This window comes from Acidovorax sp. LjRoot38, from assembly GCF_964252975.1.
Lineage (GTDB): Bacteria > Pseudomonadota > Gammaproteobacteria > Burkholderiales > Burkholderiaceae_C > Acidovorax > Acidovorax facilis.
In genome coordinates this window covers 227853-457149 of the sequence record NZ_CAXUPT020000001.1, presented here as the reverse complement: position 1 = coordinate 457149, position 229297 = coordinate 227853, and the positions used below count along the sequence as shown (strand labels likewise).

Annotated in this window: 201 protein-coding genes and 1 pseudogene (2 of these 202 only partly in view); 108 read left to right on the top strand and 94 right to left on the bottom strand. The window is 64.4% G+C overall.

The annotated features are described in order from the left end of the window. Positions 1–832: the final stretch of a response regulator gene (locus ACSQ22_RS02035; protein WP_436129269.1), read on the top strand. Its footprint begins 2228 nt before the window's first position; only the last 832 of its 3060 coding nucleotides appear in the window; its start codon lies beyond the left edge, outside the window; its stop codon occupies positions 830–832. Continuing rightward, entirely contained in the window at positions 825–2024 is a 1200-nt protein-coding gene (locus tag ACSQ22_RS02030; protein ID WP_436129268.1) for a response regulator, read from the top strand. The genes ACSQ22_RS02035 and ACSQ22_RS02030 overlap by 8 nt, the downstream gene beginning before the upstream one ends. 11 nt (positions 2025–2035) lie before the next feature. Here ACSQ22_RS02030 and bioB read toward each other — a convergent pair whose 3' ends face one another. The 8 genes from bioB to scpA form a co-directional block, all read right to left on the bottom strand. After that, positions 2036–3136, bottom strand: a complete 1101-nt coding sequence (gene bioB, locus ACSQ22_RS02025; RefSeq protein WP_436129267.1) for a biotin synthase BioB — start codon at positions 3134–3136, stop codon at positions 2036–2038. A 394-nt stretch (positions 3137–3530) separates the two neighbouring features. Then, positions 3531–4007 (bottom strand): VOC family protein, encoded by a 477-nt coding sequence (locus ACSQ22_RS02020; RefSeq protein WP_436129266.1) that lies wholly within the window; start codon positions 4005–4007, stop codon positions 3531–3533. A gap of 85 nt (positions 4008–4092) precedes the next feature. Continuing rightward, positions 4093–4878: a YdcF family protein gene (locus ACSQ22_RS02015; RefSeq protein WP_436129265.1), complete on the bottom strand. Its 786-nt coding sequence runs from the start codon at positions 4876–4878 to the stop codon at positions 4093–4095. A 37-nt stretch (positions 4879–4915) separates the two neighbouring features. Further along, complete coding sequence (locus tag ACSQ22_RS02010; protein WP_436129264.1) at positions 4916–6964, bottom strand: acetyl-CoA carboxylase biotin carboxylase subunit; 2049 nt, start codon at positions 6962–6964, stop codon at positions 4916–4918. Between the two features lie 21 nt (positions 6965–6985). Then, entirely contained in the window at positions 6986–8518 is a 1533-nt protein-coding gene (locus tag ACSQ22_RS02005) for an acyl-CoA carboxylase subunit beta (protein ID WP_436129263.1), read from the bottom strand. Between the two features lie 35 nt (positions 8519–8553). Further along, a complete protein-coding gene (gene meaB, locus ACSQ22_RS02000) occupies positions 8554–9567 on the bottom strand; it encodes a methylmalonyl Co-A mutase-associated GTPase MeaB (RefSeq protein WP_436129262.1) in 1014 nt (337 codons plus the stop codon). Further along, entirely contained in the window at positions 9560–10168 is a 609-nt protein-coding gene (locus ACSQ22_RS01995; protein ID WP_291475475.1) for a PIN domain-containing protein, read from the bottom strand. The genes meaB and ACSQ22_RS01995 overlap by 8 nt, the downstream gene beginning before the upstream one ends. After that, a complete protein-coding gene (gene scpA, locus ACSQ22_RS01990) occupies positions 10168–12342 on the bottom strand; it encodes a methylmalonyl-CoA mutase (protein WP_436129261.1) in 2175 nt (724 codons plus the stop codon). Before scpA ends, ACSQ22_RS01995 begins: the two co-directional genes overlap by 1 nt. A 143-nt stretch (positions 12343–12485) precedes the next feature. On the opposite strand from scpA, the gene ACSQ22_RS01985 reads away from it, so the two are divergent. Continuing rightward, positions 12486–13127, top strand: a complete 642-nt coding sequence (locus ACSQ22_RS01985; protein ID WP_436129260.1) for a GntR family transcriptional regulator — start codon at positions 12486–12488, stop codon at positions 13125–13127. Between the two features lie 86 nt (positions 13128–13213). Here the strand turns inward: ACSQ22_RS01985 and ACSQ22_RS01980 are convergent, their stop codons facing one another. Beyond that, positions 13214–14026, bottom strand: a complete 813-nt coding sequence (locus ACSQ22_RS01980) for a tetratricopeptide repeat protein (protein ID WP_436129259.1) — start codon at positions 14024–14026, stop codon at positions 13214–13216. 280 nt (positions 14027–14306) lie between these two features. Here ACSQ22_RS01980 and ACSQ22_RS01975 point away from each other — a divergent pair, with 280 nt between their 5' ends. Continuing rightward, positions 14307–16163, top strand: coding sequence for an AMP-dependent synthetase/ligase (locus ACSQ22_RS01975; RefSeq protein ID WP_436129258.1), 1857 nt, complete (start codon positions 14307–14309; stop codon positions 16161–16163). 12 nt (positions 16164–16175) lie between these two features. Here the strand turns inward: ACSQ22_RS01975 and ACSQ22_RS01970 are convergent, their stop codons facing one another. After that, positions 16176–17306 (bottom strand): saccharopine dehydrogenase NADP-binding domain-containing protein, encoded by a 1131-nt coding sequence (locus tag ACSQ22_RS01970; RefSeq protein WP_436129257.1) that lies wholly within the window; start codon positions 17304–17306, stop codon positions 16176–16178. A 170-nt stretch (positions 17307–17476) separates the two neighbouring features. Between ACSQ22_RS01970 and ACSQ22_RS01965 the strand changes: the two genes are divergently transcribed. After that, positions 17477–17929 carry an Lrp/AsnC family transcriptional regulator gene (locus ACSQ22_RS01965; RefSeq protein ID WP_436129256.1) on the top strand — a complete coding sequence of 151 codons (453 nt, stop codon included), beginning with the start codon at positions 17477–17479 and terminating at the stop codon, positions 17927–17929. Positions 17930–18026: 97 nt separating this feature from the next. On the opposite strand, the gene ACSQ22_RS01960 is transcribed toward ACSQ22_RS01965, so the two are convergent. Further along, entirely contained in the window at positions 18027–18614 is a 588-nt protein-coding gene (locus ACSQ22_RS01960) for a lysophospholipid acyltransferase family protein (RefSeq protein ID WP_436129255.1), read from the bottom strand. A gap of 263 nt (positions 18615–18877) precedes the next feature. Between ACSQ22_RS01960 and ACSQ22_RS01955 the strand changes: the two genes are divergently transcribed. From ACSQ22_RS01955 to ACSQ22_RS01945, 3 genes are all read left to right on the top strand, one after another. Then, positions 18878–20059, top strand: a complete 1182-nt coding sequence (locus ACSQ22_RS01955; RefSeq protein WP_228895431.1) for an alkane 1-monooxygenase — start codon at positions 18878–18880, stop codon at positions 20057–20059. A 268-nt stretch (positions 20060–20327) separates the two neighbouring features. Beyond that, complete coding sequence (dusA, locus tag ACSQ22_RS01950; protein WP_436129254.1) at positions 20328–21335, top strand: tRNA dihydrouridine(20/20a) synthase DusA; 1008 nt, start codon at positions 20328–20330, stop codon at positions 21333–21335. Between the two features lie 49 nt (positions 21336–21384). Next, positions 21385–21918: a GNAT family N-acetyltransferase gene (locus ACSQ22_RS01945; RefSeq protein WP_436129253.1), complete on the top strand. Its 534-nt coding sequence runs from the start codon at positions 21385–21387 to the stop codon at positions 21916–21918. Positions 21919–21973: 55 nt separating this feature from the next. Here ACSQ22_RS01945 and ACSQ22_RS01940 read toward each other — a convergent pair whose 3' ends face one another. Further along, the gene (locus ACSQ22_RS01940; protein WP_436129252.1) at positions 21974–24778 is read right to left on the bottom strand and encodes a bifunctional diguanylate cyclase/phosphodiesterase; all 2805 of its coding nucleotides are present in this window, start codon (positions 24776–24778) and stop codon (positions 21974–21976) included. Positions 24779–25008: 230 nt separating this feature from the next. On the opposite strand from ACSQ22_RS01940, the gene ACSQ22_RS01935 reads away from it, so the two are divergent. From ACSQ22_RS01935 to ACSQ22_RS01895, 9 genes are all read left to right on the top strand, one after another. Beyond that, positions 25009–26100 carry a GTP pyrophosphokinase gene (locus ACSQ22_RS01935; protein WP_431149306.1) on the top strand — a complete coding sequence of 364 codons (1092 nt, stop codon included), beginning with the start codon at positions 25009–25011 and terminating at the stop codon, positions 26098–26100. A gap of 207 nt (positions 26101–26307) precedes the next feature. Then, the gene (gene phaZ, locus ACSQ22_RS01930) at positions 26308–27936 is read left to right on the top strand and encodes a polyhydroxyalkanoate depolymerase (RefSeq protein WP_436129251.1); all 1629 of its coding nucleotides are present in this window, start codon (positions 26308–26310) and stop codon (positions 27934–27936) included. A 68-nt stretch (positions 27937–28004) separates the two neighbouring features. After that, entirely contained in the window at positions 28005–28631 is a 627-nt protein-coding gene (locus ACSQ22_RS01925; RefSeq protein WP_436129250.1) for an RnfABCDGE type electron transport complex subunit B, read from the top strand. Between the two features lie 327 nt (positions 28632–28958). Beyond that, on the top strand, positions 28959–29756 hold the full coding sequence (locus tag ACSQ22_RS01920; RefSeq protein ID WP_431149310.1) for an ABC transporter permease: 798 nt from the start codon (positions 28959–28961) through the stop codon (positions 29754–29756). Positions 29757–29759: 3 nt separating this feature from the next. Beyond that, entirely contained in the window at positions 29760–31061 is a 1302-nt protein-coding gene (locus ACSQ22_RS01915; RefSeq protein WP_436129249.1) for an ABC transporter ATP-binding protein, read from the top strand. Between the two features lie 60 nt (positions 31062–31121). Next, the gene (locus ACSQ22_RS01910; RefSeq protein WP_436129248.1) at positions 31122–32174 is read left to right on the top strand and encodes a glycosyltransferase family 2 protein; all 1053 of its coding nucleotides are present in this window, start codon (positions 31122–31124) and stop codon (positions 32172–32174) included. Between the two features lie 169 nt (positions 32175–32343). Beyond that, the gene (gene fcl, locus ACSQ22_RS01905; protein WP_436129247.1) at positions 32344–33339 is read left to right on the top strand and encodes a GDP-L-fucose synthase; all 996 of its coding nucleotides are present in this window, start codon (positions 32344–32346) and stop codon (positions 33337–33339) included. Next, on the top strand, positions 33332–34090 hold the full coding sequence (locus tag ACSQ22_RS01900; RefSeq protein ID WP_436129246.1) for a glycosyltransferase family 2 protein: 759 nt from the start codon (positions 33332–33334) through the stop codon (positions 34088–34090). The genes fcl and ACSQ22_RS01900 overlap by 8 nt, the downstream gene beginning before the upstream one ends. A 26-nt stretch (positions 34091–34116) precedes the next feature. Beyond that, complete coding sequence (locus tag ACSQ22_RS01895; RefSeq protein ID WP_436129245.1) at positions 34117–36678, top strand: phytanoyl-CoA dioxygenase family protein; 2562 nt, start codon at positions 34117–34119, stop codon at positions 36676–36678. A 27-nt stretch (positions 36679–36705) separates the two neighbouring features. Here ACSQ22_RS01895 and ACSQ22_RS01890 read toward each other — a convergent pair whose 3' ends face one another. Then, positions 36706–38196, bottom strand: a complete 1491-nt coding sequence (locus tag ACSQ22_RS01890; protein WP_436129244.1) for a methyl-accepting chemotaxis protein — start codon at positions 38194–38196, stop codon at positions 36706–36708. Between the two features lie 174 nt (positions 38197–38370). Between ACSQ22_RS01890 and dapC the strand changes: the two genes are divergently transcribed. From dapC to ACSQ22_RS01860, 6 genes are all read left to right on the top strand, one after another. After that, complete coding sequence (gene dapC, locus ACSQ22_RS01885; protein ID WP_436129243.1) at positions 38371–39576, top strand: succinyldiaminopimelate transaminase; 1206 nt, start codon at positions 38371–38373, stop codon at positions 39574–39576. Positions 39577–39613: 37 nt separating this feature from the next. Further along, on the top strand, positions 39614–40447 hold the full coding sequence (gene dapD / locus ACSQ22_RS01880) for a 2,3,4,5-tetrahydropyridine-2,6-dicarboxylate N-succinyltransferase (protein ID WP_121420221.1): 834 nt from the start codon (positions 39614–39616) through the stop codon (positions 40445–40447). 70 nt (positions 40448–40517) lie between these two features. After that, complete coding sequence (locus ACSQ22_RS01875) at positions 40518–41681, top strand: PilT/PilU family type 4a pilus ATPase (RefSeq protein ID WP_055397852.1); 1164 nt, start codon at positions 40518–40520, stop codon at positions 41679–41681. Between the two features lie 163 nt (positions 41682–41844). After that, on the top strand, positions 41845–43038 hold the full coding sequence (gene dapE / locus ACSQ22_RS01870) for a succinyl-diaminopimelate desuccinylase (RefSeq protein ID WP_436129242.1): 1194 nt from the start codon (positions 41845–41847) through the stop codon (positions 43036–43038). Beyond that, on the top strand, positions 43035–43970 hold the full coding sequence (gene prmB, locus ACSQ22_RS01865) for a 50S ribosomal protein L3 N(5)-glutamine methyltransferase (protein ID WP_055397848.1): 936 nt from the start codon (positions 43035–43037) through the stop codon (positions 43968–43970). The genes dapE and prmB overlap by 4 nt, the downstream gene beginning before the upstream one ends. A gap of 112 nt (positions 43971–44082) precedes the next feature. After that, the gene (locus ACSQ22_RS01860; RefSeq protein ID WP_436129241.1) at positions 44083–46125 is read left to right on the top strand and encodes an ABC-F family ATP-binding cassette domain-containing protein; all 2043 of its coding nucleotides are present in this window, start codon (positions 44083–44085) and stop codon (positions 46123–46125) included. A gap of 486 nt (positions 46126–46611) precedes the next feature. Here the strand turns inward: ACSQ22_RS01860 and phbB are convergent, their stop codons facing one another. The 3 genes from phbB to ACSQ22_RS01845 all read right to left on the bottom strand — a co-directional run bounded on the left by phbB (position 46612) and on the right by ACSQ22_RS01845 (position 50652). Continuing rightward, positions 46612–47349: an acetoacetyl-CoA reductase gene (phbB, locus tag ACSQ22_RS01855; RefSeq protein ID WP_121420225.1), complete on the bottom strand. Its 738-nt coding sequence runs from the start codon at positions 47347–47349 to the stop codon at positions 46612–46614. Positions 47350–47698: 349 nt separating this feature from the next. Further along, complete coding sequence (locus ACSQ22_RS01850; protein WP_121420226.1) at positions 47699–48877, bottom strand: acetyl-CoA C-acetyltransferase; 1179 nt, start codon at positions 48875–48877, stop codon at positions 47699–47701. Positions 48878–48951: 74 nt separating this feature from the next. Next, positions 48952–50652: a PHA/PHB synthase family protein gene (locus tag ACSQ22_RS01845; protein ID WP_436129240.1), complete on the bottom strand. Its 1701-nt coding sequence runs from the start codon at positions 50650–50652 to the stop codon at positions 48952–48954. 124 nt (positions 50653–50776) lie between these two features. On the opposite strand from ACSQ22_RS01845, the gene ACSQ22_RS01840 reads away from it, so the two are divergent. After that, entirely contained in the window at positions 50777–51097 is a 321-nt protein-coding gene (locus ACSQ22_RS01840; protein ID WP_436129239.1) for a hypothetical protein, read from the top strand. Here ACSQ22_RS01840 and ACSQ22_RS01835 read toward each other — a convergent pair. The 3 genes from ACSQ22_RS01835 to ACSQ22_RS01825 all read right to left on the bottom strand — a co-directional run bounded on the left by ACSQ22_RS01835 (position 51017) and on the right by ACSQ22_RS01825 (position 53114). After that, positions 51017–51892, bottom strand: coding sequence for a polyphenol oxidase family protein (locus ACSQ22_RS01835; RefSeq protein ID WP_436129238.1), 876 nt, complete (start codon positions 51890–51892; stop codon positions 51017–51019). The genes ACSQ22_RS01840 and ACSQ22_RS01835 overlap by 81 nt on opposite strands. Continuing rightward, positions 51889–52557: a maleylacetoacetate isomerase gene (gene maiA / locus ACSQ22_RS01830; RefSeq protein WP_436129237.1), complete on the bottom strand. Its 669-nt coding sequence runs from the start codon at positions 52555–52557 to the stop codon at positions 51889–51891. The genes ACSQ22_RS01835 and maiA overlap by 4 nt, the downstream gene beginning before the upstream one ends. A gap of 101 nt (positions 52558–52658) precedes the next feature. Then, positions 52659–53114: a MarR family winged helix-turn-helix transcriptional regulator gene (locus tag ACSQ22_RS01825; RefSeq protein ID WP_055397946.1), complete on the bottom strand. Its 456-nt coding sequence runs from the start codon at positions 53112–53114 to the stop codon at positions 52659–52661. 169 nt (positions 53115–53283) lie between these two features. Between ACSQ22_RS01825 and ACSQ22_RS01820 the strand changes: the two genes are divergently transcribed. The 3 genes from ACSQ22_RS01820 (at position 53284) to ACSQ22_RS01810 (ending at position 54886) form a co-directional block, all read left to right on the top strand. Next, entirely contained in the window at positions 53284–53979 is a 696-nt protein-coding gene (locus ACSQ22_RS01820) for a fumarylacetoacetate hydrolase family protein (protein WP_228895465.1), read from the top strand. A gap of 122 nt (positions 53980–54101) precedes the next feature. Then, the gene (locus ACSQ22_RS01815) at positions 54102–54653 is read left to right on the top strand and encodes an NUDIX hydrolase (RefSeq protein WP_055397838.1); all 552 of its coding nucleotides are present in this window, start codon (positions 54102–54104) and stop codon (positions 54651–54653) included. Positions 54654–54661: 8 nt separating this feature from the next. Further along, a complete protein-coding gene (locus tag ACSQ22_RS01810) occupies positions 54662–54886 on the top strand; it encodes a DUF1737 domain-containing protein (protein WP_121420232.1) in 225 nt (74 codons plus the stop codon). Positions 54887–54943: 57 nt separating this feature from the next. Here the strand turns inward: ACSQ22_RS01810 and ACSQ22_RS01805 are convergent, their stop codons facing one another. From ACSQ22_RS01805 to ACSQ22_RS01770, 8 genes are all read right to left on the bottom strand, one after another. Continuing rightward, positions 54944–55342 carry a hypothetical protein gene (locus tag ACSQ22_RS01805; protein ID WP_055397836.1) on the bottom strand — a complete coding sequence of 133 codons (399 nt, stop codon included), beginning with the start codon at positions 55340–55342 and terminating at the stop codon, positions 54944–54946. A gap of 213 nt (positions 55343–55555) precedes the next feature. Beyond that, entirely contained in the window at positions 55556–57889 is a 2334-nt protein-coding gene (locus ACSQ22_RS01800; protein WP_436129236.1) for a penicillin-binding protein 1A, read from the bottom strand. 28 nt (positions 57890–57917) lie between these two features. Continuing rightward, positions 57918–60071 carry an NAD-dependent DNA ligase LigA gene (gene ligA / locus ACSQ22_RS01795; RefSeq protein ID WP_436129235.1) on the bottom strand — a complete coding sequence of 718 codons (2154 nt, stop codon included), beginning with the start codon at positions 60069–60071 and terminating at the stop codon, positions 57918–57920. After that, complete coding sequence (locus ACSQ22_RS01790) at positions 60064–60531, bottom strand: GNAT family N-acetyltransferase (RefSeq protein ID WP_436129234.1); 468 nt, start codon at positions 60529–60531, stop codon at positions 60064–60066. Before ACSQ22_RS01790 ends, ligA begins: the two co-directional genes overlap by 8 nt. 8 nt (positions 60532–60539) lie before the next feature. Then, entirely contained in the window at positions 60540–61658 is a 1119-nt protein-coding gene (locus ACSQ22_RS01785; RefSeq protein WP_218301148.1) for a cell division protein FtsZ, read from the bottom strand. Positions 61659–61680: 22 nt separating this feature from the next. Continuing rightward, a complete protein-coding gene (smc, locus tag ACSQ22_RS01780; RefSeq protein WP_436129233.1) occupies positions 61681–65205 on the bottom strand; it encodes a chromosome segregation protein SMC in 3525 nt (1174 codons plus the stop codon). 289 nt (positions 65206–65494) lie between these two features. Next, positions 65495–68677: a bifunctional diguanylate cyclase/phosphodiesterase gene (locus ACSQ22_RS01775; protein WP_436129232.1), complete on the bottom strand. Its 3183-nt coding sequence runs from the start codon at positions 68675–68677 to the stop codon at positions 65495–65497. 255 nt (positions 68678–68932) lie between these two features. Continuing rightward, complete coding sequence (locus tag ACSQ22_RS01770) at positions 68933–70390, bottom strand: short-chain fatty acyl-CoA regulator family protein (RefSeq protein WP_436129231.1); 1458 nt, start codon at positions 70388–70390, stop codon at positions 68933–68935. A 134-nt stretch (positions 70391–70524) separates the two neighbouring features. On the opposite strand from ACSQ22_RS01770, the gene ACSQ22_RS01765 reads away from it, so the two are divergent. The 10 genes from ACSQ22_RS01765 to ACSQ22_RS01720 all read left to right on the top strand — a co-directional run bounded on the left by ACSQ22_RS01765 (position 70525) and on the right by ACSQ22_RS01720 (position 82263). Continuing rightward, positions 70525–70920 (top strand): acyl-CoA thioesterase, encoded by a 396-nt coding sequence (locus ACSQ22_RS01765; protein WP_436129230.1) that lies wholly within the window; start codon positions 70525–70527, stop codon positions 70918–70920. Further along, positions 70917–72074 carry a bifunctional 2-methylcitrate synthase/citrate synthase gene (gene prpC, locus ACSQ22_RS01760; RefSeq protein ID WP_436129229.1) on the top strand — a complete coding sequence of 386 codons (1158 nt, stop codon included), beginning with the start codon at positions 70917–70919 and terminating at the stop codon, positions 72072–72074. Before ACSQ22_RS01765 ends, prpC begins: the two co-directional genes overlap by 4 nt. A 32-nt stretch (positions 72075–72106) precedes the next feature. Then, complete coding sequence (gene acnD, locus ACSQ22_RS01755) at positions 72107–74743, top strand: Fe/S-dependent 2-methylisocitrate dehydratase AcnD (RefSeq protein ID WP_436129228.1); 2637 nt, start codon at positions 72107–72109, stop codon at positions 74741–74743. Positions 74744–74778: 35 nt separating this feature from the next. Continuing rightward, positions 74779–76056 (top strand): PrpF domain-containing protein, encoded by a 1278-nt coding sequence (locus ACSQ22_RS01750; RefSeq protein WP_436129227.1) that lies wholly within the window; start codon positions 74779–74781, stop codon positions 76054–76056. A gap of 77 nt (positions 76057–76133) precedes the next feature. Continuing rightward, on the top strand, positions 76134–76994 hold the full coding sequence (locus ACSQ22_RS01745) for an isocitrate lyase/PEP mutase family protein (RefSeq protein ID WP_436129226.1): 861 nt from the start codon (positions 76134–76136) through the stop codon (positions 76992–76994). A gap of 166 nt (positions 76995–77160) precedes the next feature. Continuing rightward, the gene (locus tag ACSQ22_RS01740) at positions 77161–78543 is read left to right on the top strand and encodes a diguanylate cyclase domain-containing protein (RefSeq protein ID WP_436129225.1); all 1383 of its coding nucleotides are present in this window, start codon (positions 77161–77163) and stop codon (positions 78541–78543) included. A 93-nt stretch (positions 78544–78636) separates the two neighbouring features. Beyond that, complete coding sequence (locus tag ACSQ22_RS01735) at positions 78637–79104, top strand: CopD family protein (RefSeq protein WP_055397820.1); 468 nt, start codon at positions 78637–78639, stop codon at positions 79102–79104. A 58-nt stretch (positions 79105–79162) separates the two neighbouring features. Beyond that, positions 79163–79840 carry a hypothetical protein gene (locus ACSQ22_RS01730; protein ID WP_436129224.1) on the top strand — a complete coding sequence of 226 codons (678 nt, stop codon included), beginning with the start codon at positions 79163–79165 and terminating at the stop codon, positions 79838–79840. A gap of 122 nt (positions 79841–79962) precedes the next feature. Further along, positions 79963–81807, top strand: coding sequence for an ABC transporter ATP-binding protein (locus ACSQ22_RS01725; RefSeq protein WP_218301157.1), 1845 nt, complete (start codon positions 79963–79965; stop codon positions 81805–81807). A 114-nt stretch (positions 81808–81921) separates the two neighbouring features. Continuing rightward, positions 81922–82263, top strand: a complete 342-nt coding sequence (locus tag ACSQ22_RS01720; RefSeq protein WP_436129223.1) for an EthD family reductase — start codon at positions 81922–81924, stop codon at positions 82261–82263. On the opposite strand, the gene ACSQ22_RS01715 is transcribed toward ACSQ22_RS01720, so the two are convergent. Then, positions 82260–83975, bottom strand: coding sequence for a tetratricopeptide repeat protein (locus tag ACSQ22_RS01715; protein WP_436129222.1), 1716 nt, complete (start codon positions 83973–83975; stop codon positions 82260–82262). The genes ACSQ22_RS01720 and ACSQ22_RS01715 overlap by 4 nt on opposite strands. 33 nt (positions 83976–84008) lie before the next feature. Beyond that, positions 84009–84254, bottom strand: coding sequence for a hypothetical protein (locus ACSQ22_RS01710; RefSeq protein ID WP_436129221.1), 246 nt, complete (start codon positions 84252–84254; stop codon positions 84009–84011). Positions 84255–84520: 266 nt separating this feature from the next. On the opposite strand from ACSQ22_RS01710, the gene ACSQ22_RS01705 reads away from it, so the two are divergent. Beyond that, positions 84521–84790, top strand: coding sequence for a helix-turn-helix domain-containing protein (locus ACSQ22_RS01705; protein WP_436129220.1), 270 nt, complete (start codon positions 84521–84523; stop codon positions 84788–84790). Between the two features lie 92 nt (positions 84791–84882). Here the strand turns inward: ACSQ22_RS01705 and ACSQ22_RS01700 are convergent, their stop codons facing one another. Both ACSQ22_RS01700 and ACSQ22_RS01695 read right to left on the bottom strand, forming a co-directional pair. Beyond that, the gene (locus ACSQ22_RS01700; protein ID WP_436129219.1) at positions 84883–85881 is read right to left on the bottom strand and encodes a Bug family tripartite tricarboxylate transporter substrate binding protein; all 999 of its coding nucleotides are present in this window, start codon (positions 85879–85881) and stop codon (positions 84883–84885) included. Positions 85882–85983: 102 nt separating this feature from the next. Further along, positions 85984–87081: a lactonase family protein gene (locus tag ACSQ22_RS01695; RefSeq protein WP_306556313.1), complete on the bottom strand. Its 1098-nt coding sequence runs from the start codon at positions 87079–87081 to the stop codon at positions 85984–85986. Between the two features lie 378 nt (positions 87082–87459). Between ACSQ22_RS01695 and ACSQ22_RS01690 the strand changes: the two genes are divergently transcribed. From ACSQ22_RS01690 to ACSQ22_RS01675, 4 genes are all read left to right on the top strand, one after another. Beyond that, positions 87460–88431 (top strand): Bug family tripartite tricarboxylate transporter substrate binding protein, encoded by a 972-nt coding sequence (locus ACSQ22_RS01690; protein ID WP_121506279.1) that lies wholly within the window; start codon positions 87460–87462, stop codon positions 88429–88431. Positions 88432–88500: 69 nt separating this feature from the next. After that, positions 88501–89412: a 5-dehydro-4-deoxyglucarate dehydratase gene (gene kdgD / locus ACSQ22_RS01685; protein ID WP_436129218.1), complete on the top strand. Its 912-nt coding sequence runs from the start codon at positions 88501–88503 to the stop codon at positions 89410–89412. A gap of 142 nt (positions 89413–89554) precedes the next feature. Further along, a complete protein-coding gene (locus ACSQ22_RS01680) occupies positions 89555–90028 on the top strand; it encodes a nuclear transport factor 2 family protein (protein ID WP_436129217.1) in 474 nt (157 codons plus the stop codon). A 169-nt stretch (positions 90029–90197) separates the two neighbouring features. Further along, positions 90198–91166 carry a 2-hydroxyacid dehydrogenase gene (locus ACSQ22_RS01675; protein ID WP_436129216.1) on the top strand — a complete coding sequence of 323 codons (969 nt, stop codon included), beginning with the start codon at positions 90198–90200 and terminating at the stop codon, positions 91164–91166. Between the two features lie 102 nt (positions 91167–91268). Here the strand turns inward: ACSQ22_RS01675 and ACSQ22_RS01670 are convergent, their stop codons facing one another. After that, entirely contained in the window at positions 91269–92135 is an 867-nt protein-coding gene (locus ACSQ22_RS01670; RefSeq protein WP_436129215.1) for a LysR family transcriptional regulator, read from the bottom strand. A 93-nt stretch (positions 92136–92228) separates the two neighbouring features. Here ACSQ22_RS01670 and ACSQ22_RS01665 point away from each other — a divergent pair, with 93 nt between their 5' ends. Beyond that, a complete protein-coding gene (locus ACSQ22_RS01665; RefSeq protein WP_436129214.1) occupies positions 92229–92657 on the top strand; it encodes a nuclear transport factor 2 family protein in 429 nt (142 codons plus the stop codon). On the opposite strand, the gene ACSQ22_RS01660 is transcribed toward ACSQ22_RS01665, so the two are convergent. Further along, the gene (locus tag ACSQ22_RS01660; RefSeq protein ID WP_436129213.1) at positions 92635–93573 is read right to left on the bottom strand and encodes a LysR substrate-binding domain-containing protein; all 939 of its coding nucleotides are present in this window, start codon (positions 93571–93573) and stop codon (positions 92635–92637) included. The genes ACSQ22_RS01665 and ACSQ22_RS01660 overlap by 23 nt on opposite strands. Positions 93574–93681: 108 nt before the next feature. Between ACSQ22_RS01660 and metE the strand changes: the two genes are divergently transcribed. Further along, complete coding sequence (metE, locus tag ACSQ22_RS01655) at positions 93682–96063, top strand: 5-methyltetrahydropteroyltriglutamate--homocysteine S-methyltransferase (protein WP_436129212.1); 2382 nt, start codon at positions 93682–93684, stop codon at positions 96061–96063. Positions 96064–96075: 12 nt separating this feature from the next. Here the strand turns inward: metE and ACSQ22_RS01650 are convergent, their stop codons facing one another. Beyond that, positions 96076–97029, bottom strand: coding sequence for a ketopantoate reductase family protein (locus ACSQ22_RS01650; RefSeq protein ID WP_436129211.1), 954 nt, complete (start codon positions 97027–97029; stop codon positions 96076–96078). A 149-nt stretch (positions 97030–97178) separates the two neighbouring features. Between ACSQ22_RS01650 and ACSQ22_RS01645 the strand changes: the two genes are divergently transcribed. From ACSQ22_RS01645 to ACSQ22_RS01615, 7 genes are all read left to right on the top strand, one after another. After that, complete coding sequence (locus ACSQ22_RS01645) at positions 97179–97520, top strand: TA system antitoxin ParD family protein (RefSeq protein ID WP_142145892.1); 342 nt, start codon at positions 97179–97181, stop codon at positions 97518–97520. Between the two features lie 6 nt (positions 97521–97526). Continuing rightward, positions 97527–98168 carry a zeta toxin family protein gene (locus ACSQ22_RS01640; RefSeq protein WP_436129210.1) on the top strand — a complete coding sequence of 214 codons (642 nt, stop codon included), beginning with the start codon at positions 97527–97529 and terminating at the stop codon, positions 98166–98168. Positions 98169–98383: 215 nt separating this feature from the next. Next, positions 98384–98896, top strand: a complete 513-nt coding sequence (locus tag ACSQ22_RS01635) for a MarR family winged helix-turn-helix transcriptional regulator (RefSeq protein ID WP_121420256.1) — start codon at positions 98384–98386, stop codon at positions 98894–98896. 63 nt (positions 98897–98959) lie between these two features. Then, complete coding sequence (locus ACSQ22_RS01630; RefSeq protein WP_436129209.1) at positions 98960–100414, top strand: efflux transporter outer membrane subunit; 1455 nt, start codon at positions 98960–98962, stop codon at positions 100412–100414. A gap of 184 nt (positions 100415–100598) precedes the next feature. Further along, positions 100599–101924, top strand: a complete 1326-nt coding sequence (locus ACSQ22_RS01625; protein WP_436129208.1) for an HlyD family efflux transporter periplasmic adaptor subunit — start codon at positions 100599–100601, stop codon at positions 101922–101924. A 16-nt stretch (positions 101925–101940) separates the two neighbouring features. Next, the gene (locus tag ACSQ22_RS01620) at positions 101941–103569 is read left to right on the top strand and encodes a DHA2 family efflux MFS transporter permease subunit (protein ID WP_436129207.1); all 1629 of its coding nucleotides are present in this window, start codon (positions 101941–101943) and stop codon (positions 103567–103569) included. Positions 103570–103781: 212 nt separating this feature from the next. Further along, positions 103782–103940, top strand: coding sequence for a DUF3309 family protein (locus tag ACSQ22_RS01615; RefSeq protein ID WP_007856361.1), 159 nt, complete (start codon positions 103782–103784; stop codon positions 103938–103940). Positions 103941–104079: 139 nt separating this feature from the next. Here ACSQ22_RS01615 and ACSQ22_RS01610 read toward each other — a convergent pair whose 3' ends face one another. The 7 genes from ACSQ22_RS01610 to ACSQ22_RS01580 all read right to left on the bottom strand — a co-directional run bounded on the left by ACSQ22_RS01610 (position 104080) and on the right by ACSQ22_RS01580 (position 108852). Further along, positions 104080–104658: a hypothetical protein gene (locus ACSQ22_RS01610; RefSeq protein ID WP_121506267.1), complete on the bottom strand. Its 579-nt coding sequence runs from the start codon at positions 104656–104658 to the stop codon at positions 104080–104082. 129 nt (positions 104659–104787) lie between these two features. Continuing rightward, positions 104788–105165: a PH domain-containing protein gene (locus ACSQ22_RS01605; protein ID WP_436129206.1), complete on the bottom strand. Its 378-nt coding sequence runs from the start codon at positions 105163–105165 to the stop codon at positions 104788–104790. Between the two features lie 48 nt (positions 105166–105213). Next, a complete protein-coding gene (locus ACSQ22_RS01600; RefSeq protein WP_436129205.1) occupies positions 105214–105666 on the bottom strand; it encodes a YiiD C-terminal domain-containing protein in 453 nt (150 codons plus the stop codon). A gap of 52 nt (positions 105667–105718) precedes the next feature. Continuing rightward, the gene (locus tag ACSQ22_RS01595; protein WP_436129204.1) at positions 105719–106510 is read right to left on the bottom strand and encodes an expansin EXLX1 family cellulose-binding protein; all 792 of its coding nucleotides are present in this window, start codon (positions 106508–106510) and stop codon (positions 105719–105721) included. 5 nt (positions 106511–106515) lie between these two features. Beyond that, on the bottom strand, positions 106516–107085 hold the full coding sequence (locus ACSQ22_RS01590) for an NUDIX hydrolase (protein ID WP_121506264.1): 570 nt from the start codon (positions 107083–107085) through the stop codon (positions 106516–106518). Between the two features lie 125 nt (positions 107086–107210). Further along, positions 107211–107987, bottom strand: a complete 777-nt coding sequence (locus tag ACSQ22_RS01585; RefSeq protein WP_436129203.1) for a sensor histidine kinase — start codon at positions 107985–107987, stop codon at positions 107211–107213. A gap of 121 nt (positions 107988–108108) precedes the next feature. Continuing rightward, a complete protein-coding gene (locus ACSQ22_RS01580; protein WP_121422759.1) occupies positions 108109–108852 on the bottom strand; it encodes a LuxR C-terminal-related transcriptional regulator in 744 nt (247 codons plus the stop codon). Between the two features lie 568 nt (positions 108853–109420). Here ACSQ22_RS01580 and ACSQ22_RS01575 point away from each other — a divergent pair. From ACSQ22_RS01575 to ACSQ22_RS01560, 4 genes are all read left to right on the top strand, one after another. Beyond that, the gene (locus ACSQ22_RS01575; protein ID WP_121420263.1) at positions 109421–109894 is read left to right on the top strand and encodes a hypothetical protein; all 474 of its coding nucleotides are present in this window, start codon (positions 109421–109423) and stop codon (positions 109892–109894) included. A 147-nt stretch (positions 109895–110041) separates the two neighbouring features. Further along, positions 110042–110476: a hypothetical protein gene (locus ACSQ22_RS01570; protein ID WP_436129202.1), complete on the top strand. Its 435-nt coding sequence runs from the start codon at positions 110042–110044 to the stop codon at positions 110474–110476. 40 nt (positions 110477–110516) lie between these two features. Then, a complete protein-coding gene (locus tag ACSQ22_RS01565) occupies positions 110517–112271 on the top strand; it encodes a DUF4384 domain-containing protein (protein WP_436129201.1) in 1755 nt (584 codons plus the stop codon). A 46-nt stretch (positions 112272–112317) separates the two neighbouring features. After that, positions 112318–113517 carry a hypothetical protein gene (locus ACSQ22_RS01560; protein WP_436129200.1) on the top strand — a complete coding sequence of 400 codons (1200 nt, stop codon included), beginning with the start codon at positions 112318–112320 and terminating at the stop codon, positions 113515–113517. Positions 113518–113628: 111 nt separating this feature from the next. Here ACSQ22_RS01560 and ACSQ22_RS01555 read toward each other — a convergent pair whose 3' ends face one another. Then, the gene (locus ACSQ22_RS01555; protein WP_431149368.1) at positions 113629–114525 is read right to left on the bottom strand and encodes a LysR family transcriptional regulator; all 897 of its coding nucleotides are present in this window, start codon (positions 114523–114525) and stop codon (positions 113629–113631) included. Between the two features lie 484 nt (positions 114526–115009). On the opposite strand from ACSQ22_RS01555, the gene ACSQ22_RS01550 reads away from it, so the two are divergent. From ACSQ22_RS01550 to mmsB, 11 genes and pseudogenes are all read left to right on the top strand, one after another. Continuing rightward, positions 115010–115852: a collagen-like protein gene (locus tag ACSQ22_RS01550; RefSeq protein ID WP_199726989.1), complete on the top strand. Its 843-nt coding sequence runs from the start codon at positions 115010–115012 to the stop codon at positions 115850–115852. Further along, the gene (locus ACSQ22_RS01545) at positions 115849–116700 is read left to right on the top strand and encodes an aspartyl/asparaginyl beta-hydroxylase domain-containing protein (protein ID WP_218301181.1); all 852 of its coding nucleotides are present in this window, start codon (positions 115849–115851) and stop codon (positions 116698–116700) included. The genes ACSQ22_RS01550 and ACSQ22_RS01545 overlap by 4 nt, the downstream gene beginning before the upstream one ends. Continuing rightward, a complete protein-coding gene (locus tag ACSQ22_RS01540) occupies positions 116688–117713 on the top strand; it encodes a sulfotransferase (RefSeq protein WP_436129199.1) in 1026 nt (341 codons plus the stop codon). The genes ACSQ22_RS01545 and ACSQ22_RS01540 overlap by 13 nt, the downstream gene beginning before the upstream one ends. Further along, the gene (locus ACSQ22_RS01535) at positions 117710–118894 is read left to right on the top strand and encodes an ABC transporter substrate-binding protein (RefSeq protein WP_436129198.1); all 1185 of its coding nucleotides are present in this window, start codon (positions 117710–117712) and stop codon (positions 118892–118894) included. Before ACSQ22_RS01540 ends, ACSQ22_RS01535 begins: the two co-directional genes overlap by 4 nt. Before the next feature lie 11 nt (positions 118895–118905). Next, positions 118906–119451: a phage tail protein gene (locus tag ACSQ22_RS01530; protein ID WP_436129197.1), complete on the top strand. Its 546-nt coding sequence runs from the start codon at positions 118906–118908 to the stop codon at positions 119449–119451. Between the two features lie 299 nt (positions 119452–119750). Further along, positions 119751–121274: a CoA-acylating methylmalonate-semialdehyde dehydrogenase gene (locus ACSQ22_RS01525; protein ID WP_055396084.1), complete on the top strand. Its 1524-nt coding sequence runs from the start codon at positions 119751–119753 to the stop codon at positions 121272–121274. A 164-nt stretch (positions 121275–121438) separates the two neighbouring features. After that, on the top strand, positions 121439–121861 hold the full coding sequence (locus tag ACSQ22_RS01520; RefSeq protein WP_121420268.1) for a lysozyme inhibitor LprI family protein: 423 nt from the start codon (positions 121439–121441) through the stop codon (positions 121859–121861). Positions 121862–121903: 42 nt separating this feature from the next. Next, positions 121904–123070, top strand: a complete 1167-nt coding sequence (locus ACSQ22_RS01515) for an acyl-CoA dehydrogenase family protein (protein WP_436129196.1) — start codon at positions 121904–121906, stop codon at positions 123068–123070. Positions 123071–123351: 281 nt separating this feature from the next. Next, a complete protein-coding gene (locus ACSQ22_RS01510) occupies positions 123352–123840 on the top strand; it encodes a TfoX/Sxy family protein (protein ID WP_436129195.1) in 489 nt (162 codons plus the stop codon). A 42-nt stretch (positions 123841–123882) separates the two neighbouring features. Continuing rightward, on the top strand, positions 123883–124284 hold the full coding sequence (locus ACSQ22_RS01505) for a DUF488 domain-containing protein (RefSeq protein ID WP_436129194.1): 402 nt from the start codon (positions 123883–123885) through the stop codon (positions 124282–124284). Positions 124285–124371: 87 nt separating this feature from the next. Next, positions 124372–125277, top strand: a pseudogene (gene mmsB, locus ACSQ22_RS01500) (3-hydroxyisobutyrate dehydrogenase); the annotation flags it as partial. A 96-nt stretch (positions 125278–125373) separates the two neighbouring features. Here mmsB and ACSQ22_RS01495 read toward each other — a convergent pair. Next, positions 125374–126402 (bottom strand): hypothetical protein, encoded by a 1029-nt coding sequence (locus tag ACSQ22_RS01495; RefSeq protein WP_436129193.1) that lies wholly within the window; start codon positions 126400–126402, stop codon positions 125374–125376. A 401-nt stretch (positions 126403–126803) separates the two neighbouring features. Between ACSQ22_RS01495 and ACSQ22_RS01490 the strand changes: the two genes are divergently transcribed. From ACSQ22_RS01490 to ACSQ22_RS01460, 7 genes are all read left to right on the top strand, one after another. After that, positions 126804–127199: a DUF2946 family protein gene (locus ACSQ22_RS01490; RefSeq protein WP_436129192.1), complete on the top strand. Its 396-nt coding sequence runs from the start codon at positions 126804–126806 to the stop codon at positions 127197–127199. 178 nt (positions 127200–127377) lie between these two features. Further along, positions 127378–129558, top strand: coding sequence for a TonB-dependent siderophore receptor (locus ACSQ22_RS01485; RefSeq protein WP_436129191.1), 2181 nt, complete (start codon positions 127378–127380; stop codon positions 129556–129558). A gap of 161 nt (positions 129559–129719) precedes the next feature. Further along, positions 129720–131333 carry an ABC transporter substrate-binding protein gene (locus ACSQ22_RS01480; RefSeq protein WP_436129190.1) on the top strand — a complete coding sequence of 538 codons (1614 nt, stop codon included), beginning with the start codon at positions 129720–129722 and terminating at the stop codon, positions 131331–131333. Beyond that, a complete protein-coding gene (locus ACSQ22_RS01475; protein ID WP_436129189.1) occupies positions 131330–132298 on the top strand; it encodes an ABC transporter permease in 969 nt (322 codons plus the stop codon). Before ACSQ22_RS01480 ends, ACSQ22_RS01475 begins: the two co-directional genes overlap by 4 nt. Next, on the top strand, positions 132295–133203 hold the full coding sequence (locus tag ACSQ22_RS01470) for an ABC transporter permease (protein ID WP_436129188.1): 909 nt from the start codon (positions 132295–132297) through the stop codon (positions 133201–133203). The genes ACSQ22_RS01475 and ACSQ22_RS01470 overlap by 4 nt, the downstream gene beginning before the upstream one ends. Further along, entirely contained in the window at positions 133200–134645 is a 1446-nt protein-coding gene (locus ACSQ22_RS01465) for an ABC transporter ATP-binding protein (protein ID WP_436129187.1), read from the top strand. The genes ACSQ22_RS01470 and ACSQ22_RS01465 overlap by 4 nt, the downstream gene beginning before the upstream one ends. Next, complete coding sequence (locus ACSQ22_RS01460; protein WP_207401990.1) at positions 134642–135391, top strand: glutamine amidotransferase; 750 nt, start codon at positions 134642–134644, stop codon at positions 135389–135391. The genes ACSQ22_RS01465 and ACSQ22_RS01460 overlap by 4 nt, the downstream gene beginning before the upstream one ends. Positions 135392–135554: 163 nt before the next feature. Here the strand turns inward: ACSQ22_RS01460 and ACSQ22_RS01455 are convergent, their stop codons facing one another. The 4 genes from ACSQ22_RS01455 to icd form a co-directional block, all read right to left on the bottom strand. Next, a complete protein-coding gene (locus ACSQ22_RS01455) occupies positions 135555–139172 on the bottom strand; it encodes an EAL domain-containing protein (protein WP_436129186.1) in 3618 nt (1205 codons plus the stop codon). Between the two features lie 18 nt (positions 139173–139190). Further along, a complete protein-coding gene (locus ACSQ22_RS01450; RefSeq protein ID WP_279091418.1) occupies positions 139191–139586 on the bottom strand; it encodes a response regulator in 396 nt (131 codons plus the stop codon). Next, positions 139583–141436: a PAS domain S-box protein gene (locus tag ACSQ22_RS01445; protein WP_218299801.1), complete on the bottom strand. Its 1854-nt coding sequence runs from the start codon at positions 141434–141436 to the stop codon at positions 139583–139585. Before ACSQ22_RS01445 ends, ACSQ22_RS01450 begins: the two co-directional genes overlap by 4 nt. Positions 141437–141718: 282 nt before the next feature. Continuing rightward, positions 141719–142978 carry an NADP-dependent isocitrate dehydrogenase gene (gene icd, locus ACSQ22_RS01440; RefSeq protein ID WP_055396054.1) on the bottom strand — a complete coding sequence of 420 codons (1260 nt, stop codon included), beginning with the start codon at positions 142976–142978 and terminating at the stop codon, positions 141719–141721. A gap of 199 nt (positions 142979–143177) precedes the next feature. Between icd and ACSQ22_RS01435 the strand changes: the two genes are divergently transcribed. After that, entirely contained in the window at positions 143178–143423 is a 246-nt protein-coding gene (locus ACSQ22_RS01435) for a hypothetical protein (protein ID WP_055396052.1), read from the top strand. A gap of 157 nt (positions 143424–143580) precedes the next feature. Further along, positions 143581–144078, top strand: a complete 498-nt coding sequence (locus ACSQ22_RS01430) for a DUF192 domain-containing protein (RefSeq protein ID WP_055396050.1) — start codon at positions 143581–143583, stop codon at positions 144076–144078. 283 nt (positions 144079–144361) lie between these two features. Here ACSQ22_RS01430 and ACSQ22_RS01425 read toward each other — a convergent pair whose 3' ends face one another. Then, entirely contained in the window at positions 144362–144943 is a 582-nt protein-coding gene (locus tag ACSQ22_RS01425) for a superoxide dismutase (RefSeq protein WP_121506237.1), read from the bottom strand. Positions 144944–145153: 210 nt separating this feature from the next. Beyond that, the gene (gene xseA / locus ACSQ22_RS01420; protein WP_436129185.1) at positions 145154–146479 is read right to left on the bottom strand and encodes an exodeoxyribonuclease VII large subunit; all 1326 of its coding nucleotides are present in this window, start codon (positions 146477–146479) and stop codon (positions 145154–145156) included. Positions 146480–146831: 352 nt separating this feature from the next. On the opposite strand from xseA, the gene ACSQ22_RS01415 reads away from it, so the two are divergent. From ACSQ22_RS01415 to adk, 6 genes are all read left to right on the top strand, one after another. Then, positions 146832–147476: a MotA/TolQ/ExbB proton channel family protein gene (locus tag ACSQ22_RS01415; protein ID WP_055396044.1), complete on the top strand. Its 645-nt coding sequence runs from the start codon at positions 146832–146834 to the stop codon at positions 147474–147476. 106 nt (positions 147477–147582) lie between these two features. After that, the gene (locus ACSQ22_RS01410) at positions 147583–148017 is read left to right on the top strand and encodes an ExbD/TolR family protein (RefSeq protein WP_121420285.1); all 435 of its coding nucleotides are present in this window, start codon (positions 147583–147585) and stop codon (positions 148015–148017) included. Positions 148018–148022: 5 nt separating this feature from the next. Beyond that, the gene (gene lpxK, locus ACSQ22_RS01405) at positions 148023–149087 is read left to right on the top strand and encodes a tetraacyldisaccharide 4'-kinase (RefSeq protein WP_436129184.1); all 1065 of its coding nucleotides are present in this window, start codon (positions 148023–148025) and stop codon (positions 149085–149087) included. A 70-nt stretch (positions 149088–149157) separates the two neighbouring features. After that, entirely contained in the window at positions 149158–149340 is a 183-nt protein-coding gene (locus tag ACSQ22_RS01400; RefSeq protein ID WP_010458810.1) for a Trm112 family protein, read from the top strand. Further along, entirely contained in the window at positions 149337–150173 is an 837-nt protein-coding gene (kdsB, locus tag ACSQ22_RS01395; RefSeq protein ID WP_436129183.1) for a 3-deoxy-manno-octulosonate cytidylyltransferase, read from the top strand. Before ACSQ22_RS01400 ends, kdsB begins: the two co-directional genes overlap by 4 nt. A 227-nt stretch (positions 150174–150400) precedes the next feature. Further along, positions 150401–151057, top strand: coding sequence for an adenylate kinase (gene adk, locus ACSQ22_RS01390; protein ID WP_121420288.1), 657 nt, complete (start codon positions 150401–150403; stop codon positions 151055–151057). Positions 151058–151179: 122 nt separating this feature from the next. Here adk and ACSQ22_RS01385 read toward each other — a convergent pair whose 3' ends face one another. The 3 genes from ACSQ22_RS01385 to ACSQ22_RS01375 are packed head-to-tail and all read right to left on the bottom strand — an operon-like array spanning position 151180 to position 153065. Continuing rightward, positions 151180–151650 carry a DUF6152 family protein gene (locus ACSQ22_RS01385; RefSeq protein WP_121420289.1) on the bottom strand — a complete coding sequence of 157 codons (471 nt, stop codon included), beginning with the start codon at positions 151648–151650 and terminating at the stop codon, positions 151180–151182. Between the two features lie 24 nt (positions 151651–151674). After that, positions 151675–152097 carry a hypothetical protein gene (locus ACSQ22_RS01380; protein WP_055396033.1) on the bottom strand — a complete coding sequence of 141 codons (423 nt, stop codon included), beginning with the start codon at positions 152095–152097 and terminating at the stop codon, positions 151675–151677. Between the two features lie 17 nt (positions 152098–152114). Then, the gene (locus ACSQ22_RS01375; RefSeq protein WP_436129182.1) at positions 152115–153065 is read right to left on the bottom strand and encodes an asparaginase; all 951 of its coding nucleotides are present in this window, start codon (positions 153063–153065) and stop codon (positions 152115–152117) included. Positions 153066–153154: 89 nt separating this feature from the next. Here ACSQ22_RS01375 and lexA point away from each other — a divergent pair, with 89 nt between their 5' ends. The 3 genes from lexA (at position 153155) to ACSQ22_RS01360 (ending at position 155680) form a co-directional block, all read left to right on the top strand. Continuing rightward, positions 153155–153829: a transcriptional repressor LexA gene (lexA, locus tag ACSQ22_RS01370; protein ID WP_121420291.1), complete on the top strand. Its 675-nt coding sequence runs from the start codon at positions 153155–153157 to the stop codon at positions 153827–153829. Between the two features lie 161 nt (positions 153830–153990). Further along, positions 153991–154491, top strand: coding sequence for a hypothetical protein (locus ACSQ22_RS01365; protein WP_436129181.1), 501 nt, complete (start codon positions 153991–153993; stop codon positions 154489–154491). A gap of 181 nt (positions 154492–154672) precedes the next feature. Continuing rightward, positions 154673–155680, top strand: coding sequence for a D-2-hydroxyacid dehydrogenase family protein (locus tag ACSQ22_RS01360; protein ID WP_055396027.1), 1008 nt, complete (start codon positions 154673–154675; stop codon positions 155678–155680). 287 nt (positions 155681–155967) lie between these two features. Here the strand turns inward: ACSQ22_RS01360 and ACSQ22_RS01355 are convergent, their stop codons facing one another. The 4 genes from ACSQ22_RS01355 to ACSQ22_RS01340 form a co-directional block, all read right to left on the bottom strand. Beyond that, the gene (locus ACSQ22_RS01355) at positions 155968–157095 is read right to left on the bottom strand and encodes a branched-chain amino acid ABC transporter substrate-binding protein (RefSeq protein ID WP_121420293.1); all 1128 of its coding nucleotides are present in this window, start codon (positions 157093–157095) and stop codon (positions 155968–155970) included. Between the two features lie 131 nt (positions 157096–157226). Next, positions 157227–157427: a hypothetical protein gene (locus ACSQ22_RS01350; protein ID WP_055396105.1), complete on the bottom strand. Its 201-nt coding sequence runs from the start codon at positions 157425–157427 to the stop codon at positions 157227–157229. Between the two features lie 416 nt (positions 157428–157843). Further along, positions 157844–158278, bottom strand: coding sequence for a DNA polymerase III subunit chi (locus ACSQ22_RS01345; protein WP_436129180.1), 435 nt, complete (start codon positions 158276–158278; stop codon positions 157844–157846). A gap of 7 nt (positions 158279–158285) precedes the next feature. Then, entirely contained in the window at positions 158286–159782 is a 1497-nt protein-coding gene (locus ACSQ22_RS01340) for a leucyl aminopeptidase (RefSeq protein ID WP_436129179.1), read from the bottom strand. A 73-nt stretch (positions 159783–159855) separates the two neighbouring features. Between ACSQ22_RS01340 and lptF the strand changes: the two genes are divergently transcribed. From lptF to ACSQ22_RS01315, 5 genes are all read left to right on the top strand, one after another. Further along, a complete protein-coding gene (gene lptF, locus ACSQ22_RS01335; protein WP_176886103.1) occupies positions 159856–160959 on the top strand; it encodes an LPS export ABC transporter permease LptF in 1104 nt (367 codons plus the stop codon). Then, complete coding sequence (lptG, locus tag ACSQ22_RS01330; RefSeq protein WP_055396018.1) at positions 160956–162062, top strand: LPS export ABC transporter permease LptG; 1107 nt, start codon at positions 160956–160958, stop codon at positions 162060–162062. The genes lptF and lptG overlap by 4 nt, the downstream gene beginning before the upstream one ends. Positions 162063–162095: 33 nt before the next feature. After that, the gene (locus ACSQ22_RS01325; RefSeq protein ID WP_055396016.1) at positions 162096–162476 is read left to right on the top strand and encodes a sirohydrochlorin chelatase; all 381 of its coding nucleotides are present in this window, start codon (positions 162096–162098) and stop codon (positions 162474–162476) included. 64 nt (positions 162477–162540) lie between these two features. Next, positions 162541–163482, top strand: coding sequence for a CysB family HTH-type transcriptional regulator (locus ACSQ22_RS01320; protein ID WP_010458783.1), 942 nt, complete (start codon positions 162541–162543; stop codon positions 163480–163482). 55 nt (positions 163483–163537) lie between these two features. Beyond that, positions 163538–164710 carry a pyridoxal phosphate-dependent aminotransferase gene (locus ACSQ22_RS01315; protein WP_218299810.1) on the top strand — a complete coding sequence of 391 codons (1173 nt, stop codon included), beginning with the start codon at positions 163538–163540 and terminating at the stop codon, positions 164708–164710. Between the two features lie 21 nt (positions 164711–164731). Here ACSQ22_RS01315 and ACSQ22_RS01310 read toward each other — a convergent pair whose 3' ends face one another. The 12 genes from ACSQ22_RS01310 to ACSQ22_RS01255 all read right to left on the bottom strand — a co-directional run bounded on the left by ACSQ22_RS01310 (position 164732) and on the right by ACSQ22_RS01255 (position 178929). Then, positions 164732–165634 (bottom strand): DMT family transporter, encoded by a 903-nt coding sequence (locus tag ACSQ22_RS01310; protein WP_436129178.1) that lies wholly within the window; start codon positions 165632–165634, stop codon positions 164732–164734. A gap of 595 nt (positions 165635–166229) precedes the next feature. After that, on the bottom strand, positions 166230–167765 hold the full coding sequence (locus ACSQ22_RS01305; protein WP_436129177.1) for a RimK family protein: 1536 nt from the start codon (positions 167763–167765) through the stop codon (positions 166230–166232). A gap of 1 nt (position 167766) precedes the next feature. Continuing rightward, positions 167767–168885, bottom strand: a complete 1119-nt coding sequence (locus ACSQ22_RS01300) for a peptidase C39 family protein (RefSeq protein WP_436129176.1) — start codon at positions 168883–168885, stop codon at positions 167767–167769. Further along, positions 168882–169004 carry a hypothetical protein gene (locus ACSQ22_RS01295; protein ID WP_436129175.1) on the bottom strand — a complete coding sequence of 41 codons (123 nt, stop codon included), beginning with the start codon at positions 169002–169004 and terminating at the stop codon, positions 168882–168884. The genes ACSQ22_RS01300 and ACSQ22_RS01295 overlap by 4 nt, the downstream gene beginning before the upstream one ends. Positions 169005–169091: 87 nt before the next feature. Beyond that, positions 169092–169424, bottom strand: coding sequence for a hypothetical protein (locus ACSQ22_RS01290; protein ID WP_436129174.1), 333 nt, complete (start codon positions 169422–169424; stop codon positions 169092–169094). 182 nt (positions 169425–169606) lie between these two features. Further along, on the bottom strand, positions 169607–170311 hold the full coding sequence (kdpE, locus tag ACSQ22_RS01285; protein ID WP_436129173.1) for a two-component system response regulator KdpE: 705 nt from the start codon (positions 170309–170311) through the stop codon (positions 169607–169609). An 8-nt stretch (positions 170312–170319) separates the two neighbouring features. Beyond that, a complete protein-coding gene (locus ACSQ22_RS01280; protein WP_436129172.1) occupies positions 170320–173091 on the bottom strand; it encodes a DUF4118 domain-containing protein in 2772 nt (923 codons plus the stop codon). Between the two features lie 36 nt (positions 173092–173127). Further along, on the bottom strand, positions 173128–173700 hold the full coding sequence (gene kdpC / locus ACSQ22_RS01275) for a potassium-transporting ATPase subunit KdpC (RefSeq protein ID WP_436129171.1): 573 nt from the start codon (positions 173698–173700) through the stop codon (positions 173128–173130). 10 nt (positions 173701–173710) lie between these two features. Beyond that, a complete protein-coding gene (gene kdpB, locus ACSQ22_RS01270; RefSeq protein ID WP_436129170.1) occupies positions 173711–175810 on the bottom strand; it encodes a potassium-transporting ATPase subunit KdpB in 2100 nt (699 codons plus the stop codon). Positions 175811–175819: 9 nt separating this feature from the next. After that, positions 175820–177625, bottom strand: coding sequence for a potassium-transporting ATPase subunit KdpA (gene kdpA, locus ACSQ22_RS01265; protein ID WP_436129169.1), 1806 nt, complete (start codon positions 177623–177625; stop codon positions 175820–175822). Between the two features lies 1 nt (position 177626). Next, on the bottom strand, positions 177627–177725 hold the full coding sequence (locus ACSQ22_RS01260) for a potassium-transporting ATPase subunit F (protein WP_056414695.1): 99 nt from the start codon (positions 177723–177725) through the stop codon (positions 177627–177629). A 229-nt stretch (positions 177726–177954) separates the two neighbouring features. Continuing rightward, the gene (locus ACSQ22_RS01255) at positions 177955–178929 is read right to left on the bottom strand and encodes a magnesium and cobalt transport protein CorA (RefSeq protein WP_436129168.1); all 975 of its coding nucleotides are present in this window, start codon (positions 178927–178929) and stop codon (positions 177955–177957) included. Between ACSQ22_RS01255 and ACSQ22_RS01250 the strand changes: the two genes are divergently transcribed. Both ACSQ22_RS01250 and ACSQ22_RS01245 read left to right on the top strand, forming a co-directional pair. Then, the gene (locus ACSQ22_RS01250) at positions 178919–179104 is read left to right on the top strand and encodes a hypothetical protein (protein ID WP_436129167.1); all 186 of its coding nucleotides are present in this window, start codon (positions 178919–178921) and stop codon (positions 179102–179104) included. The genes ACSQ22_RS01255 and ACSQ22_RS01250 overlap by 11 nt on opposite strands. Beyond that, a complete protein-coding gene (locus ACSQ22_RS01245; RefSeq protein WP_436129166.1) occupies positions 179101–179832 on the top strand; it encodes a TorF family putative porin in 732 nt (243 codons plus the stop codon). Before ACSQ22_RS01250 ends, ACSQ22_RS01245 begins: the two co-directional genes overlap by 4 nt. 30 nt (positions 179833–179862) lie before the next feature. Here the strand turns inward: ACSQ22_RS01245 and ACSQ22_RS01240 are convergent, their stop codons facing one another. Then, the gene (locus ACSQ22_RS01240) at positions 179863–180816 is read right to left on the bottom strand and encodes a helix-turn-helix transcriptional regulator (RefSeq protein WP_436129165.1); all 954 of its coding nucleotides are present in this window, start codon (positions 180814–180816) and stop codon (positions 179863–179865) included. Between the two features lie 95 nt (positions 180817–180911). Between ACSQ22_RS01240 and ACSQ22_RS01235 the strand changes: the two genes are divergently transcribed. Further along, complete coding sequence (locus tag ACSQ22_RS01235; RefSeq protein ID WP_436129164.1) at positions 180912–181520, top strand: glutathione S-transferase family protein; 609 nt, start codon at positions 180912–180914, stop codon at positions 181518–181520. 24 nt (positions 181521–181544) lie between these two features. On the opposite strand, the gene rng is transcribed toward ACSQ22_RS01235, so the two are convergent. The 7 genes from rng to ACSQ22_RS01200 form a co-directional block, all read right to left on the bottom strand. Continuing rightward, positions 181545–183032 carry a ribonuclease G gene (gene rng / locus ACSQ22_RS01230; RefSeq protein WP_121420308.1) on the bottom strand — a complete coding sequence of 496 codons (1488 nt, stop codon included), beginning with the start codon at positions 183030–183032 and terminating at the stop codon, positions 181545–181547. A 30-nt stretch (positions 183033–183062) separates the two neighbouring features. Next, on the bottom strand, positions 183063–183677 hold the full coding sequence (locus ACSQ22_RS01225) for a Maf family protein (protein ID WP_436129163.1): 615 nt from the start codon (positions 183675–183677) through the stop codon (positions 183063–183065). 96 nt (positions 183678–183773) lie between these two features. Further along, positions 183774–184241 carry a 23S rRNA (pseudouridine(1915)-N(3))-methyltransferase RlmH gene (rlmH, locus tag ACSQ22_RS01220; RefSeq protein ID WP_228895717.1) on the bottom strand — a complete coding sequence of 156 codons (468 nt, stop codon included), beginning with the start codon at positions 184239–184241 and terminating at the stop codon, positions 183774–183776. A 56-nt stretch (positions 184242–184297) separates the two neighbouring features. Further along, positions 184298–185170, bottom strand: coding sequence for a ribosome silencing factor (gene rsfS / locus ACSQ22_RS01215; protein WP_436129162.1), 873 nt, complete (start codon positions 185168–185170; stop codon positions 184298–184300). Positions 185171–185363: 193 nt separating this feature from the next. After that, positions 185364–186344 (bottom strand): oxygen-dependent coproporphyrinogen oxidase, encoded by a 981-nt coding sequence (hemF, locus tag ACSQ22_RS01210; protein WP_436129161.1) that lies wholly within the window; start codon positions 186342–186344, stop codon positions 185364–185366. Continuing rightward, a complete protein-coding gene (gene purD, locus ACSQ22_RS01205) occupies positions 186344–187624 on the bottom strand; it encodes a phosphoribosylamine--glycine ligase (protein WP_218299826.1) in 1281 nt (426 codons plus the stop codon). The genes hemF and purD overlap by 1 nt, the downstream gene beginning before the upstream one ends. A gap of 114 nt (positions 187625–187738) precedes the next feature. After that, on the bottom strand, positions 187739–188458 hold the full coding sequence (locus tag ACSQ22_RS01200) for a YebC/PmpR family DNA-binding transcriptional regulator (RefSeq protein WP_010458745.1): 720 nt from the start codon (positions 188456–188458) through the stop codon (positions 187739–187741). A gap of 71 nt (positions 188459–188529) precedes the next feature. Here ACSQ22_RS01200 and ACSQ22_RS01195 point away from each other — a divergent pair, with 71 nt between their 5' ends. The 5 genes from ACSQ22_RS01195 to upp all read left to right on the top strand — a co-directional run bounded on the left by ACSQ22_RS01195 (position 188530) and on the right by upp (position 194023). Further along, positions 188530–190050: a helicase HerA-like C-terminal domain-containing protein gene (locus ACSQ22_RS01195; protein WP_121506211.1), complete on the top strand. Its 1521-nt coding sequence runs from the start codon at positions 188530–188532 to the stop codon at positions 190048–190050. 189 nt (positions 190051–190239) lie between these two features. Continuing rightward, the gene (locus ACSQ22_RS01190; protein WP_228895725.1) at positions 190240–191046 is read left to right on the top strand and encodes a glycine-rich domain-containing protein; all 807 of its coding nucleotides are present in this window, start codon (positions 190240–190242) and stop codon (positions 191044–191046) included. A gap of 166 nt (positions 191047–191212) precedes the next feature. After that, positions 191213–192055 (top strand): enoyl-CoA hydratase-related protein, encoded by an 843-nt coding sequence (locus ACSQ22_RS01185; protein ID WP_436129160.1) that lies wholly within the window; start codon positions 191213–191215, stop codon positions 192053–192055. 144 nt (positions 192056–192199) lie between these two features. Further along, positions 192200–193192, top strand: coding sequence for a threo-3-hydroxy-L-aspartate ammonia-lyase (locus ACSQ22_RS01180; RefSeq protein ID WP_436129159.1), 993 nt, complete (start codon positions 192200–192202; stop codon positions 193190–193192). A gap of 183 nt (positions 193193–193375) precedes the next feature. Further along, positions 193376–194023, top strand: coding sequence for a uracil phosphoribosyltransferase (gene upp, locus ACSQ22_RS01175; protein WP_121420316.1), 648 nt, complete (start codon positions 193376–193378; stop codon positions 194021–194023). A gap of 62 nt (positions 194024–194085) precedes the next feature. On the opposite strand, the gene ACSQ22_RS01170 is transcribed toward upp, so the two are convergent. Continuing rightward, a complete protein-coding gene (locus ACSQ22_RS01170; RefSeq protein WP_436129158.1) occupies positions 194086–194625 on the bottom strand; it encodes a hypothetical protein in 540 nt (179 codons plus the stop codon). Between the two features lie 366 nt (positions 194626–194991). Here ACSQ22_RS01170 and ACSQ22_RS01165 point away from each other — a divergent pair, with 366 nt between their 5' ends. From ACSQ22_RS01165 to ACSQ22_RS01140, 6 genes are all read left to right on the top strand, one after another. Further along, a complete protein-coding gene (locus ACSQ22_RS01165) occupies positions 194992–196002 on the top strand; it encodes a BMP family protein (protein WP_121420318.1) in 1011 nt (336 codons plus the stop codon). A 139-nt stretch (positions 196003–196141) separates the two neighbouring features. Next, the gene (locus ACSQ22_RS01160) at positions 196142–197107 is read left to right on the top strand and encodes a 5'-methylthioadenosine/S-adenosylhomocysteine nucleosidase (protein WP_436129157.1); all 966 of its coding nucleotides are present in this window, start codon (positions 196142–196144) and stop codon (positions 197105–197107) included. A 201-nt stretch (positions 197108–197308) separates the two neighbouring features. Next, a complete protein-coding gene (locus ACSQ22_RS01155; RefSeq protein WP_436129156.1) occupies positions 197309–198853 on the top strand; it encodes an ABC transporter ATP-binding protein in 1545 nt (514 codons plus the stop codon). Between the two features lie 19 nt (positions 198854–198872). Beyond that, entirely contained in the window at positions 198873–199934 is a 1062-nt protein-coding gene (locus tag ACSQ22_RS01150) for an ABC transporter permease (RefSeq protein WP_218299835.1), read from the top strand. Positions 199935–200048: 114 nt separating this feature from the next. Then, positions 200049–200972: an ABC transporter permease gene (locus ACSQ22_RS01145; RefSeq protein WP_436129155.1), complete on the top strand. Its 924-nt coding sequence runs from the start codon at positions 200049–200051 to the stop codon at positions 200970–200972. After that, positions 200969–201442, top strand: a complete 474-nt coding sequence (locus ACSQ22_RS01140) for a hypothetical protein (protein WP_436129154.1) — start codon at positions 200969–200971, stop codon at positions 201440–201442. Before ACSQ22_RS01145 ends, ACSQ22_RS01140 begins: the two co-directional genes overlap by 4 nt. 17 nt (positions 201443–201459) lie before the next feature. Here ACSQ22_RS01140 and ACSQ22_RS01135 read toward each other — a convergent pair whose 3' ends face one another. After that, positions 201460–201852 carry a VOC family protein gene (locus tag ACSQ22_RS01135; protein WP_436129153.1) on the bottom strand — a complete coding sequence of 131 codons (393 nt, stop codon included), beginning with the start codon at positions 201850–201852 and terminating at the stop codon, positions 201460–201462. Between the two features lie 125 nt (positions 201853–201977). On the opposite strand from ACSQ22_RS01135, the gene ACSQ22_RS01130 reads away from it, so the two are divergent. Further along, positions 201978–203252 (top strand): amidohydrolase family protein, encoded by a 1275-nt coding sequence (locus ACSQ22_RS01130; RefSeq protein WP_436129152.1) that lies wholly within the window; start codon positions 201978–201980, stop codon positions 203250–203252. 58 nt (positions 203253–203310) lie between these two features. Here the strand turns inward: ACSQ22_RS01130 and ACSQ22_RS01125 are convergent, their stop codons facing one another. From ACSQ22_RS01125 to ACSQ22_RS01115, 3 genes are read right to left on the bottom strand one after another with little or no spacing between them, the layout of a single operon-like run. Next, positions 203311–204444 (bottom strand): ABC transporter permease, encoded by a 1134-nt coding sequence (locus tag ACSQ22_RS01125; RefSeq protein WP_436129151.1) that lies wholly within the window; start codon positions 204442–204444, stop codon positions 203311–203313. A 1-nt stretch (position 204445) separates the two neighbouring features. After that, positions 204446–207226 (bottom strand): ribosome-associated ATPase/putative transporter RbbA, encoded by a 2781-nt coding sequence (rbbA, locus tag ACSQ22_RS01120; RefSeq protein ID WP_436129150.1) that lies wholly within the window; start codon positions 207224–207226, stop codon positions 204446–204448. After that, positions 207223–208290: an HlyD family secretion protein gene (locus ACSQ22_RS01115; RefSeq protein WP_436129149.1), complete on the bottom strand. Its 1068-nt coding sequence runs from the start codon at positions 208288–208290 to the stop codon at positions 207223–207225. Before ACSQ22_RS01115 ends, rbbA begins: the two co-directional genes overlap by 4 nt. A gap of 154 nt (positions 208291–208444) precedes the next feature. On the opposite strand from ACSQ22_RS01115, the gene ACSQ22_RS01110 reads away from it, so the two are divergent. Beyond that, a complete protein-coding gene (locus ACSQ22_RS01110) occupies positions 208445–209101 on the top strand; it encodes a hypothetical protein (protein WP_436129148.1) in 657 nt (218 codons plus the stop codon). 140 nt (positions 209102–209241) lie between these two features. Here ACSQ22_RS01110 and ACSQ22_RS01105 read toward each other — a convergent pair whose 3' ends face one another. From ACSQ22_RS01105 to ACSQ22_RS01075, 7 genes are all read right to left on the bottom strand, one after another. Continuing rightward, positions 209242–209871, bottom strand: coding sequence for a DUF1569 domain-containing protein (locus tag ACSQ22_RS01105; protein ID WP_436129147.1), 630 nt, complete (start codon positions 209869–209871; stop codon positions 209242–209244). A 115-nt stretch (positions 209872–209986) separates the two neighbouring features. Further along, on the bottom strand, positions 209987–211255 hold the full coding sequence (locus ACSQ22_RS01100) for a GGDEF domain-containing protein (RefSeq protein ID WP_436129146.1): 1269 nt from the start codon (positions 211253–211255) through the stop codon (positions 209987–209989). Between the two features lie 90 nt (positions 211256–211345). Beyond that, entirely contained in the window at positions 211346–212629 is a 1284-nt protein-coding gene (locus ACSQ22_RS01095) for a hypothetical protein (protein ID WP_436129145.1), read from the bottom strand. Between the two features lie 157 nt (positions 212630–212786). Next, on the bottom strand, positions 212787–213551 hold the full coding sequence (locus tag ACSQ22_RS01090; RefSeq protein WP_121420331.1) for a hypothetical protein: 765 nt from the start codon (positions 213549–213551) through the stop codon (positions 212787–212789). 5 nt (positions 213552–213556) lie between these two features. After that, entirely contained in the window at positions 213557–214135 is a 579-nt protein-coding gene (locus ACSQ22_RS01085; protein ID WP_121420332.1) for a hypothetical protein, read from the bottom strand. Beyond that, complete coding sequence (locus ACSQ22_RS01080) at positions 214132–214425, bottom strand: J domain-containing protein (RefSeq protein WP_436129144.1); 294 nt, start codon at positions 214423–214425, stop codon at positions 214132–214134. The genes ACSQ22_RS01085 and ACSQ22_RS01080 overlap by 4 nt, the downstream gene beginning before the upstream one ends. 67 nt (positions 214426–214492) lie before the next feature. Beyond that, positions 214493–215206, bottom strand: coding sequence for a YebC/PmpR family DNA-binding transcriptional regulator (locus tag ACSQ22_RS01075; RefSeq protein ID WP_055396756.1), 714 nt, complete (start codon positions 215204–215206; stop codon positions 214493–214495). 232 nt (positions 215207–215438) lie between these two features. On the opposite strand from ACSQ22_RS01075, the gene ACSQ22_RS01070 reads away from it, so the two are divergent. Further along, positions 215439–216668, top strand: a complete 1230-nt coding sequence (locus tag ACSQ22_RS01070; protein ID WP_436129143.1) for a nucleoside recognition domain-containing protein — start codon at positions 215439–215441, stop codon at positions 216666–216668. Between the two features lie 325 nt (positions 216669–216993). Then, complete coding sequence (locus ACSQ22_RS01065) at positions 216994–219273, top strand: EAL domain-containing protein (protein WP_436129142.1); 2280 nt, start codon at positions 216994–216996, stop codon at positions 219271–219273. A gap of 42 nt (positions 219274–219315) precedes the next feature. Here the strand turns inward: ACSQ22_RS01065 and ACSQ22_RS01060 are convergent, their stop codons facing one another. The 3 genes from ACSQ22_RS01060 to sbcB form a co-directional block, all read right to left on the bottom strand. Beyond that, positions 219316–220671, bottom strand: coding sequence for a protein kinase domain-containing protein (locus ACSQ22_RS01060; protein ID WP_436129141.1), 1356 nt, complete (start codon positions 220669–220671; stop codon positions 219316–219318). Positions 220672–220700: 29 nt separating this feature from the next. Next, positions 220701–221948 (bottom strand): cystathionine gamma-synthase family protein, encoded by a 1248-nt coding sequence (locus tag ACSQ22_RS01055; protein WP_055396703.1) that lies wholly within the window; start codon positions 221946–221948, stop codon positions 220701–220703. 155 nt (positions 221949–222103) lie between these two features. Then, positions 222104–223552 (bottom strand): exodeoxyribonuclease I, encoded by a 1449-nt coding sequence (sbcB, locus tag ACSQ22_RS01050; protein ID WP_436129140.1) that lies wholly within the window; start codon positions 223550–223552, stop codon positions 222104–222106. 212 nt (positions 223553–223764) lie between these two features. On the opposite strand from sbcB, the gene ACSQ22_RS01045 reads away from it, so the two are divergent. Beyond that, positions 223765–225138 carry a lytic murein transglycosylase gene (locus ACSQ22_RS01045; RefSeq protein WP_436129139.1) on the top strand — a complete coding sequence of 458 codons (1374 nt, stop codon included), beginning with the start codon at positions 223765–223767 and terminating at the stop codon, positions 225136–225138. A gap of 40 nt (positions 225139–225178) precedes the next feature. On the opposite strand, the gene ACSQ22_RS01040 is transcribed toward ACSQ22_RS01045, so the two are convergent. From ACSQ22_RS01040 to clpS, 3 genes are all read right to left on the bottom strand, one after another. Beyond that, a complete protein-coding gene (locus ACSQ22_RS01040; RefSeq protein ID WP_436129138.1) occupies positions 225179–226312 on the bottom strand; it encodes a hypothetical protein in 1134 nt (377 codons plus the stop codon). A gap of 276 nt (positions 226313–226588) precedes the next feature. Continuing rightward, positions 226589–228937 (bottom strand): ATP-dependent Clp protease ATP-binding subunit ClpA, encoded by a 2349-nt coding sequence (gene clpA, locus ACSQ22_RS01035; protein ID WP_055396695.1) that lies wholly within the window; start codon positions 228935–228937, stop codon positions 226589–226591. Between the two features lie 57 nt (positions 228938–228994). Next, positions 228995–229297, bottom strand: the 3' portion of a protein-coding gene (clpS, locus tag ACSQ22_RS01030) for an ATP-dependent Clp protease adapter ClpS (RefSeq protein WP_055396693.1). Its footprint extends 66 nt past the window's final position; 303 of the gene's 369 nt are visible here — the last part of the coding sequence; its start codon lies beyond the right edge, outside the window; the stop codon is at positions 228995–228997.

Below are 229297 nucleotides of genomic sequence, written 5' to 3'. Positions count from 1 at the left end.
CGCGATGAGCGGCGACCGCGAGCAGTGCCTGGAAGCGGGCATGAACGGCCACATAGCCAAGCCCATTGACCCCGACGCGCTGTTCGCCGCCCTGCTGCAATGGATTGCACTGCCACACACTGGGGGCGCCAGCGGTAAGACTGTTGCCCTGCAACCTGCGGTGCCTGGCGCTCCTTCCTTGGCGCCGGCGGACACCCCCGACCCGCTGACACACATCGAAGGCCTGGACACCGCCGCCGGGCTGCGGCGTGTACTCGGCAAACGTACGGCCTATGAGAGCCTGCTGCGCAAATTCGTGGCCGGACAAGGCAGCGCAGTGAAAGAAGCGCGCGCGCACCTCGCGGCCGCCCAGCCAGAGGCGGCGCAGCGCGCCATGCACACGCTCAAAGGTACCGCTGCCACCATAGGCGCGGTGGGTCTGGCCGAACTGGCAGGCGCGGCGGAGCAAGCCATTGCACACAACGCGACCGCCGACGTCCTCGAAGCCCTGCTCCCGCCCGTAGACACCGCCTGCCAGACCCTGGTGGCTGCGCTGCAGAGCGCCCTGCCCCCTGAGGCAGACACGCCCGGCACGGCGAGCGCTGCCAGAACCCCGTTGGATGGCGCGCAGGCCCGCGCATTGGTGGAACGCCTTGGCGCCCTGCTGGAAGACAGTGATTCCGACGCCATCGAATTGTTCAAGGACTCCGGCCACAGTCTTCAGGCCCTGCTGGGCCCCGCCTACGCCGACATGAAGCGGCTGCTCGACAACTACCTCTTTGCCGATGCGCTCGACGTGCTGCGCAAGGCGGGGAACGATATGCAACACAAGGAGGACCCAGTTCATGAATAGCCCATTGGAATTGAGCGGCAAATGCACGGTGCTGGTGGTGGATGACACCCCGGGCAATCTGTCGCTGATGAGCGACCTCCTGCGCCCCGACTACAAGGTCAAGCTGGCACCCACCGGCGAACGCGCGCTGCAGATCGTGGCGGCCGAAAAGCCCGACCTGATCCTGCTCGACATCATGATGCCGGACATGGATGGCTACGAGGTGCTGCGGCGCCTGCAATTCAACCCCGAGACCGAAGACATTCCGGTGATTTTCCTCACCGCCATGAGCGCCACCGACGACGAAACGGTGGGGCTGGAGCTGGGCGCAGTGGACTACATCACCAAGCCCGTCAACCCCGCCATCACCATGGCGCGCGTGCGCAACCACCTGCAGCTCAAGCGAGCGCGGGATTTGCTCGCCCACCACAACCACTTTCTGGAGCAGGAGGTGGCCAACCGCACGCGCGCCCTGGCGGAGCTACAGGACGCCACCATCCGCGCCATGGCATCGCTGGCCGAAACGCGGGACAACGAGACCGGCAACCACATCCGCCGCACGCAGCACTATGTGGAAGCGCTGGCCCGCAAGCTGCAGGACCATCCGCGCTTTCGCGACGAACTCACGGAAGACGCCATCCAGGTGATCTTCAAGTCCGCCCCCCTGCACGACATTGGCAAGGTTGGCATCCCCGACCGCATCCTGCTCAAGCCGGGCAAGCTGACGCCTGAAGAGTTCGAGATCATGAAGACCCACACCACGCTGGGCCGGGACGCCATCGTGGCGGCAGAAACCGAAACCACGCAAAACAACCCGTTCTTTCGCTACGCCAAGGAGATCGCCTACAGCCACCAGGAAAAGTGGGACGGCTCAGGCTACCCCGAAGGGCTGGTGGGCAACACAATCCCCCTGTCGGCACGGCTCATGGCGGTGGCCGATGTGTATGACGCGCTGATCTCCGAGCGCGTGTACAAGGCCGCCTTCTCCCATGAGACGGCGGTAGAAATCATCCGCGACGGCCGAGGTAGCCACTTCGACCCCGACATGGTGGACGCCTTCCTCTCGCTCTCCGAAGAGTTCCGGCGCATTGCGCAGCAGTTTGCCGACAGCGAACATGCTCTGCAGGCGCAACGCGACCGCATTGCCCAGGACCTCTCTACCGAGGGTGTGGTCATCGGCGAAGGCAGCGTCAGCAGCAGCAGCGGCGGCTGACCCCCGCGCTCTCAGCAGCAGGCGCCTGTGGCGCTTTCTTCTGCCCCACTTTCGGAGGAAGTGGTGGTGCGGTGTCCGTTGAGGCCCAGCTTGGCCAGCAGTTGCACGTCGGCCTCGACATCGGGGTTGCCGGTCACCAGCAGCTTGTCGCCATAAAAGATGGAGTTGGCGCCCGCCATGAAACACAGCGCCTGCACGGCTTCGCCCATCTGCTGGCGCCCTGCGGACAGGCGCACCCGGGCCTTGGGCATGGTGATGCGGGCCACGGCGATCACGCGCACAAAATCGAACGGGTCGATGGGCTCGCTGTCAGCCAGGGGCGTGCCGGGCACGCGCACCAGGCTGTTGATGGGCACCGACTCGGGGTACGGCTGCAGGTTGGCCAGCTGGGCGATCAGGCCAGCGCGGTGCACGGGCGCCTCGCCCATGCCCACAATCCCGCCGCAGCACACGCTGATGCCCGCGCTGCGCACATGCGCCAGTGTGTCCAGCCGGTCCTGGTAGGCGCGGGTGCTCACCACATCGGTGTAGTACTCAGGGGCGGTGTCCAGGTTGTGGTTGTAGTAGTCCAGCCCCGCATCCTTGAGGGCCTGCGCCTGGTGCGATTCGAGCATGCCCAGGGTGGCGCAGGTCTGCAGGCCCAGGCCCTTCACGGCACCGATCAGGGCGCTGACTTTTTCGATGTCGCGGTCCTTGGGCGCGCGCCAGGCGGCGCCCATGCAAAAGCGCGTGGCCCCCGCATCCTTGGCAGCCTGGGCAGCGCGCACCACTTCGTCCACCTCCATCAGCTTGTCGGCTTTCACGCCCGTATCGAACTCGGCCGCCTGCGGGCAGTAGCCACAGTTTTCGGGGCAGCCGCCGGTTTTGACGGACAGCAGCGTGGCCAGCTCGATGTCGCCCGCAGGCCAGTGCTGGCGGTGCACGGTCTGCGCTTCAAACAGCAGGTCCATCAAGGGCTTGTCGAGCAACGCCTGGATGGCTTCCACGCTCCACGGGCCTTGTGAGATGGCAGTGGCTGGGCGCCGATGCACCTGGACGTTTTGTACGGTGGGTGCTGGCGGCACAGGCTGGGCGGCGGGCATGGCAAGGGTCGTGGAGGACATGGCGATCAATTCCCTTCAAGGCATTCGCCCCACCGTGGCACGGAGCCACCCGAGGCTTAAGAAGTTGTTTAGCGACACCGCGCGCACGGCACACCACGGATGATTTGGCATGGCGCGCTGCGAGGTGGGCGGATTCTGGACGAGAAAACGGCACAAAAGCACGCCACAGGGTCACAAAAGATGCCAAGAAAAACGAGGCATCAACAACCGTCAAGTTCTGAATCTTTTAGGAGCAGAAGGCTGCAGGTTGATTGAACTTGCCGGGCCTTTGCGGCAGTCAGTTTCTTGGCGCCTTCAACAGCCCCGTTGTGGTGGTTATCTGCTCCCATCTGGCACTCTGTGCAGCCGAGCAGCGCCGGGAGATGGCCGACGTTGGTGCGCTTTGGAGAACGATTTTTCGCAACTATGAACCCAGTGCAGCAATCACGTCGGCCGGGGCCTGCACCAGTTCGATCAAGACGCCCTCGCCCGCAATCGGAAACTGGTCATTGCTCTTGGGGTGCAAAAACGTGATGTCGTAGCCCGCCGCGCCCTTGCGGATACCGCCGGGCGCAAAACGCACGCCCTGGGCCGTGAGCCATTCCACGGCCTTGGGCAAATCGTCGATCCACAGCCCAATGTGGTTGAGCGGCGTGGTGTGCACGGCGGGTTTTTTGTCGATGTCGAGCGGCTGCATGATGTCCACCTCGACCTTGTAGGCACCCTGCCCCATGGCCAGGATGTCTTCGTCCACGTTTTCGCGCTCGCTCTGGAAGGTGCCGGTTTGGGTGAGGCCCAGCATGTCCACCCACAGGGTTTTCATGCGCTGCTTGTCGGTGCCGCCAATGGCGACCTGCTGAATGCCCAGGACTTTGAACGGGCGATGAAGGGATGTGGTCATTGTGTTTGCTCCTTAATTGATAGCTGTTTGCGCTTATGGATAAAGCGCCAGAGGCCAATTTGACCTAAAAATAACTTGCTCCCGGCTACCCTTCGTTCAACACCCAGCTGCTGAGCGTGGCGAAGTACTCGCGCAGCCAGGCGTTGTAGCGCGTGGCCAGGGGCGTGGGTGCCGCTACCGGCACCATGTGGGTAAAACCATGGCGCTGGGCAATGCGCAGAGCACGAGGCAGGTGGAAGTCGCTGGTCACCAGCGCGAGCGGGGCCGTGGCGGCAACACCGCGCGCCTCCAGCAAGGGGCGACTTAACGCCAGATTCAGCTCGGTGCTGGTGCTGTCCTTCTCCAGCACCAGGCGTTCCGGCGGGATACCGTGGCGTTCTTGCAGATAGCGCGCCATCACCTCCGCCTCGGTGTCCGTAGTGCCCCAGACCTGCCCACCACACACAGCGATCAGCGCCTCAGGCTGCAAGCGGGCCAGCGCGGCCGCTGTGTCCAGCCGCGCCGCCAGCGCCGGGCGGGGCTGTCCGTTCTGGATACCCGCTCCCAGCACCACGATGGCCTGCACAGGCGGTGCCTCTGGTGGAGAAACGCCAGCACCCCGCAAGAAGAAAACCCAGAAAACCACCACGCTGAGCATCCACGCCGCCAGACCCCACCAGCCCACGCGCCACCACTGCTGGCGCCGCCGGTCATGGTGCAGCCAGCGCGTGAGGGGTGCCCACCACACCGCGATGGTCAGAAACAACGCTCCCAGCGCAACCGGCAACATGGTGCCCAGGTTGAAGTGCCCCAGAACCATCAGCACCGCGCCGTCCAGAAACAGCACCCCGCCGACCAGCGCCAGCAGCGTGCGCACAGCCACCGCTGTCATCGCAGGCTGCAGGATGGAGCGCGAGGCACAGGCAGCATCAGACGAATTCCAGAATGATCTGGTCCACCGCCAGCGAATCGCCCTTGCCCGCAGTGATCTTGCCCACCACGCCGTCCTGTGCGGCAAAGAGGATGTTCTCCATCTTCATAGCTTCGATCACGGCCAGCTTTTCGCCGGCCTGCACCTTCTGGCCCGGCTGCACCGCCACATCGACCAACAGGCCCGGCATGGGCGAGAGCAGGAATTTGGACAGATCGGGCGGCGCCTTGAAGGGCATCAGCTTGTGCAGGCGCGCGCCCAGCGGCGACAGCACCAGCGCGTCGATCTGCGTACCGTTGTGCGCAATGCGCAGCGCCAGCGGGTTCTTGCCCACACCACGCTCCACCTGGGCGGTAAAGCCCTGGCCGTTGCAGGCGCCCTGCACGCGAATCTGGCCCAGCGTGGCATTGCTACTGATCTGATAGCTGGTACCACCCACCAGTACAGCGCTAGAGCCAGATTTGTCTTCAAAGTCGGACACCGTCACCTCGTGGTGCTGGTTCTGCCCTTCGGCGCCCAGCGTGACCACCACGAACTCCTCGCCCACCTTCACCTCGTGCCCGGCCAGCTGGCCACTGATGCCCGAGGCGCGGGCGCGGTAGCGGCGGTGCATGAACGCGGCCAGTGCCACCAGGAACAGCGGGTCAGCGTGCGGCACGTCTTCGGCGTGGAAGCCCTTGCCGTAGTTCTCGGCGATGAAGCCGGTGTTGAAGTCGCCCGTCACGAATTTGGGGTGCGCCAGCAGCGCGGCCTGGAACGGGATGTTGCTGCTGATGCCGCGAATCACAAAGCCGTTCAGCGCCGCGCGCATCTTGGCAATCGCATCGTTACGGTCCGTGCCGTGCACGATGAGCTTGGCAATCATCGAGTCGTAGTACATGGGGATCTCGCCACCCTCGTACACGCCCGTGTCCACCCGCACGCCCAGCTTCTTGCTGGTGTCGGACTGGAACATGGATTCCTCCGGCGGCTGAAAGCGCACCAGGCGGCCGGTGGACGGCAGGAAATTGCGGAACGGGTCTTCGGCGTTGATGCGGCACTCGATGGCCCAGCCGTCGCGCTTCACATCGGCTTGCGTCAGGGGCAGCTTCTCGCCCGCCGCCACGCGGATCATCAGCTCCACCAGGTCCAGGCCGGTGATGCATTCCGTCACCGGGTGTTCCACCTGCAGGCGGGTGTTCATCTCCAGGAAGTAGAAGTCCTGGTCCTTGCCCACTACGAATTCCACCGTACCCGCGCTCTGGTACTTCACGGCCTTGGCCAGTTGTACCGCCTGCTCGCCCATGGCCTTGCGTGTGGCGTCGCTGATGAAGGGCGATGGCGCCTCTTCAATCACCTTCTGGTGGCGGCGCTGGATGGAGCACTCGCGCTCGTTCAGGTAGATCACGTTGCCGTGGCTGTCGCCCAGCACCTGGATCTCGATGTGGCGCGGCTCCTGCACAAACTTCTCGATGAAGATGCGGTCGTCGCCAAAGCTGTTGCGGGCTTCGTTCTGGCAGCTGGCAAAGCCTTCAAACGCTTCCTTGTCGTTGAACGCCACGCGCAGGCCCTTGCCACCGCCACCGGCCGAGGCCTTGATCATCACGGGGTAGCCGATGCCTTTGGCGATCTCCACCGCCTGCTCGGGGCCAGCGATAGCGTCGTTGTAGCCAGGGATGGTGTTGACCTTGGCCTCGTTGGCCAGCTTCTTGGACGCGATCTTGTCGCCCATGGCGGCAATGGAATGCGCCTTGGGGCCGATGAAGGCAATACCTTCGTCTTCGCAGCGCTTGGCAAAGGCTTCGTTTTCCGAAAGGAAGCCGTAGCCGGGGTGCACCGCCTGTGCGCCGGTCTGCTTGCAGGCCGCAATGATCTTGTCGGCCAGGAGGTAGGACTCGCGCGAGGGCGCGGCGCCAATGTGCACAGCCTCGTCGGCCAGCTTGACGTGCCGGGCTTCCTTGTCGGCGTCGGAATAGACGGCGACGGTGGCGATGCCCATTTTCTTGGCAGTTGCAATCACTCGGCAGGCGATTTCGCCACGGTTGGCGATCAGGATTTTCGTAAACATGTTCTTATGCTCCTTGTCCGCTCACAGTGGGATGTTGCCGTGTTTGCGCCATGGGTTTTCGAGCTTCTTATCGCGCAACATCACCAGCGACCGGCAGATGCGCTTGCGCGTCTCATGCGGCAGGATCACGTCGTCGATAAAGCCGCGTGCACCGGCCACAAACGGGTTGGCAAAACGCTGCTTGTATTCGGCCTCGCGCGCGGCCAGCTTCACCGGGTCGTTCTTGTCCTCGCGGAAGATGATCTCCACCGCGCCCTTGGCGCCCATCACCGCAATCTCGGCGTTGGGCCAGGCCAGATTCACGTCGCCGCGCAGGTGCTTGGAGCTCATCACGTCGTATGCGCCGCCGTAGGCCTTGCGCGTGATGACGGTGATCTTGGGCACGGTGCACTCGGCATAGGCATACAGCAGTTTGGCGCCGTGTTTGATGATGCCTCCGTACTCTTGAGAAGTGCCAGGCATGAAGCCGGGCACGTCCACAAACGTGACCACGGGGATGTTGAACGCATCGCAGAAGCGCACAAAGCGCGCGGCCTTGATGCTCGACTTGATATCCAGGCACCCTGCCAGCACCAGCGGCTGATTGGCCACGATGCCCACGGTCTGGCCTTCCATGCGGGCGAAGCCGATCAGGATGTTCTTGGCGTACTCGGGCTGCAGCTCAAAGAAGTCCCCGTCGTCCACGGTCTTGAGGATCAACTCCTTCATGTCGTAGGGCTTGTTGGGGTTCTCGGGCACCAGGGTGTCCAGGCTCAGGTCCATGCGGTCGGCCGGGTCGTTGCTGGGGCGCACCGGGGCCTTTTCGCGGTTGTTGAGCGGCAGGTAGTTGTACAGGCGGCGCAGCATCATCAGCGCCTCCACGTCGTTCTCAAACGCCATGTCGGCCACACCGCTCTTGGTGGTGTGGGTGATGGCGCCGCCCAGTTCTTCGGCCGTGACTTCTTCGTGCGTCACGGTTTTGACCACTTCGGGGCCGGTCACGAACATGTAGCTCGAATCCTTGACCATGAAGATGAAGTCCGTCATGGCGGGCGAATACACGGCGCCACCGGCGCTGGGGCCCATGATCATGCTGATCTGCGGAATCACGCCGCTGGCCAGCACGTTCTTCTGGAACACGTCGGCATAGCCACCGAGGGACGCCACGCCTTCCTGGATGCGGGCGCCGCCCGAGTCGTTCAAGCCGATGACCGGTGCGCCCACCTTCATGGCCTGGTCCATCACCTTGCAGATCTTCTCGGCATGGGTTTCGGAGAGTGCCCCGCCGAACACGGTGAAGTCCTGGCTGAAAACAAACACCAGGCGGCCGTTGATCATGCCGTAACCCGTCACCACGCCGTCGCCGGGGATCTTGTTGTCCTCCATGCCGAAGTCGGTGCAGCGGTGCTCGACGAACATGTCCCATTCCTCGAACGTGCCGTCGTCCAGCAGCAGCTCGATGCGCTCGCGCGCCGTGAGCTTGCCCTTGGCGTGCTGCGCATCAATGCGCTTTTGCCCGCCGCCCAGGCGTGCCAGCGCACGCTTTTTCTCCAGTTGATCCAGGATGTCTTGCATGGTCGTCCTTTGGTGAATGGGTTGGTGTCTACTATCTATTTGATAGCTACCAGCGCATGACTGGATTGCGCTTGGAGCAGATTTCGTGCTGCAGTGGATGCCGCAATGCGCCCTGCGGCCACATCGGCCTGCATCTGGGGCAGCAGCTCACGCACCTGCGGATGCTGGCGAAACGCGAGCTTGAGGCCTGCGTCGATGCGCTCCCACATCCAGGCCAGCGCCTGCTTTTCGCGCCGCGTGGCCAGGCGGCCGTTGGCGGTTTGCAGCTGGCGGAACTGCGTGACGGCACCCCAGAAGCTGTCTACGCCCTGCCCCAGCAGCGCGCTGATTTGCACTACTTTCGGGTGCCACAGCGTTTCGTCGTGGTGCGCGTTTTCCGGGTTGCCGTGCTGGCTCAAGAGGCGCAGGCTGGAGGTGATTTGTGCCTCGGCCCGTGTTGCGGCGTTCTTGTCGATGTCGGCCTTGTTGATGACCACCAGATCGGCAATCTCCATCACGCCCTTCTTGATGGCCTGCAGGTCATCGCCCGCGTTGGGCAGCTGCATCAGCACAAACATGTCCGTCATGCCCGCCACCGCGATCTCGCTCTGGCCCACGCCCACGGTCTCGACGATCACCACGTCGTAGCCTGCGGCCTCGCAGACCAGCATGGCTTCGCGGGTCTTCTCGGCCACGCCGCCCAGCGTGCCGCTGGAGGGGCTGGGGCGGATGTAGGCTTTTTCGTGCACCGACAAGTGTTCCATGCGCGTCTTGTCGCCCAGGATGGAGCCGCCCGAGACGGTGCTGGAGGGGTCGATGGTGAGCACGGCCACGCGGTGGCCCTGGCCGATCAGGTACAGGCCCAGGGCTTCGATGAAGGTGGACTTGCCCACGCCGGGCACGCCGCTGATGCCGAGGCGGAAGGCCTTGCCGGTGTGCGGGAGCAGCTGGGTCAGCAGCTCGTCGGCCTGGGCGCGATGGTCCACCCGCGTCGATTCGAGCAGCGTGATGGCTTTGGACATGGCGCGGCGCTGAACCACGGTAGATCCGTTCAATATTCCATCAAGCATCAAACACTTCCGCGTAGGACACTTTTTGCCCCTGTACCGAAATCCACGTGTGCTCCTGCAAAGCCACGATGAGCTCTTCGATTTCCCCGTCAGTTAGTCTTCCGACAAATACCGACGTCTTTAGACTGTTGCTGAGCGTTTTGAGCGTTTTTGGCCGGGCACCTTTGCGTTCCACAAGCCACTCCCGAGTTGCCTCAACTTGATCCTTGAGAGTTTTTGCTTGAGTTCTCCGCACAATCGGTATTGCACTGAGGGACGGCCAGCGAGAAGCAAAAATGTCGAACTTTTCTCTGAGATGAACAATTAGAGGATCGTAGTCACTGTCCTTAGAAATTACGTGGAAGTACGGATCTTCAAGCTGTGTGGAGAGACGTCCGATATGCAGCGCGATGTGCATGTCTAGCGCGTCCCTGCCCTGCTTGCTCACCTTGATGTACTCCGCTCGATCGCCAAACTTTTGCACAGCTTCAACCATCGCAAATGGCAGCTTTGACTGATGTGGCCCGATAAAGACGAGCAACTTCGTTCCTTCTAAATCAAGAGCAGGCAGCAAATCAGGCTGGACGTTCTCCCAGTCAACAAGAATTACCTGCGTTTTCATCAGCCTACCGCCACAGCCTTGCGAATCTGTTCCAGCACATCCTTGGCGCTGGCCGGAATCGGTGTTCCAGGGCCGTAGATGCCCTTCACGCCCGCTTCGTACAGGTGCTCATAGTCCTGCGCCGGGATCACACCACCCACAAACACGATGATGTCGTCCGCCCCCTGGTCCTTGAGCGACTGGATGATGGCGGGCACCAGTGTCTTGTGGCCTGCAGCCAGCGTGCTCACGCCCACGGCGTGCACGTCGTTTTCGATGGCCTGGCGGGCGCATTCCTCGGGGGTCTGGAAGAGCGGGCCCATGTCCACGTCAAAGCCCAGGTCGGCAAAGGCGGTTGCCACCACCTTGGCGCCACGGTCATGGCCGTCCTGGCCTAATTTTGCGATCATGACCCGCGGGCGGCGGCCCTGTTCTTCGGCAAAGGCGTTGATTTCGGTCTTGAGTTTGTCCCAGCCCTCGGCCGAGTCATAGGCAGCTGCGTACACACCGGTCACCTTTTGCGTATCGGCGCGGTGGCGCCCAAAAACCTTCTCCAGCGCATCGCTGATCTCGCCCACAGTGGCACGCAGGCGCACGGCTTTGATCGACAGGTCCAGCAAGTTGCCCTCGCCGCTTTCTGCTGCAGAAGTGAGAGCATCTAGCGCTTGCTGGACAAGCGCTGGGTCGCGTTTTCCCCGAATGTTCTTCAGGCGCTCGATCTGGCCGTCGCGCACCTTCATGTTGTCGATCTGCAGGATATCGACCGGGTCTTCCTTGGCCAGCTTGTATTTGTTGACGCCGACGATCACGTCCTTGCCGCTGTCGATGCGTGCCTGCTTCTCTGCGGCAGCAGCTTCGATCTTGAGCTTGGCCCAGCCGCTGTCCACGGCCTGGGTCATGCCACCCATTGCCTCGACCTCTTCGATGATCTTCCAGGCCGCGTCGGCCATGTCCTGGGTCAGCTTTTCCATCATGTAGCTGCCAGCCCAGGGGTCGATCACGTTGGTGATGTGGGTCTCTTCCTGGATGATGAGCTGCGTGTTGCGCGCAATGCGGGCGCTGAACTCGGTGGGCAGCGCAATGGCTTCGTCAAAGCTGTTGGTGTGCAGGCTTTGGGTGCCGCCAAACACGGCCGCCATGGCCTCGATGGTGGTGCGCACCACGTTGTTGTAGGGGTCCTGCTCGGTGAGGCTCCAGCCCGAGGTCTGGCAGTGCGTGCGCAGCATGAGGCTCTTGGGGTTCTTGGCGCCCGTGGCCTTCATGATGCGGCACCACAGCAGGCGCGCGGCGCGCATCTTGGCGACTTCGAGATAGAAGTTCATGCCAATCGCCCAGAAGAACGACAGGCGCCCGGCGAACTCGTCCACGTCCATGCCCTTGGCGATGGCAGTCTTCACATACTCCTTGCCGTCGGCCAGGGTGAAGGCCAGCTCCAGTGCCTGGTTGGCCCCGGCTTCCTGCATGTGGTAGCCGCTGATCGAGATCGAGTTGAACTTCGGCATGTTCTTGGCCGTGTACTCGATGATGTCGCCAATGATCTTCATCGACGGCTTGGGCGGGTAGATGTAGGTGTTGCGCACCATGAACTCTTTCAGAATGTCGTTCTGAATGGTTCCGGAGAGCTTGTCTTGCGAGACGCCCTGCTCTTCTGCCGCCACTACATAGCCCGCCAGCACGGGCAACACCGCGCCGTTCATGGTCATCGACACGGACACCTTGTCGAGCGGGATCTGGTCGAACAAAATCTTCATGTCTTCGACCGAGTCGATTGCCACCCCGGCCTTGCCCACATCGCCCGTCACACGGGGGTGGTCGCTGTCGTAGCCTCGGTGGGTGGCCAGGTCGAAGGCCACACTCACGCCCTGCCCGCCCGCAGCCAGGGCCTTCCGGTAGAAGGCGTTGGATTCTTCGGCGGTCGAAAAACCTGCGTATTGGCGGATCGTCCAGGGCCGCACGGCATACATGGTGGCCTGGGGGCCGCGCAGGTAGGGTTCAAAACCCGGCAGCGTGTTGGCGTACGGCAGGCTGGCCGTGTCTTCGGCGGTGTACAGCGGCTTGACGGTGATGCCATCGGGCGTGACCCAGTTGAGGGCGCTGACATCGCCCCCCGGCGCCGACTTGGCTGCGGCCTTGGCCCAGGCTTCCAGCGAAGACGCGGCGAACTCTGGGGCGTTGTTGGTGGGGTTGTCACTCATGGCAAAAGCTACTCCGAAGATGGCGTTGGGGCGTCCAACACAGCGCACAGGCGGCGACCGCACAGGTGCAGTGGTGTGGCGGCGAGTTTACATCATTCATAATTATTGATTCAAAATATTCCGCCCAGCTTACAATCCACCCCATGTCTGCCCTCACCCTCACTCCCCGCGCGCTCTACGAAGAAGTGGCCGAGCAATTGCGCCAGCGCATCTTCCGGCGCGAACTGGAGCCGGGCAGCTGGATTGACGAACTTAAGATTGCCGAGGAATTCGGCATCAGCCGCACGCCCCTGCGCGAGGCGTTGAAGGTGCTGGCCGCTGAAGGACTGGTCACGATGAAGGTGCGCCGTGGCGCCTATGTGACCGAAATGAGCGAAAAAGACCTGCGCGACGTGTACCACCTGCTCAGCCTGCTGGAGAGCGATGCGGCAGGCGTGGTGGCCACCACCGCCACACCGGCTCAGCTGCAAGCATTGCAGGATCTGCATGCCGAGCTGGAGGCAGCCGCCAATGAGCGTGAGCGCTTTTTTGCAGTCAACGAGCGCTTTCACATGCTGCTGCTGGAGCTGGCCGACAACCGATGGCGCAGCCAGATGGTGGCCGACTTGCGCAAGGTGATGAAGCTCAACCGCCACAACTCGCTGCTCAAGCAGGGGCGGATTGAGGATTCACTGAAAGAGCACCGCGCCATCCTCGGCGCGATGGTGGCGCGCGATGCCAAGGCAACGGTGAAGGCCATGCAGGCGCATTTTGCGCAGGGGCTGGAAGCGGCGACCCCGGACTGAGCCACGCGCAAAGAAGCTCTCTGATTTCGAGGTCCCGAGCGCGTGAAGACTCAAAGCCCCCTCACATAACTAAGGGCTCGACCACACTATGGTTTGCGGCCCTTCATCCACCGGGTGCAAGGCTCTTTCTCGACGGCACCCGGTGTGCTTGCACAAACAAGCGCAACCCGCTCCTGCAACAGTTTGAAAGTAGCCGGGTCTTTGGCTGCCTTCGCCAGCCACTGAATCCCTTCCGTTCGGTTTTCCGGCACCCCAATTCCAGCCAGCAGCATGAAACCATAATCCATTTGGGCTTTGTGATGATCTCTCTGTGCGGCCTTTAAAACCCACTGGCCAGCAAGAACCCAATCTTTGGCTACCCCGCCGGTGCCTTGGGCATAGATGTTTCCCAGGTTGTACTGAGCAGACGCATAACCCTTTTGTGCAGATATTTCGTACCACTGAATAGCCTTTTCCATATCTTGGGGAAAGTCATCGCGCCCCGTGGCATAGATATGCCCGAGGTTGAATGCAGCCACTGAGTCTCCTTGTTTTGCCAGATCCTCCAGCAGCGTTGTGGCTTTGCGGATATCTCGCGGTACACCCCGCCCTTCTTCGTAAAAATTGGACAGGTTAAATGTGGCTGCAGAGACTCCGGCGGCTGCCGCTTTTTCAAACCACTTGACTGCCAACCTGTCACTGCGGTCTCCTCCCAACCCCTCCGCGTAAAAGCCAGCTAAATTGTTCTGCGCAGCCCCGTCCCCGCTGTGAGCGGCAATGAGATACCACATTTTTGCCAGCACATAGTTTCCCCCCTTCTGCGCACGGTTGCCATAGCGTGTCGCATTACTCCAAGCAAGAAACACCACGCTCAGCAACAGCGCGGCCAACAGAATATTTAGAATTTTTTGACGGTTCATTTTTATAGACTCTCCGCATTGGGCAATGGCTGATGGCCATTCCACCCATCGGCAGAGAAACGGCTGTATTGCGACGTTGAAAATTCTAAAGGCGGGATGAAACGGCCAATTGCAGCATCGCCGCCAAACGCGCCCTCATCACCATTGCGCATACAGGAATAAACCATTTCTGACAAAGCACGCAAACCGCAGAAGTGTGACAGCGCTGACGCTGGATATGATGCCCAGGGCCGCTGTCGCGCCACCTTGCAGAATGCTCCCCGCTTACTTTCAGAGTTTGATGACCTTCGCCCCACCCGATATCGCCAGCGTGCAAACGCTGCCCCAGCTTCTCGCCTACCGCGCTGCGCGCACCCCCAACTCCGAGGCGTACCGAGCCTTCGACACCACCTCCCAAGCATGGACGAGCTTGACCTGGGCTGAGACAGCCCAACGCGTGGGCACATGGGCCCAGGCCCTGGCGGCCATGCAACTGCCCGCAGCGGCGCGCATCGGCATCCTGCTGCCCAACGGCCTGAACGCCATGTGCGCGGACCAGGCAACCTTGGCCACCGGCTGCGTTCCCGTACCGCTGCATGCCATCGACAACTCCGGCAGCATTGCCTATATCCTGGCCGACTGCGAGGCGTCGATGCTCTTTGTGAGCCACGTGGAGCAGTGGGAAAAAATTCAGGCCGTCGGCACGCCATTTCCGGCCCTGCGTGCAGTGGTCATCACAGACGACGGCGCCTCGCTCACCGCAATACCAGCGTCTGGGGACGGCCCTGCGGTCGGTTCGCTGGTGCAATGGCTGGCCGGTGCAGCACATGCGGGCAGCGCAACCGTTCCCAAAGCCCCGGAGGCAGACGACCTGGCGGCCATCGTCTACACCTCTGGCACCACCGGCAAGCCTAAGGGCGTGATGCTGACGCACCACAACGTGGTCAGCGACGTGAAGGCGGTGCTGGAGCGCATTGCCCCCACGGTGGAGGACGTGTTCCTGTCGTTCCTGCCGCTGTCGCACACCTTCGAGCGCACGGGCGGGTACTACCTGCCGATTGCAGCGGGCAGCTGCGTGGCCTATGCGCGCTCGGTCCCTCAACTGGCCGAAGACCTGAAAACGGTACGCCCCACGGTGCTGGTGTCGGTGCCGCGCATTTACGAACGCATCCACGCCAAGCTGCTCGAAAAGTTGTCACCCACGCCCTGGAAGATGCAGCTGTATGAAGCCGCGCAGAACAAGGGCTGGGCGCGGTTTTGCGCCGCCCAAGGCTTGCCCACGCCGACTCCCGACGCAAGCAGCCAGACCGCAGGCTGGATGGCTGCCCTGCCCTGGCCGGTGCTGGAGGCCCTGGTAGCAAAGCCGCTACTGGCCCAATTTGGCGGCCGTGTGCGCGTGGCGGTGAGTGGCGGCGCACCGCTGTCGCCCACCATTGCGAAGTGTTTTCTGGGCCTGGGGCTGCCGCTGATCCAGGGCTACGGAATGACCGAGACCGCACCGGTGGTGTCGGTCAACGCACTGGACGACAACGACCCCGCCTGCGTGGGCAAGGCCCTGCCCGGTGTGGACGTGCGCATCGGCGACAACCGTGAGCTGCAGGTGCGTGGCCCCATCGTGATGAAGGGCTACTGGAAGCGCCCTGAAGACACGGCCAAGATATTGAGCGCCGACGGTTGGCTGGGCACGGGCGACCAGGCCGAGATCGTGAACGACCGCATCTATATCAAAGGCCGCATCAAGGAAATCATCGTCACCTCCACCGGCGAAAAGATCCCGCCGGGCGACCTGGAGCTGGCCTTGCTGGCCGACCCTTTGTTGGAGCAGGCCTTTGTAGTGGGCGAAAACCGCCCCTTCATCGCCTGCGTGGCCGTGCTCAAGCGTGATGAATGGCAGCGGCTGGCGGGCGATCTGGGTCTTTCGGCCCAAGACGCCGACAGCCTGAACCACCCCAGCGTGCACCGCGCCGTGCTGGCCCGCATCGAAAAGAACACCGCCAGCTTTGCCCGATACGCCGTGCCGCGTGCGGTGCACCTGACGCTGGAGCCCTGGACCATTGAAAACACCTTCATGACGCCCACGCTCAAGCTCAAGCGCAACAACCTGATGGCGCACTTTGCCGAGGCGATTGAGGGTATGTATCAGAAGCCGGGGCGCTAAGCCCAGGCTTTCTCAAAGCACCAACTCGCCTTCCCCTGCGTAAGCCACCCCAAACCGGTTCGCCAGAAAATCCGCTAGCAACACGGATTCCTGGCCCACGAAGCCGCGCTGCGGCAAGCGTCCCTGGGCCACCAGATCCAGCGCCGTGCAGATGCCCGCCGCCGTGGTGAGCTGAATGGCGCTCAGCGTGTGCCCCGCCACCTGGGTGCCGATGATGCGGGCGGAGTACGAGTCCTGCACCAGCCGACCGCCCTTCATGCCGGATGCGGTGGCAAACACCACAATCACATCCTGGTCGGTGGTGGGAATGGCCGTCTCCAGAATGTCCTTGAGCAGATCGCGCCGGTCACGCAGGCGCAGGTCGTTGAGCAGCAGCTTCAGGATGGCGTTGTGGCCGGGGTAGCGGATGGACTGGTAGTCCACCTGGCGCGCCTTGCCTGCCAGCGTTTCGGTCAATGTGCCCAGCCCACCCGAGGTGTTGAAGGCCTCGTATTCCACGCCGTCGAGCGCAAAGGTTTCCAGCCCTTCCAGCGCGGGCACTGTGGTGCGCACTTCGTCCACAATGGCCTCGCAGGGGTTGCAGTATTCGTTGATGAGCCCTTCGGTGCTCCAGGTCAGGTTGTAGCGCAGGGCGCCCTGGGGGTAGCGCGGAAGCGCGCCCACGCGCATGCGCAGCGTGTGCAGGGTGTCAAAACGGCGCGCCAAATCGTTGCCCACGATGCCGATGAAACCCGGCGCCAGGCCACATTGGGGCATGAGCACGCTGCGGGCGTTGGCCGCCAGTGCGCGGATGGCCTGGGTGCTTGCCACGTCTTCGGTCAGATCAAAGTAGTGCACTCCCGCTGCGGCACAAAGCGTCGCAACCGGCACGGCGCGGTGAAACGGCAGCGCGTTCAGCACGGCAAAACGGCCATCGATGGCGGTCTGCAGGCTTGCGTCGTCTGTCGCCAACTGGGTCGAGACGCCTAGCGCAGCCACCTCGGCCAGGCGCGCCGGGTCGCGGTCCACCACCAGGATGTCGTAGTCGCCGGCCTGCTGCAGCAGCAGCGCCATGGCAAAGCCGATGTGGCCCGCGCCCAGGATGGTGATGGCGCGGTGGGTGGCGGCGTGGGAGGCGGTGTAGGTGTTGGAAAGGGTGGTCATGGCGGCACTCCCGGTGGTGGTCACTGCATGAAGCAGTGAGCGGTGTTGAAGATGCCTTGATGCTAGGCAAGGGTGCTGTCAATGTGTAGCGCTAATAACGTCGAAAAACGCTCTTTGTTTTGCCATAACGGCGAATATGATGGACGTTATGACTTTTTGGGTAGGAGCCCATGACACAACCCCTGGACGACACCGACCGCCAGCTGCTGAGCCTGCTGCAGGCCAATGCCCGCGAGGGCACGGCCACGCTGGCACGCAAGCTGGGGCTGGCCCGCACCACCGTGGTGGCGCGCATCGCGCGGCTGGAGCGCTCGGGGGTGGTCGCGGGTTACGGGGTGCGGCTGGGCACCCGGCTCGATGCCACCACCGTGCGGGCCTGGTGCAGCATCAGCGTGCTGCCCAAAACAGCGCCCGCCGTGCTGCGCGCGCTGGAGGCCATGGCCGAGGTCGAAGAGGTATCCGCCGTGAGCGGGCCGTTTGACTATCTGGTGTTCTTGCGCTGCACCAGCCATGAGCAGCTCGATGCCCTGCTCGACAAGGTGGGGCAACTGGACGGCGTGCACCAGACGCAGACCAGCATCGTGCTCAGCCGCAAGATTGATCGCCGCAGTGTGGGGGCGTGAGCACCATTAACGCCCGCACTAACTTCATTTTTGATAGCTGCTTGCGCTTTATAGATAAGCGATAGAGCCAAATTTCACCAAAATTCAATGACCTGCATCAGGTCTCGAATTGCTTCGGGTTCTTCCCCTGGATCGGTGCATAAAACGCCTTGATACGCGCCATGTCACCGTCCAAGTCGCCCGTGGGCTCGAACACCGGGCCCAGTCCGCCCACCTTGCGGCCATAGTCCACAAACGCGAGCACGATGGGCACGCCCGCCTGCTGGGCGATGAAGTAAAAGCCTGTCTTCCAGTGCCGCGTTTTGCCGCGTGTGCCCTCGGGCGGCACGATGAGCTGCATGGGGCCATCGGCCTCCCGCATCGCCTGGGCCGACGTGGCGACCAGGTTGCCGGACTGCTCCCGGTTCACCGGAATGCCGCCCAGCCAGCGCATGACGCCACCAAACGGCGCCTTGAACAGGCTTTGCTTGCCCATCCAGTACACCCGCAAGCGCAGCGAGAACGCCAACATCAGCGTGTAAGGCAAGTCCCAGTTGCTGGTGTGGGGCGCGGCAATCAGCACACTTTTGGCGGCGTGGGCGGGCAAAGCGCCTTCAATCTTCCAGCCGGTAATGCGCAGCGTAAAGCGGGAAAAGGCGCGCAGGAGTGTGTTGACAACCGGGGTGTCAAAAATGGTGTGGTGCATGAGGGGGGAGGCAGAAAACAGGCAGCGGCGGTCGTGCCACCGTCAATCGCAAGCGCCGGGAGTATCGCCGATAGCCCCTATGCCCAGTTTTGAGGCAGGGCAACCTGCCCGCGGAGAAGCTCCGTTGGCGGCATTGTCAACAATCTTCTCCCGGCCTCACTTTGGTCAAAAAGATCTGGCATTTCGAAGGCGCTTGACCAGAATGACTGGCATGGCTCTCCTTCCCCGGAGCCGCCCCACCACGCCACGCTACGCCCTGGACCATGCTGCAAGCCGCCCGCAACGACGACGCCACCTACCGCGACCGCAAGCGGTATGCGTGGCTGTTGTCGCTGGTGGTTCCCTGCACCGTGGCCGTGGGCCCAGCGCTCATGCTCTGGACTGGCGAGGCGCTGACGCTGTGGACGCCGGTGGCGTTTTTCTACCTGGCGGCGCCGTTGCTGGACTGGCTGCTGGGCGTGGACCAGAGCAACCCACCCGAATCCGCCGTGCCGGCGCTGGAGCGAGACCGCTACTACCGCCGCATCACCTACCTGCTGGTGCCGGTGCTGTGGGCGGCTTTTATCTTCAGCACCTGGTTTGTGGCCACGCAGACGTTGCCCTGGCATGGTGTTCTGGCCATGGTGTTGACCACGGGCACGGTGGGCGGCTTCTGCATCAACCTGGGGCATGAGCTGGGCCATAAAAACTCCAAGCTCGAACGCTGGCTGGCCAAGTTGGTACTGGCACCCACGGCCTACGGGCACTTCTTCATCGAACACAACCGGGGCCACCACCGCGACGTGGCGACCCCGGCCGACCCGGCGTCGTCGCGCATGGGCGAGTCGATCTACCGCTTCGCGCTGCGCGAAATGCCCGGAGCCCTGCGCCGGGCCTGGGCGCTGGAGAAAGACCGGCTGGCGCGCCAGCAACAACCGCAGTTTTCCTGGCACAACGAAATCCTGCAGCCCGCGCTGATTACCCTGCTGCTATGGACCGCCCTGGCCCTGTGGCTGGGCCTTTTCGTGCTGCCGTTTCTGGTAGTGGCCTCGTTCTGGGCCAACTTTCAGCTCACCTCGGCCAACTACGTAGAGCACTACGGCCTGCTGCGCACGCAAGACGCCAGCGGCCGCTACGAGCCCTGCCAGCCACACCACTCGTGGAACAGCAACCACCTGTTCTCCAACTGGGCGCTGTTTCATCTGCAGCGGCACTCGGACCACCACGCGCACCCGCTGCGGCGCTACCAGTCGCTGCGGCATTTCGACCATGTGCCGCAGCTACCGATTGGCTACTTCGGCATGTTCACCCTGGCCTACGTGCCGCCCCTGTGGCGCCGCGTGATGGACCCACGCCTGCTGGCCATGGCGGGGCGCGATGCAACCCACATCAACATCGACCCGCGCCAACGCGCCCAGGTGGTGCGCCGCTATGGGCTGCGCGAAGGGGCCCAGCCGGCGGGCTAGCACGCCCAAGGGCGCAACCGCACAGCGCTTTGTTGCAAGCCATTTGCATGCTTTGTTTTTGATAGCTATCAGCGCTCGCTGGATAAGCGCCAGTGCCCATTTTCATTCAAAACCACACGCTGGTGCTGGCCGCGAGGTCGGTGGGATAATCGCGGCTTTCCAGTTACAGCCCTGCGGGCGCCTTCGTCCCCACAGGCGCACCCCACGCAACCCCCACCCTCCCCGCTTTTCTAGTTTGCCCGTGGAACCCACCTTGAGCCCCTGGCGCATGTCCGTCGCCCCGATGATGGACTGGACCGACCGCCACTGCCGTTACTTTCACCGGCTGCTGACCCGCCAGACCCTGCTGTACACCGAGATGGTGAACGCGGGCGCCATCATCCATGGCGGCACCGAGCGGCACCTGCGCTTCAACGCCGAAGAGCACCCCGTGGCCCTGCAATTGGGCGGCAACGAGCCCGACAAGCTGGCCGAGGCTGCGCGCCTGGGCGCGCAATGGGGCTACGGCGAAATCAATCTCAACTGCGGCTGCCCGAGCGACCGGGTGCAGCGCGGCGCGTTTGGCGCCAGCCTGATGAAATCGCCCCAGCTGGTGGCCGACTGCGTGAAGGCCATGAAGGACGTGGTCAGCGTGCCCGTCACCGTCAAGCACCGCATCGGCATCGACAAGGTGGAGGACTACGGTTTTGTGCGCGACTTCATCGGCACCGTCGCCGACGCCGGGTGCACCGTGTTCATCGTGCATGCGCGCAACGCCTGGCTGCAAGGCCTCTCCCCCAAGGAAAACCGCGATGTCCCGCCCCTGCGCTACGAGGTGGTGCACCGGCTCAAGGCAGAGTTTCCGCAGTTCACCATCGCCATCAACGGCGGCATCACCACCGATGCGGTGGTGCAAGAGCAGCTCACGCACCTGGACGGCGTGATGATCGGTCGCGAGGCCTACCACAACCCCTGGTGGCTGGCCCGCTGGGACCAGCTCTACTACGGCGAACAAGGTGGTATGCCCTGCCCCCTGACGCGCGAAGAGGTCGAAATCAAGATGGTCGAGTACATGGAGCGCGAGGCTGCCCAGTACGGCACCCCCTGGCCCCACATCGCCCGCCACATGCTGGGCCTGCGCCACAGCCTGCCCGGTGCCCGCATCTGGCGCCAGGTGTGGAGCAACCATCTGCTCAAGGACCGCCCTGCGCGCGAGGTGCATGCGCTGGCGGTGCAGGCGTATGCCAACGCGCCTGAATCTTCTGCAGACCCAGCAGCCCAGGCCGTGGCTGCCTGACGCTGCCCAGCGGGATGATGGCTTGCGGGCAAAACCAACGCGTGTGCAAGTGCGCGTAAAAACCCAAGCCACCGCGCCCGTCGCCTTGCGCGCACCCGTGGCAGCGGATGCAGAGCGCTTTGTCACTTTGGCCCAGCGCAGCCAGGCCCTGCATACACCCTGGACCTCGGCGCCATCGACCCCCGAGTCGTTTGCAGACTATCTGGCGCAGATGGAGACGCCTGCGAACCAGGGTTTTCTGGTGTGCCGGCCGCCCAGCGCGGGCGAAGGCGAACAGATCGCGGGTGTCTTCAATCTCTCACAGATCGTGATGGGCAACTTTCGCAGCGCTTACCTGGGCTACTACGTCTTCGCCGGTTACGAGCGCCAGGGCCTGATGCGTGCGGGCATGCAACAGCTGATGCGCCACGCCTTTGGGCCACTGAAGCTGCACCGGCTGGAGGCGAACATCCAGCCCGGCAACGCAGCGTCCATTGCGCTGGTGCGGGCTTGTGGCTTCCGGCAAGAAGGCTTTTCGCCCCGCTACCTCAAGATCAATGGCCGCTGGCGGGACCATGAACGCTGGGCGGTCGTGGCCCATTGAGCCACCTTCGGCTCCTGGTTAGGCGGTGCAGCACTTTCACCAAGCGCGCAGCGCATCATTGCGGTGACGTCAGCCTACCCAGCCACGCCGCCAGCGGCTCCGGCCGCCCGAACAGGTAGCCCTGCAGGCAGTCACACTGGCTCGCCACCAGAAAATCTGCTTGTGCACGGGTTTCCACCCCCTCGGCCACCACGCGCAGGTTCAGGTGGCTGGCGACCGAGATGATGGACTGCACGATGGCGGTGTCGCTGGGGTCGTCAGGGGTGTCGTCCACAAAACTTTTGTCGATCTTGAGCTCGTACAGCGGCAACCGCTTGAGGTAGGCCAGGCTCGAATAACCAGTGCCGAAGTCGTCGATGGAAAAGCGCACGCCCAGGCCCACGATTTCGGTCATGCGGGCGATGGTGTCGTCCAGGTCTTCGATGAGCAGGCTCTCGGTCACTTCAAGGATCAGGTTGGCTGGATGGGCGCCGGTATGGGCCAGCATGTGGCGCACACGCTCGACAAAGTCGTCCTGGCGGAACTGCCGCTCGCTCACGTTGACCGACAGCGACAGCTCGCGCCCCGCAGCCTGCAGGCGCGCCAGGGTTTCGCAGGCCTGCTGGATCATCCAGTCGCCCATGCGCAGGATCAGGCCCGAGGCTTCGGCGATGGGGATGAAGCGGCCGGGCGGCACATTGCCGCGCGTGGGGTGGTCCCAGCGCATCAGCAGCTCGCCGCCCACCACGGTGCCGGATGCGTCCACCTGGCTCTGCACGAATGCAGCCAGCTGGCCCAGAGCGTGGGCTTTCTTCAGGTCCTGCTCCAGCGCCAGACGTTCCTGCACATCGGCCTGCATGGCCGCCTCATAAAAGCGGATGCGGTTGCGGCCCAGGTCCTTGGCGCGGTACATGGCGGTGTCGGCCTCGCGCAGCAGATCTTCGACGCCTTCGCCGCGCTTGGGGAAGAGCGTAATGCCGATGCTGCCCGTGGTGCTGTAGAGGTGCGTGTCTATGGTGTATGGCGCCTCCAGGGCAGTGCGGATTTCTTCGGCCACCAGCAGGGCCTGGCGCCCGGCGGCCTCCATGTCGGTCGCCACGTTGTGCGCCAGCACCACAAACTCGTCCCCACCCAGGCGGGCCACGGTGTCGCCGGGGCGCAGCTGCTGCGTGAGGCGCTGCGCCACCTGCATGAGCAGCGTGTCACCCAGCGTGTGCCCCCGCGCGTCGTTGATCTGCTTGAAGTTGTCGAGGTCGATGTACAGCACGGCGCCCACCTGCGCCGTTTGCTGGGCGCTGCGCAAGGCGTGCTCCATGCGGTCAAGGAGCATGCGCCGGTTGGGCAGGCCGGTGAGCGCGTCGAAATAGGCCAGCTGGTGCGTGCGCGCCTCGGCCTGCTTGCGCTCGGTGATGTCGCGCGAGAGCGCGATGAACCGGGGTTCATCGCCCGGCGCAGCGCTTTCCTTGCGGGCGATGGACAGCTCAAACCAGTGCGTAGCACCCTGGAGTTCCAGGCGGTACTGATGGCCCGCCGAATAGCCAGTGCGGTCCGCGGCCTCCAGCGCTGCATGGCAGCCTGCGGCGGCCTCGGGCGGGACCACGTCGCGCAGCAGGCGACCCAGAAACATCTCGGGAGGCACGGCCAGTGCGTCGGACCTCGCCGACCGGTAATGGTAGATGCAGCCATCCAGCCCTACCTCGAACAACAGGTCGGGGATGGCGTTGAGCGTGCTCTCCAGGTCATCGCGCGTGGCGCGCAGCTCCGCCGTCATGTCGCGTGCCAGTGCCACGGCCCGCTCGCGCCCCGTGGCCAAGAGCCAGGTGAACCAGGCGAGCAACAGGCTCAGCACCGTGCCCATCAGGGCCACAGGGTGGTGCCCCTCATCCTGAAAACGCGCCGCAAACGCAGGCAGGGGCGACATTTGCAACACCCAGCGGCGGCCACCCAGTTCCAGCACACGCCGTGCCTGCAGACCCGACGGGACATCTCCTTGCACAGCGGCCTGGTGCACAACGTTGCTAAATAGCAGGGTTTGAGCACCTGCGCTGGTGTCGTCGGTGATCTGAAAGCCGATGTCGGCATCAAACTCGCGCGACATGCCGTGGATCAAGTCTTCCAGGAGGAACGGCGCAGACACCCAGCCGGCAAGGCCTGCACGCCGACCATGCACTGCGCGTGTATCGACGCCCGCGCCGTACAGCGGCATGTACATGACCAGCCCCGGGCTGCTGTTTTGCAGAAGCGTCAACTGGCCGGACAAAGCGAGCTCTCCGGTGTCACGGGCCCGGTCCAGTGCTTCCTTTGCTGGGGGAAGTGTCAGCACATCGAATCCCAGCGCCTTGAGGTTGTTGCCCTCCAAGGGCTCGATGTGGGTGATGGGCGCCAGCACCTCGCGCGCACCTTCGGGGCGCACGGTGTACTGGGCAAAACCGCGCTGGCGCATGTCATCCAGGTGTGCCGCCAGCGCCGAAGCGGGTAGCTGCATGACGAGCGAAACCCCCTGCAGGCCAGGGCGCGTTTCACGCAGCTGGAGCGCCCCCACATAGGCCTGAAACTCGGCCCGATCGATGCGCTCGGACCCTTCAAAATACCCCTTGACTCCGCGAAGAACCACCTCGTAGGTGGCCATCCGGTCCTTGAGGTTGTAGGCGATCTGGTCGGCCGCGACCTGAAAGTTCTGCTCCTGCTTGGCGCGGGCACCGCTCTCGGCGCTCTGCCAGTACAAGAACGTCAGCCCCAGGGTCAGCAGCCCCACCAGAGGTGGCAGCACGACGGGAACCCACCGGTGGCTGGTGGTCCCCTTCCCTCCTCCTGAGGAAGGCGCCAAGGGTGTGGACCCAGCGGCTGCATCGACGATCCCTGCCGGAGAATGTTGGGTCATGGCGTTCTGGGTGATATGCCCGCCACGGTCGGCAAAAGCCACCGCCGTGGCGATCTGCACCATTATGGGCATCTGTCCGGCACAAGAAAGCTGTATTTGCGCACACACTTTGCACACAGGGCAACGCCGGGCGGGCATTGTTGGATATGCTCCCTGCGCACCATCCTCAACACCGCACCAGGGGCCTGAGCACGCCCCCACCCACCACCCTCGCACACCAAAGAACCAGCATGCCATCGCTTGATTTCGACCTGGAGGAATCCCATTTCCGCGCGTTCTACGCAGAGCAATCCGCTGCGCTGGAAACCGCCTGCGCCGCCTTCACCGCCATGGTGGCCGCTGTGGTCACGCAGTCGGGTGGGGTAGAGATCGCCAAGGTGGAGGGCCGCGTCAAGGATGTGGATGAATGCATCCGCAAGTTCGTGCGCAAATACCGCCCGGCGCTGGAGGAAAACAACACGCCCTATGAGATCCAGCACTACATCACCGACCTGGTCGGCGTGCGTGTGGTGTGCCTGTACGAGGACGAGCTGGAGAAAATTGCGGCCATCGTGCGCGGGCACTTTGCCGTGATCGATGTCACCGACAAGGTGACGGCGGTGGAAAGCACCGAGGCCTCATTTGGCTACAAAGGCCTGCATCTGGACCTCAAGCTCAGCCATGCCGAACGCACGCAGCCTGAGCATGCAGCCTATGCCCACCTGCCGTTCGAGCTGCAGGTGCGCACCATCATCCAGGACTCCTGGAGCGTGCTGGACCACCGGATCAAGTACAAGAAATCAATCCCAGGCGAACTCAAGCGCCGCATCAATGTGCTGTCAGCCCTGTTCGAGCTGGCCGACCGCGAGTTCCGCCAGATCCGCGACGCCACGGCCGCCGAACTGCTGCAAGCCCCCGACGAAACCGCCGAGCCGCTGCCCGACCCTGCCACTGCCGACAACCCGCAGGCCCCCAGCAAGGCCCAAGCTCCCAGCAGCGAGCTCAACGCGTTCACCTTCCTCAAGATTGCAACGCACTTCTTCAAGGATTTTGAGTTCGAGCCGTCCAAGGTAGACGGTTTTGTGGACGACATTCAGGCGTGGTCCCGTGGCATGACGCGGGCCCGCTTCAATGCACTGATGCGTGAGACCGTGGGCGTGGTCAAACGCTACAAGCAGCACTTCGAAGAACAAAACCCCCAGGCCAGCTTCAATCCGTATACCGTGATCCGGCATTGCCTGTACCTGAGTAACAAGACCGCGTTCCGCCCCGCCCTGCGCAACTCGGCCCGGGAGTCGTTCGAGGCATGGCTGCAGGAGCAGGCTGAGCCAAAGCCGCAATAATTTGAGAAAAATTGGGCCCTACCGCTCGTCCAGATTAAATTTACAGCTATCTATTCAATAGCAATTTGACTGGCATCGGCTTATTGGACAAGCTCTAAGTGAGACGCCCTGATCTGTCGCATAGGTGACTTGGCATTGGTGGTTTTCCTCCATGCGCTTGTTACGAAGTGCTGTTATATTGCACTGCAACATAACGGAGTTTCGCCCATGCTGTATCACATCTACGAAACCCAGCGCTCCCTGATGGAGCCCTTTACCGATTTCGCGCAGGCTGCAGCCAAGCTGTTCAGCAACCCCATGTCCCCCTTCAGCGAAAGCCCGCTGGCGCAGCGCATGTCTGCGGGCTACGAACTGCTGTATCGCCTGGGCAAGGACTACGAAAAGCCCGCTTTCGAGATCCATTCGGTGGATGTGGACGGCGTCGGTGTGGCGGTGCACGAACGCATCGAGATGGACAAGCCGTTCTGCGAACTGCGCCGCTTCAAGCGTTTCTCGGACGACACCGCCACCTTGACCAAGCTCAAGGCCCAGCCTGTGGTGCTGATCGTGGCGCCCTTGTCGGGGCACTACGCCACTTTGCTGCGCGACACCGTGCGCACCATGCTCAAGGACCACAAGGTCTACATCACCGACTGGAAGAATGCGCGGTTGGTCCCCCTGGCCGAGGGCGAGTTCCACCTCGACGACTACGTGAATTACGTGCAGGAGTTCATCCGCCACCTGCAGGGCATCTACGGCAACTGCCATGTCATCAGCGTGTGCCAGCCCACCGTGCCCGTGCTGGCAGCCGTGTCCCTGATGGCCAGCCGTGGCGAAACCACGCCGCTGACGATGACCATGATGGGTGGCCCCATCGACGCCCGCAAATCCCCGACTTCGGTGAACAACCTGGCGACAAACCGTAGCTTTGAGTGGTTCGAGAACAACGTGATCTACCGCGTGCCCGAGAACTTCCCCGGCGCAGGGCGGCGCGTGTACCCAGGTTTTCTGCAGTACACCGGCTTTGTGGCCATGAACCCGGACCGCCACGCCAGCAGCCACTATGACTACTTCAAGGACCTGATCAAGGGCGACGACGCCAGCGCCGAGGCCCACCGCAAGTTCTACGACGAGTACAACGCCGTGCTCGACATGGACGCCGACTACTACCTGGAAACCATCCAGACCGTTTTCCAGGACTACAAACTGGTGCACGGCACCTGGGATGTGCGCTCCCCCGACGGCAAGATCGAGCGCGTGCGCCCGCAGGACATCACCACCACCGCCCTGTTCACGGTGGAAGGCGAGCTTGACGACATCTCCGGCTCGGGCCAGACCGAAGCCGCGCACGATCTGTGCAGCGGCATCGTGCGCAAGGAACAGCGCCATCTGGAGGCCAAGGGCGCGGGCCACTATGGCATCTTCAGCGGCCGGCGCTGGCGCGAAGTGGTCTACCCCCAGGTACGCGCTTTCATCCTGGAACACGAAAAGCCCCAGGCGAAAATCGCAGCCCCCGTCACGGAAACGCCGGACGACAACCCCCCCTACCGCGCAGCAGCAACAACAAAAGCCGCAGCGCCCGCCCCCAAGGCAGCCGCCAAGCCACTCGTCAAAACCGTCGCCACAGCGGCTGTAAAAACGCCCATCAAAGCAGCCGCCAAAACGCCAACCAAGCCCACTGCCAAGGCGCCTGCGGCGGTGGCCACCCGCTGGGTGGCACCAGCACCCGCAGCCACCACCAGCAAGCCCACCGGCGCTGCCGCACCCGCTGATGTGGGCGTTGCCACGCCAGCGAAGACTACGGTGACCGCCGCGGCATCTGCCCGCACCCTCCGCAATGGGGCACGCAAGGCTTGAGCCCCCCCCGACCAGCTTCTGCATCAACTGCCGCCGTCCTCACGCTTGCGGCGCGGATCGACGCGGCCTTGCCCCAGACACAGTGCACACGCTGCGGCTATCCAGACTGCGCCACATACGCCCGGGCCATTGCCGAAGAGGGCGTGCCCATCAACCAGTGCCCCCCCGGGGGCGCTGAGGGCATCGCCCGCCTCGCAGCCATCACGGGGCAAGTCCCACTGCCGCTGAGTGCAGAGCATGGTGTGGAAGCCCCACGCACCGTGGCGTACATCGACGAAGCCTGGTGTATCGGCTGCACGCTGTGCATCAAGGCCTGCCCCACCGATGCCATCGTGGGCTCCCACAAGAAAATGCACACCGTTGTCGAGCCCTATTGCACCGGGTGCGAGCTGTGCATTCCGGTGTGCCCTGTGGATTGCATCCAGCTCGAAAACGCCAGCGTGAATACCACCGGCTGGGCCGCATGGTCGGGTCCTTTGGCGCAACAGGCGCGCCTGCGCTACCAGGCACACCGTGAACGCCTGCCCTTGGAAGCAGTACCGGACGCGGATGATGAAACCCCTCCGTCCTCCGTTGACAACGGCCCTGTCCCTGCCTCCCTCGCAGATACCGCCACGGCGCAGGTTGCCCGCCAGGCCACCATTGCAGCAGCCCTGGAGCGAGCCCGCCAGCGGCGGTCACAAGCTCCGCGCTAGGTTGGGGGCTCTGGGCAAGAGCCCTCTTCATCCGCCCAGGTCGACAAGGACCGGGAAATCTTCAGGCCCAGCCCTCCCTGGCACTTTGAGGGAAGACAAACCCCGCAAAATCGAGCACATTGGAGCAAATTTCACGTTCAGACGGCGCATCGAACAGCCCCCCCCCGCTGCAGGGCAACCTTCAATGATTCAATAAGAGCGTCCCCACCCGCCCGCCCGCCTAGCACAGATCTTCTCGACAATGCACATCGCGCAATATTAGGCTGGGATTAATGACTATACCAACCAAATCAATACAGCCGCGATTTCAAATGGAATGTGCAATCCATGCAATCTAGCCTTCCCACCACATTGTGGCGGCACCGCAGTTTGGTCCTTGAACTCGTCAAGCGTGAATTTTCCAGCCAATATCGCGGCTCATTTGGCGGAATATTTTGGTCGCTGGTGCAACCCCTCTTTTTACTGACCATCTACATTATCGCATTTGGAGTAATTCTCAAATCTCGCTGGAACAATGCAGGCAGCGCGGCTGACTATGCATTCATGTTATTCGCCGGGTTGATTATTTTCAATGCATTTTCAGAAGTCTTGAATAAATCACCTCTTCTGATAGCCAGGAACCCAAACTTCGTGAAGAAGGTGGTTTTCCCACTAGAGCTATTGCCCGTCGTTACAGTAGGAGTAGCCTACCTTCAGGCATTACTGGGTACAGCGATTTTACTGGCAGGATATATAGTTTTCATGGGGAAGCCTTCACCCACGGTGCTTCTTTTTCCCTTTATCCTGCTGTGCTTTTCACCCATGCTGCTGGGGTTGGCATGGCTTCTCTCCGCTGTGGGCGTTGCGGTGAAGGACATCGGCCAGCTGACAGGCATGCTCAGCCACTGCCTTCTCTTCCTAACCCCGATTTTCTACAGCATGGATTCCGCCCCTGAGTTGTTGAAGAATTTGCTGATGCTCAATCCTCTGACCTTTATTGTCGAGCAGTTTCGCCTCGTGCTTCTGACGGGGGGACTGCCCTCCTTCTTGGGGCTTGCGGTCTATACCGGCCTTGCCAGTGCTTTTTCGTGGGCCTCGTTGATACTGTTCAGACGGCTGCGCACAACGTTTGCGGACATGGTTTGAGCGATGTCGGACATTGTCATTTCCGTACAGGATGTCAGCAAGTGTTATCGGGTATTCGACAATCAGCGTTCACGCCTCCTGCATGCATTGTCTCCTCGGCACACTGAAGGAATGAGGGAAATATGGGCACTGAAAGACATCAACCTCGAGGTCAGGCGGGGTGAATCGCTGGGGGTCATCGGCCGCAACGGCAGTGGCAAAAGTACCTTGCTGGAAATAGTGACCCAGACCCTGACTCCGACGACCGGCAAGGTACAGGTGAATGGGCGAGTTGCCGCATTGCTGGAATTGGGCAGCGGGTTCAACCCGGAATACACAGGCCGGGAAAACGTCCTGCTGAATGGCTTGTTGATGGGATTGACGCGATCAGATGTAGAGCGCCAATTCGACGACATCGTCGCATTTGCTGATATTGGCGATGTGCTGGACCGGCAGGTCAAAACCTATTCGAGCGGCATGCTTGTTCGCCTGGCTTTTGCCGTACAGGTAGCATTGACACCAGATATATTGATTGTTGATGAAGCACTGAGCGTAGGAGATTATTTTTTCCAGCAGAAATGTTTTGGACGCCTTCGAAAAATGCGGGAAGACGGTTTGACCCTGCTTTTCGTCTCACACGACATGGGGACGGTACGTGATCTTTGCAAAACAGCCCTCTATTTGCGCCACGGTATGGCTCAATTCATGGGCGACAGCGGATCCGCGATACGGCACTATTTCAATGAGGATGCGCCGATACTGCCTGCACACACCACAAAAACACCCACCTCACACCTTGTTGCAGACACTGCGGATGCTCAAAATCCCATGATTTTCAACAATGCGTTCTGGACCAAACCTCAAAACCTTCGCAACAGGTTGATGGCAGTTAGCATCCAGGATCACAATGAGAACGAAATCGGGCATGCCAGGATGGGTTCTGATGTATATATAAAGGTACATTACCAAAGCCATCTGGATGATGTCGGCACGACAGTGGCATTGGCAATAAAAAACCGCTTTGACCAGGTTATTTTTGTCACCAATGCCCGACGCTTGGGCGTGGAAGACTGCGAAACAAAAAAAGGGAGCAGCGCAGTTTTTGTGTTCAAGGTGACGCTGGCCATGGAAGCGGGACTTTATTCCTTGAAAATTGGTATTCACCAACCAACCGGCATCAACAAGGGCAGAGAAATCGACAGTACTGGCTGGTTTGGGCCATTCAGGATTGACTGGGACTACGAGACAGAATCAGCACCATTTCTTGGGATGTTCGGACTCCCGGCAAGCGGAGAATTTATGGCAATAACCTCTGTGCAAAATTAACACTCAAAAATTTCCCACTAATGTATAAATTTTGCCATAGCGTTTCGCCGTGCAGCTTCAATGGAGATTGAATTGCAGGAATATAAAAAAATTCCAAAAAAATGGCTTGCAAAGTTCTTTGCAATCATCAATAAACCGTACCAACTACTTGGTACCTTTAGAATAATTTTGCATATCGCTTTTTCAGCATTTCGCCCATTGCGTCCTATTTTCCGACATGTTGCAGCCCCCTTCAAGCCGCGGCTAGGCAATCTCAATCAGTATGCGCCAAGGCCCATGGTGCCGCCTAGAGTGATACCAAAGACGCAATCATCTACAATTTTCCCCAAAATTTCACTGATCACACCTTCATTTAAGCAGGGTAATTTCATTGAAAATACAATAACAAGTGTTCTGGACCAAGAATATCCCAATCTGGAATATTTCATTCAGGATGGCGGCTCCCAGGACGAAACTATCTCCATTCTGAAAAAATTCGAAGCAAAATTAACCGGATGGGTATCCGAAAAGGATACGGGGCAATCGCAAGCGATCAACCGGGGTTTCGCACGAACGACGGGTGAAATCATGGCGTGGCTCAATTCAGACGACCTGCTCTTGCCGGGCGCCTTGAGCACCGTCGCAGACTACTTTGCCCGCCATCCCGATGTTGACGTGGTCTATGGAGACCGCTTGCTCATCGATCGAAATGGAATGGAGATTGGTCGCTGGATCATGCCAGGGCATGACAACACCGTATTGTCTTGGGCAGACTATATTCCGCAGGAAACACTCTTCTGGCGGCGACGCATCTGGGACAAGACCGGTGCCCAAGTCGACGAATCATTCAGGTTTGCCATGGACTGGGATTTGCTGATCCGTTTCCGGGACGCCGGTGCAAATTTTTCCCACATCCCCCGCTTCCTGGGTGCATTCCGGGTTCATGAACACCAAAAGACTTCTGCCAATATCAATGACATTGGCCAGCAGGAAATGAGCCGGATACGCGAGAAAATCCTCGGCAGAGTCCCTGACTATAAAGAGATACGGAATGCCGTGCTTCCCTATCTCTCAAGGCACATGCTTCGCGATTTGGCATTCCGGATGCGGCAACCACTCAAGCGTGCACATTGAGCTGGGTGGAGCGTGCTCTTCAAGCTGGCTGCAGCCACTACATCGACCAATACGCCGCCAAAAGCAAACTGGCTGGATTCGAGACAAAGGAATTGGAAATGAGAAGAGCAGAAAATGGGAAGGCCGCCCGGTGGTACCGGCTTGGCGACGAGGTGTGGGGGCCGCGCCCATGACCGCGACCAATAACGGCTCAGCAGTCCGGGCACCGAGGGTTTATGTGGCCGGCCACAGCGGCATGGTCGGTTCGGCCATCGTGCGTGTGCTTGAGCAACAAGGTGGTGTCCAGATCATTGCACGCACCCACGCCGAACTCGATCTGACCTGCCAGGCGGATGTGCGTTCGTTTTTCAAGGATGAAGCTCCAACCCACGTCTACCTAGCCGCAGCCATGGTGGGGGGTATACACGCCAACAATACGTATCCCGCAGAGTTCATTTACCAAAATCTGATGATCGAGGCGAATGTCGTGCATGAAGCCTGGCGATCCGGTGTTCAGCGCCTGATGTTCCTGGGTTCCAGCTGCATCTACCCCAGACTCGCGCCACAGCCCATGGGTGAAGACGCACTGCTGACCGGCACCTTGGAGCCCACCAACGAGCCCTATGCCGTTGCCAAAATTGCGGGCATCAAGCTGTGCGAGTCTTACAACCGGCAATATGGCACCGACTATCGCAGCGTGATGCCCACCAACCTGTATGGCCCGGGCGACAACTATCACCCAGAAAACAGCCATGTCATTCCGGCACTGATACGGCGTTTCCACGAGGCAAAGCTCGCCCATGCGCCCAATGTCGTGATCTGGGGAACCGGTGCACCGCGCCGCGAATTTCTATATGTCGATGACATGGCGGCAGCCTGCGTCCATGTCATGAATCTCGAAAAATCAATTTACAACGCCTGCACGCAGCCTCGGTTATCACATATCAATCTGGGGACTGGCGAAGACCTGTCCATTCGGGAGCTTGCACACTTGATCAGCGACGTGGTGGGATATCCCGGCCATATCGAGTTTGACGCCTCCAAGCCGGATGGTCCTCCACGAAAACTCCTGAATGTGAGCCGCCTGGAGGGACTGGGCTGGCGCGCCCAGACTGAACTCAGGCAGGGGTTGGCCATGGTCTACGGGAATTACATGTCAACACTGCAGCAGCGTGCCAATGGATGATCCGCTGGACATGCCGTTGGTGACAGTGGCAGTGCCTTCCTATAACCAGGGGCGCTATCTGAATGCTGCCCTCGAGTCCATATTTGCACAGGACATCCCCGTCGAAGTCTATGTCGCGGACGGTGGTTCCACCGACGGCACGATAGAGGTCATCCGCCGTTGGGAAGAACGGCTTGCAGGCTGGCGCAGTTCCAAAGACATGGGCCAATCGTCGGCCATCAACGAGGCGATAGCAAATGGACGTGCGCCTTTTGTCTGCTGGCTCAATAGCGACGATTGGTTGTTGCCAGGTGCGCTGAAAAGCCTGGTGGCAGCACTGCAGCACAATCCAGCAGCCCCCATGGCCTACGGACGGGTATGGAACTATGTGGAAAGCACAAAAAGAACCAATCCCGTCTTTGTCCGCCCTTTCAGCGAGTGGTGGATGGCGCAACTCTGCATCGTTTCTCAGCCCGGAACGCTGATTCGCCGCACTGCCTGGGAAGCCGTTGGAGGCGTGGACGAAACATTGCATATGACCATGGACTACGATCTTTGGTGGCGCCTTTACAAGGCTCTGGGACCTCTGGAATTTGTGGATACCTTTCTGGCAACCAACCGGGAGCACCCCGAAACGAAGACGAGCACCCGGCGCAAAGCGCATTATCAGGAGGCGATAGATGTGGTGCGCCGGCATTATGGCCGGGTGCCATTAAAGTGGTGGCTCGCCCAACCATACTCGGTTTGGTATCGTTCCATGATGAGGCATTGACCACCTATTACTTCTGACATCCACAAATGGCACCGCACCGAATTCTGGTCGATTCAGGAAACTATTTCTCCAACAACGATAATCTAGGAGACAGGGCGATTTACCAGGTCATTTTTCGCCGGTTACGGCACCTATGGCCAGATTGTCAAATACATTGGATAACCCGCAATGCAGCCCTGCTCAAAAAGGATTGTCCCGAAGTCATTGCGCTTGAGCTCACCGAAGAACGCCTCCCCCTGCCGCTGATCGCCCTTGGTGCTGATACCCGGAACCTGATAACCCAAGCATCAGCAGACTGTGCGCGCATCGTGTCGGCGCTGATGGATTGCGATATGGTGATGGCGACCGGCGGCGGATATTTCAGCGACGATTTCTCTGGTCAATCGGAAGTCATCTTGCAGACGCTGGAAGCGGGTATCAGGCTCGGCAAACCGGCAATCATTCTGAGCTGTGGATTTGAACCTGTCAGCGTTCGCAGCCTTTCGCAGAAGATGCTGGGGGTATTTCCTCTTTTGAGCCTGGTGGTCTGCAGAGAATCGCAGCAAAGCCCGATGGTGGCGAGATCCTTTGGGGTGCCAGAACAACGCCTGGTCGTGGCAGCAGACGAGGCGATTGAACTGGCGTTTGACTTGCGCCCCACAGTTCTGGGCAAAAGCCTGGGCATCAACGTCCGCCAAGCGGACTACGCCGGCGTCGATGCCAACACCCTGTCGCGCCTGCAGGAAGGGTTGGGAAGTGCCATTTCACGGCTGGGTGCACCTCTTGTTGCCGGTGTGCCCATTTCGCTTGCCGGTCCTTCCGATCCGGACGCCATTGCCTCGCTGCTCCACGGCATCCCGGGCATCAGCTACACCTCCTACCCGGTTGCAACGCCACAGGACGTCGTGCAGCAGATCGGTACATGCCGTGTGGTCATCACCGGCAGCTACCACGCGGCAGTGTTCGCACTGTCGCAAGGGGTGTCGGTGATCGCCTTGGTGGCATCGCCCCACTACCGGTCGAAAATGCAAGGGCTTCAAGCCCAGTTTGGCGCCGCCTGCCACATCGTGTTTCTGGACCGTGAGGAAACGGCCACGCACTTGGCGACCGCCATACAGGATGCGTGGCATGCAGCAGGGACTGAACGGCAGCGGTTGCTGCAAGTGACACGACAGCAGGTCAGCGTGGGCCGGGCTGCCTACGAGCGCCTGGCCGCGCTAGTGGAGGACGTTCCAGCCAACCCGCGTGACAGCGCAACCTCAGAATTGACAGGTATTTCTACGCAGGCACCCATGAACAAAGACACATCCGAACTCCCCGTCTGTTTGTCTCCGGAGGAAATTGAGCAATTTCGGACACAGGGCTACGCAGGGCCATTCACGGCATTCTCGCCCCATGAAATGGAAAAATTCCGCACAACGGTATGTGAGCGGGTGCTGCCCACGCCCACGCCTTATTGCCCATTCGGCCTGCGCGTGCGGCACCTGGACAGCCAAGCGGTCCATGCGATGTGCTCGGCCCCGGCCATCGTGGAACGCATGGCTTCTCTCTATGGGCCGGATCTCGTTCTGTGGAACTCCAATCTTTTCAACAAACCGCCTGCCCGGCCTGAACAGCAAGAGGAATACCCCTGGCACCAAGATCATTACAACTGGAACATGGAACCCATCCTGAACATTTCAGCTTGGCTGGCGATTACGCCGGCAACGCTGGAAAATGGATGCGTGGAAATCATTCCAGGCTCGCACCGGCAAATCATCCCTCCGGCCATCGATACCGATCCAGCCAAGAGCCTTCGGTTCGGGGGCATCGCTTCAGACCCCGCCTACGTGGATGAAACCCGCAAGGTATCCATGGTGCTGGAGCCCGGCCAGTTCTTTCTCTTCAATGAACGGCTGCTGCATCACTCCAACCCCAACCGCACCACGGAGCACAGGCTGGGACTGGCCGTCCGAGTGACGGTCCCCATCGCAAAGGTCAGCGAACCTTTCCCCTGCGTCATGTTGCGGGGTGAAGACCGCATGGGCTTCAACCGGTACATTGAAGCGCCCTTGGACGAGCCCGATTCGCACTGGCTCGCCTCCCTGCCGCCTGGACACGACTACCTCTTTGACCGCCCCATCCCGGGACGGGGCTGGCATGTCCGGGAGACCGAAGGTCCACATCACTTTGCATGGACAGGCCTGGAGCCTGAGACATGGATCGACTTCCGCCCGGTAGGCGTTGGCGATCACCTGCTGCGGATGGAAGTCGTCCACCTGTTGACAATGGCAGCTGTCAGCGAGCTTCAAATGCAGGTGAATGGGCAAGCGATTGCGGTGCACCAGGAACAAGTGGGCGACACGCTCGTCCTGGACGCCCGTGTTCCCGACGCGGTCTTGCGAAGCCGTGCGGACCGGGTCAGAGTGGTGCTCAAGGGCTCCCCCCTCGTTCGGCCCTGCGATCTGAATCCGGAGAGCACGGACAAGCGCTCTCTGGGGTTGGGTATTCGCCGGATTGCGCTCTTGCCCATGGATGCATCCGGAACTAAGGTCGAAGCTGAGGCGGCCAACGCAAAAGCACCTGCACCACAACCACCCACTGCCTGGTACCGCCGGCTGCTGGGGTGAGCCCGCCGCTGGCCGAGGGCCGACAACTCAGCGGGCAGCGAGTGCCTTGTAAACCCCACACCCCACATACAGATCGCCCGCGCGGCTGACGTAAGACATTTTCGTCTGCACCGCACCCGTGGCAGGGTTGGTGATGTCGTACTCCACCCAGCCCGGCTCACGGTCCGCCTGGGAAACGATGTCGTTCACCAGCCGGTCGCCCGCAATGCCAGGAATGTCCTGCACCCGCGTGCCCACCTTGGCGGTGTTGCCTCCGAAGGCCAGGTAGGTGCCTGCGGAGTCGAGGACAAACACATACATGTCGCGGTCGTGGTAGGGCTGATTCTTGTCAGTGATGCTGCGCAGGAACTGGTCGCGCGAGGTACTCTTGTGCAGCGCCATGGCCTTGCCCACCAGCGCCACAGCCTCCTCGGCCGTGCCCTGCTGCAGGCGGAATGCAGAGACCGCACGCGACAGGGTGGATGCGCGGCTTTCCAGGGCCTCTGCCTGTTGCACGGCATGGCCCACCATCTGGGCGTTGTGCTGGGTGATCTGGTCCAGTTGTTGCACGGCGGCGCTCACCTCGCGCAGGCCGGTGCTTTGCTCGGCGCTCGATCCGGAGATTTCGCTCATGCTGGCTGCCACGCTGCGAATGCCCCCCGCCATGTCCGAGATCCCCTCCCCGGCCGACCGAATCAGGCCCGCACTGGTTTCGACCTGACTGACCGAGGCACCGATCAGTTCACGAATTTCGTGCGCGGCATCGCTGGACCGCTTGGCCAGCGTGCGCACCTCTGCTGCCACCACGGCAAACCCACGGCCCTGCTCTCCGGCGCGAGCAGCCTCAACGGCTGCGTTCAGGGCAAGGATATTGGTCTGAAATGCAATGCTGTCGATCACACCGATGATTTCGGTCATGCGCCGCGCACCTTGCTGGATGGCCTCGACCGACTGCACGGCACGTGCCATGGCCTGGGCGCCCACATCGGCTGCGTCACGCACCTGCGCCGCCCGGGTATCGGCACTGTGCGCGGTCTGAGCGTTGTTCTGCACCGCTGAAGACAGTTGCTCCACACTGGCGGCCGTCTGCTCCAGGTTGGCGGCCTGCTGCTCGGTGCGGTCGGCCAGCGACCGATTGCCCTCGGCCAGGCTCTGCCCAGCATGGGCGACCAGCGCCGCATTGCTACGGATGTCTGCCACCATGGAGGAGAGCGTGATCACCATGCGGTCGAGCGACTGCGCCATCTCGGCCACTTCGTCTTGTCCGTAGTCGCGACGGGGCTGGGCCCGGAGATCCCCGGCCTGGGTCAGCTCTATGGTTTGCGCCAGACCCGCAAGGTCGGTGGCCAGACTGAGGTAAAGCACGAGCAGAGCGTACAACACCACCACTGCGGCCAAGGCAAGCGCCCACCAAGGCGCCCCAACCGCAGCAATGGCAAGTGCCGCCCCCACCAGAAGACTCAGCGAGAACAGCTTGCCAGGCAAATGCCACCTGCGCATCCACCAGAGCCCCGGACGCAGCGGTAGGAATCCTGACATCGTGTCTCCTCTATTGTTCTGATCAAACGGCCTGAATACTAGGTACACGCACTTACGGCGGATTGACAGACCACGGGCCCATCGACGCATTGAGGTCAGCTCCGGTCACGATCCGCCAAACCCTGGCCGATCCAGCGCCGACTGATCTGAGGTGATCGCCCATAATGGCGCCCCATGAATCCCCTGCTTTCCCATCTCCAGCCCTACCCCTTCGAGCGGCTGCGGCAGCTCTTTGCGGGGGTGGTGCCCCCGGCAGCCTACAGCCCCATCAGCCTGGGCATGGGTGAGCCACGCCATCCTACACCGCAGTTCATCAAAGATGCACTCAGTAACAACCTCAGTGGCCTGGCGAGTTACCCCGCCACCGCTGGCGAGTTGGGTTTGCGCGAGGCCTTCACCCGCTGGCTGAATTTGCGCTATGCCATTACGCTGGATCCGGCCACCCAGGTCCTTCCCGTGAATGGTTCTCGGGAAGCACTTTTTTCGTTTGCCCAAACCATCATCGATCCTTCACACGGCCAGCCGCTGGTAGTCTGCCCCAATCCGTTCTACCAGATCTATGAAGGTGCAGCCCTGCTGGCGGGCGCGGCCCCTTATTACGCGGCCAGCGACCCGGCACGCAATTTCGCCGTGAATTGGGACGCGGTGCCGGACTCCGTGTGGCAGCGGACGCAGTTGCTTTTTGTTTGCTCCCCTGGCAACCCCACCGGCGCCGTCATGCCGCTGACGGAGTGGAAGAAGTTGTTTGAACTGAGCGACCGGTATGGTTTTGTGATTGCCTCGGACGAGTGCTACAGCGAAATCTACTTCCGCGACGAACCGCCGTTGGGCGGCCTGCAGGCTGCAGACAAGCTCGGCCGCAGCGACTACAAGAACCTGATCTCCTTCACCAGTCTCTCCAAGCGCAGCAACGTGCCCGGCATGCGCAGCGGTTTTGTGGCGGGTGATGCGGCCCTGATCAAGGCCTTCCTGCTGTACCGCACGTACCACGGCAGCGCCATGAGCCCCATCGTGCAGGCCGCCAGCATTGCGGCCTGGGGTGACGAGCAGCATGTGGTGGAAAACCGCACGCGCTACCGCAAGAAGTTCGCCCAGGTCACGCCGCTGCTGGCGGGTGTCATGGAAGTAGCCCTTCCCGATGCAGGTTTCTACCTCTGGGCCAAGGTCCCCGAGCAGCTTGCCATGGACGACGCCGAGTTCGCGCGGGCCCTTCTGGCTCAATACAATGTTACGGTGCTCCCTGGCAGCTACCTGGCCCGCGAGGCCCAGGGCAGCAACCCCGGTGCCCAGCGCGTGCGCATGGCCCTGGTGGCCGAAACCGAAGAGTGCGTGGAGGCTGCGTTGCGCATCGTGCAATTCATCCAGTCCCGCACTGCCTGATTTCTGATTCCTGATCCACAGACTGACAGACAACAACATGACCCAACAACTGCAAACCCTCATCGACAACGCCTGGGACAACCGCGCCAGCCTTTCGCCCTCCGCCGCCCCCAAGGAAATCCAGGACGCTGTCGAGCATGTGATCGCCGAGCTGAACAACGGCACGCTGCGCGTGGCCACGCGCGAAGGTGTGGGCCAGTGGACCGTGCACCAGTGGATCAAGAAGGCGGTGCTGCTGTCGTTCCGGCTGAAGGACAACGAAGTCGTGAAGGCCGGTGACCTGGGCTTTTACGACAAGGTGCAGACCAAGTTTGCCCACTTGTCTGAAGAAGAAATGAAGGCCACCGGGGTGCGTGTGGTGCCACCCGCCGTCGCCCGCCGTGGCAGCTTCATCGCCAAGGGCGCGATCCTGATGCCGTCGTACGTGAACATTGGCGCCTATGTGGGCGAAGGCACCATGGTCGACACCTGGGCCACCGTGGGTTCGTGCGCACAGATCGGTGCCAACGTGCACCTGTCGGGTGGCGTGGGCATTGGTGGCGTGCTGGAGCCTCTGCAAGCCGGCCCCACCATCATCGAAGACAACTGCTTCATCGGTGCACGGTCCGAAGTGGTTGAAGGCGTGGTGGTGGAAGAAAACTCCGTGCTGGGCATGGGCGTGTACCTGGGCCAGAGCACCCCCATCTTCAACCGCGCCACTGGCGAGATCAGCTATGGCCGCGTGCCCTCGGGCTCGGTGGTGGTCAGCGGCAACCTGCCCAAGACAGCCGCCAACGGCGCGCCCTACAGCATGTACGCCGCAATCATCGTCAAGCAGGTGGACGCGCAGACGCGCTCCAAGACCAGCATCAACGACCTGCTGCGCGACTGATCGCATTCAAGCCCGGGGCAGGCCATCCCGCCTGCCCGCCGACAGACACCGACAACAAGAGGGAAACACCATGAGCACGATGGAGCGGATTCTTCGCCTGATGAGCGAAAAGAAGGCATCAGACGTCTACCTGTCGGCCAATGCCCCGGCGCTGATCAAGATCAACGGCGAATGCATCCCGATCAACAACCAGATCCTGCCGCCCGATGCGCCGCGCAACCTGCTCTCCGAAGTGGTCCCCCCAGACCGTATCGAAGAACTGGAAGAAACCGGCGAGCTGAACATGGGCGTGCCGCTCAGCGGTGTGGGCCGCTTCCGTATCAGTGCCATGCGCCAGCGCGGCAGCTACGCCGTGGTGATCCGTTTCATCTCGCAGCAGATTCCCGAATTCGACTCGCTGGGCCTGCCACCCGTGATGCGCGAACTCATCATGGAAAAGCGGGGCCTGATCCTGATGGTCGGCGCCACGGGCTCGGGCAAGAGCACATCCCTGGCGTCGATGATCGACACCCGCAACGAAGCACTCACCGGCCACATCCTCACCATCGAAGACCCGGTCGAGTACCAGTTCAAGAACAAGAAGTCCATCGTCAATCAGCGCGAGATCGGCAGTGATACCCAGTCGTTGCAGACAGCGCTGAAGAACGCGCTGCGCCAGGCGCCGGATGTGATCCTGATCGGCGAAATCCGCGACCGCGAAACCATGTCGGCCGCAATTGCCTACGCCCAGTCCGGCCACTTGTGTCTGGCCACGCTGCACGGCAACAACAGCTACCACGCGCTCAATCGCATCTTGTCGTTCTATCCCGTCGAAGTGCGTCCCACCATGCTGGGCGACCTGGCATCCGCCCTGAAGGCCATCATCTCCCAACGCCTGGTGCGCACCATCGACGGCAGCCGTGCTCCGGCGGTGGAAGTCATGCTCAACACCAAGCTGGTGTCCGACCTGATCGAAAAAGGCGATTTCTCAGGCGTCAAAGAAGCGATGGAGAAGTCCATGGCCGAAGGTTCGCTGACCTTTGAGGAAGCCCTCGCCCGGTTGATCATGGACTCCAAGATCGACCGCAAGGAAGGCATGGCCTACGCTGACTCGCCTACCAACCTCATGTGGCGCTTGCAAAACGATTTCTCGCTGGCCGCCAATGCCGCCAAGGCGCAGAAGGAAGCGCGGGATGCACCCGACGACGCGCCTTCCTTCACCGAGATCGTGCTGGACGTCAAACCAGCGGCATGAAATGTCTCCGCACTGAGTCGCCTGCGGCGCCTTCCCCCTGGGGGACGACGCCCTCGCTGCGGGGCGGCCCTTGGCTTGCCGTCTCTCGCCTAGGCCGCGCTGGTGCTTACGCTTCGCTCTCTAACTACAGCTGACTGCACGGCCCCATCCCACCGAATCCCCAATGTCCCGTACCCTGCACCTCGCCGAACAGCTCATTTCCCTGCCCTCCATCACCCCCGAGGATGCGGGCTGCCTGGACCTGCTGGCCGCGCGGCTGGCTCCGCTCGGGTTTGTGTGTGAGCGCCTGGACAGCGGCCCGGCGGACTTTCGTGTCAGCAACTTGTGGGCAAAAAGGCCTGTAGCGCTTGATGGAAAAGTGCAAGCAGCTATTAAAACCATAGTGTTTGCCGGCCACACCGATGTCGTACCCACCGGCCCGCTGGCACAGTGGAGCAGCGACCCGTTTGTGCCTACCCACAAGGACGGCAAGCTCTATGGCCGTGGTGCCAGCGACATGAAAACCTCCATCGCCGCCTTTGTCGTGGCGGTAGAAGAGTTCCTGGCCGCCACGCCCGATCCGCAGATTGCGCTGGCTTTTCTTCTGACCAGCGACGAGGAAGGCCCCTCGGTGGATGGCACCAAGGTCGTGGTCGAGCAACTCAAGGCGCGTGGTGAAAAGCTCGATTACTGCATCGTCGGAGAACCTACCTCCGTCGAAAAAACGGGCGACATGATCAAGAACGGACGGCGCGGCACGCTCAGTGGCAAGCTCTCTGTGCGCGGTATTCAGGGGCACATTGCCTACCCGCAACTGGCCCGCAACCCCATTCACCAGGCCCTGCCCGCACTCACGGAGCTGGCGGCCACGGTGTGGGACGAGGGCAACGCGTTTTTCCCGCCCACCAGCTGGCAGATCAGCAACATGCACGGCGGCACGGGTGCCACCAATGTGATTCCGGGAGAGGTCGTGATCGACTTCAACTTCCGCTTCTCGACTGAATCCACTGCCGAAGGCCTGCAGCAGCGTGTGCACGCCGTGCTGGACCGCCATGGCCTGGAATACGACCTGCGCTGGACGCTGGGCGGCCAGCCGTTTTTGACAACCCCCGGCGAACTGGTGGGCGCCGTGCAGCAGGCCATCACTGCAGAGACCGGGCTGACCACCGAACTCTCCACCACGGGCGGAACCAGCGACGGCCGTTTCATTGCCCAGGTGTGCCCCCAGGTGATTGAACTCGGCCCTCCCAACGCCAGCATCCACAAGATCGACGAGCACATCGTCGTGGCCGACATTGACCCCCTCAAGAACATCTACCGCCGCACGCTGGAAAACCTGCATGCGCAGGCCTTGGCCGCCAATGGAGTGCCAGCATGAACACACCACAACAGCACCCCACCGTCGCAGGCGATACCGTGGGTGCCCTGGTCGAATCGGGTGCGCAGTGCCTTGCCGCAGCAGGCGTCTCCTTTGGCCACGGTACCACCAATGCCCACGACGAAGCCGCTTGGCTGGTGCTCTGGCGTCTAGGGCTGCCGCTGGACAGTGATCTGTCGGAAGCCCCCGATTCCATGAAGAATCAGCCCGTAGCGCCCGCCGATCAAGCGCTGGTAGCTACTCTTTTTGAAGAGCGCATCCGCACCCGCAAGCCCGCCGCCTATCTCACACAAGAGGCCTGGCTGCAGGGTGTACCGTTCTACGTGGACGAACGCGCCATCGTGCCGCGCAGCTTCATTGCCGAACTGCTGGTCGATGGGGGGGCTGACGAGTACCTGAGCGACCACACCCGCCAGGTGCTGGACCTGTGCACGGGTAACGGCAGCCTTGCCGTGCTGGCGGCCATGGCCTGGCCCGAGGTGCAAGTGACGGGCGCCGACATATCGCCCGATGCGCTGGCGGTAGCCCGCATCAACGTGGACAAACACGGCCTGCAGGACCGCATCCAGCTACAGCTGTCCGATGGCCTGGCTGCACTGCCCGGCCCCTGGGACCTGATCCTGTGCAATCCACCCTACGTAAACGCGGCCAGCATGGCCGCCTTGCCCGCCGAATACCGTGCCGAGCCCGAACTGGCCCTGGCCGGAGGCAACGATGGCATGGACTTTGTGCGCCAGCTGTTTGCCGCTGCTCCCGCCTGCATGAGTGAGGATGCAGTGATCATTCTGGAGATTGGCAACGAACGCGCTTACTTCGAGGCCGCTTTCCCCCAACTGCCTGTTTTCTGGCTCGATACCAGTGCAGGTGAAGACCAGGTTTTGCTGGTGACTCGGCAGGCCTTGGCCGCCCAAAGCCGGCTCACGGCACAATAGAGGGTTGCGCGCCACCGGCTTGCTGCATCCCTTGGATGGTTTGCAACAGCCTTGGCCCCCTGCTTTTTCACGCCACCCGCCCAGTGCGGGTGCGCTTTTTTCTGAGTTCCGGATGATCACCCTGAAGAACGTTACCCTGCGACGCGGCGCCAAAGTCGTGCTCGACAGCGTTTCCGCCACCATCAACCCCGGCGAAAGCGTAGGCCTTGTGGGCCGCAATGGCGCGGGCAAGTCGAGCCTGTTTGCCTTGCTCAGCGGCAAACTGCACGAAGACGGGGGAGATTTCTACATCCCCACCAGCTGGCGCATGGCGGAGGTCGCGCAGAACATGCCCGAAACCGACCAGTCGGCCACTGACTTTGTGTTGGAGGGTGACACGCGTCTGGCCGAGGTCCAGCAACAGTTGCTCGACGCAGAGGCCAGCGACGACGGCATGGCCATCGCGCATGCCTATTCCGACTTGCACGACGCGGGAGCCCACGATGCCGTGGCACGTGCACAGGCATTGATTCTGGGCCTGGGCTTTCGCGTCAGCGAACTGGACCAACCCGTCAACAGCTTCTCGGGTGGCTGGCGCATGCGCCTGCAACTGGCCCGCGCACTGATGTGCCCCAGCGATTTGCTGCTGCTGGACGAGCCCACCAACCACTTGGACTTGGACGCCCTGGTCTGGCTCGAAGCCTGGCTCAAGCGCTACGCGGGCACCATGATCGTGATCAGCCATGACCGCGAGTTTCTGGACGCCATCACCAACGTCACCCTGCAAATCCAGCAAGGCGAGTTGAACCGTTACGGTGGCAACTACAGCAAGTTCGAAGAGCTGCGCGCCCAGCAGCTTGAACTGCAACAGGCCAGCTTCTCCAAACAGCAGGAGAAGATGGCCCATCTGCAGAAGTTCATCGACCGCTTCAAGGCCAAGGCCAGCAAGGCCAAGCAGGCGCAAAGCCGCGTCAAGCAGCTCGAACGCATGGAAAAGATTGGCCCCGTGCTGGCCGAGGCGGACTTCACCTTCGAGTTCAAGGAACCCGCCAATCTGCCAAACCCGATGCTGGCCATCAGCGATGCATCATTTGGCTATGTGGACGACGAGGGCACGCCCACCACCATCCTCACCGGCGTCAACCGCTCGGTGCTGGCGGGCCAGCGCATCGGCATCCTGGGTGCCAACGGCCAGGGCAAGTCCACGCTGGTCAAAACCATTGCCCGCACCATGAAGCCCCTGGGCGGCAGCGTGACCGAAGGCAAGGGCCTGAACATCGGCTACTTTGCCCAGCAGGAATTGGATGTGCTGCGCCCCAGCGAGAACCCGCTGGAGCACATGATCCGCCTGGCCAAGGAACTGGGCCCCGACATCAAACAACCCAGCCGCGAGCAAGACCTGCGCAGCTATCTGGGCACGTTCAACTTCACGGGCGACATGGTCAAGCAGGCCGTGGGCACGATGAGCGGTGGCGAAAAAGCCCGCTTGGTGCTTGCCATGATCGTCTGGCAGCGTCCCAACCTGCTGCTGCTGGACGAACCTACCAACCACCTCGACTTGGCGACCCGCGAGGCCCTGGCCATGGCGCTCAACGACTTCGACGGCACCGTCATGCTGGTCAGCCACGACCGTTCGCTGCTGCGCTCGGTCTGCGAAGACTTCTGGATGGTGGGCCGGGGCGTTGTAGGGCCCTTCGATGGCGATCTGGACGACTACCAGCGCTACCTGCTCGAAGAGTCCAAACGCCTTCGCGAAGAGGCACGCCTGGCCGAGCAGGCACAGGTCTCGGTGGCAAGCTCCACGGCCCCCAAGGCCAACGCACCTTCAGCGGCAGCAAATCCCGCTCCTGTCGCGGCCCCGGTGCCCACACCGACCTCCGCCACAACCCCTTCAAGGGACGGGCGAGAACAACGCAAACTGGATGCCCAGGCGCGCCAGCAACAAGCCGAAAAAACACGGCCGCTCAAAAAAGAGCTGGAGCGGATCGACAAGCGCCTGGCGACGCTGGCTGGCGAACGGGCTGCGCTCGAGCACAAGCTCACGCAGGCCCTGCCCCCGGCCGAGATCGCAGAGTGTGGCCGCGCCCTGAAGGCAGGCCATGATGAGACCGCCCAACTGGAAGAACGCTGGCTGGAAATTTCTTCCGAATTGGAAGAAATTTCGGCAGCAGCATAGGCTAAAAATGTAAATTCATGTAATCACAAAGTGATCGTTATTCGACCTTTGCGCTTATCCAGCAATCATTTTTAGCTATTATTTTTGATAGCGGTGTAGAGGTAAGCCTGCGGGCACTTACGGTTGCATTTTTTTGCGAGACGCTGTCAACGGACAGTAGATGGGCCGCGTTGTTGGTACATCACAGGAGTTTTCCAGCATGAATACCACCGCAATCTTGTCCGCTTGGCCCGAAGACGAACGCGATCGCAAGCGCGCTCCCGCCCGCTTCTGAAGGCGTGGCAGCCAGCTTCCCGCTTCAAGCGCCCATCCAATGCCAGCCGCAAAATCAAAGCACAAAGCGTACCAAGGTACCGGTTGTGTTTCCGCCAAACGGCCCATTTCATAGGCTCCTCGAAGCAAGATAACCGGCGACCCCTTCCCTCTTGCTCCTCCAACAAAAAACCCCGCATTGCGGGGTTTTTTGTTTTTCCAAGCCTTCGGGCATCAACCCATGTGCAGGCCACCGTTGACCGAAAAATCGGCACCGGTCGCGTAGCCACCTTCATCCGAAGCCAGCCACGCAATGATGGAAGCGATTTCGCTAGGTTCACCGAGGCGCTTGACGGGAACCGTGGCCACGATCTTTTCGAGCACATCAGGGCGGATCGCCTTGACCATGTCGGTGCCGATGTAGCCGGGGCTCACCGTATTGACCGTCACGCCCTTGGTGGCCAGTTCCTGCGCCAGGGCCATCGAAAAGCCATGCATGCCCGCCTTGGCCGCCGAGTAGTTGGTCTGGCCCGCCTGGCCCTTTTCACCGTTCACCGAGCTGATGTTGATGATACGGCCCCAGCCCTTTTCCACCATGTCGGCCACCACCTGCTTGGTGACGTTGAACATGCTGTTGAGGTTGGTTTCAATCACCGCGTCCCAGTCTTCGCGCGACATCTTGAGGAACATGCGGTCGCGGGTGATGCCAGCGTTGTTCACCAGCACGTCGATGGTGCCGTGCTCGGCCTTGGTCTTGCCAAAGGCTTCTACCGTGGAATCCCAGTCGCCCACATTGCCCACCGACGCATAGAAGGTGTAGCCCAGGGCTTTCTGCTCGGCCAGCCACTTGGCATGGTCACGGGTAGGGCCACAACCTGCGATGACCTTGAAGCCCTCCTTGTGCAGGCGCTGGCAAATGGCAGTCCCGATGCCGCCCATGCCGCCGGTGACGTATGCAACTTTCTGGCTCATGTGATTTCTCCTTGTTAGTGATTTGCTCAACAGCCACTCTACCGAAGAAATCTACCGCCGCCGTGAAGGAAAACACTGAAGCCCTTTTCTTTTTGGCATATCGGCATGCGTCACACACCTTACGCGCTATGTGTCTCGGCAGAGTCACAGTTTTGGTGCAAGCCACAGCCTTCCAACGATCCCATAGAAACATCTTGCAACCACCTGCGCACGCAGAAGTGAGGCCACGGCGGCGACACGTTCACACTGAAGCCAGACATAAAAAAGCCGCGTCGTAACGCGGCTTCGATTTTTGGCCTTGCACCTGAGAAACGGCTGAACCGCAGGTGCAAACAGGCGCAGGGGCTTGTTAGCGCTCCAAGGCCAGGGACACGCCCATGCCGCCACCAATACACAGCGCTGCCAAGCCCTTCTTGGCATCGCGGCGCTGCATTTCGTGCAGCAGGGTCACCAGGATGCGGCAGCCGGAAGCGCCGATGGGGTGGCCGATGGCGATGGCACCGCCGTTCACGTTCACCTTGGCAGGGTCAATCCCCAATTCCTTGTTCACCGCGCAGGCTTGTGCGGCAAAGGCTTCGTTCAGCTCGAACAGATCCACATCGGCAGCGTTCCAGCCTGCGCGCTGCAGGGCCTTGCGTGACGCTGGCACCGGGCCCATGCCCATGGTGGCGGGATCGAGTCCGCTGGTGCCGAATGCAGCGATGCGTGCCAGGGGCTTGAGGCCCAGGGCTGCAGCTTTCTTAGCGGTCATCACCACCACAGCGGCTGCGCCGTCGTTCAGGCCCGATGCGTTGCCCGCCGTCACGCTGCCGGCCTTGTCGAATGCGGGGCGCAGGCCTGCCAGCGCTTCGGCGTTGGTCTTGCGGTTGAGGTATTCGTCGGCGTTGAACAGGATGGGGTCGCCCTTCTTCTGCGCCAGGCTCACACCCACGATTTCGTCCACGAACTTGCCGGCATCTTGCGCTGCGGCGGCCTTTTGCTGGCTGCCCAGGGCCAGGGCGTCCTGCATGTCACGGGTGATGCCGTAGGCCTTGGCAACGTTCTCCGCCGTAATGCCCATGTGGTACTGGTTGTACACGTCCCACAGACCGTCCACGATCATGGTGTCGATGAGCTTCCAGTCACCCATGCGCTGGCCGTCGCGCGAGCCGGGCAGTACGTGGGGCGCCATGCTCATGCTCTCTTGGCCGCCAGCCACGACGATTTCACTGTCACCCCAGGCCACAGCCTGCGCAGCAAGCATCACGGCCTTCAAGCCTGAGCCGCACACCGCGTTGATCGTGAGCGCAGGAGTTTCCTTGGCCACACCAGCCTTCATGGAAGCCTGCCGGGCGGGGTTCTGGCCCACGCCAGCGGCCAGCACCTGGCCCATGATGACTTCACCAATCTGGTCGGACGAGAGGCCCGCGCGCGCGATGGCTTCGCGGATCACGATGGCGCCCAGTTCGGTCGCAGGCGTCTTGGCCAGCGCACCACCAAACTTGCCCACAGCAGTGCGGGCGGCCGAAACGATGACGATGTCTTCCATGGAATGTCCTTGTGGTTGGAGGTTGTTGGTTGCTTGGTAATTCTCGCAGTGCTGAAAGTCAGGACTTTTGCGTATCAGGCTTTCTGCTTCACGTAGCTGCCAGGTGCTGGCTCGATGGCCTTGAACTTGGTGCCCTTGCCGTAGCTCTTGGGCGCCGCGATCTGCTTGCCCGCGTGGCCCTTGAGCCAACCAGACCAGTCGGTCCACCAACTGCCGGGGTGCTCGGTCGCGCCTTGGAGCCATTGGTCGAGCGTGGCGGGCAGTTTGCCGTCGGCGCGAATCCAGTGGCTGCGCTTGCCTTTGGCAGGCGGGTTGATGACGCCCGCAATGTGGCCCGAGGCACCCATCACAAAGCGCTTCTTGCCGGGTAGCACCTGGGTGGACGCATAGGCGGCGTTGATGGGCACGATGTGGTCTTCGCGCGAGCCATAGATGTAGACGGGCAGCGTGAGGTTTCCCAGGTCCATCTTCTCGCCACACACGGTGAGCTTGCCCGGTTGGACGAGGTTGTTTTCAAGGTAGAAATTGCGGAGGTACCAAGCGTAAAACGGGCCTGGCAGGTTGGTGCTGTCGCTGTTCCAGTACAGCAGGTCGAACGGGGGCGGTGTTTCGCCCTTGAGGTAGTTGCCCACCACGTAGTTCCACACGAGGTCATTGGGGCGCAGAAAACTGAAGGTCGAGGCCAGGTCCTGCCCCTTCATGAGGCCGCCCTTACCCATCTGCATCTCGCGGAACTTCACGAAAGCCTCGTCTATGAACACATCGAGGATGCCGGTGTCGGTGAAGTCGATCAGCGTGGTGAGGAAAGTGGCGCTGGCCACGGGCTCATCGCCGCGTGCTGCCAGCACGGCCAGCGCATTGCTCAGGATGGTGCCGCCTACGCAAAAACCCAGCGCATTGATCTGGTCGGCGCCCGTGATGTTCTGCACCACGTCGATGGCGGCCATGGCGCCGTCTTCCACATAATCGTCCCAGGTCTTGTGGGCGAGGCTGTCGTCAGGGTTGCGCCAGCTGACCACAAAGGTCCGGTGGCCTTGCTCCACGGCGTAGCGGATCAGAGAGTTCTCGGGCTGCAGGTCGAGGATGTAGAACTTGTTGATGCACGGCGGCACGAGCAGGAAGGGCCGCTCGTACACCTGGGCGGTCAGCGGCTTGTATTCGAGCAACTGGAACAGTTCGTTCTCGTACACCACCGCGCCTTCGGTAGTGGCCACGTTGCGCCCCACCTCGAACAGGCTTTCGTCGGTCATCGACACATGGCCCTGCGTGATGTCGTGCAGCAGGTTCTGCATGCCCTTGGCAATGCTCTCGCCCTTGGTCTCGATGGCTTTTTTCTGCGCTTCGGCGTTGAAGGCCAGGAAGTTGCTGGGTGCCATGGCAGCCATCCACTGCTCCACGCCAAAGCGGATGCGTGCCTTGGTCTTTTCGTCGGCCTCCACCGCGTCGGCCAGCCCCATGAGGGTGCGGGCATTGAGCAGGTAGGCTGCGGCTGAGAACGCAGCAACGGGGTTGCTCGCCCAGCCCTCGCCGGAGAAGCGGCGGTCCTTGACTTCGGGGGTTCCCTGCAGGCCCTGGGCCCAGAGTTCCTGCGCGTCTTTCAGGTACTGCTGCTGCAGGGACTGCAGTTTGGTGGGCGAAAATTTCAGGGGTGGTGCTGCAGGAACCTGGGTGCCCATGTCCAGCTTCTGGAACGACTGCAGCGCCTGCGACCAGCTTTGCCCGAAAATCTTCTGGAACTGCTCGGCGCTCTCGGCCCAGGGTGATTCAGAATTCATGCTCTTTCCTCAGTGATTGGTCGCTCGCAGCGGCAAAGCTTCTGGTTTTTTATCTCTCGGGTTCATTGTTGCCGAGCCCTTTGCACATGGCAACGGATTCAACGCTTGCACTGAACACAAACCAATGTACCTCATCGTCATCGCCTGGACCTACGTCACCCTCATGATGGCGGTGGCCGAAGCCACCAGCCCCAACGGCACCGTGCTCGGCGCCGTGATCACCTTTGCGCTGTATGGCATGCTGCCCATGGGCATTCTGGTGTACATCCTTGGCACTCCTTCGCGCAAGCGGGCAATCAAGGCACGCGAGGCCGCAGAGCAGGCGGCCTACGATGCGGAGCAAGCCGCAGCCACTGCCACGGGCTCAGCTGCGCCAGATGCAGGCGGCGAAGCGCCCGCTAGCGCCGAGGGCCCCACTGTCGCGGCGGTGCGAAAAGAACCGTGAAGCGTTGGTTACGGTGCACCAAGGCGATGTGCCATCGTTGCCGTGGATGTGGGTGATCCCCAGCGCCTGCAGCCGCAGTCGAGCCAGTCCAGCCAGGTCGCACAGGTATTTGCCTTTGGCTCTGCCGCTGGGCACAAAACACGCCTCTGAAGCCGGGTTCGCCTCGCAAAATGCCGCGCGCACCTCGGCCCCCACTTCAAAGGCCTGCGGGCCAATACAGGGACCCAGCCAGACCAGGGTGTCCTGGGCGAACGTTTGGGCAGGATCGTTTGCTTCTATTTTGATAGCATTTAGCGCTTTTCCATCCAGCGCCAGGGCCTCAAAACGCTTGAAAACCGATTCCAGTACTCCCTGCCCGCCCACTCCGGCCAGCCCGCGCCAGCCTGCATGCGCCGCCGCCACCACACGGCCTGAACGGTGTGCGAGCAGCACCGGCAGGCAGTCCGCCACCATGATGGTGCAGGCCACACCGGGCGCGGTGGCCACGCAGGCATCGGCGTCGATGCCATCGGGTGTGCTGCTGTCCAGGTGCACCACGCCATCGCCGTGTACTTGGTTCAGAAACACCGCCCGTGTGCCATTCACCACCGCACCGACCGTGGATTGCAGCCGCATGCGGTTGGTGTGCACAGCGGCCAGGTCATCGCCCACGTGGGTCCCCAGATTCAGGCTGTCATAGGGTGGCAGGCTCACGCCCCCCGTGCGTGTGGTGCACAGTGCAAACACGCCCCCGGGCGCGGGCCAGTCGGGCACCAGACAGTCGGCCGCCGCCAGAGGGCCTTCGTGCGGGGTCAAGCTTCGTGGTCCGGGCAGGCGGAAGGCTGGGCCTTCTGGAAGGCGGGCAACGCCATGCAGGCGTCGAATGCCCCCATCGTGAGTGGCAGGCCACCGAGGTCCACGTTGAAACGCTGGCCGTTGAAGATTTGCGGCACCAGGCAGCAGTCGGCCAGCGTGGGGGTGTCGCCCCAGCACAGCACGGAGGGAGGCAGGCCCTGGGTTTCGCGCTCTTGCGCCAACAGTGCCAGCTGGCGCTCAAAGGCCTCCAGCCCGCTGCGCACCCAGTGGTGGTACCACGCGTTCTTGGCCCCCTCGTCCACCTTCAGCTCGCGCACCAGGTACTTGAGAACGCGCAGGTTGTTGATGGGATGGATTTCGCACGCCACCATCTGCGCCAGCGCACGCACGTGCGCCCGCGCCAGGGGCGTGGCAGGCAGCAGCGCGGGCGTAGGGTGGGTTTCCTCCAGGTATTCGATGATGGCCATCGACTGGGACAGCGCCGCTCCGTCATCGGTCACGAGCGTGGGTACCAGCGCATCGCCGATGCGGCTGGCGTACGCCGGGGCCTGGTGCTCACCCTTGACGAGGTGCACGGGGATGTAGTCGTAAGGCAAGCCCTTGATCTGCAGCACGATGCGCACACGGAACGAGGCGGAGGAACGGAAGTAGTTGTAGAGCTGCATGCAGAAAATACGTTGTGAAAGGGGACGTTTCAAAGCGTGACAGTGGGGCCCCACACTACCGCGGGCGCTGAATGGGCAAGCCTCGGGGCCGCCCGGGTCCGTCAGGCGCCCGAGGCCCCTGCCGGGTCCTGATGGTTGTAGACAACCTTGGACAGGATGGCCATCAGATCGACGCGCTCCTGCGCATTGAGTGGCGCCATCAGCCGCTCCTGCACACGCTGGGCGGCATCACGCATCTGCAGCGCGGCCACCTCGCCCTCGGGGGTGATCCACAGCAGTTTGCGGCGGCGGTCGCGGGTGTCGGGCTCGCGGCGGATCCAGCCGCGTTTTTCGAGCCTCCCAATTACCGAGCCCGATGTGGCAGCGTCGAACGCCACGCGGGACGCCAGGGTGACCTGGTCTTCACCGGGCCGTGCCAGCAGCTCGTGCAGGATGGCGAACTGCACCGGCGTCACGTCAAACCCCGCAGTCTCTTCCATGAAAAGCGCCACGGTTCGCTGGTGGGCACGGCGCACCAGGTGGCCTGGCGTGTTGTGGAAATCGAAGCTCTTTGCCATGGGCGCGAGTGTAGCGCCCCCCAGCAGGCGGCCCGCGCCCATGGCACACTGCCACACCGAGGCCGCGCAGGGTCCAGCCCGGGGTTTTTGCGACACAGTCCTTGCCCTGGCATCCGCGCCGTCCGGCAACCATTCATTTCCATTGAACCCAGAAATTCGAGAGGCTGACATGAGCTACGTGTTTTCTCCCGCCCCGGTGGCCAGCGTGCCCGTGGCGGGCAGCGGCGACCGCTTTCCCGTGCACCGCATTTATTGCGTGGGCCGCAACTACGAAGAGCATGCCAAGGAAATGGGCTTCACCGGCCGCGAGCCACCCTTCTTCTTCATGAAGCCCGCCGATGCCATCGTGGTGGTCAACGCTGGCGAAACGGGCCAGCTGCCCTACCCCAGCCTCACCGCCAACCTGCACCACGAGATCGAACTGGTCGTGGCCATCGGCAAGGGTGGCAAAAACATCAAGGCCGCCGACGCATTGGCACACATCTACGGCTATGCCGTGGGCCTGGACATGACACGCCGCGACCTGCAGAACGACATGAAAAAACAGGGCCGCCCCTGGTGCATCGGCAAGGGCTTTGATGCCAGCGCGCCCATTGGCCCCATCACCCCGGCCGCCCAGGCGGGCGACGTTGCAAAGGCGGCCATCTGGCTGCAGGTCAACGGAGCGGACAAGCAGCGCAGCAGTGTGGCGCAGCTGATCTGGAACATTGCCGAAACCATCGAACACCTCTCGGCCGCGTGGGAGCTGCAGCCCGGCGACCTGATCTACACCGGCACCCCCGAAGGCGTGGGCGCCGTGGTGCGCGGCGATGTGCTGGAGGGTGGTGTCGAAGGCCTGGGCACGCTGCGCTTGAGCGTGGTGTAACGCCCTGGCCGGGGCGCCGCGCGGCCCCAGTCTGGACGCACAGCCCCTGCACTATGCTTTTCATAGCTGCTTGCGCTTATAGAAAAAGCGCTGGCAGCCGATCTGATTCGAAAAATCCTCCGATGACCTTCCGCAGCCCCATCAAACACTGCCGCGCCTGTGGCACCGCCGTGGTCTACCGCCTGCCGGACGACGGCGACACCAAACAGCGCGCGGTGTGCCCCGTCTGCAACACGGTGCACTACGAGAATCCGCTCAACGTGGTGGGCACGGTGCCCGCACTGCCCGATGGCCGCATCCTGCTGTGCAAGCGCAATATCGAACCCCGCTGGGGCAAGTGGACCCTGCCCGCAGGCTTCATGGAGCTGGACGAAACCACGGCCCAGGGCGCCGCGCGAGAAACAGACGAAGAGGCTGGCGCCCAGATTGAAATGGGCCCGCTGTTCAGCCTGCTGAATGTGCGCCGAGTGGGCCAGGTACACCTGTTTTACCGCGCCACGCTGCTGAGCGACCAGTTCAACCCCGGCTACGAGACCATCGAGGCACGTCTGTTTGCCGAAGACGAGGTGCCCTGGGACGAGCTGGCCTTCCGCACCGTGAAGGAAACCCTGGAATGCTACTTTGCCGACCGCAAGGCGGGCGCCATGGGTATGCACTTCATTGACATCGAATAGGCCGTGGGATGACTGCCACTACCACCTCCACGTCCCCTGCCCCGGCCAGCACACCTCCCGAAGGCCTGCCAGCCTACCGCTTGCTCACAGGTCCTGATGACGCCAGCTTTTGCCGCCGTGTCAGCGACGCGCTGGCACTGGGCTACCGGTTGTACGGATCCCCCGCCGCCACGTTCAACGGCCAGAACGTGATCGTGGCGCAGGCCATTGTGTGGCCTGGCACAGTGGTCTGACCTCCGCCCGTCCGACGCATCGCCGGTCGCGGGCCGTCAGCCGCCGAGCGCGCCGTGTCACGGCTTGGCGGGTATGACGATGACGGTACTGCCATCGCCCGAGGTTCCGGTATTACCGGTGTTGCCCTTGCTACCAGTGTTGCCGGTGTTGCCCTTGGCACCCGTGGCACCTGTATCCCCCTGGTAGCCCGTGGCGCCTTGCATGCCGGTAGCACCCGTGCTGCCCTGCCCGCCTGTGGCCCCTGTGGACCCCATGCTGCCTGTAGCCCCTGTGTAACCCGTGTTTCCCTGGTTGCCCGTGGCTCCGGTGGCTCCGGTATAGCCGGTGTCACCGGTCTTGCCGGTATATCCCGTGTTGCCGGTATTGCCCTGCGCTCCCGGGGGGCCCATGGGGCCGGTGCAGGCGCCGAGGGTGAGGGTGGCCAGCACAAGCAAGGTGGTGGTAATCGTTTTCATGGTGAGTCCTTTGGCGTTGCATGCAGTCCAACAACGACTGCATGGGCCAATGTGCGGGCCCCACCATGAAAGGTCTGTTCGTTTACGCGCATAAGCCAGGCGCCAGCCGCACCATGGAGTGACTGGCGACGCCGTCCTACAACGTCAAAGTTGGCAGCGTTGTGCAACGCTTCGGTGGCTTGGGGTGCGCAGGCCCACCCCGCCGCTTCGCACCTACCCGCCCACCCGCTCCTCGGCTGGCACAGGCGGCCGGGACGAACCAGCAGGGTCCGTGGTGACCGGTGGCAGCCCATCACCGCTGGGCCGTGGCGGAGTGCCGGGCCAGGGGGCCGGTGCAGAGGGGGATTGCGCATCCCCTCCGAACAGGCCCCGGATCCATTCCCGCATCGCGCCCAGTGATCCATCCGCCGGTGGCGGGGGGGTATCCACAAACTCGTCTACAAAGCGGTCATTCCCGTTGATCGCCCTGGTGCGAATGGCCTGCTGCATGAACTCGCCCACCATGGGCAACGCGCTGCGCGCCCCCTGCCCCCACGCATCGCTGCGCAGCGTGATGCGGCCGTCGTTGAAACCCGCCCAGGCACCCGCCACAACGCGCGCGTGCATCAGGATGAACCAGCCGTCGGTGTTGTCCTGCGTAGTGCCGGTCTTGCCCGCCACATCGGCCTGGATGCCATAGCGGGTGCGGATTGCGGTGGCCGTGCCCCGGTCGATGGCGCCGCGCATGGTATTGCGCAAGGTCTGCGCGGCGCGTGGCTCGAAAACCGTTTCAGGGGCAGACGGCGCAAAAGTCTCCAGCACCTTGCCGTGGCGGTCCTCGATGCGGGTAATCAGCACGGGCTCCACATAGCGGCCCAGATTGGCGATGGAGCTGTAGGCCGTCACCATTTCCTTCAGGGTGACCGGGCTGGTGCCGAGCGCCAGAGATGGCACCTCTTCCAGCGGCGACTGGCGCACCCCCAGGGCCCGGGCCACCTCGGCCACGCGGGCCGGGCCCACCTGCTGCATGACCTGTGCGGTGATGGTGTTCTTGGAAAACGCCAGACCATCGGCCAGCGTCATGGGCTGGTCGCTGGGCGGGCCGCCATCGGTGGGGCGCCAGACGCGGCCTCCGCCCAGGGGGATTTCTACGGGCCCGTCCATCAGCGTATCGCTGGGCGACGCGCCACTGGCAAACGCCGCGCCATACACAAAGGGCTTGAACGTGGAGCCAGGCTGGCGCCGCGCCGCCTGCACATGGTCGAACGGGTCTTGCGCAAAGTCGCGGCTGCCCACCCAGGCCAGCACATGGCCGGTGACCGGGTCCTGCGCCAGAAACCCGGCCTGCACGCGCGTCTTCTCGGCGCGCAGTTTCTGCAGGAAGGCGGTGTCATCCAGCAGCGCCTGCAATGCCTCTTCCGGGGCCTGGCCCTTGTCCACGGCGTTGCGGTATTCGGGGCTTTCGCGCACCAGCGTCTGCACCAGCTCGCTCTTCGGGCCCCAGCCATTGCGCTGGGACCAGGCGGTGTCTGCCACGCCCTGCAGCTGGCGCCCCTGGCGCGCCACGGCTTGGTTGGCAATGGCCTGCAGGCGCGAGTCGATGGTGGTGCGGATCACCAGGCCATCGGCATACAGGTTGTAGCCATGGCTGTCGGCCCACTCGATGAGCTGCTTGCGCAACTGCATCGCAAAGTGGGGCGCGGGGCCCATCACCTCGGTCTGGCGCTCGAAATTGACGCGCAGCGGGCGTTTTTGCAGGGCCTCCAGCTGCTTTTCTTCGAGCTTGCCGCGCTTGACCATTTGCGACAGCACGGTGTTGCGCCGTGCCTGGGCACGCTCGGGGTTGAGCACGGGGTTGTAGTAGGCTGTGCCCTTGAGCATGCCAATCAGCGTGGCGCTTTCCAGCACGTTGAGCTTGTCGGCCGACTTGTCGAAATACGTGCGCGCGGCCATCTCGATACCGTAGGCGTTGTAGAGGAACGGCACGGTGTTGAGGTAAGTCTCCAGGATCTCGTCCTTGGTGTACGACGCCTCGATCTTGAGCGCAGTGATCGCCTCCTTGAGCTTGCGCGTGAGGGCCTGTGGGAACACGCGCGAGCGCCCGATCTCCTCCGGAAACAGGTTGCGTGCCAGCTGCTGCGTGATGGTGGAGCCACCCTGAGGGTCCCCGCGCAGCGTGTGCACCACCGACGATGCCGTGCGCCGCCAGTCCAGACCAAAGTGGTCGTAAAAACGGTGGTCTTCGGTGGCGATGAGGGCGTTCACCACGTTGGGCGATATCTGGCTCAGCTCCACCCATTCGCGGTTGGCCCAGCGGTATTCGGCCAGCAGCTTGCCGTCCACCGACATGAGCTGCGCGGGCAGCTCGCTTTTTGCCTTGCGGATGTCGCTGATGGAGGGGGTGAACGGGATCAGCACCAGCGTGTAGACCAGCACGGCGGCAGGCACGGCCAGGGCTCCCCACATCAGCGCGCGGCGCAGCGGGCGGGGTATCCAGGCGAACAGGCCGGCCAGCCAGCGGAACAGGGCCGCCGCGCGGGCCTGAAAGGAAAGCAGCAATGTGCGCATCAAAAACTCAGAGAAAGGGGAGATTGCCTCAGGCGCCTGTGCCCGACAGCAGGGCCAGCATGCCGGCTTCGTCCAGCACGGGCACGCCAAGCTCTTCGGCCTTGGCCAATTTGCTGCCGGCCTCGGCGCCCGCTACCACGTAGCTGGTCTTCTTGCTGACCGAACCGGCCACCTTGGCGCCAGCGGCTTCCAGCATGTCCTTGGCCGCGTCGCGGCTCAGGGTGGGCAAGGTGCCGGTCAGCACCACGGTTTTACCCGCCAGGATCTGCGGGGCACGCTCGGCCACCGGGCCTTCGGGCCAGGTCACGCCGCAGGCGCGCAGTTGCTCGACCACCTCCCGGTTGTGCGGCTGCTGGAAGAAGGTGTGCAGGCTCTGTGCCACCACGGGGCCCACATCGTTCACCTCCAGCAACTGCTCCACGCTCGCATCCATGATGGCGTCCAGCGTGCCAAAGTGCCGAGCGAGGTCCTTGGCCGTGGCCTCGCCCACATGGCGCAGCCCCAGGCCGAACAGGAAGCGCGGCAAGGTGGTCCGCTTGGATTTTTCGAGCGCAGCCAGCACGTTCTGGGCCGACTTCTCGGCCATGCGCTCCAGCGCGATGAGCGACGTGAGGCCCAGCCGATACAGGTCGGGCAGCGTACGGATCACGTTGGCGTCCACCAGCTGGTCCACCAGCTTGTCGCCCAGGCCTTCGATGTCCATGGCGCGGCGCGCGGCGAAGTGCAGGATGGCCTCCTTGCGCTGTGCGGCGCAGAACAGGCCGCCCGTGCAGCGGTGGTTGGCTTCCCCCTTTTCGCGGACCACATCGCTACCGCACACGGGGCAGACCTTGGGCATGCGAAAGTTGGGGACGTATACCTCGCGAGGAGGATTTCCGTGACGTTGCTTGATAGGGACACCATCAACAGAAATGACTTCCGTTGCATCGGTGAGTGGGGGCATGACTCCCACGACTTCGGGAATCACATCACCGGCTCGGCGCACGATCACCTGATCGCCCACCCGCACGCCTTTTTTGCGAATCTCGAACAGGTTGTGCAGCGTGGCATTGGTGACGGTAACCCCACCGACAAACACAGGAGTAAGACGCGCTACCGGCGTGATCTTGCCGGTACGCCCCACCTGCACGTCGATGCCCTCGACCTTGGTGGCCATCTCCTGCGCCGGGTACTTGTGCGCCACGGCCCAGCGCGGCTCGCGGGTCTTGAAGCCCAGGTCGCGCTGCAACTGCAGGGAATTGACCTTGTAGACCACACCGTCGATGTCGTACGGCAGCGCATCGCGGCTGGCGCCCACCCGCTGGTGAAATGCTACCAATTCAGTAGCGCCTACCGCAATCTGCACCTGCGCTGCAACGGGAAAACCCCAGGACTTCAGCGTCTGCAGCATCTCGTAGTGCGTGCGGAACACCGGCCCGCCATCGCCGGGCGGCGTGATGGCGCCCAGGCCATAGGCAAAAAAGCTCAAGGGGCGCTGGGCGGTGATGCCGGAGTCGAGCTGGCGCACCGCACCCGCTGCGGCGTTGCGTGGGTTCACAAAGGTCTTGCCGCCCTGCTCACGCTGGCGCTCGTTGAGAGCATCAAAGTCTGCACGGCGCATGTAGACCTCGCCACGTACCTCGAGCAGCGGCGGTACACCGCCAGGCAGCGTAAGGGGTATCTGCCGGATCGTGCGGATGTTGTGCGTCACGTCCTCGCCCACCTCGCCATCGCCGCGCGTAGCGGCCTGCACCAGGCGGCCGTTTTCGTAGCGCAGGCTCATGGCCAGGCCGTCGAACTTGGGCTCGGCCACGTATTCGATGGCAGGGTCAGATTCCGACAGGCCCAGCTCGCGCCGCACGCGGGCATCAAACGCCTGCGCGCCGGTGGCCTCGGTGTCGGTTTCGGTGTGGATGCTGAGCATGGGCACCGCGTGGCGCACCGATGCCAAGCCCTCCATCACCGCACCAATCACGCGCTGCGTGGGCGAATCGGGGGTGATGAGGTCGGGGTGCGCGGCCTCCAGCGCCTGCAACTCGCGGAACACACGGTCGTATTCGGCATCGGGCACCGTGGGTTCGTCCAGCACGTAGTACTGGTGCGCCCAGTGGTTGAGCTGGTCGCGCAGTGCTTTGATTTTGATAGCTGGTTGCGCTTGATCTGCGGGCGCTGGAGCCGAAAAAAGATCAGATTGCTCAGTCATGGCGGACCGCCCTGGGGTTCTTCTGGACGAAGCCTAATTCCTGGTTGCCAACAAAGCCGGCAGATTCATAGAGTCGGTGCGCTTGCTCGCGCTGAGCACCCGAGAGAAGAAATACCTTGCAGCAATTCATTGTCCAAGCTGCATCCAGAGCGAACTCCAGAGCAGCAAGTGCCAGCCCCCGGCGACGAAAGCGCTCGCCCGTAATCACGTGCTCAATGACGCCGATGGGCATTCCTGCATTCGCGAAATTGGGGATCGAAGCCAGCATGCAGGTGGCACCGACTTCGCCTTCGCAAAGCGCAACGACGAGGCGCGCCTGCGGAGACTGCAACACGACACGAAAATGCGCCAAGGATGCATCACTGTCCACCTCGGGGTCCTGAGGCCGCAGTTCTCTGTACAGAGCTTTGACGGCGCCGTGGTCAGCTTCGGTTGCCAGACGGACCTGCATTGCACTCATGCGCTGCACTAGCTGAAGAGTCGTCGCGCCAGCACCGAACCAGCCGACAGATCGCGCCCATCCAGCTGGTCGTACAGCAGCTCCAGGTCCGCAGCAATCGGATCCATGGCCATCGCGGGCAGCGGCTGGCCGTTCTGGTCGCAGAGCACCCCATCCATCGCGTCGCACAGCGCGGCCCCTACGTCGCGCAGGCGCGCAAAGGGTTGTTCGGTACGGTGAACTTGCGCCACGTCCAGGCTCAGAGTGATGTCGCGGATGGCGGACTGGTCGGGGTCTTCGGCCAGCGCAGCCTGGGTGTCGTAGCCCAGCGTGAGCAGGGGCGGCAAGCCCTGTGCGCTGGCAGGCAGCACCAGGCGGCCGGGCATGGCTCCGGGCACAAAGCCCAGGCGGGCGGCGTTCTGCTGCACGTAGCCGGGGCTCCAGGCGGCCTGGCGGGCGCGCAGCATGAACATGAGCTGGGCGTCGTGGTCGCTGGCGAACTGGTCCAGCTCGCGGGCGCGGGCCACTTCCTGCAGCATGTCGGGGAAGTCGGGGGCGGCATTGATAGCGTCGGCAAACGCCTGGGCCTTGACGACGAACTCGGAAAACTCGATCTCGTTGAGCGCGCCCATGCGGTTGGCCAGCTGCACACCGGCTTGGAAGCTCTGGTAGCGCTGGCCCGGTGCAGGGGTTTCCCACTGCTGGTTCGCTTCGTTGAGGCCTTCGATGGCGAACGGCTTGCTGCCTGCGCGGCGGGTCGGCGGCAGCGCGGCCAGAGCAGCATCGCCCGACACCACATGCTCGGGCTGCAGCGATGCAATGACATCGATGAGCGGATCGAGCCCGGGGCGACGCTCCAGCGAAAACGGTGGCACGGGCAGCTGCAGGGCCTCATCAGCATCCACCGCGTGCTCCGAGGGATCGGGGCCCCGGTCGAGGCCGTGAAACTCACCCGGCGGTACGGCCACGGCAGCCCCCGCATCGAAGCCGGGCTCCTGGCGCTGGACCGGCTCACCGGCGGGATCCACGGGCTCTTGCGGCAGCGCGCGCTTGGGCGCATTGCGGCGCGAGGTCCAGGTGTTGTAGGCCACGATGAGGGCCAGCACCAGACCGCCGATGATGGCCAGACTCAGTTGCAATGTGCTCATGGGTTCAGAGAATTTGAGTTTTTCAGGCGTCGGCCATCGAAAGCGCGGACTCCATGTCCACCGCCACGATGCGCGACACGCCCTGCTCCTGCATGGTCACGCCGATCAGCTGTTCGGCCATTTCCATCGCGATCTTGTTGTGGCTGATGAACAAAAACTGCGTGCCCTTGCTCATGCTGGACACGAGCTTGGCATAACGCTCGGTGTTGGCGTCGTCCAGCGGCGCGTCCACCTCGTCGAGCAGGCAGAACGGCGCGGGGTTGAGCTGGAAGATGGCAAACACCAGTGCGATGGCCGTGAGGGCCTTTTCGCCCCCCGACAGCAGGTGAATGGTCTGGTTCTTCTTGCCGGGTGGCTGGGCCATCACCTGCACGCCGGAATCAAGGATTTCGTCGCCCGTGATGATGAGCTTGGCCTGGCCGCCGCCAAACAGCTCGGGGAACATGCGCCCGAAGTGGCCGTTGACCGTATCGAAAGTGCCTGAGAGCAGCTGGCGTGTTTCGCCATCGATCTTGCGGATCGCGTCTTCCAGCGTGTTCATGGCCTCGGTCAGGTCGGCGGTTTGCGCATCGAGGAAGATCTTGCGTTCGCTGGCCAGCTTCAGTTCGTCCAGCGCTGCCAGGTTCACGGCGCCCAGGGCGGCGATCTCGCGGTGCAGGCGGTCGATTTCGCTTTGCAGGCCACCCACGCGCACATTGCCTTCAGTGATCGACTGGGCCACGGCTTCGAGGTCGGCCTGGGCGTCGGTCAGCAAGGTGGTGTACTGCTCCAGGCCCAGGCGCGCGGCCTGCTCCTTGAGCTGGAATTCGGTGATGCGCGCGCGCAGCGGGTCGAGCGCACGTTCGAGCTGCATGCGGCGTTCATCGCTGGCGCGCAGCTTGGTCGTCAGATCGTCGTATTCGCTGCGCTGGGCACCAAGGGCCTTTTCGCGCTCCATCTTCACTTCCAGCGCGGCCTGCAGGCCGCCTTGCGCAGCGGCATCCGACAGGCGGGCAAGCTCATCGCGTGCGCGCTGCTCTTCGTCAGCCAGGGCCTTGGCCTGCTGGGTGGCGGTTTCGATGGAGCGGTTGAGTTCGCCCCGGCGCGCCTCCAGGCTGCGCTGCGAGAACGTGGCCTCCTGCGCCTGGCGCTCCAGCGTGCGCTGCTGTTCACGGCAGGCGGTGAGTTTGCGTTCGGCCTCAATGACCTTGTCGCCCAGCTGGGCCTCGCGCTCCTGGCTGTCGGCCAGCTGCATGTCCAGTTCTTCAAAGCGGGCCTCGGCGGCCACGCGGCGTTCCTGCAGGTCGGCCAGCTGGGCTTCGACCTCGGCCAGGTCGCCGTCGATCTGCTGGCTGCGCGCGCGGGTTTGTTCAGCGAGCTGGGTCAGGCGCAGGGTTTCAACCTGCAGCTCGTGGGCGCGGCTTTGTGTTTCGGTGGTTTCGCGGCGGGCGGCCACCAAGCGCTGGGAGGCATCGGCATACGCGGCCTCGGCACGGACCAGGGCGGTGCGTGATTCTTCGGCGATGAGCGCCTGCGCGCGCAGCTCTTTTTCGAGGTGCTCTATTTCCTGCGCCCGGGCCAGCATGCCGGACTGCTCGGAGTCCTGCGCAAAGAAGCTCACACTGTGCGCGCTGACAGCATGGCCCGTGGGCACAAACACCACTTCGCCGGGTTGCAGCGTGCTGCGGCGGGCCAGGGCGTCGTCCAGCGTGGGGGCGGTGTAGCAGCCTTGCAGCCAGTCCACCATCACGGCACGCAGGCCGGCATCGTTCAGGCGCAGCAGGTCGGACAAGCGGGCATGGGGTGACGATGGCTCGGGGTGGCCTGCTGCGGGGGCGCTGTAGAAGGCCAGCCGAGCTGGGGGCGCGTCGTTGCCGCCGGAGCCGAGGAAGCCACGCACCATGTCCAGGCGCCCTACTTCCAGCGCGGCCAGTCGCTCGCGCAATGCAGCTTCCAGCGCGTTTTCCCAGCCGGGCTCGATGTGGATGCGGCTCCACAGTCCTTGCAGGCCGTCGAGCCCATGTTTGGCAAGCCAGGGACGCAGCTTGCCGTCGGTCTTGACCTTTTCCTGCAGAGCCTTCAGGGCCTCCATGCGGGCCGACAGGTCGGCCTGGCGAGCGCTTTCGGTGTTGACGGCCTGCTGGCGGGTGCGGCGGTCGTCGTCGAGCTGGGGCACGGACTCCTGCAGCTCGTGCAGGCGGGCTGCGGTGGTTTCAGCGATCTCTTGCGCTTCTTCGAGCTGCTCGCGCAGGTTGGTCAGGCGGGCTTCGTCGGGCGCGGCCAGCGCGTTGCGGTCGGTGCGCAGGCGCTCGAAACGGGCGTCGAGCTGGCGGCTTTGCTCGTCAAAGCTGCGCTGCTCGGCAGCGAGCACGCCAATCTGCTGCTGCACCTGCACCACGGCAGTCCGTTGCTCGGTCGTGCGGCTTTGCGCCTGGCGCAGGGCCTCTTCCAGGTCGGGCAGCTGCATGGCCTGCTCTTCCACCTGAGCGGCCAGCATCTCGGCGCGTTCTTCGGCGTCCACACCGGCACCGGCCAGGTTTTCGAGCTCAATATCGGCCTCTTCCTTGCGGGCCTGCCACTGGGCGATCTGCTCGGCCAGCGTGACCAGGCGCTGCTCCACGCGCTGGCGGCCTTCTATCACGTAGCGGATCTCGGCTTCGAGCTTGCCGACCTCGGCCGTGGCCTCGTAGAGCTTGCCCTGGGCCTGGTTCACCTGGTCGCCAGCGGCGTAGTGGGCCTGGCGGATGGTTTCGAGGTCAGACTCCACCGCGCGCAGATCGGCCATGCGCGATTCCAGGTCGTTCACGGCCTGCAGGCCGTCCAGGCGCACCTTGTTCTGCTGTTCCTCAGCCTCGGCCCGCTTCAAAAACCACAGCTGGTGCTGCTTGAGCGTGGCGTCGGCCTGCAGGGTGTTGTACTTGGCGGCGACCTCGGCCTGCTTTTCGAGCTTTTCGAGGTTGGCGTTCAGCTCGCGCAGGATGTCTTCAACCCGCGTGAGGTTCTCGCGCGTATCAGACAGGCGGTTTTCGGTCTCGCGGCGACGCTCCTTGTATTTGGAGACGCCCGCAGCCTCTTCGAGGAACAGGCGCAGTTCCTCAGGGCGGCTTTCGATGATGCGGCTGATGGTGCCCTGGCCGATGATGGCGTAGGCACGGGGCCCCAGGCCCGTACCCAGGAACACGTCCTGCACGTCACGGCGGCGCACGGGCTGGTTGTTGAGGTAATAACTGCTGGTGCCGTCGCGCGTGAGCACGCGGCGCACGGCCACCTCGCCGTACTGGCCCCACTGCCCGCCCGCACGGTGGTCGGAGTTGTCGAAGACCAGCTCCACACTCGCGCGGCTGGCCTGCTTGCGGGTGGTGGTGCCGCTGAAGATCACGTCCTGCATGGACTCGCCACGCAGCTCGCTGGCCTTGCTCTCGCCCAGCACCCAGCGCACCGCATCCATGATGTTGGACTTGCCGCAGCCGTTCGGGCCCACCACGCCGACCAGTTGCCCGGGCAGCATGAAGTTGGTGGGTTCAGCGAACGACTTGAAACCGGAAAGCTTGATCGAGGTGAGACGCACGGGTCAGGGGGCGGGCAAAAAGAGGAAGAAGGCTGGGGTGCAAAAAGTGGCGCCAGACGGACGTTCCGGGCCGGAACACGCAGGCCGCAGCAAGGGCGGAATGATACCGCGCCGCCCGATGACCACGGGCCCTTGGCAGCATGCCCAGACGCCAGAGCGAGGGTGCGACAGAAACATTTGGAAAAAACAGGCCCTAACGCTTATCCAGCAACGATTTCACGCTATGAATATTGATATTCTGCAGCAGTGCCAGCAAGGCCCGGGGCCGGATGGGGGCAGCGTTCCTGGGTTACGCGCCGTGTGCGTCGTGTGCGTCCTGCGGGTCCTGCGCATCCACTCCATTGGTTTTGCGCACCAGTGCCTCAAACTCGGCCACGGGCACGGGCGGGCTGAAGAGGTAGCCCTGCCAGGCGTGGCAGTTGTGGCGCTCCAGAAACTCGCGCTGGGCCTCGGTTTCCACGCCTTCGGCAATCACCCGCAGGCCCAGGCTGGTGCCCAGGGCTACCACGGTGCGTGCGATAGCGGCGTCGTTGGGGTCGGTGAGCACGTCGCGCACAAAACTTTGGTCGATCTTGAGCTGGTCCAGCGGCAGGCGCTTGAGGTAGGCCAGCGACGAGTACCCGGTGCCAAAGTCGTCCAGCGAGAAGCCCACGCCATATCCTTTGAGCTGGCCCATCTTCTCGATCGTGTCTTCCACGTCCTGCAGCAGCAGGCCTTCGGTCAGTTCCAGCTTGAGCTGTGACCCCTGCGCGCCTGAGCTGGCCAGTGCTGCCAGCACCTGGGCCACAAAACCGGCCTGGTGGAACTGGCGCGGGCTCACGTTCACGGCCAGCCCCAAACCCGCCAGGTCGGCGTGCCGCGCCCAGCGGGCCAGTTGCGCGCAGGCCGCCTGGAGCACCCATTCACCCAGCGGAAGAATGAGGCCGGTCTCTTCCGCCAACGGAATGAAATGCGCAGGCGAGACAAACCCGTCGCGGGGATGGCGCCAGCGCAGCAGCGCCTCGGCCCCCGTGATGCGGCCCCGGTCGATCTGCGGCTGGTAGTACAGCTCGAACTGGCCCTGCGCCAGGCCGATGCGCATGTCCAGCTCCAGCGCGGCGCGCGCGCTGACAGCAGCCTGCATCTGGGGGTCGTAAAAGCGCAGGGTGTCGCGGCCCGCATTTTTGGCCTGGTAGAGCGCCAGGTCGGCCCGCTTGAGCAGCTCGTCGACCGTCTCGCGCATGCCGCTGAAAATGGTGACCCCCATGCTCAGCGAGCTGTGGTGCGCCGCGCCGTTGAGCACGTAGGGCTCGCGCAGGGCGGTCAGGATGCGCTGACCCACCTCTTCGCTGCGGGCCGCAGCCTCCTCGGGGTTGTCGCCCAGGTCTTCCAGCACCACCACAAACTCGTCGCCGCCCTGGCGGGCCACGGTGTCGTCCTCGTGCACGCAATTGCGCAGCCGGTGGGCCACCTGCAGCAGCAGGTTGTCGCCGCTGTCGTGGCCCCGGGTTTCGTTCAGTGTCTTGAAATTGTCCAGATCCAGCAGCAGCAAGGCGCCGCTGCGCTGGTGGCGGGCACTGGTGGCCAACGCCTGCTGCAACCGGTCCATGAGCAGGCGGCGGTTGGGCAAGCGGGTGAGTGGGTCGTAGTAGGCCAGGTTGTTGATCTCTTCCTCGGCCGCCTTGCGCTGACTCAGGTCCTGCATGGTGACAAGGTGCCCGCCCTCCACCACCACCCCCGACACCTCGACGGGCCGCCGTGTGCCATCGGCACAGCGAATGGTGTACTCGCGGGCGGGTATCACCCCGTCGCCCGCCACGGCCTGCTTTGCGGCCTGGCGCCAGGCATCGTGGACAGCGGTGCGTTCAGATTCGTCGGGGTAAGCGCGCTGCCACCAGGTTTCCACGTCCGGTACGTCTTGCGCCGTGTAGCCACAGATCTGCACGTAGCGGTCGTTGCGAAAACTGATGCGGCCGTCGGTCTGGACCAGGCACAGACCCATGGGCAGGCGTTCCAGGATGCCGCGCAGCCGGTGCTCGTTGCTGCGCAGGGTGTCTTCCATGCGCTTGCGTGCCGTGATGTCCTGCACCACCGCGATGTGGTGGTCAGGCCGGGCCCCGGGCACCCACATAGGCGACACCGTGAGGTCCACCCACACGATGTGCCCGCTCTTGTGGAGGTAGCGCTTTTCGAGCCGGTACTCGGGCACTTCGCCTTTCTTGAGGCGTTCCAGGTGCTGCGTGTCGGCCTCCAGGTCGTCAGGATGGATGAGGGCCTGGACATGGAGCGCAGCCATCTCGTCAGGGCTGTAGCCCACGATGTCGCAATAGCGCTGGTTGGCGCGCAGAAATCGGCCGGTGGTGGTGTCCAGCAGCGCCACGCCCACGCTGGCCTGGTTGAACAAAGCATGAAACCGCTCTTCGCTTTCGCGCCGGGCATCTTCGGACACCTGGGCCCGTGCGAGGGCCAGCGTGCGCTGGCGCACCAGCAGGCCCACGGTAGACGCGAGCAGCATGGAGACCAGCGCACCGCCCAGCCCCACCAGCACAGGCAGCCGCGCCTCGGAGGGCGACAGGAACGAGCGCGCCGGGTAGAAGGTCAGTCGCCAGCGCCGGTCATGCACCTGCAGGTCGCGCACAAACGGCTGCGCGCCCGGCAATGCCGCCGATGACTGTGCCAGCAAGGGCCGCACCGTGGAGTCGGCAGAGCCTGCCCGCACCGAACCATGGTCGGCCATGGACACGACGATCCCGTTGAGCAGGCCCTGGCTGCCCAGCGCCTGCACCAGGTCATACACCCGGATGGTGGATGCCACGGCCCCCAGAAAACGAGGCTCCGGCGTGCCCGCCGTGTAGTCGAAAACCGGCACGCGGATCACGAATCCCTGGCGGTGTGTTTCTTCCTGCAGCAAATCAAACGGGGCAGAGACCACGGTGTGGCCGCTGTCCCGGCTGTACTGCATGGCGGCCAGGTTGGTGGGCTGGCTGCTGATGTCAAAGCCCAGCACACCTTCGTTGCCTGCCATGGGCCACAGGTATTCGGCCACAAAGTATTCCGCCCGTTCGCCCGGCGGCCGGATGGTGAAGTTGGGGTAGCCCTGGGAGGTCAGCGAAGTGTCGGCACGCACGCGGGCTTCGTAGGCGGCCCGCTCGGCGCCAGGCACCCAGCGGGTGAACGACAGGTTGCGCACACCGGGGTAGCGCTGGCCCACCTCCAGGTCGCTGGCCGCGCGCTCAAACTCCAGGCGCGTGAGGTGGGGATTCGCCGTGAACAGGCCGCGCAGGCCGTTGACGACTTCGGTATGCCCTTCGATGCGCTGGCTCAGCGCATCGGCAAACCCGCGCGCCTCCTGCATGAACCGCGCGCGCCCGACCTGGGCCACAGAGTCGGCCTGCTGCCAGGCCAGCCAAAGGCTTACCGTCACGCCGAGCACAGCCACGCCCAACCCGGCCATCCAGTGCCGGTATCGACCGTTTTGCGTCAGTGGGGCCATGGCGTGGGGCGGGTGGTCGTTGGCATTCGGTATCAGAGCAGCGCCTGGACAAAGGTACCTGCGTTATGGGCATGTGCCATGGCAGCCGCACCAAGGATTCGGGCAAAGCGCAGGATAGCGGCAATCTGCCATCCGTTGGAGCAAGCGGTGGCACAACAACTGGTTACCAATCAGTTATTTGGTAGAAAGTGCCGTCAGCGCAACACCCTCATGCGTCGACAGCTATGAATTGATGAGCGGTTTTCATAACCCAGGTCAAGAGAGTGTCTGCCCCGGGCGGCCCGCCACCGGGTACGGCGCAAAGCGGCTTCGATTCTCGTTCACATCCAGCGCGCGCCCTATGGGGGGAAACGCCCGCTGCGGGCAGGCGTCGCGCTCACACACCTTGCAGCCCATGCCGATCGGCACGGCGGCCTCGGGGTTGGCGAGGTCCAGCCCACGGGAATACACCAGTTGCGGCGCATGGCGGATGTCACAACCCAGGGCTACGGAGAACTCCTTGCCGGGCACACCCCAGCCGCCGCCGCTGCGCGACACCACGCGCGCCACCCACAGGTAGGCGCGACCATCGGGCATGCGTGCCACCTGCGGCACGATGCGGCCCGGCTGTGCGAAGGCCTCGTACACATTCCACAGCGGGCAGGTGCCGCCGATCTTGCTGAAGTGAAAGTGTGTGGCCGACTGCCGCTTGCTGATGTTGCCCGCGCGGTCCACGCGGATGAAGAAGAACGGCACGCCGCGCGCGCTGGGCCGCTGCAAGGTGGACAGGCGGTGGCACACCGTCTCGAAACCCACGCCAAACTGGTGGCCGAGCCGGTCGATGTCGTAGTGCGCCGCCTCGGCCGCCCGCAAGAAGGCTGTGTAGGGCAGCACCAGCGCCCCCGCAAAGTAGTTGGCCAGACCGATGCGCGCCAGCGCCCGGGCCTGGTCGCTGGACAGCCCGGCGCTGTCGGCCAAGCGCTGCAGCTCCGCGCCCTGCTCCAGAAACGCCAGCTGCGTCGCCATCTGAAACGCGCGCTGCCCGCGCTCCAACCCCGCCGCCAGCTGCAGCAGCCCGGCCTCGGCCTGGAACACGCGCTGCGCCTGGCCAGGCAGGTCGGCCACATCCACCACGCGCACCCCGTGGGCCACGAGCAGGCGTTGGGCCAGCGCCTCATCGGCCCGGCCGGGCAGCAGGCCCCAGTCGGCGGCACATCGCTCGGCCGCGTCGTCCAGCTCGGCAATGTGGTTCTGGCGCGCAAAGAAGAAGTCGCGTACTTCTTCATAGGCCATGGGTGGGTGCGGGGCCAACACGCCCTCGCCGCTGCGGTCGTTGCCCAGGGCCGCCAACCGCTCCAGGGCCTGCCGGTGCCGCTGGTGGAGCGCCAGTAGTGTGCGCGCGACGGCAGGCATACCTGCGGCCAGCTCGCGGATCTCGGCCAGCGAGACGGCATCGCCCGCGCCCTCCGCGCCCACACCCGCAGGCAGGTCAGCCAGCACCTCTCGAAGGCCGGTGATCAGACGCGCCTCGTCGTCGTCAGAAAACCGCTGCACATCCACACCGAACACGGCGTTGATCTTGAGCAGAACGGGCACCGTGAGCGGGCGCTGGTTCTGCTCCAGCTGGTTGAGGTAGCTGGCCGACAGGTCCAGCGCCCGGGCCAGCGCCACCTGGGTCATGCCGCGCTCTTCGCGCAGGCGGCGCAAGCGCACACCCATGAAGGTTTTTTTCATTCCATCTTTCTCAGTGGTGCTTCGCAGCACCTTCACCATCATTCGCAATATTTGCAAATTGACGGTTTTGCATTCGCAATAATTCGCCAATTCAGCCCTTACAGAGGGGTGCCATTGTGCGTAAATTGCGAAGCATGACAACCCCCACTGGCACCGTCGAGCTGACGGAAATCGTGTTCCCCGCCGAAGCCAACCACTACGGCACGCTGTTTGGCGGCAACGCCTTGCAGCTCATGGCCAAGGCGGCATTTCTGGCAGCGCGCGGCGCCGCACAGCGCGATGTGGTGATGGCGGGCGTGACCGACGTGCGTTTTCTGGCCCCCGTGCCCGTGGGCCATGTGCTCACGCTGCGCGCCTGGGTCAGCCGCATCGGGCGCAGCTCGCTCACCGTGTGCGTGACCGGTCTGGCCGCCACGCTGGGCTCGCCACCGGAAGAGGTGCTGAAGGGAATTATTGAAATGGTGGCGGTGGATGGCAAAGGCCGCCCCGCTGCCATCGCCAACGCATACGTAAACCAGGAGACCGCATGACTACCACCGTTGAAACCCCGGGCTTCAAGCCCAAGAAGTCCGTCGCGCTCTCGGGCGTGACGGCGGGCAACACCGCCCTGTGCACCGTGGGCCGCACGGGCAACGACCTGCATTACCGGGGCTACGACATCCTCGACATTGCCGAGGTCTGCGAGTTCGAAGAGATCGCCCACCTGCTGGTGCACGGCAAGCTGCCTACACGCGCCGAGCTCCGGGCCTACAAGTCCAAGCTCAAGGCCCTGCGCGGCTTGCCGCTGTCGGTCAAGCAGGCGCTGGAGCAACTGCCTGCCGCCAGCCACCCCATGGACGTGATGCGCACGGGCGTCTCGGCCCTGGGCTGTGCGCTGCCTGAAAAGGACGACCACAACCTGCCGGGTGCGCGCGACATTGCCGACCGGTTGATGGCATCACTGGGCTCCATGCTGCTCTATTGGCACCACTGGGCCAGTTCGGGCCGTCGTATCGAGGTGGAGACCGATGACGCCTCCATCGGCGCGCACTTCTTGCACCTGCTGCACGGCTCCAAACCCAGCGCTGCCTGGGAGCGTGCCATGCACACTTCGCTCAACCTGTATGCCGAGCACGAGTTCAACGCCAGCACCTTCACCGCCCGCGTGGTGGCGGGCACGGGCAGCGACATGTATTCGGCCATCACCGGCGCCATCGGCGCGCTGCGGGGCCCCAAGCATGGCGGCGCGAACGAGGTGGCTTTCGAGATCCAGAAACGCTACGACAGCCCCGACGAGGCCGAGGCCGACATCCGCCGCCGCGTGGAGGCCAAGGAGGTGGTCATTGGCTTCGGCCACCCGGTCTACACCGTGAGCGACCCGCGCAATGTCGTCATCAAGGGCGTGGCGCACAACTTGTCGCAACAGGCTGGCAGCACCAAGATGTATGACATTGCCGAGCGGCTGGAGACCGTGATGTGGGAGGTGAAAAAAATGTTCCCCAACCTCGACTGGTTCAGCGCCGTGAGCTACCACATGATGGGCGTGCCCACCGCCATGTTCACGCCGCTGTTCGTCATTGCGCGCACCAGCGGCTGGGCAGCGCACATCATCGAGCAGCGGCAGGACAACAAGATCATCCGGCCGAGTGCGAACTACACCGGGCCGGAAGACCTGACGTTCGTACCAATCCAGGACCGCAAGTAAACCAAACGGCCGCAGCTCCCTGCCCCACGCTCATGAACACTCTGTATCGCAAGAAGCTGCCCGGCACGCAGCTGGACTACTTTGATGCCCGCGAGGCTGTCGAATCTCTGCAACCGGGCGCCTGGGCCACCCTGCCCTACACCGCCCGGGTCCACGCCGAAAACATCGTGCGCCGCGCCGATCCGGCCACCGTCAACGACTGCCTGCGCCAGCTCGTCGAGCGCCGCAGCGACCGCGACTTCCCCTGGTACCCGGCGCGCGTCGTGTGCCACGACATCCTGGGCCAGACGGCGCTTGTGGACCTGGCAGGCCTGCGCGATGCGATTGCCAAAGAAGGCGGCGACCCGGCCCAGGTGAACCCTGTGGTGCCGGTGCAGCTGATCGTGGACCACTCGCTGGCCGTGGAATGTGGCGGGTTCGACCCCGATGCGTTTGCCAAAAACCGCGCCATCGAAGACCGCCGCAACGAAGACCGCTTCCACTTCATCGAGTGGACCAAAAAAGCCTTCGCCAACGTGGATGTGATCCCGGCGGGGAACGGGATCATGCACCAGATCAATCTGGAAAAAATGTCGCCCGTGGTCCACGCCGACCAGGGCGTGGCCTACCCCGACACCTGCGTGGGCACCGACAGCCACACACCGCATGTGGATGCGCTGGGCGTGATCGCCATCGGCGTGGGCGGTCTGGAGGCCGAGAACGTGATGCTGGGGCGTGCATCGATGATGCGGCTGCCCGAGATTGTGGGCGTGGAGCTGACCGGCCAGCGCCAGGACGGCATCACCGCCACCGATGTGGTGCTGGCGCTCACCGAGTTTTTGCGCAAGGCCAAGGTGGTGGGGGCGTACCTGGAGTTCTTTGGCGAAGGCGCAGCCAAGCTCACGATTGGCGACCGCGCCACCATCTCGAACATGGCGCCCGAATACGGTGCCACGGCGGCCTTGTTCAGCATCGACGAACAGACGCTGGAGTATCTGACGCTGACGGGCCGCGAGGCGGAACAAGTGAAGCTGGTCGAGACCCATGCCAAGGCAGCGGGATTGTGGTCCGACACCCTCAAAGATGCGGTCTACGCGCGTAACCTGGTGTTCGATCTGTCGAGCGTGGTGCGCAACCTGGCCGGCCCCTCCAACCCGCATGCGCGCGTTGCCACGTCCGACTTGGCCGCCCAAGGCATCGCGGGCCCCTGGGCCATGCCCGCACCGCAGGACGGCACGATGCCCGATGGCGCCGTGGTCATTGCCGCCATCACCAGCTGCACCAACACCAGCAACCCGCGCAACGTGATCGCCGCCGCGCTGCTGGCGCGCAACGCCAACCGGCTGGGTCTCACGCGCAAGCCCTGGGTCAAGACCTCGCTGGCGCCCGGCTCCAAGGCGGTGGAGCTGTATTTGAAGGAAGCGGGCTTGCTGGCCGACCTGGAAAAGCTCGGCTTTGGCATCGTGGCCTTTGCCTGCACCACCTGCAACGGGATGAGTGGCGCGCTGGACCCTGCCATCCAGCAGGAGATCATTGACCGTGACCTGTACGCCACCGCCGTGCTTTCGGGCAACCGCAATTTCGACGGGCGCATCCACCCCTATGCCAAGCAGGCGTTTTTGGCCTCGCCCCCGCTGGTGGTGGCCTATGCGATGGCGGGCACGGTGCGTTTTGACATTGAAAAAGACGTGCTGGCGGTGGTGCACGGGAGGGAAGTTCGCCTCAAAGACCTGTGGCCCAGTGACGCAGAAATCGACGCCGTAGTGAAGACTGCCGTGAAGCCCGCGCAGTACCGCGCCGTGTACGAGCCCATGTTCGCCATCCGACACGACGATGGCCAGCGCGTGTCGCCGCAGTACGGCTGGCGCCCGCAGTCCACCTACATCCGCCGCCCGCCCTACTGGGACACCGAGGGCATCGGCGCGCTGGCCGCCCACCCGCGGACTTTGACGGGCATGCGTCCGCTGGCCATCCTGCCCGACAACATCACCACCGACCACCTGTCGCCATCGAACGCCATCCTGCCGGACAGTGCAGCAGGTGAATACCTGGTGCGCATGGGCGTGCCCGAGGAGGACTTCAACTCCTACGCCACGCACCGGGGTGACCACCTCACGGCCATGCGCGCCACGTTTGCCAACCCGCAGCTCGTCAACGAGATGGCCGTGGTGGATGGCCAGGTGAAAAAAGGCTCACTCGCCCGCGTGGAGCCCGAAGGCCAAGTCATGCGCATGTGGGAGGCCATGGAAACGTACCTGAACCGCCGCCAGCCGCTCATCATCATTGCCGGTGCCGACTACGGCCAGGGGTCGAGCCGCGACTGGGCCGCCAAGGGCGTGCGGCTTGCGGGGGTGGAGGTGGTGGTGGCCGAGGGCTTTGAGCGCATTCACCGCACCAACCTGATTGGCATGGGGGTGTTGCCGCTGGAGTTTGAGGCGGGGGTCAACCGCATCACGCTGGGGCTGGATGGGACAGAGGTGTATGGCGTGGAGGGAGACATGCAACCCCGTGCCCACCTCACCCTGGTCATCCGCCGCAAAAATGGTGAAGTTACCCGGGTGCCCATGACATGCCGCCTCGACACCGCCGAAGAGGTCTCCATCTACCAGGCGGGCGGCGTGCTGCAGCGCTTTGCGCAAGACTTTTTTGCCAAGAATGCAGACAAAAAACAGGCTCTTGCACCCGCCTAGAAAGCACTGTGCGCTATTAAATTTGATATTACTTCATGAGCATCCATACCGCACCACAGATCCGCATCCCCGCCACCTACCTGCGGGGCGGCACCAGCAAAGGCGTGTTCTTTCGCCTTGACGACCTGCCCGCCCCCGCCCAGCAACCTGGCTCCGCGCGGGATGCCCTGCTGCTGCGCGTACTGGGCAGCCCTGATCCGTACGGCAAGCAGATCGACGGCATGGGCAATGCGTCGTCGAGCACCAGCAAGGCCGTGATCCTGTCGCGCAGCACGCGGCCGGGCCACGACGTGGACTACCTGTTTGGCCAGGTATCCATCGACCAGCCTTTTGTGGACTGGAGCGGCAACTGCGGCAACCTGTCGGCCGCTGTGGGGCCGTGCGCCATCCATATTGGGCTGATCGATGCGGCGCGGATTCCGCAGGACGGCACCATCCCCATCCGCATCTGGCAGGCCAACATCGGCAAGACCATCGTGGCGCATGTGCCCATCAGCAACGGTCAGGTGCAGGAGACGGGCGACTTCGAGCTGGACGGCGTGACCTTTGCGGCCGCCGAGGTGGCGCTGGAGTTCATGGACCCGGCGGAGGATGGCGATGACGGGGGAGCCATCTCGACAGCGCCGGGCCGCCCCAAGCTGGCGAGGGCCCCCTCGGGGGGCAGCGAACCACACGCAGTGGGGAGCGTGGGGGCGTTATTCCCGACGGGCAACGTGGTGGACACCTTGGAGGTGCCCGGGGTCGGCAGCTTCGCCGCCACGCTGATCAACGCGGGCATCCCCACCCTCTTTCTCAATGCACAAGAGCTGGGCTACGCTGGCACCGAGCTACAAGGTGCCATCAATGGCGATGCGGCGGCGCTGGCACGCTTCGAGGCCATCCGCGCCCACGGCGCCTTGCGCATGGGGCTGATCCGTGACCTGGGCGAGGCCGCCATGCGCCAGCACACCCCCAAGATCGCCTTCGTCGCGCCGCCTGCCAGCTACACGGCCTCCAGCGGAAAAGCCATTGACGCCAAGGACATCGACCTGCTGGTGCGCGCGCTCTCCATGGGCCAGCTGCACCACGCCATGATGGGCACGGCGGCCGTGGCCATTGGCACGGCCGCAGCCATCCCCGGCACGCTGGTCAACCTGGCAGCGGGCGGGGGCGTGCGCAGCAGCGTGCGGTTTGGCCACCCCTCGGGCACCCTGCGTGTGGGGGCCGAAGCAGCGCAGGTCAACGGCCAGTGGACAGTGACCAAGGCCCTGATGAGCCGCAGCGCCCGCATCCTGATGGAAGGCTGGGTGCGTGTGCCTGGCGGTATTTTTTGAGTTTTTTGGCCCCTTCCGACCGTCCATCAAGCCTTAACAGCTACAAAAACAGTAGCAAATCAAGTCCCTTGAAATTCATGAACACCAAACAACAACTCAAGGCCCTGGCCCACGCCCGCCGGGGTGTCATCGTGCCCGGCGCGTTCAACGCGCTTTCCGCCCGTGTCGTGGCCGACCTGGGCTTTGAAGCCATTTACGTGACCGGCGCAGGTGTCACCAACATGTGGTTCGGCCTGCCAGACCAGGCCTTCATGGGCCTCACCGATATCGCCGACCACACGGCCCGCATCCGCGATGCGGTGGAGCTGCCGCTCATCGTGGATGCCGACACGGGCTTTGGCAACGCCCTCAACACCTACCACGCCGTGCGAACGCTGGAGCGCGCAGGTGCCGACTGCATCCAGCTCGAAGACCAGGTCAGCCCCAAGCGCTGCGGGCATTTCAACGGCAAGGAGGTGATCAGCACCGACGAGATGCTGGGCAAGATCAAGGCCGCCGTGGACGCGCGCCGCGACCCCAACACCCTCATCCTGGCACGCACGGATGCCTGCGCCACCCAGGGCTTTGAAGCGGCAGTGGAGCGCGCCCAGCGCTTTCAGGAGGCGGGTGCCGACATCCTGTTTGTGGAGGCCGTCACCACGCTGGACGAGATCCGCGCCCTGCCCCAGCGGCTGGCCGCGCCCCAACTGATGAACATGGTGATCGGCGGCAAGACGCCCATCACCAACGCTGAAGAACTGGCCGCCCTGGGCTACGGCCTGGTGCTGTACGCCAACGCCGCGCTGCAGGGCGCGGTGGCGGGCATGCAGAAGGCGCTGACCGTGCTGCGCGACACCCAACGCATTGATGAAGACCCCGCTCTGGTGGCGCCGTTTGCCGAGCGCCAGCGGCTGGTGCAAAAAATGGCCTGGGATGCGCTGGAAGAAAAATACACCTAAAAAATGCCTACAGCGCTTTAACCATAAGCGCCAAAAGCTATTAATTTGATAGCAATCGACAGTCGCTTAATGGATATCCCTTGGGTTGCGGGCTGCATCCATGCCGCACAACAAGGGGGCGCACGGCACAATGGGTCTTCTTGGCACCTTGTGCGCGCTACCCTTCATGCAAAGCATCCCTTCTGAGAACGTGGTGGACCTGCTGCTCGACGCGGTCTGCGTCGTCCATGTGGACAGCACCATTGAGTTTGTAAGCCCGGCGTTCGAGCGCATCTTTGGCTACGCCCCCGAGGAAGTCATTGGCAAGCGCATGTTCGACCTGGTGCACCCCGAAGACCTGGCAGTCACCCAAAGCCAGGCGCAGCGTGTGATGGATGGCCATCTGCAGTTGCAGTTTGAAAACCGCTATGTGCGCAAGGATGGCTCCATCGCGCACGTCCGCTGGACTGCGCGCTGGTTGCCTGACAAGCAGCGGCGGCTGGCGGTGGCGCACGACATCACCGAGCGCAAGTTCACCGAGTCCATGCAGGCGGTGATCTATGCCATCTCCGAAGCCGCTCACACCACACACAACCTGCAGGCGCTGTTCCAGCACATCCACCAGATCATCGGGCGCCTGCTGCCTGCGACCAACTTCGCGGTCGCGCTCTACGACGCCTGCAGTGATTCTTTGAGTTTTCCGTACCACGTCAATGAACCGGGCGCCGCCCCCACGCCCCCGGCGCCAGTGCAGGATGCGCTGTGTGCCGAGGTGATCCACAGCGGCAGCACCCTTCTGTTGACGCCCGATACCCCCAACAACGCCGACCCCCGCGCCGCGCAACTGCGCCGGCAGCTACCCCAGGAACACGCACCGCTCTACTGGCTGGGCGTGCCGCTGCAAACCCAGAAAGGCGCCATTGGTGCGCTGGTGCTGCAAAGCTACAACGAGCAGGGCCGCTACACCGAAAAGGACAAGGAACTGCTGCAGTTTGTCTCCACCCAGGTCGCAGCCGCCATCGAGCGCAAGCAGATGCACGAGCGCCTGGAGCACATGGCGCAGTACGACCAGCTCACGCACCTGCCCAACCGCCAGCTGTTTCTGGACCGACTCAAGACCGCACTGGCCCGCGCGCGGCGCGACCAAAGCCTGCTGTCGCTGCTGTTCCTCGACCTGGACGACTTCAAGCAGGTCAACGACAGCCTGGGCCATGCCATGGGCGACCTGCTGCTGCAGCGGGTGGCCCAGCGGCTGCTGGAGTGCGTGCGCGGCTCGGACACCGTCGCGCGCCTGGGGGGCGACGAATTTGTGGTGCTGCTCGAAGGCGGCCATGCCCGCGAACACGCCGCCGCAGCGGCCGACAAGATCCTGGCAGCCTTCGGCCAGCCGTTTGACCTGGAAGGTATCCGCCTGAGCATCCAGCCGAGCATCGGCGTGGCCATCTACCCCGAGCACGGGGGCGAAGAACACCGGTTGCTGGGCCATGCCGACGAGGCGATGTACCTGTCCAAGAAAAGCGGCGGCAACCAGGTGCGAGTGGCTTCACCCCGGGATGGGCTGGTGCCTTGACGCTGGCTGCCGCACCGCCAGCCTGCTGAGCAGACCCGCCGCGCCCTCTCTCTTTACTTCCACCCAAACCCTTTATTCCAAACGTTCCACGCCATGCTCTACAACGCGCTCCAGCTCGCCCATGTCCTGTCCATCATCGTGTGGATCGGTGGCATGGTGTTTGCCCATTTCTTTTTGCGCCCCGCAGCGCAGTCGCTGGAGCCCCCGCAGCGTGTGCGGCTCATGCACGATGTGCTGCAGCGCTTTTTCGCCGCCGTGGGAGTGGCCGTGCTGGTGGTGCTGGGCAGCGGGCTGTGGATGATCGGCCGCGTGGCCAAACAAACGGTGCAGGCCGGTGGCAGCTTTGCCATGCCACTGGACTGGACGATCATGGCCACGCTGGGCCTGGCGATGATGGTCATCTTCGGGCACATACGGTTTGCGCTGTTCCGACGCCTGCAGCGGGCGGTGGCTGCATCGGACTGGCCCGCCGGCGGCAAGGCCCTGGGCAGCATCCGCAGCTGGGTGGGCGTGAATCTGGCCCTGGGCGTGGTGATCGTGGTGGTCACGCTGCTCGTCTAACGGTGGGCGCCCGCAAGCGACCTGTTGGCCACCACACGCCCTGCGCTGTACCCCATTGATGAAACGCATTGCCTGGATCTCTTGTGCGGCCCTGGCCGTGTGCCTGCTCACCGCAGGCGCGGCCAGCTGGTGGGCGCAGCACCGCGTTGACAGTGCCCTGGCACAGACGGCACAACTGCAGCGCCAAGTGACCGAACTCAACAATGCGCTGCTGGGCTATACCCGCTACACCAGCTACCTCACCGCAGGCAAACAGACGCTGGCCGAGCAGATGAAGCTGCTCGCCGCCACCGTGGTCCGCGAAGAAGGAGCCACGCAGATCATCGAAAAATCGGTGCTGGGCATCGCATCCACCGGTGTAGTGGCCATCACCTACACCGCCGAATACGCCTTCGGCTTTGACCTGCGCCCCGAAAGCTACGAGCTGCACGCCACCGACAGCGGCATCGAGGTGCACATCCACCGCCCCGCGCTGGTGGCCGCACCAGCCGTTACCAACCTGCAGCACCGCATCCTCTCTGGCGGGCTGCTGACCGACAACAAAGGCGCTGTCATCAAGCTGAGCCAGGAGGCCGCCAAACGCGCTCGCCAGCAGGGCGAGGCCATGGCGTCCGATCCGGCCGTGCTGGCGCTGTGCGAAAAAAGCCTGACCGAGTTTCTGTACGGCTTTCTGACCAAACAGCCCGGCGTGAAGCAGGTGCCACGCATCCGCGTGGTCTACAAACCGTCGGCGTAGGGGCCTGCTCCTACCCCAATTCCCCATCCATGGGACTGACCCTCATGGTCCTGAGTGCATTGCGGCCGGGCGCCACAGAGCGGTACCACCGCACGTACCATGGTGGACAAGGAGTTCTGACTTTGTTCCGTTTTTTCGAAAGCCGCCTTCCCCCTTATCCCCCCGCCGAACCTCACCTGCCCCCCAAAGACTTCATGGCCTTTGTGTGGGATGGCACCCGTGGCCTGCGTGGCTATGTAGCAGCCATGGCAGGCCTGTCTGCGGCCATCGCCATCTATGAAGCGCTGCTGTTTGCGGTGCTCGGCCATGTGGTGGACTGGATCTCCAGCACGGCCCCGGGTGCGCTGTGGGCCGAGCGCAAAGGAGAGTTGATGGGCATCACCGCCCTGCTCCTGGCCTCGGTGCTGCTGGTGGCCGTGCAGACCAGCATCAAGCACCAGGTGCTGGCCATCAACTTCCCACTGCGCTTGCGCTGGAACTTTCACCGGCTGATGCTGGGCCAGAGCATGGCGTTCTACGCGGACGAGTTTGCGGGCCGCATCACCACCAAGATCATGCAGACGGCCCTTGCCGTGCGCGACATGATCTTCACGACCACCGACGTGGTGATTGGCATGGGCATCTACCTTGTCACCATCCTCGTGTTGCTGGCCGGGTTCGACGCGCGGCTGCTGGCGCCTTTTGCCGCTTGGATGGTGGCCTATGGCCTGGCCTGCTGGTACTTTGTGCCGCGCCTGGGCAAGGTAGGCAAGGCGCAGGCCGATGCGCGCTCGGTGATGACCGGGCGCATCACCGACGCGTACACCAACATCGCCACCGTCAAGCTGTTCTCGCACACGCGGCGCGAGTCTGAATTTGCGCGTGCCGCCATGGACGCGTTCAAGCTCACGGGCTATGCCCAGATGCGCCTGGTGAGCCGGTTCGAGATCGTGAACCATATCCTGGTGGTGGCCATGATCCTCAGCGCCTGCGGCACCGCGCTGTGGCTGTGGTCGGCGGGCGAAGTCGGTGCCGGTGCCGTGGCCGCCGTCACCGCCATGACCCTGCGCGTGTCCGGCCACGCCCACTGGGTGATGTGGGAGATGACCACCCTGTTCGAGAGCGTGGGCACCATCCAGGATGGCATCAACACGCTGACCAAACCCCGCACCGTGGTGGACGCGCCCGACGCTAAACCACTCGTTGTGACGCAGGGCGAAGTGCATTTTGAGGACATGACCTTTGCCTACGGTAGCGGCCCCGGGGCCCGCCCGGTCATCGACCGGCTCAACCTGACCATCCGCCCCGGGGAGAAAATCGGCCTGATTGGCCGCTCGGGCGCGGGCAAGTCCACGCTGGTCAACCTGCTGCTGCGCTTTCATGACGTGCAGTCGGGCCGCATCCTGATCGACGGGCAGGACATCGCCCATGTCACGCAGGACAGCCTGCGCCGCAACATCGGCATGGTCACGCAAGACACCTCGCTGCTGCACCGCTCCATGCGCGACAACATCCTGTATGGCCGCCCCGACGCCAGCGAGGCCGACCTGCACCAGGCGGCCGAGCGCGCCGAGGCGGCGGATTTCATCGCCACGCTCACCGACCTGCAGGGGCGCACAGGCTACGAGGCACATGTGGGCGAGCGCGGCGTCAAGCTCTCGGGCGGCCAGCGCCAGCGCGTGGCCATTGCACGCGTGATGCTCAAGGACGCGCCCATCCTGCTGCTGGACGAAGCCACCAGCGCGCTCGACTCCGAGGTGGAAGCCGCCATCCAGCAAAGCCTGGACGGCCTGATGCAGGGCAAGACGGTGATTGCCATTGCGCACCGCCTGTCCACCATTGCCGCCATGGACCGCCTCATCGTGATGGACGCAGGCCGCATCGTCGAAGAAGGCACCCACGCGCAGCTGCTGGGCCAGGGCGGCGTGTATGCGCGGCTGTGGGGGCACCAGAGCGGCGGGTTCCTGGGCGAATCGGAAGAAGACTGAGTTGGCGAGCAAGGTTACGAGCCACATGGGCGACACGCTGTCGCGCACGCGGCTGTGCGGCGGGTGTGTTGTCCCTACGGTGGCGGGTTTCAACCACTGGATGGAATCGCACCAATGATCAAAGTCACCGCCCTGTACCGCTGGCGCGAAGGCGCCACCTTCAATCACGACTACTACCACGGTGAACACATGCGAATTGCCCGCGCGGCACTGCAGCCACTGGGCCTGCTGCGGCTGGAGAGCGACCGCGTGCTCTACCCTGGCGATCCTCGCCCGGGCCAGGCGGTGGCGCTAACCAACGCATTCTTCAGCGACCTGAAGCAGGCCCAAACGGCCGCCAAGGCGACTATGGCCGAGCTGTCGGCAGACATTCCTAACTACACCAACATCCAGCCCGAGTCGTACTTTGCGCAGATGCTGGCGCACGAGGTAACGACCGGTCAAGAACGCGCTTAGCCGCGCTCGCGCACCGCCTTGAACAGCAGGCCCAGGCATACGGCCATGCCCACCATCGGCACTGCGGCCAATACGGCCACCACAGCGCGCGCCAGGGGCGACCAGTCAAAGTCGCGCGCTGTGCGCCAGGCACCAAAGGCTGCGACCAGTCCCAGGCCAAACATGCCCATGCGGAAGCTCGCACCGGGCTTGAAGAAGGCGATGAGCAGCACGGCATTGGCGACGCCGATGGCCAGCGCAACATGGCCCAGGTGGAGGGAAAACGAGGACTGTGCGCCGTGCCTGTGCCCGTCGTCTTCCTCCTCCTCATCGTCCACCCGGCTGCGCGAGCGGCTGGGCGACGGCGGCTGGGAAGGCTGGGCACGCGCAGGCGCTACGGGGGCTGCAGGGGCGCCATCGGCCCGCCCCCACTCCGTGGCGGACAGTCCTGCAGCAACTGCACCAGCCACTGCGGCAGATGACGAGGCGCCAGGCGCTGCAATGCTGGGCGACAGCCCGCGCTCCTGCAGCACGGCGCGCAGCCGCCCCGGCTCGCGCAAGGCCGTCACCAGCGCCCGCACAGGCCCCTGGTCCAGTGGCTTGATGCGCAGGTCGGCAATCTGCATGGTGGTGCCACGCGTATTGGCCAGCATGAACAACGCCTTGGCCACCATCGCGTCTTTGGGGCCGCCCTTGCCGCTTTCGACGAAGGTGCCCAGGTTGTACGTGGCGTCGGCGTGGCCTGCCTCGGCCGCCTGGGCATACCAGGCGCGGGCCTGGGTCAGGTTCACGGGGCCGCCATAGCGGCCATGTTCGTCGCTGGTGCCCAGGTGAAACGCGGCGTGCGGATCGCCCTCGCGGGCGTACCAGCCCGGCAGGTCGCGCAGGGGGTTGCCGGTCCACACCACCGGCGCCGGCGCAGGCGCGGCCGGGGTCATGGGCGCAAGGCTCAGGCCACCCGGCGATTCTGACGCTTCCTGGGCCTGCTTCTTTTTCAGCGCCTGCTGCCGCTGCTCTTGCGCGGCGGTGTTCCACTTCGCGGCCTGCTGCGTGTCCACTGGCCCACCCCAGCCGCGCTCGTGCATCACGGCCAAAAGGCGCTTGGCGGGCTCGTAATCCCATTCGGCCGCACGCTGGCACCAGGTGCGGGCGTTTTCGTAGTTGGGCTGCTCCCAGCCGATCACGACATCCAGCGCGTGCAGGAAAGCCGCGACCTCATGCCCCTGTACTGCGGCAGGCTCCAGGGCGTCGGTGGCTTCAATGCGCCTGCGCGAGTACAGCGCCAACTGTTCGCAGCGGGCCACAGCGTCGTCCACCGCCCTGCGCTCTTCGTCTACGATGCGCAGCAATTGCTCCCCAGGGGCAGCCTTCAGTCGCACCATCAGTGCCTGTACACGCTCCTTGGCTTGTTCCGGAAAGCGCCCATAGAAGGCCTGGGCATCCTTGCGGGTCTCTGCGTCGTGGGCGCCCATCAACTGCAGCGCGGCCGCCAGGTCGAAGTGCCTGCGCTGGCCCATGGTGCCAAAGCGCAGCGCACGGCCCAGGGCGTAGAGGGCGTGGGGGTTGCCGCGCGCAGCCCAGTGGCGGTATTCGGCCCAGGCGGTGGCGTCGTCGCCCGCCTGGCGGGCTCGCGCCGCACGCTGCACGGGCAGATCGGGCTCTTCGGGCGCATCGCCGTTTCCCAGGTAGTGCACGCCGCTTTGCGGGTCGTACAGGTTCAGGCCCAGGCGCACTGCCTGCTCCCAGCCATCATCAAACGGAGCGCCCTAATCCGAAGCGCGGGTGTTGATGCCCACGCCCCAAGTGGGGTCGGTCATTTCAGGGCCACCAAGGTAGATGTCCCATAACCCGGGAGAGCGCTGCTCGACGGCCTTGGCCCAGGCCGTGAACTTGGGGTTCATCGGCACCTGGGGGCCCGCCTCCGCACGCTCGTACTGCGTGTCCGCCTCGGCCTTGGTGGTGGGCCAGGGCCAATCGGCGGGCTTTTCCCAGATCTGGATGGTGTAGCTCACAAGTCCCTCCTCGGATGCCGCTGGGTGCGCGGCGTGTTGTGGTGTTGTCTTTCGTCAAGCGCGAGCGAATTCTAGGAGCGGCCCTCCGCAATGCCCCAGAGGCGCACCCCACCAGTTTGTCCAGTGACGCACCCGCACCACACCCGGATGTTGGCACGCAGTTTTGGGTAAAAATGGGCCTCTTCGCGCGTCCATCATGCCCAAATAGCTCCTAATTTTATAGCAAACTTATGTCCCAGCCGCCACGCCCTGCTCTCGCTCTCGCCATGCCTGCGCCCACCGGCGATCAGCTCAAGGCCGCCCGCACTGCCGCCGGGCTGAGCCAGGCCCAGGCGGCCGAACTCATGGGCTACCCGCTGCAGACCGGCAGCCGGGGCGGCGTGCAGTCGCGCACCTGGCAGGCGCTGGAGAGCATGAGCGACGAGCGCAACATGCAGGGGCCGGTGTTTGCGATGTTCCTGCTGCTGACCGGCCAACACCCCGACTTTCTGCTGACCGCGCGCTCTGCGGACGGCAGCCGCAGCGCCACCGGCTGACCAACTCGCATGCGCTGACACCATAAAAAAGCGGAACAGCCCGCAGGCGGTTCCGCAAAGTCTTCACAGGGAGATCAGAGTTAGGCAGGCGTTCAATCTACCTTGATATTGGCGGCCTTGATAACCTGAGCCCACTTCTCGACTTCGGCCTTCTGGAACGCAGCAATCTGGGCCACGGTCATGTCGGCGGGCTCCATGCCAAAGCCCTTCAGGCGGGTTTGCATGTCCGGCTGGGCCAGGATCTTGCGGATCTCGTCGTGCAGGCGCGTGACCACGGGCGTGGGCGTGCCAGCCGGCACAAAGATGGCCTGCCAGGACTGCACCTGGAAGTCCTTGAGTTCTGCCACGCCGGACTCGGCCACGGTGGGCACGTCGGGCATGGAGGCCAGGCGCTGGGGTGAGGTGACGGCAATGGCGCGCAGTTTGCCGCTCTGGATGTGCGGCGCTGCGACCACCGTGGTGTCAAACATCATGTCCACCTGGCCGCTGATCACATCCTGGATGGCCGGGCCGCTGCCCTTGTAGGGGATGTGGGTGAACTTCACGCCCGACTTGTACGCCAGCAACTCCACGGCCAAATGCTGCGAGCTGCCTGTGCCGGCCGAGGCCGACGACAGGCCGCCTTGCTTGCCCTTCGCCCCCGCCAGCACGTCCTTGAGGGTTTTGAAAGGGCTGTTGGCCGCCACCACCAACACGACCGGGTTGGTGCCGATCAGCGTGACGGGGCTGAAGGACTTGATGGGGTCGTAGCCCAGCTTGGGGTAGAGGCTCACGTTGATGGCGTGCGAGCTGACGGTGCCGCCCAGCAGGGTGTAGCCATCGGGCGCAGAGCGCGCAGCAGCTTCAGAGCCGATGCTGCCCGCCGCGCCGCCCTTGTTCTCCACCACCACCGTGGTGCCCAGGGCTGTACCCAGTTGCTGGCCAATCAGCCGCGCCAGCGTGTCGGTGGTGCCGCCTGCGGCAAACGGCACCATGTAGGTGATGGGTTTGCCAGTGGGCCAGGTGCCCTGGGCTGTGGCGGGCAGGCTGACAAGGGTGCTGAAGGCTGCGGCCGCCAGGGCGGCGGTGTGGATGAGAGTTCTGCGTTGCATGGTGGTGTCTCCTGGGTGTTTTGTGGATGGTGAACGGAACGGCGATAGAAAAACGGAGCGCAAAAAAGCCGGTGCGGCTGGCGCGTGCAATGCAATGGACGCTCAGGGCAGATCGACGATCTCGACCCAATTGGGGTTCTTGCCCACCGGCACCCGCGTGGGCGTGCCGGGGATGCCGGTGGCGGGGTCGATGGGGTGTAGCGCCAGGTGGTGCGACTCCTGCCCTGCCGCGATCAGAAAGCGGCCTGAAGAATCCACCGCAAAACCGCGCGGTGATTTCTCGGTGGGCACCTGGCCCAGCGGCTGGAGCTGGCCGGTGGCGGCATCCACGCGGAAGCTGCTGAGCGTGCTGGAGGTGCGCTCGGACGCATACAGCGTGCGGCCGTCGGGCGACAGGTGAATGTCGGCGGCCCAGGGCTTGCCTTTAAAACCTGCGGGCAGTGCTGTGGTGCGCTGCACCGGGCGCAGCGTGCCGCGCTCCTTGTCGTAAGCCATCACATGTACGGCGGCATCCAGCTCGTTCAGCACATACATGGTGCGCTGGGCGGTATCCCACACAAAGTGGCGCGGGCCGGATTTTTCGGGAGCAACCTGCGTGAGCGCGGGTTCATGGGCGGTGAGCCTGCCGCTCTCGGCATCAAAACGCCAGGCCGAAAGGTTGTCGCCCCCCAGGCTGGTGGCAAACACATGGCGGTTGGCCGCATCGGCGTGAATGGCGTGCGCGTGGGGCGCCGTGGGGATGAGCTGCTGCACCGCACCCACCGCCCCATCCTTGCCAATGCTGTTGACCGTGATCTTGTGGCCGGGGTACGAGGCCGCAAACAGCCAGCGCCCCGTGGCATCGGTGTCGATGTTGGCCATGCTGTCGGCCAGAGGGGCCTCGCCCAGCTTGCGCAGCTTGCCGCTGGTGGGGTCGATGGCCAGGCTCACCACTCGGAATGGCTGCGAGCGCAACGCCACGTACAGCACCTTCTTGTCCGGGCTCACGGCCATCGGCATGGCGGTGCCGCCCAGCGGCACGGTGTCTACCGGCTTGAGCGTGGCAGTGTTGCGGTCCAGTTCCAGCACCGAGACATCCTGGCTGTCCGCGTTGGCGACATACACCCAGGTTGCCGCCCAGGCGCCGGGGGTGGACAGCGCGGCAACGGCTGCCAGTGCCAGTTGTGCCACCCGGGTGCGTGTGCGTGGTGTAGAGGTCATTGCCGTCTCCCGAAGGGGTCTGCGCGGTAGCAGGGCCTGGACCGCGGGTTGTGTGGGTGGATGGTCATCTGCCGGGCTGTGTGCTGAGGCACCCAGCTGTTGGCGGAGCGGTTGGGTTTTGTCATACGTTATATGTTGTCGTACAACAAGATCAGCATTGTCACCACAAGCCTGTCTTACACACGCAGGGATTACCCGAATTTCGACGAACAATCTGCAAGGATTCCCCACCTGCCTGGCATAGGAGGAATGCGGTCAGGAAAGAGCTAGTAAAAACCCTCAATCCGTCCTAAGACCACCCAAAATTCTCACGGCATGTATTGCCATTTTGCAATCTTAGTTGTACGATGACTAACAACATCACTCAGGAGACATTCCATGACCCTGCGCCGTAGAGCCGCCCTTCTCGCCTGCATCGCCACCCTGGCAGCGGCCTCCGCCACCGCACAAAGCGCTGACTGGCCCGCGAAGACCCTGCGCATCGTGGTGCCCTACCCGCCCGGTGGCAGCTCGGACATCATTGCCCGCTCCATCAGCCAGGCGATGTCCGAGGCGCTCAAGCAGTCCGTCATCGTGGAGAACAAGCCCGGCGCCAACGGCAACCTGGGTGCCGACTTCGTGGCCAAGGCCGAGCCGGACGGCTACACCATGCTGCTGTGCGACGTGGGCGCGCTGGCCATCAGCCCTTCGGTCTATACCAAGCTGTCGTTCGACCCCTCCAAGGACCTGCGTGGCGTGACCATGCTGGCCTACTCGCCCCACCTGCTGGTGGTGCACCCCTCGGTGCCCGTCAGCAACCTCAAGGAGCTGGTGGCGTACTCGAAGAAGAACGACCTGAACTTCGCCGTCACCGCCACTGGCAGCGCCCCCCACGTCGCTGGCGTGGCACTGGAGCGCGCCGCCGGTGCGCGCTGGCAATACATCCCCTACAAGGGCGGCGTCACTGCCATCCAGGACACCGTGGCCGGGCAGACGCAGATCCTGATGAACGGCATGCTCGCCACCCTGCCCCACGTGCAAAACGGCAAGCTCAAGGTGCTGGGCGTCTCCAAGGCCACGCGCATGCCGCTGATCGGCGACGTGCCCACCATTGCCGAGCAGGGTGTGCCCGGTTTCGAATCGGGCACATGGCAAGGCATTCTGGTGCCGCGTGGCACGCCGGAAGCCGTCGTGCAGAAGCTCAACAAGGCGCTGATCACCGCCATTCGCGCGCCCGAGATCCGTTCGCGCCTGGCCGGCCAGGGTGCCGAGGTGGTCACCATGACCCCTGCCGAACAAGACCAGTTCTTCGCCAAGGAGCGCGCCCGCTGGGCCACCGTGGTGAAGGCCGCCAACATCAAGCTCGACTAAGAAGGTGTCAGCGAACCCCTCATGCCTCCTCCCTCGCCTTCCCATTTCCTACTACCGCCCCGCACTGACATGACTCCCCAAGAACTCAAAACCATCATGGGCTCCGGCCTGCTGTCGTTCCCGATCACGGACTTTGACGAGCAGGGCGAATTCCGCCCCAAGACCTATATCGAGCGCCTGGAATGGCTGGCCCCCTACGGCGCCAGCGCGCTGTTTGCCGCCGGTGGCACGGGCGAGTATTTCTCACTCTCGGGCCCCGAGTACGGCCAGGTCATCAAGACCGCAGTGGATACCTGCCGTGGCAAGGTGCCCATCATTGCCGGTGCCGGTGGCCCCACCCGTACGGCCATTGCCCATGCGCAAGAGGCCGAGCGCCTGGGCGCCCACGGCATCCTGCTCTTGCCACACTACCTGACCGAAGCGGGACAGGAAGGACTGATCGCCCATGTGGAGCAGGTCTGCAAGAGCGTGAAGTTCGGCGTGATCGTCTACAACCGCGACCGCACCAAGCTCACGGCCGAGTCGCTGGCCATCCTGGCCGACCGCTGCCCGAACCTGGTGGGCTTCAAGGACGGCGTGGGCAACATCGAGGTGATGTCCTCCATCTACATGAAGATGGGCGACCGCTTTTCGTACCTGGGCGGCCTGCCCACGGCCGAGGTGTATGCGGCGGCCTACAAGGCGCTGGGCACGCCGGTGTATTCGTCGGCGGTGTTCAACTTCATCCCCAAGACTGCAATGGAGTTCTACAAGGCCGTGGCCAGTGACGACACGGCCACCCAGCACCGCTTGCTCAAATCCTTCTTCATGCCCTACCTGGCCATCCGCAACCGCGTGGAAGGCTATGGCGTCTCCATCATCAAGGCAGGTGCCCGCATCGTGGGCCACGACGGCGGGCCAGTGCGCGCGCCGCTGACGGACTTGAAGCCCAGCGAGATGGAAGAGCTCAAGGCGCTGATCGACAAGCTCGGCCCGCAGTAAGCACGGCCTGACAGATGCCTCCAAGGGCCTGGTTCTCCAGGCCCTTTTTTCAGCGATTCCACACACCACGCGCCTGGCCGTGCACGGGCGTGTGGTGCCAACGCGGCACGCCAACACACAACACCATCAGGAGACAGACAACATGCTCAAGACCCTCATCCTCGCCGCAGCGAGCGCCCTGGCCCTTGTCACGCTGAGCGGCTGCGCCAGCCACGCGACCACTGCCGCAGCGACCCCTGTACCGGCCGCTTCCGAGCAGGCTGTGGCCGCCGCTGCCGAACGCCTGCGCTTGGCCATGATCGACCCCACGCCCGCTGCGCTGACTGCCCTCGTGGCCGACGACCTGAGCTATGGCCACTCGGGCGGCCGCGTGGACACCAAGGACAGCTTCATCGGCGACCTGGTGGCGGGCAAGTCTGACTTCGTGACCATCACCATCACCGACCAGACCATCAAGGTGGTGGGCAACTCTGCCATCGTGCGCCACACCCTCACGGCCGACACCAACGACTCGGGCAAGCCCGGCAAGGTGCAGATCAAGATCCTGGGCGTGTGGCAACAGCAAGGCGGCCAGTGGAAGCTGCTGGCCCGCCAGGCCGTGCGTGTAAACACTTGATGCCCCCTGAGTCGCTTCGCGCCATCCCCCTCAGGGGGACGCCGCCCCTGCGGCGGGGCGGCCCTTGCACGGCGGCGCTGGCGGGGCCGCGCCCGTCTCCGTAGCCCGGCGATACGCGACACTGCGACTCAAGTCCGCCTTCTCAACATTCCAGGTTGCACTCCATCCAATGACCACCAACGCCCCGCCCCGCATCCTGCAAGTCGGCCGCCTGCCCTTGCCCGCCCTCGAAACCGAACTGGCCGCGCGCTACAGCGTGGCCTGCCTGGCCGACCAGGCCGACCCGCAGGGCTTTCTGGCGGCGCACGGCGCGGAGTTTTCGGGCGTGGTCACCACGGCGTCCATCGGGCTCACAGGCGAGGTGATCGCCGCCCTGCCCCATCTGCAGGTCATCAGCAGCTTTGGCGTGGGCTTTGATGCGCTGGATATCGGCGCGGCCAAGGCGCGTGGCGTGCAGGTGGGCTACACGCCCGGCGTGCTCAACGACTGTGTGGCCGACATGGCGTTTGCGCTGATGCTGGACGTGTCGCGCGGCATTGCCGCCAGCGACCGGTTTGTGCGCCAGGGCCAATGGCCCAAGGCACGGTTTGCGCTGGGCACGCGCGTGTCGGGCAAGCGCCTGGGCATCGTGGGCATGGGGCGCATCGGCCAGGCCGTGGCCGAGCGCGCGGCGGGCTTCCGCATGGAGGTGGGCTACCACAACCGCCGCCCGGCCGAGGGCTGCGCGCTACCCTACTTCGAGTCGCTGACCGCACTGGCCGAGTGGGCCGACTACCTGGTGCTGACGGTGGCGGGCGGCGCGGGCACGCGCCACCTGGTCAACCGCGATGTGCTCGACGCTCTGGGCCCGCAGGGCTACCTCATCAACGTGGCGCGTGGCAGCGTGGTGGATGAGGCGGCGCTCATCGACGCCCTGGCCGAGCGCCGCATCGCCGGTGCGGGCCTGGACGTGTTCGACAACGAACCCCATGTGCCCCCCGCCCTGATGGCGCTGGACAACGTGGTGCTCACCCCCCACACCGCCAGTGCCACGCACGAAACCCGCCGCGCGATGGCGGACCTGGTGCTGGAGAACCTGCACGCGTTCTATACCTCGGGCGCCGTGCGGGTGCCGGTGCCAGCCACGGTGGCTGGCTGACCGTTGGATTTTCAAGCCTTTTTAGGCCGTTTGCGCGTGTCCATCATGCCTGATTAGCTATCAAATAAATAGCATCAAACTCCACACCCGGGCGCCCCTGCCTCACACCCGCCCCGCAAACACCTCCGGCCCCAGGCAGGGCTTGCGCGCCTTGCGCTCGAACAGCCACATGCCATACAGCGGCAGTGCCTCGGCCAGTTGCAGCGGCACCACCTGCTCTGCCGCAGCCCCCAGCAACGCGGGGTGTGGCAGCACAGCCAGCAGGTCCGAGCCCACCACCAGGTTCAGCAGGCTGGCAAAGTCCGGGCAGCGCACAGCCATGCGCGGCGCGGGCATGCGCCGCACGCGGTGCGCCTCGGTCAGCACGTCCACCGGGCCGCTCACGCTCGGGCCCACACAGCCCCAGGCGGCGCCTTGCAAATCGGCCAGTGACCGGGCCTGCGCCAGCGGGTGGCGACGCCGCGCATAAATTTGCGGCTGCAGCTCGTACAAGCGCCACTGCACCACATCCGGGTGGGCAAACTGGCGCGGCCGGGGCGCAATCACGGCGTCGAAACGGCCATGCAGCAGGCCCGTCAGCAGGCTCCCCTCGTCGGTGGTGGTCATCTCCAGTGAACGCTGGGGCTGCGGCAGGCACCAGGCCTTGTACAGCAGCGGCCCACAGACCAGCGCGGCGGAGGCCGTGAGCCCCACTCGCAACCGATTGCGGTCCACAGCGGCCCGGCGGGCCTGCGGCAAGGCGTCGATGCGCTGGGCCAGCGGCGCGCCTTCGGCCACCACACGCCGGGCCAGGTCGGTGGGCACATAACGGCGCCCGTCCCGCACCAGCAGGGGCGTGTCGAACTGCGCCTGCAGCGCCTTCATGCCCTGGCTGATGGCGGGCTGCGACACCCCACAGGCCTGCGCCGCGCGCGCAAACGAGCCCTGGTCGATGACAGCTTGGAGGTAATGCAGGTAGCGCAGATACATAAGCAGCTTTTATGTATGAGGCGCCATTGTCTCTTGTCGCAGCCGCCGGGCGGGGCGAAGCTCTGGGCTTCTTTCTTCACCACGCTCCTGCCCATGACCACGCCACTCGACACCGTCCGCACCTACCTCGCCCACCTGCACGCCAGCCACACCGACGGGTTGATTGCCTGTTTTGAAGACGATGGCGTGGTGCACTCGCCCTTTCTGGGCACCATGCGCGCCAGCGACTTTTTCAAGAAGCTCGCCCAGGCCTCCAGCGGCAGCGTGATCACCGTGCTGGATCTGTTCGAATCCGCCCAACCAGACAACGGCGGCGCCGTGCGGCTTGCTGCCTACTTCCGCTACGACTGGACTTTGAACGATGGGCGCGAAGTGACGTTCACCTGCGTGGATGTGTTCACTTTCGACGCTGGCAGCACCCACATCCGCGACATGAACATCGTCTACGACACCCACCCGCTGCGCGAAGAAGTGGGCGACAAGTACGCGCCCGATCCTGTCACAACAACTCCACGCCCTTGAGCGTCACAAAGCTCGTCTCCCGCGTCACCTGCACAAAGTCCTGCAGATACGGCTTGGCCGACAGGCTGGGCAGGCAGGCGGCGTGCAACTCGCCGCGCAGGCCTTTTTCGCCAGGTCCTGCCGCAATGGGCCGCGCCGTCACATACCCCCGGTCCAGATAACTCTGCACCGCCCACAGCGGCAGCGCCGCCACGCCGCGCCCGCTGGCCACCAGCTGCAGCATGGCCACCGTCAGCTCGGTGGTGCGGCGCGGGGGGCGCACGCCGGCGGGCTCCAGCACCTGGCGGATCAGGTCCAGCATTTCGTCGGGCACGGGGTAGGTGATGATGGTCTGGTCGGCAAAGTCCTGCGCCACCAGGTGCGGCTTGGCGACCAACGGGTGCGTGTTGGCCAGCAACGCGCGAATCTCAAAGCCGAACAGCGCGTGGTAGTCCACGCCCACCTCGTCGGCATCCACCTCCGACACGATGGCCACATCGGCCCGGCCCTGGTGCAGCAGGCCCACAGGGTCGGCATGAAAGCCGCTCACGATGTCCAGCTCCACCTCGGGCCAGCGGGTGCGAAACGCGTCCATGGCGGGCATCAGCCAGTCAAAGCAGGTGTGGCATTCCACCGCAATGCGCATCTGCCCACCCTGCCCCAGCACCAGGCGGGCAATGTCGCGCTCGGCCCCTTCCACCTGCGGCAGCATGGCATCGGCCAGCGCCAGCAGGCGTTCGCCCACGGCGGTGAACTGCGGTGGCACCGATTTGCGCTCAAACAGCGGCTGGCCGTAGCGGTCTTCCAGCAGCTTGATCTGGTGCGACAGCGCCGACTGCGTGAGGTTGAGCAACTGCGCGGCCCGTACCAGGCTGCCGCTGTCGCGCAGGGCCACCAGGGTGCGCAGGTGGCGCACTTCCAGAATCGACTGGTTCATTATTAATTTTCAAGTTGATCAACTAAAACTTTCGTTTGAATAATAAACGAGCCCGCGCGACCATCGGTGCTTTCATTGCATTGCTCCATTCAGAAGAAGGAAATCACCATGTCGCTCGCCGCTCCAACCACCCGCCGCCCCGTGCTCACGCACACCCTGGGCTTTCCGCGCATGGGGGCGCAGCGCGCGCTGAAATTCGCGCTCGAATCCTTCTGGCGCGGTGACAGCACCGAAGCCGATCTGCAGGCCACCGCCGCCCAGCTGCGCCAGCAACACTGGCAGGCGCAGGCCGACGCGGGCCTGGGTTGTGTGACGGTCGGCGACTTTGCGCTGTACGACCACGTGGCCAACCACATCCAGCTGCTGGGCTGCGAGCCCGCACGTTTTGGCTTTGATGCCCACACGCCCGAGCTGGCCCGCTACTTTGCAATGGCACGGGGCGTGTCGGCCCACACCACACCTGACCACGCAGGCTGCAGCGCCGGTTGCACCGCCAAGCACCACACCGCAGGCCAGCCCGCACTGGAGATGACCAAGTGGTTCGACACCAACTACCACTACCTCGTGCCCGAGTTCAGCGCCCACACCCAGTTCCACCTGGCCAGTGAGCGCCTGTTTGCCGAAGTGGCCGAGGCCCAAGCACTGGGCCACCGCGTCAAGGCCGTGCTGCTGGGGCCGCTGAGCTTCTTGTGGCTGGGCAAATCCAAAACGGCGGGCTTCGACCGATTCAGCCTGCTGGAGTCCCTGCTGCCCGTGTACGAAGCCGTGCTGGCACGCCTGAAGGCCCAGGGCGTGGAATGGGTGCAGATCGACGAACCCATCCTGGGCCTGGACCTGCCCGACGTGTGGCGCCACGCCTTTGAGCCCAGCTACTGGCAACTCGCCCGCAGCGCGCCCAAGCTGCTAATGGCCACCTACTTCTCGCCCCTGGCCGAGAACCTGCGCCTGGCCTGCCAGCTGCCCGTGGCCGGCCTGCATGTGGACGCCGTGCGCGCCCCTGACGAACTGGTGGGCGTGGCCGACTGGTTGCCGTCGCACAAAGTGCTGTCGGTGGGCATCGTGGACGGCCGCAACATCTGGCGCACCGACCTGGATGCGGCGCTGCAAAAGCTGCGGCCCGTGGCCGACAAGCACCAGGGCGAGCTGTGGCTGGCGCCGTCGTGCTCGCTGTTGCATGTGCCGTTCAGCTTGGAGGCAGAAACGCAGCTGGATGCCGAGGTGAAGTCCTGGCTGGCGTTTGCGGTGGAAAAACTCGATGAGCTGCGCGTGCTTGCCACCGCCTTGTCGCAAGGCGAAGCGGCGGCAGATGACGAACTGCACGCCGCCCGCACCGCCCTGGCCGCACGCCGTGCCAGCCCACGTGTGCACCGCGCCACCGTGGCCGCCCGCATCGCTGCCGCCGCGCCGGGGGCCGACCAGCGCGCCAGCGCCTTCCCCGCCCGGCAAAAGGCCCAGCGCGCACGACTGAAGCTGCCGCTACTGCCCACCACCACGATTGGCTCGTTCCCGCAGACGGCAGAGATCCGCGCAGCCCGTGCCGCCTTCAAGCGCGGGGCACTGGATGCAGCGCACTACCAGCAAAAGATGGAAGCTGAAATTGCCCTGGCTGTGCGCAAGCAGGAAGCCTTGGGGCTGGACGTGCTGGTGCATGGCGAGGCCGAGCGCAACGACATGGTCGAATACTTTGGCGAGCAGCTCGACGGCTTTGCCTTCACCGCCAACGGCTGGGTGCAGAGCTATGGCTCGCGCTGCGTGAAGCCGCCCATCATCTACGGCGATGTGGCCCGCCCCACGCCCATGACGGTGGCCTGGACCCAGTACGCGCAGAGCCTCACCGCCAAGCCCATGAAAGGCATGCTCACCGGCCCCATCACCATCCTGCAATGGAGCTTTGTGCGCGACGACCAGCCCCGCGCCACCACGGCCGACCAGATCGCCTGGGCGATCCGCGACGAGGTGTGCGACCTGGAAGCCGCCGGCATCGCCATCATCCAGATCGACGAGCCCGCCATTCGCGAAGGGCTGCCGCTGCGCCGCGCGGGGTGGAAGAGCTACCTGGACCGCGCCACGCGCGCCTTCCGCATCAGCGCCAGCGGCGTGCGCAACGACACGCAGATCCACACCCACATGTGCTACAGCGAGTTCAACGACATCCTGCCCGCCATCGCGGCCATGGATGCCGATGTGATCACGATTGAGACGAGCCGCTCGGACATGGAGCTGCTGCAGGGCTTTGGCGACTTCAAGTACCCGAACGAGATCGGCCCCGGCGTGTACGACATCCACTCGCCCCGCGTGCCCGGCGTGCAGGAGATGGCCGCACTGCTGGAAAAAGCCGCCGAGGTGGTGCCCGTGGAGCACCTGTGGGTGAACCCCGACTGCGGCCTCAAGACCCGGGGCTGGCCCGAGACCGAGGCTGCCCTGCGCCACATGGTGCAGGCGGCGCAGGAAGTGCGCGAGCGGCTGCTGGAAGAGGCGGCCCTGGCCTGACCGATCCCCGGTTCAGCCAGCAGCGCGCTTCATCTCGGCCAGCTTCACCAGCACCTGCAGCGCGTGGTTCAGCGGCGTCGGCACTCCCAAGGCGGCGCCGCGCTTGACCACGTAGCCATTCAGGTGGTCGATCTCGGTAGGTTTGCCACGCGCCAGGTCCTGCGCGGTGGACGAATACTGCCCGGACATGGTGCTGGCAATGCCACGCACCGCCGCCTGCACATCTCCCGGAATCGTCACCCCATCGGCCGCCGCCACCGCCAGGCATTCGGCCACGATGTCGGCAATCACCTGCGTCACGCCCGGCACCTGCACCAGCGGGCCGTAGGGTTGTTGCGACAGTGCCGACAGCGCGTTGTAGGCGCTGTTGAGCACCAGCTTGGCCCAGAGCGCGCCACGCACGTTGTCTGACACCTGGGTGGGAATGCCCGCCGCCGTCAGCTGGCGGGCCACCTCGTCGCTGCGCGGCGAAGGTGCAATCACCAGCTCGCCCCGGCCATGGTGCACCACGTGCCCGGGGCCGCCCATGGCGGTGGCCACGTACACCACGGCGGCGGCCACAGGGGTGCTGGCGTCCAGCACGGCGCGCACGCGTTCGTCGTTGTCCACGCCGTTCTGCAAGGTCAGCACCAGCGCGCCAGGGGCCAGATGGGGGCGAATCTGCTGTGCAGCGTCTTCCGAATCGGACGACTTCACGCAGAACAGCACCACGTCCGCGCCGTGCACTGCGCTGGCCTCGGTGCTGGCCGCCAGGGGCACTTGCACGTCCATTTCCGCCGTCTGCAGCCGCAAGCCGTTGTCCCGTATCGCCAGCACATGGGCCGGCCGCCCGATAAGCGTGACGGCATGGCCCGCCCGGGCCAACAAGGCGCCAAAGTAGCAGCCTACGGCGCCCGCGCCCATCACAGCAAAACGCAGCGGTGAGATGGCGGAAGGGGCGGATGCGAGCAAGGGAGATTCGGTCATAGGGCAGTCTGCAGGCTGAATCAGTGGGTGAATGAAGGTTTGAGCGCGCATGGTATCGCCCTATACCCTTACACGGAGAGAGTGAGGCCGGCAGAGCACTTTGCTTTCACGCCCCGATTGGCGCAAAATGCGCCAATCAGGAGATCGCCATGTCCGCCACTGCCTTTTCTTCCGTCAAGCTCCCCGCCCACCTGGTGGAACAGGCCCGCCAGGCCGCGCAGCCCATGCGCCGCTCGGTGGCCAGCCAGATCGAATACTGGGCCACGCTGGGCCAGATCGTGGAACACACCGGCCTGAGCGTGCAGGAAGCACGCAGCGCCATCGAGCAGTACGAAGCCGCAGCGGCACGCACCGCCGCCCTGGCGGCCCCCACGTCGGTGGACGCCCTCACCGCCCGCCTGCTGGCAGCCCAAACGCGCGGCACGCTCGCGCAGCGGGTGCGTGAAGTGGTGCTGGAGAACCAGGCCAAGGCAGCCACCCCTATTGCCTGACCTTGCATGGTGGCCCCCGCCCGGCAGCCCTCCCCGCCGTCCCGCCACAATACGCCACCCCGCTGGTTCCACCTGCTGGCAGGCCCGAACGGGGCGGGCAAATCCACGCTGTACCGCGCCCTGGTGCGCGAAGGCATCCTGGGTCCGCCGCTGGAGTTTGTGAACGCCGACCTGTATGAACAGGCGCACCTGCAGCACATTGCTGACCCCGAAGCCCGGTCCGAAGCCGCCCGCCAATGGGCCGATGACCGTCGTGCCACCCTGCTGCGCGAAGGCGCAGACTTCGCCAGCGAAACCGTGTTTTCGCACCCTTCCAAACTGGAACTCATCGAAGAAGCCCAGCGCTGCGGCTACACCGTGGCCCTGTACATCGTGGCGCTGGACGACCCGGCCCGGCTGCTGGCCCGCGTGGCGAAGCGCGTGCGCGAAGGTGGGCACCCGGTGCCGCCCGGACGCATACTGGCCCGCTACCCCCGCACCATGGACAACCTGGCCCAGGCCGTGCGGCAGGCGGATGTGTCCTATCTGTATGACGCTGCCGAGGCCACCGGCACCGGGCCGCAGCTGGTGGCCGTGTGCTCTCCCGCCCAAGTCACCCCCTTGGCCCAGCCGCTGCCCGCCTGGGCGCAGCGCCTGACCGGTCAATAGCCGATACGTCCACGCGCTGCACGGGCCTGCGCGGGCGGCCCACTCTCATCTGCTGTACCGTCGGCTCAATGCCAAATTGGCCCCCTGCGCACGTCTGTATTCATCTTTAGCTATCCCTTTGATAGCAATCATGACCCCGTAAAAACCCTGAGTACATCGCGGGTGTTATCTACTTGCCAAGACAATCATTGTCTAGTCAATTAAATTCACCCTCCATGACTTCCCACACCTCCTCGCCGTCGCAGCCCGGCCCTGGCTTCTACAGCCCCCACCAGCTTCAGCCCGAAAACAGCGTGGGCTACCTGATGCGCAAGGTGATGACGTCCATCCGCACCCAGGCCGATGCGCAGCTGTCCACCCACGACCTGACCTACGCCCAGTGGCTGCCGCTGTTCAAGATCTCGCGTTGCCCCACCACCACCGTGGCCAGCCTGGCGCGGGACCTGGAGACCGACCCGGCCTCCATGACCCGCGCACTCGACCGCCTGGAGGCCAAGGGCCTGGTGGCGCGCGAGCGCTCCACCACCGACCGCCGCGTGGTGCAACTGGCACTCACCCCCGAGGGCGACAAAGTGGCTGCCCAGGTGCCCCCAGTGCTGGCCGACGTGCTCAACGGCCACCTGAGCGACTTCACCCATGACGAATGGCAACTGCTGCTGCGCCTGCTGCGCCGCATGCTGGCCAATGGCGAAGCGCTGCGCCAGCAGCGCGGCGCAGACGCCGACTGAACACACAGACAGCCCACACCGTTTTCCTCCACACAACACCCCAAAACCATTCTGGAGAACCCCGTGAACACCCCATCCCCCCTGCCCTCCACCCGCTCGGCCCTGGCGGCCCATTTCGCGGTATCGGCCCTGGCGCTGGCCGCCGCCCTCCTGCTGGTGGGCTGCGCCAGCCCCGGCCCGGCCCACACACCGCTGGCGCAAACCACCCCTTCGGCCGCGGGCCTGAACGCCGCAGCCACCGACACCGCCGCCCCCAGCCAGTGGTGGAAAGCGCTGGGTGACGAGCAGCTCAACACCCTGATCGACCAAGCCCTGCAAGGCAACCCCAGCCTGGCCGTCAGCCGCGCGCGGCTGGAGCAAGCCGTGGCGCTGAGCCAGGTGCGCGAGGCCGCCAACGGCCCGCAAGCCACCCTGGGCGTGGACGCCACCCGCCAGCGCTACACCGCCAACGGCCTGGTGCCTGCTCCCGTTGCTGGCAACACCTACAACAGCGGCACCGTGCAGGCCACGCTGAGCTGGTCGCCCGACTTCTTTGGCCAGCACGCTGCCGAGCTGCAGGCCGCACTGGGCCAGGCCCGCGCCGCCCAGGCCGATGCAGCTGCCGCCGCCAACACCCTGGCCGCCCAGGTGGGCCGCAGCTATGTGGCGCTGGCCCGGCTGGTGGCGCAGCGCGATGTTGCAGTGCGGGCCCTGGCCCAGCGCGAGGAGCAACGCAAACTCACCCAGGAGCGCACCTCTGCAGGCCTGGACAGCCAGGTCGAGCTGACACAGGCCCAGGCCGCCGTGCCCGATGCCCGCACCCAGATCGAAGCGCTCGAAGAGCAGATCACCCTGGGCCGCCGCCAGCTGGCCGTGCTGACCGGCCAGGCGCCCGATGCCCTGCCCACGGTCACGCCGCAACTCGCCGCACTGCAACCCACCGCCGTGCCCGAGGTGCTGGGCGCCGACCTGCTGGGCCGCCGCCCCGACGTGGTGGCCGCGCGCTGGCGCGTGGAGGCAGCGACGCAAGGCGTGAACAGCGCGCGCAGCGAGTTCTATCCCAACATCAACATTGGCGCCTTCATTGGCCTGAACTCGCTGGGGCTGGACCGCTTGTTCAACGGCAGCTCGCGCCAGATGGGCGTGACTCCCGCGCTGCGCCTGCCGATCTTTGACGGCGGCCGCTTGCGCGCCCAGCTGGGCGGCCGCGCTGCCGAGCTGGACGCCGCCATCGCCCAGTACAACGCCGCCGTGCTGGATGCGGTCAAGGAAGCGGGCGACGCCGTGGCCTCCATCCAGTCGCTCACCCGCCAGCAGGCCTTGCAGGACGAGGCCGTGGCCAGTGCTGAAAAAGCCTACCGCTTTGCACAAGAGCGCTACCGCGCGGGCCTGGGCAACTACCTGGTGGTGCTGAGCACCGAAAGCCAGGTGCTGGCCCAGCGCCGTCTGGCTGTGGACCTGCGCGCCCGCCAGCTCGACACACGCCTGGTGCTGATGAAGGCCCTGGGCGGCGGCTGGACAGATGACACAGCGGTATGAAACACCCCCTGAGCCGCTTCGCGTCTTCCCCCTCTCTCGCTTCGCGGGAGGGGAACGCACCCAGTGGCCTGGCAAAGCCAGTTCCACGGGTGCACTGGCCTCGGCCGCGCCCGTTGCGTAAGTAGCTGGCAAGGCCCGACCCGATCAAAAACACATAACAACACATTCCTGAAAGACCACCGCCATGACCGCTAACAGCGACCCCTTCACCGCCAACGAAGCCAACACCGCCCGCCGCCGCGGCCTCACCCTCATTGCCGCCGCCGTCGCGCTGGTGGCCATCGGCTGGGGCGGCTGGCACTGGGCCAATGGCCGCCATGTGGAGACCACCGACAACGCCTACGTGGCGGGCAACGTGGTACAGATCACGCCGCAGATCGGCGGCACCGTGGTGTCCATCGGCGCAGACGACACCGACTACGTGAAGGCCGGCCAGTTGCTGGTCAAGCTCGACCCGGCCGACGCCCGCGTGGCGCTGGAGCAGGCCGAGGCCCAGCTGGCCCAGACCGTGCGCGAAGTGCGCACGCTGTATGCCAACAACGCCACCCTGAAGGCGCAGGTCAGCCTGCGCAGCGCCGACCTGGCCCGCGCCCAGGCCGACGCCGCCCGCATGCAGGATGACGTGAACCGCCGCGCACCGCTGATGGCCAGCGGCGCCGTGGGCAAGGAAGAGTTCCAGCACGCCACTGCCCAGCTGGCCGCTGCCAAGAGCACCGTGGCCGCCGCCCAGTCGGCCGTGCTGGCCGCGCAAGAGCAGCTGGCCGCCAGCCAGACGCAGACCGAGGGCACGTCCATCGAGCAGCACCCCAACGTTGCGCGTGCCTCGGCCCGCGTCCGCGAGGCTTACCTGGCTGTGCAGCGCGCCCAGCTGGTCGCCCCGCTGGACGGCCACGTGGCCAAGCGTGGCGTGCAGGTGGGCCAGCGTGTGCAGGCGGGTGCCCCGCTGATGACGCTGGTGCCGCTGAACGACCTGTGGGTGGACGCGAACTTCAAGGAAAGCCAGCTCAAGACCCTGCGCATCGGCCAGCCGGCCGAGCTGGAAGCCGACGTGTACGGCACCAAGGTCGTCTACCACGGCACGGTGACGGGCCTGGGTGCTGGCACCGGCGCCGCCTTTGCGCTGCTGCCCGCCCAGAATGCCACGGGTAACTGGATCAAGGTGGTGCAGCGTGTGCCCGTGCGCATTGCGCTCGACCCCAAGGAAGTGGCCGAGCACCCACTGCGCGTGGGCCTGTCGATGGAAGTCAAGGTGGACACTGCCGACCAGAGCGGCAAGACGCTGGCCGACACCCAGCGCACCACGCCCGTGGCCGCCACCGCTGTGTTCGACGCGCAGTTCAAGGCCGCCGACGACGAGGTGGCCCACATCATTGCGGCCAACCTGGGCCGCAGCGGCAAGGCTGCTGTGGCTGTGGCATCGCCCAAGGTGGGCAAGGCGCCAGCGCAAAGCCAGCAGCAACACGCCTCGGCCCCGGTGGCCTCGGCAGTGCAGTCGCCTGTGGTGCAGTAAACGGGGTGGATAGCGCATGACCACCGCCAACCCCACTGCAGACGCAGCCGATCAGGCGCCCGCCAAGGCCGCGCCCGCAACTGCGCAACCACCGGCCCCCGCCGCCTACCCGCCGCTGCAAGGCACGGCCCTGCTGCTGGGCACGCTGTCCCTGTCGCTGGCCACGTTCATGAACGTGCTGGATTCGTCCATCGCCAACGTTTCCATCCCCGCCATTGCCGGTGACCTGGGCGTGAGCCCCGGCCAGGGCACCTGGGTCATCACCAGCTTTGGCGTGGCCAATGCGATCTCGGTGCCGCTCACCGGCTGGCTCACGCAGCGCTTTGGCGCGGTGCGCCTGTTCACCATGAGCGTAATGCTGTTTGTGCTGACCTCCTGGCTGTGCGGCTTTGCCTCGTCGCTGGAAATGCTGGTGTTCTTCCGCGTGCTGCAGGGCCTTGTGGCCGGGCCGATGATCCCGCTCAGCCAGACGCTGCTGCTCGCCAGCTACCCCAAGGCCCTGGCGGGCACGGCCCTGGCGCTGTGGGGGGTGACCACGCTGGTCGCACCCGTGGTGGGGCCGCTGCTGGGCGGGTGGATCACGGACAACATCTCGTGGCCGTGGATCTTCTACATCAACGTGCCGGTGGGCCTGCTGGCCGGGCTGCTCACCTGGGGCATCTACCGCCAGCGCGAGACCCCCATCCGCAAGCTGCCCATCGACACGGTGGGCCTCAGCCTGCTGGTGCTGTGGGTGGGCGCGCTGCAGCTCATGCTCGATAAGGGCAAGGAGCTGGACTGGTTTGCCTCGGGCGAGATCATCACCATGGCCGTGGTCGCCGTGGTGGCCTTTGCCGTCTTCCTGGTGTGGGAGCTGACCGAGAAGCACCCGGTGGTGGACTTGAAGCTCTTCAAGGGCCGCAACTTCACCTTTGGTGCGCTGGCGCTGTCGGTGGCCTACGCCCTCTTCTTCGGCAACGTGGTGCTGCTGCCGCTGTGGCTGCAGCAGTGGATGGGCTACACCGCCACTTCGGCCGGCATGGCGCTGGCGCCGGTGGGCATCTTTGCCATTTTGCTCACTCCGCTGGTCGGCAAAAAGGTGGGCCAGTGGGACCCGCGCCGCATGGCCACGGGTGCGTTTATCGTGTTCAGCACGGTGCTGTGGATGCGTTCGCAGTTCACGGTGCAGACGGACTTCATCCACATCCTGATCCCCACCCTGCTGCAGGGTGCGGCCATGGCGTTCTTCTTTATCCCGCTGACCACCCTGACCTTGGCGGGTATCGCGCCAGAGCGTATCCCGGCAGCTGCGGGCCTGAGCAACTTCGTGCGCATCACCGCTGGGGCCATGGGCACGTCGATCGCCACCACGCTTTGGGAGAGCCGCGCCGCCATGCACCACGCGCACCTGACCGAAGGGCTGGTGCAGGGCCAGGGCGTGTTTGCACAGACGCTGGACAACCTCACCGCGTCCGGCCTCACGCAGATGCAGGCGCTGGCGCAGATCAACCGGCTCATCGACCAGCAGGCGTTCACACGCGCGGCCAACGACATCTTCTTGGGCTCCGCCGGGTTGTTCCTGCTGTTGATCGGTCTGATCTGGCTGACCCGCCGCCCCGCCAGAACGGGGGGCGCAGGCGCTGCAGATGCAGCCGGGGCGCACTAATTTGATAAAAATTGGCTGCTAGCGCTTATCCATAAATCGCTTGCAGCTATATTTTCAATAGCACTTTATTGTTTCCCATCAGCACGACCTCAGCCCTCCATCCCACACGGCGTGTCGGAAAACCCTGACCGACGTGCGGGCGTGGCACCTGCGGGTAGCGCGCTGGATGCGCCCAACAATGCATTCACCGCAACCCACAACAAGGAACCGCCATGTCACTCTCGCTGATTCTCCTGATCGTCCTGATCCTCATCCTGGTCGGCGCGCTGCCCACCTGGGGCCACAGCCGCTCATGGGGCTACGGACCCAGCGGCGGGATTGGCCTGGTGGTGCTGATCCTGGTGATCTTGCTGCTCATGGGTCGGATATAGACCTCTGACCGCACTGCGCACATGCCGCCAGCCCCTGAAAAGTGGGCAGCGGCCACCGCAAAAAGCACAACGGCCCTTCTCGGGCCGTTGTGCTTTTTTGTGAACGGAACCGCGTATCGCGCCCAGACGAAGCCGCCGCTTACGCCACCCCAGCCCGCTTGGCGCCTGTCGCGGCAAACGCGGTCGAAAACGCAGCAAACTCCTTGTCCGCCACACTGCCATCGGCATTGCCACTGCGATCCATCAACTGCATCACGGCCTGCGAGAAGTCGCTGCCCGCCTGGGCGCCCTTGGTCTTGGCCAGGCCCTTCAAGAATTCATCCTGCGTGATGGAGCCGTCCTTGTTCGCATCAAACCCCGCCGTCAGTTGCGCCTTTTGCGCATCGTCGGCGCCAAAACGGGTTAGCAGTTCCTGAAAATCCTGAGTGGACACCGGGCGGCCCGACAGTGCGGCCGACGCTGCATTGGCGGCCGAACCCGCGCTGCCGCGTGCCACCGCACCGAGGGTGTTCTCCAACTTGCCCTGCGACACCAGGATGCCCTTACCTGCAAAGCCCGCCAGAGCCTCCGCCTGCGGGCTCAGGGTGAGCACGGCAGACGGCTCGGGTTCCACATCGGCCCCGCTGCGCCGCGACGCAGACGACTTGCCAGGGCCACCGGCGGTGGCGTTGAAAATCAAGGAGGCGACCGAAGCCAGGCCAGAGATAAGGGGGGACATCGCTGTGAACTCCTGTGTGGCGAAAGCCCCGGTGCCTGTGTCAAAAGGACAGGCCACCGCTTCGCCCAGTGAGCTGAGGGTACGCGACCCCCATTGCTGCAATGCCCGGATGAAACTGGGTAAACCGCGTTACTTCAGCACGTAGCTGGCCAGCACCGACTGCACCTCATAGATGCTGAGCTTCTTGTTGAACCGCTTTTGAAACGGCGCTGCTGAGCCAGAGATCCAGATCTTGAGCTCTGCATCCAGATCGAACGTGCCACCGGTCTCGATGCTGAAGTGCGTGATGCTCTTGTACGGGAGGGAGTGGTATTCGACCTTGCTGCCCGTCATGCCCTGCTTGTCCACCAGCACCAACCGCTTGTTGGTAAACACAAAATAGTCGCGGATCAGCTGGTAGGCATGCTCCACCACCTCCCCCGGGGCCAGGATGCGGCTGAATTCCTCCTGAATCTTGGCAGCATCAACCTTGGATGCGTTACCCATCACGCCATCAAGCAATCCCATGTTTTGTGCTCCAGTGAAGTCGTTGGATCGCGTGTTGTACCTCAACGGCTATGAATAGCCAGGCCCAAAGGCCACAAACGCCCCCACCAGCTGGCCCGCAGGCTGCCCCTGGTAGTGCAGCGCGGAAGCCTGCGCGATCCGCCCTAGCCCCTTGCGCTGCAGCATGCGGGTGAACGGCTGCCAGGTCTCTGGCGCAGGAGCCTGGGCCACGGCGGTGAAGGTGCCGTCGATGGGTGCCAGATAGTCCATGGTGTTGCGCTGAATCACCAGGCGGCTGCCCAGCCCCTCGGCCGACAGCCGCAGGTGCAACATCGACCACGCAGCCAGGATGGCCACGGCCGACGCGCTACCGCCAAACACCGTCTCGCGGTGGTTGATGTTGGGAGCCAGCGGCGCGCTCAGCACCACCTGGTGCGGCGATGCCTCGACCACGGTGACTTCCATGGCCTGGGACAAGGGGATGTGCTGGTGCAGATAGGACTGAAGTTCGAGAGGGTTCACGGCTTGGCGTCAGAGGGTCAGAGGGTGACGAGATGGAGACGAAACAGGACGCTCACGGAAACTGCCCGGCCCCCGCGACCACAACTCCGTCAGAGGGCTCTGGCAGCGTGTCGATCAACGTGGCGCCGCCCAGAGCGGTGATGCGAACCTGCAGCGGGCCTGTGGCGATCGCGCTGGGGTGGACGAAGTAGTTGTAGTCGGTCCGCGCCACGGCAATCCAGTCTGCGCTGCCGCTGGGCTTGATCTCCAGCCCGGTGATGGGCAAGCGGTGGTTGCGCACCTGGATGGCCACCCACCAGCGGCTGCTGCCCTCCTTGTAGCGGTAGCTCACCGGGCCCGTGACATCACCCGGCACCACATGCCAGCGGATGGGAACACGGCCTGCGACGGGGTCGGCAATGCGGGCGAATGCGGACTCGCTCAGGTCCAGGTCGCCCGTCTTGCACTCGGGGCACTGGTCGGTGATGCGCACGGTGATGGATCCCTTGGGCCCGGTCACCGCCACGAACTGGCCGCAGACGGCACTGCCCGCGTAGTCAGGGCCGTTCATCGCCGCCACCATGAGGTTGTCGGGGCTCGCGTCGAAAGTGCAGTTGCCCTCGCCCGTGGCGCCGTAGAACGTGCCTTCGCCGGTGTAGGTGGGCGACAGCGCACCGGGCATGGACGGTGCAGGGGATGCCCCCGGTGCGGGCGCCGGGGCCGGTGCCGGAGATGGCGCATCGGCACCTGCGGTGGGTCCGTCGGCCGAGCCGCCGCCACCGCAGGCAGCCAGGGAGACCAGCAAAAGCAGTGCGGTGAGCCGGACCCAGCGGGTTGGATGGGCCTGAGAATTTTGGGGAGTCATCGTCGTCATCCTGTGGTGAGGGCAGTGTGTTGATGGGCACCAGCCGTTCCATCCGTTTTTTGCGGGGGAGTATCGCGGTGCACGATGTGCAGAACGCCTGCGGGCTCCTGCTTCAAAAAGTCGCCAAGGAATGCCCGCAGAAAAGCAGGCCGAATATCCAAGCCGGCCAGCTCGGCAGCAGAAAACCAAGCAAACACCAGCCTGCGAGCGCCCTCCACGCCGTCATAGGGGCCATCAGTCGCTGCCAACGGGCTGCCGGGCAGAGGGCTGGCGCGCAGATACAGTCCGATCTCGTGGTACGACACGCCCCCATAGGCAAAAAAATTCTCAGCCACCACGGCCAGGGAGCCCACGGCGATGCACGTGCCCCTATCCGCGCCCAGCTCTTCTTGCAGCTCGCGCGCCAGGGCATCGCACGCGCTCTCGCCAGGCTCGATCGCGCCGCCGGGCAGAGCCCAGAAGCTGTCGCCGTCCAGCTGGTGCAGCAACACCCGTCCGCCGTGGGTGACGAGGGCTGCGGCGCGGTGGCGCACACACCAGGGTGGAGTGGATGGAGGCAGGCTTGGGTCAGGCATGGGAAATCAGTGTGGGGCGAAGGACAGCAGCGAGGCGATCCTATCCACTTGCGCCCGCTGGTCCACTCCCGCCGGCGATCAGCTTGAAAGCAATCGCAACAAGGCATGCCACGGTGCGTGGCGCTTCATGTTGCGCGTGCCCAGGGCACCACCACCCGGATGCAGGTGCCGCCGTGCTCGCCCTGGAGCACCTGCAAATCTCCACCCGCCAGCGTTGCCCTGTGCGCCATCCCTGCCATTCCTTTGCCAGTGGCCACCGTGCTTTGCGGCCCCGGCGGCTCCATACCCCGGCCGTTGTCGCGGATTTCCATGCACCAGGCCCCGGTGTCCGGGAGGTTCCTCGCGCGCACCTCGATCTCGGTGCCCCGCGCGTGTTGCAGCGCATTGCTCAAGGCCTCCTGAACAATGGCTACGAGATGGGTCGTGCTCTCCGGGAGCGGAAAATCTGCACATGGGGGCGTTTCAACATCCCACAGCATGCGGATGCCGCGCTGCGCCAGCACAGGACAGATGCGGTATCTCAGCTGCGCCAGGCGATCCGCCAGCGGTGCATCCGCACTGTCCATCGAATCCACGATCAACCGCAGGTCGAGCAGGCACTTCTCCAGCGCCGCATGAAGCACGGGCTCGCGGAGTTTCGAAGATTCCAGCAAGACCAGGGCGCAGACCAGTTGGGCGCCCAGGTTGTCATGCAGATCCCTGGCGATGCGCCGCCGCTCGGCAAGGACCTCCGTACTGGGCCGCGGGCTGAGCCGGGGGCGCCACTGCAAGGCCCTGGGCAGTTGCACCAGCAGCATTGCACCAAGCCCCATGGTCGCGCCCACCACAGCCAGTTCCCACCAGCGCTGCATTGACGAACTTACGGACCCGATCCAGTGAAATGCCACGGCAATCAATGCCATCTGTAGTAGCCAGATACCAACGCAAACGACGGCAAACCATGGTGGGCGGGTGCGAAACATAAGGGCATCTGCCTTTCCGGGACCTGCACATCTACAGCGGCTCCCCCCCAATGAACGCTCGCTAAAACAGTCCCCGCAGCGAGGCAAAACGCACCGCTTGCGCGCGCGTGCGCACCTGCAGCTTGCGGTAAATGTTGCGCAGATGGGTGTTGACTGTCATGCCGCTGATCAGCAGGCGCGAGCCCACTTCGGCGCTGGTGTAGCCGCTGGCCACCATGCGCAGGATTTCTTTTTCGCGCTCAGACAGGCGCTCTGCCTCGTCGGGTTGTCGCCGCTTGGTCTCGGCGCCGTGGATGCGGTCAAAACGCTGCAGCAGCCTGCGGGCCAGGTTCGGCGTGATGGATGCGCCACCGTTGGCCACCTGCAGCACCGCCATCGAATAGTTGCGAAACCACGAGTTCTTGGCCACGTAGCCTGCAGCTCCCAGTTCGAATGCGCGCATGACCTGCTCGTCGTTTTCCATGACCGAAATGACCACAGCCTGCGCAGAAGGCCGCGCCGACTTGAGGAGCCCCAGCAAATCAAAGGCATCGCCATCGCCGAGATTGAGGTCCACCAGCAGCACATCAAAATCATGCTGCTTGATCGCTCTGCGCCCTTCCCTCACGCTGCCGGCCTGCGCAACGAGCAGGGTGCGGGGATCTGCCATCAGCTCCTGGGCGATGACAAGGCGGATATGCGGGTCGTCATCCACCAGAAGCACCCGCACCGGGCTGGCCTTTTGCCCCGTGAGAAAGGCAGGCCACACAGAAGGCGGGCTGTCAAAAGTGTCGAATTGCCCGGATGACCACTGCGGCGCTGGCATTGCATCTGCAAAGGGTAAGCAGGCCAACGCCGGCACGGGCGGGTTCGGAGAGTTGTCAGGCTGCCAGTTGCTCATCACTAGAAACTCCTGCGGACTTGGTCCATTGCGACTCAATGACGGTTTTCGCTGCTGTATCTCTGTACGAGGCTCCAAAGCCGACGCGGCTTTCAATTCCATTTTTTCCGCGCGCCACCCCAAGGGGCTGCGGCACATCAAGATGCGGCAAAAAAAGATTGAAATCTATAACTAATTGTGAACTTCACAAACTTCACAAATGGTTACTACCTGAAATTCAGCGCTCGTTCCCCGCTTTTTCCTATGCACAGCAGTGCGCACCTTTGGCCGTGGCAGAGGAAGCAAAGTGAACGCAAGAAGCGGGTCGCTCCATCGATTGAGGTAGCCCGCCCAGCGTATTTGCGGCCGAAACATCCAGGAACACACTGAAACCAGACAGCGCCACACGGCCATCGCCCCCTTCCGGGCCCTGACCAGACAGCCTGTCCAGCCCTGCATCGCAGATTCGCTGCGGTTGCAGCATGTGTCGAAGTTCATCCTTGAAGGATCTGTCATGAAAACCCTTGCTTTCATCGCACTCAGCGCCGTTGCCACTGCCGCCCTGGCCACCGGTCCCGTAGCTTCCAGCCCGGAAATCACCATCACCGGGAACTCCACCCAGTCTGTGTCCCTGACTTCGGTGTCCGTGAACAACAACTCGACAGGCGCAAAGAGTGAAGCGTTCCAGAACCTCGCTTCCAACACAGGCAACGTCACCATCAGCGGCAACTCGGTCCAGACCGTGACCGGTTTCGGCGGAAGTCTGACCAACACCGCCAGCGGCAGCGAAGCCTATGCCAGCCAGAACCTCTCCTCCAACGTTGGAGAGGTCACCATCGGCGGCAATTCCAACCAGTTCACCGCCATGATCAATTCGTCGGTCAACAACCTGTCCAGCGGCAGCAACAGCAAGGCCGTGCAGAACATTGCCTCGAACAATGCCTGCTTCACCTGCCAGCCCACCAAGACAGTTGGCTGGCCCCACTGAGAGCGCCGCCACTGCGGCACACAACGGCCGATGGCGGCCTGGGTCCGGGCCGCGCGCAGCTGCCCGGACGTGTTTGCCAAGGAGCGCACTGGCATGGCTGCATCGGCAGCCCGGGTGCGGTCCTTTCCCCTTTCCAGGAGGTGTTCCATGAGCACACGTTTTTTTGCACACTGGGCGACATGGGCAGCCGCCTTCGCAGCCGTGCTTTTTGCGGTCCCGGCGTGGGCCCAGGCCCCCGGCGAAGACCCGGTCGTCCTCACCAAAAAGCTCACCATCCAGATGCAGCCCACAGGGGCGGCAGCGGCATCCACAGGCCTGGACAACGCCAGCACGATGCCGTCGTGGCTGCGCGCCCGCATTGCACGCTATGAGGCCAAGGCTTTCTCCGACGACCCGGGCGGCGTTCTGACCAACAACGACGTCGTCACCACCGCCAACGCGCAAGGCATGCAAAAGACCTGCGTTCAGGAGGTGGGCAGCAACACCGTATCGGGCGCCGCAACGGGCACGGGCAAATATGGCCCAAACCAAGCCCCCCAGGTGGTGGTGCTGCGGGGCGATCTCGTCAACATCTGCAAGTAACCCGTTCTGCCCTGCAGTTCCTGCAGCGAGGAGAGACAACATGCCGCCCATCGCACTCGGCCAGGCCTGTGCCGACAAGCACACCCAAGCAGGTCCCCATCACGCAACGCTGTGGGTGTTGCTGCTGGCGCTGGTGCTTGGCGGCTGCGCCACCCCCCGGGACCCGCGCAAGGACCAGGAGTTTCAAAGCCTGGCCTCCATCACCGACCGGCCCGTGGTGCGCCCTACCCGCTCCATCTCCAGCTTTTCCGATTCGCTGATGTGCATGGACCACCTGCTGCGCGACGCACAGCTGCCGACCACGCTCATCACCAGCAAGCAGATCCCCGACTACTCCACCCGCGTGACCGTGGCCACCAAGGACATGGTGATCACCGCGCTGTCGCAGATGTCGCGCCTGAGCAATGCGTTCCGCTTCGTCGACTACGAGGTGGACATTGCGCGCCAGGACACGGTGCAGAACCTCACGACGATCCTGCTCAACAACAACCAGATGCAGCTGCAGCGGCCCGCGCTGTACCTATCGGGATCGATCTCGTACGTGGACCAGAACGTCATCAACAACCGGTTCGATACGGGGCTTTCCGGACCGCGGATCGACCTGGGCTACAGCCAGAGCCGCAACGCCACCATCATCGGGCTGGAGATGCACCTGGGCGACTTTCGCACCCGTACGCTGATCCCCGGGCTCGACTCGGCCAACGAAGTCATCATCGGCAACGGCGGCCAAGGCGTTGATCTGGCCGGGCGCATCGGCACCTATGGAGTCCAGTTCAATGTGGGGCGCGACTACACGCAGGGATCGGGCGGCGCCGTGCGGACCCTGGTGGATCTGGCCACCATCGAGCTCGTCGGCAAATGGGCCCGCGTGCCGTACTGGCAGTGCCTGACGCTGGAGCAAAACCACCCGGATTTCCAGCGGCAGCTGCGTGACTGGTTTGACGAGGGCTCGCCTGCAGTGCGCACGCAGCTGGTGGCGCGCTCGCTCTCCAGCCAGGGGTATCTGGCGCCCAGCGCTACACCGCTGCCCGACAACAGCCCTCTATTGCGCCGGGCGCTGGCGCGCTTTCAGGCCGACAACGGCATGGTGGTGACAGGGGTGGTGGACTTCCCCACCTACGAACGCGCGTTGCGCAACTTTGTGGGACTGTCGGCCCAGGGCACGCTGGCCCGCATTGGCTGGGCCAGCACCCATGCTGAGCCCGTGGCACAGGCCGCCGAAGGGCAGGCAGGGCCAGATGCTTTGGACGATGTGGTGGCAAGCACGCAAAGTGCGGTGAAGTATGGCGCCACACCGCCCGAGCGCACCATCAACCTGCAGATCGAGAACGTGCTGCTGGAGCGCACAGCCTTCGAAGTGGGCGAGCAGATCTTCCTGTCCGCCACGGTGTCACGGGCCTCCTATCTGCAGTGCTATCTGGCTGACGCGACCGGAACCGTCATACGCCTGCTGCCCAACCAGGCACACCCTACAGGATGGGTGTCTGCCAACCAGGCAATCCGCATCCCCGACTGGATGAGCCCCAACCCCGGTTTCATCATGGATGCGGCCAGCCCCGGCACCGAAGGTGTCGCCTGCTTTGCCACCGACGAAGACAGCACGCCCCGGCTGCCGGAGGCGCTGCGTGGCCCGCCGCTCAAGCCCCTCAAGAACTACCCGACACTGGAGCGGCTGAACGAAGCCTTTGCGGCGGCCTGGGGCGCTGGGGGATACACGGGCAACGCGGTGTACTGGAACGTGGTGCCCCGCAGGGTGGTACCGCCCGCCCCCGCACAACCCGCAGCGCGCAAGTAAGGACCGGCCCGCAAAGCCAGGCCATCCAGCACCGCGCAAGCCAGCCATGACCGCCCTGCCCCTAACCCGCCGCCGCTTCAACTGCGGCCATGTGGCCCATGCACTGGCAGCGGTCGGCACAGCCTTTCTGGGCCTGGCCTTGCCGGCGCTGGGGTCCGTGCATGCACTGCCCTCACCTGCCGAAGCCCCCATCGAACGTTCCTCCCTGCATGCAGCATCGCCACGCGCACCGGGGCCTGACCATCCTGACCGGGAGAAAAAGTTGCAGACACTTCGCCGCACAGCGCAAGGCGATGGGGCGGCCATGCGCAAACAGCGCCCCTCCGCAGTCCGTGTGACCTCCGACATGACCCCTGCCGATGCGGCCTGGTTGCTGGGCTTGCTGGCGCTGCATGGCCTGGCCATGCCGGCAGACCCGCCACAAGCCCAGCATTGGTTCGAGCGCGCGCAAATGCTGGGCCACCCACTGGCACCTGCCGGCCTGGCGTGGTGCCAGCTCAGCGGCTGTGTTGCAGCGCCCAACCCGGTCGCGGCCATGCACTGGATCGCTCTGGTGCGCCGTACAGAGCCTGGCCTGGCCAAGTACCTGCAATGGCATGCCGCCAAGGCACTGGCCCCCATGGACGAGCCCCGTGCCGCAGCACCGGCGCGGGACGCAGGCGCGTTGGCCCCGCCCCCATCGAGCCCCACCCTGCTGAAGCTGCTGACCGAGGCCAGCCGCGCGGGCAATGCACAGGCCAGAAACGAGCTCGGGTTGGAATACCTGGCGGCAGGCGACTTCGAAAAAGCGCTGGCCCAGTTCCAGTCTGCGTCCACACGGTCTGAAGCCGCGGCAGTGAACGCCAGCCTGCTGACCAGCCGCATCCAAAGCGGGCCCGCAGGGGGCGCACGGTCCGCCCGCTACAGCGCAGCAGACTGGTACAACGAAGCCCGGAGGTACCACCAGGGCGATGGCGTTCCCGCCAACTACACCGAAGCCGTGCGCCTGTACCAGATCGCTGCCAGCAGCGGCGATCCCCAGGCGCGCCGGATGCTGGCGCTGATCTTCTCCCGCCCCGCGCCCGACGGCACCGTGGACGTCACCTGGATGCAGCAACTGGCCGCCATCGACATGGGTCCAGGCGGCGGCCTGCCCGCAGGCACTGCCCGGGCCGTGGCGCCCCAGGGCTGGCAGCGGGACCCCAGCCCTTTGTATGAATGGGTTCCAGCAGAGTGGAGAACCTCCGCCACAGCAACCCGGCGCTGATCGGCCCCGGCGCCAGCGGGAAGAACACGGCTTTGTTGGGCAAAAAATGAATAAAAACAGGCCCTGGCGCTTGTAGATAAAGCGCAAAACGCTATTATTTATATAGCAAATTCAAACAACTGGTGGCAACAAGAGCCCCTGCTGCGCTGCCACGGCTTCGCGCAAGAACGCCCATGTGGCCTGCATGCGTGCAACGTGTTTGTTCTCTGCAGGCATCGACATCCAGAACGTTCGCTGAAACCGCGCCAGCCCAGGCAGCACCGGGATCAGCGACGGGTCCTGCGCCGCCACGAACGCAGGCAGCACCGCAAGCCCAGCGCCGGCACGCGCCGCCTCGTACTGCGCCAGGATGCTGGTGCTGCGCAGCACAAAATGCGCCGGGCGGTGCAGCTCGTCCAGGATCTGCAGTTCCTTGCTGAACAGCAGGTCATCCACGTAGCTGATGAAGGTGTGGCCGCGCAAATCATCGGCCGTATGGATGGGCGCATGACCCGCCAAGTAGTTGCGCGCACCGTACAGCTGCAGCACATAGTCAGTGAGCTTGACCACCAGCACCGCCCCGCGCGCCGGGCGCTCCAGCGAGATCACGATGTCCGCCTCGCGCCGGGACAGGTGCACCAGCCGGGGCAGCGCCAGCAGGTCCACCACCAGGCCCGGGTGGCCCAGCGCAAAGCGGGCCAGTTGGGGCGCCAGGATCAAATTGCCAAAACCTTCGGTGGTGCCAATGCGCACCAGGCCGTGCAGGCCCTGGCGCACACCCGGGGCCGCGCTCTCGACCGCAAGAAAGGCCGTCTCCATCGCCTCCACCTTCGGCATCAGCTGCCGCCCGGCCTCGGTCAGCCGGTGGCCGCCTGCTTCACGAGCAAACAGGGCCGAGCCGACCTGCTTTTCCAGCGCCTGCAACCGGCGCGACACGGTGGTGTGCTCCACCCCAAGGCGGCGGGCGGCGCCTGCCAGCGTGCCAGCGCGCGCCAGCTCCAGAAAATAGCGGAAATGGTCCCAATCCATGGCCCGATTGTGGCGCTCCGCGCAGAGATGGAGGAAGAACACCCGGCCCAGCGCCGCCGAAATCAGCCCGGCCGGGCCCACCAAGACCCACTGGATAGGTACGTCATGTCGCCACGTATCGTTTGATACATGTCATTTAACAATTTACACAGTATGCTTTCTATTGCACACTCCGCCCGCGCTGAAACCTGCACACAGAACAGGGCAGCGCACCGCAACCAGAGCCAAACGGGTCTACACACCCGCCATGGCGGCCAGCAACAGTTCAGCGCAAGGGAGAAAAGATGAACGCATTCGCGCAGCCTCCGGGGCTGTCTGCCGGCATGCCCATGCCGTGCAACGGGTTCCACCGGCTCCCGCGCCTGTCCAGGGCGTTCACCTTCGCGGCCACGGGCCATTTGTCACCCCTCCCATCTTTTCGCACCACGGGGCCTGTCCTGTCCTGCCCTGCTTTGCCCACCCGCATCCTTAGCCTTCAACCTCTATGAAACGCACCACTTTTCCCTATAAGTCGCTTTGGGCTGGTCCGGCCTGCCTGGCACTGGCCACTGTGTCCGTCCACGCTGCGGATATAAGTTTCACGCCCCCGGCAGGTGGTGGATTCGTGGTCAAGGGGCCGGGCAATACCGAGCGCCTGCGCGTACAAGACTCTGGCGAAGTGCGGGTTCCCAGTCTCTCGGGAACGGCCAATACCAATGCCAATGTGCTGTGTTTTGACGGCCCGACCGGGCGTCTGGGCCAATGTGCCCCCGGGGTCACCACCGGAGCGACAGGCGCCACCGGTGCAACAGGAGCAACAGGCCCGGCGGGCCTGACAGGGGCTACGGGCGCCACAGGCCCGGCGGGAGCGACAGGAGCCACGGGCAGCGCAGGTCCAACGGGTGCCACGGGCTCGGCTGGCGCTACAGGCGCTACCGGACCAGCGGGAACACCCGGCGCCCAAGGAACAGCAGGCCTTACCGGCGCCACGGGTGCCACCGGCTCGGTGGGCCCGGCAGGCGCCACAGGGGCCACCGGCCCCCAGGGTCCCGCAGGCAGCAACGCGATCACTGTCAATATTCGGCCAGCCACTGGCACAGGCACGGCAGACAGCTGCGCTGTGACCTCCTGCTGCAATGCGGGCGAGAAAGTCATCGGCGGCGGGTACGAAGGGGCCAGTGGCGCTGGGGGGATCGAAGCAGACGGTGTATACGTGGCGGCCAACCGCCCCGTCGAAGGCGGTGCTTGTGCGGCCGGGGTGCAGGGCTGGTCAGTCCGCCTGCTCAACTCCTACCGCGTTCCCGCTTTGACGACCGCCTGCAGTGCTTACGCCATCTGCACGCAATGACGTCTGCGGAATCATCGCTTGCTGAACTGCCACCACGGGGCCTGTGGGTGCAGGGCGCGCAGACAGCTCGGCTGCCCTGGCGGTTTGACACCCCCGCCGCCCTGGCAGAGGTGAATGCGCTGCCGGCCTCCCTCTGGCGCACCCATTTCAATGAAGGCCGCCATGACGGGGGATGGCAGGCGTTGGCGCTGCGTTCTGCGCCCGAGGCACCTATCGATGTAGTTCCCGTGGATGTGGCTGCCTCGCGCTATGCCGACACACCGGCCCTGGACCAATGCCCCACTCTGCGCGCCATGCTGGACACCATGGCATTGCCATGGAAGTCCGTGCGGCTGATGCAATTGCTGCCGGGCTGCGAGATCAAGGAGCACACCGACGCCGACCTGTGTGTGGGGCGCGGTGAGGCTCGCCTGCATGTGCCGCTACAAACCGGCGAACGGGTGTTCTTCCATGTGGATGGAGAGCGCATTCCGCTGCGCGCTGGCGAATGCTGGTATGTGGATGTGTCGCGCCCGCACCGGGTGCGCAACCGTGGCACCCTGAGCCGAGTCCACCTGGTAGCCGACACCTCGGTGGACATGCGCTTGGTCGATGCCCTGCGCGCGAGCGACTGCGGTGACCCCCTGCCCGACGCGGATGACCCGTGGCGCCAGTTCATCCAGTTCCGCGACCTGGTGGGGACCAACGCTGACTATGCAGAGCGACTCAGCACCATCACCAACCTGGCCGACTTCGTGCGTGAGTCAGTGCACATGGGGCAGGCCGCGGGCTTTCAATTTGACGCATCGGACGTGGAGTCGGCCATGAAGGCCGGGCGCCGCGCATGGACTGAGCAATGGGTACTGTGAACTTCAGCGGCTGGCGACCCATTCGCTTTTACATCGCCCAGGGCCAGGTGATGGTGGACTGGGCTCGCCTGCTGGACGCGCCGCTGCGTGAACCGTTTTTCCAGCATGGCATCCAGAATCAGCTGAGGCACCCCTTCCACCTGGCGTTTCGGCGCCAGACGCCGCTTCACGACCTGCTGGCCTGGCATGAGCAATCCCCAGGTCTCGATCCTTCGCTCGTCATCTTCCATGTGTCGCGCTGCGGGTCCACCCTGATCACACAAACGCTGGCAGAAAGCCCCCACCACCTGCAACTGTCTGAGCCCGGCCCCGTGGACTTCCTGGTAAGACAGGCGCTGGCCAGTGGGCTGATCGACGAAGCCCAGGTAGTCCGTGCGTTGCGCGCGTGGACCAGCGCCTGGGCGCAACGCTGCGACAGCGCCAGCCCACCGCTGCAGACCATGAGCCTCAAGCAGGACGCCTGGAACACCGACAAGGCAGCGCTGTTTGCAAAAGCCTGGCCCGATGCGCCTTGGGTCTTCCTCACCCGCGAGCCGCTCGCGGTGCTGGTGTCCCAGATGCGCGAGCGTGCGTTTTTTATGGTCCAAGGCGCGCTGGGCCATAACTTTGGTGGGGTCAACCCTGCCGAAATGCACGCCATGTCTGCCGAGCAGTATTGCGCCCAGATGCTTGGCAGTATTTACGCAGCCATGGCGCAGCAGTTCGACCCCACACGCGCGCTGTTGCTCGACTACGCCCAGTTGCCCGATGCCATCGAAACACAGGTGCTCCCCCACATGCGATGGCAGGTCTCGCAAGAGGATCGCGAAAGAATGCGCGAGCGCGCCACGCGGCACGGCAAGCAACCCCACGAAGTCTTTGAACCAGATACACAAACCAAACACAGCATGGCAAGCGACCTTCTCCAATCCTTGACTGCGCAGTGGATCGCACCTCACTACGAGAAGCTCCATGCGCAGCGGCGCAGCCACCCTGCGGCAGTTACCATCCAGTCTGAGGAAGCACTGCAATGATTGCGGCACTGCATCGACGCCATTTTCTGGCCACCGGCGGGGCTGCAGCGGCCACCGGCGTTCAGGCTTCCACCCCCCTCCTGAACTCCCTGGGCACAGCAAACCCACGCTGGCGCATCTTGGCCATCGCCCCCAGCTCTGAAAAGCTGCCGGAGCTGACCCGTGACTACCAGCAAGGTGTGGAGTTAGGGCTGGCCCAGGCCGGAGCCTCGTCCCAAGTCGCCCTGACCTGGCTGACTGCAGGCTTGCTGCCATCAGCGCCTGCCAAGGCAGTGGGTGCGGCGCTTCAAGCCAGGCCGTTTGACGCGGTGATGGGATGGATGCCTCCCGCGCTGGCAAACAAGGTGTCGCCCTTGACAGAGTCGGCAGGCGTGCCACTGTGGATCAGCGACACGGGCGCAGACATGGTTTCGCAGTCTGATACCCACCCGCTGACGGTTCGCCACAGCCTGGAGCTGTGTGCCATGGCCACAGCCCTCGCCGACAGGGTGTACGCGCAATGTGGTCCGCGCGCCTTTCTCAGCATGGGGCGGCACGAGTCGGGCTTTGACTTCCTGCAGTCTTTTCAGCAACGCTGGCAGGCGCTGGGTGGGAAGGTGGTGGGCCGCCACATTGCCGACATGCCGAACAACGCTTCCGAATTTGGGGGCCTGAAGCAGTCCATCATTTCCTACCAGCCCGATGCGGTGATTGCACTGTATTCGGGCCCCCAGTCGCAGCGCTTTGCGCAATGGTGGCAAAAGCACTCGGCGGCGCTGCACACAAGTCTGGCAGGCTTGCCCTGGCTGACTGAACACCCCCCAGGCATTCAGGCGCACACCGTTGCCACCTGGCCTTCGAACGAATTCGCCGACACTGCATGGAAGACCCGCTTCGCGCAAGCGGGCCTAGGCTGGACGGCGGCTGCACTGCTGGGGGCCGAGGCTGGCGCCACCCTCGGTGCAGCGCTGGCCGCTGCACCCCAGGGGGCCCGTGCTCGCGAACTGTGGGCCAGTCTGCCCAATAGCCTCCTTGCGGGCCCCCGTGGGGAGCGCCGTTGGGCTAATGCAGCTAGCGACAGTGAAGGCCCTCTGTGGGAAAACCCCGTTTTGGGAGCCAGCGCCCGAGTCCTGCGCCCCACCCACACACCAGGAACAGCCGTTTCACAACGCGGCTGGACTACTGGCTATCTTTTGACTTAAAGAGGAAACCCATGTCCCAACCCTTTATCGGTGAAATACGAATGTTCGGAGGCACCTTTGCCCCCAACGGCTGGGCGTTTTGCAACGGCCAACTTATCTCTATTGCACAAAACTCTGCATTGTTTGCCCTGCTGGGCACCACGTATGGAGGAAACGGGCAAACGACCTTCGGCCTGCCCGATCTGCGAGGGCGAGTTCCCATGGGCCATGGTCAGGGTCCGGGACTTACACTCCGCGTCCTGGGTGAGATTGAGGGTACTGAAAATGTCACCTTGATCTCCACAAATTTACCGGCACACACGCACACCGTCTCTCTCTCATCACCCGCAACAACCAGCCTTGGCACGCTCATGGAGCCCGGTCCAGGTACCGTACCGGCAGCGTCCAACCAGCGCAATGCGCAGTACGCGCCCAGTGCCAGCGCCAATACGCAACTACCGGTGAGCAATGGCAACACCGGAAGCGCTGGAAACAACTCGCCCGTTTCCGTGATGCAACCCTCTCTCGCTGTGAGCTTCATCATCGCTTTGCAAGGCATTTTTCCCTCTAGAAATTGAGCACACCGTGCTGCGCCAGCGAATGCTGGCAAACACCCAAAAATGGGGCAGGCCGTACAGGGCCTGCCCCATTTTTTTGTGGGTCCCTACAGCCCATTCGGCAAAGCACGAACCCCTGAGATCTATCCCGCCCCCATGAGCCCATGAAGGACAGGGGCACAGTCAAGGGGCCGCGCGCCAAGACCGTGCGTAAAAGCACATCCAAATTGCAATCTGACGCATTGCAATTACATATTTGCACGCATACCATGCACAGGTTGGCCCCTTTGCAGGCCCTTCACCACCCCGGAGACAAACCCATGAACGCACCCACCAACGTGGCCGCACTGGCCCCCACCGTCAAGCTGCTGATCGGCGGCCAGTTCGTCGAATCCAAGACCACTGAATGGCGCGACGTGGTCAACCCCGCCACGCAAGAGGTGCTGGCCCGCGTGCCGTTTGCCACCGCTGAAGAAATCGACGCCGCCGTGGCCTCGGCCAAGGAAGCGTTCAAGACCTGGAAGAAGACGCCCATCGGCACCCGCGCCCGCATCTTCCTCAAGTACCAGCAGCTGATCCGCGAAAACATGGCCGAGCTGGCCGCGATCCTGACGGCAGAACAAGGCAAGACCCTGCCCGACGCCGAGGGCGATGTGTTCCGTGGCCTCGAAGTGGTCGAACACGCTGCCAGCATCGGCAACTTGCAACTGGGCGAGCTGGCCAACAACGTGGCCGGTGGTGTCGATACCTACACCCTGCTGCAGCCGCTGGGCGTGTGCGCAGGCATCACCCCCTTCAACTTCCCGGCCATGATCCCGCTGTGGATGTTCCCGATGGCGATTGCCACGGGCAACACCTTCGTGCTGAAGCCCTCCGAGCAAGACCCCATGGTGACCATGCGCCTGGTGGAGCTGGCGCTCGAAGCTGGCATTCCACCTGGCGTGCTCAACGTGATCCACGGCGGCGAAATGGCCGTGAACGCGATCTGCGACCACAAGGACATCAAGGCCGTGTCGTTCGTGGGCTCCACCAAGGTGGGCACCCATGTGTACAACCGCGCCACCCTGGCCGGCAAGCGCGCGCAATGCATGATGGGCGCCAAGAACCACGCCATCATCCTGCCCGACGCGAACAAGGAACAAACGCTCAACGCGATTGCCGGTGCCTCGTTTGGCGCCGCTGGCCAGCGCTGCATGGCCCTGCCCGTGGTGGTGCTGGTGGGCGAGGCGCAAAAGTGGATTCCCGAGCTGGTGGCCAAGGCCAAGACGCTCAAGGTCAACGGCGGCACCGAAAAGGGCACCGATGTGGGCCCACTGGTGTCCTGCGCCGCCCTCGCCCGCGTGGAAGGCCTGATCGAGCGCGGCATTGCCGACGGCGCCACGCTGGAGCTCGATGGCCGCAAGCCCGTGGTGCCCGGCTATGAAAAGGGCAACTTCGTAGGCCCGACGATCTTCTCGAACGTGAAGCCCGGCATGGCCATCTACGACCAGGAAATCTTTGGTCCCGTGCTGGCCCTGGTGCCCGCTGCAGACATCGACGAAGCCATCGAATTCATCAACGCCAACCCCAACGGCAATGGCACCGCCATCTTCACCCAGTCGGGTGCGGCAGCGCGCAAGTTCCAGGAAGAGATCGACGTGGGCCAGGTCGGCATCAACGTGCCAATCCCAGTGCCAGTGCCGCTGTTCTCGTTCACCGGCTCGCGCGCTTCCAAGCTGGGTGACCTGGGCCCCTACGGCAAGCAGGTCGTGATGTTCTACACACAGACCAAGACGGTAACGGCCCGCTGGTTTGATGACAGCACGGTGAGCCAGGGCGTCAACACCACAATTAGCCTGAAATAACCCCCTGAGCGGCTGCGCCGCTTCCCCTTTTCTCTGCATCGCTGCGCGATGCGGAAAGGGGGACGCCACCCGTGGCTGAACCGTGAGATGGCGGCCATTGCACGGTGGCGCTGGCATTGGGTCGCGCCGGTTTCGACTGCATTGGTCGGTGGTAAAAGCAGGACATGCAAATTTTCAAACTGAAGAATTGGGTGTCAACGGTGGCCGTAACTGCAACCGCAGGGGGTGCGTTGTTGCTGAGCCCGGGTGTTTTCGCCCAGGCAGGCGCCGCGTGCCGCGACGCCGGTAGCCTGGAAGAGACCAACGCGTGCGCGGTCAAGGCCTACCAGGTCGCGGACACGCAGATCGCCATCCTCTACGGTGATGTGATGCGCGCCCTGTCGGCCCATGAACGCCCCCAGCTGCGCCAGGAACACACCAACTGGCAGCGCGACCGCATCACGCGCTGCAAGCAGGCCACGCGCGCCAGCGAGTCAGAACCCGAGTGGCCGCGCCTGTACCACGACTGCCTCACCGCAGAGACCGAGAACCGCCGCAGAGGCCTGATGCGCTGGCTGACGCTGGACCATCCGTCTGCCAAGCCTTAAAAACTCCACCCCAGAACAACAAGAACCAACGAGACAAGCAGCATGGACTTTGAACTCACCGAAGAACAACGCGCCTTTGCCCAGACAGCCCGCGACTTTGCACAAGCTGAGTTCGCACCCCACGCCGCGCATTGGGACGAAGAAGGCATCTTCCCGAAAGAAGCCATCGCCAAGGCGGGCGAGCTGGGCTTTTGTGGCCTGTACGCGCCCGAAGCCGCCGGTGGCCTCGCCCTGCCCCGGCTGGATGCCACCCTGGTCTTTGAAGAAATGGCCGCCGTCGACCCCAGCACCACCGCCTTCATCACCATCCACAACATGGCCACCTGGATGTTGGGCACCTGGGCCACGCCCGCCGTGCGCGACCACTGGGGCCCGCTGCTCACCACAGGCGAAAAGCTCGCGTCGTACTGCCTGACCGAGCCCGGCGCAGGCTCCGACGCCGCCTCGCTCAAGACCCGCGCCGAGCTGGTGGGCAACGAGTACGTCATCAATGGCAGCAAGGCCTTCATCAGCGGTGCAGGCAGCACCGACGTGCTGGTGCTCATGGCCCGCACGGGCGATGCGCAGTCTGGCGCCAGCGGCATCAGCGCCTTTGCCGTGCCCGCCGATACGCCCGGCATCAGCTACGGCAAAAAGGAACAGAAGATGGGCTGGAACAGCCAGCCCACGCGCACCATCAGTTTTGACAACGTGCGCATCCCTGCCGACCACCTGCTGGGCCGCGAGGGCGAAGGCTTCAAGATCGCCATGAAGGGCCTGGACGGCGGCCGCATCAACATCGCGACCTGCTCCGTGGGCGCGGCGCAAGGCGCGCTCAACGCCGCCCAGCAATACATGCAAGACCGCAAGCAGTTCGGCAAACCCATCGCCAGCTTCCAGGCCCTGCAGTTCAAGCTGGCCGACATGGCGACCGAGCTGGTCGCCGCCCGCCAGATGGTGCGCCTGGCCGCCAGCAAGCTCGACGCCGGTGCGCGCGACGCATCCACCTACTGCGCCATGGCCAAGCGCTTTGCCACCGACGCAGGCTTCACCGTCATCAACGACGCCCTGCAGCTGCACGGCGGCTACGGCTACATCCGCGAATACCCGCTGGAGCGCCTGCTGCGCGACGCGCGCGTGCACCAGATCCTGGAGGGCACCAACGAAATCATGCGGGTCATCATTGCGCGGCGCATGCTGGATGGGGATGCGACGGAGGCGATTCGCTGAGCGCTTACTCCTGTTTTCATAGCTGCTAGCGCTTATCCGACGGGCGGTAACGGCCAATTTTCCTCATGAAATACATACCCCAGACAGGAACATCAGCCCACGCACCCGCAGCGGCGCTGGGGGGTTACCCCCTCTCCCCTCGCGGGAGAGGGTTGGGGAGAGGGGGCCCGCACCCGCGCCGCGCCCGTTTCACCCCCTCTCCCCGGCCCTCTCCCACAAGGGGAGAGGGAGTGAGAGCCATCTGAGATAGCGACCTCATCAGCCCATGTGAATCAGAACCCATGCCCGCCCGCCCCCTCTCCGACGAAACCCTGCACCTGATCGACGCCGTCCGCACGGCGCTCGCGCACCGCAGCGACGTGGAAGAACGGACCATGTTCGGCTGCTACTGCTTCTTTGTGGACGGCAAGCTGTGCATTGGCATCAAAGGTGAAGAGCTGCTGGTGCGCCTTCCGCCCGACCGCCACGGCGAGTTGCAGGAGATGCAGAACACCCGAGAGCTGTCGCCCGGCGGCGGCATGAAGGGCTACTTCTGGGTGGAGCCCAACGGCTACACCACGCGCGCGCAGTGGAGCTTCTGGCTGGACGAAGCCCTGGCCTACAACCCGCTGGCCAAGGCTTCGCCGCGAAAGAAAAAGACAACAAAAACCACCACGGTTGCTGCCAAGAAAGCGGCCGCCAGCACCCGCACCCACACCAGCACCGTCATCCAGCCGAAGAAAAAAGCCGCCGCCAAGAAAAAGCACAGCATCTTCGAAGCCGACGACTGATCGACCCGCCCTTTCCATCGCCCTCCCCCGGAGCCCACCACCATGCCCCTTCGCATCGTCCGCCTTGGCACCCCGCGCGCCGCCGGGGAAGGCACCCGCATCGGCACCGTGCGCCGCCCGCCGCGTGGCGTGCCCAAGGCCGAGTTCGCCAGCCGCGACTACTACGACGTGTGGTACCCCCTGCTCTCGCCCAGCGCCGACTTGATGGCCCAGGGCCAGCAGGCGCAGAGCGGCAAAGAAGGCGACAAGGCGTGGGAGGCCTTCACCAAACAGTTCCGCAAGGAACTGGCCCAGCCCGAACCCAGCCGCACGCTCGACCTGTTAGCCGCGCTGTCGCACCACAGCGCCATGTCGCTGGGCTGCTACTGCGAGGACGAGGCGCGCTGCCACCGCTCGGTGCTGCGCGCCGAACTGACAAGCCGTGGGGCAGACATCAGCCCCTAGATTTCAAGCCTTTTTGGCCTCTAGCGCCTATTGGATAAGCGCTAGCAGCTATCAAATTAGTAGTTTTTTCATTCCCATCATCACAACGACATCAAGGAGATAGACACCATGAAAATCGCATTCATCGGCCTGGGCAACATGGGCGGCCCCATGGCACACAACCTGCACAAGGCAGGCCACGAAGTGCGCGCGTTTGACCTCTCACAACCCGCCCGCGACAAGCTGGCGGCAGACGGTGTGCCCATCGCCGCCGACGCGAAGGCGGCCGTCGCAGGCGCCGAAGTCGTCATCAGCATGCTGCCCGCCAGCCAGCACGTCGAAGGCCTGTTCCTCGGCGCAGGCGACCTGCTGGCCCAATTGCCTGCGGGCACGCTGATCATCGACTGCTCCACCATCGCAGCCGCCACCTCCCGCAAAGTGGCCGAGGCCGCCAAGGCCAAAGGCGTGGCCTTTATCGACGCCCCCGTCTCGGGCGGCACCGGCGGCGCCATTGCAGGCACCCTCACCTTCATGGTGGGTGGCGACGCCGCCGACCTGGAACGCGCCCGCCCCGTGCTCGAAAAAATGGGCGCCAACATCTTCCACGCAGGCAGCGTGGGCGCAGGCCAGACGGCCAAGATCTGCAACAACATGCTGCTGGGCATCCTGATGGCCGGCACCAGCGAAGCCATTGCCCTGGGTGTCGCCAACGGCCTGGACCCCAAAGTGCTGAGCGAAATCATGCGCCGCAGCTCGGGCGGCAACTGGGCGCTGGAGAAGTACAACCCCTTCCCCGGCGTGATGGAAACCGCACCCGCCAGCAAAGGCTACGCGGGCGGCTTTGGCACGGATCTGATGCTCAAGGACCTGGGGCTGGCGCAGGAGAACGCGATGGCGGTGAAGGCTGCCACGCCGCTGGGGGGCATGGCGCGCAATCTGTATGCGGCGCACAGCCTGGCGGGGCATGGGGGGCTGGATTTCTCCAGCATTATTAAGATGGTGCAGAAGGGGTAATTTTCTGTTCCTTCACAATAAAAAAGCCAGCGTTTGCTGGCTTTTTTATCGACAAATATTCAATGCATCCCTAATTCTTAAACGACATACAAATAACTATTTCAAGTATGAATTTGGATTCTCAGAAAAATCCAATTCAAGCGAATTTGCACGAGCCCACATAAATACAGTTGGAATCATCCACATCACCAGAAAAAATACAGAAATCGCACCAAAATACTCCAAATCGTAATTGTCATTTTTATATTTTTTATACAAATTTGAAGTTGCCATAAAAAGAGCAAATAGCGAAATTTCTATGACAACCACAAATATGGAATTTGAATGCTCTCGTAGATGCGTGTATGTATCTCGAACATCCTTTGCATTTTTCATTCTACGAGCTTTGAACAATTTTTTATAAAATTCAAAAAGCTTATCCTTCTCCCGAAGAAGTCGATACAAAACAGCATATTGCCCTACAAGCACCCAAAAAGCCGGAATCGATAGAATCCACCATATTTTTTCAGATTTATCAGTCACCTCAATAGCAGAGAAAAATCGCCCAACAAAGCCCCAAAAAAACAAGAGCCAGACCGACACAAAAAATAACAGAGCATTTCTTAGATTTTTTTCATCTATAGGTTTTTCACTATGGTGATTGCCATACATCAGGAAGCATGAAAGCAGGATAGCAATTGATTCCAGCCAACAATTCGAGCCAAGATTCAAACCTGTGCTCAAAAAATCAGTGACAAAGCCAATTCCACCTAGCAATATCCAAGACACCCAAAAATAGCGGGATTGCCCATCAAACCAGCCTCTTCCATATCGTCCAGCATGTAGCACTGTAATAGGCGTACTTGCAATGTAACAAAAACCAAGCCCCAAGATTGCAACAAGCAACGTGATAGCAGTCCAATCCGGCTTGCCGCCTGCAGTGGGAACTGTAGAGGATAAATGCTTTATGAACTGATCAAGCACATCGAATTTAACTCCAACAATCACCACAAAAATGCAGCCAACAATAAACCCCAAGAAATACCGCACCAAATAGGACTCCCACCATCTGGTACTCGGAGCCTCTGCACTATCTGATTTTTTATCGCCTTGCACGTACATCACTGGTCTTGATTGTTTCTTCATTTTCCCCTCACTGGTATGAATACGAAATTTTAGATTTGAAAATAAATTTCAGCCTATCACCTCCAGCCTAACCCAAACAGTGAATAAATAGTTGATTGCTTTACAACCATGTACGAGGCTGAAATACTAGCTCTAATTTCTGCTTACTAGCATAGCGATACATCAAAGCTACAAGCAGGTTATTTCACCAAAGACAACGCAGCCTAAAATTCGCCATCGTTGATTCTACAGACGGTATATCAAGAGACCTCTAAAAACAATCATTCCCCGAGAAAACACGCCATAAAAATCAACGAGTTACCAGTGCTGGAGTGGGAACTTTGGGGGCTTCAGAGGTGCACCAATTTAAGCCATGGTGACCCCAGTAGCTACCCGCACTTGAGTATGATTCGCATCCCATCATGCTGCGCCGCACCATCCCCGCCTTGCCTTTCCACATCGTGCTTCTGCTGGTGGCGTTGTTCAACGCGCTGGCGGGTGCGCCGTTGCATGAGGCACGGCATATTCAGGAGCTGGTGCGCAGCGCCACGGCCTCGGCAACCCCTGGTAACGTTGATGCTTACGCGGCAACCAGCTCCGCAGCCAGCGACGATCACAGCGAAGAGACACACGAGACCACCTGCGCCTGGTGCCTGACCCACGCGCTGGAGGCGGGGCTGGCGCACACACCGGCTCGCCAGCCGCAATTCGCCGCTGAACCAAGCGCCGTCGCATCGCAAGGCGCAGACCCCTTCACGGCCCAGCAGGTGCGCTGGCCGTTTGCCGCACGCGATCCTCCGCCAGCCCAACGGGCCTGACAGGCGTCAGGCCCCAGCCAGCCCGCGCTCCCTAGCGCATCCCCTTTTCGTTTTCGCCCTTGCATTCACCCCCGTGGGTGAGTGCGGGCACGCGACCTTGAGCGCCCGCCGCTACCCAGGCGGGTGTGGGCCGCGTTGCTCCTGGCTTTTGCACACACCGCTTTTGGACTGGTTTGCCATGCGTTCTTCGTCTTCTCCTGATTCTTCTTCACGCCCTGCGCCCCTGCCGCGCCCCACTTTGACGGCCCTGGCGGCAGCGGCCCTGCTGGCCTCCCTCCACCCCACCTGGGCCGCAGACGGCGATGTGGTCACACCGCCCACCCTGTCTGCCGTAGACGTGGTGGGCCGCAGTGCCTCGGGCACCTACTACGCCGACGAGGCCGAGGGTGCCAAGACCAGCCTGCCGCTGCGCGAGCTGCCGCAATCCGTGCGCGTGATGTCGCGCCAGACGCTGGACGACCTGGGTGCCACGCGGCTGGATGATGTGCTGGACTATGTGGGCGGGGTCTCGCGCCAGAACAACTTTGGCGGGCTGTGGGACAACATCGCCATCCGGGGCCTGCCCGGCAACGAGAACACGGGCATGGCGACGCTGCTCAACGGGTTTTCGTCCAACCGGGGCTTTAACGCGCCGCGCGACCTGGCGGGGGTGGAGCGGGTGGAGTTCCTCAAGGGCCCGGCCGCCGCCCTGTATGGCAGCAGCGAGCCCGGCGGCACGCTCAACATCGTGAGCAAGAAGCCGCTGTGGAAGGCCGCCCATTCGGTGGAGGCCTATGCGGGCAGCTACGGCCTGGGCCGTGCGGCGCTGGACACCACCGGCCCCATCAACGACCGGCTGGCCTACCGCCTGAACGTGGCGGTGGAGGACAAGGGCAGCTTTCGCGACCATGTGCGCGCGCAGCGGCAGGTGGTGGCACCGGCGTTGACCTGGAAGCTCTCGCCCGACACGGTGCTGGAGTACACGGCTGAATTTCTGCACCACGCCACGCCGCTGGACCGGGGCGTGGTGGCGGTCAACAACCGCCTGGGCGCGGTGCCCGCCAGCCGCTTTTTGGGCGAGCCTGCCGATGGCAACGTGACGGTGACCAACCAGACACACCAACTGGTGCTGTCGCACGAGTGGAACCCCGGCTGGCGCAGCCGCGTGGGGCTGTCGTACCGCGAGACGGGGATGGAGGGCTTCTCGACCGAAGCCACGGCGCTGCAGGCCAATGGCCGCACGCTGACGCGCCAGCGGCGGTATCGCGACTTCCAGTCGGACGATGTGGCCGTGCAGGCCGAGCTGCAGGGCAACCTGCGCACGGGCGGGCTGGAGCATGAGCTGCTGGTGGGCGTGGAGAGCTACCGCTTCAGCATGGATTCGGTGATGCTGCGGGTGAACCCCAGCGCTGCGGCGCCCTATGCCATCGACATCTTCAACCCCGTGTACGACCAGGCCCAGCCCACGCCGGGGCGCAACACCGACACGCTGGAGAAGCAGCGCAACACCGCGCTGTATGTGCAAGACACCCTGAAGCTGGGCGAGCAGTGGCGCGTGATGGCCGGGCTGCGGGCCGACCACTACGACCAGAGCCTGCAAAACCGCATCACCAACCGCACCACGGCGCAAAGCCCATCGGCCGTGTCGCCGCGCCTGGGCGTGAGCTGGCTGCCCACGCCGGGGTGGACGGTGTATGCCAATGCGGGCAGTTCGTTCCGCCCCAACACGGGCAGCAATGTGGCGGGCAACGGCTTTGACCCGGAAAAATCCCGTGCGCTGGAGCTAGGCGCCAAGTGGGAGAGCACCGACCAGCGCCTGGGCGCCACGGCGGCGCTGTTCGACATCACCAAGCGCAATGTGCTGACCAGCGACCCGCTGAACGCGGGCTTCTCGGTGGCCGCAGGCGAGGTGCGCAGCCGGGGCCTGGAGCTGGACCTGGCGGGCCGCCTGAGCACCCACTGGCGCTTGAATGCGAGCTTGGTGGTCAACGACGTGGAGGTGACCCGCGACAACACGCTGGAGGTGGGTGGCCGCCTGCTGAACGTGCCGCGCATCAACGGCAGCGTGCTGGCGGTGTACGAAAACCAGTTGGCCAACGGCCAGCGCTACGGCGTGGGCGGCGGCGTGACCCACATGGGCAAACGCCTGGGCCAGGCCCGCACGCAGGCCGAGGCCAATGCAGGCACCGCCACGTTTGAGCTGCCCAGCTACACCACGGCCAAGCTGATGGCGTATTGGCGGCTGAGCCCCACGCTGAACCTGTCGCTGGACGTGGACAACGTGTTCAACAAGGTGCACTACACCAGCTCGTACAGCCGCGTGTGGGTGGCGCCGGGGGCAGCGCGCACCGTTACCGTCGGGCTGCAGGCCAAGTTTTGATGAAGCACCCCCTGAGTCGCTTCGCGCCTTCCCCCTCTCTCGCTACGCGGGAGGGGGACGCCCCCAGCGCGGCGGGGCGGCCCTTGCGCGGGGGCACTGGTCTTTGGCAGCGCCAGTTTCGTCGGTTGCGGCGAACGCGCAGGGCTATGGAAAACTGAAAAATGAACACTTCCTCGACTTTTCTTAGGCCGCTGACGCGGCGCCGCGCCCTGCAGGCCCCCGTGGCCGCGCTGGCGGCAGGTGCCCAGCCCGCCACTTGGGCGCAGGGCACACCACTCGCCTCCGCACCCGCGCCGCTGCAAATCGTCGGTCCGTGGGAGGTCAGCGGCCTGGCGCCCGCCAGCAGCGGCTATGTGTTCACACGCCTGCAGGTCACCGAAACCCTGCTGGACGCCGCAGACGACGGCCAGCCAAGGCCCGCGCTGGCGCGGCTCTGGCGCCGGTCGGCGGATGGGCTGGTGTGGCACTTTGAGCTGCGGCCCGGGGCGCGTTTTCATGACGGCACACCCGTGACGGCCGCCGCCGTGGTGCGCAGCCTGCAGGCTGCGCAGGTGGCGCCCGCGCTGTTGAGCCAGGCGCCCATCCAGTCCATCACCGCGCCCGACGAGGGCACGGTGATGATCCGCCTGCAGCGCCCCCACACCGCCCTGCCCGCGCTGCTGGCGCATTCCAGCACCATGGTGCTGGCCCCGGCCAGCTATGGGGCTGACGGCAAGGTGCGCAGCATCATTGGAAGCGGCCCCTACCGCATTGCGGTGCTGGTGCCGCCGCAGCAGGTCGAAACGGTGGTGTTTGACGCCTATGACGGCCCGCGCCCCGCCATTGCCGCCGTGCGCTACCTGGCTGCCAGCCGTGCCGAAACCCGCGCGCTGATGGCCGAGAGCGGTCAGGCCGACCTGGCCTATGGGCTGGACCCGGCGAGCCTGCGGCGGCTGCAGCGCCATGCCCAAAACCCTGCTCTGGCGCGCCGCACCGCAGTGCGCATTGCATCGGTCACGCTGCCGCGCACCGTCATCGTCAAGCTCAATGCGGGCCTGCCTGCGCTGCGCGACGTGCGCGTGCGGCAGGCGCTGAGCCTGGCCATCGACCGTGCGGGCATTGCCCTGGCGCTGATGGGCGACGAGGCGCTGACAGCCACGCAGCTGCTGCCGCCCACGCTGGGCGCGTGGCACAACCCGCACCTGCCCCCGCTGCAGCACGACCCAGAAGCCGCCGCGCGCCTGCTGCAGGCAGCAGGCTGGCAGCGCCACGGCGACGGCCTGCGCGATGCCGAGGGCCAGCCGCTGCACCTGGTGATCCGCACCTTTGTGGACCGGCCCGAGCTGCCGCTGATTGCCACCGCCTTGCAGGAGCAATGGCGGCTGGCGGGTATGGCGGTGAAGGTAAGCATCGGCAACTCGGGCGACGTGCCCCGGGGCCACCGCGACGGCAGCCTGCAACTGGCGCTGGCGGCACGCAACTACGCCAATGTGCCCGACCCCACAGGCACGCTGGCGGGCGACTTTGCCGCCCAGGGCGGCGACTGGGGCGCCATGGGCTGGCACAGCGATACCGTGGTGCAGGCCCTGCAAGAGCTGACGCGCACCCAGACGCCGCCCGAGCGCACGCGCGCGCTGCGGCAATCCATCACGCACACCCTGCAAACGGAGCTGCCCGTGATCCCCGTGGCGTGGTACCGCCAGCATGTGGCCGTGGCCCCCCGGCTGGCGGGCGTCACGCTGGACCCGCTGGAGCGTTCTTACCGCCTGACCGGCATGGAGTGGACCAACCCATGAACCCCTTGATTTCAACACCCTGGGCCGCCCTGCTCGGCCGCAGGCTGGTGCAGGTGCTCGCCGTGTCCCTGCTGATCGGCACGCTGTGCTTCTTGATGGTGCGCGCCCTGCCGGGCGACCTGGCCATGCGCGTGGCGGCGGGCCGCTATGGCTATGACCTGGTGAGCAACGCTGCCGCCGACGCGGTGCGCGCAGAGCTGGGGCTGGACCGCCCCGGCTGGCTGGCGCTGCTGCACTGGTGGCGCGACATGGCCACGTTCAACCTGGGCCAGTCGCTGGTGTCGCAGCGATCGGTGTGGCACGAGGTCACGCACCACCTGGGCGCCACGCTGCGGCTGTCGGCCGCCGCGCTGGCCATTGCCTTTGCCGTGGGTGTGCCGCTGGGCGTGTGGGCCGGGCTGCGCCCCCAGGGCTGGGTGGACAAGGCCAGCTGGCTGATGGCCGTGGTGCTGCGCGCGCTGCCGCCGTTTTTGCTGTCGGTGCTGCTCATCCTGCTGGTGGCGGTGCAGTGGGGCTTTTTGCCTGCGGGCGGTGACGAGAGCCAGGCCAGCCTGGTGTTGCCGGCACTCACGCTGGGACTGGGCTTGGCCGCTGGGTTAGCGCGTGTGACCCGTGCTGCGATGCTGGAGGTGGTGGTGTCGCCCTTCTTCGAATTTGCGCGCACCAAGGGCCTGAGCGACTGGCAGGCGCTGGTGCGCCATGGCCTGCGCAATGCCGCCGTGCCGGTGACGGCCTACCTGGGCGTGCAGGCGCTGTTTCTGGTGGAAGGCGCGCTGGTGGTGGAGACGCTGTTTGCCTGGCCCGGCATTGGCCATGCGCTGGTGCACGCCGTGTTTGGGCGCGACATCCCTGTGGTGCAAGGAACTGCCCTGTGCATGGGCGTGCTGTTTGTAGTGTTCAACCTGCTGGTGGATGCAGCATGCCTCGCGCTGGACCCCCGACACACACAAAAGGTGGCGAAATGAGCAGCCCCCCTGAGTCGCTGCGCGCCATCCCCCCAGAGGGGGGACGCACCCCGGTGGCCTGGCAAAGCCAGTTCCAAGGGGGCGCTGAGGCAGTGCCTTCTGTCCCCCCGCGTCCTCTCCGCTGGCCTGTTCGCACCGTGCTGGGCATTACCTTGCTCGGCCTGCTGGCGCTGTTTGCCCTGCTCGGCCCCTGGCTGGTGGGCGCCAGCCCGGTGGTGCAAGACCTGCGCAACACCCTGGCGCCCCCCAGCGCCCAGCACTGGCTGGGCACCGATGTGCTGGGCCGCTCAGCGCTGGCGCGGCTGGCGCATGCCGCGCAGCTGTCGCTGGGCATGGCGCTGCTGGCGGCCGTGAGCGCCGCCGTGCCCGGCACGCTGCTGGGCATCGTCGCCGCATGGCGCGGTGGGCGCACCGAGCGGGCGCTGCTCATGCTGTCGGACTCGGTGCTCGCCATCCCCGGCCTGCTGCTGGTGCTGCTGGTGGCAGCCCTGGCGCCCGGTGCACTGTGGGCGCTGTATGCGGGCCTGTCGGCGGCGCTGTGGGTGGAGTACTTCCGCGTGAGCCGTGCGGTGGCCCGGCCCGTGCTGGCGGGCGATGCGGTGCAGGCATCGCGCCTGCTGGGTTTTGGACGCGGCTATGTGCTGCGCCGCCACCTGCTGCCCGCGCTGGCACCCACGCTGGGCACGCTGCTGGCCTTCACCACGTCGCAGGCCGTGCTGGCGCTGGCCGCGCTGGGTTTTGTGGGTGTGGGCATGCAGCCGCCCACGCCCGAGCTGGGCCTGATGATGACCGAGGCCATGCCTTACTACGAAGAAGCCCCGTGGCTCATTGCCGCCCCCACCGCCCTGCTGGTGTGGTTGGTGGCCGCGATGATGCTGCTCAACCCCGACCGGGAGACCGCATGACCACGCCTTTGAAATCCGACGCCCTGCTGGTTGTGGAGGGGCTGGGCATCCAGGTGGGCGGCAAACGGCTGCTGCGCGACATCGGCTTCAGCCTGCGGCCGGGCGAGGCGCTCACGCTGGTGGGCGAAAGCGGCGCGGGCAAGTCGCTGCTGGCCCAGGCCATCATGGGCAACCTGCCGCCTGCGCTGCAAGCCACGGGCCAGATCACGCTGGATGGCACCACCACCCGCGCCCAGGACGCCGCCGCGCGCCGCGCCCTGTGGGGCCGCAAGCTGGCGCTGCTGCCGCAGGAGCCCTCGCTGGCACTCAACCCGCTGGCCCGCGTGGCACCGCAGCTGGCCGAGGTGTACCGCCTGCTGCACCAGCAGCCCCCCAGCGCTGCCAGCGCACAGGCCGAACAGGTGCTGAGCGCTGCGGGCCTGGGCGGCGCAGGCAACCACTACCCCTGGCAACTGTCGGGCGGCATGGCCCAGCGCGCCGTGGCCGCCATCACCCTGGCCGGAGGCGCGCCGGTGCTGATGGTGGACGAGCCCACCAAAGGCCTGGACGCGCATTGGCGCGGCTGCATGGTGGAGTTGTTCCGGGGGGTGCTGCAGGCAGGCGGCTGCCTGCTCACCATCACCCACGACATGCAGGTGGCGCAGGCGCTGGGCGGTCAGGTGATCGTGCTGCGCCACGGGCAGGCGGTGGAGCAAGGCGACATCCACACCGTGGCCGCCGCGCCGCAGCACGCCTTCACCCGCCAGCTGCTGCAGGCCGACCCTAGCCACTGGCTGCCGTTTGCCGAGCCCACGCTGGGCGAGTCCGTCGTACAGGCTCGCGGCATCTCCAAAGCCTATGGTGCGCAGAAGCTGTTTGCGCCGCTGGACCTGACGCTGCACAGCGGCGAACGCATCGCCGTGCAAGGCCCCAGCGGCACCGGCAAAAGCACACTGGGCAATGTGCTGCTGGGCCTGGTGGCGCCCGACACAGGCCGTGTGGAGCGCAGCGCCCGGCTGCGCCCGCATGCGTTTCAAAAGCTGTACCAGGACCCGGTCAGTTCGTTTGCCCCACACATCAGCCTGGCCCAGTCGCTGCGCGATGCCGCCCGCCTGCACCGCTGCGACTGGAAGGCGGTGCAGCAGCGCCTGGCGCAGCTGCGCGTGCCCGAGGACCTGCTGGCGCGCAGGCCCGACCAGGTATCGGGCGGCGAGCTGCAGCGCATTGCGCTGGCGCGGGTGCTGGTGGCGCAACCGGCGCTGCTGTTTGCGGATGAGCCCACCTCGCGCCTGGACCCGATCACGCAGCAGGAGGCCATCCAGGTGCTGCTGCACGCGGTGCAAGACACCGGCGCCGCGCTGATGCTGGTGACCCACGACCCGCACCTGGCCGCCGCCGTGGGCACGCGCACGCTGGACTTTGCATGCAGCGATCAGCCCACCGCCGCTATGCTCGCCGCATGACAGCGACACCCTCCCGCACCCTCTGGATCATCAAGACCGGCGACACCCTGCCCGCCCAACGGGCCCGGCATGGCGACTTTGAAGACTGGATTGCGGGCGGCCTGAACCAAGCCCCCGCCAGCACGCAGCTGGCGCTGCAGACACTGGACGCCCGCACCGCCACCGCATGGCCAGAGCCCGGCCAGATAGCGGGCGTGGTGGTAACCGGCTCCCCCGCCATGGTGACCGACCGCGAACCCTGGAGCGAGCGCACCGCCGCATGGCTGGCCAGCGTGGTGGCGGCCCGGGTGCCCGTGCTGGGCATCTGCTACGGCCATCAGCTGCTGGCCCACGCGCTGGGCGGCGAGGTGGCGCGCCACCCCACCGGGCTGGAGATAGGCACCGTGGCCGTGCAGCGCCTGGCCGGTGCCGAGGGCGACGCCCTGCTGGGCCACCTGCCGGCCCGCTTTGGCGCCCAGGTGGTGCACGAGCAAACGGTGCGGCGCCTGCCCCCTGGTGCCGTGGCGCTGGCCGCCAACGCCCACGAGCCGCACCACGCGTTCCGCGTCGGCCCCTGTGCCTGGGGCGTGCAGTTTCACCCCGAGTTCAGCGATTCGGTGATGCGCGACTACGTGGCGTGTTTTGCGCCTGCTCTGCAACGCGCGGGCATGGATGTGGCAGCGCTGGAGCAAGGTGTACAGGCCACGCCAGAATCGGCCAGCCTGCTGGCACGTTTTGCGCAGCTGGCGGCAGCGGCCGCCGCTTGAAATCTCAATGAAAATTGGCTCTAGCGCTTATCTATCAAGCACTAGAAGCTATCAAAACAATAGCTGTGCCTCCGCTGCGATTGCTCTGCATTGGGCGTAACGCCTCGCCAGTGCATCACCCGCCGCAGCCCCGGCGCACCGCCGATTTCTCGGATTCAGTGGACTAGGAAGCTAGGAAGCGGGCTTCAAACACCTCGGCGGCCACCGGCCTGCTGAGCAGGTAGCCCTGGATTTCGTCACAGCCCAGCAGCGCGAGCCGGCCGCATTGTTCGTCAGTTTCTACGCCTTCGGCAACCACCTTGAGCCCCAGCGAGTGCCCCATGTTGATGATGGCGGAGACCAGCGCCTGCCCTTGCGGTCCGGTGTCCATCCCCATGATGAAAGAGCGGTCGATCTTGAGGGTGTCAGCGGGCAGCGTGGCCAGGTAGCTCAGTGATGAGAACCCGGTGCCGAAGTCATCAATGGCAATCGTGATGCCCATCTCGCGCAGGGCGTGCAGGCTGCTACGGCTGTGCTCCACATCCTCCATGACCATGCTCTCGGTGATCTCCAGCTCCAGCCCGGCCCCTGCGGCCGGGTCAAACGCCAGCGCCTCGCGCACCTCGGCCACAAAGCTGCGGTGGCGCAGCTGCAGAAACGACACGTTGACCGCCACCCGCAGCGGCGCATGGCCGGCCTGCCGCCAGCGCTGGTTGTCTGCCAGTGCCTGCCCAAGCGCCCAGCGCCCCACGTCGTAGATAAGGCCGGTTTCCTCCAGGATGGGGATGAAAAGCCCCGGCGGCACCAAGCCACGCTCAGGGTCGTTCCAGCGGATCAGGGCCTCTGCGCCTGCCAGGGCGCCAGTGGACAGGCACCGCTTGGGCTGGTAGTGCAGAACAAACTGCCCGCGTTCCAGGGCATCGCGCAGGCGGCCTTCCATGCCCAGGGCCTCGGCCACGCGGGTATTCATCTCCGACATGTAGAACAGCAGGCTGTCTGCCGACGCCTTGGCCTTGTTGACGGCGGCCTCCGCATTGCGCAGCAGCGTTTCGGCATCAGCGCCATCCATGGGGTACAAGGCCACGCCAGCCTTGGCGGCCATGCGCAGCTCGGTGCCGCCCAGCGCAAAGGGTGTATCAAAACAGGCGCGCAGGAGGTAGTCCACCGCCATGGCCACCGCGCCCGCGTCGCGTGCGTCGGTCACAGCGATGCCGAAACTGTTGATGCCGATGCGTGCCACGTCGTACACATCGCGGCTGGCGTGCTGCAACCGCTGCGCGACCTGCTTGAGGAGTTCGTCGCCCATCTGCCGCCCCAGCGTGTCATTGACAAAGCGAAAGCGGCTGATATCCATCAGCGCAATACCCATCAGAGGCCGTGTGCCCTCACGCGGGCGCAGGTGCTGGCCGGTGCGCTCCAGAAAAAGGGTGCGGTTCGGCAGCCCGGTGATTTCGTCGTAATAGGCCAGGTAGCTCAGCCGGTCTTCCTTGTCGAGGTGGTCCAGTGCAAAACCGATGTCGCCGGACAACTCTGTCAGCAGCTTCATCTCGGCCTCGTCGAAGAAGCCCACCTCGTCTGCCAGCAGGGCCAGTGTGGCGGCGACCTCCTGGCCCACCAGGATGGGCAGTACCGCAATGCTGGCCACACCCCGCTGGCGCAGTTGATCGCGCAGCATCACGCGTGGGTCGCCGCTGATGTCGTCGCACAGCACGGCCTTGCGAGTGCGCACCACTGCGGCGGCGAGGCTTTCACCCGGTGTGGGAACGTCAAACAAACCCAGTCGGTCGCGGATGTTGTGCACAAAATCAGCCTCAACGCCCGACAGTCCCACCGGCACCACCTGCTGCGCCGCGCGGTCCACGCGGCCTATCCAGGCGATGCGGAAATGGCCGTGCTCCACCGCAATGCGGCAGGCCTCGCGGAACAGTTCCTCGCGGTCGCGCACCCGCACGATCAGGGTGTTGATGCCGCTGAGCATCGCGTACACGCGGTTCAGGCGCTTGATCTTGCGCTCGGCCTCACGGCGCTCGGTAATGTCTTCACCGAGCGCGGCCACGCCCGTCACCTGTCCGCCCACAGAGCGCAGCACGGTGTTGTTCCAGTGCACCAGGCGCCGCTCGCCCGAGCGGGTGAGGATCTCGTTGTCGTAGTGCCAGGCCGAAGGCCGGTCCGCCAGCACATCGGCAAACACGCTGCGCACATTGCCCATCTCAGGGGGCACAAACATGTCAAACCAGTTGCGGCCAGCGATCTCTTCACGCTCCCAGCCTGTCAGGCGCAGCAGGTAGTCGTTGCAATAGGTGATGCGCCCTTCGCAGTCGAGCATCAGCGAGATCATCTCGACCTTGTCGAGCATGTCATTGAAACGGCGGTCGCTTTCGTGCAGCTCTTCCTCGGCGCGTTTCTCCCGGGTGACATCCTGGATGGTGTTGAACCAGCGGCCCTGCTCGCCCCGGCCAGCCTCATCCTCCAAGGGCTCCATCACCTGGCGCAAATGCAGCAGTTCGCCATCTGCGCGCAACAGGCGGTAGGTGAAATCCAGGCGGGCGCCTTGCTGTGCGGCCTGCAGCGCATGCTGGCGGAACATGTCGCGGTCTTGCGGGTGTACCAGCGCCAGCCACTCGCGCGCGGACTTGGGCATGGCATCGGCCCCCAGCCCCAGCATATCGGGCAGCGTATCTAGCCAGCTCTCGAAAGCACCATCAGCACCGCTGATCACATGGGTGATTTTTGCCAGTGCCTGCGCCCTTCGCAGGCTGGCTTTGCTGGCGCGCAGCGCGTCCATGGCCCGCTGGCGTTCGAACACTTCCACCTGCAGTTGCTCGGCATGCTTCTGGATCTCGATATAAAGGCTGCCGTTTTCGTAGATACGACCCACCTGCGCGCCCAGGACGGCCAGGACTTTTTCATCGTCGGCCGTGAACGCATCTTCCCCCTGCTTGTTGGCCAGGCAGATCCAGCCATAGGAGAACGAGAGCGAAGTGATCGGCGCAATCAAGCCGGTGTGCAGTGGCGGGTAGCCTGCAGGCAGGCCGATATCGCTGGGTGCACCGCTTTCATTGACCAGCCGCTCAGAGCGGCGCGCAGCACGCAACTGCCCCAGAAGGCCGTGCGAGACCACGGGCAGGTCCAGCAGCCCGCTCAGCGCAGGCTCGATGCCGCTGGTGCACACGATGGAGGCGTCGCTTTGCTTGCGCACCACACACAGCACCGCATACTGCGCCCCCACCAGTTCGCGCGCGCCACGGCATACATTGGCCAGCAGCACCTGCGGGTCGCGCTCGGAGGCCAGTTGCAGGTTCAGGTCGGTCAGGGCCGCCAGGCGCCGGTTCATGGCCTCCAGCTCGGCGACGTTGCCCGTGAGCTTGTCCGTCATGAGCTGCAGGTGCCGGGTCTGAAAACTGTGCTCCATCGGGTGGAAGGGCTGCGGCGGCACCTGCGACAAGGCCTGCTCAATGGCCGAGGTGATGTCCTGTGGCTCGCAGGGCTTCACCAGCACCTGCGTCACCCCACAGGCCAGGGCCAGGTTGCGGGCCTCTTGCTCGCGGTAGTGCGCGCTGTAGAAGATCACCTGGGTTGCGGCGAGCTGGTGGTCTGTGCGCAGCTGGCGCACAAACTCGTACCCGTCCATGGTCGGCATCAGGATGTCGGAGATCACCAGATCGGGACGCTCGGCACGCACCAGGGCGAGGGCCTCGGCACCGTCTGCGGCCTCCAGGGCCTGGTGGCCACTGTGCCCGATGAGCGTGACCACCAGCGCACGGTTGGCCGGCAGGTCATCGACAACAAGGATCTTGGCCATGCGACCCGGGGTCCAACGTCAGGCTGCGCCCGGCGGCGCGTGGAATGCAGAACCCAGAAACGCCTCGACCTGGCTCACGAAGGTTTCGGGCGTGATGGGCTTGGACAGGTGCTCGTCAAAACCCACCTCAAGGGCCTTTTCGCGGTCACCTGGCATCGAAAAAGCGGTCACAGCCACCAGCGGCACCACACGCCACCCATGGTGCGAGCGCAGGCTTTGTGCCACCTCATAGCCATTCATCACCGGCATTTGCAGGTCGCACAGGATCAGGTCGGGCCCCTCGGCCAGCGCCAGCCCCAGGCCCAGGGCGCCGTTTTCGGCGGCCAGCACACGGTGGCCCGCTGCCTCCAGCAGGTAGGTGACGAGTTGCCGGCTGGCATCATCGTCTTCGATGACCAGGATGGTGGCTTTCATGCGCTGGTCTCCTGAAACTCCACAATGAACGTGCTGCCCTGCCCTTCGGCGCTCTCCAGCCCCACACTGCCCCCCAGCGCTTCGGCAAGCTTGCGGCTCAGGTGCAGGCCCAGGCCGGTGCCTTCGTGGTGACGCCGGTCGGCGCTTTCGACCCGGGAGAAGGCCTCGAAAAGCCGCGACTGCTCCTGCAGCGGAATGCCAGGCCCGGTGTCGCGCACCTGAACCTGCACGGTGCGCCCTTGGGCCGACGAGGTCTCCTCCAGTACCACATCCACACGCCCCTGCGGCGTGAACTTGATGGCATTGCCCACCAGATTGATCAGAATCTGGCTGAAGGCCCGGCGGTCAGTGTGCAACTGCACGGCCTGGGCGGGGGCATACACATTAAACACCAGGCCCTTGCGCACGGCTTCGGGCTCCAGCGTGGCGGCGACCTCCGCAACAATGCTGCGGCAGTCGAGCGGCTCCTTGTGGAGCGACACCTTGTTAGCGCTGAGCTTGGCCACATCGAGCAGGTCGTTGATGAGCGAAAGCAGGTGCCGCGCCCCAGTCTGCACGATGCGCAACTGCTTGTCCTGCTCCGGGTTGAGCGGCCCCGGCAGCTGCATGAGCAAGGTGCCCGTGAAACCGATGATGGCGTTCAGCGGGGTTCGCAGTTCGTGGGACATGCTGGCCAGGAAGCGGTCTTTGACCAAGGCGGCATTTTCAAGCTCCAGGTTCTTGTCGCGCAAGGCCCGCTCGATCCGCTTGCGCTCCGTCACATCGCGGATCGCGCTGGAGACAAACAGTCCTTCTTCCGTCTCCAGCGGGCTCAGGCTGATCTCGACTGGAAACTCGGAACCATCCTTGCGCAAACCATACAGATCAAGGCCAGCCCCCATGGAGCGGGAGCGTGGTTCGGCAAAAAAGCCGCGGCGGTGCTCAGGGTGCCGACCGCTGAAGCGTTCTGGCACCAGCAGCTCGATCTTCTGACCCAGAAGTTCGCTGCGGCTCCAGCCAAACAGTTTCACGGCCTGCGAGTTGACGAGCACGATGCGGCCGTCGCGGTCAACGATGACCATCGCGTCCGGCGCGGCTTCGAGCAGGTCCTTGAACTTCTGGTCGGCCCGCTTGCGGTCGGTGATGTCTCGGATCGCGCTCATCACCATCGCGCCTTCTTCGGTGTCGATCGGGCTCAGGCTGATCTCCACTGGAAACTCGCCACCATCCTTGCGCAGGCCATGCAGCTCCAGCCCCGCACCCATGGTGCGCGTGCGCGGCGCCCCAAAGAACCCGCTGCGGTGCCCCAGGTGCGCGCCCCGATAGCGGTGTGGTAACAGCACCTCCACAGCCTGCCCTAGCAATTCGGTCCTTTCATAGCCAAACACGCGCTCGGCCTGGGAGTTGACCAGGACGATGCGGCCTGTCACGTTGACCATCACGATCGCGTCGGGTGTGGATTCGAGCAGGTCACGGAACCGCGCCTCCAGCAGCTTGGCCTCGCGCTGGACCTTGAGCTGGGTGACATCCTTCTTGCTCGACAGAAAGTACAGCAGCTGGCCAGCTTCGTCGCGCACGGCCTTGGTGGACACGTTGACATGCACCAGCGATCCATCCTTGCGGCGGCGCACCGACTCGTGCACGGTGCTGCTCAGGCCCCGCAGGGCCTCGGCCCGGATCTCGTCTTCTTCGTGGGCCCGGTTCTCGGGAACAATGAGATCAATGAGGCGCCTGCCCTGAGCCTCTGCCGGTGCATAGCCAAAGATCGCTTCGGCAGCCGGGTTCCAGTTGAGCACCACCCCCTCAGGCGACAGCACCAGCAGCGCATCGGGGTTTTGCTCCCAATATGCGGCAGAAAAATCAGATGCCATGCAGAACTCCCTGTGGGGACCCATCCCTCTGCATCCCGTTGTTGTGTTTGTGTGCGACTGCGGATGCAAGCCCGTGCCATCGCCCGCGCGGGCCCATGGCTGGACCCATCTTAGGCGGGAAGCCTCCCGATTGCCAACTCTGAAATGCCACAGCCAGTTCCGCGCCGCCGACCATCGGGGCAGTTTGGCCCTGGGCGGAGCCCTGCAGCCGCCAGACGACAAAAAGCCCCTGCACCAACAAGGGAACAGGGGCTTGTGAAACGGCGCAAAAGCCGCGCTGGCTTACATGTGGTCGATCATGACCTGGCCAAAACCCGAGCAGCTCACCTGGGTGGCTCCGTCCATCAGGCGGGCAAAGTCGTAAGTCACCTTCTTGGAGGCTATCGACTTCTCCAGCGAACTGATGATCAGGTTGGCGGCCTCGATCCAACCCATGTGGCGCAGCATCATCTCGGCCGACAGGATCTCGGAGCCGGGGTTCACATAGTCCTTGCCTGCATATTTGGGGGCCGTGCCGTGGGTGGCTTCAAAACAGGCCACCGAGTCGGACATGTTGGCGCCGGGCGCAATGCCGATCCCGCCCACCTGGGCTGCGAGCGCATCGGAGATGTAATCGCCATTGAGGTTGAGCGTGGCCACCACCGAATACTCGGCCGGGCGCAGCAGGATCTGCTGCAGGAAGGCATCGGCGATGCTGTCCTTGATGGTGATGTCCTTGCCCGTCTTGGGGTTCTTGAGCTTGCACCACGGGCCGCCGTCGATCAGCTCGGCACCGAACTCTTTTTGCGCCAGGGCGTACGCCCAGTCGCGGAAGCCACCTTCGGTGTACTTCATGATGTTGCCCTTGTGGACGATGGTCACGCTGGGCTTGTCGTTGTCGATGGCGTACTGGATGGCCTTGCGCACCAGGCGTTCGGTGCCCTCGATGGAGACGGGCTTGACGCCGATGCCCGAGGTGTTGGGAAAGCGGATTTTCTTCACGCCCATCTCGTCCTGCAGGAACTTGATGAGCTTCTTGGCCTTGTCCGACTCGGCTTCGAACTCGATACCGGCATAGATGTCCTCCGAGTTCTCGCGGAAGATCACCATGTTGGTCTTTTCGGGCTCTTTCAGCGGCGAAGGCACGCCCTTGAAATACTGCACGGGGCGCAGGCAGACATACAGATCCAGCTCCTGGCGCAGTGCCACGTTCAGCGAACGGATGCCGCCACCCACGGGCGTAGTCAGCGGGCCTTTGATCGACACCACGTACTCGCGCAACACCTGCAGGGTTTCTTCGGGCAGCCACACATCAGGGCCGTAGACCTTGGTGGATTTCTCGCCCGCATACACCTCCATCCAGTGGATCTTCTTCTTGCCGCCATAGGCCTTGGCCACCGCAGCGTCCACCACCTTGATCATCACCGGCGTGATGTCGAGCCCCGTGCCATCGCCTTCAATGAAGGGAATGATGGGCTGGTCCGGCACATTCAGCGACATGTCGGCATTGACCGTGATTTTCTGGCCTTCGGCAGGCACCTTGATGTGCTGGTAGCTGGTCATGGAAGGGGTGTCTCCTGTGGAAGCTGAAGCAGATTCAGCAGATGGGGCAAAGCGCTCGGTAGCCAGTCAATTCTAATGACAATTTTTTGGGCAAAGTCCCTGCCAGCCTGCGCGCCGCTGCTATCGTTGCGGGCGAAGCCGTGCAGGTTTGCGCGGCTTCAGATCCTCTCTTTCAACCCCTTCACTGGAAACGGCATATATGAAAAAACTCCTCGCTGTCCTGGTGGCTGGTCTGTTGGGTGCAAGTGCTTTTGCACAGGCGCCTGCAGCCGCTCCGGCCCCCGCCCCTGCAGCCCCAGCGCCCATGGCTGCACCCGCTGCACCTGTAGCTGCTGCCCCGGCACCCGTCGCCAAAACCAAGGCAAAGGCCAAGGCCACCAAAACGGCCAAAAAGAAAACCACCAAGAAGGTCGCCAAGAAAAAGACCACCCACAAGGCAGCCTGACGCTGGCATGCAGCACCCTTCGCGGGGTCATGCACATTGCTTCAAAATCGCCCGCTACTGCGGGCGTTTTCTTTTTCCGTTCTTTTCCCCCTTCTTTTGCCCGCCGGTTCGGCGCCCCTTGTGCGGACGCTGCCCCCCTGTCCAGAAAGCCTTGCCCATGACCGCTTTTGCACTTGCCTTGCCTTTTTCCGCTGCCACACGGCGCACCGTGGCCGCCGCGCTGTTGACCGCTGCTGCGGGACTGCCGTTCACCACGGCACAGGCCCAGGACGGCCCCCAGCTGAATTTGCAGCGTGTGGAACTGACCGCAGGCATGCACCGCATTGACGCCCAGGTGGCCGCCACGCCCCAGGAGCGCCAGACCGGCCTGATGCATCGCAAGGAGATGCCCCAGCACGAGGGCATGCTGTTTGTGTTTGAACAACCCGCGCAGCAGTGCTTCTGGATGAAGAACACGCTGCTGCCGCTCACGGCAGCGTTTGTGGATGACGACGGCACCATCGTGAACCTGGCCGACATGAAGCCCCAGACGCTGGATTCGCACTGTTCGGCAAAACCGGTGCGCTACGTGTTGGAGATGAACCAGGGATGGTTTGCCAAGAAAAACATCAAGGCAGGCGCCAAGCTGGGTGGAGCGCTTTTCAGCCGCAAGTGACGCAGGACCACCCAGCGACTTGCGCAGATCGGGATGCCACAGCCCCATAGGCCTTGGCCCTGGGCCCTGCCGCTTGCCCGAGCGCTGTCTTGCCGACATCGCACTCCCAGGATCCGGGAGTGCAAATTACTATCATTTATATAGCTACCAGCGCTTATCCAGCAAGCGCCAGATGCCAAAAACGCCTCAAAGTCCCCAACAAAAAACGGCCCGAAGGCCGTTTTTTGTTGCCCGCAGACCTCAGTCCGTCAGGACAGATCACTCGCGGGGCGCGGATCGCGCATCAGGCGAAGTTGGCTTCGGCAAACTTCCAGTTCACCAGCTTGTCGAGGAAGGTCTCAACGAACTTGGGACGCATGTTGCGGTAGTCGATGTAGTACGCGTGTTCCCAGACGTCCACGGTGAGCAGCGCCTTGTCGGCGGTGGTCAGCGGCGTGCCGGCGGCGCCGGTGTTGACGATGTCCACGCTGCCATCGGCCTTCTTCACCAGCCAGGTCCAGCCCGAACCGAAGTTGCCCACGGCAGACTTCACAAACGCTTCCTTGAAGGCTGCGTAGCTGCCCCACTTGGCGGTGATGGCTGCAGCCAGTGCACCAGAAGGCTCACCGCCGCCCTGGGGAGCCATGCAGTTCCAGAAGAAGGTGTGGTTCCAGATTTGCGCTGCATTGTTGTAGATGCCGCCGCTCGACTTCTTGACGATCTCTTCGAGCGTCATGGCTTCGAACTCGGTGCCCTTTTGCAGGTTGTTCAGGTTCACCACATAGGCGTTGTGGTGCTTGCCATGGTGGTACTCCAGGGTTTCCTGGCTGTAGTGCGGAGCCAGGGCATCGATGGCGTAGGGCAGCGGGGGAAGGGTATGTTCCATGGTGGTGTTTCCTTGTGGTTTGAAATTCCGGGATGCCATCTGCAACGCTTTTCTTTCCTGAGCAATGCAGTCGGACACAGCGCGAAGGGGGCATTGTAGGAACATCAGGTGACCTGTGCAGCGTGAGGCCACCCAGATCCGGTCTGCAGCACCACAAACCGCTGCTGTCCTACAGAAGCGCGCCTTCTACCGCGCCGCGACATCACCCCGTTACAGCAGTCGCGGCTGGGCCACCGTCACGTCCACCACGCCATCGGCCAGTGTGGCGCGCAGGGCATCGCCGGGATGGGCACGCCGCACGCTGGTCACGGCTTGGCCCTCGGTGTCGGTGAGCAGCGCGTAGCCGCGCTGCAGCACCAGGCGCGGGTCGAGCAGCTCCAGCCGCAAGGCCGCGCGGTCGAGCCGCTCGGCCTGCTGCACCAGGCGCCGTTGCATTTTTTGAGGGAAATCGGCCTCCAGCGCTTTCTGGGATTGCGCAAGCCGCTGCAATTTTAATAGCACTCCATGGCGCATGCGCTGGGCCAGGCGTGCCAGCTGCATCTGCTCACGCGCCACCAGGCCCGACGGGCGGCCCAGCCGCGCCGCTGCCTGGTCCAGCCGCTGGTGCCGGGTGTCGAGCTGGCGCTGCACGCCGTCGCTGATGCGCCCAGCCAGCAGCCCGAGCGCCCCCAGCCACACATCGCGCGGCTGGGCCACCAGCTCGGCGGCGGCGGTGGGCGTGGGGGCGCGCAGGTCGGCGCAGAAGTCGGCGATGGTGAAGTCGGTCTCGTGCCCCACCCCGCTGATGAGCGGCACCGGGCTTCGCACGATGGTCCGGGCCAGTTGTTCGTCGTTGAAGGCCCAGAGGTCTTCGATGGAACCGCCCCCGCGCACCAGCAAGATCACGTCAATGGGCGGATTTTTGGTCAAATCAGCCCCTGACGCCTGTCCCGCTTGCACAAGCAGATACAGTTTTGATAGCGCCGCAACCAGCGAAGCAGGTGCTGCGGCGCCCTGCACCTGCGCAGGCACCAGCACCACCGGTATGTGCGGCACGCGACGGCGCAGCGCCGTGACCACATCGTGAAGGGCCGCAGCCCCGGTGGACGTGACAAGGCCAATGCCACGCGGCTGCAAAGGCAGCGGGCGCTTGCGGGCGCTGTCGAACAAGCCTTCCGTTTCGAGCTGCGCCTTCAGGCGCAGGAACTGCTCGAACAACGCGCCCTGCCCGGCCCGCTGCATGCTTTCCACAATGAACTGCAGATCGCCCCGCGCCTCGTACACCGAAAGGCGCCCGCGCACTTCCACCAATTCGCCATCGCGCGGCGAAAAGTCAAGCAGGCTGGCGGCGCGGCGGAACATGGCGCAGCGCAACTGGCCGTTCGCGTCTTTGACCGAGAAGTAGCAATGTCCGCTGGATGCGCGCGAGAAGCCCGTGATCTCGCCGCGCACCGCGACAGGATTGAAGCGCGCCTCCAGAGCATCAGCAATGGCGCGGCATAGCGCGCCAACTTCCCAGACGCGCGGCGCCGCTGCGGGGCTGGGGCGCTCAAACATGAGAAACGGCGGGCGTTTGCGCCGCGCGCACCGCGCAAGTACTCCACAGAATCTGGCCAGCGGCAGTTACCACAGCCACATAACTAAAAACCGCCCGCAAAACACCAGTGCACGTACAAGTTATTGATTTATATAGCTTTTTCATTGCGCAATTTTTCATCAATCTGTTGCAAGCACGGCGTGGCGCCACTTTGCGTGGCCTGGAACAGTGGTTGCCCACAAAGTTATCCACAGATTTTGTGGGTGAGCAGATGGGGCGACGGGGTGCACAGCAACGTAACGGTTTGTGACGAGGTGGGCCCTGCAAGCTGGGCCATAATCACCGATTGCTTTCATCTGCGCGGAGAGAGATTTGCTGTCCATCATACAAGCCGCAGGCTGGCCCATCTGGCCCCTGATTGCGTGTTCCGTCCTGGGAATGGCGCTGATTTTTGAACGGTTCGTGGCCCTCAAGACGGCCCGTGTCGCCCCCCCGAAATTGCTCGATGAAGCCATCACGGTCTCGTCCAAGGCCGTGCCCACTCCCGACGTGGTGAACCAGTTGGCGCAAAACTCCGCCCTGGGCGAAGTGCTGGCCAGCGGCCTGCGCACCCTCAACAGCAACCCCCAGTGCAGCGAGACCGACCTGCGTGCCGCCATGGAAGGCGCGGGGCGCGCCGTGGCGCACCGGCTGGAAAAATACCTGTCGGCACTGGCCACCATCGCTTCGGCCGCGCCCTTGCTGGGCCTGCTGGGCACGGTGATCGGCATGATCGAGATCTTTGGCTCGCAGGCCGGCAGCGGTGGCGTGGGCCAGGCCATGGGTGGCGGCAACCCGGCGCAGCTGGCGCATGGCATCTCGATCGCGCTCTACAACACGGCTTTTGGCCTCATCGTGGCCATCCCGGCGCTGATCTTCTGGCGCTACTTCCGCGCCCGGGTGGATGCCTATCTGCTCACCTTGGAGTTGGCTTCGGAACAATTTGTGCGCCACATCCTGCGTTTGCGGAAGAAATGACGCCCCCACGGTCCGCCCGCTGCGCGTGGCTCCCTGCCCCCCAAGGGGGCCGCGTTTTGCCTTGGGGCGGCCCGGCGGCAAAACCTCAGCCTGAAAGGCTTCGCCAATGAACTTCCGTCCCCGCGCCAAGGAAGAGCCGGAGATCAACCTGATCCCGTTCATCGACGTGCTGCTGGTGATCCTCATCTTTCTGATGCTGACCACCACCTACAGCAAGTTCACCGAGCTGCAGCTCACGCTGCCCGTCGCCGATGCCGAGCAGCAACGCGACCACCCCAAGGAAGTCATCGTGTCCGTGGCCGCCGACGGGCGCTACGCCGTCAACAAGACGGGCGTGGACGGCAAAAGCGTGGACGCGATCGCGCAGGCCTTGCGCAGTGCCGCCACAGCGGGCACGGGCAGTGTGGTCATCATCAGTGCCGATGCGATGGCGCCGCACCAGTCCGTGGTTTCGGTGATGGAGGCAGCGCGCCGCGTGGGCCTCACGCAGATCACGTTTGCCACGCAGTCATCGGCTGCGGCGCGCAGCCCCAGCCGCTGACACGCATGGCTGCCCCCGGGCTGCAGCCGCCCTCGCCCAGCGCCCTCGCATTGCGGGGCGCAGCCCTCCCCCCACCCGCCTCCGGGCTCCAGAAAATCTGGCAGACACGCGGCCCGCTCGCCTGGGTGCTGTGGCCAGTCTCCCAGGTGTACCGCACGCTGGTCGGTATGCGGCGCGGGCTTTACCGCATCGGCATGCTGAAGGCGGAACACCCCGGCCGCCCCGTCATCGTCGTGGGCAACGTGATTGCCGGAGGCGCTGGCAAAACCCCCGTGGTCATTGCCCTTGTCCAGCACCTGCAAGGCCTGGGCCTGCGCCCCGGCGTGGTTTCGCGCGGTTACGGCCGCAGCACCACCGACTGCCGCGAGGTGACGCCCGACAGCCCCGCCCATGAGGTGGGCGATGAACCCGCCCTTGTCGCGCGCAACTGCCGGGTGCCCGTGTTTGTGGCGCCTCGCCGCATCACCGCCGCCCGCGCCCTGCGGGCTGCTTACCCGGACACCGACGTGATCGTTTGCGACGATGGCCTGCAGCACCTGGCCTTGGCGCGCGATCTGGAGGTCTGCATCTTCAACGAACAGGGCGTGGGCAACGGTTTCCTGCTGCCAGCGGGGCCCCTGCGTGAGCCCTGGCCACGCGCGGTGGATTTTGTGTTGCATGCAGGGACTCTGCCGCCTGGAAGCGACCCCGCGCATGCCTATGGCCTGCAACGCCGACTGGGCCCCTATGCCTTGCGTGCGGACGGCACCCGGGTGCCGCTGTCGGACCTGCAAGGCCAGCCGCTGCATGCCGTGGCGGCCGTGGCACGCCCCGAAATGTTCTTTGCCATGCTGCAGGCTGAGGCGCTGCAGCTGGCACACACGGAAGCCTTACCAGATCACTATGATTTTGATAGCTGGAACCGCTCACCTGACAAGCGCCACCCGCTAATTTGCACCGAAAAAGACGCTGTCAAGCTCTGGCAACACCACCCGGACGCGCTGGCCGTGCCCCTGCAATTGCACATCGACCCGGCCTTTTTCGCAGCGCTGGATGTGCGCCTGCTGGCCTTGGGCGTCCACAGGCATTAACGATTCACCGCCCGGGCCGCCGCTATCATCCTTGCCTGCCCGAACGAACCTCCTGGAAAGCGTTGTCACCATGGATCCCAAACTGCTTGAACTGCTGGTCTGCCCCGTCACCAAAGGCCCGCTGACCTACGACCGCGATGCCCAGGAACTGGTCTCCCGCAGCGCTCGCCTGGCCTATCCGGTGCGGGACGGCATCCCGGTGCTGCTCGAAAACGAAGCCCGCACGCTCACCGACGAGGAACTGGAGCAGTGAGCGCAGCAACGGATCCCGGCACGCCAGGCGCTCCGACCGCGAGCGGTCGCTTCACGGTGCTGATCCCAGCGCGCATGGCATCCAGCCGCTTGCCCGACAAACCCCTGGCCGATATCGCGGGCCTGCCCATGGTGGTGCGCGTGGCCCAGCGTGCCGCCCAAAGTGCAGCAGCCCGCGTGGTGGTGGCAGCCGATGACCCTCGCATCCTGCAGGCCTGCGCCGCCCATGGCGTACAAGCGATACTGACCCGCGCCGACCACCCCAGCGGCAGCGACCGCCTGGCCGAAGCCTGTACCCAACTGGGCCTGGACGGGGACGACGTGGTCGTCAACGTGCAAGGCGATGAACCCTTGATAGACCCCGGCCTCATCGACGCTGTGGCAGCCCTCCTGCCCACCCGGACGGAGGCCAGCATGGGCACCGCAGCCCACGCGATTGCGTCACTGGCCGACTACACCAACCCCAACGTGGTGAAAGTGGTGCTGGACGCGCGTGGCCTGGCCCACTACTTCAGCCGCGCGCCCATCCCTTTTGCGCGGGACCATATGGGATTGGCCTGGTGGCAAGGTGCCGCCGAGGCGGCGGCACCCGGTGCAGCAGCCCTGGCGGGGTTCGCGCCACTGCGGCATGTGGGCATCTACAGCTATCGTGCGGGCTTTCTGCGCCAATTTCCTGCCCTGACACCCGCCCCCACCGAGGCGGTGGAAGCGCTGGAGCAACTGCGCGCGCTGTGGCACGGCCACCGCATTGCGGTTCACCTGGCCAAAGCGGCCCCTGGCCCGGGCGTGGATACGCCCGAAGACCTGGAACGGGTTCGCCGCCTTTTCCGATGAGGAGCGGGCCGGTGGCGCGCGCCGCGCCGGTCCGCCGAATGCCCCGGCTATCCACCCTGCGACACCCCTGCCCAACCCGGTGCAGCATGTAAGTCAGCGCAAGGGAGTCGCATGCTATCCTCGACCGCAACGAGAGCACCGCATCCCGGGCGCACAGAACGGCTTCAGGCGCCCTTCGAACGTCCCCGCCAGCGGCGCCAACCGATTTCTAACCTTCGAGGACTTCCATGAGACTGATTTTGTTGGGCGCGCCTGGCGCCGGAAAGGGCACGCAAGCCACGTTCATCTGCCAGAAGTACGGCATCCCCCAGATCTCCACCGGCGACATGCTGCGCGCAGCCGTCAAGGCCGGCACCCCTCTGGGCCTGCAGGCCAAGGCGGTGATGGATTCGGGCGCCCTGGTCAGCGACGACATCATCATCGGTCTCGTCAAGGAGCGCATCACGCAAGCAGACTGCGCCAACGGTTTCCTGTTCGACGGCTTCCCCCGCACCATTCCCCAGGCCGATGCCATGAAGGCAGCGGGCGTCAAGCTCGACTACGTGCTCGAAATCGATGTGCCTTTTGACGCCATCATCGAACGCATGAGCGGCCGCCGCTCGCACCCTGCCAGCGGCCGCACCTACCATGTCAAGTTCAACCCGCCCAAGGTGGAAGGCAAGGACGACGTGACGGGCGAAGAGCTGATCCAGCGCGAAGACGACAAGGAAGAAACCGTCAAGAAGCGCCTGCAGGTCTACAGCGACCAGACGCGCCCCCTGGTGGACTATTACAGCAATTGGGCCCAGGCCGAACCCGAGCTGGCTCCCAAGTACCGCGCCATCAGCGGCACGGGCAGCGTGGACGAGATCACGGCACGCGCACTGCAGGCACTGGCCAGTTAAGGCTCGGGGCTATCGCCCCTTGCAACCAGCGACGCCATGGCAGCAGGGCGTCGCTTTTTTTATGCGGTGCAGGGAACAGTTTCAGGTCTTTCGCATGGCTATCCCCGGGCCATACCGATGGCTCAGGCTGGGCTGGAGCGTAAGCCGTAGGCTTTGCCATCCACAAACAGGTATTCCGCCCGCAGCACCGCGTCGCCCTTCTCTTCGCGCAGGGTAAAGCCCACCACCGATACCGCAGTGCCGGGTTTGATCTCCTGCACCTGCCAGGCCTGCATGCGGGTCAGGGGCGCCAGCTCCACCTCCCAGCGGCGGTCTTTGCGGGTAGGCAAAACCGTCTTGGCCAGCAAGGCCTTGCCATCCACGGGGGACGCCTGCGCAGGCACCGCACGCTGGGCCAGATCCGCAGGCAGCTTCAGCTCGGCAGGTGTCTCCAGCTCCAGCTCGGCGTGTGGATTCTGCCAGCGCACTTTGCGCACGGTGCCTTCCAGGTAGATGGGACGGTCGGGGTCAAAACTGCTCCACCCATGGTGGGCACGCGCGCCCCAGGGAATGGCCGTGGCGGCCAGGAGCACGTGGCGGCGTTGCAGGCTCATCGGTTCTCTCCTTGTCATGTCTGATCAGAGGTAAGCAATCCAGCGGCCACACACCACCACAGCCAGCCAGATCACGGTGGAACCCAGCATCTGTACCCGCGCCAGAGCATCCAGGCGAGCCAGGGAACCTCGCCCATGGAACCACGCGGCGTTGCAACCTGCAAGCATTAACAGCAGCATCTTCAAGGTGAATGCGCGGCTGGCGAGCAGTTCGGCAGGCTGTGTGGCAAACATCAAGAGGCCCGACGCCGCCGCCAGGCCAAAACCACACAACGCCAGCGACAGGCTGAGCCGCGCCAAGTCCTTGACGGGCAGCGCCGCCCCACGGCCAAACACCCGCAACTCCAGCAAGACCAAATTGCCCAGCAGCAAGGCAATGCCCACGATGTGCACCACCTCCAGCGCGGGGTAGGCCCACGCATGGGACTTAAGGGCTGCAAAAAACATCGGAGCGGCCTTGTTGCTCAGTGCAGCAGTTCGAGCATCAGCGAGATCCTGGCCTTCAAGGGGGATAGCCCCTGGGAGTCCGGTAATGCGTCCCCCGGCTTGGGCAGCACCTGCCCCTCGGAGCAGCGCGTGGACCGCACCACGCGCACACCCGCCTCCTGGGCACGCAGCAATGCGGCCTCCAGAGCATGGTGGATGGTGCCATTGCCCGTGCAGGCCACCACCAGCCCCTGGACCCCATCTCGCACCAGTGCGTCCACCATGGTTCCCGATGCGCCAGCGTGGCTGATGACCACTTCCACGCGAGGCCAGGCTGCGGCATTCACTACATTTTCAATAGCATTCAATGCTGGAACACCAGGCGCCAGGGGCCAATCCTGCACAAGGCGGACAGCCCCCTCCTCCACCCAACCCAAAGGCCCGGCCTCGCCCGAGTTGAACGCATTCACCCGGTAGGGGTGCACCTTCTGAACCTGCCGTGCCCCATGAATTTCGCCAGCGGCGACCGCCAGCACACCCCGTGCGCCGGGCGTGACCGCCACAGCAACAGCATCCAGAAGATTCTGAGGCCCATCGGGCGTGAGCGCCGTGGCCGGGCGCATGGCACAGGTCAGCACCACGGGTTTCGCGCGGGTGTCCAGCACTTCGTGCAGAAACCACGCCGTCTCTTCCAGCGTGTCGGTTCCGTGGGTAATGACTACACCACGCACCTCGGGATCTTCCAGGTGGTGCGCACAGCGCAGCGCCAGCGCCTGCCACACCTGGCCATCCATGTCCTTGCTGTCGATCTGGGCCACCTGCTCCGCCACCAGCACGCCCCGCGCGGCCTGCTGCAATCCGGGAACAGCTGCAAGCAGCTGCCCGACCCCTACCTGCGCAGCGGTGTAGCCGATGTTGTCGCCAGCCTGCGCGGACGTGCCTGCAATGGTCCCTCCGGTGCCCAAAACCAAAATTTTTTGCCCACTCACTTGCGTACTCCGAAAAACTGGTGAAAAATACAGTTACTGGATTAAAAAACAGTTGTCCATCACTGTAGCCGCCTCCACCGGAAACCACCATGCTCGACAACCCGAAACTCACTGCCCGCCAGCAACAAATTCTGGATCTCATCCAGACGGCCATTACACGCACCGGGGCGCCGCCCACCCGTGCAGAGATCGCTGCCGAACTGGGATTCAAGTCGGCCAACGCGGCAGAAGAACATCTCCAGGCGCTGGCGCGCAAAGGCGTGATCGAGCTGGTCAGTGGCACATCCCGTGGCATCCGGTTGCGCGGTGACACCGTGCGCTCCATCAATGCAGCGCGCGGCAACCAGTTCAGCCTGCCGATTCCCGGACTCTCACAACTGGTGCTACCCCTGGTGGGACGTGTGGCGGCAGGGTCGCCCATTCTCGCGCAGGAACACGTTGACCAAACCTACAGTGTGGAAAACAGTCTGTTCCATCACAAGCCCGATTACCTGCTCAAAGTGCGCGGTATGTCGATGCGCGATGCCGGAATCATGGATGGCGATCTGCTGGCTGTGCAGTCCACCCGCGAAGCCCGCAACGGCCAGATCATCGTGGCCCGCCTGGGAGACGATGTGACGGTCAAGCGCCTGCGCCGTACTGCGACCGCCATCGAACTGCTGCCCGAGAACCCGGATTACCCGGTCATCGTGGTGCAGCCCGGCGAACCCTTTGAGATTGAAGGGCTCGCCGTCGGCCTCATCCGCAACACCATGCTGATGTAGCCACACCGCTCCATCGCATTCACTCATGAATTAGTTCGTTAGCTGCCGCACTGCAGGTGGCGGGCGTTTGGCGCACTGGTAAAACCGGTACGCCAGCCCTGCGGTGCCGGTTTATTTTGCAATCCTGCCTATGTCCAACCCCCGACCTTCGGAGTTTTCACATGGGAATTGCCTTGACCACCTTTTCTGCGCTCTCCGGGACTCTGCGTACCCTGACCCACTGGCTCCACACCTTCAAGGAGCCGTCTGCAGCAGACCTGCCTGCGCCCCGCCCCCATCCCGATGACACGGCCCCGGGCCGCAGGAGCGGATCAGCAGGCACTGACAAGCCCCGCCGTCCATCCAACATCCCCAGCCAACGTCCACCGCGAGGCAACTGGCCCTTTACGGTCAGCCCGCAGACACCACCCACCTGTGCCACCACACGGTTTGTGGCCACCAATACCGATGCCCGGGCGTTCATACCGTCGCCAGCCGCTACCCGCGTTGCCTGTGGATCATCCAGATTGGCAGACGGCTCAGGCGGCAGGGCTGCCAAGGTCCTGCGCAGGGTCCCCACATCGGGCGGCTCAGGCCGACTGGTGATCGCTGGCCGCATGGCCGATGTGTGCGCCGAGCTAGACCGCCTGGCTGCATCCGAGGCGGCGCTGCAAGCCTGTTGAGCCCAAGGCATGCACCACCCAGCGATCCATTGACTGCTTTGCATATGGAGGGTGCTGCCTGATCGCTGTGGACTGCGCTTGTCGAGGTCGCCAACACTCCGTCACCAAAAGCCCCATCCTTTCCTGTGCCAGGGGGCGGTCCGGTATGAAACGACCGGCGTGGCCAAGGCACAATGTCGGGATGAACATTGTGATTCTCGACGACTACCAGGACGCAGTCCGCAAGCTCCACTGCGCATCCCGGCTCGACGCGTACACCGCCAAGGTCTACACCAATACCGTCAAGGGGCTGGGCCAGCTGTCCGTCCGCCTCAAAGACGCTGACATCATCGTGCTTGTGCGGGAGCGCACCCAGATCACCCGTCAACTGGTGGAGAAACTTCCCCGTCTCAAGCTCATCGCGCAAACCGGCAAGATCGGCAATCACATTGATGTAGCTGCCTGTACGGAACGTGGGATTGCAGTGGCAGAAGGCATAGGCTCACCCGTGGCCCCCGCAGAGCTGACGTGGGCACTTGTCATGGCCGCAATGCGCCGACTGCCGCAGTACATCTCCAACCTCAAGCATGGCGCCTGGCAACAATCAGGGCTGAAGACGGCGTCCATGCCTCCCAATTTTGGCCTTGGCAGCGTGCTGCGGGGCAAAACGCTGGGTATCTGGGGTTATGGCCGCATTGGCCAATTGGTGGCGGGCTACGGGCGTGCTTTTGGAATGAACGTCCGCATTTGGGGGCGTGAGGCATCACGCGCCCAGGCCTTGACGGATGGATACCAGGCTGCCACCACGCGCGAGGAGTTTTTCTCGCAATGCGATGTGATCTCGCTCCACCTTCGGCTCAACGACGAAACGCGCGGCATCGTCTCACTCGAAGATCTGTCTTGCATGAAGCCCACCTCCCTGCTGGTCAACACTTCGCGTGCCGAGCTGATTGAGACCGATGCCCTGATTGCCGCCCTGAACCGGGGCCGCCCCGGTATGGCCGCTGTCGATGTATTCGAGAGCGAACCCATCCTTCAGGGCCATGCCCTGCTGCGGCTGGAGAACTGCATTTGCACGCCCCACATTGGCTATGTAGAGCAAGACAGCTATGAGCTTTATTTTGGTGCAGCGTTCGACAATGTGGTGAATTTCATCAAAGGCACTCCCACCAACATCGTGAATCCAGGCGCACTGCAGGTGCGGCGTTAATTTGGCGCAAAAATCGGGCACATCCATCCTCGCTATTGCGGGAAGCAACAAGACTGGAAGCTCCTGACCTCAGTACGATTGCACCTTCTGCTGCGCCTAGCGCCGGTTTTGGTCATCGCCCGAGTCTTCAACAAACTCCAGCTCCTGGGCATTGAGCAGCCAAGCAGAACAACCTGCCCACCCCACCTAGCTGCATTTGAACAACAAAAAAAGGGCTTCCCAAAGGAAGCCCTTTTGTTTGGCGCTCTCCAAAGCCAAAAAGACCTTGAAGAGCCAGACCACTCCGATTACAGAGGGGTCTTCTTGCCGTCCTTGTAGACGTACAGAGTGATGGCGGGGTTCTTCATTTCGCCATTGGGTTCAAAAGCGATGGTGGAGGTCACACCCTTGAAGTTGGACTTGGCCAGTTCGTTCACATACACCTTGGGGTCCACGGAGTTGGCGCGCTTCATAGCGTCCACCAGCAGGAACGTGGCGTCGTAGGTGTAGGGGCTGTAGACTTGGAACTGGTTGGGGTACTTGGCATCGTACTTGGCCTTCCAGGCCGTGCCACCGGGCATCTTGGCCAGCGAAGAACCGCCTTCAGCACAGATCACGTTGCCCAGGGTCTTGGCACCCGCTGCGAGCTTGGCGATTTCAGACGTGCAGACGCCGTCACCACCGAAGTACTTGACGTTGCCCATGCCCAGTTGTTCCATCTGGCGCAGCATGGGGCCGGCTTGAGGGTCCATACCGCCGTAGAACACGGCATCAGGGTTCTTGGACTTGATGGCCGTCAGGATGGCCATGAAGTCGGTAGCCTTGTCGGTCGTGAACTGCTCGTCCACCACTTTCATGCCCTTCGCAGTGGCAGTCTTCTTGAACACGTCTGCCACACCTTGGCCGTAAGCGGTACGGTCGTCGATGATGGCAACGGTCTTCAGCTTGAGCGTATCCACAGCGTAGAACGCCAGGCCAGCGCCCAGGGCGTTGTCATTGGCGATGATACGGAAGGTGGTCTTATAGCCAGGCTTGGTCAGGTTGGGGTTGGTCGCAGCGCCCGTCACCATCGGGATGCCGCAGTCGTTGTAGACCTTGGAAGCAGGAATGGTGGTACCGGAGTTGAGGTGGCCGACAACGCCTGCAACTTTGGAGTCGCACAGCTTTTGTGCAGCGGCCGTGCCCTGCTTTGGATCGGCAGCGTCATCTTCAGCTTGAAGTTCGAACTTGATCTTCTTGCCGCCGATGGTGATGCCTTGAGCGTTCAGCTCTTCAATGGCCATGCGGGCGCCATTTTCGTTGTCCTTGCCGTAGTGGGCTTGGGCGCCGGAAACCGGAGCCACATGGCCGATCTTGACCACCTGCTCTTGTGCAGAGGCCACACCAGCAACAGCCGCGATAGCAGCAACCACGGTCAGTTTCAACTTCAATTGCATATCAAATCTCCAGTAAAGATAAACGCTGAGAATCTTCTTGTGTCTCAACGCAGGCGAACATATCGCAATTTACGGGCCAGATCATTAGGGAACACGATTAAACGCGAGAGAAACCACAGGGGAATACCCTGTCATCCCTTTGGCACCGAGGCCGCGCCACTGGCCAGCTCGTCTGCCACCGCCTCGTACACGGCATGCCGGACCACGGATTCAATCTCTTCACGCAGTCGCGGCAGCACCGATCGTGTCTGCTCCTGCACCACGGTGGCGATGGCTTCGCGCAAACGTTGATCCAGCACAACGTCCACACGCTGCATGACCCTGTGCACCATGTACTCCTCCATGCCTTCCGGCAGTGGCCGGGTGAACTGCGGTCTGGGCGTCTTTGAAAACCCGAGGGTCGACGCGAGAGATGCAGGCGAAGACGAAGACGCGGGAGCCACTGCCGCCGCAACGGGAGCATGGTGAACCAACGGAGCGGGCGCACTCTGCACGGGCGCTGGTGCAGCCGGGCGTGGCGCCATCACAGCAGGCGGGCGGGCACTGGGCAGAGGGGGGCTCAGCGGTCGTGTCGCAGGCTGCGCTGCTGTCGGGCTGGGTCTTGCCGCGGGCAACGCGGACGGAGACATGACCGTGGTGCGCAATGGTGCAGAGGACGCCGGCGGCAGAGGCGCGGAGTCCGGCACCTGCACCACTTCGGTGAGGGTGGGAACAAAGCGTGGGGGCGTTTTGGGAGGAGGCAGCGCCATCAGCCAGCTTTCAGCACCAAGTCGTGGCGAGTGATGGCATAGCCGCGCGATGCATAGTGGCGCCAGCGCGCCCGGGCCTCGCCACGATCCAACTCATCCTGCGCACTCACCACTTCCACCAACCGATCAAACCGGCCAAATCCCTCCGGCACCTCCGCGTGCAGGTTCAGTAGCACTCCATGGTGCGGGGAAGACCGGGCATCGGCAGTCAGCAACACGGGAGACGCATGGACCAGGTCTTCATCAGCATCGCCAAGGCAATGGGCCACAAAGTCCTGCGGAGCAAGGGCCCAGAGCATGCGGTCCAGCGCCGCCAAGGTGTCGGGCGGCGCCGCAATCACCAAGCGGGCCCCGCTGCGCTGCACCTTGCGCGCAAAGCGGCATGCGTAGGCCAGTTTGTCCGGCGCATTGAAATGAAACGCAACCTCGGTCATGGCACGCTCAGGCCGTCTTGGTGCGCACGGAGCGTTTTGCCGCCGCAGGCTTGGAAACCGGCTTGGCACGGGCCTGGCCCATCAGATAGTGCACCAGAAGTCCCACCGGCCGCCCTGTGGCACCTTTTGCGGCGCCACCCTTCCAGGCCGTGCCAGCAATATCCAGGTGCGCCCATGGCACGTCGCCCACGTACTTTTGCAGGAACTTCGCGGCGGTGATGGAGCCCCCCGCACGGCCGGCTACATTGCCCATGTCGGCGAAATTGCTCTTGAGACCATCGGCATAGTCGTCGTCCAGCGGCATGCGCCAGCAAGGGTCCTGGGCAGACTCGCCGGCCTGCTGCAATGCGGATGCCAGGGGATCGTTGTTGGCGAACAGACCACTGCGCACACCACCGAGCGCAATCACGCAGGCGCCGGTCAGGGTGGCAATGTCCACCACGGCGGCAGGCTTGAAGCGGGCGGCGTAGGTGAGCGCATCGCACAGCACCAGACGGCCTTCGGCGTCGGTGTTCAGGATTTCGATGGTCTGACCGCTCATGCTCGTGACCACGTCACCCGGCTTGACGGCACGGCCATCGGGCATGTTCTCGCAGGCGGGTATCAGCCCCACCACATTGATCGAGGGCTGCAACTCTCCCAGAGCGCGAAAGGTGCCCAGCACGCTGGCAGCGCCGCACATGTCGAACTTCATCTCGTCCATCTCCGGGGCAGGCTTGATGGAGATGCCCCCGGTATCGAACGTAATGCCCTTGCCCACCAGCACGACGGGAGCCTGGTCCTTGGCCGCGCCGTTGTAGCGCAATTCGATGAATCTCAGGGGTTCCTCGGAACCCCTTGCCACAGCAAGGAAGGCGCCCATGCCCAACCGGGCCACTTCGGCCGGGCCGTGGACCTTGCACTGGATGCGGGGCAGCTTGCTCAGGGTCTTGGCGGCGTCGGCGAGCAGGGTGGGGGTGGCATGGTTGGCGGGGCGGTTGCCCCATTCCCGCGCAAACTCCACCCCAGCCACAAGCGCCACACCGGCGTCGAAGTCCTCGCGCACATCCGGGGCGGTGGGTACACCCACCACGCAGCGGCTCAGACTGCGCGCCTCCACCTTGGTCTTGGTGGTGGTGTAGACATAGCTCACTTCGGCCACGGCCTGCACAGCGGCGCTGACAGAAGCGGCTTGCACGGCCCCGGCAAAACACAACACCACCCGTTTGGTCTGCGGCGCCTTGACGGCACTCCCCACCGCCTGCAGCGCCTGGCGGGTGGCACGGGCAGATCCGTCACCCTGCCCCACCAACACTACGCGACGGGCGGCAACGGCAGGCACCTGGTACAGCTGCAGGTGCTTGCCCGCCTTCGTGGCCAGATCCCCGTTCTTGAGCGCCAGGGCCGCCAGGGCGGACAGCGCATCCTTGCCGGGCTTGAAGCCCTCAGGGAGCAGCACAACCAGCAGGTCGCATTTCTCTGAAGCTGCCGCAGCAAGGTCAAGGGTCTTGAGATCAAAGTTCATAATCGGTGTTTTCCATTTGAGCGTGCTATGCACTTTGATATGCACGCAAAAGTGCATAGCGCGCTCCTAGCCAATGTTATTCGATTCATCCATCCGCAAGGAGCTGGCGCGCAGCTTTGGCGCGACGCTCGTGGTGCTGGTGACCGTGGTCATGACCATGATGCTCATCCGCACCCTGGGACAGGCATCCAAGGGCAGCGTGAGCCCTTCCGATGTGATGCTGGTCATGGGCTTCACGGTGCTGGGGCAGTTGCCCACCATCTTGAGCCTAAGCCTCTTCATCGCTGTGGTCGGCACACTTTCGCGCATGTACCGTGACAGCGAAATGGTCATCTGGTTTGCCAGTGGCCGTGGCCTCATCAGCCTGCTGCGCCCCTTGCTGCGTTTTGCGTGGCCGGTCATGGTTGTCATTGCTGTGCTGTCGCTGCTGGTGTGGCCCTGGGCCAACTCCCAGATTCAGGAACTCAAGACGCGCTACGAACAACGCAGCGACATCGACCGCATCGCGCCCGGCGAATTCCAGGAATCCTCCAACGGCAGCCGGGTGTTCTTCATCGACAAGGACAGCCCCGACACGCAGGCTGGCAACAACATCTTCATCGCCGCCACCGACGGCGCCCGCGAATCCGTGACCTCTGCGCGCAGCGCGCGGCTGGAGACACGGGGCGGCGAGCGCATGGCGGTGCTGAGCGAAGGCCAGCGCCTGGAGACCTCGCGCGACAAGCCCGGCGTCAAGATCAGCGAGTTCGCCGAATACGGCACCCGCATTGGCTCAGCACCTGCAGGCTCGGCGGAAGAACTCTCCGTCAAGACCCGCGCCACGCACGAGCTGCTGATGCAACCCTTGCCCGCTTACCGCGCCGAGCTGGGCTGGCGCCTGGGGCTGGCGCTGGCCGCCATCAACTTCGTCGTGCTGGGCCTGGCCGTGGCCAGCGTCAACCCGCGCGCTGCGCGCAGCACCAGCCTGGTGTTCGCGCTTTTTGCATTCATCGTGTACTACAACCTCATGACGCTGGGGCAAAGCTGGGTGGGTGCGGGCCGGTTGGGCCTGCTGAGCTTCATGGTGCTGCTGCATGGCGGCATGTTGACCATGTCGCTGCTGATCCTGGCTGCGCGCCACAACCACTGGACCGTGCGGCGGCTCTGGCAGCCCCGTCCGACCAGGAGCCCCGCATGAAAACCATTCGCCGCCTGATCCACCGCGAAGCCCTGTTCGCCGTGGCCTTTGTCACCGCCGGATTTCTGGCGCTGTTTTTCTTTTTTGACCTGGTGGACGAACTGCGCTGGGTGGGCCGCACCGGCGCCGAAGGCTACCAGCTCTCGCATGCTTTCCTGTTCGTGGTGCTGAGCATTCCCAGCCACCTGTACGAATTGCTGCCCATTACCGTGCTCATCGGAACCATCTTCGTGATGGCGCGGCTCGCCCAAAGCTCCGAGTTCACCATCATGCGCACCAGCGGCATGGGCCCGTGGCGCGCCTTGCGCACCTTGGTGGCGCTGGGGGGCTTCTTTGTACTGTTGACCTTTGCGGTAGGCGACTACATTGCGCCACTGACCGACCGCGCCGCTCAACTCGTCAAGGTGCGATACCTGGGGCGCCTGACCACTGGCGCAACGGGCGCCTGGCTCAAAGAGCGCCAGGACGACCACTCCTATGCCGTGAACGTGCGCGCCCTCACACCCAATGGCGGCATGCTGGACGTGCGCATCTTTGAATTCGATGCCAAGGGCCGGCTCGCCTCGCAGACGCGGGCCGCATCCGGCCAGTTTGGGCCGGACGGTGCGTGGAACCTGGAGCAAGTGCAGCGCAGCCGCTTCGAACAGCGCGGCAACGACGAGGCGCGTGTAGAGCACCTGGATGCACCCACCTTGCAGTGGCCCACCCGCATCAGCGCGGATATGGTGGCCGCCTCGCTGCTCAAACCCGACCGCATGGCCACCATCGACCTCTTCCAGTACATCCGCCACCTCGACGCCAACGGCCAGTCTGCCCAGCGGTACGAAATCGAGTTCTGGCGCAAGGTTTTCTACCCGCTCAGTTGCCTGGTGATGGTGGTGCTGGCCCTGCCTTTTGCCTACCTGCATTTCCGCTCGGGCGGCATTGCGGGCTATGTGTTTGGCGGCGTCATGGCGGGCATCAGCTTCTTCTTGCTGAACAACGTGTTCGGCTATGCAGGCAACCTGCAGAACTGGTCGCCCTGGCTCACCGCCGCCGCGCCTGGGCTCATCTATTCCGTGCTGTCGCTAGCCGCCTTCGGCTGGCTGGTGCTTCGCCGGTAAAATTTTTATAAGCCTTTTGGGCCTCTACCGCTTATGCAGCAAGCGCAAGCCGCTATCATTTTATTCGCACACGGATCGCGGGACCCACTCTGGCGCGTGCCGCTGGAAGCCGTTGCGGCGCATATCGCCGCGCAGCAGCCTGGCAGGCCAGTCCTTTGCGCTTACCTGGAACTGTGCACACCATCGCTGCCAGATGCCGCCCAGCAACTCGCCGCACAGGGCGCCACGCAGGTCACCGTGGTGCCCATGTTCCTGGGCACCGGCAAGCATGCGCGTGAAGACCTGCCCGTGCTGGTGCAGGACCTGCGTGCCGCCCACCCCGGCGTTCATTTCCACGTGCAGACCGCCATCGGCGAAGACCCGCGCATGACCGCATTGATGGCAGAAATCGCGTGCGAGGCGCCCCAAAGCTGAGGTTCTTCCAGTATCTCTTAGATGCTTGCAGCATAATGATGCAACCCTTTAGGCGATATCAGATATGAACCTGCACCAATTCCGCTTCGTTCAAGAGGCAGCACGCCGCAACCTCAACCTGACTGAAGCCGCCAAGGCCCTGCACACCTCCCAGCCCGGCGTCTCCAAGGCTATCATCGAGCTGGAAGAAGAACTGGGCGTGGACATCTTTGCCCGCCACGGCAAACGCCTTAAGCGCATCACCGAGCCCGGCCAGCACGTGCTCAAAAGCATCGAAGTCATCATGCGCGAGGTGGGTAACTTGAAGCGCATTGGCGAGCAGTTCAGCGCGCAAGACAGCGGCACCTTGAGCATCGCCACCACCCACACCCAGGCCCGCTACGTGCTGCCCGTGCCCGTGGCCCGGCTGCGCGAGGCCTACCCCAAGGTCAACATCAGCCTGCACCAGGCCACGCCGCACGAGGTGGCGCGCATGGTGATCGATGAAGTGGCAGAAATCGGCATGGCCACCGAATCCCTGGCCGATTACCCCGAACTCGTCACCCTGCCCTGCTACGAATGGCAGCACGTGCTGGTCGTACCCAACGACCACCCGCTGGCGCAGAAGGAACGCATCGGCCTGGACGACCTGGCGCATGAGGCGCTGATTACCTACCACCCCTCGTTCACCGGCCGGGGCAAGATCGACCAGGCCTTTGCCGCCCGCAAGCTTCAGCCGCGCATCGTGCTCGAAGCCATCGACTCGGACGTGATCAAAACCTACGTGCGCCTGGGCCTGGGCATCGGCATCGTGGCCGAGATGGCCATGCGCGACGACCCGGTGGGCGACCTGGCCGTGCGCCCTGTGGGCCACCTTTTCGGGCAGAGCGTGGCACGCGTTGCCTTCAAGCGCAGCGCCTACCTGCGCAACTTTGTCTATAAATTTGCCGAACTGCTCAGCGACCGGCTGAGCCGTGACCTCATCGCCCGAGCGATGACGGGGCACGTCAACGACTATGAGCTGTGACTTCGCCGTAGTTCGCCTGTCTTCAAAACACCTTTGATTTTTACGTTGTTGCGCCATGACCCAAGCTAACGCTGCCGCCCGCACCCCAGCCTTCCCCAGCAAGCTGCCCCACGTCGGCACCACCATCTTCACGGTGATGTCGGCCCTGGCCACCGAACACAAGGCCGTCAACCTGGGCCAGGGCTTTCCAGACTTTGAATGCGCCCCTGAGCTGGTGAACGCCGTCACCGCTGCCATGCAGGCCGGGCACAACCAGTACCCACCCATGCCCGGCATCCCTGCGCTGCGCGAGGCCGTGGCTCGCAAGATCGAGGCGCTGCACGGCCGCGCCTATAACCCCAACACCGAAATCACCATCACTGCGGGCGCCACGCAGGCCATCATCACCGCCATACTCGCCATCGTGCACCCGGGTGATGAGGTGATCGTGCTCGACCCCTGCTACGACAGCTATGTACCCAACATCGAGCTGGCTGGCGGCAAGGCCGTGCGCGTGCCGCTCACGCCAGGCACCTTCCGCCCCGACTTCGCCAAGATCAGCGCCGCCATCACGCCGCGCACCCGCGCCATCCTCATCAACAGCCCGCACAACCCCAGCGCCACCATCTGGACGGCGCAGGAGATGCGCCAGCTCGAAGACCTGCTCGCCCCCACCGACATCCTGCTCATCAGCGACGAGGTGTACGAACATATGGTGTTCGATGGTGCCGAGCACCAGAGCGCAGCGCGCTTTGCGGGCCTGGCCGCACGCGCCTTCATCGTGTCGAGCTTTGGCAAAACCTTCCACGTCACGGGCTGGAAGGTCGGCACCGTGGCCGCGCCCGCAGCGCTGACGGCCGAGTTCCGCAAGGTGCACCAGTTCAACGTGTTCACTGTGAACACGCCCATGCAGCATGGCCTGGCCGCCTATTTGCAGGACCCCACGCCCTACCTGCAGTTGCCCGCGTTCTACCAGGCCAAGCGCGACCTGTTCCGCCAGGGCCTTGAGGGCTCGCGCTTCAAGCTGCTGCCCAGTACCGGGAGCTACTTCCAGTGCGTGGACATCTCGGCGATCAGCGACTTGAACGAGGCCGATTTCTGCCAGTGGCTCACCCGCGAGGTGGGCGTGGCGGCGATTCCGCTGTCGGCGTTCTATGGCGACGGGTTTGACCAGCGCGTGGTGCGGTTCTGCTTTGCCAAGAAGGACGAAACGCTGCGCGCCGCGCTGGAGCGGCTTCGCAAGCTGTGATCAGCAGGGCCTATTGAGGCCCTACCTCGTCTGCCGCGCCAGCCACACCCCCGCCACTGCCAACGCCATCCCCACCAGCGCCCAGCCGCTGAGCGTCTCGCCAAACATGGCCCAGGCAATCAGCGCCGTGGTGGGCGGGGTCAGGTAGAACAGGCTGGCCACGTTCACTGCACCGCCCCGGCGGATGAGCAGGTTCAGCAGGCTCACGGCCCCCAGCGAGAGCACCAGCACGAGCCAGCCCAGCGCAAACACAAATTCGCCGGTCCACGATATGGCCATGGATTCGGTGGCGTAGGCGACGGCGGCCATGGCCACGGCACAGGGCAGGTACTGAATCACCGAGCCCGTGCGCAAGTCGAACGAGGGGCAGAACCGCTTTTGGTACAGCGTGCCGGCCGTAATGCCCAGCAGCGCGACCACAGCGGGCAGCAGCATGCCCATCAGTGCATTGGCTGGCACGGTGGCCACCTTGCCGGCCACCACCAGCGCCACGCCGGTAAAGCCCAGGGCCAGGCCCGCCCACTGGGCCGGCCGCACCTTCTCGCCCAGCAAAGCCCCGGCCACCAGGGCTGTCAGCAGTGGCTGCAACCCCACCACCAGCGCCGTGATGCCTGACGGCAGCCCGTGCCCGATGGCCATGAACACCCCGCCCAGGTACACGCCATGCACCAGCAGGCCCGACACCGCGATGTGCCCCCACGCCCTGCCCGCCGGGGGCCAGGGCGCGCGCACCAGCGCCACCACGGCCAGCATGAGCACGGTGACGATGGCAAAGCGCAGCCCCAGGAAGGTCAGCGGCTCGATGTATGGCAGGCCCAGCTTGGCACCGATGAAGCCCGTGCTCCAGAGCGCGACAAACAGCAAGGGGACGAGTGAATCCAGCGGATTCGAGGCGGGAGACGGGTGGGGCGTTGCCTGGGTCATGGGGAGTGAAGATGAAGCGTCTGCCTGCGGCGGTCACGCCAGACTTGGGGGGGATGCCAAGGCAGCGGGAGTACGGCAGAGGGCCAGCCAATCATCGCACCGTCTGCCCGGCCACTGGCCCCCCGCCCGCGTGCCCTGGTCGCAGCCCCATTCACCGCCCAGGCATACGGAACTGCCCTACCGGCCGCGATGAATCGGCCCGAAGCCCAAGCCAGGCCAGCACCCGCACAGCCTGCGCGGCAAAAAAAGCGCAGGCGCGGCGGCTGTTGGTGCGCGCGGTGCAGACACAAACTAGGAGTACAAGAAAAAATGCTGCCTTCCGCTTATCCAGCATGCGTTATAAGCTATACATTTGATAGCAAATCACGAACTTCGCCCCCCAGCAGAAAGAGCGGGTGTGAGCAGCCCCACCATCTGCCCACACCCTCTCTTTGCAAACGGGCCGACTTAGAGCGGCTAACAAAACCCTTCTGGCGTCGTTGCCGCGTCTTGTCGTACGACTCGTACTGCCTGCGACGCGGCGCCTAGCCAGAACCGCTGCGCTGGGTTTTGTTATCCGCTCTTAGTGTGCCGGCACGCCAACGAAAAACACGCGCTAGCCCGCAGCCACCGCGAGGCCCAGGGCGGGCTGGTGATCCAGGCCGCCCACCACCCGGCTGGCGCTGAAGCGCTGCTCCACCTGCCTGAGGAAATGCGTGAGCAGCAAGCGGTACAGGCCATCGCCCAGGGCGGCGTCCTCCACTCCCACATCCAGGTTCGGGTTGTCGTTAATCTCGATCACATACACCCCGGACGCCGTGGCCTTCAGGTCCACGCCATAAAAACCATGGCCAACCAGGCGGGCCGAACTGACCGCCGCCGCCAGCACCTGCGGGGGCACTTGGTCGAGCGGCACGGCCTGCACCCGGCCTTCGGTGTATTTGCCGTTGGCCGTGTGCTGCAGGATCTGCCAGTGGCCGTCGCACATGAAGTACTTCGCTGCAAAGATGGCCTGGCCTGCCAGCACGCCGATGCGCCAGTCGAAGTCGGTGTACATGAACTCCTGCACGAGGATGATTTCCGACTCCTTGAGCATGTCCCGGGCGATGCCATGCAGTTGTTCAAAGTTCTCCGCCTTTTTCACGCTGCGGCTGAACGCGCCGTCCGGCACCTTCACCACCACCGGGTAGGCCAGCCGGTGCTGCATGTCGGCCAGCGTGCGGCGGCTGACCATGTGCGTGAGCGGGGTGGCAATGGCGTGCTCGCGCAGCAGTTCGGCCAGAAAGGCCTTGTTGGTGCAGCGCAGGATGGAGACGGGGTCGTCGATGACCGGCATGCCCTCCGCCATGGCTTTGCGCGCAAACTGGAATGTGTGATGGGTCACGGCCGTGGTTTCGCGGATGAAGAGTGCATCAAACTGGGTCAGGCGCGACAGGTCTTTTTTCTCGATCAGCTCCACGGCAATGCCCATCTCCTGCCCCACATCGACCAGCTTGCGCAGGGTCTTGAGGTTGGACGGCGGCAGACGATCGTGCGGGTCGTGCAGCACCGCCAGGTCCATGCGCGGCTGGGGCATCGCGATCATGGGGCGCCAGCTGCGCCTCGTGTACTGGAGCAGCGCTCGCACGAAGACCTCGTCGCGCGCAGTATCCACATCGCGCAGGTCCAGCGCCTGTATGCCGCCGATCTGCCAATGGGCCGACTGCTCCTGCCGTTCCAGCGTGACCTCCATGAGCGGGCAACGGAACAGCTCAAAGCTTTTTCGCGCCAGCGCCGCCAGTGCCGGGTCTTCCATGATCCCGAAGAAGACATGCAGCGTCAGCGTATTCACCGAGCGCGGTATCTCCTTGAGCGGGCCGATGAGCCGGTTCAGCTGCGCCAGCGCCGAGGGCTCGATGCGTTTGCGCTGCAGGCTCAGGATGGTATCCACGCTGGGCGTCACGCGGTCGCCGCGCGCCTCGGCCAGCAGCGAGCAGTAGTAGCCCATGCTGAGGTAGCCGTAGCTCCTGCACAGATTGGTGACCTTGCGCACGCGTCCACGGTGCAGCGGCTGCTCTGCAACGAATTGCTCTGCCGTGATGAGCTTGATGTCGGGCTGGCTCCATCGAAAGTCGGCCAGCTTCTCCACCACGATGACATGTTCTGAGGACAATTTATTTCTTTCCAGAAAGGATGACGGCCGCAGTGCGCCCACGGCGCCCATACCTTGCGACTTTCTTGAATTCGCCCCAGCTGATGGACACACCGCCATCCGGATCACCGGAACGTGCCATGGGATCCAGCAGGCGAAACACCGCACCATCAAAGCCTGTGATGACCACCCAGTGCGGCGTCTTTTGCCGGTGCAGGCGCCACAGGCTGATGAGCACAATGGGCAGGCGCCCTGCCCGCAGTTGCTCGATCACGCTGTCGGGCGACACGGGCCGCGCATAGATCGGCACCTGGCGCGCCTCCAGCGCCGCCCTGAAGTCGTTCTCCACCAACTGGATCACGTCCTTCTTGCGGGGGTCGCGCACGCTGTCCATGAACAGTGAGGCACCGGCAGCCGCATACACCGACACCTCAAAGCCGTGGGCCAGCGCAGCATGCGCCAACCCAAAAGGCCCACACCCGCCATGGCCTGCGGCCATGAACACCGTGGTGGCCTCGCGCCACAGGCGAATCTCGGCCGCTTGGTTCACCGGCATGGCCGGGTCCATGGCGGACATCGCCATCAGCAAGGCACAGGGGCCACAGGTGAAATCCAGCGTCTGCGCATAGTGGCGCACCTGGTACGACGCCACTGCCTGGGCCAATGCGCCATCGAACAGGTCCTTCTGAAAGCACAGGCCCTGTTCGCCATCCGCGTAGTAGGCGGTTTTGCAGCCGGTGAACACGAATCCGTGGCGCGCGAACAGACGGTGCGCGGCCACATTGTCGGCCCTGCTCTCCAGCCGCAGCACCGCGCATCCAGCATCACGCGCACCCAGGATTGCCGCCGCCAGCAGTCGGCTTGCCACGCCCGCGCGCCGCACGGACGGTGCCACCGCAATGGAGTACAGGCGTGCCACGGACGATCCTTCGCGGCGCAATACCACGCAGGCCCCGCCCAATGTCTGTCCCGACCGGACCACCAGCACGCGGGCCGAGGGGCTCAACAACAGACGCCCCCAGCTCCTGCGCGAAATCCTGTCGCTGGAGAACACGGCGTTTTCCAGCTGCTCCAGTGCAGGCAAATCTGCAGGGCCCGCCGTTGCGACGCCCCGCACATCCGTGGGTGGTTGTCGCTTCACGAGCAGTCCCCACGGGGCCGCTGCGCCTTGCGATCAGACAGCTTCAATGCCACCCAGCCCACCCCGATCGGAACCACGAGCACCAGCACGGCCAGCAGCAACGCAATCCCATCAGCCATGGCGCAGCAGCTCCAGGCCCACGCCACGCAGGGCGCTGCGCACAGAGCCAGCCTCAATGGCCAGGCACCTTTGCGCGCGGCAATGGCTCAGTGGCATGAAAGCACCCCCACGCAAGAAGCACTGGTCACACAACCGAGTTCGAGCTGGGGCAGGCCAGAGGCCAGGCAACGCTTGGCGCCCTCCAGGTCGCGCCGGTGGATGTACAGAGTGCCCTTGGCGGTGTGGCGGGGCACGTCGAACGTCAGGCTGTATCCGCGCAACTGCCGCCCCAGCACGGCCTGCAGGCTTGCACGCAGGCTTTGCCCATCGGCATACGGCGCGATGAACGGAACCAGCACCAACACGGTGGGATCGCCATCGCCTTCGCTCAGAGGCAACAGGGATACCCGGTGCAAGCCCATATTGGGGCAACTCTTCATCAGCATGTTTTCACCACGTTGCGCCCCTGGCAGGGGCGCTTGTGGCCGGTGTTGAACATGCTTTCAGTCTAGGAAATATGGCGTAAATCGTTCGTAAAAACTGCGGGCACAAACATCAAATCGCCGTCAATACACCGGGGCTCGGCACGCACCTGCGCGGGTGCGCCGGGCTGCCGCATTCCCTATGCCGCCAAGCGGTATCCCACCCCGGACTCGGTGAGCAGGTGGCGGGGCTGGGCGGGGTCGGCCTCCAGCTTCTGCCGCAGGTGCCCCATGTAGATGCGCAGGTAGTGGCTCTGGTCCGAGCGCATCGGGCCCCACACCTCGCGCAGCAGCTGCTTTTGGGTGATGACCCGCCCCGCATTGGCCACGAGCACCATGAGCATGCGGTACTCGGTGGGCGTCAGGTGCACCTCTACCCCGGCCTTGCGCACCAGGCGCGCGCTGCGGTCCACCTCGACGTCGCCGAAATGGAACAAGGGCTCCGCCGCGTCCTGCACCAGCCCGTTGCCGGTGGCGGCGCGGGGCCTGCGCAGGTTGGCCCGCACCCGCGCCAGCAACTCTCCGGTGCCAAAGGGCTTGGTGAGGTAGTCGTCTGCACCGGCATCGAGTGCGGCAATCTTGTCGGTCTCGTCGGTGCGCGCCGACAACACGATGATGGGCACGGCGGACCAGCCCCGCACATCGCGGATCAGCTCCACCCCGTCGCCATCGGGCAGCCCCAGGTCCAGCACCAGCAGGTCGGGGTGGCGAGTGCCTGCGGCAGACAGGCCCTCGCGCAGGGTGCCCGCCTCGTGCACCTGCCAGCCCTCGGCCTCCAGCGCACTGCGCACAAAGCGCCGGATCTGTGGCTCATCCTCGATCACCAAAACGGTACGTATCTGCATGGTTGTCTTCAGGGGGCAGAAACGCCCCGCTCCATCTCGCTCAAACCGGGGTCGGGCGGCGGCTCGCGCCGCGCGAGGGTCACCGTGAATTCTGCCCCGCCCCCTTCCACACTGGCGGCAGAAATTGCACCGCCATGCGCTTGCACAACGGCCTTGCAGATCGCCAGACCCAGGCCCACACCCGGGGTTGCGGACTCCGCCTGGCCCCGGGTGAATTTTTCAAACAAGGTGTGCTCTTTGCCACGCACCGAAGCGGGCAGGCCCGGGCCATGGTCCCGCACCTTCAGCACCAGCATGTTGTCGGTGGTGGATGCTTTCACCACCACCGGCGCCGCGCCATATTTGGCCGCATTTTCCAGAAGATTGACCAGCACGCGCTCGATGAGCACAGGGTCAAACTCCACCAGCGGCAGGTCGGCGGGCAGCTCCGTGCGCACGGGCATGTCGCCCAGCGCTGGCCTGGCGGCCCGGATGGCCGAGCCGACCACTTCTTCCACCGACTGCCAGTCCCGCCGCAGGTGGACGCTCTGCCCCGACACATCGCTCTCCAGCCGCGCCATGTCCAGCAGGTTGCTGACCAGCGCATTGAGCTGGTGCGCCTGGCGCACGATGGATTGGGCCACGGCGCCCGTCTCTTGTGGCGGCGCACTCTGCAGCGACTCGGCCAGCGTGATCAAGGCCGTGAGGGGCGTGCGCACATCGTGCGACACCGCGCCCAGCAAGGCATTGCGCAGCCGCTCCGATTCCATGTCCACCACAGCCTGCTGCGCAATGTTCACGTAGTGCACACGCTCCAGGGCAATGGCGATCTGCCGGGCCAGGGTGTCCAGCTGCTGCGCCTGTTCCGGAATCAACAGCCAACGGGGCTGGGCGGGTTCCAGCGCCAGCACACCGCGCACGCGCATGGGGGCCTTCAACGGCACGTAGCGCCAGGCCTGCGCGGCCAGGGTGCTGGTCGCCAGCCCGGCGCTCTGGCCCTGGCGCAGCGTCCAGTCGGCCACGCTTTTGTCAAAACCTGCAGGCAGGTCGACGGGGTAGTGAAGGCGGTCTGACGCATCCAGCGCCACCACCACGGCCCGCCCCCCAAAATGCCCCTGCACGGCCGCCGCGCCAATCTCGATGACCTGGCTGGTCTCCAGCGCTGCAGACAGCTCGCGGGTCAGTTCAAACAGTGACTGGGCGCGCCGCTCCCGGCTGATCGACACCCCGGCCGCAAACCGCAACCCTGCCGTGAGTTGCCCCACCAAAAGTCCCACGCCCAGCATCACTGCAAACGTGACGATGTACTGCACATCACTCACCGCAAACGACAGGCGCGGCGAGACAAAAAAGAAATCGAATGCCAGCACATTCAGCAGCGCCGCCATCGCTGCGGGCACGCGCCCAAAACGCATGGCCACCGCGACAACCCCCACCAGGTAGAGCATCACGATGTTGGTCAGCTCCAGCAAACCATGCAGCGGTGTCGCCAACACCGTAACGGCAACGCTGGCGCCCAGCGCCCACAAAAACCCCTGCCAGCGATAGCGCCCTGCGCCGGGCTCGCCCACATCCCCGTCGTCATCCAGGCCCATGTTGCGGTCCCACAGCGCCCGAGGCAGGCGCCGCGAGCTACCCGCATGCGCTGCCTCGACGATGTCGAGCGAAGGCACCCGTTCGGCCAACTCGCGCGCAACACCCTTGGAGGCGAGAAGTCTGCGCCACCCCGCCCGCGCGGCAGGGCGCCCCAGCACCAGGGTGGCGCAGTTGAGATGCAGCGCCTGGGCCGCCAGGGCGGGCGCCGCGCGGTCGCCCGTGAGCACGGCCGTTTCGGCACCCAGCTCCTGCGCCAATTGCAGCACGGCCAGAATTTTGTCGCGCTGGGCTGCGCCCAGGCGCTGCAGCCTTGGCGTCTCCACATAGGCGGCATGCCACTTCACATTGAGCTGCCCCGCCAGTCGGGCAGCTGTGCGCACCGTCTGGGCCGCGTCTTCGTGGGGCCCGACACAGGCCAGGATGCTGCCCGAGGTGTTCCAGGCACTGGCCACGCGGCTGCCGGAAGCCCCCGACTGCTCCACCCGCCAGCCCAGCACATCGTCTTCCACATGCTCCGCCGTGCGCCGCAAGGCGATCTCGCGCAGGGCGATCAGGTTGCCCTTGCGAAAGAAGCTCTGCGCCGCGCGCTCTGCCTGGTGGGGCACGTAGACCTTGCCCGCGCCCAGGCGGGCGATCAGCTCGTCGGGCGTGGCATCGACCAGCACCACTTCGTCGGCGTTGTCCAGAACGGTGTCGGGCACCGTTTCATGCACACGCACACCGGTGATGGCCCCCACCGTGCCGTTCAGGCTCTCCAGGTGCTGGACGTTGAGTGCCGTCCACACGTCGATGCCAGCGGCCAGCAACTCCTGCACGTCCTGCCAGCGCTTGGCGTGGCGGGAGCCCTGCACGTTGGAGTGCGCGAGTTCGTCCACCAGCAAGATGGCGGGCTTGCGGGCCAGGGCTGCGTCGAGGTCAAACTCGGAGAGGCTCCGCCCCCGGTACTCCACCTGCTTCAGGGGCAGGGATTCCAGCCCGTCCAGCAACGCAGCGGTTTCCGAGCGACCATGGGTTTCCACCACGCCGATGAGGATGTCGCGCCCGGCGCGCCGCTCGCGCTGCGCGGCGCTGAGCATGGCCCAGGTCTTGCCGACCCCGGCATTGGCACCAAAGTAGATGCGCAGCTTGCCCCGCTGGGTCTGCGCTTCCTGGGCACGCAGTTGCGCAATCAAGGCGTCGGGGTCGGGGCGCTGGATGTCAGTCATGCATCAACGAGTATCGGTGCCAAAAGTCAGCGCACGTCAGCGCAAGCTATCGAGGGCCAGGTTCAGCGCAAGGACGTTCACCCGGGGTTCACCCAGCAGCCCCCACAAGGGTTGCTCCGCGTGCTGGCCAATCACAGCGTTCACGCTGGCCACCGGCAGGTTGCGGGCGCGCGCCACGCGCCCCGCCTGGTACTGCGCCGCAGCCAGACTGATGTGGGGGTCCAGGCCACTGGCAGAGGCGGTGACCAGGTCCACCGGCACGGGGGCCGTGTTGCCGGGGTCGGCCGCGCGCAGGGCTTCCACACGCGCTTTCACTGCATCAGTCAGCGCCGGATTGAGCGGCCCCTGGTTGGAGCCCCCAGAGGCTGATGCGTTGTACGGCATGGGCGCCGTAGCGGATGGACGCCCCCAAAAATGCTGGGGGTCGGTAAAGCTCTGGCCGATCAGCGTCGAACCGACCACCTGGCCATTGCGCTGCACCAGGCTGCCAGCTGCCTCTTTGGGGAACACGGCCTGGGCAGCGCCCGTCACGGCCATCGGGTAGAGCAAGCCGGTCAACACGCTCAACAAGGCGAACAGCACCAGCGCGGGGCGAAGAATGTTTTTCATCAGAATCTCCTCAGATCAGCCCGACGGCCACAAGTATCCAGTCAATCAGCTTGATGCCCACAAACGGCACCAAGAGCCCGCCCAGCCCATAGATGGCCAGATTGCGCCGCAGCAGCGCAGCCGCGCCCACCGGGCGGTAGCGCACGCCGCGCAGTGCCAGGGGAATCAGGAACACGATCACCAGCGCATTGAAGATCACGGCCGACAGGATGGCGGACGACGGGCTGGCCAGCTGCATGACGTTGAGTGCGGACAGCTGCGGGTAGGTGGACACAAAGATGGCGGGCACGATCGCGAAATACTTCGCCACATCGTTCGCAATGGAGAAGGTGGTCAGCGAGCCGCGTGTCATCAAAAGCGCCTTGCCGGTCTCCACCACTTCCAGCAGCTTCGTCGGGTTGGAGTCCAGATCCACCATGTTGCCGGCTTCCTTGGCGGCCTGCGTGCCACTGCCCATGGCCACAGCCACGTCGGCCTGGGCCAGCGCGGGGGCATCGTTGGTGCCGTCGCCGGTCATGGCCACCAGGCGGCCTTCGGCTTGGTATTTGCGGATCAGCTCCAGCTTGTCTTCGGGCGTGGCTTCGGCCAGGAAGTCGTCCACCCCCGCCTCGGCTGCGATGGCCGCTGCCGTGAGCTTGTTGTCGCCGGTGATCATCACGGTCTTGATGCCCATGCGGCGCAGCTCGATGAAGCGCTCCTTGATGCCCGCCTTGACGATGTCCTTAAGTTCCACAATGCCCAGCACATGGCTGCCATCGGCCACCGCCAGGGGCGTGCTGCCGCGCAGGGCCACCTGGTCGGCAGCGCTCATGACATCCTGGGGCATCTTGCCGCCCAGGGCTTCCACATGCTTGGCCAGTGCCAGCACGGCGCCCTTGCGCAGCATGGTGCCCGCAGATTCCGGCTGCCCCTCGCCTGCGGGCAGGTCCACGCCGCTCATGCGGGTCTGGGCCGTGAAGGGCACCAGCTTGACGCCCTGCGGGTTCTGGCCATCCACGCCAGCGCGGCGGGCCAACTCCACAATGCTGCGGCCTTCAGGCGTTTCATCTGCCAGCGACGCCAGCAAGGCGGCGCGCGCAAGGCGCTCCTTGGACACACCCGGAGCAGGCAAAAATGCGCTGGCCTGGCGGTTGCCGTGGGTGATGGTGCCGGTCTTGTCCAGCAGCAGCACGTCCACGTCGCCTGCTGCCTCCACAGCCCGGCCCGAGGTGGCGATCACATTGGCCTGCATCATGCGGCTCATGCCAGCCACCCCCACAGCAGACAGCAGGCCGCCAATGGTGGTGGGGATCAGGCACACCAGCAGGGCCACCAGCGCGGTCAGCGAGACCACCGTGCCCGCGCCCGACGCCTGCACGCTGAAGATCGAAAACGGCAGCAGGGTCACGGTAACGACCAGGAACACGATGGTCAGCGCCACCAGCAAAATGGTCAGCGCGATCTCGTTGGGCGTTTTCTGGCGCTTGGCAGCTTCCACCATGCCAATCATCCGGTCGAGGAAGGATTCGCCCGGGTTCACCGCCACACGCACCACCAGCCAGTCGGACAACACACGGGTGCCCCCAGTGACGGCAGAAAAATCGCCACCGGATTCGCGCACCACGGGGGCCGATTCGCCGGTGATGGCGCTCTCGTCCACCGAGGCCACGCCCTCGATCACCTCGCCGTCCAGCGGGATCACATCGCCTGCCTCCACCAGCACCACGTCGCCCCGGCGCAGGTTGGTCGCCAGCTCGGGCAAGAACGCAGCACCGTGCACAGGCTCCTTGAGCTTCTTGGCCCAGGTTTCCTTGCGCAGCCCGCGCAGCGAGGCTGCCTGCGCCTTGCTGCGCCCTTCTGCCAGCGCCTCGGCAAAGTTGGCAAACAGCACCGTAAACCACAGCCAGACCGTGATGGCCAGCACAAACGCCGGGCGCATGCTGGCATCCTCAGGCGCATTGAGTGCATGCAGCCACAGCAGCGTGGTGAAGATGCTGCCGATGTACACGATGAACATCACCGGGTTGCGCCACTGCACAAACGGGCTCAATTTGGCCAGCGCTCCCCAGAGCGCAGTCTTGATGAGTGCTGCATCCAGCAGCGAAATGGAAGAAGTTTTTTTCTTGGTCATTGCCATACCTCACTGAACCCGGAGCATCAGGTGCTCCACCATCGGACCCAGGGCCAGGGAGGGCACGTAATTGAGAAGACCCACCAGAAGCACGGTGCCGATCAGCAGCGTGACAAACAACGGCCCGTGCGTGGGCATGGTGCCCGCCGTGGCTGGCAGGCGCTTCTTGGCCGCCAGTGAACCCGCAATGGCCAGCACCGGCACGATCACGCCAAAACGGCCCAGCCACATCGCCAGCCCCAGCAACACGTTGTAGAACGGCGTGTTGGCCGACAGGCCCGCAAAGGCGCTGCCATTGTTGTTGGCGGCAGAGGTCAGCGCATACAGAATTTCAGAGAACCCATGCGCGCCCGGGTTGGCGATGCCCGCCCTGCCCGCGTCCGTGGCCACGGCAATCGCCGTGCCCACCAGCACCAGAATGGGCGTGACCAGGATGGCCGCCGAGGTGAGCTTCATCTCACGCACCTCGATCTTCTTGCCCAGGTACTCCGGTGTGCGGCCAATCATGAGGCCCGCCATGAAGACGGCGAGGATGGCAAACACCAGCATGCCGTAGAGGCCCGTGCCAACGCCACCAAACACCACTTCGCCCAGTTGCATCAGCACCAGCGGCACCATGCCGCCCAAAGGCGTATAGGAGTCGTGCATGGAGTTCACAGCACCACAAGAGGCGGCAGTGGTCACGGCAGCGAACAGTGCCGACGCATTGATGCCGAACCGCACCTCCTTGCCTTCCATGTTGCCCCCCGCTTGCAAGGCACTGGCGGTTTGCTCCACGCCCAGGCCCACCCATTGCGGATTGCCGACTTTCTCAGCGGAAACCACAGCGATCACGGCCACCACAAACATCACCGTCATGGCCGCCAGGATCGCAAAGCCCTGGCGTTGGTCGCCCACAACGCGGCCGAACGCAAAACACAGTGCAGCGGGAATCAGAAAAATCGCCAGCATCTGCACGAAGTTGGTCAGGGCCGTCGGGTTCTCATAGGGATGGGCGGAGTTGGCATTGAAAAAGCCGCCTCCGTTGGTGCCCAGCATCTTGATGGCTTCCTGCGATGCCACCGGGCCCATGGCCAGGGTCTGGGTGTTGCTTGTCTTGGCTTCCATCACCGGCGCGCCATCGCTGCCCACCACCGGCTGGCCCGATGGGTCGAGCTTGGGCACTTCATAGGCCGTTGTCTCCAGCGTCGCCACATCTTTGTATGCGTCAAAGTTCTGGATCACGCCCTGCCCGACCAGCACGATGGAAATCACAAACGCGATGGGCATCAGCACCCATGCCGTGATGCGCGTGACATCGGCCCAGAAGTTGCCCACAAAGCCTTGGCCATCGGTGCTGCGCGCTGCAAAGCCGCGCGCCAGCGCAAACGCCACGGTGATGCCGGTGGCCGCCGAGAAGAAGTTCTGCACCGACAGGCCCAGCATCTGCGTGAGGTAGCTCATGGTGGACTCGCCCGCATAGCCCTGCCAGTTGGTGTTGGAGACAAAGCTGATGGCAGTGTTGAACGAAGAATCGCCCGACACTGCGGCCATGCCCTGCGGATTGAGCGGCAGCAGGTGCTGCAAACGCTGCAGGCCATACACCGCAAAAGCGCCGATGGCATTGAAAGCTAGCAGCGCCAGCGCATAGCTGCGCCAGTGCATCATCTGATCCGGCGCGACCCCAGCCAGCTTGTACAACGGTTTTTCGATGGCATGCATCCACCGTGGCAGGCGGCCTTCACACACTGCGGCCAGCCATTTGCCAAGCGGCCACGCCAGCACGCCCAGCACGATCAAAAAGAGCCCCAGCAGGCTCCAGGCAGAGGTATCCATCTCAGAACTCCTCCGCGCAGATCAGCGCAAACACCAGATAGGCCAGCAAGACCAAGGCCACGATGGCGCCAAAGCCGTAGAGCATTTCCATGCCGATCATGAACGCTCCCCCTTGGCCGGGCCGAACTTGCCCAGCAAAACCACGGCCTCAGCCATGACCACCCACAACGCCGCCAGTGCGGCAATCCATAACACGTCCATCGACAACTCCTGCATCAGAACAGGTGTTTGATTCTGAGAAGGTGGCCGTAAAAAGTGTGCACAGACTGAAGGGAGAGCCGTAAAAACGGCGTAAAAATCCAGAGCAAGACGCCGGATCGCAGAAGCGCCTACAACCAGCCCGCCCTGCGAAAACGGTAGTACAGATAACCGCAGGTGCCGGCGATGAGTGTCAGCGCCGCCGCATAGCCATAGCGCCATTTCAGCTCGGGCATGCTATCGAAGTTCATGCCCCAGATGCCCGCGAATGCCGTGCACACGGCGAACAGGCTGGCCCATGCGGCCAGGCGCTTGACGACCTCCCCATCCTCGATCGTAACCATGGACAGGTTGACGTGGATGGCCGTGCCAATGGTGTCGCGGATGGAGTCAATCGAGGTGTTGATTCGGCTCAGGTGGTCCACCACATCACGAAAATACTCCTGCGAACCCATGCAGATCTGCGGAACACGCCCTCCGTGCAACTTAGCTGCCCCCTCCAGCAGTGGAGCCACCGCATGCTTGAGCACCGTGAGGCGCTGCTTGAGTTCATACAGCCGCCGGATGCTGGCCCGCGCGGCACCTTGCGTAAATATCTGCTGCTCGATGGTTTCCAACTCGACTTCCAGCGCATCGATGACGGGGAAGTAGCGGTCCACCACTGCATCCATGAGTGCATACAGCACAAAGCCGGGCCCGTTGCGTAGCAATTCAGGCTCTTGTTCACAGCGCGTACGCACATCCACAAAGCCACGTTGGCTGCGGTTGCGCACCGAAACCACGTAGTTCTTGCCAACAAAGATATTGAGTTCACCCAGCCGTGACACCGTATCGGCAGCGCCACTGGATTCGAGCAAGTGCAACGCCACGAAGAGCGAGGATGCGTACTCCTCGACCTTGGGCCGCTGGTGACCATGCCGGGCGTCTTCCACCGCCAGCGGGTGCAAGCCGAACTCCGCTTGCAGTTCATCCAGCTCTTCAGCACTGGCATCCTGCAAGGCCACCCACACGAAACACCCGGGTAGAGAGATGTGCTCGCTGATCTCGCTGACGGGAATATCGGCCAGCTTGGTGCCGTCCTCATACACAACACAGTTGATCAACACCGCAGCACCTCTTGCAAACAGAAAGGAAGATGCAGGTGATCTTGCCATTGGTGCCCACCTCAACATCCACGGGCTTGCGCAACATTTACGGCGTGGGCTGCAATTTTTGCAAACTTTATACGCAGGCTTTCCTACGCTTGTGCTCTTGTCTTTTTCTCAAAATTTGCTGCCATGAATCCCGCTTCTTCCAAAGTACTCGCCTTCGCACTGCTGACCGCGCTTCCCATGCTGGCCAGTGCCCAGCTCACCGGCAATGTCAGCCTGACCACCAACTACAAGTTCCGTGGCCAGGACCAGGACGTTTCCAAGTCCAAAGCGGTCAAGCCTGCACTGCAAGGCGGTTTTGACTACGCCTTCGGCGACACCGGCTGGTACGTGGGCAACTGGAACTCCAGCGTGGACTGGCTGGCCAACAACTCGCTCGAATCCGACCTGTACGGCGGCTACAAGTTCAAGGCTGGCGGCGCCGACCTGGACGTGGGCGCCCTGACCTACATCTACCCCGGCAACAGCAACGGAAACACCACCGAGCTGTATGGCGCGGCCACCATGGGCCCCTTCACTGCCAAGTATTCGCACACCATCTCCAAGGACTACTTCGGCTTTGCCGGCGCCAAGGCTGGCTCGGGCCTGAAGGGCCGCAACACAGGCTACCTGAACTTCGCGTTTGCGCAGGAAGTTGCCCCCAGCGTGACGGTGAAGGCCTCGATCGGCTTCACGCGCTTTGCCAGCGACATCAAGGACCTGGGCGTGCCCAACTACATGGACTACAGCGTGGGCGGTGCCTACGACTTCGGCGGTGGCCTGTCGCTGGGCGCGGCCGTGGTCGGCGCCAATAGGAAGGCCTTCTTCGGCCATGTCAACAAGTCGCGCGTGATCGTCACACTGACCAAAACCCTGTAACCCCGTTCGCCGCAGGCCAGCGGCACGCCTTCACATCGCGCACCGCAGCGCCCGCATCCCAGCCACCCGCAGCCGCTCTTTCAGCGCGGCGGGTGCAAGCACTTCGAACTCCACATCGAGCGCCATCAGCCAGTACACCAGCGAATCGTTGGCGCCGCATTCCAGCTGGCACCGCTGCCCCTCATCGAGCGCCGACACCACACCTGCCGACTGCGGAATGCGTCTGGCCATCTCTTGATACGGTGCATGCAACACAATGCGCGCCTGTTCGGCATGGGGCGCCACTGCAATCGAACGTGAAACGTATGCCTTCAGATCCCCGCCATCGGGCGACACCCGGGGCGCGAAATGGGCACCCACCGTGGGAGCCCCCACGATGCGGTCGATACGGAAGGTGCGCCAATCCTCCCGCACCCGGTCCCACGCCACCAGGTACCAGCGTTGGCCGGTATGGGCCAGGCCCTGGGGCTCCACGCTGCGTTCGGCGCTGCGGCCCTTGCTGTCGCCGTAGGTGAACGCCAGGCGCAACTGGTCACGGCAGGCCGACGCCAGTGTGGCCAGCAGCGAGGCATCCACCACCGGCCCGACACGGTCCATGGGCAGGATGGTGGAGCGCAGTGCATCCACCTGCTGCCGCAGGCGGGCGGGCATGGCCTGCTCCAGCTTGACCAGGGCCCGAAGTGCGGGCTCTTCAATGCCGCCCACCGCCCCGGCTGTGGCGGTGCGCAGCGCAATCGACACGGCCAGCGCTTCGTCGTCGTCCAGCAGCAAGGGCGGCAGCGCCTGACCGGCCCGGAAGGCATAGCCACCCGCCACGCCGCTGCTGGCATGCACGGGGTAGCCCAGCTGGCGCAGGCGGTCGATGTCGCGCCGCAAGGTGCGCGGGTGCACTTCCAGGCGCTCGGCCAGTTCCGGCCCCATCCAGTGGTTGCGCGTCTGCAGCAAGGAGAGCAGACGCAGCAGGCGGGTTGATGAAGTGAGCATGGCGCGACTTTACTTTCTATTGCGGACTGAAATTGTCCGCAATGGCTTTTACAGTGGCACCACCTTTTCTTCCACAACCACCCAAGGAGCTTTCCATGTCCATCGTTCTCTATTGGCATCCCATGTCCAGCGCCACCCCCATCGCCTGCGCCCTGACCGAGCTGGCCGTGCCCCACGAACGCGTGAAGATCGACATCCGCACCGGCGAGCAGCGCCGCCCGGAATACCTGGCCCTGAACCCCAACGGCAAGGTGCCAACCTTGACTGTGGACGGCGCCCCCATGTTCGAGGCCCTGGCCATCCACCTCTGGCTGGGCCATCGCTTTGGCATTGAGCGCGGGCTGTGGCCCGCTGCGGGCACGCCCGAGGCGCTGCAGGCCCTGTCGTGGTGCACCTGGGCGTATGTGACCTATGGTGCGCTCGTGGGACGCCTGCATGTGGCAACCCAAGGCGAAGAGGTTTGGCGCAACGCCGCCCAAGCAGAAGCCCTCCTGCGTCAACTGAGCGAGTTGCTGGCGGTGCTGGACGCGCGGCTGGCTGCGCAGCCCTGGATGCTGGGCGCCGACTATTCGCTTGTGGACTTGGTGGTGGGCTCGGTGCTGGGCTACAGCCTGTACCTGGGCGCCCCCGTCAACGCGCACCCGCATGTGCAGGCCTGGCTGGCGCGGGTGCAGGCACGCCCGGCGATGCAGATCGACGCTTGAAGACGGCGCGCAGAACGATGGGCGCTACAACAGCACGATGTCGTACTGCTCCTGCCCCATCGCGCTCTCGGATTGCAGCGAGATCGGCTTCTTGATGAAGTCCGAGAGACCAGCCAGGTGCTGGCTTTCCTCGTCCAGGAACAGCTCCACCACGCGGGGCGACGCCACCACGCGGAATTCGCGCGGGTTGAACTGGCGGGCTTCGCGCAGGATCTCGCGCAGGATGTCGTAGCACACGCTGCGCGCGGTCTTCACGCTGCCCTTGCCCTGGCAGGCCTCGCAGGGCTCGCACAGCATATGGGCGAGGGATTCGCGCGTGCGCTTGCGCGTCATCTCCACCAAACCCAGCTGCGAGAAGCCACCCGCCATGGTCTTCACGCGGTCGCGGGCGAGCTGTTTTTTGAACTCCGCCAGCACGGCCTGCTGGTGGTCGTCGCGCACCATGTCGATGAAGTCCACGATGATGATGCCGCCCAGGTTGCGCAGGCGCAGCTGGCGGGCAATGGCCTGGGCGGCCTCCAGGTTGGTCTTGAAGATGGTGTCGTCGAAGTTGCGTGCCCCCACGTAGCCACCGGTGTTCACATCGATGGTGGTGAGCGCCTCGGTCTGGTCCACTATGAGATAGCCGCCAGACTTCAAATCGACGCGGCGCCCCAGGGCTTTGGCCACCTCTTCGTCGATGGAGTACAGGTCAAAAATCGGGCGTTCACCCTTGTAGTGCTGTAGCTTGCCGGCAGCCGCTGGCATGAATTCCTGCCCAAACGCACGCAGGCGCTGGAACTGCTCCATCGAATCCAGGCGGATGGTCTGCGTGTGGTCACCCACCAGATCGCGCAGCACGCGCTGCAGCAGGTCCAAATCCTGATGGAGCAGCGACATGGCAGGCAGCTTGAGCGATGCCTCCTTGATGCGCGCCCAGGTCTTGCGCAGGTAGGCAATGTCTTCGGCCAGCTCCGCATCGGTCGAATCTTCGCCGTTAGTGCGCAGGATGAAGCCGCCGCCACCGCCCGTGGATTTATCGCCCACCAGCGCCTGCAGCCGCGCGCGCAGCGCATCGCGCTCGGCAGGCGGAATCTTCTGCGACACGCCCACATGGTCGTCCTGCGGCAGAAACACCAGCAGGCGCCCGGCCACGCTGATCTGCGTGGACAGTCGTGCGCCTTTGGTGCCAATCGGGTCCTTGATGACCTGCACCATCAGCGCCTGCCCCTCGAACACCTGCTTTTCAATCGGCACCTGCGGCTCGTTCTTGCGGGCGAATGCTGGCGGCTCGCCATCGGGCTGGCGCTGCCACACATCGGCCACATGCAAGAAGGCCGCACGCTCCAGGCCGATGTCGATAAAGGCGGACTGCATGCCCGGCAGCACGCGCGACACCTTGCCCAGGTAGACATTGCCCACCAGGCCGCGCTCCAGCGTGCGCTCGATGTGCAGCTCCTGCACGGCGCCGTGCTCCACCACGGCCACGCGGGTTTCCTGGGGCGACCAGTTGATCAGGATGTCTTGTTGCATGGCGTTGTTGTTGTCTGTTGTTGCTGTCGCCTAGATGGCGAAACCTGCCGCGCGCAGCAGCTGTGCCGTCTCGTACATCGGCAGCCCCATGATGCCCGAATAGCTGCCAGCCAGGTGCTCCACATATGCAGCAGCCCGGCCCTGAATACCGTAAGCCCCGGCCTTGCCCAGTGGCTCACCCGTGGCCACGTAGGCCTCAATCTGCGCGGTGGTCATGGCAGCAAAGGTCACTCGGGATATGGACAGCGCGCTCAGGCGCTTGGGGCCCACCTGCAGCGCCACGGCGGTGAGCACGCGGTGCTCGTGGCCCGCCAGCTCGGCCAGCATGCGCGCGGCATGGAGCGCGTCGTCGGGCTTGCCGTAGATGGTGCGGCCCAGCGCCACGGTGGTGTCAGAGCACAGGATGGGCGCATCGGGCAAACCGCGGCGGGCACGCCGGGCCACAGCCGCGTCGAGCTTGAGGGCGGTCACGCGCTCCACATACGCCGTGGGCACTTCGCCGGGCAACACCACCTCGATGGCTTCGGCGTCTTCGGGCTCGTCGCCGTCCACATTGGGCAGCAGCAGTTCGTGGCGCACGCCCAGTTGCTCCAGCAGCTGGCGCCGGCGGGGGCTTTGGGAGGCGAGGTAGATGAAGTCAGGCATGAACAGATTTTGATTAAAAATCGGCTCTAGCGCTTACCCATCAAGCGCTAGCAGCTATAAAAAATATAGTATTCCACCCACACCCCGATCCAGGCCTCATTCTCGGTGGTAGGGGTGCCCGGCATTCACCGACCAGGCGCGGTACAGCTGCTCGATGAGCAGCACCCGCACCATGGCGTGTGGCAAGGTCAGGTCCGAGAGGCGAATGCGCTCGTGCGCGCCCTGGCGAAAGGCCGGGTCCAGCCCGTCGGGGCCGCCGATGACCAGGGCCACATCGTCACCGCCCAGCTGCCAGCCCCGCAGGCGCTCGGCCAGAGCCTTGGTGGTGAGATTGGTGCCGCGCTCATCCAGCGCCACCACGCGCGTGCCACGGGGGATGGCCGCCTCGATGCGCTCGCGCTCGGCGGCGTAGAGCGTCTCCAGCGTCTTAGAGCCGCGCGGTTCGGTCTTGACGGCTTTGAGTTCGACCTTGAGCTCCGGCGGAAACCGCTTGGCGTAGTCGTCGTACGCCGTCTGCGCCCAGTCGGGCACGCGCTGGCCCACGGCCACGATCAGCAGCTTCATGGCAACTCAGGCGCGGTGCGCGGGTACAGGTGGTCGTCGATGGGCCGAGGCTGCAATCACTTGCGGCCCGGTGCCCTCTTGGCGGCGGGCTTGGCGGCTGCTCCGCCACGCGCGGGTGCGGGCTTGGCGGCAGCGGTCTTGCTACGGGGGGCCGATGGCTTGACGACCACGGTCTTGATCGGTGCCTTGGTAGCTGCGGGCTTCTTGGCGGCAGTGGTTGGCTTTGCAGTCGTCTTGGCGGGTGCGGCCTTGGCAGTGCTGCTGCTCTTTGCGGGCGCCCTGGTCGGGGCTTTCGCAGATGTTTTGGCAGGTGCTTTTGCAGTTGTCTTGGCTGCAGGTTTGGCAGCAGATTTAGCAGGTGCGGCAGCGGACTTGGCAGCTGTTTTGGCCACGGCCTTGGCCGTAGCCTTGCCCGACCGGGCCGGCACGGCTGGTGCGGCTGCCTTTTTGGCGGTCGCCTTGCCTGCAGCCTTGGCGTCGGACTTGGCAGCCTTCTGGGCCGACTTCTTTTCTGCCAAGTCGGTGGCAGCGCTGGACACCGGCTTGGCGGCGCCCAGCTTCAGGCGCACGGGCGTATCGCCCCATAGCTCTTCCAGACGGTAGTACTGGCGGATGGCGGGCTGCATGATGTGCGCCACGGCAGCGCCGCAGTCCACGATGATCCATTCGCCGTTGTCTTCGCCTTCGATGCGCGGCTTGGTAAAGCCCGCTTCTTTCACCGCGTCGCGCACGCTGGCGGCCAAGGCCTTGGTCTGGCGGTTGGAGGTGCCCGATGCCACGATCACCCGTTCAAACAGCGGCGAGAGATGCTCGGTGTTGAAGACCTGGATGTCTTGCGCCTTGACGTCCTCCAGTCCATCAACGATGGCGCGCTGGAGTTTGGTAACGTCTTTTTTGGCGGCGGTTTCCGATTTGGTGGAGGTGGTCATCAGGCGGTGATTAGAGAGGAAATGGAATCAATATAGCGTGCAACGCAGCGCGCAACCAGTGGGGCTGCGCCTTGGGTGTTGCGCAGCTGTTGCGCGTTGGCGCTGCGTCAGTTTGAGGTGTTTTTGGCCTCTTGCGCTGGTGTGAAAAGCGCGGGCAGCTATTGAAATTATAGCTTTGCGCTTTTCAAGGCTTTCAAGCCGCTGCAGCAGACTCGCCAGCGAGCCAGTCGCGCCGCACCAGAAACCGCTGCGTGAGGTCAGCTTCAGCGGAATCGGCCGCATCAGAACGCTGGTACGACCACGCCACCAGCGGCGGCATGGACAGCAAAATGGACTCGGTGCGCCCACCCGACTGCAGGCCGAAATGCGTGCCCCGGTCCCAGACCAGGTTGAACTCGACATAACGGCCGCGGCGGTAGAGCTGGAAGTCGCGCTCGCGCTCGCCGTAGGGCGTGCCCTGGCGCTTTTCCACGATGGGCAGGTAGGCCTTCAGAAAGGCGTCGCCCACCGACTGCGTCATCGCCAGGCTTTGCTCAAAGCCCAGCTCGGAGAAGTCGTCATAGAACACGCCACCCACGCCTCGCTGCTCGCTGCGGTGCTTGAGGTAGAAGTATTCGTCACACCACTGCTTGAAGCGCGGGTACTTGTCGTCACCAAAGGGTGCCAAGGCATCACGGCAGGTGCGGTGAAAGTGCACCGCATCTTCCTCAAAGCCGTAGTACGGCGTGAGGTCCATGCCACCGCCAAACCAGCAGGTCGGCGCTTGCCCAGGGTGACCAGCCGCGATCATGCGCACGTTCATGTGCACCGTCGGCACGTAGGGATTGCGCGGGTGGAACACCAGCGACACGCCCATGGCCTCGAAGGGTGCGCCCGCCAGCTCGGGCCGGTGCTGCGTGGCCGAGGGTGGCAGCTGGGGGCCGCGCACATGGCTGAAGCCGCAACCCGCGCGCTCGAACACGCGGCCGCCTTCCATGATCTTGGTGATGCCGTCGCCTTGCAGTGGCTCCCCGGGAGGCTTGCTCCAGGCGTCGGCCAGAAAGCGTGTACTGCCCTCGCCTTCAGCGGCTTCCACGGCTTCCAGCGCATCGGTGATGCGGGCCTGAAGGCCCTGCAGATAGCCGCGCACACGGGTCACCGTGTCGGCGGTGTTCAGGCTTTGTGCATCTGCCATCAGCTTTTCAGGGCACGGAAGCCGATATCGCGGCGGTACTGCGCACCATCGAACTGGATGCCGCGCGCCACGTCATAGGCACGCTGCTGCGCCTGCTTGACGCTGTCGGCCAGCACCGTCACGCACAACACACGGCCACCGGTCACGCTGACCACGCCATCTTTGAGCTGCGTGCCCGCATGGAACACCACGGCATCGTCCGCCTCGGCTGGCAGGCCGGTGATGGGGTCACCCTTGCGCGGGTTCTCCGGGTAGCCATGGGCGGCCATGACCACGCCCAGTGCGGTGCGGCGGTCCCATTGCAGTTCCATCTGGTCGAGCTTGCCGTCAGCGGCAGCAGCCATCACGTCGCTGAAGTCGCTTTTCAGGCGCATGAGGATGGGTTGCGTCTCGGGGTCGCCCATGCGGCAGTTGAATTCGAGCGTCTTGGGCTGGCCCTTGGCGTCGATCATCAGGCCGGCGTACAGGAAGCCGGTGTAAGGGATGCCGTCCTTTTCCATGCCACGGATCGTGGGCAGGATGATTTCGCGCATGGCGCGGGCATGTACATCGGCCGTGACCACGGGAGCGGGCGAATACGCACCCATGCCGCCGGTGTTGGGGCCTTCGTCGCCGTCTTTGAGGCGCTTGTGGTCCTGGCTGGTGGCCAGGGCCAGCACGTTCTTGCCGTCGCACAGCACGATGAAGGAAGCTTCCTCGCCTTCAAGGAATTCCTCGATCACCACACGCGCGCCACCTTCGTTGTGGGTCACGCCGTATTTGTTGTCCACCAGCATAAAGTCCACAGCATCATGGGCCTCCTGCAGCGTCATGGCCACGACCACGCCCTTGCCTGCAGCCAGGCCATCGGCCTTGATGACGATGGGCGCGCCCAGCCGGTCCACAAACGCGTGGGCCGCAGCGGGGTCGGTGAAGGTGTCGTAGTCGGCCGTGGGGATGCCATGGCGGCGCATGAAGGCCTTGGAAAAGGCCTTGGAGCTTTCGAGCTGGGCAGCAGCCTTGGTGGGGCCGAAGATGCGCAGGCCATTGGCACGGAACTCATCGACCACACCCGCCGCCAGTGGCGCCTCGGGGCCCACCACCGTCAGTGCGATCTTTTCGGCCTGCGCCCACACACGCAGTTCGCGCACGTCGGTGATGGCCACGTTCTCGAGCTTGGAATTCAGCGCGGTGCCGCCATTGCCAGGCGCCACATACACCTTGGTCACCTTGGGGGACTCGCTGAGTTTCCACGCCATCGCGTGTTCACGGCCGCCGCCACCAATCACAAGTACTTTCATAGGAACCTTTGGTGAACCCTGCTCGCAGCGCTGGGCTGCTTGGCGGGGTTCGGGGAAATATCAGTCGGAAAACAAGTCAGCGCAAGAAAAAAGCGGCGGTCCACAGGCGCAATGTCACAGGGCAGCGTTGTGGTAGACCTCCTGGGTATCGTCCAGGTCCTCCAGCACATCCAGCAGCCGCTGCATGCGCGCCGCGTCGTCGCCCGTCAGTTCGATGGTGTTTTCAGGCCGCATGGTCACGCCCGCCACTTCGGGCGTCAGGCCTGCCGCTTCCAGGGCATTCTTCACGGCTTCAAAGTCGGCGGGGGCGGTCAGCACCTCTACTGCGCCGTCGTCGTCGGTCACCACGTCTTCGGCCCCCGCCTCCAGCGCCACTTCCATCACCTTGTCTTCGCTGGTGCCGGGGGCAAAAATCAGTTGGCCGCAGTGCTTGAACTGAAAAACCACCGAGCCCTCGGTGCCCATGTTGCCACCGTGTTTGCTGAACGCGTGTCGTACTTCGGCCACGGTGCGCACCCGGTTGTCGGTCATCGTGTCGATCATGATCGCTGCGCCACCAATGCCATAGCCCTCGTAGCGGATTTCCTCGTAGGTCAATCCCTCGGCGTTGCCCGTGGCCTTGTCGATGTTGTACTTGATGCGGTCGGCGGGCATGTTGGCCGCCTTGGCCTTGTCCACCGCCAGGCGCAGGCGGGGGTTGGCAGACAGGTCGCCGCCGCCCGAGCGGGCAGCCACAGTGATTTCACGAATGATGCGGGTCCAGATCTTGCCGCGTTTTTCATCCTGCCGCCCTTTGCGGTGCTGGATATTCGCCCATTTGCTGTGTCCTGCCACGAGAAGTCCTTTTGTATTGATTTAATCTACTGACCGCGATTTTACTTTTGACTCCACCCGGAACCTCCGCCATGGCCGAACCCCTCCTGATTGCCAAGCACGACACCATCGAATGCCACCTGCTGCCCGGCCTGGCCAACCGCCACGGGCTCATCACCGGCGCCACCGGCACCGGCAAGACCGTGACCCTGCAGACCCTGGCCGAAAACTTCTCGCGCATCGGTGTGCCGGTGTTCATGGCCGATGTGAAGGGCGACCTCACGGGCGCGAGCCAGCCGGGCAAGATTGGCGACAAGCTGGCCGCCGTGCTCAAGGAGCGGGGCCTTCCCCTGCCCGCCCCCCTGGCCTGCCCCACCACGCTGTGGGACGTATTTGGCGAACAGGGCCACCCTGTGCGCGCCACGGTGTCGGACATGGGCCCGCTGCTGCTGGGCCGCATGCTCAACCTGAATGAAACCCAGCTGGGCGTGCTCAACCTGGTGTTCAAGATCGCCGACGACAACGGCATGCTGCTGCTGGATCTCAAAGACCTGCGCGCCATGCTGCAGTACGTGGGTGACAACGCCAAGGAGTTCACGACCGAATACGGCAACGTCAGCGCAGCCAGCGTGGGCGCCATCCAGCGCGGGCTGCTGCAGATTGAGCAGCAGGGCGGCACGCAGTTCTTTGGCGAGCCCATGCTCAACATCCAGGACTTCATGCAGACGGTGGACGGCCACGGCGTGGTCAACATCCTGGCGGCCGACAAGCTCATGAACTCGCCGCGTCTGTACGCCACCTTCCTGCTCTGGATGCTGTCTGAGCTGTTCGAGCAACTGCCCGAGATCGGCGACCCCGAACAGCCCAAACTGGTGTTCTTCTTCGACGAGGCCCACCTGCTGTTCAACGAGGCGCCGAAAGTGCTCATCGAGCGCATCGAACTCGTGGTGCGGCTGGTGCGCTCCAAGGGCGTGGGCGTGTATTTCGTCACGCAGAACCCTCTGGACATCCCCGACAGCGTGCTGGCCCAGCTGGGCAACCGCGTGCAGCACGCGCTGCGCGCCTTCACCCCGCGTGACCAGAAGGCCGTGAAGGCCACGGCCACCACCATGCGGCAAAAGCCGGGCCTCGATATCGAGACCGCCATCACGGAATTGGCCGTGGGCGAGGCGCTGGTGAGCTTCCTGGATGCCAAGGGCCGACCGAGCATCACCGAGCGCGTGTTCGTGCTGCCGCCCGGCAGCCAGCTCGGACCCATCACAGCGCAGCAGCGCCAGGTGCTGGTGGCCAACTCGCTGGTGGCGGGCGTGTACGAAAAGGTGGTGGACCGCGAGTCAGCCTACGAAAAACTCAAGGGCCGCGCCGCCGAAGCCAGTGCGCAGGCGCCTGCCAATGGCAAAGGTGCACCCGCCAACACGGAAGACAGCGGCGGCGGCCTGATGGGCGGGCTCAATGACGTGCTGTTTGGCAGCACCGGTCCGCGCGGCGGTAAACGCGACGGCTTGGCCCAGACCATGGCCAAGTCGGCGGTGCGCACCATGGGCACCACCATTGGCAAGGAAATCCTGCGCGGGGTGCTGGGTAGCATCTTCGGCGGCAGCAAGCGCCGTTGAACACAGGCGGGCACAGATTCCGCCCCCCCGCTCAGCGCCTCCAAGCGCGGCCCCATCACGGCAGCTTCGGCATGCGATGGTGCTGCGGGTAACCCCCGCGTGACCATCTGGCGACACTGCCCAAAGTGTCATCAATCAGTCACCAAACAGCCGTGAAATCGCCACACAAACACAAAAAAAGGAGGGACGATGAAGCGCATCGAAAACGTTCTGCTGTGGTGGGGAAGCAAGGTCGTGCTGCTGGCGATTGCCGTGTGGGTGGCCGCCATCGTCGGGATCTTCGCGGGCGCCTGGCGCCTGCGGTGGCCCTGGATTCTGTATTTTTTGGCCACAGTCATCATCACCGCCCTGGTGATCCAGTGGACCAACGCGGTCCGCCAGCGCTATATCCGCGAAGCCCCCCTGCCCCGCTTTCTACAGCGCAAGCTGCGCGAAACCTACCCCCACCTGAGCACCCGCGACTGCGAGCTGGTCGAACGCGGCCTGCGCCAGTTCTTCATGGCCTGCCTGCGCGGCAACAAGCAGTTTGTGGCCATGCCCTCCAAGGCGGTCGATGCGCTGTGGCATGAGTTCATCCTGCACACCCAGGCCTACAAAGCCTGGTGCCACAACGCCCTGGGCTTCTTTTTGCACCACACACCCGCCGAGGCGCTGGGTAAAAAGGCGCGCCACAACGATGGCCTGCGCCGCTGTTGGTACTGGGTATGCAAGGAGGAGTCCATCGACCCCAAGGCCCCCAGCCGCCTGCCCCTGCTGTTTGCGCTGGATGCCAAGTTCGCCATTGCAGGCGGCTTCTCCTACGTGCCCGACTGCTCCGACATCGCCCGCAAGAGCGACGCGGGTGGCAGTGGTGGAGACAGCTACTGCGGCACCAGCTTCTCGGACGGCAGCTACAGCGGCAGCTCGGGCGACTTTGGCGGCGCCGAAAGCTCGGATGGAGGTGGAAGCGACGGCGGAGGGGATGGCGGCGGCTGTGGTGGCGGGGGCGGCGATTGACAGACTGTGCCTGTAGACGTCCGCCGCCGGTGCTGCCGCACGCGCGCAAAAGCACTCATGTTTTCATAGCTGCCAGCGCTTACCAGATAAGCGCTGGCAGCCAAAATAGCTCAAAGTCACCCAGGCGACGACCCGACCTGCATTCACCGGTCTACAGTGGCACCCCATGAACACCCTCACCTGCTTTTCCCTCAGCATCACCGACCACGTGGCCCATCTGGTGCTGAACCGCCCCGAGGCCATGAACACCATGCACCCCACCTTCTGGCGCGAGCTGGACGAGGTGCTGGCCCAGCTCAACAAGGCGGGCGAAGCGCGGGCGCTGGTCATCAGCAGCACCGGCAAACATTTCAGCGCAGGCATGGCGCTCGAAACCTTTGGCGGCGCCATCACCATGGACGACCAGAGCCCCGAAGGCCGCGCCGCCATCTTTGACCTGCTCACCGACATGCAGGCCACCTTCACCCGCATCGAAAGCCTGCGCATCCCCGTCATCATGGCCATCCACGGCGGCTGCATCGGGGGCGCGGTGGACATGGTGACGGCCGCCTGCATCCGCTACGCCACGGCCGACGCGTTCTTCTGCATCCAGGAGATCAACATCGGCATGGTGGCCGACGTGGGCACGCTGCAGCGCCTGCCCAAGCTGATCCCGCTGGGTGTGGTGAAAGAGCTGGCCTACACCGGCCGCCGCCTGAGCGCAGCCAAGGCCCTGGGCTACGGACTCGTCAACGAAGTGTTCGAGACCCAAGAAGCGATGCTTGCCGCCGCGCTGCAGTGCGCGCAAGAGATCGCCAGCAAGCCGCCCGTGGCCATCTGGGGCACCAAACAGGCCGTGAACTACGCCCGCGACCATTCGGTGGAAGACAGCCTGCGCCAGATGGGCTGGCTGCAAGGCGCCATCTGGAGCAACCAGCATGTGCGCGAGTCGGTCACGGCGATGAAGCAAAAGCGCGCGGGCGACTTCCCGGCACTGACGCCGCTGCAACGGTTCAGCGAGCTGGGCTGACCCGCCATCAACCATCAAAATCTATAGCTGCTCGCGCTTGCCACACATGCGCGTAAGGCCATTTTGGATTGAAACCACGCGGCAACCCGCTATCATCCCAGGGCTGAAGGGGCAAGCGTTTGCCCCGCCACCAGGGATGCCGCCATGACCTTGCCCAGCCTCACCCCGCCCACCTACGACGACGTGGCCGCCGCCGCGCACCGGCTCAAGGGCATGGCGCACCACACGCCGGTGCTGCGCTCCACCACCGCCGACGACCTGCTGGGTGCGCAACTGTTCTTCAAATGCGAGAACCTGCAGCGCACCGGAGCCTTCAAGTTCCGGGGCGCCTTCAACACCCTGGCCCAGTTCACCGATGAGCAGCGCGAGCGCGGCGTGCTGGCCTTTTCGGCCGGCAACCACGCGCAGGCCATCGCGCTGTCGGCCCGCATGCTGGACATGCCCGCCGTCATCGTCATGCCCGCAGACGCGCCCGCCTCCAAGATGGCGGCCACACGGGCCTACGGCGCCCAGGTAGTCACCTACGACCGCTACACCGAAGACCGCGAAGCCATCAGCCGCCACCTGGCGCTGGAGCGCGGCATGACGCTGGTGCCGCCGTTTGACCACCCGCACGTCATTGCGGGCCAGGGCACCGCCGCCAAAGAACTGTTTGAAGAAGTGCCCGACCTGGACTACCTTTTTGTCTGCGTGGGCGGTGGCGGCTTGCTGGCAGGCAGCCTGCTGGCCGCGCAGGCCCTGGCACCCCAGTGCCGCGTGGTGGGTGTCGAGCCCGAAACGGGCAACGACGCCCAGCAGTCGCTGCGCGCCGGGCACATCGTGCGCATCCCCACGCCCCACACCATCGCCGACGGCGCGCAAACCCAGGCGCTGGGCGAGCTCACCTTCCCCATCATCCGCGACCATGCCGAAGATATCATCAGCGTGAGCGACGAACAGCTCATGCAATCCCTGCGCTTCTATGCCGAGCGCATGAAGATCGTGGTGGAGCCCACCGGCGCCCTGGCCTATGCGGGTGCGCAGGCCTTCTCTGGCGCTGACAACGGAGGCAAGCTGCTGCACGGTGAGCGCGTGGGCGTTCTCATCAGCGGCGGCAACGTTGACCTGGCGCGCTATGCGCGGTTTCTGGCGGACTAGCCCGCGCCCCCCCTGAGTCGCCTGCGGCGCCTTCCCCTCAAGAGGACGCCGCCAGTGGCCTGGCGAAGCCAGTTCCACGGCGTCCACTGGCCTGGGCCGCGCCAGTTTTTACGGGCGCTGGCGCAAGTACCGTCAAAATACCGCCACCCCTTTCATTTCTACCTGTAGACCATAGGCCTCGCCATGAGCACTGCCAGCACCAACAACAACGTCACCGTCATCACCCACCCCCTCGTCCAGCACAAGCTCACGCTCATGCGCCGAAAGGACGCCAGCACCAACAGCTTTCGTCGCTTGCTGGGGGAGCTAAGCACGCTGATGGCGTATGAAGTCACGCGCGACATGCCGCTGCAGGACATCGAGATTGAAACCCCGCTGGAGACCATGACCGGCAAGGTCATCGACGGCAAGAAGCTGGTGCTGGTCTCCATCCTGCGCGCGGGCAACGGGTTCCTGGATGGCATGCTCAACGTGGTGCCCGGCGCCCGCGTGGGCCACATCGGCCTGTACCGCGACCCGGCCACGCTGCAGCCCGTGGAGTACTACTTCAAGATGCCGTCCGAAATGGACGAGCGCGACATCATCGTGGTGGACCCCATGCTGGCGACCGGCAATTCGGCCTCCGCCTGCGTAGACCGCCTGAAAAAGCTCAACCCCCGCTCCATCAAGTTCGTCTGCCTGCTGGCCGCCCCCGAAGGCATCGCCACCATGCAAAAGGCACACCCCGACGTACCTATTTTCACCGCAGCGATTGACCGCGAACTGAGCGACCACGGCTACATCCTGCCGGGCCTGGGCGATGCGGGCGACCGGATTTTTGGCACCAAATAGGCCACGCACCGCAAAAAAGCCCCGCAAATGCGGGGCTTTTTTGATACTGCGGGTACCGCAGTTCAGCAGATGGCTCCAGGGAGTTGCTGCATGCACTGGTGCGAGGTTGTGTTCGAACGGCCGGGTGCGGGTGCGTTTGCCTTTGCCGTAACCGAGCCAGCCGCTAGGCCTTTCACCACGGCATCCCCGGTCTGAAGCGATCGGTCGAACACCAGCGACTCGCCAAATACCAGCTCCACCCAGGTCGGGTAGGTGTAGGCTGTACCACGGTTATGGTCCACCACTGCGCCGATGACGCCGCCAAGGACGATATTCCCCGCCATCCCGCCATTGGGGCGGGATATCAAACGTGCGTTGGCTGGCTGCTCTCCATTCTTCGTGCAGACGATCGTCATATCGCCCGCTGAACGGCGCAGTGCCTCCGTGCCACCAGACTTGAAGCTTGTCGATCCATAGTCGTTAGTTGCCACACAGTCGGCGCCAGCTACCACCGCGCCACTCTTTTGCCTTGTATCCACGCGGACGCCGTGGGTGGTGTCGTTCGTTACCGAAGCACACCCGACCAACGTCATTGCGGTTGCCACTGCCATCAATGCTTTCACAAGAATTCCTCCCAAGTCATTTTGTAGTCACACACAAGCGCTTCGGGCGAGTTCAGGGGAACCTCGCAAGGCCCCGTCTTCAGCGCCGCCCCCGGCATCCATCCAACGAATTCAAGGGACACCTGAAAACTCCCCGCGCCGTCTCGTACCAGCCAGCCGGTCCAGACGCCCTCATTCGAGCGCAGGATGGTAGTGCGAGAAATACGCTCGACAGCGATGGGCTTGCGAACTTCGGGGGCTACCGAAACACAATGTTCTAACGCTTGCATCTTGCAATCAAGATACCGCCATGCCCTTTGTGTGCATACTTATTGCTTGGACCCGAGCGCACATCCCCTTTTGTTGCATTTCACAAGGACCCCAACCATGACCACTCGCCGCATCTTCACTGGCAGCCTGCTCTGCACCTCCATGGCCCTGTCCACAGCCCTGACGCTCGCACCATCACTGGCCACAGCGCAGTCCAAGCTCAAGGTCGCGGCGATCTACACGGTGCCCTTCGAGCAGCAATGGGTCAGCCGCATCCACAAGGCCCTGAAAGCCGCCGAAGCACGTGGCGAGATCGAATACAAAGCCAGCGAGAACGTCAGCAACGCCGACTACGAGCGGGTGATGCGCGAATACGCGACCGGCGGCAACCAGCTCATCCTAGGCGAAGCCTTTGCGGTGGAAGCCGCCGCCCGCAAGGTGGCCAAGGATTTCCCCAAGACGTCCTTTCTGCTCGGTTCCTCCGGCAAGCCGCAGGCGCCCAACTTCAGCGTGTTCGACAACTACATCCAGGAACCCGCGTACCTCAGCGGCATGGTCGCGGGCGGCATGACCAAGACGAACAAGATCGGCATGGTGGGCGGCTTCCCCATCCCCGAGGTCAACCGCCTGATGCACGCCTTCATGGCGGGCGCCAAAGAGACCAATCCCAAGGTCGAGTTCACCATCACCTTCATCAACAGCTGGTTTGACCCGCCCAAGGCCAAGGAAGCCACCTTTGCAATGATCGACAAAGGCGCCGACGTGCTCTACGCCGAGCGCTTTGGCGTGAGTGACGCGGCCAAGGAGAAGGGCAAGCTCGCCATCGGCAACGTGATCGACACCCAGCCGCAGTACCCCGACACGGTGGTGGCATCGGCCATCTGGCACATGGAGCCCAGCATCGACCGTGCGCTCAAGCTGGTCAAGGAAGGCAAGTTCACCGCCGAAGACTACGGCCCGTACTCGATGATGAAGCACAAGGGCTCTGAACTCGCGCCGCTGGGCACGTTCGAGAAGAAGGTGCCCGCCGACATCGTGGCCAAGGTCAAGGCGAAAGAGGCCGACATCCTGGCGGGCAAGTTCACCGTAAAGGTAGACGATAGCCAGCCGAAATCGACGGCCAAGTAAGCACTGAATGTGGCGGGCACCCACCCTGCCCGCCCCTGTTCCAGTCTGTGCACAGGCCACCTCAGCAAAGCGGTGGCCTGTTTGTTTTTTCGCGTTGACTGCGCGCACCGCTGTTCTTCTTTGACGAGGCACCACACCCATGCAATCCCTCTCCGCCGCCAAGCCCTCCCTGATCTCCCGGTGCACACGCCTGCTGGGCGCCCTCACCCTCGCCGCCGTGGTGGCAGGCTGTGCCGCTACCGCGCCCGGCAAGACGGCGGTGCGGCTGGACGACACGCCCCGCATCGCCGTCATCTCTGCCTTCGCCCCCGAGCTGACCGTGCTGCTGCCCCAGGTGCAGCAGGCCGCCAAACACAGCATCAACGGCGTGGAGTTCACCACCGGCACGCTGGAGGGCAAGCCTGTAGTGGTATTCCTCTCCGGCATCAGCATGACCAACGCGGCCATGAACACGCAGTTGGTGCTGGACCGCTTCAACGTGAGCCATGTGGTCTTCAGCGGCATTGCGGGCGGCGTCAACCCCAGCCTGCACATTGGTGACGTCACGGTGCCCGCGCAGTGGGGGCAGTACATGGAATGGCTGATGGCGCGTGAAGACAAACCCGGCCAGTACAGCGCCCCCGCCTGGATGAAAAGCGAGCTGACGATGCCCGCCTTCGGCATGATGCACCCGCGCCCGGTCGAAGTGCGCTCGGCAGCCCAGCCCAAGCTCTCCAAAAAGTTCTGGTTTGAAGCTGACCCGAAGATGCTGGCCACCGCCCGCAGCCTGCAGAACGTGGGCCTGGAACACTGCCTGGCCGCCACCTGCCTGAAGCAGCGCCCACAACTGGTGGTGGGCGGCAACGGCGTATCGGGCCAGGCCTTTGTGGACAACAAGGCCTTCCGCGAATACGCGTTCAAGACCTTCGAGGCCAACGTGCTCGACATGGAAACCGCCGCCACCGCCATGGTGGCGCACAGCAACGGCGTGCCCTACATCGCGTTTCGCTCGCTGAGCGATCTGGCGGGCGGCGGCGAGGGCGAAAACGAAATGGGCACCTTCATGGGCCTGGCGGCGGCCAATTCGGCGAAGGTGCTGCGGGCCTTCCTGGCAGCGTGGAAGTGAGCGCGATGAACATACAACGGCCTTCGCGATGCGCCGGTAGCCCCTCCCCCCTCGCGGGGGAGGGGTTGGGGAGAGGGGGAAGCTGGAAACCGGCGCCGCGCTGGGTACGTAAGCCTCGCCCCCTCTCCCCCACCCTCTCCCGCGAGGGGAGAGGGAGCGAAAGCCAACGGCAGCTAGCGCGCGGCACGGTGGAGGACTGACATGCCCCCTGTCCTGCGCCTCACCCACATCACCAAACGCTTCGGCAAGCTCGTCGCCAACGACAGCATCAGCCTGACGCTGGCGCGCGGCGAAGTGCTGGCCCTGCTGGGCGAAAACGGTGCGGGCAAGTCCACGCTGATGTCCATCCTGTTCGGGCACTACGTGGCCGACGAAGGCAGCATCGACGTCTTTGGCCAGCCCCTGCCCCCCGGCCAGCCGCGTGCGGCGCTGGCGGCGGGCATTGGCATGGTGCACCAGCACTTCACGCTGGCCGATAACCTCACGGTGCTGGACAACGTGCTGCTGGGCAGCGAGCCGCTGTGGCAGCCTTTCTCCCGCCGCAGCGAAGCGCGGGCCAAGCTGCTGGCCGTGTCGCAGCAGTTTGGCCTGCCAGTGAGCCCCGATGCGAAGGTCGGCAGTCTCTCGGTGGGCGAGCGCCAGCGGGTCGAAATTTTGAAAGCGCTCTACCGGGGCGCCCGCATCCTGATCCTGGATGAACCCACTGCCGTGCTCACCCCGCAGGAGAGCGAGGCACTGTTCGACACCCTCGCTCAGATGGTGGCGCAAGGCCTGTCCATCATCTTCATCAGCCACAAACTCGGCGAGGTGCTGCGCGTGTCCCACCGCGTGGCCGTGCTGCGCCAGGGCAAGCTGGTGGCCGAGGCGCCTGCGCAGGGCACAACGCAGGGGCAGTTAGCGCAATGGATGGTGGGCCATGCGATAGAGGCGGCCGAGCGCCGCCCAACACAGCATGTAGGCGAGCCTATCTGCACCCTGAGCAACGTCAGCACTGCCCCCATGGGGCGCGATCGATTGAACCATGTGTCCCTCACGCTCCGCGCGGGCGAGATCGTGGCGATTGCAGGCGTGAGCGGCAACGGCCAAGTAGCGCTGGCCGATGTGCTGTGTGGCGTGCGTGCGGCCTCCTCCGGCGCGGTCACCCTGCGCGGCGCCCCTCTGCAAGCCCGGCCCGCGTGGCTGGTGAGCCAGGGCGTGGCCCGCATCCCCGAAGACCGGTACGCCGTGGGCGTCGTGGGCGACCTGCCCGTGTGGGAGAACGCCGTGTCCGAACGCCTGCGCGGCCCTTGGTTCGCACACCCGTGGTTCCGTGCCTTCTGGGTCAAGCGCCGCGCGGCGCGACAGCATGCGCAGCGGGTGGCCGAGACCTTTGACGTGCGTGGCGGCGGGCCGGATGCGCCTGCGCGGGCGCTGTCGGGCGGCAACATGCAAAAGCTCATCCTGGGCCGGGCGCTGATGCCGCCACAGAATGGCGCGGGCAACACCGCGCCCGCCCCCCAGCTCATCGTGGCCCACCAGCCCACCTGGGGGCTGGACATTGGCGCGGTGATGTTTGTGCAGCAGCAGCTCATCAACGCTCGCGACAGTGGTGCTGCGGTATTGTTGATCTCCGACGACCTGGACGAAGTGCTGGCGCTGGGCGACCGCGTGGCAGTGATGCACGACGGGCACTTGAGCGAGGCCCGGCCCGCAGAAGACTGGACACGCGAAGCCATCGGCCTTGCCATGGCAGGTGCAACCCACTGAGCGACAACAAGAAAAATCCATGAGACTCGAAAAACGCAACCACACCTCCCCCGCCGCCTATGTGCTGGCACCGGTGGGCGCCGTGGTGTTCACATTGATCGTCAGCGCCCTGCTGGTGCTGTGGGCTGGCGCCCCCGTGGGCCAGACCTATGCGCTGCTGCTGCAAGGCGCGTTCGGCTCAGTGTTCGCACTGACCGAAACCCTCACCCGCGCCACGCCGCTGATCCTCACGGGGCTGGCGGCCGCCGTGGCCTTCCGCGCCCGGCTGTTCAACATTGGGGCTGAAGGCCAGCTCTATGCAGGCGCGCTGGCCGCCGTGGCCGTGGGCGGCATGCACGGCGGCACGGGACTGGAGTGGTCGCCCTACCTGCTCTTCCCGCTCATGATGCTGGCGGCTGCGCTGGCCGGTGCCGCGCTGCTGCTGGGCCCGGCGCTGATGAAGGCGCGGCTGGGGGTGGACGAGGTGGTCACCACGCTGCTGCTCAACTTCATCATGCTGCTGCTGGTGTCGGCCCTGCTGGATGGTCCGATGAAAGACCCGCTTTCCATGGGCTGGCCGCAGAGTGTGGCGCTGCAGGGCGACCTGGAACTTTCCAAGCTGGTGCCGCAGACGCGGCTGCACACGGGGCTGCTGTGGGCCATCTCTCTGGCCGTGATGCTGTGGGCGCTGCTGGCGCGCACGGTGCCGGGGTTTGACATCCGCGCCGCCGGGGCCAATGCGCGCGCTGCGGCCTTCGCAGGTGTGCCCATCACCCGCACCGTGGTGCTGGTCGCCCTGCTCTCGGGCGGGCTGGCGGGGCTGGCGGGGGCTATCGAGGTGGCGGGCCGCACTGGGTATGTAACGCTCGACATGTCCCCCGGCTACGGCTACAGCGGCATCGTGATCGCGATGCTGGCGGGGCTGCACCCGCTGGGCGTGATTGCGGCGGGCACCTTTGTGGCGGGCGTGCTGGTGGGGGCTGACAGCATGAGCCGTGCGGTGGGCGTGCCGACCTACATTGCGGATGTGATCGTGGCGACCTCGCTGATCGCAGTGCTGGTGGCGGGGCTGCTCACGCAGTACCGCGTGCGCTGGAAGTGAGGGCGGCATGAACCTTCATTCACACCAAAATTTCAAGAAAAATGGGCCGTTACCGCGCGTCCATCATGCCTTTTTAGCTATCAAAAACAAAGCAAGCCATGCCGGAGCAGCCGCATGACCGAACTGCTCGACATCCTCGCCAACCCTGCGTTCTGGATCGCCACACTGCGCGTGGCCACCCCGCTCATCCTGGGCACGCTGGGGGTTTTGCTGTGCGAACGCGCGGGTGTGCTCAACCTGGGCATTGAAGGGATCATGGTGGCCGGGGCCTTTACCGGCTGGCTCACGGTGTATGCAGGCCATGGATTGTGGACCGGGGTGCTGGTGGCGGCGCTCACCGGCGCTGTCTTCGGGCTATTGCACGCCTGGCTGACCGTGGGGCTGGCGCTGTCGCAGCATGTGTCGGGGCTCGGCATCACGCTGCTAGCCACGGCGCTCAGTTACTACGGCTATCGCGTGAGCTTCCCCAAAGTGAACACACCACCCACCATCGAGCCGTTTGCGCCGATGGAGTGGCTGGGCATTCCCATCCTGTCTGCGCAGACGCCGCTCACGCTGCTGGCCCTACTGCTGGTGCCGCTCTTGGCCTGGGTGCTGATGCGCACCCCGCTGGGCCTGGCTGTGCGCATGGTGGGCGAGAACCCGCAGGCGGCCGAAGGCCAGGGCATCTCGGTGGCGGCCACACGCACGGGCACCATCGTGGCGGGCTCGGCGTTGATGGGCGTGGCGGGGTCGTTCCTCACGCTGTCGGCGTTCAACGCGTTCTTCTTCAACATGATCAACGGCCGGGGCTGGATCTGCGTGGCGCTGGTGGTGTTTGCATCCTGGCGGCCGGGCAAGGCGTTGCTGGGTGCGCTGCTGTTTGCGTTTTTTGATGCACTGCAGTTGCGGCTGCAGCAGGCGGGCGATGCGTGGCTGCCCTACCAGGTGTATTTGATGCTGCCCTATCTGCTGTCCATCCTTGCGCTGGTGCTGGTGGCGCGCAAGGCGGCGTATCCGCAGGCGCTGATGAAGCCGTATCGCAAAGGGGAGCGATGACAAAAACAAGTCAGCCCGTCGCACGTTGGCTGGCAGGTGCACTTCTGGCCTTCACCGGTCAGGCCCACGCGCTGGGGATGGATCTGCCCTATGAATCCTTCGCCACCGCGCCCGATGTGGACTGGATCAAAGTCTGTGGCGACTGGCCCGCGCCTGCGCAGTCCGGCGAAGGCCGCGGCGTGTACCGCATCGTGCACGCCACGCGTTATGCGCAGTCGTTCTTGTACCTGCAGTGGATCGTGCGTGATGGAAGCGACAGCGCCAGCGAGGTGCATACCGCGACCTTTGAACAGATCAACAACGACCATGCCGAAATCACCCTGAGCCAGATGAACTGCCAGCCCACACGCAGGGGTATTCGATTTACCGCGCGGGCGCAGTCTGGCTACGACGACACCGTGTTCCGCATCACCATCGACGCGGGGCACAAGCCGGGCGAGGTGCGTTTTCGCACCAACAAGAGGCGCTGATGCGTTGCCCCCCTGACTCAGGCACCGGGGGCGCCCATGGGCGTGCACAGCTCCACCAGCGCCCCGTTGATATCCGCCACATAGGCCACGGTCTGGCCCCAGGGCATTTGCTCCGGCGCCTGCACCAGTTGCGCACCGGCGCCCACTGCGCGTTGCACGGCGGCGGGTACGTTGGGGGTCGTGAACGCGATCTCAAAGCTTGGTGCGTCGGCCGACGCGCGCTGCGGGTTCTTGCCCAGCTCCGCCATCAGCCGCAGCGACGAGAAGGCCAGCGCGGTGGCACCGGTGTCCATCTCGCCATAGTCGCCCGCCTCGTGCACGAAACGGCGGACAAAGCCGAAAGCAGCCTCGTAAAAAGCGATGGTTTTTGGAACGTCTTCGACGTAGAGAATCGTGTAGCCAAATTGCATGAGAGCTGCCTTTGTAAGAATGGATGCGCTGAATCGTTGATGCGCAAAGCGAGACCCAGAGCTTAGGCACAGAGCCCGCTCACGTCTTGAAAAAACCCGACACTACGACCTTAACCGCCCACGCCATGCTCGACCTGCTCATCACCCACGCCACCCTGCCCGATGGCCGCCAGAACATGTCGATTGCCGTGCAGGACGGGCGCATTGCCGAAGTGACCGAAGGCCTGCAAGCCCCTGCGCATGAGACGGTAGATGCCGGTGGCCTGCTGGTGAGCCCGCCGTTTGTGGATGCGCATTTCCACATGGATTCGACCCTGAGCTACGGCCAGCCGCGCGCGAACGAGAGTGGCACGCTGCTCGAAGGCATTGCACTGTGGGGCGAGCTCAAGCCGACGCTGACGCACGAGGCCATCGTAGAGCGCGCCCTGCGCTATTGCGACATGGCCGTGGCGCGCGGACTGCTGGCCATTCGCAGCCACGTGGACACGAGCCACCCCAGCCTGCTCCCGGTGCAGGCCCTGCTGGATGTGAAACAGCGCGTGGCGCCCTACCTGGATTTGCAGCTCGTGGCCTTCCCGCAAGACGGCGTGCTGCGCGCGCCGGGCGGGCTCGACAACCTGAAACGGGCTCTGGATATGGGCGTGGACGTGGTGGGCGGCATTCCTCACTTCGAACGCACGATGGCCCAGGGGGCCGAGAGCGTGAAGATCCTCTGCGAGCTGGCCGCCGAACGCGGCAAGCGCGTGGACATGCACTGCGACGAATCCGACGACCCGCACTCGCGCCATGTCGAAACCCTGGCTTTTGAAACCCAGCGCCTGGGCCTGCACGGCCGTGTGACGGGCTCGCATCTCACCTCCATGCACAGCATGGACAACTACTACGTGAGCAAGCTCATCCCCCTGATGGCCGAGGCCGATCTGGGCGTGGTGGCCAACCCTCTCATCAACATCACCTTGCAGGGCCGCCACGACACCTACCCCAAGCGCCGGGGCATGACCCGCGTGCCCGAGCTGATGGCTGCGGGTCTCACCGTCGCTTTCGGCCACGACTGCGTGCTCGACCCCTGGTACAGCGGCGGCAGCGCCGACATGCTGGAGGCCGCGCACATGGGCCTGCACGTGGGGCAGATGACCAGCCAGGCTGCGATGCGGCAGTGTTTTGATGCGGTGACGGTGAACCCCGCGCGCCTGCTGGGCCTGGAGGGCTATGGCATTGCGCCCGGCTGCCATGCCGACTTCGTGCTGCTGCACGCACGCACCCCCGTCGAGGCCATTGCGTTGCGGGCAACCCGCCTGGGCGTGTGGCGGCGGGGCCAGCGGCTCGCCAGCAGCCCGGCACCCGTGGCGCAACTGCACCTGCCGGGGCGGCCCTGCAGCGTGGATTTCACGTCCAATTAGCCCCTGGCGCTTATCCAACAAGCGCAACATGCTACAAACTCAATAGTATCCCAAGCATCTACGCCATGCGCGCAATCGTCTTGCGAAACCGCGCCAGCGCCAGGCTGAACAGCACCGCCCCAATGCCCAGCAGCCACACCAGCGACGGCCACACCACCGCCCAGCCCGCGCCCCGGTAGAGGATGGCCTGGGCCAGTTCGGTGAAGTGCGTGGTGGGCGCCAGCGCCATCACGTACTGCACCCACAAGGGCATGCTCTCGCGGGGCGTCATGCCGCCCGACAGCATCTCCAGCGGCATCATTACCAGCACCATCAGCAGCCCGAACTGCGGCATGCTGCGCGCCACCGTGGCCATGAAGATACCCATGGACGTGGTGGCAAACAGGTGCAGCGTGGCGCCCAGCAGAAACAGCGGCACCGAGCCCTCGATGGGCACGCCAATCGCCCAGCGGATCACCGCCGTGAGCGACACCCAGGTAGCGACCAGCACCACCAGCGCCATGGCCCAGACCTTGGCCAGCATGATCTCGCCCGGGGTGACAGGCATGACCAGCAGGTGCTCCACCGTGCCATGCTCGCGTTCGCGGATCAGCGCGGCGCCGGTGAGGATGATGGAGAGCATGGTCACGATGTTGATCAACTCCATCAGCGACCCAAACCACGCAGGGTTGAGCGCCGGGTTGAAGCGCGAGCGCACCGTCAGCTCGATGGGTTGCTCGGCCACGGGGCGGTCGCGCTGCACGAACTCCGCCACCTCCAGCTGCACAATCTGCTGCACCGCCCCATTGGCCGCAAACGCCTGCCCCATGCGCGTGGCGTCGATGTTGAGCTGCACCTGCGGCACCCGGCCCGCCAGCACGTCGCGCTGGAAATGGGCGGGAATATGCAGCACCAGGGTGAAGCGGCCAGCATCCAGCAACGGATCTACCTCGCGCATGCTGATCATGGCGGGGCGCGTGAACTGGGGCGCGTAGAACGCCGTGGCGATGCGCTGGGACAGCGCCGAGTCGTCCTCGTCCACGATGGCAATGGGCACGTGGTACAGCGTCTCAGGCTGCGCCATGCCCGCCGAGTACACCGCCAGCGTGGTGGTGTAGACGATGAGGAACAGCATGGCCGGGTCGCGCCACAGGCTCCATAGTTCCTTGATGCCTAACCTGAAAACGTTCGACCAACGACCTCTCAGCGCCATGTCAGGTCTCCTGCTTACGTAGCAACAGGATGGCGGTGCCGACGATGACCGGCACCGCTACCAGCATGGGCCAGAACTCGGCCTGCAAATCCTGCAGGCCCAGCGCCTTGTTGAACACCCCCCGGCTGATGGTGAACATGTGGCTGGCCGGATAGGCCTCTCCGAACCAGCGCGCAAAGCCCGTCATGGACGACACGGGGTTGATGAGCCCCGCAAACTGCACGGCCGGAATGATCGTGCCCACCATGGCAAAGAACATCGCCGCAATCTGGCTGCGCGTGACGGTGGAGGCCAGGAGGCCCATGCCCGTGGAGCACAGGCTGAACACCACGGCGGCCAATGTCAACGTGGCAAAACTTCCCGTCATCGGCACGCCAAACACCGTCACCGCTGCCAGGCACATCAGGCCAAAGTTGAACAGCGCCAGCAGCACATAGGGCAGCTGCTTGCCCAGCATGAATTCGGTGCGCGTGGTCGGCGTGACATACAGGTTGATGATGGAGCCCAGCTCCTTCTCGCGCACCACGGCCAGGGCCGTGAGCATGGCGGGCAGCATGAGCAACAGCAGCGGGATCACGGCAGGCACCATGGACGGCAGGCTGCGCACGTCGGGGTTGTAGCGGTAGCGCGGCTCCACCTCCAGCAGGCCCCGGGGCACCACGCCCGTGCGGCTGCGGCTTTGCTCCACCAGCCATTGCTGGTGCAGGCCCTGGGCGTAGCCGATGACGGTTTCGGCGCGCTGCGGCATGGCGCCGTCCACCCAGGCGCCGATCTGCACCGGCTGGCCGCGTGCCACGTCGCGGGCAAAGCCGGGCGGGATCTCCAGCGCCAGCGATATCTCGGCGGAGCGCATGCGCGCATCCAGCTCGGCATAGGTGGTGATCGGCGGCTGCTCGGTGAAGTAGCGCGAGCCCGCCAGGTTCAGCGTATAGGCTCGGCTCAGCGCGGTCTGGTCGCGGTCCAGCACGGCAAAGCGCAGGTTCTCCACATCCATGCTGATGCCGTAGCCCATCACGAACATCAGGATCAGCGAGCCGAGCAGCGCCATGGCGCCCCGCACCGGGTCGCGGCGCAGCTCCAGCGCTTCGCGCCACTGGGTGCTGTGGATGCGGGCCAGGCTTTGGCGCAGGCGGGTGGGCCAGGTGGGCCAGGTGGGAGTATTGGGCGCGGACACCGGCGATAGCGCAGTGGGGCCCGAAGCCGCCACGGACACAGGAGCCTGGGCCGTGCCCGCAGCATCTTCCAGGTAGCCGATGAAGGCTTCTTCCAGCGTGGCGGCGCCGCGCTTAGCGACGATGTCCTGCGGCGCAGCGCTTTCCAGCACGCGCCCCGCGTGCATCAGCGAGATGCGGTCGCAGCGCTCGGCCTCGTTCATGAAGTGGGTGGAGATGAAGATGGTGACCTTGTCGCGCCGCGCCAGCTCCACCATCAGGCGCCAGAAGTTGTCGCGGGCCATCGGGTCCACACCCGATGTGGGCTCGTCCAGGATCAGCAGCTCGGGCTGGTGCACCATGGCCACGGCCAGCGACAGGCGCTGGCGCATGCCCAGCGGCAGCTTCATGGGCAGTGCGCTGCGGGCGGCCTGCAGGTCAAAGCGCTCCAGCATGGCCGACACGCGCCCTGGCACCTCGGCCTCGGGCACGTGGAACAGCCTAGCATGCAGCACCAGGTTCTGCTCCACCGACAGCTCGCTGTACAGCGAGAACGCCTGCGACATGTAGCCCACCCGCCGCCGTGTGGCCATGTCCTTGGGGTCCACCGGCTGGCCAAACAGCCAGGCCTGCCCGTCGCTGGCGGGCAGCAGGCCGGTGAGCATCTTCATGGTGGTGGACTTGCCGCAGCCGTTGCTGCCCAGAAAGCCAAAGATCTCGCCGCGCTGGATGCGAAAGCTCACATGGTCCACCGCCACAAAGTCACCAAAACGCATGGTCAGGTCGCGCGCCTCGATGGCCACGTTGACGGCATCATCCGCCTGCGACCGGTCCAGCGGCGGAATCTGCACCGCCTGGTGGCCCCGGCGCTTGGCCTCGGGCAGCAGGGCCACAAAGGCCTGCTCCAGCGCATCATGCCCGGTGCGGGCCATCAGCTCGGCAGGCGTACCGGTGGCCAGAATGCGCCCTTCGTCCATGGCCACCAGCCATTCAAAGCGCTGCGCCTCTTCCATGTAGGCCGTGGCCACGATCACGCTCATGCCCGGCCGCGCTGCACGGATGCGGCCGATCAAATCCCAAAACTGCGCGCGCGCCAGCGGGTCCACGCCGGTGGTGGGTTCGTCCAGGATGAGCAGGTCGGGGTCATGGATGAGCGCGCAGCACAGGGCCAGCTTTTGTTTCATGCCGCCCGAGAGCTTGCCCGCTGGCCTTGCCAGAAACGGATATAGCCCCGTGCTGCGCGTGAGCTCGTCAATGCGGCGGCGCCGCTCGGCCGCGTCGTGCCCGAACAGGCGGCCAAAAAACTGCAGGTTCTCTTCCACCGACAGCGTGGGATACAGGTTCTTGCCCAAGCCCTGGGGCATGTAGGCGATGCGCGGGCACACCCGGCTGCGGTGGCGGCTTTTGGCCATGTCGCCGCCCAGCACTTCCACGGCGCCCTGCTGCACCGCCCGCGCGCCCGCCACCAGCGCCAGCAGGCTGGACTTGCCCACGCCATCCGGCCCGATCAGGCCCACCATGCGGCCCGCGGCCACTTCCAAATCGATGTCTGCGAGCGCCACCGTGCGCCCGTAGCGCTGGCCCACGCCACGCAGGCGGGCCACGGGTGCCGCGCTGCCGGGGAGGTTCACTGGTCGGCCTTGACGGCGAGATTAGCGGGCCATTCCACTGCGGGGTCTACCCGCAGCCAGGCCACGCCGGGCAGGCCGGTCTTGACCTGGTCCTGGTGGCGCAGCAGCAGCGCCTTGTCGATCTGGGCCCGCACGCGGAACATGAGCTTCTGGCGCTCGCTGGCGGTCTCCACCGTCTTGGGGGTGAACTGCGCGGTGCTGGCGACAAACGAGACTTCTGCAGGAATCACAAAGCCCGGCGCAGCATCGAGCACGATGCGCACCTCGCTGCCCAGCGCCACGCGACCCGCCACGGTCTCTGGCAAGAAGAAGGTCATGTACACGTCGCTCAGGTCCACCAGCTGCAGCACCCGTGCGCCCGCGCCCACCACCTCGCCGGGCTGCACCACGCGGAACTGCACACGGCCATCGCGCGGGGCCTTGAGTTCACTGTCGGCCAGCTCCACATCGATCCGCGCGAGCGTGGCCTGAAGCGCGCGCACGTTGGCCTCGGCACTGGTCACCTGCGTCCGGGACGCGCCAATACCCGCCTGTGCGGCCTTGGCCTGTGCTTTGGCAGCGGTCACAGCGGCCTGCTGGCTGCGCACCTTGGCGCGGTCATCGTCGAGCAACTGGCTGGAGAAAAAGCCTTCGCGCGCCAGCTGCTCAGAGCGCGGCAGACGGCGGCGGGCAGTGTCGAGGTCGCTCTCGCGCTGGGCCACCACGGCCAGCGCGGCCTGGTAGTCGCTTTCGCGCTGGGCCACCTGCACCTGGGCGCTGCTGATGGCCAGCTGCGCCTGCTGCAGCCGGGCCACGGCCTCTTCGCGCTGGGCCTGCAGGCCGTCGATCTGCATCCGGGCCAGGGGTTGACCGGCTTTTACAAAGTCGCCCTCGGCCACCAGCACCTCCAGCACCCGACCCGCCAGCTTGGTGGCCACGGCGATCTCGGTGGCCTCGATGCGGCCGTTGCCGCTCACAAAACCGGGGCCTGGCCCCTGGGCCTGCCAGGGCGCCCAGCGCAGCAGCAGCCATCCCCCCAGCAGCACCACGGCCAGGGCCGCGGCGATCTTCCATTGCTTGCTCATGGTCCATCCTTGTGGGCACATGGGCCCATCCGGGGATGGTAGCTTTGCACTCCACGTTGCCCCAAGCTGCAGCACGCCCTCTCTTGACCTGCATCAATCGTCCCCCCAACATCCGGCTCGCACCGGCCGCGCGTGGCTCTCGCACCCGAAACCCATGACCGCCTTCACCCCCCCGCCCCTTTCCGACACCCTGGCCTGGCTGCTGGGCCGTCCTGTCAGCGCCGAAGACGGGCTGACGGAAGATGAACTGGCTGCCGCAAGCCATCGCCTGGGGTGCCAGGTGCCCCCTGCCCTGCGCGCTTACTACGCCGCCGTGGGCAGGCGTGCCGATTTGATGGCCGGTTTTCAGCGGTTTGCGCCGCTGCAGGATTTGGAGTGCCTGGGCGACAAGCTGCTGTTTCTGGAAGAAAACCAGGCCGTGTGCTGGTGGGCCACCGATGCGCAGCAGCGGGTATGGCAAACCACCGACCTGGACGCCCCCGACTGGCACGAGGAAGACCTGGGCCTGGATGCGTTTTTGCACACCATCGCCTACTACCAGATGGCCCAGGGTGGCTACCCGTTCTGCGGCATGCGCGCGTGCCATGGGTTCTCAACGCAGGGGGACCTGGCAGCGCTGCTGCACGCCATGCAGGCGCAGGCCGTGGTGGATGTAGCGGGGCTGCGCATCTTCACCGTGGGGCCGCAGGCGCTGGTGTGGTACCTGCATGCCGAGAGGGAGCTTGCAGAGCCGGGCTTGTTCCTGAGCGCCCTGGACGCCGATCGCTTTGAGGCGCTGTGCGCCCAGTGGGACTTTGACGATCTGGGCTGATCTGACAATCAGAAAATGTTAAGAAAAATGGCTCCAGCGCTTATTGAACAAGCGCTAATAGCTATATTATTTATAGCAAACAATCTCAGTCAGGGTTGAATTCCGCGGCCCACACCGCACGCGTTGCACCAGCCCTCCACTCAGCCCCGCACATCAAACGCCGACAGGTGATTGGCCAGGTGCATGGCGTGCGCCTGCTCGTACTGCACGCGGCTCAACGCCCCGTAGGCAAAGTGCGGCTGCAGCGGCCCGGCATGGGCGGCAAAGTCCTGCACGGCCTTGCGCAGCCGGGCCAGGGCCGCTGACGCGTCGGGCGTGGACGCATCCAGCGCGGGCGCGCCGGGAATGGGTTCTGCCAGGTTGTGGCTCATGCGGCCGCGCAGGTCAAACACGTTGAAAGCCGCTGCACCCAGCGTGTTCTGGAACAGCGCCGACTGGGGGGCCGGAAAACCCTGCAGCGAGAACTCGATGCTCTGTGCGCAGTGCTCCAGCGTCTGCGACCAGCTCCAGGCCGTGGCGGGTGCCAGCGGCTGGACCGCCGCGCCTGCAAGGCGTTCTACCTCTTGCATGGCGCCCGCCAGGGTGCCAAAGACGAGTTGCCGATCGTTTCCGGGCCGGTAAAGCAGGTACCCAGCACCAGAGACCGCCACCACACCCAGGGTGGCCAACCCCGTACCCGATCGGAGGAACGCCCTGCGCGGTGCAGCGGGTGGGGTGGGCGACACATCGAACGGGGCGCCCGGATTGCTGCCGTGGGGATTGATTGCCATGGGATGGTGGTCAGGTTGTTGTGGGCCGAAGGGGTGCCCACCATTTTGCCGCCAGCAAATGCTGCAGCGGCGCAGCGAAGGTCGGGCAGCCGACACAGGCGGTGCGTACGGCGACTCAAGCAGCAGTCGCTGCTGGCGCCACCGGAGTGCCCACGATTTTTTCAGACACTTCCACGCGGTTGCGGCCGCGCTCTTTGGCCAGGTACATGGCCTCGTCGGCGCGCTGCAGCGCAGCGCCCGCCGCGTCGCCGTGGGCACACAGGGTGACGCCCACACTCACGGTCAGCGGAATGGACTGCGGGCCCGTGGCAACTGGCTGGGCTTCGACCAGCGCGCGCAGGCGTTCAGCCACGGCCAAGGCGCCAGCGGCGCTCGCGTTGGGCAGGAAGATGGCGAACTCTTCGCCCCCCAGGCGCCCCATCACGTCTTCCTTGCGCAGGCAACGGTGGGCCAGCATCACAAAATGGCGCAGCACATCGTCACCCGCCCGGTGACCCCAGGTGTCGTTGATGTTCTTGAAGTGGTCCAGGTCCATCACCAGCACGGGCACAGCCGTCCCGGTGCGCTGGGCGGCACTGATGGCCTTGTCCAGCAGCGTGAGAAACGCGCGGCGGTTGAACACGTTGGTCAGCGGGTCCATCTCGGCCAGGTGCCGCAGCTCGCTGGTGATGAACTCGTTGGCCAGCATCAGCGCACCAAACCCCAGCAACACCACGGCCACAATGGCCTCCAGCAGAACAAACTGCGATACCAGCGTCACCAGTCCGGCGTCTGGCAAGCCGCCGGGCGCAACGGGAGCGAGCTTGAACAGTGCCGGACGCAGCAACAAAAACAGACCATGCAGACCCGCCACCAACGCAAACAGGTAGCGCGCGGGCACGCGGCGCACGCCACCATCGGCCATCGTGCGCGCCGTGAGCAAAAAGCAGATGCCCGCACCCAGCCCCACAAAAACAAACCGCATGCCCAGATGGGGCTGCACCACGGTGAAATACACCGACGCGACCATCAGGGCCCCGATACCCACGACCGCATACCAATGAGAAAACGGGCGTCGCCCCATGTACATGCGGCTGGCCATCAGGCACAGGTAGGCTGCCAGCGACACCGAACCTTGCGAGATCACCACCGCCACCACCTCGGGAAACCAGTCCCGCACCAGCAGACTCACGCTGAACACCGACCCCAGCAGGAACGACACCATCCACAGGCGCAGGCCGGGGATGTTCCGGTTGAACGACCACACGGCATACAACACCGTGGTGACGAGCGCAGTCAGAAGCGCTGCAATGATGAGGAGTGTGGGGCTGTGCACTTTGAGGGCGGGCTGGCGGGCGGCTGGAATGTTAACCGGACCGCCGCCGGGCACCGTGTCGCGCGGCACCTTTCCTTGACCTGTGTAAAGGTGCCGCCTGGTGCAAATGGGATAAATTGGGCGGATGACGGCGCCAAGCCCGCAGCGTGCCGTTTTCCGCTAGCCCACCACATTGCATTCCCGGCGCAGCAGGGCCAGGGCATCGTGCATCTGGTAGTCCATGTCGCTGAGCAAGGTTTTTTCTGCGTCCTGCACAAAGCTGGTCCACAGCGCGATGTAGTCCTGCTGGTGCACACCGGGCGCGTGGGTGCGGATGAACTCGGTGGCCAACGCGGGCTGCAGGCCGGATTTGCGCAGTTTGCGCACCAGGCTGGCGGCGGTCTTTTCGGTCAGCAGGGTTTTCTTGGGCACACCCGCAGCCAGGCACAGGAACAGCGTGAGCAGCGAATGCTCGTCATCGTTGCCCTGGGTGGTTTTTGTCCAGGTCTTGCTGGCGGGCAGCGGGGGTTCCTCGCCCTCCTCCAGCGCATCCAGGCTGCGGTGGAAGTTGTCCACCTCGGCCAGCGGGTCGTCCAGCAGAAAGTAGCGCGCGCGGAAAGCGCCGGTGGGGCGCAGCAGCGTACGCACCAGTGTGGCGGAATCCAGCAGCCTCGGCAGGTCGGCCAGCACACTGGCGCAGTGCGCCAACACCACCTCGCGCAGTTCAGCAGGCAAACCAGGGGGCAGGCGCAGCTGTGAAGGCGGCGCCAGCTTCTTCTTGCGCTGTGCCATCAGCATTTTTTCGAACGCGACGGTGTTCGGCCATTCGCCCAGGTCCATGGACCTGGGCGCCAGGGCCAGCATGAGCAGGCCGGTGCGGATGACGGCTTCAGCATCGGCACCCGCAGCTTCGAGCTCGTCCGGGTCCAGGTCGAACTGCTCGGCCAGCCACTGGGCGGCATGGATGGCCTGCGCAATCTGCGTGCGGCGCGCCAGCTCGGCCCGGTAGTCAGCATGGCTGCGCAGTGACCACACGGCCAGTAGCGGGGTCTCGGCATCGGCATAGCCCGCCATGCCAAAGTTGCTGCTCTCGGGCATGCCAATCAGGCGCTTGAGCATGTCTGAGCCGCCCTTGGAGCGCGACAGCAACGAATGGTCGCGCAGCGAGATGGCGGCCTGGTGCAGGTCGCCCCCGGTGGTATCGAGCAGGTACAGGCTGATGAGGTTGACCATGCGGTCACGCGCCTTCTCCAGCTCGGGCCGCAAAAACTCGCTGCCAAAGTAGCGGGCAATCTGCACCATGCCCTTGGGCGCATCGGCATTGATGGCGGCCAGCTTGTCGGCACCAATCACGCCATGCTGGACGCCATAGGCCAGCGCCTTTTCAAAGAAAGGACGGGCGTCGTGGAGCTGCAGCGTGTTGGCCCCCGCAGCCTGGGTAGAGGACTGTTCGTCGATGGTCATTTAGTGGGCCATTCCCGCAGCCGTTGAAACTGGCGCTGCGAAGGCCAGCGCCCCCGCGCAAGGGCCGCCCCGCCGCGCTGGGGGCGTCCCCCTCCCGCGTTGCGCAGCAATGCGAGAGAGGGGTGAAGGCGCGAAGCGACTCAGGGGGTGCTTCATCTCAAATCGCCGATTCCTCATCCGACGTACGTGCGGCGGGCGTGGCCTTGCCGCGATCCGTCTCGCTGGTCTCGAATTTGCCGTCGTCTTCCTCGGCGGGCGATTCGTCGCCCTCTTCCAGGCCCAGGTCAAAGGCACGTGCCTTGGCGCGCAGCACCAGCAAGGTTTCGATGAACAGGTCGCGGCACTCGTAGCGCAGCAGCCAGGCCATCTGCATCCAGTCGCGGTCGGCCACCTCGTCCAGATCGATGCGCGGCTGCACGTAGCCCGAGGCGAGCAGCTCGTCGTCGGTCAGCGTGGGGCCATAGTCTTCCACCGCGTCAAACGTGCCGGTGCGGGCAAAGGCTTCGATGCGGCTCCACTTTTCGGCAAAGTAGTTGGCCAAGGCCTCGGCGCCACCGTCCAGGTCGCCAATGGCAGTAAGAAACTCCACCGGGTCGGCATCGTCGCGGAAGATGACCGCGTTGACCATGCTGCGCAGGTGCGTGTGGGTGAGGTCCTTGTACTGCTTTTCAAGCACCATTGCGCGCGCGAACTGCTCAGGCGTCACCAGCATGTTGACCACAGAGGCCTTGGACTCGTCGTACTCGCGCATCACGGCCAGAATGTCCTTGGGGGCCAGCTGGTCCAGCACCACCATCAAGGCGTTGTCGCCCTCAGCATCCGCCAGCTCCGACAAGGCCGATTCGGCGCCCACGATGTCGCCAGCCGCGATCAGGCTAGTGGTCTTGGTGATAAGGGCGAGGTGTTGGTTGTTGCTGCTCATGGTCGTCACTCCTTGCGGTCAAAACCCGCGTCGGCCAGCCAGTTGGAGCTGGCCTCTTCGCGGCTGCGGCTGTTTTGTGGGTCCGCAGCGTCATCGGCGCTCAGTGCGTTGTAGTCGTCATCATGCTCTGCGGCGTCTTCACCGTCATCGGCGTCGCTGTCACCCTCGGCCGACGAGGCCGCATGGTGCGCCAGGCGGGCGTGCTGCTGCAGGTATTCCAGCCCTGCAGCCACAGCCATGAAGCGGGCGCCCTGCGGTTCGCGCAGCACGGTTTGCGCCAGGCTGCTGGCCCAGGGCTCCAGCGCGATGGCAGGCGAGAGGCTGTGCCAGTCGGGCAGTTCGTCCACCGGCAGGCTCAGCAGGTGTTCCACCACAGCCGGCTTGGTGAAGCGAAAACCCTGGTGGAACACCACGGCCACCATTTCGGGGGCCAACTCCATCATCTGGACCAGAAAGGCAATCTCGTTGCGCTTTTCGGCCAGCCGCTTGCGCAGCACATCCTTGCCTTCGGAGTCGGAAACCAGGTCGTCCAGCTCGGCCTGGTAGGCAGAGCGCAGGTCATAAAAATAAGGGGAAAGTTTCACGGAGTGGTCGTTGTCAAAATGCGCGAGGAATAGGCTTGCCAGATCTCTTGGGCGGTGTGCAGCGGGTCGTCCAGCAGGTTGCGGCGGCGGTTGTCGTCGTAGGCCTGGCGGGCGGTGTCGTCCGACAGCACTTCATAGGCTTTTTGCACAGCCTGAAAGCGCTGGGCAGCGTCGGGGGCGTCGTTGCGGTCCGGATGGTAGAAAGACGCCTTCTGGCGAAAGGCTTTCTTGATGTCGGCCAGCGATGCGTTGGCCGCAAGCCCGAGGGCGGCGTAGTGGTCTGCGGTCATGGATGATTCAATGGAGCGGGGGCGGGATGAAACTGGCACCGGCAACCAGGCCAGCGGGCCACCACCATCAGCCGCCCAGGCTCACAAACACGTTCTGCACGTCGTCGTTGGAATCGATGGCGGCCAGGAAGTTCTCCACCTCTTCGAGCTGTTCGGCGGTCAGGTTGGCGGGGTTTACCGGGTTTTTGGGCTTGTAGCCCAGCTTGACCGACAGCACATTGAAGCCGTGGGCGGGCAGCGCACGGCTCACCAGATCGAGGTCGGTAGGGTCGGTCCAGAAGGTGGTGGTGCCTTCTTCGTCGCCTGCTTCAAAATCTTGTGCACCGGCTTCGATGGCGGCCAATTCGGGGTCGGCGTCGGGGTTGGCGGGCTCGGCCTCGATCATGCCGACATGGTTGAAGTCCCAGGCCACCGAGCCCGAGGTGCCCAGCTGGCCCTTGCGGAACAGCACGCGCATTTCGGGCGCGGTGCGGTTGACGTTGTCGGTCAGGCATTCGACCATCACGGCGACCTGGTGGGGCGCAAAGCCTTCGTAAATCACGCGCTCGTAGTTCACGGCATCAGCACCGGTGCCCGAGCCCTTTTTGATGGCACGCTCCAGCGTATCTTTGGGCATCGAGGCCTTGCGGGCCTGCTCTACCACCAGGCGCAGGCGCGCATTGCTGGCCGGGTCGGCACCGCCGCGCGCGGCCACGGTGATTTCCTTGACCAGCTTGCCAAACAGCTTGCCCTTGGCGTCGGCCACCTGTGCCTTGCCTTTTGCTTTCCACTGCGCGCCCATGGTGATGTCTTTCTTGGAGTTGTGGCGCGCCAGGGCGCCTGTCGATGTGATGGAGGCCCATTCGAGCACCAAAAGCCCGAAATAAGCCCCTGTGCAGGTTGGAACCGAACCCTATAGGGTAACACCGAGCCACCCGTTGCCTTGCCGCCACGCCCAAGCCAGCGCCCAGCCTGGGGGCAGGTAACCTCACCACCATGCAGGCCCTTCGCTTCCCCGTCATTCAGGACCACTGATGCTCAACACCTTGTGGCTGGGCTTTTTTCTGACCGCTGCCGTGGCCGCACTGGCCCAGTGGCTGGTGGGCGGCAATGCCGAGATCTTTTCGTCGATGGTGCAGGCCCTGTTCCAGATGGCCAAGCTGTCGGTCGAGGTGATGGTGCTGCTGTTTGGCACGCTCACGCTGTGGCTGGGTTTCTTGCGCATTGCCGAAAAGGCGGGCATTGTGGACGCCCTGGCGCGCTGGCTGGCACCGCTGTTTGCCAAGCTCATGCCCGAGGTGCCGCGCGGCCACCCCTCGCTGGGGCTGATCACGATGAACTTTGCCGCCAACGCCCTGGGGCTGGACAACGCGGCCACCCCCATGGGCCTGAAGGCGATGAAAGCCCTGCAGGAGTTGAACCCCGAGCCCGACACCGCCACCAACGCGCAGATCCTGTTCCTGGTGCTCAACGCCTCTTCGCTCACGCTGCTGCCGGTGACGATCTTCATGTACCGCATGCAGCAGGGAGCGCCCGACCCGACGCTGGTTTTTTTGCCCATTCTGCTGGCTACATCAGCGTCCACGCTGGTGGGCCTGCTCAGCGTGGCGGTGGTGCAGCGCCTGCCGCTGTGGAGCCCCGTGGTGCTGGCCTATCTGCTGCCCGTCGCACTGGTTCTGAGCGGCTTCATGGCGCTGCTGGCCACCTTGAGCGCCGCCGCGCTAGCCCAGTTGTCGTCCTTGCTGGGCAACCTCACGCTGTTTGCGCTGATCGTCCTGTTCGTGGGCATCGGCGCGTGGCGCAAGGTGCCCGTGTACGAAGCTTTCATCGAGGGCGCGCGCGAAGGTTTTGACGTGGCCAAGGGCCTGCTGCCCTATCTGGTGGCGATGCTGTGTGCCGTGGCGGTATTCCGTGCATCGGGGGCGCTGGGCTATGTGCTCGATGGCATCCGCTGGTGCGTGCAGGTGCTGGGTGCAGACACCCGGTTTGTGGACGCTCTGCCCACTGCGCTGGTCAAGCCGTTTTCAGGCAGCGCTGCGCGCGCCATGCTGATCGAGACCATGCAGACGCAAGGGGTAGACAGCTTTGCGGCGCTGGCTGCAGCCACCATTCAGGGCAGTACCGAGACCACCTTTTATGTACTGGCCGTGTACTTTGGGGCGGTGGGCATTCAGCGTGCGCGGCACGCGGTGGGCTGCGCGCTGTTGGCAGAACTGGCGGGGGTGCTGGCGGCCGTTGTGGTGTGCTATCGGTTTTTTGGTTAAAGTTATTGAATAAAATTGGCCCTATCGCTTACCTATCAAGCGCTAGCAGCTACAAATTGAATAGCAACTTGCTCCTACCCAATTCCTTCTCACTGGGGCCATTCCGACGCTCCCACCGGGGGTTGCCCCTGAGCGCACCACGGACCCCAAAGACTTCGGGGTGGCTTGCACGGACCATCCAAAGCCAATTGGTGGTTTCCACCATGCGGGCGACTGAGGCGGTACCTATGCTCTGCCTCATGGGCGCGCAAGCGGCGCCACGGCAGCGATCGAGCACGTCGTCCCTTGCTCCAGGGCTCCCGGAAAGCGCCCTTCACCACGTTCCATGACATTGCCCCCCAACCCCACAGCGCCCCACGACGCCGAAGAGCGCAGGCACTCCGAGGCCCTGCTCCAGCTGTGCAAACGCCTGGAACGCGCCTGGACCTTGTCCGACGTGCTCGATGCCGTCAAACCCATGGGAGAGAGTGTTTTTGACTACCGCCACGTCTGGCTGGCCCTGATTGACGAATCCTCGGGGATGCTGGACTTCCTCACACACACCACCAGTGGTGAGGAGGGTGCCCTGAGCCGCCAGCTGCAGACCATGAAAATCCCCGTGAAGGGGGATGCGCTGCTCGAAGAAATCATGCAGGCCACCCACGTCGTGGTGGTGGAAGATGCCCGCACCGACCCACGCACCAACAAGGCCGTGGTCGCTGTGCTGCACAACCGCACCATCGTCAATGTGCCGCTGATCATGGCGGACCAGCGCATGGGCGCACTGGGCATGGGCACTTATGGCGACGAGGAAGGCGTGCGGCCCCCCAAGCCCTGGCAGATCGCACTGATGCAGGCCACCGCTGGGCATCTGGCCGTGGCACTGGACCGGGTGCGGTTCATGACCGCGCGGCACGAGGCCGAAGAAGCGCTGCTGCAGCAAAAGGAGCGCCTGCAGGTCACCCTGCATTCGATCAGCGACGCCGTGGTCACCACCGACGCCACGGGGCTGGTGCAGTACCTGAACCCTGCAGCCCAGACGCTGACAGGCTGGTCGCTGTCCGCCGCCTGCGGACGCAGGCACCAGGACGTGCTGGGCCTGGCCCCCGAACCTGGCACCCAGGTTGCCCCCGACCTGGTGGGCCGCGCACTGGCGCAAGGCAGCACCCAGTTGCATTCCAAGCTGCGGTCCACACCACTGGCAGGAGCCCCCCTGCTGATGGACCTGTCCGCCTCACCACTGCTGCGCCCCGGCGGGGATGCTGACGGTGTGGTGCTGGTGTTTCGCGACGTGACCGAGGCCAGCCGGCTGAGTCGCGAAATGGAGTTCCAGGCCCTGCACGACACGCTCACGAGCCTGGGCAACCGCCGCGCGTTCGAGCACCTGCTGGCCCAGGCCTTTGCCGCCACGCGGGAGGCCTCCGACCGCCACTGCGTGTGCTACCTTGACCTGGACAATTTCAAGGTGATCAACGACACCTGCGGCCATGCGGCAGGGGACGAACTGCTGCGGCAGGTGGCGCGCCTGTTCCTGGCCCACCTGCAGCCTCAGGATCTGCTGTGCCGCCTGGGAGGCGACGAGTTCGGCATCCTGCTGTGGCAGCAGGACCTGCAACAGACTTTGAAGGTCGCAGAGCGCATGCAGCAGGAACTGGCCGCATTCCGTTTTGGTTGGCGCGACCATGTGTTCAGTGTCAGTGTCAGCATTGGAGCCGTGGTGCTGGATGCCGCCACCGAAAGCGTGGGCGCCTTGCTGCAGGCGGCAGACAGCGCCTGCTACGTGGCCAAGGACAGGGGGCGCAATCGCATCCACGTCTATGCCGAGAACGACCCTGCCCTCGCGCAGCGCTATGGCGTCATGGAATGGGTCAGCCGCATCGAGCATGCGCTACAGCATGACCGGTTTGAGCTGTTTGGCCAGCCCATCACCCGCCTGGGCACACGGCAGGGCAACCCGCCGCACGGCCTGCATTGCGAGATCCTGCTGCGCATGCGCACGGCCGACGGCCAACGGGTCTCGCCGGGCGAATTCATGCCCGCCGTGGAGCGCTACCACCTGGCCGCGCGGGTGGACCGCTGGGTCATCAAAAAAGCCCTGGCGTGGATGGCCGAACACCAGGAGCGTGTGGAGCTGTGCTGCATCAACCTGTCGGGCCAGTCCGTGGGCGACGCCGCATTTTTGAGCCAGGTGCTGCAGGCCATGGACCAGACCCCGGTGCGCTGCGACCGCCTGTGTTTCGAGATCACCGAAACCGCCGCCATGGGCGACCTGGCAGCGGCCAACCGTTTCATCCACGCCCTGCGCGCGCGGGGCTGCCAGTTTGCGCTGGACGACTTTGGCAGCGGGTTATCGTCGTATGCCTACCTGCGCGAGCTGGCGGTGGACATGCTCAAGATCGACGGGCAGTTTGTGAAGAACATGGCCGACGACCCGGTGAGCTTCGCCATGGTGAAGTCCATCCACGAAATTGGCTGCCTGATGGGCAAGAAGACCGTGGCGGAGTTTGCCGAAAGCCAGGCCGTCGTGGACCTGCTGACCGGGCTGGGCGTGCACTTTGCCCAGGGATACGCCCTGGGCCGCCCTGCCCCGCTTGACGAGCTGCTACTGCAAACCGTGGTGCACTGACTCCCTGGTAGTCGAGCCAGCGGCGGGCGCAACGGAAGCGATTCAGCCGCGCGGCGCGGAAGGCGATGCCGGTGTTACCGGGGCGGGAGGGGCAGCCACCAGCTCCCACTCGGCCAGTTGCTCGTTGGTCGCAATCAACCGCCCCACCAGCAGCTTGATGAAGGCCTTGTCAAAACACGACTGCAGGTCTTCGGACGCCCCGCGCAGCGCGGGGTTGCGCACCTTGAGCACCAGCACTTCGGACTCGGCCACGGCGGTGGCGGTGCGCAGCCTGTTGTCGGGGCGCAGGTAGGTCATTTCACCCAGGGTGACGCCCGCACTCAGTGTGCTGAGATTCCAGCCCTGGCGACTCACGGCCACCTGGCCCTCGATCAGGATGCAGAACGAATCGCCGGGCGTGTTTTCGCGCATCAGCACCGTGCCCCGCTCCAGCCGCCGCCAGTTGCCCAGGCGCATCAGCTCCCACAGGGCCACGTCGTGAAAGTCGGCAAAAAACGGCAGCGCGCGCAGGCGCGCAAAACGCTCGGCCTCGGTGTCTTGGGATTTTTGGCGGGGCAGACTCTGGTGGGCGGCCAGCAGCGCCCGTGCAAAATCGTCCCAGGTCGCAAAACGGTCGGAGGGCTGCTTGGCCAGGGCGCGCAGCAACACGTCGTCCACATGGGCTGGCAGCGACGCGCGCAGCAGGCTCGGTGGCGTGGGCGCCTCGTTGCTGATCTTGTAGAGCGTGGCGAAGTCGGTGTCGCCGTCAAACGGGCGGCGGCCCGTGAGCAGCTCGTACACAACAACAGCCAGCGAGAACATGTCGCTGTGGTGCGTGAGGTCGTGTTCACGCACCTGTTCGGGCGACATGTAGGACGGCGAGCCCACCAGGCCCGACAGTTGCGTGGCATCGCTGCGCAGTGACAGCGCCGCACCAAAATCGGTCAGCTTGATGTCGCCGTCTTTGGCCAGCATGAGGTTGGCGGGCTTGATGTCGCGGTGCACCAGGCCTTCGCGGCACGCGTACTCGAGCGCGTTGCAGCACTTGAAGGCAATGTCCAGCACCTGGGGCACGGGCAGCAGTGCATCCGGCGTGGCATAGGCTGACAGGGGCTGGCCATCCACATATTCCAGCACCAGGTAGGGGGGCAGCGCCTCCTCATCCGCATCGAGCAGGCGCACGATGTTGGGGTGGCGCAGGCGGCCCGACAGCGCGGCCTCGTTGCGCAGCAGCTTGCGGTAGCGATCGGCCTGCTCGGGTACTTTCAGCAGATGGGCATGCGTCTGCTTGATGGCCACCTTGCGCCCCCTAAAGCCGTCCAGCCCCAGAAACACGATGCCGCTCGCACCCCGGCCCAGTTCACGCTCGATGCGGTACTTGCCGATGCTGGCGGGGGGCGCCGAGGTTGCTGTGGCCATGAGGAACTCCTGGGCGGGTGTTTGACAGGTCAGGCGCCTGCAAGGGCCTGCTCAAAGTCAGCGAGCAGGTCTTGTGGGTCTTCCAGGCCCACTGACAGGCGGATCATGCTGTCACCAATGTCCATGGCGGCACGCACGGCGGGGCCGGCCTCCCAGAAGATGGTGTGCGCTACCGGGATGATCAGCGTGCGCGTGTCGGCCAGCCCCGTGGCCTTGATGGGCAACTGCAGGCGGTTGCACACGGCCAGGCACTGGTCGGGGTTGCGCAGCTCGAACGACAGCAGCCATGAGCCCGCCTGGAGGAGCTTTTTGGCAAAGGCATGCTGGGGGTGCGAAGGCAGCATGGGGTACAGCACGCGCGAGACGGCCGGGTGCGCCTCCAGCCACTGCGCCAAGGCCAGGGCCGTGGCGCTGGTACGGTCCATGCGCAGCGACAGCGTTTCAGCGCCCAGCGCCAGCTGGTGCGCAGCATGGGACGACAGCGTGCCACCCATGTCGCGCAGGCCCTTTTTGCGCAGCTGCTGAAGGCCCCAGCCCTTGGGGTCGCCCTTGCGGTAGGGCGCAAAGATGTTGGGGTAGCCCGACCAGTCGTACAGCCCCGTGTCGGTGATAGCGCCACCCAGCGCAGCGCCCTGCCCGCCGATGCTTTTGGTGAGCGAATTGACCACCAGGCCCGCGCCCACCGTGGCAGCGCGGAACAGATAGGGCGATGCCACGGTGTTGTCCACCACGTAAAGCACGCCACGTTGCTGGCACAGCGCTCCAATGCCTTCCAGGTCGGGGATCTGCGTGCCGGGATTGGCAATGGTTTCGACAAACACCATGCGGGTGTTGGGGCGCAGGGCAGCAGCCACTTTGGCCGCGTCGGTCACATCCACCGTGGTCACTTCAATGCCCAGGTCGGCCAACGTGCCGAACACGCTGTTGGTGTTGCCAAACACGAACTGGCTGGCCACCAGATGGTCACCCGCCTTGAGCAGGGTGAGGAACACCGCGCAAATGCCCGCCATGCCGGTGGAGAAAACGATGGAGCCGTGCCCGCGCTCCATCTGCGTGATCTTGGCCTCCAGCGCCGCCGTGGTGGGCGTGCCCTGGCGCGCATAGTTAAAGCCGCCCTTGCTCGTGCCCTGGAACACGGCGATCAACTCTTCCATCTTCTCGTACCCGTACTGAACGGACGTATGGATCGGCTTGTGGATGGCCCCATGCTCGGCGCCGCCCAGGCGGTCGGCGTGCACGATCTGGGTGGTGAAACTGTGGTTCTGCGGTGTCGTCATAAAAATCTGCGGCTGCTTTGTTTCTACTGGTGTACGTACGAGGCGGGGCGATCACTACTGGCGCGCCCTGATGCCAGTGCACCCGTGGAACTGGCTCCGCCAGGCCACCGGGTGCGTCCCCCTCCGGGGGAAGGCGCGCAGCGCCTCAGGGGGAGTCATCGTTCAGGTGCGATGTGTTCAGCGTAATCGTACAAGGCGCCCAGAATGTCCTGGGTCCGCTCATCGTCGGCGGTCTCCGAGAGTTCGTCGATCTCGGTGAACAGCTGCTCCACCGTGCGCGCCCCGCCCTGCCCGTCGAACAGGCAGGCAGCGCGGTGAGCCTCCCAGCGTTCCTGCTCATCGGGCGACAGCGTTTGCGGAAAGTTGCGCGCCCGGTAGCGCCACAGCAGCTCTGCCAGGCGCGGGTCATCAAAGTTCGCACGCGCCTTGGCCAGCTTGTCGCCGTTCAGGGTGCGCAGGTCGTTCAGCAGGCGCCGGTCGTTGTTGCCCACAAAACCGCCGTACAGGTCCTGGTCCACATCCGGTGCCGGCTCTTGCGGGCGGGCAAACACTGCGGGCCAGATGCCGCTCATGTCGGGCAGCGCGCGCGCCACCTCGGCGTGCTGCGCGGCCTGGGCCAGGTCGATGCCCCAGCGCTGGGCCAGCGCGGGCGTGAGCGTGTTCACATTGCCCACCACCATGGGTGACTTGTTCAGGTGGATGGTCTTGATGGGCAGGCGCGTCACGCCCTCGGGCAACGCGTCGGCCTTGCTGAACATGCGCAGGCGGATGTCCTCCACATTCAGCGTGGCCAGCTCGCGTGGGTCGTGGGCCAGGTCCCAGGCGATCAGCTCGTTCTTGTTGGTGGGGTGGCTGGCCAGCGGCCACATCATGGCCAGGCAACCGCGCTCGGTGGGGAACATGCCGGACACGTGCAGAAACGGCCGCGCCGTGCTGGTGGTGGCGGGCAGGCGCAGCTCGGCGGCCACGCGGTCTTTCTTGTGCAGGCTCAGTGCAAAGTCAAACAGCTTGATGTTGTGCTGGCGGATCAGCCGCGCCAGCGCAATGGTGGCGCGCACGTCTGACAACGCATCGTGCGCCGCGTCGTGCTGCAGGCCATTGGCCTTGGAGAGGTGTTCCAGCTTGAAGCTGGGGGTCACGCCGTCTTCTTTCTTTGGCCAGGTGATGCCATCCGGCCGCAGCGCATAGGTCATGCGCACCACGTCGAGCAGGTCCCAGCGGCCGCACTGGTTCTGCCACTCGCGCGCATAGGGGTCTATGAGGTTGCGCCAGAACATGAAGCGCGTGATCTCGTCGTCAAACCGGATGGTGTTGTAGCCCACACCAATGGTGCCGGGCTGGGCAAACTCAGACTCAATGCGCGCAGCGAACGTGTGCTCGGGCACGCCCTTTTCCAGGCACAGCTGCGGCGTGATGCCGGTGATGAGGCACGACACCGGGTCGGGCAAGTAGTCGTTGGCAGGCTGGCAATAGAACATCAGCGGCTCGCCGATTTCGTTCAGCTCCGCGTCCGTGCGGATGGCCGCGAACTGCGCAGGCCGATCGCGGCGCGTGTTGGCACCAAAGGTTTCGTAGTCGTGCCAAAGGAAGGTGTGGGGGGCCATGGTCGATGGGCAAACAGGGGGCGACAGAAGAACAGGGCGAGGGATACCGTGAACTGTAACCTGATTTACAAGCTTTTTAGGCCCCTAGCGCATACTGATAAAGCGCTAGCAGCTATAAAATATATAGCAAATACAAATACCCCTCGGATGCCGCTTCACGCCGTGATACACCTGCAGCGCAGCACCTCCGCTGCAGCGCGGGACAATGGCGCATGCAAAGCACCCACCCAGCCAATCCCTCCGTTTCGCGGCTCCGCCCTTCCCTTTTGTCCTCTTGGTCCCCACGTTCCCTTGCAGCATGTTGGGCAGCCCTGGCTCTGGCGGGCTGCGCCGCAGCGCCTCCCCATCGCCCGGACGCGGTGAAAACACCGCCGCCAGCCAGCGCCCCCCCTGCCACCACCAGCACACCGGCCCAAGATGCCGCAGCATCTACCGGCAGCCCCACCGCTGGCGTGGACCATGCGGCAGGCTTTGCCGCATGGCGCGACGCGTTTTCGGCGCAGGCCTTGCAGGCGGGCATCCAGCCCCGCACGGTGCGCGAAGTGCTGGGCCAGGCGCAATGGCAGCCGCGTGTGGTGGAGCTTGACCGGGCACAGCCTGAATTCACGCGCACACCCTGGGCCTACCTTGACAGTGCGGTGTCGCCGCAGCGCATTGCCCAAGGCCAGGCCAAGCTGGCCGAACACAGCGCCACGCTGGAAGCCACTGCCGGCCGCTATGGCGTGCCTGCCACCGTGATCACCGCCATCTGGGGCATGGAGAGCAACTACGGCAGCAATTTCGGGACGTTCCGCACCGTGGACGCGCTGTCCACGCTGGCCTATGAAGGCCGCCGCCGCGCCTGGGCCCAGGCCGAACTGTTGTCCGCGCTGCGCATCGTGGACCAGGGCGACATCGCAGCAGACCGCATGCTCGGCTCCTGGGCCGGCGCCATGGGGCACACGCAGTTCCTGCCCTCGGTGTTTCTGGCCTACGCCGTGGATGCCGATGGCGATGGCCACCGCGACATCTGGGGCAGCATCCCGGACGTGACGGCGTCTACGGCGCATTTCCTGGCGCGTTCGGGCTGGCAGGCGAGCGAACCCTGGGGGGTGGAGGTGCAGTTGCCCGCGTCCTTCGACCACGCCCGCGCAGACCCTTCCGTACGGCAGACCACAGCCCAGTGGGACGCTGAAGGTGTGCGCGGCATCGACGGGCAGGCATTGCCCACCCTGACCTCCGCGTCCATCGTCACGCCCGCAGGTGCCCGAGGCCCGGCCTTTCTGGTAGGGGGCAATTTCCGGGTCATCCTGCGCTACAACAACTCGGTCAACTACGCGCTGGGGGTGGCGCTGTTGGCGCGCCAGATTGGCGGTGGCGGGCCCGTGGTTGCCGCCTGGCCGCGCGACCTTGCACCCCTTTCACGCCAGCAATTGCAGGAGCTACAAGAGGCGCTCAACCGCAAGGGATTTGCAGTCGGCACCCCGGACGGCGTGATGGGCCCCGCCACCCGCGCAGGGCTGCGAGGCTACCAGCGCAGCATCGGCGCTGTGGCGGACGGCTATCCCACCGTGGAACTGCTGGAGCGGCTTACGGCGCGCCAGTAGACAGAGCCCCAAGGCCCGCCCAACTGGCCACCCCGCGGAGTCATGGCGTCACCAGCCCGTCCATGCGCACGACCTCGAAGTCGCGGCCCAGCACCTGGCGCAGTTCGGACTTCAGGCGATCGTTGTTCCAGCGTTCGTCCGGCGCCCCGCTCAGGAACCAGTTAGAGCCGTTGTCGGCCACCATCATCCCGTGGGTCTTGAGGGCGGTGAGGATAGCCTGCGCTTCAGCAGAGAAGCCCGGCGGGATCGCATAGCCCGCCTTCAGGCGCACGCGCATGCCCATGGGGGGAAGGTTGGGGCTGGTATTGCTCGATGCCCAGTGGGTCGCGGGCGGCACGTAGGCGCGGCGGGTCTGGCTGACGGTAAAGCGCAACGCGTGGCGGATGCCACCGGCGCCCAGCGACGCCTCGTCGTACCGCACCAGGCCCGGAAATATCGGCAGGCCCGCTGCGTCCGCGCTTGTCCATCGCGGCCTGGCGGTGGGACGCACGTTGTTGCTGTCCAGGTGAAAGACAGCACCACCCGACGCACGCCAGCTGCCGTCGGACTGCGGGTAGCTGTTGCCGGTTTCATACAAGCGGTTGTTGTCGCGGTCGATCACGATGACGTGCCGGTCACCTGCGCTGGAAGGGCCGCCTTCAATGGGGGCATTGAGTGGAATCGGGTACGGGCCTGCATCACTCTCGTCGCCGTAGTCGGTGAACTGCACCGCCACACGCGGCTGGGTACCTGCCACCACCACATAGGGAATGCCGATAGGTGCGCCTTCCCACAGGCCCGCGCCGAAATCCGGGAACAATCCCCGGGTGAGGCCAATGCTGGCGATGAGGTTGTCAGAGTTGGGATCGATGGGGAGCCCACTGATATCCGCGTTCCAGTCATTGTTGGCAGGGAAAGGCAGCGCGCCATTGAGCGGCGCGCCCACACCCAGGGTTGCGCCGCGCACATCGCCATACACATGGCCCCCGGGGGGCGGAGCTGGCGCTGGCGCGCCTGGCGCCGGGGAGCCCGGAGGCGGCGAAACCGGCGCCGCATCACCCCCGCCGCCGCCACAAGCTGCCACCAGGGCACCAAAACTGGCAATGGCGAGGCACCGGCTGATCGCGCCCAGACGTCGTTTGCGAAAGGCATCACCGGGAAGCAACGGGGCGCAAGGTGTGGGGGTCATGGTCATGGGGGCGTCTCCTCAGTCAGCGCGCAGTATGCCGCCGCAAAGGTGCTGGTTCGCCACGGAACTGTGCGAAAACGTTTCAATGATTTTGGGGCACCGGACGGCGTTCGCGCACACCAGTTCGCTGATCCAGCTCGTCAAAGACTGCCTGTGCAAACTTCGCCGCCACCACGCTGTTGACACTGCACTACGGACAAAAAAAAGCCAGCCATCGCAATGATGGCTGGCGTCTGGAGAGTGCGGTACGTGTCGGCAAAGCGCCAGTGGCGCCAGTGCCCATCAGTCCGCCGTGGCTTCCTCGGGCTCGGCGGGCTCGGACTTGGCCGAGCGTTCCTTCTTGGCCAGCGGCTGGATGTCCAGCAGCACCTCGGAGGTTTCCACGCCCTTGTCGTCGGTCTTCACCTCGATATCGACCGTCAGACGCCCACCGTCCGTCAGGCGACCGAAGAGCAGCTCGTCGGCCAGCGCGCGGCGGATGGTGTCCTGGATCAGACGCTGCATCGGGCGGGCGCCCATGAGCGGATCGAAACCCTTCTTGGCCAAGTGCTTGCGCAGCGTATCGGTAAAGGTAACCTCCACCTTCTTCTCGGCCAGTTGCGTCTCCAGCTGCAGCAGGAACTTGTCCACCACGCGCAGGATGATCTGCTCGTCGAGCGCCTTGAAGTTGACGATGGCATCCAGCCGGTTGCGGAACTCGGGCGTGAAGAGGCGCTTGATGTCGCCCATTTCGTCGCCCGCCTGGCGCGGGTTGGTGAAGCCAATCGTCGCCTTGTTCATGGTCTCGGCGCCCGCATTCGTCGTCATGATGATCAGGACGTTGCGGAAGTCGGCCTTGCGCCCGTTGTTGTCGGTCAGCGTGCCATGGTCCATCACCTGCAGCAGCACGTTGAAGATGTCCGGGTGCGCCTTCTCGATTTCGTCGAGCAGCAGCACAGCGTGCGGCTTCTTGGTGATGGCTTCGGTCAACAGGCCACCCTGGTCGAACCCGACATAGCCCGGAGGCGCACCAATCAGGCGGCTGACCGCATGGCGCTCCATGTACTCCGACATGTCGAAGCGCAAGAGCTCGATGCCCATGATGTAGGCCAGTTGCTTGGCCGCCTCGGTCTTGCCCACGCCAGTGGGGCCGCTGAACAGGAACGAGCCGATGGGCTTGTCGCCCTTGCCCAGTCCGGACCGCGCCATCTTGACCGCGCTGGCCAGCACTTCCAGGGCCTTGTCCTGGCCGAACACCACACTCTTCAGGTCGCGTTCCAGCGTCTGGAGCTTGCCACGGTCGTCATTGGACACATTCGCAGGCGGAATACGCGCAATCTTGGCCACGATCTCTTCGATCTCGGCCTTGCCGATGGTCTTCTTGCGCTTGCTCGGCACCATGATGCGCTGCGCAGCACCGGCTTCGTCAATGACGTCAATCGCCTTGTCAGGCAGATGGCGGTCATTGATGTACTTGGCGCTCAGCTCGGCTGCAGCCTGCAGGGCGGCCGCCGCGTACTTCACGCTGTGGTGCTCTTCAAAGCGCGACTTCAGGCCCTTGAGGATGTCGATGGTTTCGGCCACGCTGGGCTCCACCACGTCCACCTTCTGGAAACGGCGCGACAGCGCTGCATCTTTTTCGAAGATGCCACGGTATTCCGTGAAGGTCGTTGCGCCAATGCACTTGAGCTGGCCGCTGGAAAGCGCGGGCTTGAGCAGGTTGGAGGCATCCAGCGTGCCGCCCGACGCGGCACCCGCACCGATCAGCGTATGGATCTCGTCGATGAACAAAATCGCATTGGGCTTGTCCTTCAGCGACTTGAGAACGCCCTTGAGGCGCTGCTCAAAATCACCCCGGTACTTGGTGCCTGCCAGCAATGCGCCCATGTCGAGCGAGTACACCGTGGCCTCGGCCAAGATTTCAGGCACATCGTTCTGGGTAATCCGCCAGGCCAGACCCTCGGCAATCGCCGTCTTGCCCACGCCAGCTTCACCCACCAGCAGTGGGTTGTTCTTGCGGCGGCGGCACAGGATCTGGATCGTGCGCTCCACCTCGTAGTGGCGCCCGATCAGCGGATCGATCTTTCCGTCTTTGGCGGCCTGGTTCAGGTTCTGGGTGAACTGTTCCAGCGGCGAGGCTTTCTCGTTGCGCTCAGAAGAACCACCCTCTTCGCCTTCCGCCTGGTTGTCCGGCTTGGCAGGCTCTGGGGGTTCGCCCTTCTTGATACCGTGGGCAATGAAATTGACCACGTCCAGGCGCGTCACGCCCTGCTGGTGCAGGTAGTACACGGCATGCGAATCCTTCTCGCCAAAGATGGCCACGAGCACGTTGGCACCCGTGACTTCCTTCTTGCCATTGCCCGTGGACTGCACGTGCATGATGGCGCGCTGGATCACACGCTGGAATCCCAGCGTGGGCTGCGTGTCCACCTCATCGGTGCCAGCCACCTGGGGCGTGTTGTCTTTGATGAAGTTTGCCAGCGATGAGCGCAGATCATCGATATTGGCCGAACATGCGCGCAGCACCTCCGCTGCGCTGGGGTTATCGAGCAGTGCAAGCAACAGATGCTCCACGGTGATGAACTCGTGGCGCTGCTGACGGGCCTCAACAAAGGCCATGTGCAAGCTGACTTCCAGTTCCTGGGCAATCATGTGAACTCCTTTGTGCTTGCGTGGAAGGGATAACTGTAGATCGGGATCAAAAACCTGTTATTCAACAGGTTCACTGACACATTGGAGTGGGTGGCCCGCCTTGAGGGCGGCGTCAAGCACTTGTTCCACCTTGGTGGCAGCCACATCGCGGGAATAAACACCGCAGACGCCTTTGCCATCGAGATGGATCTTCAACATGATCTGGGTGGCTTGTTCACGGTCCTTGCTGAAAAACTCCTGCAAAACCACGATGACGAACTCCATGGGGGTGTAGTCGTCATTGAGCATGACCACCTGGTACATCTGCGGCGGCTGGGTCTTCTGGGTGCGTCTTTCGAGCACGACCGAACCGCCATCATC

Coding starts and splice junctions, on each gene's coding strand:
- ACSQ22_RS01040 (WP_436129138.1), bottom strand. CDS start 226,312: ATGACCATGACCCCCACACCTTGCGCCCCGTTGCTTCCCGGTGATGCC.
- ACSQ22_RS01695 (WP_306556313.1), bottom strand. CDS start 87,081: ATGACCTCTACACCACGCACACGCACCCGGGTGGCACAACTGGCACTG.
- ACSQ22_RS01385 (WP_121420289.1), bottom strand. CDS start 151,650: ATGAGCCTGCAACGCCGCCACGTGCTCCTGGCCGCCACGGCCATTCCC.
- meaB (WP_436129262.1), bottom strand. CDS start 9,567: ATGCTTGATGGAATATTGAACGGATCTACCGTGGTTCAGCGCCGCGCC.
- icd (WP_055396054.1), bottom strand. CDS start 142,978: ATGACCAGCTACCAGCACATCAAGGTGCCTGCCGAAGGCCAGAAAATC.
- ACSQ22_RS01290 (WP_436129174.1), bottom strand. CDS start 169,424: ATGAAGAGTTGCCCCAATATGGGCTTGCACCGGGTATCCCTGTTGCCT.
- ACSQ22_RS02010 (WP_436129264.1), bottom strand. CDS start 6,964: ATGTTTACGAAAATCCTGATCGCCAACCGTGGCGAAATCGCCTGCCGA.
- ACSQ22_RS01705 (WP_436129220.1), top strand. CDS start 84,521: ATGCCTGCGCCCACCGGCGATCAGCTCAAGGCCGCCCGCACTGCCGCC.
- ACSQ22_RS01520 (WP_121420268.1), top strand. CDS start 121,439: ATGCAAATTTTCAAACTGAAGAATTGGGTGTCAACGGTGGCCGTAACT.
- ACSQ22_RS01150 (WP_218299835.1), top strand. CDS start 198,873: ATGAGACTCGAAAAACGCAACCACACCTCCCCCGCCGCCTATGTGCTG.
- ACSQ22_RS01160 (WP_436129157.1), top strand. CDS start 196,142: ATGCAATCCCTCTCCGCCGCCAAGCCCTCCCTGATCTCCCGGTGCACA.
- ACSQ22_RS01620 (WP_436129207.1), top strand. CDS start 101,941: ATGACCACCGCCAACCCCACTGCAGACGCAGCCGATCAGGCGCCCGCC.
- ACSQ22_RS01565 (WP_436129201.1), top strand. CDS start 110,517: ATGCCGCCCATCGCACTCGGCCAGGCCTGTGCCGACAAGCACACCCAA.
- lptG (WP_055396018.1), top strand. CDS start 160,956: ATGAAAACCATTCGCCGCCTGATCCACCGCGAAGCCCTGTTCGCCGTG.
- ACSQ22_RS01425 (WP_121506237.1), bottom strand. CDS start 144,943: ATGGAACATACCCTTCCCCCGCTGCCCTACGCCATCGATGCCCTGGCT.
- adk (WP_121420288.1), top strand. CDS start 150,401: ATGAGACTGATTTTGTTGGGCGCGCCTGGCGCCGGAAAGGGCACGCAA.
- ACSQ22_RS01530 (WP_436129197.1), top strand. CDS start 118,906: ATGTCCCAACCCTTTATCGGTGAAATACGAATGTTCGGAGGCACCTTT.
- ACSQ22_RS01430 (WP_055396050.1), top strand. CDS start 143,581: ATGACCGCTTTTGCACTTGCCTTGCCTTTTTCCGCTGCCACACGGCGC.
- prmB (WP_055397848.1), top strand. CDS start 43,035: ATGAACACACCACAACAGCACCCCACCGTCGCAGGCGATACCGTGGGT.
- clpA (WP_055396695.1), bottom strand. CDS start 228,937: ATGATTGCCCAGGAACTGGAAGTCAGCTTGCACATGGCCTTTGTTGAG.
- ACSQ22_RS01860 (WP_436129241.1), top strand. CDS start 44,083: ATGATCACCCTGAAGAACGTTACCCTGCGACGCGGCGCCAAAGTCGTG.
- phaZ (WP_436129251.1), top strand. CDS start 26,308: ATGCTGTATCACATCTACGAAACCCAGCGCTCCCTGATGGAGCCCTTT.
- ACSQ22_RS01345 (WP_436129180.1), bottom strand. CDS start 158,278: ATGACCGAGGTTGCGTTTCATTTCAATGCGCCGGACAAACTGGCCTAC.
- rlmH (WP_228895717.1), bottom strand. CDS start 184,241: ATGAAGCTGCTGATCGTGGCCGTGGGCCAGCGCGTGCCCGACTGGGCG.
- ACSQ22_RS01605 (WP_436129206.1), bottom strand. CDS start 105,165: ATGGGATTGCTTGATGGCGTGATGGGTAACGCATCCAAGGTTGATGCT.
- ACSQ22_RS01575 (WP_121420263.1), top strand. CDS start 109,421: ATGAAAACCCTTGCTTTCATCGCACTCAGCGCCGTTGCCACTGCCGCC.
- ACSQ22_RS01650 (WP_436129211.1), bottom strand. CDS start 97,029: ATGACCGAATCTCCCTTGCTCGCATCCGCCCCTTCCGCCATCTCACCG.
- ACSQ22_RS01380 (WP_055396033.1), bottom strand. CDS start 152,097: ATGTTTTTTGCAGCCCTTAAGTCCCATGCGTGGGCCTACCCCGCGCTG.
- ACSQ22_RS01145 (WP_436129155.1), top strand. CDS start 200,049: ATGACCGAACTGCTCGACATCCTCGCCAACCCTGCGTTCTGGATCGCC.
- ACSQ22_RS01165 (WP_121420318.1), top strand. CDS start 194,992: ATGACCACTCGCCGCATCTTCACTGGCAGCCTGCTCTGCACCTCCATG.
- ACSQ22_RS01720 (WP_436129223.1), top strand. CDS start 81,922: ATGATCAAAGTCACCGCCCTGTACCGCTGGCGCGAAGGCGCCACCTTC.
- ACSQ22_RS01055 (WP_055396703.1), bottom strand. CDS start 221,948: ATGACGACACCGCAGAACCACAGTTTCACCACCCAGATCGTGCACGCC.
- ACSQ22_RS01240 (WP_436129165.1), bottom strand. CDS start 180,816: ATGCTCACTTCATCAACCCGCCTGCTGCGTCTGCTCTCCTTGCTGCAG.
- lexA (WP_121420291.1), top strand. CDS start 153,155: ATGCTCGACAACCCGAAACTCACTGCCCGCCAGCAACAAATTCTGGAT.
- ACSQ22_RS01790 (WP_436129234.1), bottom strand. CDS start 60,531: ATGAGTGCAATGCAGGTCCGTCTGGCAACCGAAGCTGACCACGGCGCC.
- ACSQ22_RS01065 (WP_436129142.1), top strand. CDS start 216,994: ATGACATTGCCCCCCAACCCCACAGCGCCCCACGACGCCGAAGAGCGC.
- kdpA (WP_436129169.1), bottom strand. CDS start 177,625: ATGGATACCTCTGCCTGGAGCCTGCTGGGGCTCTTTTTGATCGTGCTG.
- ACSQ22_RS01510 (WP_436129195.1), top strand. CDS start 123,352: ATGCCCGCCCGCCCCCTCTCCGACGAAACCCTGCACCTGATCGACGCC.
- ACSQ22_RS01515 (WP_436129196.1), top strand. CDS start 121,904: ATGGACTTTGAACTCACCGAAGAACAACGCGCCTTTGCCCAGACAGCC.
- ACSQ22_RS01185 (WP_436129160.1), top strand. CDS start 191,213: ATGAACACCCTCACCTGCTTTTCCCTCAGCATCACCGACCACGTGGCC.
- ACSQ22_RS01895 (WP_436129245.1), top strand. CDS start 34,117: ATGGCACCGCACCGAATTCTGGTCGATTCAGGAAACTATTTCTCCAAC.
- ACSQ22_RS01615 (WP_007856361.1), top strand. CDS start 103,782: ATGTCACTCTCGCTGATTCTCCTGATCGTCCTGATCCTCATCCTGGTC.
- dapD (WP_121420221.1), top strand. CDS start 39,614: ATGACCCAACAACTGCAAACCCTCATCGACAACGCCTGGGACAACCGC.
- ACSQ22_RS01190 (WP_228895725.1), top strand. CDS start 190,240: ATGAAGCGCATCGAAAACGTTCTGCTGTGGTGGGGAAGCAAGGTCGTG.
- ACSQ22_RS02015 (WP_436129265.1), bottom strand. CDS start 4,878: ATGACAGCGGTGGCTGTGCGCACGCTGCTGGCGCTGGTCGGCGGGGTG.
- ACSQ22_RS01320 (WP_010458783.1), top strand. CDS start 162,541: ATGAACCTGCACCAATTCCGCTTCGTTCAAGAGGCAGCACGCCGCAAC.
- hemF (WP_436129161.1), bottom strand. CDS start 186,344: ATGGCAGATGCACAAAGCCTGAACACCGCCGACACGGTGACCCGTGTG.
- ACSQ22_RS01365 (WP_436129181.1), top strand. CDS start 153,991: ATGGGAATTGCCTTGACCACCTTTTCTGCGCTCTCCGGGACTCTGCGT.
- ACSQ22_RS01940 (WP_436129252.1), bottom strand. CDS start 24,778: ATGACCCAACATTCTCCGGCAGGGATCGTCGATGCAGCCGCTGGGTCC.
- acnD (WP_436129228.1), top strand. CDS start 72,107: ATGAACACTCTGTATCGCAAGAAGCTGCCCGGCACGCAGCTGGACTAC.
- ACSQ22_RS01155 (WP_436129156.1), top strand. CDS start 197,309: ATGCCCCCTGTCCTGCGCCTCACCCACATCACCAAACGCTTCGGCAAG.
- ACSQ22_RS01785 (WP_218301148.1), bottom strand. CDS start 61,658: ATGAGCACATTGCAACTGAGTCTGGCCATCATCGGCGGTCTGGTGCTG.
- ACSQ22_RS01485 (WP_436129191.1), top strand. CDS start 127,378: ATGCGTTCTTCGTCTTCTCCTGATTCTTCTTCACGCCCTGCGCCCCTG.
- ACSQ22_RS01740 (WP_436129225.1), top strand. CDS start 77,161: ATGCAAAGCATCCCTTCTGAGAACGTGGTGGACCTGCTGCTCGACGCG.
- ACSQ22_RS01095 (WP_436129145.1), bottom strand. CDS start 212,629: ATGACCATCGACGAACAGTCCTCTACCCAGGCTGCGGGGGCCAACACG.
- ACSQ22_RS01670 (WP_436129215.1), bottom strand. CDS start 92,135: ATGTATCTGCGCTACCTGCATTACCTCCAAGCTGTCATCGACCAGGGC.
- ACSQ22_RS01180 (WP_436129159.1), top strand. CDS start 192,200: ATGACCTTGCCCAGCCTCACCCCGCCCACCTACGACGACGTGGCCGCC.
- ACSQ22_RS01775 (WP_436129232.1), bottom strand. CDS start 68,677: ATGGCCCCACTGACGCAAAACGGTCGATACCGGCACTGGATGGCCGGG.
- ACSQ22_RS01570 (WP_436129202.1), top strand. CDS start 110,042: ATGAGCACACGTTTTTTTGCACACTGGGCGACATGGGCAGCCGCCTTC.
- ACSQ22_RS01490 (WP_436129192.1), top strand. CDS start 126,804: ATGCTGCGCCGCACCATCCCCGCCTTGCCTTTCCACATCGTGCTTCTG.
- ACSQ22_RS01960 (WP_436129255.1), bottom strand. CDS start 18,614: ATGCACCACACCATTTTTGACACCCCGGTTGTCAACACACTCCTGCGC.
- ACSQ22_RS01560 (WP_436129200.1), top strand. CDS start 112,318: ATGACCGCCCTGCCCCTAACCCGCCGCCGCTTCAACTGCGGCCATGTG.
- ACSQ22_RS02030 (WP_436129268.1), top strand. CDS start 825: ATGAATAGCCCATTGGAATTGAGCGGCAAATGCACGGTGCTGGTGGTG.
- ACSQ22_RS01480 (WP_436129190.1), top strand. CDS start 129,720: ATGAACACTTCCTCGACTTTTCTTAGGCCGCTGACGCGGCGCCGCGCC.
- ACSQ22_RS01665 (WP_436129214.1), top strand. CDS start 92,229: ATGACCACGCCACTCGACACCGTCCGCACCTACCTCGCCCACCTGCAC.
- ligA (WP_436129235.1), bottom strand. CDS start 60,071: ATGACTGAGCAATCTGATCTTTTTTCGGCTCCAGCGCCCGCAGATCAA.
- rng (WP_121420308.1), bottom strand. CDS start 183,032: ATGCAACAAGACATCCTGATCAACTGGTCGCCCCAGGAAACCCGCGTG.
- ACSQ22_RS01590 (WP_121506264.1), bottom strand. CDS start 107,085: ATGCCTGACCCAAGCCTGCCTCCATCCACTCCACCCTGGTGTGTGCGC.
- ACSQ22_RS01815 (WP_055397838.1), top strand. CDS start 54,102: ATGACCTTCCGCAGCCCCATCAAACACTGCCGCGCCTGTGGCACCGCC.
- ACSQ22_RS01350 (WP_055396105.1), bottom strand. CDS start 157,427: ATGGTGCACAGGGTCATGCAGCGTGTGGACGTTGTGCTGGATCAACGT.
- ACSQ22_RS01535 (WP_436129198.1), top strand. CDS start 117,710: ATGATTGCGGCACTGCATCGACGCCATTTTCTGGCCACCGGCGGGGCT.
- lptF (WP_176886103.1), top strand. CDS start 159,856: ATGTTATTCGATTCATCCATCCGCAAGGAGCTGGCGCGCAGCTTTGGC.
- ACSQ22_RS01980 (WP_436129259.1), bottom strand. CDS start 14,026: ATGAACCGTCAAAAAATTCTAAATATTCTGTTGGCCGCGCTGTTGCTG.
- ACSQ22_RS01090 (WP_121420331.1), bottom strand. CDS start 213,551: ATGAGCAGCAACAACCAACACCTCGCCCTTATCACCAAGACCACTAGC.
- ACSQ22_RS01645 (WP_142145892.1), top strand. CDS start 97,179: ATGTCCGCCACTGCCTTTTCTTCCGTCAAGCTCCCCGCCCACCTGGTG.
- ACSQ22_RS01805 (WP_055397836.1), bottom strand. CDS start 55,342: ATGAAAACGATTACCACCACCTTGCTTGTGCTGGCCACCCTCACCCTC.
- ACSQ22_RS01235 (WP_436129164.1), top strand. CDS start 180,912: ATGTCCATCGTTCTCTATTGGCATCCCATGTCCAGCGCCACCCCCATC.
- ACSQ22_RS01730 (WP_436129224.1), top strand. CDS start 79,163: ATGAAACGCATTGCCTGGATCTCTTGTGCGGCCCTGGCCGTGTGCCTG.
- ACSQ22_RS01325 (WP_055396016.1), top strand. CDS start 162,096: ATGCAGCAAGCGCAAGCCGCTATCATTTTATTCGCACACGGATCGCGG.
- ACSQ22_RS01680 (WP_436129217.1), top strand. CDS start 89,555: ATGCTCAAGACCCTCATCCTCGCCGCAGCGAGCGCCCTGGCCCTTGTC.
- ACSQ22_RS01435 (WP_055396052.1), top strand. CDS start 143,178: ATGAAAAAACTCCTCGCTGTCCTGGTGGCTGGTCTGTTGGGTGCAAGT.
- ACSQ22_RS01445 (WP_218299801.1), bottom strand. CDS start 141,436: ATGGCATCTGATTTTTCTGCCGCATATTGGGAGCAAAACCCCGATGCG.
- ACSQ22_RS01580 (WP_121422759.1), bottom strand. CDS start 108,852: ATGCCAGCGCCGCAGTGGTCATCCGGGCAATTCGACACTTTTGACAGC.
- ACSQ22_RS01245 (WP_436129166.1), top strand. CDS start 179,101: ATGAATCCCGCTTCTTCCAAAGTACTCGCCTTCGCACTGCTGACCGCG.
- ACSQ22_RS01750 (WP_436129227.1), top strand. CDS start 74,779: ATGAGCATCCATACCGCACCACAGATCCGCATCCCCGCCACCTACCTG.
- ACSQ22_RS01470 (WP_436129188.1), top strand. CDS start 132,295: ATGAGCAGCCCCCCTGAGTCGCTGCGCGCCATCCCCCCAGAGGGGGGA.
- scpA (WP_436129261.1), bottom strand. CDS start 12,342: ATGAGTGACAACCCCACCAACAACGCCCCAGAGTTCGCCGCGTCTTCG.
- ACSQ22_RS01075 (WP_055396756.1), bottom strand. CDS start 215,206: ATGGGCGCGCAGTGGAAAGCAAAAGGCAAGGCACAGGTGGCCGACGCC.
- ACSQ22_RS01280 (WP_436129172.1), bottom strand. CDS start 173,091: ATGACTGACATCCAGCGCCCCGACCCCGACGCCTTGATTGCGCAACTG.
- ACSQ22_RS01450 (WP_279091418.1), bottom strand. CDS start 139,586: ATGAAAGCCACCATCCTGGTCATCGAAGACGATGATGCCAGCCGGCAA.
- ACSQ22_RS01770 (WP_436129231.1), bottom strand. CDS start 70,390: ATGAAAAAAACCTTCATGGGTGTGCGCTTGCGCCGCCTGCGCGAAGAG.
- ACSQ22_RS01225 (WP_436129163.1), bottom strand. CDS start 183,677: ATGCCTGACTTCATCTACCTCGCCTCCCAAAGCCCCCGCCGGCGCCAG.
- ACSQ22_RS01195 (WP_121506211.1), top strand. CDS start 188,530: ATGGCCGAACCCCTCCTGATTGCCAAGCACGACACCATCGAATGCCAC.
- ACSQ22_RS02005 (WP_436129263.1), bottom strand. CDS start 8,518: ATGCAAGACATCCTGGATCAACTGGAGAAAAAGCGTGCGCTGGCACGC.
- dapE (WP_436129242.1), top strand. CDS start 41,845: ATGTCCCGTACCCTGCACCTCGCCGAACAGCTCATTTCCCTGCCCTCC.
- ACSQ22_RS01700 (WP_436129219.1), bottom strand. CDS start 85,881: ATGCAACGCAGAACTCTCATCCACACCGCCGCCCTGGCGGCCGCAGCC.
- ACSQ22_RS01125 (WP_436129151.1), bottom strand. CDS start 204,444: ATGGCGCTGAGAGGTCGTTGGTCGAACGTTTTCAGGTTAGGCATCAAG.
- ACSQ22_RS01400 (WP_010458810.1), top strand. CDS start 149,158: ATGGATCCCAAACTGCTTGAACTGCTGGTCTGCCCCGTCACCAAAGGC.
- ACSQ22_RS01410 (WP_121420285.1), top strand. CDS start 147,583: ATGAACTTCCGTCCCCGCGCCAAGGAAGAGCCGGAGATCAACCTGATC.
- ACSQ22_RS01340 (WP_436129179.1), bottom strand. CDS start 159,782: ATGAACTTTGATCTCAAGACCCTTGACCTTGCTGCGGCAGCTTCAGAG.
- ACSQ22_RS01690 (WP_121506279.1), top strand. CDS start 87,460: ATGACCCTGCGCCGTAGAGCCGCCCTTCTCGCCTGCATCGCCACCCTG.
- ACSQ22_RS01595 (WP_436129204.1), bottom strand. CDS start 106,510: ATGACTCCCCAAAATTCTCAGGCCCATCCAACCCGCTGGGTCCGGCTC.
- ACSQ22_RS01995 (WP_291475475.1), bottom strand. CDS start 10,168: ATGAAAACGCAGGTAATTCTTGTTGACTGGGAGAACGTCCAGCCTGAT.
- ACSQ22_RS01920 (WP_431149310.1), top strand. CDS start 28,959: ATGCAATCTAGCCTTCCCACCACATTGTGGCGGCACCGCAGTTTGGTC.
- rsfS (WP_436129162.1), bottom strand. CDS start 185,170: ATGACCACCTCCACCAAATCGGAAACCGCCGCCAAAAAAGACGTTACC.
- ACSQ22_RS01625 (WP_436129208.1), top strand. CDS start 100,599: ATGACCGCTAACAGCGACCCCTTCACCGCCAACGAAGCCAACACCGCC.
- ACSQ22_RS01640 (WP_436129210.1), top strand. CDS start 97,527: ATGGTGGCCCCCGCCCGGCAGCCCTCCCCGCCGTCCCGCCACAATACG.
- ACSQ22_RS01495 (WP_436129193.1), bottom strand. CDS start 126,402: ATGAAGAAACAATCAAGACCAGTGATGTACGTGCAAGGCGATAAAAAA.
- ACSQ22_RS01140 (WP_436129154.1), top strand. CDS start 200,969: ATGACAAAAACAAGTCAGCCCGTCGCACGTTGGCTGGCAGGTGCACTT.
- ACSQ22_RS01635 (WP_121420256.1), top strand. CDS start 98,384: ATGACTTCCCACACCTCCTCGCCGTCGCAGCCCGGCCCTGGCTTCTAC.
- lpxK (WP_436129184.1), top strand. CDS start 148,023: ATGGCTGCCCCCGGGCTGCAGCCGCCCTCGCCCAGCGCCCTCGCATTG.
- ACSQ22_RS01115 (WP_436129149.1), bottom strand. CDS start 208,290: ATGAGCAAGCAATGGAAGATCGCCGCGGCCCTGGCCGTGGTGCTGCTG.
- ACSQ22_RS01310 (WP_436129178.1), bottom strand. CDS start 165,634: ATGACCCAGGCAACGCCCCACCCGTCTCCCGCCTCGAATCCGCTGGAT.
- dapC (WP_436129243.1), top strand. CDS start 38,371: ATGAATCCCCTGCTTTCCCATCTCCAGCCCTACCCCTTCGAGCGGCTG.
- ACSQ22_RS01765 (WP_436129230.1), top strand. CDS start 70,525: ATGACAACCCCCACTGGCACCGTCGAGCTGACGGAAATCGTGTTCCCC.
- ACSQ22_RS01985 (WP_436129260.1), top strand. CDS start 12,486: ATGTCTGCCCTCACCCTCACTCCCCGCGCGCTCTACGAAGAAGTGGCC.
- kdgD (WP_436129218.1), top strand. CDS start 88,501: ATGACTCCCCAAGAACTCAAAACCATCATGGGCTCCGGCCTGCTGTCG.
- ACSQ22_RS01295 (WP_436129175.1), bottom strand. CDS start 169,004: ATGGCTGATGGGATTGCGTTGCTGCTGGCCGTGCTGGTGCTCGTGGTT.
- ACSQ22_RS01355 (WP_121420293.1), bottom strand. CDS start 157,095: ATGCAATTGAAGTTGAAACTGACCGTGGTTGCTGCTATCGCGGCTGTT.
- ACSQ22_RS01820 (WP_228895465.1), top strand. CDS start 53,284: ATGAGCTACGTGTTTTCTCCCGCCCCGGTGGCCAGCGTGCCCGTGGCG.
- ACSQ22_RS01455 (WP_436129186.1), bottom strand. CDS start 139,172: ATGGCCAAGATCCTTGTTGTCGATGACCTGCCGGCCAACCGTGCGCTG.
- ACSQ22_RS02020 (WP_436129266.1), bottom strand. CDS start 4,007: ATGACCACATCCCTTCATCGCCCGTTCAAAGTCCTGGGCATTCAGCAG.
- xseA (WP_436129185.1), bottom strand. CDS start 146,479: ATGTTTGAGCGCCCCAGCCCCGCAGCGGCGCCGCGCGTCTGGGAAGTT.
- ACSQ22_RS01260 (WP_056414695.1), bottom strand. CDS start 177,725: ATGATCGGCATGGAAATGCTCTACGGCTTTGGCGCCATCGTGGCCTTG.
- phbB (WP_121420225.1), bottom strand. CDS start 47,349: ATGAGCCAGAAAGTTGCATACGTCACCGGCGGCATGGGCGGCATCGGG.
- ACSQ22_RS01800 (WP_436129236.1), bottom strand. CDS start 57,889: ATGCGCACATTGCTGCTTTCCTTTCAGGCCCGCGCGGCGGCCCTGTTC.
- ACSQ22_RS01975 (WP_436129258.1), top strand. CDS start 14,307: ATGACCTTCGCCCCACCCGATATCGCCAGCGTGCAAACGCTGCCCCAG.
- sbcB (WP_436129140.1), bottom strand. CDS start 223,552: ATGGCCCCCCACACCTTCCTTTGGCACGACTACGAAACCTTTGGTGCC.
- ACSQ22_RS01840 (WP_436129239.1), top strand. CDS start 50,777: ATGTACCTCATCGTCATCGCCTGGACCTACGTCACCCTCATGATGGCG.
- ACSQ22_RS01110 (WP_436129148.1), top strand. CDS start 208,445: ATGACCGCCTTCACCCCCCCGCCCCTTTCCGACACCCTGGCCTGGCTG.
- ACSQ22_RS01505 (WP_436129194.1), top strand. CDS start 123,883: ATGCCCCTTCGCATCGTCCGCCTTGGCACCCCGCGCGCCGCCGGGGAA.
- ACSQ22_RS01525 (WP_055396084.1), top strand. CDS start 119,751: ATGAACGCACCCACCAACGTGGCCGCACTGGCCCCCACCGTCAAGCTG.
- ACSQ22_RS01935 (WP_431149306.1), top strand. CDS start 25,009: ATGCCATCGCTTGATTTCGACCTGGAGGAATCCCATTTCCGCGCGTTC.
- ACSQ22_RS01360 (WP_055396027.1), top strand. CDS start 154,673: ATGAACATTGTGATTCTCGACGACTACCAGGACGCAGTCCGCAAGCTC.
- ACSQ22_RS01555 (WP_431149368.1), bottom strand. CDS start 114,525: ATGGATTGGGACCATTTCCGCTATTTTCTGGAGCTGGCGCGCGCTGGC.
- ACSQ22_RS01070 (WP_436129143.1), top strand. CDS start 215,439: ATGCTCAACACCTTGTGGCTGGGCTTTTTTCTGACCGCTGCCGTGGCC.
- ACSQ22_RS01045 (WP_436129139.1), top strand. CDS start 223,765: ATGCAAAGCACCCACCCAGCCAATCCCTCCGTTTCGCGGCTCCGCCCT.
- fcl (WP_436129247.1), top strand. CDS start 32,344: ATGACCGCGACCAATAACGGCTCAGCAGTCCGGGCACCGAGGGTTTAT.
- ACSQ22_RS01910 (WP_436129248.1), top strand. CDS start 31,122: ATGGAGATTGAATTGCAGGAATATAAAAAAATTCCAAAAAAATGGCTT.
- ACSQ22_RS01675 (WP_436129216.1), top strand. CDS start 90,198: ATGACCACCAACGCCCCGCCCCGCATCCTGCAAGTCGGCCGCCTGCCC.
- ACSQ22_RS01610 (WP_121506267.1), bottom strand. CDS start 104,658: ATGTCCCCCCTTATCTCTGGCCTGGCTTCGGTCGCCTCCTTGATTTTC.
- ACSQ22_RS01060 (WP_436129141.1), bottom strand. CDS start 220,671: ATGGCCACAGCAACCTCGGCGCCCCCCGCCAGCATCGGCAAGTACCGC.
- dusA (WP_436129254.1), top strand. CDS start 20,328: ATGTCCGTCGCCCCGATGATGGACTGGACCGACCGCCACTGCCGTTAC.
- ACSQ22_RS01475 (WP_436129189.1), top strand. CDS start 131,330: ATGAACCCCTTGATTTCAACACCCTGGGCCGCCCTGCTCGGCCGCAGG.
- ACSQ22_RS01105 (WP_436129147.1), bottom strand. CDS start 209,871: ATGGCAATCAATCCCCACGGCAGCAATCCGGGCGCCCCGTTCGATGTG.
- ACSQ22_RS01540 (WP_436129199.1), top strand. CDS start 116,688: ATGGGTACTGTGAACTTCAGCGGCTGGCGACCCATTCGCTTTTACATC.
- ACSQ22_RS01660 (WP_436129213.1), bottom strand. CDS start 93,573: ATGAACCAGTCGATTCTGGAAGTGCGCCACCTGCGCACCCTGGTGGCC.
- ACSQ22_RS01810 (WP_121420232.1), top strand. CDS start 54,662: ATGACTGCCACTACCACCTCCACGTCCCCTGCCCCGGCCAGCACACCT.
- ACSQ22_RS01585 (WP_436129203.1), bottom strand. CDS start 107,987: ATGGCATTGATTGCCGTGGCATTTCACTGGATCGGGTCCGTAAGTTCG.
- ACSQ22_RS01735 (WP_055397820.1), top strand. CDS start 78,637: ATGCTCTACAACGCGCTCCAGCTCGCCCATGTCCTGTCCATCATCGTG.
- upp (WP_121420316.1), top strand. CDS start 193,376: ATGAGCACTGCCAGCACCAACAACAACGTCACCGTCATCACCCACCCC.
- ACSQ22_RS01745 (WP_436129226.1), top strand. CDS start 76,134: ATGAACACCAAACAACAACTCAAGGCCCTGGCCCACGCCCGCCGGGGT.
- ACSQ22_RS01890 (WP_436129244.1), bottom strand. CDS start 38,196: ATGTCAGGATTCCTACCGCTGCGTCCGGGGCTCTGGTGGATGCGCAGG.
- ACSQ22_RS01465 (WP_436129187.1), top strand. CDS start 133,200: ATGACCACGCCTTTGAAATCCGACGCCCTGCTGGTTGTGGAGGGGCTG.
- prpC (WP_436129229.1), top strand. CDS start 70,917: ATGACTACCACCGTTGAAACCCCGGGCTTCAAGCCCAAGAAGTCCGTC.
- purD (WP_218299826.1), bottom strand. CDS start 187,624: ATGAAAGTACTTGTGATTGGTGGCGGCGGCCGTGAACACGCGATGGCG.
- ACSQ22_RS01130 (WP_436129152.1), top strand. CDS start 201,978: ATGCTCGACCTGCTCATCACCCACGCCACCCTGCCCGATGGCCGCCAG.
- kdpC (WP_436129171.1), bottom strand. CDS start 173,700: ATGAAAAACATTCTTCGCCCCGCGCTGGTGCTGTTCGCCTTGTTGAGC.
- metE (WP_436129212.1), top strand. CDS start 93,682: ATGTCGCTCGCCGCTCCAACCACCCGCCGCCCCGTGCTCACGCACACC.
- ACSQ22_RS01545 (WP_218301181.1), top strand. CDS start 115,849: ATGACGTCTGCGGAATCATCGCTTGCTGAACTGCCACCACGGGGCCTG.
- ACSQ22_RS01955 (WP_228895431.1), top strand. CDS start 18,878: ATGCTGCAAGCCGCCCGCAACGACGACGCCACCTACCGCGACCGCAAG.
- kdpB (WP_436129170.1), bottom strand. CDS start 175,810: ATGACCAAGAAAAAAACTTCTTCCATTTCGCTGCTGGATGCAGCACTC.
- ACSQ22_RS01900 (WP_436129246.1), top strand. CDS start 33,332: ATGGATGATCCGCTGGACATGCCGTTGGTGACAGTGGCAGTGCCTTCC.
- ACSQ22_RS01460 (WP_207401990.1), top strand. CDS start 134,642: ATGACAGCGACACCCTCCCGCACCCTCTGGATCATCAAGACCGGCGAC.
- ACSQ22_RS01970 (WP_436129257.1), bottom strand. CDS start 17,306: ATGACCACCCTTTCCAACACCTACACCGCCTCCCACGCCGCCACCCAC.
- ACSQ22_RS01315 (WP_218299810.1), top strand. CDS start 163,538: ATGACCCAAGCTAACGCTGCCGCCCGCACCCCAGCCTTCCCCAGCAAG.
- ACSQ22_RS01850 (WP_121420226.1), bottom strand. CDS start 48,877: ATGGAAGACATCGTCATCGTTTCGGCCGCCCGCACTGCTGTGGGCAAG.
- ACSQ22_RS01845 (WP_436129240.1), bottom strand. CDS start 50,652: ATGAATTCTGAATCACCCTGGGCCGAGAGCGCCGAGCAGTTCCAGAAG.
- ACSQ22_RS01825 (WP_055397946.1), bottom strand. CDS start 53,114: ATGGCAAAGAGCTTCGATTTCCACAACACGCCAGGCCACCTGGTGCGC.
- maiA (WP_436129237.1), bottom strand. CDS start 52,557: ATGCAGCTCTACAACTACTTCCGTTCCTCCGCCTCGTTCCGTGTGCGC.
- ACSQ22_RS01080 (WP_436129144.1), bottom strand. CDS start 214,425: ATGACCGCAGACCACTACGCCGCCCTCGGGCTTGCGGCCAACGCATCG.
- ACSQ22_RS01550 (WP_199726989.1), top strand. CDS start 115,010: ATGAAACGCACCACTTTTCCCTATAAGTCGCTTTGGGCTGGTCCGGCC.
- ACSQ22_RS01915 (WP_436129249.1), top strand. CDS start 29,760: ATGTCGGACATTGTCATTTCCGTACAGGATGTCAGCAAGTGTTATCGG.
- ACSQ22_RS01965 (WP_436129256.1), top strand. CDS start 17,477: ATGACACAACCCCTGGACGACACCGACCGCCAGCTGCTGAGCCTGCTG.
- ACSQ22_RS01875 (WP_055397852.1), top strand. CDS start 40,518: ATGAGCACGATGGAGCGGATTCTTCGCCTGATGAGCGAAAAGAAGGCA.
- ACSQ22_RS01135 (WP_436129153.1), bottom strand. CDS start 201,852: ATGCAATTTGGCTACACGATTCTCTACGTCGAAGACGTTCCAAAAACC.
- kdpE (WP_436129173.1), bottom strand. CDS start 170,311: ATGCAGATACGTACCGTTTTGGTGATCGAGGATGAGCCACAGATCCGG.